General features: G+C 55.1%; 200 protein-coding genes and 1 pseudogene (1 of these 201 cut by a window edge). 115 read left to right on the top strand and 86 right to left on the bottom strand.

Annotated features, from left to right (window positions below):
• From IEW12_RS26120 to IEW12_RS26110, 3 genes are all read left to right on the top strand, one after another.
• Positions 1 to 693: the 3' portion of an AzlC family ABC transporter permease gene (locus tag IEW12_RS26120; RefSeq protein WP_188569082.1), read on the top strand. 63 nt of this gene lie to the left of the window's left edge; only the last 693 of its 756 coding nucleotides appear in the window; its start codon lies beyond the left edge, outside the window; the stop codon is at positions 691 to 693.
• On the top strand, positions 690 to 1,016 hold the full coding sequence (locus IEW12_RS26115; protein WP_188569081.1) for an AzlD domain-containing protein: 327 nt from the start codon (positions 690 to 692) through the stop codon (positions 1,014 to 1,016). Before IEW12_RS26120 ends, IEW12_RS26115 begins: the two co-directional genes overlap by 4 nt.
• Before the next feature lie 379 nt (positions 1,017 to 1,395).
• Positions 1,396 to 1,689 (top strand): GYD domain-containing protein, encoded by a 294-nt coding sequence (locus IEW12_RS26110; RefSeq protein WP_188569080.1) that lies wholly within the window; start codon positions 1,396 to 1,398, stop codon positions 1,687 to 1,689.
• Positions 1,690 to 1,760: 71 nt separating this feature from the next.
• Here the strand turns inward: IEW12_RS26110 and IEW12_RS26105 are convergent, their stop codons facing one another.
• The 4 genes from IEW12_RS26105 to IEW12_RS26090 all read right to left on the bottom strand — a co-directional run bounded on the left by IEW12_RS26105 (position 1,761) and on the right by IEW12_RS26090 (position 4,983).
• On the bottom strand, positions 1,761 to 2,567 hold the full coding sequence (locus IEW12_RS26105) for an SDR family oxidoreductase (protein WP_188569079.1): 807 nt from the start codon (positions 2,565 to 2,567) through the stop codon (positions 1,761 to 1,763).
• 65 nt (positions 2,568 to 2,632) lie between these two features.
• Complete coding sequence (locus IEW12_RS26100) at positions 2,633 to 3,478, bottom strand: SDR family NAD(P)-dependent oxidoreductase (protein ID WP_188569078.1); 846 nt, start codon at positions 3,476 to 3,478, stop codon at positions 2,633 to 2,635.
• A gap of 103 nt (positions 3,479 to 3,581) precedes the next feature.
• A complete protein-coding gene (locus IEW12_RS26095; RefSeq protein ID WP_188569077.1) occupies positions 3,582 to 4,337 on the bottom strand; it encodes a class II aldolase/adducin family protein in 756 nt (251 codons plus the stop codon).
• A 67-nt stretch (positions 4,338 to 4,404) separates the two neighbouring features.
• Positions 4,405 to 4,983: an HD domain-containing protein gene (locus IEW12_RS26090; protein ID WP_188569076.1), complete on the bottom strand. Its 579-nt coding sequence runs from the start codon at positions 4,981 to 4,983 to the stop codon at positions 4,405 to 4,407.
• A gap of 139 nt (positions 4,984 to 5,122) precedes the next feature.
• Here IEW12_RS26090 and IEW12_RS26085 point away from each other — a divergent pair, with 139 nt between their 5' ends.
• Positions 5,123 to 5,815, top strand: a complete 693-nt coding sequence (locus IEW12_RS26085) for a Crp/Fnr family transcriptional regulator (protein ID WP_188569075.1) — start codon at positions 5,123 to 5,125, stop codon at positions 5,813 to 5,815.
• Between the two features lie 12 nt (positions 5,816 to 5,827).
• Here IEW12_RS26085 and IEW12_RS26080 read toward each other — a convergent pair whose 3' ends face one another.
• Positions 5,828 to 6,310, bottom strand: a complete 483-nt coding sequence (locus IEW12_RS26080; RefSeq protein WP_188569074.1) for an Lrp/AsnC family transcriptional regulator — start codon at positions 6,308 to 6,310, stop codon at positions 5,828 to 5,830.
• A gap of 179 nt (positions 6,311 to 6,489) precedes the next feature.
• Here IEW12_RS26080 and glmS point away from each other — a divergent pair, with 179 nt between their 5' ends.
• Positions 6,490 to 8,307 (top strand): glutamine--fructose-6-phosphate transaminase (isomerizing), encoded by a 1,818-nt coding sequence (gene glmS, locus IEW12_RS26075; RefSeq protein ID WP_188569073.1) that lies wholly within the window; start codon positions 6,490 to 6,492, stop codon positions 8,305 to 8,307.
• 93 nt (positions 8,308 to 8,400) lie between these two features.
• Here glmS and IEW12_RS26070 read toward each other — a convergent pair whose 3' ends face one another.
• On the bottom strand, positions 8,401 to 9,687 hold the full coding sequence (locus IEW12_RS26070; RefSeq protein ID WP_188569072.1) for an acetyl-CoA C-acyltransferase: 1,287 nt from the start codon (positions 9,685 to 9,687) through the stop codon (positions 8,401 to 8,403).
• A gap of 371 nt (positions 9,688 to 10,058) precedes the next feature.
• Between IEW12_RS26070 and IEW12_RS26065 the strand changes: the two genes are divergently transcribed.
• A complete protein-coding gene (locus IEW12_RS26065) occupies positions 10,059 to 10,916 on the top strand; it encodes an alpha/beta fold hydrolase (RefSeq protein WP_188569071.1) in 858 nt (285 codons plus the stop codon).
• 218 nt (positions 10,917 to 11,134) lie between these two features.
• Entirely contained in the window at positions 11,135 to 11,518 is a 384-nt protein-coding gene (locus tag IEW12_RS26060; protein WP_188569070.1) for a DUF427 domain-containing protein, read from the top strand.
• Positions 11,519 to 11,584: 66 nt separating this feature from the next.
• Here IEW12_RS26060 and IEW12_RS26055 read toward each other — a convergent pair whose 3' ends face one another.
• The 5 genes from IEW12_RS26055 to IEW12_RS26035 form a co-directional block, all read right to left on the bottom strand.
• Positions 11,585 to 11,803, bottom strand: a complete 219-nt coding sequence (locus IEW12_RS26055) for a hypothetical protein (protein WP_188569069.1) — start codon at positions 11,801 to 11,803, stop codon at positions 11,585 to 11,587.
• A 38-nt stretch (positions 11,804 to 11,841) separates the two neighbouring features.
• Positions 11,842 to 12,948, bottom strand: coding sequence for an alkene reductase (locus IEW12_RS26050; RefSeq protein ID WP_229751362.1), 1,107 nt, complete (start codon positions 12,946 to 12,948; stop codon positions 11,842 to 11,844).
• A 90-nt stretch (positions 12,949 to 13,038) separates the two neighbouring features.
• Entirely contained in the window at positions 13,039 to 13,686 is a 648-nt protein-coding gene (locus IEW12_RS26045) for a glutathione S-transferase family protein (protein ID WP_188569067.1), read from the bottom strand.
• Between the two features lie 51 nt (positions 13,687 to 13,737).
• Entirely contained in the window at positions 13,738 to 14,484 is a 747-nt protein-coding gene (locus IEW12_RS26040; RefSeq protein ID WP_188569066.1) for an SDR family NAD(P)-dependent oxidoreductase, read from the bottom strand.
• A gap of 37 nt (positions 14,485 to 14,521) precedes the next feature.
• A complete protein-coding gene (locus IEW12_RS26035) occupies positions 14,522 to 15,268 on the bottom strand; it encodes an SDR family NAD(P)-dependent oxidoreductase (protein WP_188569065.1) in 747 nt (248 codons plus the stop codon).
• Positions 15,269 to 15,458: 190 nt separating this feature from the next.
• Here IEW12_RS26035 and IEW12_RS26030 point away from each other — a divergent pair, with 190 nt between their 5' ends.
• From IEW12_RS26030 to IEW12_RS26010, 5 genes are all read left to right on the top strand, one after another.
• Positions 15,459 to 16,358: a LysR family transcriptional regulator gene (locus IEW12_RS26030; RefSeq protein WP_188569064.1), complete on the top strand. Its 900-nt coding sequence runs from the start codon at positions 15,459 to 15,461 to the stop codon at positions 16,356 to 16,358.
• A gap of 435 nt (positions 16,359 to 16,793) precedes the next feature.
• The gene (locus tag IEW12_RS26025; protein WP_188569063.1) at positions 16,794 to 17,540 is read left to right on the top strand and encodes an SDR family NAD(P)-dependent oxidoreductase; all 747 of its coding nucleotides are present in this window, start codon (positions 16,794 to 16,796) and stop codon (positions 17,538 to 17,540) included.
• 84 nt (positions 17,541 to 17,624) lie between these two features.
• Positions 17,625 to 17,915, top strand: coding sequence for a YciI family protein (locus IEW12_RS26020; RefSeq protein ID WP_188569062.1), 291 nt, complete (start codon positions 17,625 to 17,627; stop codon positions 17,913 to 17,915).
• Between the two features lie 315 nt (positions 17,916 to 18,230).
• A complete protein-coding gene (locus IEW12_RS26015) occupies positions 18,231 to 19,217 on the top strand; it encodes an alpha/beta hydrolase family protein (protein WP_188569061.1) in 987 nt (328 codons plus the stop codon).
• Positions 19,218 to 19,413: 196 nt separating this feature from the next.
• Positions 19,414 to 20,052 carry a CatA-like O-acetyltransferase gene (locus IEW12_RS26010; protein ID WP_188569060.1) on the top strand — a complete coding sequence of 213 codons (639 nt, stop codon included), beginning with the start codon at positions 19,414 to 19,416 and terminating at the stop codon, positions 20,050 to 20,052.
• 267 nt (positions 20,053 to 20,319) lie between these two features.
• Here IEW12_RS26010 and IEW12_RS26005 read toward each other — a convergent pair whose 3' ends face one another.
• From IEW12_RS26005 to IEW12_RS25960, 10 genes are all read right to left on the bottom strand, one after another.
• A complete protein-coding gene (locus tag IEW12_RS26005; RefSeq protein ID WP_188569059.1) occupies positions 20,320 to 20,652 on the bottom strand; it encodes a YegP family protein in 333 nt (110 codons plus the stop codon).
• A gap of 361 nt (positions 20,653 to 21,013) precedes the next feature.
• Positions 21,014 to 22,171 carry a hypothetical protein gene (locus tag IEW12_RS26000; protein WP_188569058.1) on the bottom strand — a complete coding sequence of 386 codons (1,158 nt, stop codon included), beginning with the start codon at positions 22,169 to 22,171 and terminating at the stop codon, positions 21,014 to 21,016.
• Position 22,172: 1 nt separating this feature from the next.
• Complete coding sequence (locus IEW12_RS25995) at positions 22,173 to 23,009, bottom strand: serine/threonine-protein kinase (RefSeq protein ID WP_229751361.1); 837 nt, start codon at positions 23,007 to 23,009, stop codon at positions 22,173 to 22,175.
• Positions 22,969 to 23,484, bottom strand: a complete 516-nt coding sequence (locus IEW12_RS25990; protein WP_188569056.1) for a hypothetical protein — start codon at positions 23,482 to 23,484, stop codon at positions 22,969 to 22,971. The genes IEW12_RS25995 and IEW12_RS25990 overlap by 41 nt, the downstream gene beginning before the upstream one ends.
• Positions 23,485 to 23,968: 484 nt before the next feature.
• Positions 23,969 to 24,220 (bottom strand): hypothetical protein, encoded by a 252-nt coding sequence (locus IEW12_RS25985; RefSeq protein ID WP_188569055.1) that lies wholly within the window; start codon positions 24,218 to 24,220, stop codon positions 23,969 to 23,971.
• A 40-nt stretch (positions 24,221 to 24,260) separates the two neighbouring features.
• Positions 24,261 to 24,455, bottom strand: coding sequence for a hypothetical protein (locus IEW12_RS25980; RefSeq protein WP_188569054.1), 195 nt, complete (start codon positions 24,453 to 24,455; stop codon positions 24,261 to 24,263).
• Between the two features lie 55 nt (positions 24,456 to 24,510).
• Positions 24,511 to 24,957 carry an Ohr family peroxiredoxin gene (locus IEW12_RS25975; protein ID WP_188569053.1) on the bottom strand — a complete coding sequence of 149 codons (447 nt, stop codon included), beginning with the start codon at positions 24,955 to 24,957 and terminating at the stop codon, positions 24,511 to 24,513.
• A 102-nt stretch (positions 24,958 to 25,059) separates the two neighbouring features.
• On the bottom strand, positions 25,060 to 25,506 hold the full coding sequence (locus IEW12_RS25970) for an Ohr family peroxiredoxin (protein WP_188569052.1): 447 nt from the start codon (positions 25,504 to 25,506) through the stop codon (positions 25,060 to 25,062).
• A 351-nt stretch (positions 25,507 to 25,857) separates the two neighbouring features.
• The gene (locus IEW12_RS25965) at positions 25,858 to 27,441 is read right to left on the bottom strand and encodes an aldehyde dehydrogenase (NADP(+)) (protein WP_188569051.1); all 1,584 of its coding nucleotides are present in this window, start codon (positions 27,439 to 27,441) and stop codon (positions 25,858 to 25,860) included.
• 17 nt (positions 27,442 to 27,458) lie between these two features.
• On the bottom strand, positions 27,459 to 28,082 hold the full coding sequence (locus IEW12_RS25960) for a cysteine hydrolase family protein (RefSeq protein WP_188569050.1): 624 nt from the start codon (positions 28,080 to 28,082) through the stop codon (positions 27,459 to 27,461).
• A 290-nt stretch (positions 28,083 to 28,372) separates the two neighbouring features.
• Between IEW12_RS25960 and IEW12_RS25955 the strand changes: the two genes are divergently transcribed.
• Together IEW12_RS25955 and IEW12_RS25950 are read left to right on the top strand one after the other, a co-directional pair.
• Complete coding sequence (locus IEW12_RS25955) at positions 28,373 to 28,870, top strand: winged helix-turn-helix transcriptional regulator (RefSeq protein WP_188569049.1); 498 nt, start codon at positions 28,373 to 28,375, stop codon at positions 28,868 to 28,870.
• 180 nt (positions 28,871 to 29,050) lie between these two features.
• Positions 29,051 to 29,527, top strand: coding sequence for a MarR family winged helix-turn-helix transcriptional regulator (locus IEW12_RS25950; RefSeq protein WP_188569048.1), 477 nt, complete (start codon positions 29,051 to 29,053; stop codon positions 29,525 to 29,527).
• A 42-nt stretch (positions 29,528 to 29,569) separates the two neighbouring features.
• Here IEW12_RS25950 and IEW12_RS25945 read toward each other — a convergent pair whose 3' ends face one another.
• The 9 genes from IEW12_RS25945 to IEW12_RS25905 form a co-directional block, all read right to left on the bottom strand.
• Positions 29,570 to 30,127: an EF-hand domain-containing protein gene (locus IEW12_RS25945; protein ID WP_188569047.1), complete on the bottom strand. Its 558-nt coding sequence runs from the start codon at positions 30,125 to 30,127 to the stop codon at positions 29,570 to 29,572.
• 153 nt (positions 30,128 to 30,280) lie between these two features.
• Positions 30,281 to 31,240, bottom strand: coding sequence for a glycosyltransferase family 2 protein (locus tag IEW12_RS25940; RefSeq protein WP_188569046.1), 960 nt, complete (start codon positions 31,238 to 31,240; stop codon positions 30,281 to 30,283).
• Between the two features lie 54 nt (positions 31,241 to 31,294).
• Positions 31,295 to 32,671, bottom strand: a complete 1,377-nt coding sequence (locus tag IEW12_RS25935) for a flippase (protein ID WP_188569045.1) — start codon at positions 32,669 to 32,671, stop codon at positions 31,295 to 31,297.
• 264 nt (positions 32,672 to 32,935) lie between these two features.
• Positions 32,936 to 33,385 carry a MaoC family dehydratase gene (locus tag IEW12_RS25930; protein ID WP_188569044.1) on the bottom strand — a complete coding sequence of 150 codons (450 nt, stop codon included), beginning with the start codon at positions 33,383 to 33,385 and terminating at the stop codon, positions 32,936 to 32,938.
• Positions 33,382 to 34,191, bottom strand: a complete 810-nt coding sequence (locus IEW12_RS25925; protein ID WP_188569043.1) for an enoyl-CoA hydratase/isomerase family protein — start codon at positions 34,189 to 34,191, stop codon at positions 33,382 to 33,384. The genes IEW12_RS25930 and IEW12_RS25925 overlap by 4 nt, the downstream gene beginning before the upstream one ends.
• A 105-nt stretch (positions 34,192 to 34,296) precedes the next feature.
• Complete coding sequence (gene boxA / locus IEW12_RS25920; RefSeq protein WP_188569042.1) at positions 34,297 to 35,529, bottom strand: benzoyl-CoA 2,3-epoxidase subunit BoxA; 1,233 nt, start codon at positions 35,527 to 35,529, stop codon at positions 34,297 to 34,299.
• 80 nt (positions 35,530 to 35,609) lie between these two features.
• Positions 35,610 to 37,037, bottom strand: a complete 1,428-nt coding sequence (gene boxB, locus IEW12_RS25915) for a benzoyl-CoA 2,3-epoxidase subunit BoxB (RefSeq protein ID WP_188569041.1) — start codon at positions 37,035 to 37,037, stop codon at positions 35,610 to 35,612.
• Between the two features lie 61 nt (positions 37,038 to 37,098).
• Positions 37,099 to 38,751: a 2,3-epoxybenzoyl-CoA dihydrolase gene (gene boxC, locus IEW12_RS25910; protein ID WP_188569040.1), complete on the bottom strand. Its 1,653-nt coding sequence runs from the start codon at positions 38,749 to 38,751 to the stop codon at positions 37,099 to 37,101.
• A gap of 203 nt (positions 38,752 to 38,954) precedes the next feature.
• Positions 38,955 to 39,866, bottom strand: a complete 912-nt coding sequence (locus IEW12_RS25905; RefSeq protein ID WP_188569039.1) for a helix-turn-helix transcriptional regulator — start codon at positions 39,864 to 39,866, stop codon at positions 38,955 to 38,957.
• Positions 39,867 to 40,030: 164 nt separating this feature from the next.
• On the opposite strand from IEW12_RS25905, the gene IEW12_RS25900 reads away from it, so the two are divergent.
• The 9 genes from IEW12_RS25900 (at position 40,031) to IEW12_RS25860 (ending at position 49,409) form a co-directional block, all read left to right on the top strand.
• Positions 40,031 to 40,501 (top strand): DUF4863 family protein, encoded by a 471-nt coding sequence (locus tag IEW12_RS25900; protein ID WP_188569038.1) that lies wholly within the window; start codon positions 40,031 to 40,033, stop codon positions 40,499 to 40,501.
• 68 nt (positions 40,502 to 40,569) lie between these two features.
• Positions 40,570 to 42,141: a 3,4-dehydroadipyl-CoA semialdehyde dehydrogenase gene (locus IEW12_RS25895; RefSeq protein WP_188569037.1), complete on the top strand. Its 1,572-nt coding sequence runs from the start codon at positions 40,570 to 40,572 to the stop codon at positions 42,139 to 42,141.
• Positions 42,142 to 42,220: 79 nt separating this feature from the next.
• Positions 42,221 to 43,813 (top strand): benzoate-CoA ligase family protein, encoded by a 1,593-nt coding sequence (locus IEW12_RS25890; RefSeq protein ID WP_188569036.1) that lies wholly within the window; start codon positions 42,221 to 42,223, stop codon positions 43,811 to 43,813.
• 2 nt (positions 43,814 to 43,815) lie between these two features.
• The gene (locus tag IEW12_RS25885) at positions 43,816 to 44,628 is read left to right on the top strand and encodes an alpha/beta fold hydrolase (protein WP_188569035.1); all 813 of its coding nucleotides are present in this window, start codon (positions 43,816 to 43,818) and stop codon (positions 44,626 to 44,628) included.
• A gap of 125 nt (positions 44,629 to 44,753) precedes the next feature.
• The gene (locus IEW12_RS25880; protein WP_229751371.1) at positions 44,754 to 45,878 is read left to right on the top strand and encodes an ABC transporter substrate-binding protein; all 1,125 of its coding nucleotides are present in this window, start codon (positions 44,754 to 44,756) and stop codon (positions 45,876 to 45,878) included.
• A 129-nt stretch (positions 45,879 to 46,007) separates the two neighbouring features.
• Positions 46,008 to 46,880, top strand: a complete 873-nt coding sequence (locus IEW12_RS25875) for a branched-chain amino acid ABC transporter permease (protein ID WP_188569033.1) — start codon at positions 46,008 to 46,010, stop codon at positions 46,878 to 46,880.
• Between the two features lie 3 nt (positions 46,881 to 46,883).
• Entirely contained in the window at positions 46,884 to 47,936 is a 1,053-nt protein-coding gene (locus tag IEW12_RS25870; protein ID WP_371874584.1) for a branched-chain amino acid ABC transporter permease, read from the top strand.
• Complete coding sequence (locus IEW12_RS25865) at positions 47,929 to 48,699, top strand: ABC transporter ATP-binding protein (RefSeq protein ID WP_229751360.1); 771 nt, start codon at positions 47,929 to 47,931, stop codon at positions 48,697 to 48,699. The genes IEW12_RS25870 and IEW12_RS25865 overlap by 8 nt, the downstream gene beginning before the upstream one ends.
• Before the next feature lie 8 nt (positions 48,700 to 48,707).
• On the top strand, positions 48,708 to 49,409 hold the full coding sequence (locus tag IEW12_RS25860; protein WP_188569032.1) for an ABC transporter ATP-binding protein: 702 nt from the start codon (positions 48,708 to 48,710) through the stop codon (positions 49,407 to 49,409).
• A 44-nt stretch (positions 49,410 to 49,453) separates the two neighbouring features.
• On the opposite strand, the gene IEW12_RS25855 is transcribed toward IEW12_RS25860, so the two are convergent.
• From IEW12_RS25855 to IEW12_RS25825, 7 genes are all read right to left on the bottom strand, one after another.
• The gene (locus tag IEW12_RS25855; protein ID WP_188569031.1) at positions 49,454 to 49,912 is read right to left on the bottom strand and encodes a cache domain-containing protein; all 459 of its coding nucleotides are present in this window, start codon (positions 49,910 to 49,912) and stop codon (positions 49,454 to 49,456) included.
• A 163-nt stretch (positions 49,913 to 50,075) separates the two neighbouring features.
• Positions 50,076 to 50,864 (bottom strand): crotonase/enoyl-CoA hydratase family protein, encoded by a 789-nt coding sequence (locus IEW12_RS25850; protein ID WP_188569030.1) that lies wholly within the window; start codon positions 50,862 to 50,864, stop codon positions 50,076 to 50,078.
• A 27-nt stretch (positions 50,865 to 50,891) separates the two neighbouring features.
• Complete coding sequence (locus IEW12_RS25845; RefSeq protein WP_188569029.1) at positions 50,892 to 51,827, bottom strand: 3-hydroxyacyl-CoA dehydrogenase NAD-binding domain-containing protein; 936 nt, start codon at positions 51,825 to 51,827, stop codon at positions 50,892 to 50,894.
• 54 nt (positions 51,828 to 51,881) lie between these two features.
• On the bottom strand, positions 51,882 to 52,901 hold the full coding sequence (locus tag IEW12_RS25840) for a helix-turn-helix transcriptional regulator (protein WP_188569028.1): 1,020 nt from the start codon (positions 52,899 to 52,901) through the stop codon (positions 51,882 to 51,884).
• A 292-nt stretch (positions 52,902 to 53,193) separates the two neighbouring features.
• Complete coding sequence (locus tag IEW12_RS25835; protein WP_229751359.1) at positions 53,194 to 55,059, bottom strand: feruloyl-CoA synthase; 1,866 nt, start codon at positions 55,057 to 55,059, stop codon at positions 53,194 to 53,196.
• Positions 55,049 to 56,200 carry an ABC transporter substrate-binding protein gene (locus IEW12_RS25830; protein WP_188569027.1) on the bottom strand — a complete coding sequence of 384 codons (1,152 nt, stop codon included), beginning with the start codon at positions 56,198 to 56,200 and terminating at the stop codon, positions 55,049 to 55,051. The genes IEW12_RS25835 and IEW12_RS25830 overlap by 11 nt, the downstream gene beginning before the upstream one ends.
• Positions 56,201 to 56,478: 278 nt before the next feature.
• A complete protein-coding gene (locus IEW12_RS25825) occupies positions 56,479 to 56,883 on the bottom strand; it encodes a hypothetical protein (protein WP_188569133.1) in 405 nt (134 codons plus the stop codon).
• A gap of 294 nt (positions 56,884 to 57,177) precedes the next feature.
• Here IEW12_RS25825 and IEW12_RS25820 point away from each other — a divergent pair, with 294 nt between their 5' ends.
• Complete coding sequence (locus tag IEW12_RS25820) at positions 57,178 to 57,813, top strand: glycoside hydrolase family 19 protein (RefSeq protein ID WP_188569026.1); 636 nt, start codon at positions 57,178 to 57,180, stop codon at positions 57,811 to 57,813.
• Positions 57,814 to 57,845: 32 nt separating this feature from the next.
• Here IEW12_RS25820 and IEW12_RS25815 read toward each other — a convergent pair whose 3' ends face one another.
• From IEW12_RS25815 to IEW12_RS25755, 13 genes are all read right to left on the bottom strand, one after another.
• Entirely contained in the window at positions 57,846 to 59,114 is a 1,269-nt protein-coding gene (locus IEW12_RS25815) for an MFS transporter (protein ID WP_229751369.1), read from the bottom strand.
• Between the two features lie 154 nt (positions 59,115 to 59,268).
• Positions 59,269 to 60,231: a hydroxymethylglutaryl-CoA lyase gene (locus IEW12_RS25810; protein WP_188569024.1), complete on the bottom strand. Its 963-nt coding sequence runs from the start codon at positions 60,229 to 60,231 to the stop codon at positions 59,269 to 59,271.
• Entirely contained in the window at positions 60,228 to 61,421 is a 1,194-nt protein-coding gene (locus IEW12_RS25805; protein ID WP_188569023.1) for a CaiB/BaiF CoA transferase family protein, read from the bottom strand. The genes IEW12_RS25810 and IEW12_RS25805 overlap by 4 nt, the downstream gene beginning before the upstream one ends.
• A gap of 120 nt (positions 61,422 to 61,541) precedes the next feature.
• Complete coding sequence (locus IEW12_RS25800) at positions 61,542 to 62,474, bottom strand: LysR family transcriptional regulator (protein ID WP_188569022.1); 933 nt, start codon at positions 62,472 to 62,474, stop codon at positions 61,542 to 61,544.
• Positions 62,475 to 62,557: 83 nt separating this feature from the next.
• Positions 62,558 to 62,980 (bottom strand): inner membrane protein YiaA, encoded by a 423-nt coding sequence (gene yiaA, locus IEW12_RS25795; protein WP_188569021.1) that lies wholly within the window; start codon positions 62,978 to 62,980, stop codon positions 62,558 to 62,560.
• Positions 62,981 to 63,093: 113 nt separating this feature from the next.
• On the bottom strand, positions 63,094 to 63,891 hold the full coding sequence (locus IEW12_RS25790) for a DUF72 domain-containing protein (RefSeq protein WP_229751357.1): 798 nt from the start codon (positions 63,889 to 63,891) through the stop codon (positions 63,094 to 63,096).
• Positions 63,892 to 64,160: 269 nt separating this feature from the next.
• Complete coding sequence (locus IEW12_RS25785; RefSeq protein WP_188569020.1) at positions 64,161 to 65,600, bottom strand: MFS transporter; 1,440 nt, start codon at positions 65,598 to 65,600, stop codon at positions 64,161 to 64,163.
• Positions 65,601 to 65,783: 183 nt separating this feature from the next.
• Positions 65,784 to 67,502, bottom strand: a complete 1,719-nt coding sequence (locus tag IEW12_RS25780; RefSeq protein ID WP_188569019.1) for an alkaline phosphatase D family protein — start codon at positions 67,500 to 67,502, stop codon at positions 65,784 to 65,786.
• 206 nt (positions 67,503 to 67,708) lie between these two features.
• The gene (locus IEW12_RS25775) at positions 67,709 to 68,020 is read right to left on the bottom strand and encodes a hypothetical protein (protein ID WP_188569140.1); all 312 of its coding nucleotides are present in this window, start codon (positions 68,018 to 68,020) and stop codon (positions 67,709 to 67,711) included.
• 207 nt (positions 68,021 to 68,227) lie between these two features.
• On the bottom strand, positions 68,228 to 69,703 hold the full coding sequence (locus IEW12_RS25770) for a sensor domain-containing diguanylate cyclase (protein ID WP_188569018.1): 1,476 nt from the start codon (positions 69,701 to 69,703) through the stop codon (positions 68,228 to 68,230).
• 159 nt (positions 69,704 to 69,862) lie between these two features.
• Positions 69,863 to 70,918, bottom strand: a complete 1,056-nt coding sequence (locus IEW12_RS25765; protein WP_188569017.1) for a histone deacetylase family protein — start codon at positions 70,916 to 70,918, stop codon at positions 69,863 to 69,865.
• Positions 70,919 to 70,967: 49 nt separating this feature from the next.
• Positions 70,968 to 72,104 carry an alpha-hydroxy acid oxidase gene (locus IEW12_RS25760; RefSeq protein ID WP_188569016.1) on the bottom strand — a complete coding sequence of 379 codons (1,137 nt, stop codon included), beginning with the start codon at positions 72,102 to 72,104 and terminating at the stop codon, positions 70,968 to 70,970.
• A gap of 250 nt (positions 72,105 to 72,354) precedes the next feature.
• Positions 72,355 to 74,997 carry a sulfite reductase flavoprotein subunit alpha gene (locus tag IEW12_RS25755; protein WP_188569015.1) on the bottom strand — a complete coding sequence of 881 codons (2,643 nt, stop codon included), beginning with the start codon at positions 74,995 to 74,997 and terminating at the stop codon, positions 72,355 to 72,357.
• A gap of 226 nt (positions 74,998 to 75,223) precedes the next feature.
• Between IEW12_RS25755 and IEW12_RS25750 the strand changes: the two genes are divergently transcribed.
• Both IEW12_RS25750 and IEW12_RS25745 read left to right on the top strand, forming a co-directional pair.
• A complete protein-coding gene (locus IEW12_RS25750; protein ID WP_188569014.1) occupies positions 75,224 to 77,392 on the top strand; it encodes a TonB-dependent siderophore receptor in 2,169 nt (722 codons plus the stop codon).
• A gap of 407 nt (positions 77,393 to 77,799) precedes the next feature.
• On the top strand, positions 77,800 to 78,333 hold the full coding sequence (locus IEW12_RS25745; protein ID WP_188569013.1) for a Csu type fimbrial protein: 534 nt from the start codon (positions 77,800 to 77,802) through the stop codon (positions 78,331 to 78,333).
• A 163-nt stretch (positions 78,334 to 78,496) separates the two neighbouring features.
• On the opposite strand, the gene IEW12_RS25740 is transcribed toward IEW12_RS25745, so the two are convergent.
• The 3 genes from IEW12_RS25740 to IEW12_RS25730 form a co-directional block, all read right to left on the bottom strand.
• A complete protein-coding gene (locus tag IEW12_RS25740; RefSeq protein ID WP_188569012.1) occupies positions 78,497 to 78,913 on the bottom strand; it encodes a DUF4148 domain-containing protein in 417 nt (138 codons plus the stop codon).
• Between the two features lie 90 nt (positions 78,914 to 79,003).
• The gene (locus IEW12_RS25735; RefSeq protein ID WP_188569011.1) at positions 79,004 to 80,032 is read right to left on the bottom strand and encodes an alpha/beta hydrolase; all 1,029 of its coding nucleotides are present in this window, start codon (positions 80,030 to 80,032) and stop codon (positions 79,004 to 79,006) included.
• Positions 80,033 to 80,432: 400 nt separating this feature from the next.
• Entirely contained in the window at positions 80,433 to 81,338 is a 906-nt protein-coding gene (locus tag IEW12_RS25730) for a LysR family transcriptional regulator (RefSeq protein ID WP_188569010.1), read from the bottom strand.
• 155 nt (positions 81,339 to 81,493) lie between these two features.
• On the opposite strand from IEW12_RS25730, the gene hmgA reads away from it, so the two are divergent.
• From hmgA to IEW12_RS25645, 17 genes are all read left to right on the top strand, one after another.
• The gene (gene hmgA, locus IEW12_RS25725) at positions 81,494 to 82,834 is read left to right on the top strand and encodes a homogentisate 1,2-dioxygenase (RefSeq protein ID WP_229751367.1); all 1,341 of its coding nucleotides are present in this window, start codon (positions 81,494 to 81,496) and stop codon (positions 82,832 to 82,834) included.
• A complete protein-coding gene (gene fahA, locus IEW12_RS25720; protein ID WP_188569008.1) occupies positions 82,834 to 84,165 on the top strand; it encodes a fumarylacetoacetase in 1,332 nt (443 codons plus the stop codon). The genes hmgA and fahA overlap by 1 nt, the downstream gene beginning before the upstream one ends.
• 283 nt (positions 84,166 to 84,448) lie before the next feature.
• Positions 84,449 to 85,456: a sulfate ABC transporter substrate-binding protein gene (locus IEW12_RS25715; RefSeq protein ID WP_188569007.1), complete on the top strand. Its 1,008-nt coding sequence runs from the start codon at positions 84,449 to 84,451 to the stop codon at positions 85,454 to 85,456.
• A 45-nt stretch (positions 85,457 to 85,501) separates the two neighbouring features.
• On the top strand, positions 85,502 to 86,089 hold the full coding sequence (ssuE, locus tag IEW12_RS25710) for an NADPH-dependent FMN reductase (RefSeq protein ID WP_188569006.1): 588 nt from the start codon (positions 85,502 to 85,504) through the stop codon (positions 86,087 to 86,089).
• A 161-nt stretch (positions 86,090 to 86,250) separates the two neighbouring features.
• A complete protein-coding gene (locus IEW12_RS25705) occupies positions 86,251 to 87,252 on the top strand; it encodes a sulfonate ABC transporter substrate-binding protein (protein WP_188569005.1) in 1,002 nt (333 codons plus the stop codon).
• 16 nt (positions 87,253 to 87,268) lie between these two features.
• Complete coding sequence (locus tag IEW12_RS25700) at positions 87,269 to 88,279, top strand: sulfonate ABC transporter substrate-binding protein (RefSeq protein ID WP_188569004.1); 1,011 nt, start codon at positions 87,269 to 87,271, stop codon at positions 88,277 to 88,279.
• Positions 88,280 to 88,348: 69 nt separating this feature from the next.
• Positions 88,349 to 89,545 (top strand): FMNH2-dependent alkanesulfonate monooxygenase, encoded by a 1,197-nt coding sequence (gene ssuD, locus IEW12_RS25695; RefSeq protein ID WP_188569003.1) that lies wholly within the window; start codon positions 88,349 to 88,351, stop codon positions 89,543 to 89,545.
• Positions 89,546 to 89,655: 110 nt separating this feature from the next.
• Entirely contained in the window at positions 89,656 to 90,468 is an 813-nt protein-coding gene (gene ssuC, locus IEW12_RS25690) for an aliphatic sulfonate ABC transporter permease SsuC (RefSeq protein WP_188569131.1), read from the top strand.
• Complete coding sequence (locus tag IEW12_RS25685; protein ID WP_188569002.1) at positions 90,465 to 91,439, top strand: ATP-binding cassette domain-containing protein; 975 nt, start codon at positions 90,465 to 90,467, stop codon at positions 91,437 to 91,439. Before ssuC ends, IEW12_RS25685 begins: the two co-directional genes overlap by 4 nt.
• 92 nt (positions 91,440 to 91,531) lie before the next feature.
• A complete protein-coding gene (locus IEW12_RS25680; protein WP_188569001.1) occupies positions 91,532 to 91,747 on the top strand; it encodes a TOBE domain-containing protein in 216 nt (71 codons plus the stop codon).
• Positions 91,748 to 91,857: 110 nt separating this feature from the next.
• On the top strand, positions 91,858 to 92,691 hold the full coding sequence (locus tag IEW12_RS25675) for an EAL domain-containing protein (RefSeq protein ID WP_188569000.1): 834 nt from the start codon (positions 91,858 to 91,860) through the stop codon (positions 92,689 to 92,691).
• 168 nt (positions 92,692 to 92,859) lie between these two features.
• Entirely contained in the window at positions 92,860 to 93,711 is an 852-nt protein-coding gene (gene cysT, locus IEW12_RS25670) for a sulfate ABC transporter permease subunit CysT (protein ID WP_188568999.1), read from the top strand.
• A 98-nt stretch (positions 93,712 to 93,809) separates the two neighbouring features.
• Positions 93,810 to 94,637 carry a sulfate ABC transporter permease subunit CysW gene (cysW, locus tag IEW12_RS25665; protein WP_371874585.1) on the top strand — a complete coding sequence of 276 codons (828 nt, stop codon included), beginning with the start codon at positions 93,810 to 93,812 and terminating at the stop codon, positions 94,635 to 94,637.
• Between the two features lie 11 nt (positions 94,638 to 94,648).
• Entirely contained in the window at positions 94,649 to 95,719 is a 1,071-nt protein-coding gene (locus tag IEW12_RS25660; protein WP_188568997.1) for a sulfate/molybdate ABC transporter ATP-binding protein, read from the top strand.
• Between the two features lie 58 nt (positions 95,720 to 95,777).
• Positions 95,778 to 96,716, top strand: a complete 939-nt coding sequence (locus IEW12_RS25655; protein WP_188568996.1) for a CysB family HTH-type transcriptional regulator — start codon at positions 95,778 to 95,780, stop codon at positions 96,714 to 96,716.
• A gap of 318 nt (positions 96,717 to 97,034) precedes the next feature.
• Positions 97,035 to 98,471: a sensor histidine kinase gene (locus tag IEW12_RS25650; RefSeq protein WP_188568995.1), complete on the top strand. Its 1,437-nt coding sequence runs from the start codon at positions 97,035 to 97,037 to the stop codon at positions 98,469 to 98,471.
• 84 nt (positions 98,472 to 98,555) lie between these two features.
• Positions 98,556 to 101,117 carry a two-component system response regulator gene (locus IEW12_RS25645; RefSeq protein WP_188568994.1) on the top strand — a complete coding sequence of 854 codons (2,562 nt, stop codon included), beginning with the start codon at positions 98,556 to 98,558 and terminating at the stop codon, positions 101,115 to 101,117.
• Positions 101,118 to 101,234: 117 nt separating this feature from the next.
• Here IEW12_RS25645 and IEW12_RS25640 read toward each other — a convergent pair whose 3' ends face one another.
• Positions 101,235 to 102,206, bottom strand: coding sequence for an alpha/beta fold hydrolase (locus tag IEW12_RS25640; protein WP_188568993.1), 972 nt, complete (start codon positions 102,204 to 102,206; stop codon positions 101,235 to 101,237).
• A gap of 592 nt (positions 102,207 to 102,798) precedes the next feature.
• Between IEW12_RS25640 and IEW12_RS25635 the strand changes: the two genes are divergently transcribed.
• The 5 genes from IEW12_RS25635 (at position 102,799) to IEW12_RS25615 (ending at position 107,667) form a co-directional block, all read left to right on the top strand.
• Positions 102,799 to 103,452, top strand: coding sequence for a PepSY-associated TM helix domain-containing protein (locus tag IEW12_RS25635; RefSeq protein ID WP_188568992.1), 654 nt, complete (start codon positions 102,799 to 102,801; stop codon positions 103,450 to 103,452).
• 79 nt (positions 103,453 to 103,531) lie between these two features.
• Positions 103,532 to 104,041 carry a DUF2271 domain-containing protein gene (locus IEW12_RS25630; protein ID WP_188568991.1) on the top strand — a complete coding sequence of 170 codons (510 nt, stop codon included), beginning with the start codon at positions 103,532 to 103,534 and terminating at the stop codon, positions 104,039 to 104,041.
• 26 nt (positions 104,042 to 104,067) lie between these two features.
• Positions 104,068 to 104,901 carry a DUF4198 domain-containing protein gene (locus IEW12_RS25625; protein WP_188568990.1) on the top strand — a complete coding sequence of 278 codons (834 nt, stop codon included), beginning with the start codon at positions 104,068 to 104,070 and terminating at the stop codon, positions 104,899 to 104,901.
• 83 nt (positions 104,902 to 104,984) lie between these two features.
• Positions 104,985 to 106,004, top strand: a complete 1,020-nt coding sequence (locus tag IEW12_RS25620; RefSeq protein WP_188568989.1) for an FAD:protein FMN transferase — start codon at positions 104,985 to 104,987, stop codon at positions 106,002 to 106,004.
• A gap of 37 nt (positions 106,005 to 106,041) precedes the next feature.
• Positions 106,042 to 107,667, top strand: coding sequence for a sulfite reductase subunit alpha (locus IEW12_RS25615; RefSeq protein WP_188568988.1), 1,626 nt, complete (start codon positions 106,042 to 106,044; stop codon positions 107,665 to 107,667).
• Between the two features lie 20 nt (positions 107,668 to 107,687).
• Here IEW12_RS25615 and IEW12_RS25610 read toward each other — a convergent pair whose 3' ends face one another.
• From IEW12_RS25610 to IEW12_RS25590, 5 genes are all read right to left on the bottom strand, one after another.
• Positions 107,688 to 108,392 carry a hypothetical protein gene (locus IEW12_RS25610; RefSeq protein WP_188568987.1) on the bottom strand — a complete coding sequence of 235 codons (705 nt, stop codon included), beginning with the start codon at positions 108,390 to 108,392 and terminating at the stop codon, positions 107,688 to 107,690.
• Between the two features lie 761 nt (positions 108,393 to 109,153).
• The gene (gene icmF / locus IEW12_RS25605; RefSeq protein WP_188568986.1) at positions 109,154 to 112,432 is read right to left on the bottom strand and encodes a fused isobutyryl-CoA mutase/GTPase IcmF; all 3,279 of its coding nucleotides are present in this window, start codon (positions 112,430 to 112,432) and stop codon (positions 109,154 to 109,156) included.
• A gap of 190 nt (positions 112,433 to 112,622) precedes the next feature.
• On the bottom strand, positions 112,623 to 116,234 hold the full coding sequence (locus IEW12_RS25600) for an indolepyruvate ferredoxin oxidoreductase family protein (protein WP_188568985.1): 3,612 nt from the start codon (positions 116,232 to 116,234) through the stop codon (positions 112,623 to 112,625).
• Between the two features lie 474 nt (positions 116,235 to 116,708).
• Positions 116,709 to 117,641, bottom strand: coding sequence for a LysR substrate-binding domain-containing protein (locus IEW12_RS25595; protein ID WP_188568984.1), 933 nt, complete (start codon positions 117,639 to 117,641; stop codon positions 116,709 to 116,711).
• Between the two features lie 9 nt (positions 117,642 to 117,650).
• Positions 117,651 to 118,103, bottom strand: coding sequence for an Lrp/AsnC family transcriptional regulator (locus IEW12_RS25590; protein ID WP_188568983.1), 453 nt, complete (start codon positions 118,101 to 118,103; stop codon positions 117,651 to 117,653).
• 173 nt (positions 118,104 to 118,276) lie between these two features.
• On the opposite strand from IEW12_RS25590, the gene yedA reads away from it, so the two are divergent.
• On the top strand, positions 118,277 to 119,176 hold the full coding sequence (gene yedA, locus IEW12_RS25585) for a drug/metabolite exporter YedA (RefSeq protein WP_188568982.1): 900 nt from the start codon (positions 118,277 to 118,279) through the stop codon (positions 119,174 to 119,176).
• A complete protein-coding gene (locus tag IEW12_RS29040) occupies positions 119,173 to 119,298 on the top strand; it encodes a hypothetical protein (protein WP_268237274.1) in 126 nt (41 codons plus the stop codon). Before yedA ends, IEW12_RS29040 begins: the two co-directional genes overlap by 4 nt.
• 29 nt (positions 119,299 to 119,327) lie before the next feature.
• Here IEW12_RS29040 and IEW12_RS25580 read toward each other — a convergent pair whose 3' ends face one another.
• Entirely contained in the window at positions 119,328 to 120,383 is a 1,056-nt protein-coding gene (locus IEW12_RS25580) for a GGDEF domain-containing protein (protein ID WP_188568981.1), read from the bottom strand.
• Between the two features lie 491 nt (positions 120,384 to 120,874).
• Between IEW12_RS25580 and IEW12_RS25575 the strand changes: the two genes are divergently transcribed.
• Complete coding sequence (locus IEW12_RS25575) at positions 120,875 to 121,480, top strand: methylamine utilization protein (protein WP_188568980.1); 606 nt, start codon at positions 120,875 to 120,877, stop codon at positions 121,478 to 121,480.
• A gap of 101 nt (positions 121,481 to 121,581) precedes the next feature.
• Positions 121,582 to 123,957, top strand: coding sequence for a bifunctional diguanylate cyclase/phosphodiesterase (locus IEW12_RS25570; protein ID WP_188568979.1), 2,376 nt, complete (start codon positions 121,582 to 121,584; stop codon positions 123,955 to 123,957).
• 59 nt (positions 123,958 to 124,016) lie between these two features.
• On the opposite strand, the gene IEW12_RS25565 is transcribed toward IEW12_RS25570, so the two are convergent.
• On the bottom strand, positions 124,017 to 125,747 hold the full coding sequence (locus IEW12_RS25565) for a diguanylate cyclase domain-containing protein (RefSeq protein ID WP_188568978.1): 1,731 nt from the start codon (positions 125,745 to 125,747) through the stop codon (positions 124,017 to 124,019).
• A gap of 433 nt (positions 125,748 to 126,180) precedes the next feature.
• Here IEW12_RS25565 and IEW12_RS25560 point away from each other — a divergent pair, with 433 nt between their 5' ends.
• The 7 genes from IEW12_RS25560 (at position 126,181) to IEW12_RS25530 (ending at position 131,190) form a co-directional block, all read left to right on the top strand.
• On the top strand, positions 126,181 to 127,044 hold the full coding sequence (locus IEW12_RS25560) for a DUF3034 family protein (RefSeq protein ID WP_229751366.1): 864 nt from the start codon (positions 126,181 to 126,183) through the stop codon (positions 127,042 to 127,044).
• 32 nt (positions 127,045 to 127,076) lie between these two features.
• Positions 127,077 to 127,547: a group I truncated hemoglobin gene (locus IEW12_RS25555; protein WP_188568976.1), complete on the top strand. Its 471-nt coding sequence runs from the start codon at positions 127,077 to 127,079 to the stop codon at positions 127,545 to 127,547.
• A gap of 118 nt (positions 127,548 to 127,665) precedes the next feature.
• Positions 127,666 to 129,333 (top strand): energy-dependent translational throttle protein EttA, encoded by a 1,668-nt coding sequence (gene ettA, locus IEW12_RS25550; protein WP_188568975.1) that lies wholly within the window; start codon positions 127,666 to 127,668, stop codon positions 129,331 to 129,333.
• Between the two features lie 81 nt (positions 129,334 to 129,414).
• A complete protein-coding gene (locus tag IEW12_RS25545) occupies positions 129,415 to 129,840 on the top strand; it encodes a DUF4124 domain-containing protein (RefSeq protein WP_188568974.1) in 426 nt (141 codons plus the stop codon).
• Positions 129,841 to 129,897: 57 nt separating this feature from the next.
• Complete coding sequence (locus IEW12_RS25540; protein WP_188568973.1) at positions 129,898 to 130,173, top strand: hypothetical protein; 276 nt, start codon at positions 129,898 to 129,900, stop codon at positions 130,171 to 130,173.
• A 54-nt stretch (positions 130,174 to 130,227) separates the two neighbouring features.
• The gene (locus IEW12_RS25535) at positions 130,228 to 130,818 is read left to right on the top strand and encodes an IMPACT family protein (RefSeq protein WP_188568972.1); all 591 of its coding nucleotides are present in this window, start codon (positions 130,228 to 130,230) and stop codon (positions 130,816 to 130,818) included.
• Between the two features lie 105 nt (positions 130,819 to 130,923).
• On the top strand, positions 130,924 to 131,190 hold the full coding sequence (locus tag IEW12_RS25530; protein ID WP_188568971.1) for an HP1242/YdcH family protein: 267 nt from the start codon (positions 130,924 to 130,926) through the stop codon (positions 131,188 to 131,190).
• 27 nt (positions 131,191 to 131,217) lie between these two features.
• Here IEW12_RS25530 and IEW12_RS25525 read toward each other — a convergent pair whose 3' ends face one another.
• Together IEW12_RS25525 and IEW12_RS25520 are read right to left on the bottom strand one after the other, a co-directional pair.
• Positions 131,218 to 131,886 carry a LysE family translocator gene (locus tag IEW12_RS25525; protein ID WP_188568970.1) on the bottom strand — a complete coding sequence of 223 codons (669 nt, stop codon included), beginning with the start codon at positions 131,884 to 131,886 and terminating at the stop codon, positions 131,218 to 131,220.
• 107 nt (positions 131,887 to 131,993) lie between these two features.
• On the bottom strand, positions 131,994 to 133,910 hold the full coding sequence (locus IEW12_RS25520; RefSeq protein ID WP_188568969.1) for an O-antigen ligase family protein: 1,917 nt from the start codon (positions 133,908 to 133,910) through the stop codon (positions 131,994 to 131,996).
• A gap of 335 nt (positions 133,911 to 134,245) precedes the next feature.
• Here IEW12_RS25520 and IEW12_RS25515 point away from each other — a divergent pair, with 335 nt between their 5' ends.
• From IEW12_RS25515 to prsT, 5 genes are all read left to right on the top strand, one after another.
• Positions 134,246 to 135,022, top strand: coding sequence for a S1 family peptidase (locus IEW12_RS25515; RefSeq protein ID WP_188568968.1), 777 nt, complete (start codon positions 134,246 to 134,248; stop codon positions 135,020 to 135,022).
• Between the two features lie 66 nt (positions 135,023 to 135,088).
• Entirely contained in the window at positions 135,089 to 136,369 is a 1,281-nt protein-coding gene (locus IEW12_RS25510; protein ID WP_188568967.1) for a nucleotide sugar dehydrogenase, read from the top strand.
• A 28-nt stretch (positions 136,370 to 136,397) separates the two neighbouring features.
• Complete coding sequence (locus IEW12_RS25505) at positions 136,398 to 137,435, top strand: SDR family oxidoreductase (RefSeq protein ID WP_188568966.1); 1,038 nt, start codon at positions 136,398 to 136,400, stop codon at positions 137,433 to 137,435.
• 119 nt (positions 137,436 to 137,554) lie between these two features.
• Positions 137,555 to 138,727: a GNAT family N-acetyltransferase gene (locus IEW12_RS25500; RefSeq protein WP_188568965.1), complete on the top strand. Its 1,173-nt coding sequence runs from the start codon at positions 137,555 to 137,557 to the stop codon at positions 138,725 to 138,727.
• A 168-nt stretch (positions 138,728 to 138,895) separates the two neighbouring features.
• The gene (gene prsT / locus IEW12_RS25495) at positions 138,896 to 141,679 is read left to right on the top strand and encodes an XrtA/PEP-CTERM system TPR-repeat protein PrsT (RefSeq protein ID WP_188568964.1); all 2,784 of its coding nucleotides are present in this window, start codon (positions 138,896 to 138,898) and stop codon (positions 141,677 to 141,679) included.
• Between the two features lie 231 nt (positions 141,680 to 141,910).
• Here the strand turns inward: prsT and IEW12_RS25490 are convergent, their stop codons facing one another.
• Positions 141,911 to 142,519: an XrtA/PEP-CTERM system exopolysaccharide export protein gene (locus tag IEW12_RS25490; protein ID WP_188569130.1), complete on the bottom strand. Its 609-nt coding sequence runs from the start codon at positions 142,517 to 142,519 to the stop codon at positions 141,911 to 141,913.
• Positions 142,520 to 143,141: 622 nt separating this feature from the next.
• Here IEW12_RS25490 and IEW12_RS25485 point away from each other — a divergent pair.
• The 10 genes from IEW12_RS25485 (at position 143,142) to IEW12_RS25440 (ending at position 156,307) form a co-directional block, all read left to right on the top strand.
• Positions 143,142 to 144,701: an XrtA system polysaccharide chain length determinant gene (locus IEW12_RS25485; RefSeq protein WP_229751356.1), complete on the top strand. Its 1,560-nt coding sequence runs from the start codon at positions 143,142 to 143,144 to the stop codon at positions 144,699 to 144,701.
• A 93-nt stretch (positions 144,702 to 144,794) separates the two neighbouring features.
• On the top strand, positions 144,795 to 145,835 hold the full coding sequence (locus IEW12_RS25480) for an XrtA-associated tyrosine autokinase (RefSeq protein WP_229751355.1): 1,041 nt from the start codon (positions 144,795 to 144,797) through the stop codon (positions 145,833 to 145,835).
• A gap of 16 nt (positions 145,836 to 145,851) precedes the next feature.
• Positions 145,852 to 147,414 (top strand): TIGR03016 family PEP-CTERM system-associated outer membrane protein, encoded by a 1,563-nt coding sequence (locus tag IEW12_RS25475; protein ID WP_188568963.1) that lies wholly within the window; start codon positions 145,852 to 145,854, stop codon positions 147,412 to 147,414.
• 15 nt (positions 147,415 to 147,429) lie between these two features.
• Complete coding sequence (locus IEW12_RS25470; protein WP_188568962.1) at positions 147,430 to 148,446, top strand: XrtA/PEP-CTERM system-associated ATPase; 1,017 nt, start codon at positions 147,430 to 147,432, stop codon at positions 148,444 to 148,446.
• Between the two features lie 31 nt (positions 148,447 to 148,477).
• A complete protein-coding gene (locus IEW12_RS25465; protein ID WP_229751354.1) occupies positions 148,478 to 149,371 on the top strand; it encodes an XrtA system polysaccharide deacetylase in 894 nt (297 codons plus the stop codon).
• Positions 149,368 to 150,453: a FemAB family XrtA/PEP-CTERM system-associated protein gene (locus tag IEW12_RS25460; protein WP_188568961.1), complete on the top strand. Its 1,086-nt coding sequence runs from the start codon at positions 149,368 to 149,370 to the stop codon at positions 150,451 to 150,453. Before IEW12_RS25465 ends, IEW12_RS25460 begins: the two co-directional genes overlap by 4 nt.
• Positions 150,454 to 150,455: 2 nt before the next feature.
• On the top strand, positions 150,456 to 151,709 hold the full coding sequence (locus tag IEW12_RS25455; RefSeq protein ID WP_188568960.1) for a TIGR03087 family PEP-CTERM/XrtA system glycosyltransferase: 1,254 nt from the start codon (positions 150,456 to 150,458) through the stop codon (positions 151,707 to 151,709).
• Positions 151,710 to 151,711: 2 nt separating this feature from the next.
• A complete protein-coding gene (gene xrtA, locus IEW12_RS25450; RefSeq protein WP_188568959.1) occupies positions 151,712 to 153,244 on the top strand; it encodes an exosortase A in 1,533 nt (510 codons plus the stop codon).
• Between the two features lie 9 nt (positions 153,245 to 153,253).
• Positions 153,254 to 154,372 carry a TIGR03088 family PEP-CTERM/XrtA system glycosyltransferase gene (locus IEW12_RS25445; RefSeq protein ID WP_188568958.1) on the top strand — a complete coding sequence of 373 codons (1,119 nt, stop codon included), beginning with the start codon at positions 153,254 to 153,256 and terminating at the stop codon, positions 154,370 to 154,372.
• 30 nt (positions 154,373 to 154,402) lie between these two features.
• Positions 154,403 to 156,307: an XrtA/PEP-CTERM system amidotransferase gene (locus IEW12_RS25440; RefSeq protein ID WP_188568957.1), complete on the top strand. Its 1,905-nt coding sequence runs from the start codon at positions 154,403 to 154,405 to the stop codon at positions 156,305 to 156,307.
• Positions 156,308 to 156,426: 119 nt separating this feature from the next.
• Here IEW12_RS25440 and IEW12_RS25435 read toward each other — a convergent pair whose 3' ends face one another.
• On the bottom strand, positions 156,427 to 157,467 hold the full coding sequence (locus tag IEW12_RS25435) for a bifunctional UDP-4-keto-pentose/UDP-xylose synthase (protein ID WP_188568956.1): 1,041 nt from the start codon (positions 157,465 to 157,467) through the stop codon (positions 156,427 to 156,429).
• Between the two features lie 20 nt (positions 157,468 to 157,487).
• Positions 157,488 to 158,477: an NAD-dependent epimerase/dehydratase family protein gene (locus IEW12_RS25430; RefSeq protein ID WP_188568955.1), complete on the bottom strand. Its 990-nt coding sequence runs from the start codon at positions 158,475 to 158,477 to the stop codon at positions 157,488 to 157,490.
• Between the two features lie 632 nt (positions 158,478 to 159,109).
• Between IEW12_RS25430 and IEW12_RS25425 the strand changes: the two genes are divergently transcribed.
• The 11 genes from IEW12_RS25425 (at position 159,110) to IEW12_RS25375 (ending at position 173,616) form a co-directional block, all read left to right on the top strand.
• Positions 159,110 to 160,312: a glycosyltransferase family 4 protein gene (locus IEW12_RS25425; RefSeq protein WP_188568954.1), complete on the top strand. Its 1,203-nt coding sequence runs from the start codon at positions 159,110 to 159,112 to the stop codon at positions 160,310 to 160,312.
• The gene (locus IEW12_RS25420; RefSeq protein ID WP_188568953.1) at positions 160,309 to 161,466 is read left to right on the top strand and encodes a glycosyltransferase family 4 protein; all 1,158 of its coding nucleotides are present in this window, start codon (positions 160,309 to 160,311) and stop codon (positions 161,464 to 161,466) included. Before IEW12_RS25425 ends, IEW12_RS25420 begins: the two co-directional genes overlap by 4 nt.
• Positions 161,459 to 162,775 carry a putative O-glycosylation ligase, exosortase A system-associated gene (locus tag IEW12_RS25415; protein ID WP_188568952.1) on the top strand — a complete coding sequence of 439 codons (1,317 nt, stop codon included), beginning with the start codon at positions 161,459 to 161,461 and terminating at the stop codon, positions 162,773 to 162,775. The genes IEW12_RS25420 and IEW12_RS25415 overlap by 8 nt, the downstream gene beginning before the upstream one ends.
• The gene (locus IEW12_RS25410; protein WP_229751353.1) at positions 162,772 to 163,752 is read left to right on the top strand and encodes a polysaccharide deacetylase family protein; all 981 of its coding nucleotides are present in this window, start codon (positions 162,772 to 162,774) and stop codon (positions 163,750 to 163,752) included. Before IEW12_RS25415 ends, IEW12_RS25410 begins: the two co-directional genes overlap by 4 nt.
• Before the next feature lie 22 nt (positions 163,753 to 163,774).
• The gene (locus IEW12_RS25405) at positions 163,775 to 164,938 is read left to right on the top strand and encodes a polysaccharide deacetylase family protein (protein WP_188568951.1); all 1,164 of its coding nucleotides are present in this window, start codon (positions 163,775 to 163,777) and stop codon (positions 164,936 to 164,938) included.
• Positions 164,939 to 164,941: 3 nt separating this feature from the next.
• Positions 164,942 to 165,976 carry a GNAT family N-acetyltransferase gene (locus IEW12_RS25400; protein WP_188568950.1) on the top strand — a complete coding sequence of 345 codons (1,035 nt, stop codon included), beginning with the start codon at positions 164,942 to 164,944 and terminating at the stop codon, positions 165,974 to 165,976.
• Between the two features lie 4 nt (positions 165,977 to 165,980).
• On the top strand, positions 165,981 to 166,943 hold the full coding sequence (locus IEW12_RS25395) for a glycosyltransferase family 2 protein (RefSeq protein WP_188568949.1): 963 nt from the start codon (positions 165,981 to 165,983) through the stop codon (positions 166,941 to 166,943).
• 157 nt (positions 166,944 to 167,100) lie between these two features.
• Positions 167,101 to 168,714, top strand: coding sequence for an ArnT family glycosyltransferase (locus IEW12_RS25390; protein WP_229751352.1), 1,614 nt, complete (start codon positions 167,101 to 167,103; stop codon positions 168,712 to 168,714).
• Positions 168,715 to 168,796: 82 nt separating this feature from the next.
• Positions 168,797 to 170,227 carry a UbiA family prenyltransferase gene (locus tag IEW12_RS25385; RefSeq protein ID WP_188568948.1) on the top strand — a complete coding sequence of 477 codons (1,431 nt, stop codon included), beginning with the start codon at positions 168,797 to 168,799 and terminating at the stop codon, positions 170,225 to 170,227.
• A gap of 68 nt (positions 170,228 to 170,295) precedes the next feature.
• Positions 170,296 to 170,670 (top strand): DMT family transporter, encoded by a 375-nt coding sequence (locus IEW12_RS25380; RefSeq protein ID WP_188568947.1) that lies wholly within the window; start codon positions 170,296 to 170,298, stop codon positions 170,668 to 170,670.
• 291 nt (positions 170,671 to 170,961) lie between these two features.
• Positions 170,962 to 173,616: an oligosaccharide flippase family protein gene (locus IEW12_RS25375; RefSeq protein ID WP_188568946.1), complete on the top strand. Its 2,655-nt coding sequence runs from the start codon at positions 170,962 to 170,964 to the stop codon at positions 173,614 to 173,616.
• Positions 173,617 to 173,688: 72 nt separating this feature from the next.
• Here IEW12_RS25375 and IEW12_RS25370 read toward each other — a convergent pair whose 3' ends face one another.
• From IEW12_RS25370 to IEW12_RS25360, 3 genes are all read right to left on the bottom strand, one after another.
• Complete coding sequence (locus IEW12_RS25370; protein ID WP_188568945.1) at positions 173,689 to 175,101, bottom strand: Coenzyme F420 hydrogenase/dehydrogenase, beta subunit C-terminal domain; 1,413 nt, start codon at positions 175,099 to 175,101, stop codon at positions 173,689 to 173,691.
• Between the two features lie 141 nt (positions 175,102 to 175,242).
• The gene (locus IEW12_RS25365; RefSeq protein WP_188568944.1) at positions 175,243 to 176,277 is read right to left on the bottom strand and encodes an acyltransferase; all 1,035 of its coding nucleotides are present in this window, start codon (positions 176,275 to 176,277) and stop codon (positions 175,243 to 175,245) included.
• A 212-nt stretch (positions 176,278 to 176,489) separates the two neighbouring features.
• Complete coding sequence (locus IEW12_RS25360) at positions 176,490 to 178,760, bottom strand: RIFT barrel domain-containing protein (protein WP_229751351.1); 2,271 nt, start codon at positions 178,758 to 178,760, stop codon at positions 176,490 to 176,492.
• A gap of 422 nt (positions 178,761 to 179,182) precedes the next feature.
• Here IEW12_RS25360 and IEW12_RS25355 point away from each other — a divergent pair, with 422 nt between their 5' ends.
• A complete protein-coding gene (locus tag IEW12_RS25355; RefSeq protein ID WP_188568943.1) occupies positions 179,183 to 180,301 on the top strand; it encodes an acyltransferase family protein in 1,119 nt (372 codons plus the stop codon).
• A 22-nt stretch (positions 180,302 to 180,323) separates the two neighbouring features.
• Here the strand turns inward: IEW12_RS25355 and IEW12_RS25350 are convergent, their stop codons facing one another.
• The 5 genes from IEW12_RS25350 to IEW12_RS25330 are packed head-to-tail and all read right to left on the bottom strand — an operon-like array spanning position 180,324 to position 188,061.
• Complete coding sequence (locus IEW12_RS25350; RefSeq protein ID WP_188568942.1) at positions 180,324 to 181,571, bottom strand: pyridoxal-dependent decarboxylase, exosortase A system-associated; 1,248 nt, start codon at positions 181,569 to 181,571, stop codon at positions 180,324 to 180,326.
• Positions 181,572 to 181,576: 5 nt separating this feature from the next.
• Complete coding sequence (locus tag IEW12_RS25345) at positions 181,577 to 183,166, bottom strand: acyl-CoA ligase (AMP-forming), exosortase A system-associated (protein ID WP_188568941.1); 1,590 nt, start codon at positions 183,164 to 183,166, stop codon at positions 181,577 to 181,579.
• 35 nt (positions 183,167 to 183,201) lie between these two features.
• Entirely contained in the window at positions 183,202 to 184,554 is a 1,353-nt protein-coding gene (gene prsR, locus IEW12_RS25340) for a PEP-CTERM-box response regulator transcription factor (RefSeq protein ID WP_188568940.1), read from the bottom strand.
• 17 nt (positions 184,555 to 184,571) lie between these two features.
• Complete coding sequence (gene prsK, locus IEW12_RS25335; RefSeq protein WP_188568939.1) at positions 184,572 to 186,650, bottom strand: XrtA/PEP-CTERM system histidine kinase PrsK; 2,079 nt, start codon at positions 186,648 to 186,650, stop codon at positions 184,572 to 184,574.
• 58 nt (positions 186,651 to 186,708) lie between these two features.
• On the bottom strand, positions 186,709 to 188,061 hold the full coding sequence (locus tag IEW12_RS25330; RefSeq protein ID WP_229751350.1) for a TIGR03013 family XrtA/PEP-CTERM system glycosyltransferase: 1,353 nt from the start codon (positions 188,059 to 188,061) through the stop codon (positions 186,709 to 186,711).
• A 484-nt stretch (positions 188,062 to 188,545) separates the two neighbouring features.
• On the opposite strand from IEW12_RS25330, the gene IEW12_RS25325 reads away from it, so the two are divergent.
• From IEW12_RS25325 to IEW12_RS25310, 4 genes are all read left to right on the top strand, one after another.
• A complete protein-coding gene (locus IEW12_RS25325; RefSeq protein ID WP_188568938.1) occupies positions 188,546 to 190,141 on the top strand; it encodes an FAD-binding oxidoreductase in 1,596 nt (531 codons plus the stop codon).
• A gap of 287 nt (positions 190,142 to 190,428) precedes the next feature.
• Positions 190,429 to 191,190, top strand: coding sequence for a PEP-CTERM sorting domain-containing protein (locus IEW12_RS25320; RefSeq protein WP_188568937.1), 762 nt, complete (start codon positions 190,429 to 190,431; stop codon positions 191,188 to 191,190).
• Between the two features lie 452 nt (positions 191,191 to 191,642).
• Positions 191,643 to 192,962, top strand: coding sequence for an N-acyl amino acid synthase FeeM domain-containing protein (locus tag IEW12_RS25315; RefSeq protein ID WP_188568936.1), 1,320 nt, complete (start codon positions 191,643 to 191,645; stop codon positions 192,960 to 192,962).
• A gap of 268 nt (positions 192,963 to 193,230) precedes the next feature.
• A complete protein-coding gene (locus IEW12_RS25310) occupies positions 193,231 to 194,493 on the top strand; it encodes an N-acyl amino acid synthase FeeM domain-containing protein (protein ID WP_229751349.1) in 1,263 nt (420 codons plus the stop codon).
• A 107-nt stretch (positions 194,494 to 194,600) separates the two neighbouring features.
• On the opposite strand, the gene IEW12_RS25305 is transcribed toward IEW12_RS25310, so the two are convergent.
• The 5 genes from IEW12_RS25305 to IEW12_RS25285 form a co-directional block, all read right to left on the bottom strand.
• Entirely contained in the window at positions 194,601 to 195,440 is an 840-nt protein-coding gene (locus IEW12_RS25305) for a lytic transglycosylase domain-containing protein (protein WP_188568935.1), read from the bottom strand.
• Between the two features lie 206 nt (positions 195,441 to 195,646).
• On the bottom strand, positions 195,647 to 196,726 hold the full coding sequence (locus IEW12_RS25300) for a nucleotidyltransferase domain-containing protein (protein WP_188568934.1): 1,080 nt from the start codon (positions 196,724 to 196,726) through the stop codon (positions 195,647 to 195,649).
• The gene (locus IEW12_RS25295) at positions 196,723 to 197,583 is read right to left on the bottom strand and encodes an HprK-related kinase A (RefSeq protein ID WP_268237273.1); all 861 of its coding nucleotides are present in this window, start codon (positions 197,581 to 197,583) and stop codon (positions 196,723 to 196,725) included. Before IEW12_RS25295 ends, IEW12_RS25300 begins: the two co-directional genes overlap by 4 nt.
• Positions 197,584 to 197,637: 54 nt before the next feature.
• Positions 197,638 to 197,874 carry an HPr-rel-A system PqqD family peptide chaperone gene (locus tag IEW12_RS25290; RefSeq protein ID WP_188568932.1) on the bottom strand — a complete coding sequence of 79 codons (237 nt, stop codon included), beginning with the start codon at positions 197,872 to 197,874 and terminating at the stop codon, positions 197,638 to 197,640.
• Positions 197,875 to 197,953: 79 nt separating this feature from the next.
• Complete coding sequence (locus IEW12_RS25285) at positions 197,954 to 198,592, bottom strand: hypothetical protein (RefSeq protein WP_188568931.1); 639 nt, start codon at positions 198,590 to 198,592, stop codon at positions 197,954 to 197,956.
• Between the two features lie 545 nt (positions 198,593 to 199,137).
• Between IEW12_RS25285 and IEW12_RS25280 the strand changes: the two genes are divergently transcribed.
• The 5 genes from IEW12_RS25280 (at position 199,138) to IEW12_RS25260 (ending at position 202,985) form a co-directional block, all read left to right on the top strand.
• Positions 199,138 to 199,389 carry an acyl carrier protein gene (locus tag IEW12_RS25280; protein WP_188568930.1) on the top strand — a complete coding sequence of 84 codons (252 nt, stop codon included), beginning with the start codon at positions 199,138 to 199,140 and terminating at the stop codon, positions 199,387 to 199,389.
• On the top strand, positions 199,386 to 200,228 hold the full coding sequence (locus tag IEW12_RS25275) for a hydrolase 2, exosortase A system-associated (protein WP_188568929.1): 843 nt from the start codon (positions 199,386 to 199,388) through the stop codon (positions 200,226 to 200,228). Before IEW12_RS25280 ends, IEW12_RS25275 begins: the two co-directional genes overlap by 4 nt.
• Before the next feature lies 1 nt (position 200,229).
• Complete coding sequence (locus tag IEW12_RS25270; RefSeq protein ID WP_188568928.1) at positions 200,230 to 201,096, top strand: hydrolase 1, exosortase A system-associated; 867 nt, start codon at positions 200,230 to 200,232, stop codon at positions 201,094 to 201,096.
• A 234-nt stretch (positions 201,097 to 201,330) separates the two neighbouring features.
• Positions 201,331 to 202,587, top strand: a complete 1,257-nt coding sequence (locus IEW12_RS25265; RefSeq protein ID WP_188568927.1) for an MFS transporter — start codon at positions 201,331 to 201,333, stop codon at positions 202,585 to 202,587.
• A 65-nt stretch (positions 202,588 to 202,652) separates the two neighbouring features.
• Positions 202,653 to 202,985, top strand: coding sequence for a DUF2288 domain-containing protein (locus IEW12_RS25260; protein WP_188568926.1), 333 nt, complete (start codon positions 202,653 to 202,655; stop codon positions 202,983 to 202,985).
• A 64-nt stretch (positions 202,986 to 203,049) separates the two neighbouring features.
• Here IEW12_RS25260 and ltaE read toward each other — a convergent pair whose 3' ends face one another.
• The gene (ltaE, locus tag IEW12_RS25255) at positions 203,050 to 204,072 is read right to left on the bottom strand and encodes a low-specificity L-threonine aldolase (protein ID WP_188568925.1); all 1,023 of its coding nucleotides are present in this window, start codon (positions 204,070 to 204,072) and stop codon (positions 203,050 to 203,052) included.
• 202 nt (positions 204,073 to 204,274) lie between these two features.
• Between ltaE and IEW12_RS25250 the strand changes: the two genes are divergently transcribed.
• The 6 genes from IEW12_RS25250 (at position 204,275) to IEW12_RS25225 (ending at position 209,123) form a co-directional block, all read left to right on the top strand.
• Positions 204,275 to 204,862, top strand: a complete 588-nt coding sequence (locus IEW12_RS25250; protein WP_188568924.1) for a hypothetical protein — start codon at positions 204,275 to 204,277, stop codon at positions 204,860 to 204,862.
• Positions 204,863 to 205,019: 157 nt separating this feature from the next.
• A complete protein-coding gene (locus IEW12_RS25245) occupies positions 205,020 to 205,676 on the top strand; it encodes an energy transducer TonB (RefSeq protein WP_308789160.1) in 657 nt (218 codons plus the stop codon).
• Positions 205,677 to 205,735: 59 nt separating this feature from the next.
• Positions 205,736 to 206,686 (top strand): MotA/TolQ/ExbB proton channel family protein, encoded by a 951-nt coding sequence (locus tag IEW12_RS25240; RefSeq protein ID WP_188568923.1) that lies wholly within the window; start codon positions 205,736 to 205,738, stop codon positions 206,684 to 206,686.
• A gap of 3 nt (positions 206,687 to 206,689) precedes the next feature.
• Positions 206,690 to 207,121 (top strand): ExbD/TolR family protein, encoded by a 432-nt coding sequence (locus IEW12_RS25235; RefSeq protein WP_188568922.1) that lies wholly within the window; start codon positions 206,690 to 206,692, stop codon positions 207,119 to 207,121.
• A gap of 56 nt (positions 207,122 to 207,177) precedes the next feature.
• On the top strand, positions 207,178 to 207,612 hold the full coding sequence (locus tag IEW12_RS25230; protein WP_188568921.1) for an ExbD/TolR family protein: 435 nt from the start codon (positions 207,178 to 207,180) through the stop codon (positions 207,610 to 207,612).
• 254 nt (positions 207,613 to 207,866) lie between these two features.
• Positions 207,867 to 209,123: a tetratricopeptide repeat protein gene (locus IEW12_RS25225; RefSeq protein WP_188568920.1), complete on the top strand. Its 1,257-nt coding sequence runs from the start codon at positions 207,867 to 207,869 to the stop codon at positions 209,121 to 209,123.
• Positions 209,124 to 209,463: 340 nt separating this feature from the next.
• Here the strand turns inward: IEW12_RS25225 and IEW12_RS25220 are convergent, their stop codons facing one another.
• Genes IEW12_RS25220 through IEW12_RS25210 form a run of 3 tightly spaced genes read right to left on the bottom strand, consistent with a single transcriptional unit; the run spans position 209,464 to position 212,196 of the window.
• Complete coding sequence (locus IEW12_RS25220; RefSeq protein WP_188568919.1) at positions 209,464 to 211,044, bottom strand: ammonium transporter; 1,581 nt, start codon at positions 211,042 to 211,044, stop codon at positions 209,464 to 209,466.
• 20 nt (positions 211,045 to 211,064) lie between these two features.
• Positions 211,065 to 211,403, bottom strand: a complete 339-nt coding sequence (locus IEW12_RS25215) for a P-II family nitrogen regulator (protein WP_110254759.1) — start codon at positions 211,401 to 211,403, stop codon at positions 211,065 to 211,067.
• A 31-nt stretch (positions 211,404 to 211,434) separates the two neighbouring features.
• Positions 211,435 to 212,196, bottom strand: a complete 762-nt coding sequence (locus IEW12_RS25210) for a TorF family putative porin (protein WP_188568918.1) — start codon at positions 212,194 to 212,196, stop codon at positions 211,435 to 211,437.
• Positions 212,197 to 212,548: 352 nt separating this feature from the next.
• Here IEW12_RS25210 and IEW12_RS25205 point away from each other — a divergent pair, with 352 nt between their 5' ends.
• Positions 212,549 to 212,788, top strand: a complete 240-nt coding sequence (locus tag IEW12_RS25205; protein WP_188568917.1) for an accessory factor UbiK family protein — start codon at positions 212,549 to 212,551, stop codon at positions 212,786 to 212,788.
• Positions 212,789 to 212,863: 75 nt separating this feature from the next.
• On the opposite strand, the gene IEW12_RS25200 is transcribed toward IEW12_RS25205, so the two are convergent.
• The gene (locus IEW12_RS25200) at positions 212,864 to 214,735 is read right to left on the bottom strand and encodes a sensor domain-containing phosphodiesterase (RefSeq protein ID WP_229751347.1); all 1,872 of its coding nucleotides are present in this window, start codon (positions 214,733 to 214,735) and stop codon (positions 212,864 to 212,866) included.
• A gap of 481 nt (positions 214,736 to 215,216) precedes the next feature.
• Between IEW12_RS25200 and IEW12_RS25195 the strand changes: the two genes are divergently transcribed.
• From IEW12_RS25195 to IEW12_RS25155, 10 genes and pseudogenes are all read left to right on the top strand, one after another.
• Positions 215,217 to 215,741: a superoxide dismutase family protein gene (locus IEW12_RS25195; RefSeq protein WP_188568916.1), complete on the top strand. Its 525-nt coding sequence runs from the start codon at positions 215,217 to 215,219 to the stop codon at positions 215,739 to 215,741.
• Between the two features lie 91 nt (positions 215,742 to 215,832).
• Positions 215,833 to 216,417 carry a uracil-DNA glycosylase family protein gene (locus IEW12_RS25190; protein WP_188568915.1) on the top strand — a complete coding sequence of 195 codons (585 nt, stop codon included), beginning with the start codon at positions 215,833 to 215,835 and terminating at the stop codon, positions 216,415 to 216,417.
• A 306-nt stretch (positions 216,418 to 216,723) separates the two neighbouring features.
• Positions 216,724 to 217,284, top strand: coding sequence for a TlpA family protein disulfide reductase (locus IEW12_RS25185; protein ID WP_188568914.1), 561 nt, complete (start codon positions 216,724 to 216,726; stop codon positions 217,282 to 217,284).
• Positions 217,281 to 217,526 carry a DUF4266 domain-containing protein gene (locus tag IEW12_RS25180; RefSeq protein WP_188568913.1) on the top strand — a complete coding sequence of 82 codons (246 nt, stop codon included), beginning with the start codon at positions 217,281 to 217,283 and terminating at the stop codon, positions 217,524 to 217,526. Before IEW12_RS25185 ends, IEW12_RS25180 begins: the two co-directional genes overlap by 4 nt.
• A gap of 16 nt (positions 217,527 to 217,542) precedes the next feature.
• Entirely contained in the window at positions 217,543 to 218,568 is a 1,026-nt protein-coding gene (locus IEW12_RS25175; RefSeq protein ID WP_229751346.1) for a DUF3570 domain-containing protein, read from the top strand.
• A 9-nt stretch (positions 218,569 to 218,577) separates the two neighbouring features.
• Positions 218,578 to 218,730, top strand: coding sequence for a hypothetical protein (locus IEW12_RS28965; RefSeq protein WP_229751345.1), 153 nt, complete (start codon positions 218,578 to 218,580; stop codon positions 218,728 to 218,730).
• 45 nt (positions 218,731 to 218,775) lie between these two features.
• A complete protein-coding gene (locus IEW12_RS25170) occupies positions 218,776 to 219,678 on the top strand; it encodes an FAD:protein FMN transferase (protein ID WP_188568912.1) in 903 nt (300 codons plus the stop codon).
• 54 nt (positions 219,679 to 219,732) lie between these two features.
• Entirely contained in the window at positions 219,733 to 221,178 is a 1,446-nt protein-coding gene (locus tag IEW12_RS25165) for an Ig-like domain-containing protein (protein WP_188568911.1), read from the top strand.
• 162 nt (positions 221,179 to 221,340) lie between these two features.
• Positions 221,341 to 222,780 (top strand): tetratricopeptide repeat protein, encoded by a 1,440-nt coding sequence (locus IEW12_RS25160; protein WP_188568910.1) that lies wholly within the window; start codon positions 221,341 to 221,343, stop codon positions 222,778 to 222,780.
• Between the two features lie 185 nt (positions 222,781 to 222,965).
• A pseudogene (locus IEW12_RS25155) lies at positions 222,966 to 223,175 on the top strand (magnesium chelatase domain-containing protein); the annotation flags it as partial.
• Positions 223,176 to 223,582: 407 nt separating this feature from the next.
• Here IEW12_RS25155 and IEW12_RS25150 read toward each other — a convergent pair.
• Complete coding sequence (locus IEW12_RS25150) at positions 223,583 to 223,954, bottom strand: helix-turn-helix domain-containing protein (RefSeq protein WP_188568908.1); 372 nt, start codon at positions 223,952 to 223,954, stop codon at positions 223,583 to 223,585.
• A gap of 841 nt (positions 223,955 to 224,795) precedes the next feature.
• Here IEW12_RS25150 and IEW12_RS25145 point away from each other — a divergent pair.
• The 3 genes from IEW12_RS25145 (at position 224,796) to IEW12_RS25135 (ending at position 226,870) form a co-directional block, all read left to right on the top strand.
• Entirely contained in the window at positions 224,796 to 225,248 is a 453-nt protein-coding gene (locus tag IEW12_RS25145; RefSeq protein ID WP_188568907.1) for a hypothetical protein, read from the top strand.
• A complete protein-coding gene (locus IEW12_RS25140) occupies positions 225,245 to 226,042 on the top strand; it encodes a metallophosphoesterase (protein WP_188568906.1) in 798 nt (265 codons plus the stop codon). Before IEW12_RS25145 ends, IEW12_RS25140 begins: the two co-directional genes overlap by 4 nt.
• Before the next feature lie 600 nt (positions 226,043 to 226,642).
• The gene (locus tag IEW12_RS25135) at positions 226,643 to 226,870 is read left to right on the top strand and encodes a hypothetical protein (RefSeq protein WP_188568905.1); all 228 of its coding nucleotides are present in this window, start codon (positions 226,643 to 226,645) and stop codon (positions 226,868 to 226,870) included.
• A 373-nt stretch (positions 226,871 to 227,243) separates the two neighbouring features.
• On the opposite strand, the gene IEW12_RS25130 is transcribed toward IEW12_RS25135, so the two are convergent.
• Positions 227,244 to 230,651, bottom strand: coding sequence for a calcium-binding protein (locus IEW12_RS25130; protein ID WP_229751344.1), 3,408 nt, complete (start codon positions 230,649 to 230,651; stop codon positions 227,244 to 227,246).
• Positions 230,652 to 230,686: the final 35 nt, after the last annotated feature.

Raw genomic sequence — 230,686 nt, 5'->3', positions numbered from 1 at the left:
GGTGCACGCGACACACTGCCTATGCTGATAGGCGCAGCGCCTTTCGGCATCATTTTCGGCACCCTGGTCGCGGCCAGCCCGATGGCGCCCTGGCATGGGCAACTGATGTCGCTCAGCGTTTATGCCGGCTCCAGCCAGTTCATCGCCACCGGACTGGTGGCCGCACATACCGGCATGCTGGTGATCTGGTTTACCACGTTGATCGTTAATATGCGGCATATGCTGTATGCCGCGACCTTGCTGCCGCATGTGGCGCACCTGCCTGCGCGCTGGCGCTGGCTGCTGGGCTTCCTGTTGACCGATGAAACCTTTGCGGTGATGGCAGGCTATTACCAGCGGCACCGTAATCCGCCCAATGGGCACTGGTATTTTCTCGGCTCAGGCCTGGCCATGTATGGCAACTGGCAATTGTGGACCCTGGTCGGCCTGCTGTTTGGCGCGATCTTCCCGCAACTGCAAACCCTGGGCCTGGATTTTGCAATGGTCGCCACCTTCCTCGCCATCATCGTGCCGCAACTGAACCGCCTGCCTCAATTCGGCGCAGCGCTGGCAGCAGGCACGTTTGCCTACCTGCTGCAAGGACTGCCATACAAGCTGGGCTTGCTGTCGGCGGTACTCATCGGCGTGATTGTGGGTATAGCGCTGACGCGCGCCAGCAAGGCAAAAGATACTACCCAGCAGGTGCAGGCATGAACTATACCGTGATGATATTGGGCATGGCCGTGGTGACGGTCTTCGTCAAGGCCATCATGTTTATCCTGGGTGACCGCATCAGTTTTCCGCCCTTGCTGAACCTGGCCCTGAGCTTCGTTCCCGTCACTGTGCTGACGGCAATCATCGTTCCTATGATACTGGCGCCGCATGGGCCGGACAAAGGGATGGAGTTGAACCTGCATAACCCGCAGCTGATTGCTTCCATCGCGGCAATCATTGTCTGCTTGTTCAGCAAGAAGCAGATGCTGACCATTATTGCCGGCTTGTCTGTATTTTTTGCGTGGCAGTTCTGGATGATGTAATGCAATGATTGTTTGAAGAAACCGCGCATTTTCCTTGACCGGGGGATGCGCGGTTTTTCTTTTCCGCCAATCGCCCCGCCGCCCGTTTGCATTCAAAGTCTGTGCTTGCAATTCCCTCAGGATGTTCTACCTTTCAAAAGTCTGAAGCAGATAATTTACCCGACTGAATCCGGCCTGGCCTTCCACAGATGGAATACCTTGCTCAAACCAAAAAAACCTCCGGGATTCAATCCTTCCAGCTTTTCATTCGCGGGCGTCCTGTTTCGCTGGAGCGCTTCCGCTCATCTTTTTACCGCATCCCAACATCTTCATCTGGCATACGGAGGCCGGTGCCATGTGACGCAATCCTGATGGCCTCCTATAACTTGGGAGTATCAACATGGTGACCTATATTTCTCTCGCAAAATTTACCGACCAGGGAATGCGCACAGTGAAGGACACAACAAAGCGCGCCGACATGGCCAAAGAACTATCCGGCAAGTTTGGCGTCAAGATGACCCATATCTATTGGACGATGGGCGAATACGATATGGTTTCTATCACCGAAGCAGAAGATGATGCAGCGATTACCGCCTTCGGTTATGCGTTGAGTGCCAATGGCAATGTGCGTTTCTCGGCGCTGAAGGCCTACAACAGGGACGAAGTGAACAAGATACTCAGCAAGCTTCCATAGGCAACGGCCTGCCGGCGTAAGTCAGAGCCCGCTCGCTCCAGGATATAGCGCGAGCGGGAAGCCAGTTAAGATCAGTGTGGTTTTACATCATCTTTCAGCGCTGCCAGTGCCATGTTCTCCACCAGGCCGGGAGCGATCAACTTCATGAAACGGCCCAGCTTACCCTTGAATGACATCACCACTTCGCGCTTGCGCCGGTTCATGCCGTCCACGATCAGGCCGGCACACTCCTCTACCGACATTGCATCATCTTCTTTCAGGCTGCTACTGCCCAGAGCGGTACCGGCAGCGTTGTAGCCCTTGTAGCGTATCTGCGTTGCAACCACACCTGGATAGGCCGTCGTCACACTGACGCCGGCCACCTTCAGTTCCGCGCGCAAGCCTTCAAAAAATCCGGCCATCGCAAACTTGGTCGCATTGTAGGCAGTACGCCCCGGCACGCCGATCAGGCCCGCCAGCGAAGACACCGCCACGATACTGCCGCGGGATTGCTTCAGGTAAGGCAGTGCAGCATGGGTACACCAGACGCTGCCCCACAGATTGATGCGCATCAGCTCTTCATACCAGGCCAGATCCAGCACATCCTCAAACAAGGCGTGCGCCGAACGGCCAGCGTTATTCACCAGCGCATCGATGCGCCCGAATTTGTCTACCGTTGCCGCAATCAGGTGTTTGCATTGTGCCTGCACCGAGACGTCGGTCTTTACGACCAGTGTTTGCGTGCCGAATTTGGCGCACTCGTCGGCGACCTGCCTGAGCTGTTCTTCACTGCGCGCTGCCAGCACCAGGGCCAGCTTGCTGCCTTCCGCCTTTGCCATCTGGCGCGCCATTTCCGCGCCTATGCCATCGGAGCTGCCGGTGATAATCACTACTCTCATTATTTTTTCTTTCTTATGTCGAGATATTTGGAACTGATTTCTAAAAGATACTTTCGCGAGCAAGGCTATGAACGGATATCGCTAGGATCGATGGATTTTCCTTCATCACGCAACCCTGCCAGACGCGCACCTTCCTTGGCCAGCATGTCGAACAGGCGCTCCGGGTCCTGGGTACGGAAATTCAGCGCGGCAAGTTCCTTGCCTTCTGCTACCGGGATCTCGCGCTTGCCTGCTGCCATGCCATCCAGGATGATCTTTGCCGCAGCCGCGACCGGCATGCCGTTATCGATATTGGCGTCGGAGCGTCCCCGCGACGAACCGTCACCCACCAGTGCGTTCACGGCGATGGAGGTTTGCACGGACCCCGGCAAGATCACACTGACCTTGATGCCGTAGGCTTCTTCCACTTCTGCGCGCAGGCCGTCAAAATAGCCGACCACCGCATGCTTGGCGCCGCAATAACCGGTGCGCAACGGTGTTCCCACCTTGCCAGCTACAGAGCTGATCACCGCCACGTGCCCGGAGCGTTTTTCTACCATGCGCGGTACGATCAGTTGTGTCAGCGCCAGCGGCGCCAGGTAATCGACCTCGATCAGTTGGCGATAGACATCCAGGTGCGTATCCAGCGCCAGGCTGCGCTGGCTGATGCCGGCATTGTTGATCAGGATATCGATCCTGCCTTTCCAGGCCCAGGCTTTTTCCACTACCTGTGGCAGTGCATCATAATCGGTCGTCTCGAAAGCCAGGATCAATGTACGGTCCGCTGCGCTTGCTGCAACCCGCTCCAGCTCCGCAAGCCGGCGGCCGGACAAGATGACTTGCGCACCAGCCTGCAACAAGGAACTAACTAGTGCCTCCCCTATTCCGGATGAAGCCCCAGTTACCCAAACAACTTTACCTGCATAAGACATAGTAATCTCCTGGCCAAAACTTGAGACTCGTTTTCAGAGTCCGCATCAGATAAACAAAGCCCCGGATAATGCCGGGGCCTGCAAGATAGTGCGTGGAACCGGATCAGGTTTTGTAGCTCTGATCCATGCGGTCCAGCTTGCGTATCAGAGAAGGCCAGACGAAAGCGCCGCCCAAGCCGCCAGTCTGCACCCGCATCGCTTCCGATACGCCCTTGACGATCATAGGATTGACCTGCGTCAGCTCACCGCCGGCCTGCGCCGACAACTGTATCTGGCAAGTCGCTTCGAAGGTGTACATGGACAGGAAGGCATCGGCGATGGATTTACCGGCCACCAGCAAGCCATGATTGCGCAGCATCAGGAAATTGGCACGGCCCATGTCAGCCTGCAGGCGCGGTTTTTCTTCATCGCGGAAGGCCACGCCTTCATATTCGTGATACGCCAGCGATGCCAGCACAAAGGTGGATTGCTGAGAGATAGGCAGGATGCCGCATTTCTGCGCGCTGACCGCAACGCCGGCGCGGGTATGCGTGTGCAGTACGCACTGCACGTCGTCACGGGCTTCATGCACGGCACTATGGATCACAAAGCCGGCAGGGTTAACCGGAAATTCCGAGTCGATCACCTTGTTGCACTGCTGATCTACCTTGACCAGCGATGAGGCGGTGATCTCGTCAAACATCAGGCCGTATGGATTGATCAGGAAATGGTGTTCCGGCCCAGGAATGCGCGCACTGATGTGCGTGAACACCAGATCGCTCCAACCGTAGGCGGCCACCAGCCGGTAGCAGGCAGCGAGGTCCACCCGCAATTGCCACTCTTCGGCACTGACGACTTCTTTCAATGATGGGATATTCATATTTGTCTCCTAAAATTTTTTTTTGCTTGGATAGACATTGATGGGCTCTGACGGCCCGAGTGCGGTCTTATTCGCTCAATGCCTTCTTATAGATGGAATTGCGCGGGCTGGCAAACAGCTTGCGCACCATAGGCTCAAACTCGCTCATCGGCAAGGTCTCTGCCTTGGCATCAAAGGCCGGGTTGTCATACAGTTCGCAGAATTCCGCCGTGCGCGTAAAGTGCGGATGGTCCTTGAACTGGTCGCGCATATTCTTGTCCAGCCCTATATGGTGGAAGAAGTAATAACCCTGAAAGATGCCATGATTCTGCACCATCCACAGGTTTTCTTCACTGACGAAAGGTTTCAGGATGGCGGCGGCAATATCGGGATGGTTGAAGGAACCCAGCGTGTCGCCTATATCGTGCAGCAAGGCACAGACGACATACTCGTCATCGCGGCCGTCTTTCAGTGCGCGTGTCGCGGTTTGCAGCGAGTGGGTGTAACGGTCTATGGGAAAGCCGCCGTAGTCGCCTTCCAGGATTTGCAGATGCTTGATGATGCGCTCAGGCAGTCCTTTGCTGAACTGCATGAATTCGGAACCTATCAGTTGCCAGTCCTGTTGCGTGCTGTCCTGCATGCGGACGAAATTGGCGCGTGCATTCATATTGTCTCTCCTCAATACTCATTGGTTGGGTGTGCGCTTGGCATTTTTGCTCTATTTGTACAGCTACCTTACAACTAGGCTACACTCTTAACTGTCAAATTTTTTACAGTTGCTCAATTAAGCCCAGAGATATGAGTATATGAGTTCGAGCCAGGACCTGTTACAAAGACTCTCGGCCAACCCCTGGTTTGGCTCCCTGCCCTTGCGCGAGCGCAAAATCATGCTGGCGGCTTCCGAGCTGGTGCGCCTGCGCCCCGGCGAAATGCTGTTCCGCCAGGGCGATCCTCCCGGTAACTTGTACGCCGTTGCCACCGGCACAATGAAGATGTCCACCCTCAGTGCAGACGGCAAGGAAGCCATACTGGTTGTGCTGGAAACCGGCACCTGGTTCGGCGAGATTTCGCTGATCGACGATCAGCCGCGCACGCATGATGCAACGGCGATGGGTGAGGCGGAAATCCTGGTCTTGCCCAGGCAGGTATTTGATACGCTGATGAAGAGCAATGTGTTCGCGCAGGCGATAGCCAAAATGATGGCGGCCCGCATACGCCTGCTATACGGCATTGTGGAAGACGCCACCTTGCGCTCCACCCGCGCCCGTATCGCTCGCCGGCTGTTGCTGCTGGCCAGGGGAGACGCCACCATGTCCACCCAGTTGCGGCCACGGCTGCCAGTATCGCAGGAGTCGCTGGCCATGATGCTGGGCATTACCCGCCAGACTTTGTCCAAGGAACTGAAGCTGCTGGTGGAGCAGCAGGCCATACACCTGGGCTATGCATATATAGAGGTAGTGTCCGAAAGCAAGCTGAAGACGCTCAGCGAATACGCCTGATCCCAGGGCAGGCTATTCCACCGGCACGCGCGTCTCGAACTTGCTGCGCAGGATGGAAAAGAAACTGCGCACATTGCGCACATTGGATTGCGTCGCAAACAGCCTGTGTGCCAGTGCATGATAAGCAGCCATATCCGCCACCAGGATCACCAGCACAAAATCCGGCCCGGGCGACACGCGATAGCACTGCTGCACCGCGCTTTCGCCGGCAACCAGCGCCTCAAACTCCAGTTGTTTCTCGGTCGCCTGGTGGTCCAGCGTAATTTCCACGATGGCCGTCAGGCTGGCGCCCACCTTTTCCGGCGACAAGATGGCCACTTGCCGGGCAATCACCTTTTCATCCACCAGGCGCTTGACGCGGCGCAGGCAGGTAGGCGGCGACGCATGCACGCGGGCAGCCAGCTCATGATTGGTCAGCGACGCATCTTGCTGCAGTTGCTGCAAGATGCGCCTGTCCAATTCATCCAGTATCAAAACATCATCTTTTGATGGCATATAATTTCATTTAATTTAGTAATTTGGAATATTTAAACACAAAAATACTCGACCATCATTTAAATTCAAAATACCCTAAATATTGCAAGATAATTTCATCGCAAACCCTTTAGCATGACGCAACAGTTTGGCTTTATTGAATAAACCCATCCCACCCAACAAAACATCAAGGGGCTCTTATGTGTGGCATCGTCGGCGCAGTAGCACAACGCAATATCACTCCCATCCTGGTCGAGGGCCTGAAAAGGCTGGAGTATCGCGGTTATGACTCTTGCGGCGTGGCACTGCATGTGGACGGCAAGCTGCAACGCTCGCGCAGCACCTCCCGCGTGGCCGATCTGGAAACCCAGATCCAGCAAACCGCGCTGTCCGGCTTCACCGGCATTGCGCACACCCGCTGGGCAACGCACGGCGCGCCCTCCTCCTCCAATGCCCACCCGCATTTCTCGCGCGACCGCATCGCGCTGGTCCACAACGGCATCATAGAAAACCACGAAGAACTGCGCGCAGAACTGCAGGCGGCAGGCTATGTGTTCGAGAGCCAGACCGACACCGAAGTGATCGCCCATCTGGTAGACCATTTATATACCGGCGATCTGTTCGAGACCGTGCAGCAAGCAGTGAAACGCCTGACCGGCGCCTATGCAATCGCCGTCTTCTGCCGCGATGAACCGCACCGCGTGGTCGGTGCGCGCCAGGGTTCGCCGCTGATCGTCGGCGTAGGCCAGGGCGAGAATTTCCTGGCATCCGACGCGATGGCGCTGGCCGGCACCACCGACCAGATCATCTACCTGGAAGAAGGCGATGTCGTGGACCTGCAATTGCAGCGCTGCTGGATCGTGGATGTGAACGGCAAGGCCGTACAACGCGAAGTGCGTACCGTGCATGCCCATACCGGCGCGGCCGAGCTGGGCCCTTACCGCCACTACATGCAGAAAGAAATCTTCGAGCAGCCGCGCGCCATCGGCGACACGCTGGAAGGCGTTACCGGCATCATGCCGGAACTGTTCGGCGACAAGGCCTTCAACATCTTCAAGCAGATAGACTCGGTGCTGATCCTGGCTTGCGGCACCAGCTACTACGCCGGCCTGACCGCCAAATACTGGATAGAATCCATCGCCAAGGTGACCGTCAATGTAGAGATCGCCAGCGAATACCGCTACCGCGACAGCGTGCCCAATCCGAACAGCCTGGTCGTCACGATCTCGCAAAGCGGAGAAACCGCCGACACCCTGGCAGCGCTAAAGCATGCACGCGCGCAAGGCATGCAGCATACGCTGACCATCTGCAACGTTGCTACCAGCGCCATGGTCAGGGAATGTGAATTGTCTTACATCACCCGCGCCGGCGTTGAAGTCGGCGTCGCCTCCACCAAGGCTTTCACTACGCAACTGGCAGCACTATTCCTGTTGGCGCTGGCATTGGCGCAAACCAAAGGCCGCCTCAGCGATGAGCAAGAGGCAGAACACATCAAGGCCCTGCGCCACCTGCCGGTAGCCATCAGTGCCGTGCTGGCGCTGGAACCGCAAATCATAGCCTGGGCAGAAGAATTCGCCCGCAAAGAAAACGCCTTGTTCCTGGGACGCGGCCTGCACTACCCCATCGCGCTGGAAGGCGCACTGAAACTGAAAGAAATTTCCTATATCCACGCAGAAGCCTATCCCGCCGGCGAACTGAAGCACGGCCCACTGGCCCTGGTCACCAAGGAAATGCCGGTAGTGACAGTGGCGCCGAAAGATGCGCTGATAGAAAAACTGAAATCGAATATGCAGGAAGTGCGCGCACGCGGCGGCGAACTATATGTATTTGCCGATGCAGACTCCCGCATTGCCCCGAGCGAAGGCGTGCACGTCATCCGCCTGCCGGAACACTACGGCCAGCTATCGCCTATCCTGCACGTGGTGCCTTTGCAGTTGCTGGCGTATCACACGGCGCTGGCGCGAGGTACGGATGTGGATAAGCCTCGGAATTTGGCGAAGTCCGTTACTGTGGAGTAGGTTCGGTATTGGAGATTGTCTGGCAGTCTTGATTAGTTGTTGATACAAAATGGCGAGGCCTCCGCGTAGGCCTCATCAAGTCAGTCTGAATCACTATACTGCCTCAAGCAGCGCCACACTCCCCTGGCCGCCATCGGCGCAGATGCTGACGATGGCACGGCTACCTGGCGGCATCGCTGCCAATTCTGCGACCGTCTGGCTAAGGATGCGCGCGCCTGTGGCGCCGAACGGGTGGCCGAGAGCGACACTGCCGCCGTTGGGATTGAGTCTTTCATGTGGGAAGGCTCCGAAGCTGTAATCCACACCGGCTTTTTCCTTGATAAAGGTCTGATCTTCCAGCGCCTTGATGTGGAACAGCACTTGGCCCGTGAAGGCCTCATGGATTTCCCATAGAGCGATGTCTTCGTAACGTAGCTTGTGCCGCGCCAGCAGCTTAGGGATGGCGAAGGCAGGCGCCATCAATAATCCCTCAACCCGAAAATCGACGGCTGCGATCTCCCAGTCCACCAGCCTCACCCTCGGTATGGTGGACGGAAGCTTGTTAAGGCCGGAGCGTGAAGCTACCCACAGTCCAGCGGCACCGTCTGTGAGAGAAGAAGAATTCCCTGCCGTCAGCGTGCCTTTGCCACTCGTACGGTCGAACACTGGTGACAATCGCCCAAGCTTCTCCAGTGAAGTTTCTTTGCGCGGTATGGTATCGCGCTTGGCTTCACCGACCGGTATAACCAGATCATCGAAGAAGCCCCGCTCCCAGGCTGCGACGGCGCGCTGATGGCTTTGCAATGCCAGATGGTCTTGCTCAGAGCGGACGATACTCCATTCCTTCACCGTGATCTCGGTGTGTTCGCCCATGCTCATACCACTGGTGCGGTTGGTGACTGCGGGAATGTAAAGCCGCACATCGCCCGGTTTGAGTTCGGCCAAGTGCTGTACTTTCTGCCCCAGAGAGCTTGCTTGCTGGAACTTGCGCATCCAGTCCGACAGCTTCATACCGAGACCGATCTGGACACGGCTCATACTTTCAACGCCCCCAACCAGCGCCAGATTACGGCTAACGCCATCGAGCATGCCGGCCGCCTGTATCGCGGCAATCATGCTGGTGGAGCAGGCCATGATCGTGGAGTAGGCCGGTATAGACGGCGACACTCCCGAGTCCATCAGCACCTCACGGGCGATATTGCTCCAGGTGAGGTTGGGCACTACCGTTCCCCACGCCACAAAATCCGGTGAGGCCCCATTGAGCTGTGCCATCATCCCCTGCGCTACCGGCACAGACAACTCGATGGCATCGAAACGGCCAAGTGCACCGTCAACCTTGGCGAACGGTGTGCGTAAGCCTGCGGCAAGCCAGACTTCGTTGCGGGCGATATGCTCATTCATGGGCTTCTCCTAAATTATGTGGCCGGCCGCTATAAACGGCAGCCCGTGGTGACTGCGTTAGACGTGGTGTCGAACGAGCCGGCGCTCGTTTTGCAATAAAAACAATATCACATTGACCGAGGATGCGAAACCACTATCCGACAGGGCATAGGATGAATACATTACGAGCCTCCTGCGGGACAGGCGCCGCTTTAACAAGTGGGACTGTCAATCGCAAAACCAGTATCCGGGCAGGCCATGATTGCTACTCCATGCTTTTCAAGTATGGGGACAGGCATACAAAGTCTTTGAGATCAATCCGCGCTGTATCTATCCTAGTGAGCAAGGACAGCATATCGCTGAAATTAAATTACCTCGCAAGGATACTCATCATGACTTCGCATACGCATCAAACTGCACCTACGCAGTACGTTTCAGCAAAAGGGATTCAATTCGCCTATCGCCGTTTCGGCAAGGCCGGTGGCGTGCCCCTGGTTTTCAACATCCACTTTACTGGGACCATGGACCATTGGGACCCACTGGTCACGGACGGATTAGCCAAGGACAGGGAGGTGATTCTCTTCAATAATGCGGGCATTTCCAGCACCAGCGGGGAAGTTCCCACCTCCATAGAAGAAATGGCTGCTAACGCTGCTGCATTCATCAAGGCACTGGGATTATCACAAGTTGACGTGCTTGGCTTCTCAATGGGGGGTCTTATCGCTCAAGAATTGGCAATTACTGAACCCACTCTGGTTCGCCGCGTAGTCCTGGTCGGCACTGGTCCCAGAAGTGGTGAAGGAATGTCGTCATTAACACCAGAGGCCCAGCAGATATTCGGTGCCACCTACAAGCATCCTGATGATTTGTGGCTTGACGTGTTTTTTACACCGTCCGAAAAGAGCCAGGCAGCGGGCCGCGAATTTCTAAAACGCTTTCGCCTGCGCACTGAAGGCCGTGACCCTGAAGCGAATGAAAAAGTTGCCGGCGCGCAGCTCGAAGCACTCGGCAAATGGGGCGCTCCGCGTGACCAGCCTTATGAATATCTGAAGGCACTTCGTCAACCTACCCTGGTAGTGAATGGGCAAACCGACGTGATTATTTATTCGGTCAACTCGTTTATCCTCCAGCAAAACATCCCTGACGCACATCTGATTCTGTACCCAGATTCAAACCACGGTTCACTTTATCAATACGCAGAGATGTTTGTTCAGGACGTTTCGCGCTTCCTGTCGCAGGCGCACGGCTAAGAATTCGCAAAGCATCGTTCAAGACAGCCCCCTCGCACCGGCCAAGGCCGGTGCGCAGGCGATGCGGCAACAATCCCACAGACGGCACTCTGGCAGAAACAAGTTGGTCAGTGAAATCACCATTTTCAGGCTTCGACAGCGTGGCAATTTGGAGCGAGAAAAATTGCCGCCGCTATTTTTCAGTTTAAAACTTTCAACCACACAAAGGAACCCAAATCATGGAAACCAAGGCAATCAAAATACCAGGCCCCGAGCACCCTATTACTATCAAACAAAATCCGGCTCGTGTCACCGTGACGGTGGCCGGCCGTATCATCGCCGACACCCGCAATGCGCTGATCTTGCAAGAAGCTTCCTATCCGGCCGTGCAGTATATCCCGCGCAAGGATATCGACATGACGCTGCTGGAACGCAGCGCTAACCAGACTTATTGCCCGTATAAAGGAGACTGTGCCTATTACAGCATCCCCGCAGGAGGAGAGCGTTCGCTAAACGCTGTGTGGACCTATGAGGCTCCTTTTGACTCTGTCGCATTGATCAAGGATCACGTCGCTTTTTATCCTGATCGTGTCGATGTCATCGTGGAACATCCATTAAGCTGAACGGTATTAATATGTGGTAACACCTGCAAGCTGCACAGGCTTGCAGGTGTGCACGGTCAAAGAGAATCAGCGATCATTGGCCGAGCGAAAATCATCGCTACCCATCGGCGAGCGATCCTGCCATATCGAGAAATATTGTCTGAGCAATTCCTCATCCCCATCTCTGGGGATCTCAAACTTCCCATTAAATTGCACTAGAAGCCGGCCCAGGATCCAGCTTCCCAGGAATACGAGAATATAGATAAAAACACTGCAAAAACTGATAAAGCTGATTTCGTATTTCACGGCCCGCCTCCATATTCCCGCCAACCGGCGGCTTCGTCCTATTCCACCAGCTCGTTTTGGTAGGAAGGAAAATCGATGTAGTTGCGCTCATCCCCACCCCAGAATGCATCACGTACATAGGGTGTCAGTGGCAGGTTGCGACGCAGACGCTCAGGTAGATCCGGATTGGAAGAAAACCACCGCCCGAAAGCAACAAGATCGGCATCGCCACGTTGCAAAATCTGCTCAGCATCGTAGCGGTCGAAGCCGCCGGCAGCGATAATCGGTCCCTGGAAGTGGCGGCGAAGAAATGCCGATGCGACTGGAGCCTTGCCTTCTTCGAGCGTCTCCGTCCCCATCACCCTAGGTTCAATCACATGCAGGTAAGCTAGCCCATATTCATTCAGGCGCTGGGCGAAATAAGCGAATGTCGACTCCGGATCGCTGTCCGAAATTGAGCCCCATTTGCCGCTCGGCGAGATACGAACACCGACCCGGCCGGCTCCGAACACAGAAATAAAAGCCTCTGTCAGTTCTAGCGGGAAGCGCGCTCGCTTCTCAACCGAACCGCCGTAGCCATCGCTACGTTTATTGGTACCGTCCTGCAGAAAGGTATCAACCAGATAGCCGTTTGCGGAGTGCAGCTCCACGCCGTCGAATCCGGCATCATGCGCCCGCTTGGCCGCAAGCCTGAACGACTCTATCAGCCCGGGAATTTCATCTGCATCAAGTGCACGATGCGGCGATACCGGCACCCAGCCATCCTGCGTGAAAACAACCGTATCGAAGGGCACCACGGACGGTGCGATCGGAGCCTTGCCATTACTCAGGTCAACATGCGATTGACGACCGTCATGCGCAATCTGCATGATGATCCGGCCACCCTTCTGATGTACTGCATCCACCACCGGTTTCCATGCTTCCACATGCTTATCGGTATAGATGCCAGGTGCGCCCAAATAGCCGCGGCTATCGAACGAAGGATGCACGCTCTCGGTGATAATCAAACCACCTTCGGAGGCGCGCTGCCGGTAATACTCCACCATCATGGCGCTTGGACTATCGTCGGCGTCGGACCGCAGCCGGGTCATTGGTGCATGCACTACCCGGTGCGACAGATCGAGTGCGCCCAATTTGTAGGCACTAAATAAAGAATTTTTTGTCACAAAAGTATCCCTGCGGATCGCTCGGACCCGCATCAATTTGATCAATGAATGATTTCGCATCCGCCGCGCTAGCGGCGGCGGATACTAAAATCACGCCTTGGCGCTTGGACGTGCCGCAATACGGTCATACCAGCGCTTGGTCGCTGTGTGCTCTTCAGGAATCGGCAATTTGGCGCCGCCGGTGGCAAAATCGACGGTGATGAAAGCCGTGATATCCGCCACGGAAAACTGCTCTCCGGCGACAAAGCTTGATGTGCCAAGCCAGGTGTTCAAGTCGGCATAAAAATTCTTGATGCGCTCAAGACTACGCTCAGCCAGAGCCGGAATCTGCTCATAGGCATGCGGACCCGATAATGCCCGCCCCTTCAGACCTGGAACGGTATTGCGCACCGCTTCCATCACTGCAGAAAAGCCGTCGAGCTCAACCCGGCGCTCCCACATGGCAATGAGCCCCTGCTCTTTTGCGGTAGCCCCGAGCAGCGGTGTACCAGGATGTGTTAACTCCAGGTAGCGCCAGATGGCGGGAACCTCGGTGATCGACGTACCGTCTTCTAGCACTAGCGCAGGAACCTGCAAGCGAGGATTGATTGCGCGATACGGGTCCGAGAATTGCTCCTTGGCGCCAAGATCTACCGGAATGACGGCAACTTGCACGCCCTTCTCGGCTAGAAACATCCGCACACGCCGCGAATTGGGGGAAGCCGGCGATTGATACAGCTTGATAGTGTTATCTGTCATGGTGAAACTCCTGGATAGTTAAAAAATAATTAAAAATGAATGGGTAACGGTTTACAGCTTCGAACCGCCGTCAACGTGCAGTGTTTCGCCGGTGATCCAGCGCGCCGCGTCGGATGCGAGAAAGGAAATCGCAGCGCCGATATCATCCGGCTGTGCCATCCTCTTGAGCGCTTGCATGCCGATCGCAAAATTGCGGCCTGCCTCGGTTTTTGTAAAGCTGGACATGTCGGTAGGTACCACACCCGGTGCCACGGCATTGACGCGTATCCCGTGCTCACCCAAGGCAGTAGCGAAATGCTTTACCAGCGTATCGATCGCGCCTTTGGTCGCCGCGTAAGCCGATAAAGTACCTATTGACGAATGCGCCACCAGCGAAGACAACAGCACGATACTGCTTCCAGTACATAAAGCAGGCCGTAGTTGCTGGACCAGAAAAAATGGTGCGCGCACGTTAATGGCAAACAAGCGGTCAAAGTCTTCGACCGACGTATCCTGTATCGATGTCGATGAGCTGATTCCGGCATTGGCAACAAGAACATCCAGCCGTCCTCCGATAATGGCACGCACACCTTGGGCCAATTGATGCGGCCCGTCGGGTTGCGCCAGATCAGCGGAAATTTTTTCCGCCTTGCCTCCGGCCTCGCGAATCTCGGCCACTACAGCCGCGGCCTCCTGCTCGCCGCGACTGTAATGCACCAGCACCTGGGCACCATCTCTCGCCAATGCCAGGGCAGTGGCGCGGCCGATACCGCGCGAGGCGCCGGTCACCAGCGCGGTCTTTCCTGCAAGCTTACTCATGAGACATTTTCCTTGTCAGTTAAAAATGATCACGCAATCAGCCTGCAGTCTTGCCGCCATCGACCGTGAGAATTTGCCCGGTCACGAAAGTGGCGCCTTCGGATGCCAGATACAACACCGCACTGGCAACTTCCGCTGGCTGGCCGACGCGGCCCAGCGGTACGCCGGCTGCGAGCGCCGCTTTGTTTTCAGGAGTGCCGGTAAAGCGATCCAGCATGCCGGTGTCGGTTGGCCCCGGTGCAACTGCGTTGACGCGCACGCCGCTGCCGGCAACCTCCAGCGCGGCGGACTTGGTGATGCCCTCTACCGCATGCTTGCTACCGGCATACACGGATGCGTATGCGGCGCCTTCATGACCGTAAGTCGAGGAGATGTTGATGATGCTGCCGCTTCCCTGTGCGGTCATCACGCGCAGTTCGTGCTTCAGGCTCATCAGCGTGCCCAGAACGTTGGTGTCGAAGGTTGCGGCGTAGCTTTCGGCGGTTTGATTGACGATCAAGCCAGGCTGGCCTTCAGTGCCGGCATTGTTGACCGCGACATCGATACGGCCAAAACGTGCGACGGCTGCATCAACCAGGGTGCGTACATCGTCGTCCTGACGCACGTCAGCGCGAACGAAGACGGCTTCGGAACCAAGCTGGCGAAGTTCGGCTTCCAGCGCCTTGCCTTCCACTTCGCGGCGGCCTGAAACAACCAGGCGAGCACCATTTTTTGCAAACGCCAGTGCAGTAGCACGGCCAATACCGGTCAGGGCGCCGGTGATCAAAACAACGGGATGAGTCATGATGTAAATCCTTTAAGGTATATTTTTTAAACATGGGTCTAGTTGATCCATGGCATCGGCCGGCATCCGAAATAATCCGCAATGCGCTGCCACAGGACCCAATATAGAAACTTATGGCACAATAAAAAAAGACTTTATAAGCTGGTGGGCATGCTTCCCAGGCATGGAAGAATAAAAAAGGAATAGAAACATGGAGCTGCGACACCTTCGTTATTTCATCGCCGTTGCCGAAACAGGCAGCTTGACCATTGCTGCCGAGCAGCGGCTGCATACCTCGCAGCCCTCTCTGAGCCGGCAGATTCGCGACCTGGAAGATCAGGTCGGAACCGAGCTGTTCAGCCGCAGCGCGCGCGGTGTGGAATTGACAGCGGCGGGGAAAGCATTTATCGACCATGCCCGGCTGGCCTTGACGCAAGTCGATGCTGCAATCGAAGCGGCGCGGCGTGCAGCGACGCCGGCCAAGCAAAGATTCGCCTTGGGATTTCTTACGGGGCAGGAAATGACTTGGCTACCACGCGCAATGGCCATACTGCGCGAGGAATTGCCAAATGTGGATGTCACAGTATCCAGCGACTACTCGCCGGACCTTGCAGAGTCCTTGGCACGGGGCAAGCTTGATGTTGCCTTTTTGCGGGCGGAGCCAGGATTTGACCTTACTTATCACGCCGTTACCAGTGAACCTCTGGTAGTCCTCATGCCCAGCGATCATCACCTGGCTGCACAGGAAAGTGTCCACCCAAAGGACCTTGTCGGCGAAAAATTTATCGCGATGGCGAATAAGGCAAAGGTGTTGCGTGCAGTCATTGACGCTTATCTGGAACGAGAAGGTGTCGATATTGTGCCTAGCCAGGGTGTGGATAATCCCGCCATGGTGATGTCACTCGTGGCATCCACACGCGGAGTTACCTTGATTCCCTCTTACGTGGAAAACCTCATGCCCTGGTCTGTCGTCAGCCGGCCACTTGCTGGCACTGCACCGAGAGTCGATCTTTGCGTTGGATACAGCAAGGCAAACATGTCGCCCACCCTGAAACTGTTCATCTCTCGTCTCGATCAGCTAATGGTGCAAGCAAGCCACACACTGCCTTAAAGAGTTCCTCAGTTCGCCACATAATTCTCTTGTCAAAACGGGAGAATTTTCGTATTTGCCCGCATTTTTCCGCATTTATCACTACATGTTTCCGATGCGCCAATATCAATGCGGTAAATCTACTCATGCCTTAGCACCTCGGTTCTAAAGCAAAATCGCCTTCACAATCCCATCTGCAATTTCTATCGCCAGACCCAGGTTTCTGCTACTGCAGCGGCGAGTTCACAGCCACAGATAGAGTGTCTGCCAATAAGCCTCCATGCTTACCGGGCATGCCCACAAGCTTATAAAGTATTTTTCCCGAAAATGAAGTCCGCGTATCTTCCTTTCAAAGACTAAGCCAAAGCAATTTGACCGGTCTTCCATACGACTGATTGACCTATACCTGAAAAGTAGTCGTCAATCACATCATTCTGATCTTACAAAGGAATTATCATGACAAAACTTTCTGGAAAAAACGCCCTGGTCACAGGTGCATCTCGCGGTATCGGACGAGCCAGTGCCATCGCACTGGCCAAGGCTGGCGCATTCGTCGTTGTTCACTATAGTAGCGCGAAGGCTGAAGCAGACAATGTGGTAGCCGACATCATTGCTGCCGGCGGCCGCGCTACCGCCATTGCCACCGATCTGAGCGCTCCTGACGGCGCGCACGTACTGGCGAAACAGGTACGCGCCATTGTTGGTGATCGTCTGGATATTGTATTTGCCAACGCAGGCGTTGCTTCAGCAGGCCCCATCGAAGAAACCAAAGTCGATGACTTTGACCGTCTGTTCGCTGTCAATGTCCGGGCTCCCTATTTCCTGGTTCAGCAATTGCTGCCTATCCTTGGCAGCGGCAGCAGCATCATCCTCAATTCTTCACTGGCAGCGCGTGCCGCTGTTGGCGAATTGTCGGCCTATGCAGCCACCAAAGGTGCGATCAGTACACTGGTCACACATTTTGCGAGCGCGTTGGGCGAACGCGGTATCCGGGTAAATGCGGTAGCACCTGGTGTGGTTGATACCGACATGTCCAGCTTCGTCAAGACAGAGGGCGGCCGGGATTTCACCCTCTCGATTCAAGCGCTGAAACGTATCGCGCAGCCTGACGATATCGGCGATGTGGTGGCCTTCCTTGCCTCGGACGAAGCCCGCTGGATCACCGGCGATGTCGTTCAAGTCGGCGGCGGCTCCAAACTCTAAGCTCCTTTGGGTCAAATCGGCGGAGTATGAATTTCTCGCGTACGAAGCCGGTTTTCAAATTTCATTTTATTGTTAGGAAACATCATGTATTTACTTGATTTAAGTTACATCAAAGAAAAGCAGCAGGTAGAGCCGGAAAACAAGGCTCACCTCGATTGGGTAAAAAAATACCTGGCCGATGGCAGCTTCCTGTTCGCTGGGGCAAAGAGAAATGGCCAGGGCGGTATCCTCGCCGTCAAAAGCATGGAAATGCAAGCGTTGACAAAAATACTGTCCGAAGACTCCTATGTGATCGCAAATGTAGGCGAATATCAGATCACCGAAGTCGATATCAAGCTAGCGCAGCCGACGTATGAAGCACTGAAGGCGGCCTAAAAGTACCTGCGGCCTTTCTTACGTACTTCAGTGAGGGTTTAGCGCTAACCCAGTGTGCCCCTCTGCTCAGCCTGAGGGGCACTCCGTTCAAAGACCATTCCGAATTCAGCACTCTCTGGTACGTATATTCAAAAGTAAGCTCTCAAAGAAGAGTCACTTTCAAATGCAAAGCAACAACCCTCTCCATTTCCCCCACGGGTCCGCGTATTGGTTCTACAGCTCGCGCCTTAATCCCCACCCTTCGTCGCAAAGACATTGATAGCGTACGAGGGTGCGCAGAGAATCACTGAGCTTACCCACCTTTGGAGCTCATCCATGAAAAACCTGAAGTCGACCGTACTTTCCGCCCTGACGATACTGGGCATGACACTTGCCGCCACTTGCGCGCAAGCTGCCGGGTTCCAGCATGGCTTTGCCGCTGATCCCGATGGGAAGCCGCTGGAAATCGGCATCTGGTATCCGAGCCAGGCAGCGCCTAAGCCCGTGACCATGGGAGCAACAATAATGTCAGTTGCGGTTAACGGGCCGTTAGAAGGACGCGCATTGCCGCTGGTGGTCATGTCGCACGGCACCGGAGGTTCATTCCTGGGGCACTACGACACAGCCATTGCCCTGGCAGACGCGGGCTACGTGGTTGCGGCTGTTACCCATACCGGCGACAACTATGCCGACCAGAGCCGCAGCGTATTCATCATGGATAGGCCCAGGCAAATGAGCCGGGTGATTGACCATATGCTGTCAAGCTGGGATGGCCGTGCCAATATCGATTCGGCACGCATAGGGATGTTTGGATTTTCGGCCGGCGGCTTTACAACGCTGGTCAGCATCGGCGGGCTCGCCGATTTCTCCAAGGTGGGCCCTGTGTGCCGCGAGTATCCGGAAGATTTTGCCTGCCAATTGCTGGCGAAGGCCGGGCAAGCTGCTGGCGTGCCGCCTGCTTCAAGCCTTGCGCAAGATCCTAGGATCAAGGCGGCGGTTGTGGCAGCCCCGGCTCTGGGCTTCACGTTCTCGCCGGATGGACTGAAAAAGGTCAATATACCGGTGCAACTATGGCGTGCCGAGGATGACGTGATACTGCCGCATCCACGCTATGCCGAAGCTGTTCGGCTTGCTCTTCCAAACGCTCCAGACTTTCACGTGGTGCCAAAAGCCGGCCATTTTGACTTCCTGGCACCTTGCAGCCCTGCACTTGAAAACATTGCCCCCGTCATCTGTAAAAGCAACCCCGGCTTTGACAGGGCGGCGTTTCACCAAAGCTTCAACAAGGCGGTAGTCGATTTTTTCAGTAAAAATTTGAGGTAAAGCTGAGTCGCTTCGCAGATAAATTGGGTGAACCGGATAAATTCCGGCAGTTGAAACTTTGTATGAAGGAGTTGTGGTTAGCGCCTTTGACGGACGCTGGCTCAGCCAGCTTGTTCGGTGCGCTTGTTCGATGACCAGGTGGCTGTGCTAAGATTTATCCCAGCATCCGCTTTGTCACGATCTCCACCCTATATCCATGCAGAATTTTGAAAAACGCCGCGATAGATACGACTTTTTTTCCCAGGCAGACAATCCCCGCTTCAATCTGAGTTTCGATCTTGAGCTACCGGACTTCCGGCCTTATTGCAAGGAGCGCGGGATTCCTCCCTTCCACTTCCTGCTGTTCTGCCTGCTGAGTTCCGTGCAGGATGTGGAAAATTTCCGGTATCGCGAGCATGACGGAAAAATAATCAAGATAGATAAATTCTGCGGTTCTTATACGGTAGTCAATAAAGATAACAACTTGAACTTCACCCAGTTTGACATGACTTCCGATCTGGACCAGTTCATTGCCCGCAGCCTGGCGGCAAAGAAAGAAGCCGAAGAAAGCGTGCAGATGATCAATACGGGCAATGAGTTGAGCGAGCGCGAGCAGAAGGATGCCTTCCATATTACCTGCATACCCTGGCTACGCCTGACATCGATAGAGCATCCTGACTTCAGGGGAAGCCCCGATATTCCTTCGTTTGCATGGGGCCGTTTTGGATCTGCACAGGATGGCCTGATGACAGTACCTTTTTCAGTACAGGCTCACCACGGCTTCGTCGATGGTTTCCATGTTCACCAATTGGCGCAGGCAATTGCTGCCCGGGTTGCCCGGATCATCAACGCATAGTCCCCTTTGATTTGGGTTGCGGCATTTGCAGCAACGCACGGGCGCCAAAACAGAAACTCAGTTATCGAGCTGCCGTTACATGCCCTGCACGCGACGTCTTTGCATTTGCTGGGATATCACGTGGCTAAGGAGGATGGATATGACTAAACCAACGAATGTTGCTAAGAATGAGGCGACAGAGTGGCGGTCAAATAACTCGTCGAATGGGACTTCAACGCTAGAAATAAAAGGCCACTATTAATAGTGGCCTTTAGACTTAGGCGCAATCTAAGATTCATCAACAATCTTAGTTGTTGGCCCATTGAACTTGCACGATGCAATACCGTTATCTCGAGCCGATGTCGACGAGTACATTTGGCTGGTGCCAATAATTTCGCCGTTCTTAGCCTTTAACACGAAATAGGGCTGGCTTGACGTCGAATTACGCTTGTCGTATTGTGAGTCGTAAGGACTATTCACCTGGCAGGAAGCTATGCCTGTATGCGCCCCTTGCTTCGAAACATAAGTCTCACTAGTAAGGATGACCTCATGATTATCTGCCTTTAAAACAAAGTGAAACATGCCGGACGAACCTTTTTTAATTACGTAATAACCTGCCATTTAAGTCTCCTGAGTAGGACCAAATTTTACTGTTATTCTGGAATTTATTTGCATGTCGATGATCATGTATGCAGTTCTTATTTTGGCTGAAAAATTAATTTTTTTCCACCAAAAGGATCCTGTTTGTTTTTTCACCTTTGTCCTTGGTGATATATCCACCTGAGTTATCCAATCCGTTGAAGTTCAACCTCCTAAGATCCAAATAAAGCCGTTCAAACCATCGCCCTGCTTCCGATCCAAGGTCGCCTCACTATTCGACCCATTTTAAAATACTAGCGAATTTGGACACGAAATCTCCCTACAAAGAACGTCAATTTCCAGAAAAAAATGCCATCAAAACTATCGTAGAGAATTTGATGATTTATATATCCTGTAAACCCATCTTTATTGCATTCAACCAAGGTCGAATCCAGTCGCCGGTATTTTGACGGTCAAATAGATATACTCCTGTCTCTTCCTTTTTCCCCCACAACGCATCCGCAGATTTTAGTATCGTTTTTGCGGCATTAAGGTCCGAGGAAATGACTGCCTCAGTTTCCTGAAACCAATATAAATACTGGCGCCATCCATATCCAACCCATGCCTCGCCTGAGCCAGCATCAAGAATTTCAAGAATTTCCTTTGAAAATGGATTTGAACTAGCTTCGGTACGATCAATTAACTCGTTCTTATCCAGTAACTTGATATCGTCTTCTCGGAGCCAAGTAATCAAGCCGGCATCAGTCCAATAGGGAACGACCCTCCCACCATCTTGATTGTCTTCTTCAAACCTTCCTGGCACAAATCGGCGCAAATTGAAAAATTTTCCACTAGCAACATGAGTTGCGCCAGCTGCTTTCCAAAGGAGCATATCTAGACCACTGAACGATACCAAAACCTCGGTGCCTGCATCTTCAAGCAGCCTAATCAGGCGAATAGCACCTGCCAAGCTTTCGACATCTGTACGCTGATTTCTTGGGGTAAGGTCGTCCGAAAGTACTAGGTAGATTCTAGAGATATCAGTACCAGTTAAGATACTGGCAATTGCCTCGCATCGCCCTTTTTGAGCGAGTTCAGACAACCGGACAATTGAGGTAATAAGTGTGTCAATCCCGTTTTTTGATGCGTGCTTACTTGTCGTTTCCGCGCAGTCGACGGTCCAGCGGTAATAGTCGTCACTGTATATCCTCGGAAGCATCGCTGGGGAGCATATTGCGTTTGCACCTACACTCTTCGCAGCTGCCACGATAGCTTGTCCCTTTTCCCCCCACCAGCTAACATTTGCCAGATTTACGGTGTCTACATCTGTGGAGAAATACGGCCATGATGCCAGTTGTCCCCTATTACTGCGGGGCTCATACAGCTGCGGGTCGAGGATGATATCGAGGTCGTCGCGCTTCTTTTTTAGAGCCAGAATTCTTTGCGCCATTGTTTCTGGAGCGTTATTTATTGGACTTAGGACGATGCCTTCATAACCGTGCAGATGTTTTTCGTGCACGAGATTCCAGGAATCATGCCCCATCTGATGATAAGCGCCCATGTTAATTATTGCCTTTCAAAGCATTAAGAAATTCTTCGGGTTTTCTATAACGTTGAACAGACCAAGGAGACATGGCTTTGATCAAACAGCCGAACCCACTGTCAATTAGTCGTTGCTTATTGATATCTGGCATCGACTGCCGACTAGCAACAGTCATAACAGCATCTCGCGGCTGAGAATTTTCGTCCGTCAGGAAAGGATGGTGGCCCAAAAGCTGCTCAGCTAAGACCAACGCTAAGCCGAACTGGTCTGTCCGCCAATCAATAGTACTTTTTTCGTTAAGTAGTTGTTCCGGCGCCGCATACATCGGTGTTCCGGGTCCCTGTGCCATGAAGTCTTGGGTAAGAGACTGCTTATTAAGCATTCTCACGATTCCAAAATCAGTTAGTACAGGTTCTGTAGAATTTCGAAACAAAATATTAGCGGGCTTAATATCCCGATGAACGAATTTACGTTCGAAGAGATGGGCTAGAGCCTCGGCTAAAGAAACGCCCATATGCAGAATGTCTGCTCCAGACAAAGATCTGCTCTGTGTTAAATCTTGGAGTGTTCCGAATGGCAGGTACTCCTCAATGATTGTCCAGTACTCCCTGTTTTGAACGATCATGAGATCCGAGGCATGAATTTTCGAAATCGCAGAGTGAGAGCACGTTTTCAGCGCGTCGACTTCACGTTCAAACCTAGCCTTGAGCTCACCTGACACCGGTGCTATTTTGAGCGCGTATAAATGACTATCTTTTTCTATCAAATAGACTTGCTTGAAGGCGCCAGAGCCCAGGCCGCGTAATAACGCGACATTAAGCTGTCTGCATATTTCCGTTGCGATGTCCGTTTGCAATTGTGAGTCCGCACTCTGCTGCCTCATCGAAAAATAGATGGGCCTTCCGATGCATCCACGGAATTAGCGGCTCATCCTCCAAATCAGGTGCTTCTATTACAATCTTAACACCATTATTGTCAATTGAGCAAAGTCCTATGCGGTAGCGCTGGAAAATCTCTGGATGTGTGCTTGCTCTTTGTGCCGCGCTGGGAGGCATAACAACATAAGCACTTCTTGTAAAAGTAGTATTCTTATAAGCCTGATGAGTTGCACGACGCCAATCTGTCAATTTGGCTTCAAAGGCGACGAGGTGCCCCTGATTAGTACGGACTAGAACATCAGTGATTCCATTGCGGTAATCCCACTCGGTGGTAGTTTCTACATTTCCCCATGGAGACTCACCGACTTTCAGCAACTCCAAAAAATTCTGAACCAGATCGGCTTCACTGGAAAATGGCTCTTGGCATGAAGAGTTGTGGGTTTGTTGTTGCAAGGGAGCCTTGATTGTTAGTAATGAACTGCGACAAGAACAAATTACCGTAAGTTAACTTTATAAGTTGCGGATTTCATTCAACTTTGACGATGCCGATTCTAGTTAGATTCAAATTCAGAATCAAGAAGTTCATCGGATTATATGTAGCCGTTCCTTAAATCGCGGGATTATGCCTGACAATTATGCCGTTCCCGTCAAAAGGGAACAGGAACAGTAATCAACGTCATTTTTCGGGCGATATTTTATAAAATCCACAGCTATATTCTGCGTTTTGAAAATTTTCTTTGGCATTTTCAATCAAATTTTTCCAGTATTGACCTATACGAGATCCAAGTGAATCAATTTCCAGCGCAAACCAATACAACGTTGCCTCACACGCCTAAATATTCCCCTCTGCCCATACTGCTCAATTTTCAATCGAAAATCACGTCGCTGACTATGTCATGCCCTAAGTGATCATCAATGCTCATGGTGCCACAACGATTCAATAGTTTGCCAGCTTGGCGTCATCCACTTCTATCAACTGATCCAGGCGCAAGGTTTCGCCCGTACTCAAGCTCAGATAATCGGCGCCTTGCCTGGCAAATACATCGGTAATCGTCGCATGGCGAGTTTGTGCTGTTCCATCGCTGTCGAAGAAGTGTATCTGGGTCGGCTTGCGCTTTGTTGCGTGCACTTCCAGCAGGTCGTGAAATTCGCAACTGATAGGTTCGTATTTGGATGGATTGGTCGTCATATATGACCTCCTGTGTTAAATGTTATCTGATTCTATCAAGTTAAGAGCAAGCCACACGGAGAAAGCCCCGCCATTTGCAGCGCAGCTTGCGGCGCATGTAACGCGCACTCTTTACCAGTGCCACCAGAGTTACCTGGGCCATATTGAAGTCCAGTGTCACCATCAATTGCATCAGGCTCAGCATCAACAAGACCAAGGAGGGCTTGTACAACTGACGTGCTATAAGTTCTCTCATACTGCCCTCCTTTTGTTTAGGTTTATACGTGAAGATGAAGCGCCCGGATGCAGCCTCAGGCTGTGATGACGTTCAGGGTCACATCAATATTGCCGCGGGTTGCTTTGGAGTATGGACACATCTGGTCAGCACCATGTGCAATCGCCAAAGCCACTTCTTCGTCAATGCCAAGTGCGATCAGCGTGATGCGCGCTTGCAGGAAATACTCGCCACCGCCCAGGCCCAGATCCACTTCTATATCCACTGCAGTATCAGCAGGCAGCGTGACGTTTTTCTCTTTGGCCACGATGCCGACTGCCGCGCTATAGCAGGCAGACCAGGCACCGGCAAACAATTGCTCAGCGGTAGGATGGGCCTGGATTGCTTCAAATACATGGGTGCGTGCGCCGGTGCCTGTCAGCTTGATGTTCAGGTTGCCTTCGTGGTCGCCGGAAAAAATGCGTGCGTCGCTGCCGGTAGTGTGGGTTTTGCCTGTTACCAGTACTTTTTGAATTTTGCTCATGATGTTTCCTCGAATTTAAGTTTGGGTTGAATCAAATTGTTTAAGTAAGCTTACATTAACAACGCATACGCTTACATCGTATGCGAGTTATATGTCATTAAATTAGGCGGTGACAACTTTCAAAGCTACGTCGATATTGCCGCGGGTTGCTTTAGAGTATGGGCACATCTGGTCTGCACCATGGGCAATCGCCAAGGCCACTTCTTCGTCAACGCCAGGCGCGATCAGCGTGATGCGCGCTTGTAGGAGATACTCGCTACCGCTCAGGCCCAGATCCACTTCTATATCCACTGCAGTGTCTGCTGGTAGCGTGACGTTTTTCTCTTTGGCCACGATGCCGACTGCACCGCTGTAACAGGCAGACCAGGCGCCGGCGAACAATTGCTCAGCAGTAGGATGGGCCTGGATTGCTTCGAACGCATAGCTGCGCGCGCCGGTGCCTGTCAGCTTGATGTTCAGGTTACCTTCGTGGTCGCCGGAAAAGATGCGTGCATCGCTGCCGGTAGTGTGGGTTTTTCCTGTCACCAGTACTTTTTGAATTTTGCTCATGGTTGTATCCTCATATCAGTGGTTAATTTAACATTCGCATCCGCTTCAATCGCATGCGATGGACTGCATATTGGACTACGAGCCGCCGCCTGTCAAGAATATCCTTGAAAAAAGATTTAAATGAAGTCGGCGCTGTTGATAGTAGCGGTGCCGGCAGGCATCAATCCATATGCGCAGCAGTAAGCTACTGTGGGCGACCAGTGCGATAAATCCACAGCTTTACTGCGGTGCCGACAAAAAAACTTTCCTGAATGATATTTGCCCACTACCTATGCAAAGGGCCGAAAGCGAACCCGATGCCGCTTGAGGTAGTTGCTGCGAAGCCGCTTTCACGGCCTCGCTTAAGCTTGCCTATGCCGAGGCTTTTGCCAACTCGCCATCGACAAGTCTCCAGATACCCAGAGGATTCTCATGCTGCAAGGCTTCCGGCAGCATTTCATCCGGAAAGCCCTGGTAGCATACCGGGCGCAAGAAGCGCTCGATTGCGCTCATGCCGACCGAGGTGAAGCGGCTGTCCGAGGTCGCCGGAAAAGGCCCGCCATGAATCGATGCATGCGACACTTCCTGCGGGTGCGCAAACGCGTTGATGACGATGCGTCCCGTGCGGCGCTCCAGCAGCGGCAACAATCGCGTTGCGGCAGGATAATCGGCACTGTCTATCTGCATCGTCGCCGACAACTGGCCTCGAAATTTTTTGGCGATTGCTGTCATCTGCTCCAGGTCTGCAACCCGTACCAGCAGCGCGGCAGGGCCAAATACTTCATCTGACAAAACCGTGCTGTCCAGCATCTGGGCACCGTCAACTTCAAACAGGAAGGACTGCCCATCCCACTCTCCTTGCGCAACGCTGCCGGCGGCGACCTGATGTGCGCCGGAGTTCGCCAGGCGTGCCAGATTCTTCTTGTACGAAGTATGGATGCCGGGAGTCAGCATCGTCCGCGCGTGCATCGCGTCGACGCGGGCGATCATTGCGTTTTTCAGCTCGGCATATCCGGGGCCGTCCACCGCCAGCAAGATGGCCGGCTTCAAGCAAGCCTGCCCTACTGTTACCAGCATCCTTTCCGCAAATCCATCGCCTATCTCGGCCCCACGCGCGGCCAGTGCTGCGGGTAGAACAAAGGTCGGATTGGTGCTGGTCATCTCGGTAAACACAGGGATGGGATCGGGCCGAAGCTGCGCGCGGAGATACAGTGCCATGCCGCCAGCTTCAGAACCGGTGAAGGTTACGCCCTTGATCAGCGGATGATCAACCAGCGCCTCGCCTATGTCATTGCCGCCGCCCCGCAACAGCGAGAATACGCCTTCATGCAGGCCGGCCTCGCGCACTGCCTGTTGTATGACCCGCCCCTGGATCTCGGAAGCCCCCGGATGCGCATTGTGGGCCTTTAAAATCACCGGGCAACCGGCTGCCAGCGCCGATGCGGTATCGCCGCCCGCCACTGAATAAGAGATGGGAAAATTGCTGGCGCCAAAGATCGCAATCGGGCCGAGTGCAATCTTTTGCAGGCGATGATCCATCCTTGCGCGCGGCTGGCGCTCAGGCTGTGCCGTGTCGATGGCAGCCTGCCGGAAGCGCCCCTGGCGCACGACGGCGGCGAACTGGCGAAACTGCGTCGCCGCCTTCCCTGTTTCCCATTCCAGTTGCGCAACGGGCAATCCGGTTTCCAACGAAGCCCGTTTTGCCAGCTCGGGGGCGACGGCATCCAGGCCGTCGGCGATCTTTTCAAGAAACGCTGCGCGCTGTGCCAGGCTCGTGGCGTTATAGCTGTCGAATGCTTCATCCGCCAATTGCACGGCCCGATCTACTTCGGCAGTGCCGCCAAACGCGAATTCTGGTTCGATTTCCGAATTGGATGCCGGATTGAATGCCTTCATCGTACCTGCCGTGGCAGGCAATTCCTGCGCGCCGATCAAGAGTTTTCCTGTTAGTTGCATGATGTACTCCGATCCGTTCAGGCTGGCAATGCAGCGACCAGTTCCGCCGTCGTCAGAATTTCATGGGCAAAGGTAGGGCCGTTCAGCTCGTGCGCCGCGTGCATCATTTCTTTGGTGAACGCAGAAGTTGCATCGCGCACCAGTGTCACGTGGTAACCCAGCTCCATCGCGAAGCGCGCGGTGGATTCTATGCAGGTATTGGCCAACAGGCCGACCACCACAACGTGCGTGATGCCTTGTTGCTTCAACTGGAAATCCAGGTCGGTATTGGCAAACCCGCTCTGCGCCCAGTGCTCCTGGATAATGATGTCGCCTTGCTGGGGCACAAAGTCCGGATGCCATTCCCCGCCCCATGTGCCCTTGGCAAACGAATGGCGCTGCTGTATGAGGCGCTGGGTTGGATTAGGATGTTTCCAGTTGTCGTAATCGCCCGGCTGCCAGCGCCTGTGCGGAACATAAAAAACCTGGATGCCTTTTTCCCGCGCGCTGCCTACCGCCGTGCGCAGGTTATCGAGTAAATTAACTTCCTTGGCGATCGGTTCCAGCATGGGGAATATCTTGCCGCCATGGGAGAGAAAGTCATTGTAAGGATCAACCAGCAATAAGCCAGTGCGTTCTTTTGTGTAGGTAGTGGTAGTCATTCTGTCCTCCGTGAGGTGCTAAAAAGCAAAGAAAACTGTTCGTGCGGAACAGTCATCATCAGGCTGCCTCGCGAACGATTTGATACCGGCGGGATGCGATGTATCGTGGCCGCAGAATATCACTATGAAAATCATAGTGTCAAGCATTGCAGGGCTTATAGCGTATTTTTACGGTCGAGCTACCGGCAGCCGTAAGAGACGGCCATACCAACGGAGGGCAGCACGTGCATTCGGCAAAGCAGGTAAAATTGAGGCTATGAATTTAATAGTTAATCTCGGAAATACTCATTATGGCAAGCCAGGCTGAAGCGATGAATACCGTCTGTCCGGTCTCTCGCTCACTCGACGTTACCGGAGACCGGTGGAGCATCCTGATACTCAGGGAACTGTACATGGGAGCAACGCGCTTCGAAGAAATACAGATACAGACGGCCGCCACGCCGCAAATGCTGACCACGCGTTTGAAATCACTGGAATCCGACGGGATGATAGAGCGCCGGCCCTACAGCGAGAAACCCTTGCGGCACGGATATCATTTGACCGAAAAAGGGCGGGCGTTTTATCCCGTCATTCACGCGCTGCGGGCCTGGGGTGAAACCTGGTGCAAGAGCAAGGATGAAGGGATCGCCGTCAACTTCGTGCATCGCGCATGCGGACATGATGTGGGCGTCAGCAATGTCTGCCCGGTGTGCAAGGTGCCGGTGGAGCGCAAGGACCTGGACTCGTCGCTGAGCGACAAATATGCACACGAACGCGCGGAAAGGCGCGCGGCATTCAAGGCGAAATAGCGCTTGAATATAGTGTTTAGCAGGGTGACTGAATAGCTCGCCTGCGCCTTGGCGCCTCTTCCCCCGCAACATTTGCCCGCAATTTCCTTATTGCAAATTCAATTTAAAAACGCATGCGATTGAATCGCATATGTGCTACATTGTGCGTATACACCACCTCTTTCAGGCAGGAAAAACATCATGAGTAAAGTCAGCAAACTTGCTAAAGCACCCAAATCCGCCAGGCAGGAAATTTTGCCGCTGGCAGACTTCCTGTGTTTTGCTACCTACTCGGCCAATCTGACCTTCGGCAAGGCTTACAAGCCCATGCTGGACGAGTTGGGTCTGACCTATACCCAATACATCACCATCATTGCGCTGTGGGAAGAGCGAGGACAAACAGTAAGCGGCCTGGGTGAAAAGCTGTTCCTGGAATCAAATACCCTCACCCCTATCTTGAAGAAGCTGGAAGGTATGGGTTATGTCACCCGCCAGCGCGATGCTGCCGATGAGCGCCAGGTCCGGGTCGATCTGACCGACGAAGGACGGGCTTTGAGGGAAAGGGCTTTTGCCGTGGGCTTGTTCGAAGCCTGCGGTTTGTCACAAGAAGAATTCACTATAGCGCGTGACTTGCTGATCAAGCTGCGCACCAGCCTGTTTAACTCGCTACACAAATAGCCAAGACCACAGGCCGGCTGGAACGAAGAAAAGCGGATAAGCTCAGATATTGCCGGGAAATTCCTGCACCATATTCCTCAATATCTGATCGGAGTTTGCCTGGCTGACCTTGCCATCTGCATCCAGCACGGTACCGCTGAAGGGCGCGGTGCTTTGCCCGCCCTGTATCTGCTCAATCAGTTGCGCAATCTTTTGCGCATAGCCATCCTTGGCGAAGGGGCTGGCGATACTGTCGGTGAACTCTTGCGCAGATACCGTGCCATCGCTGTCCTTGTCCATCTTCTTGTACATCGCATCTGCCCTGGATTGCGAACCTCCCGATGCGCGTATCTGGGCGCTGTACTCTTCCTTGGAAATTTTCTGATCGCCATTGGTATCCACTGCCGCCATTACCCTGGAGTTGTACATGTCGGGGAAAAGCGCCACCGTTAGTGTGGGCTTGTTGTCGGCTGCAGTAGCAGCCGCAGCGTCCTTTTCCCTGGTTTTGGCGACCGTTGCATCGGCATCTGTAGATGGGATTTGCGCTGCTGTGTTTTTTTTCAGCGTATTCGTGCTGAGGATCGCGTTATAGGCGGAAGATAGCTGGCTGATAGAGCTCATGGTCTGTTCCCAGGTTCAGTGAAATGGCCTTGAGAATATACATCCGCAAGGCAAGCTCAATTCACTGAATAGCAACGGAAAAGCATTGCAATTCCCCCTTATGGAGAAATCCGCGAGGCAGCCCTGGCGGAATTTCCGCCAGCGTGGAAAAAATTACTTGGACACCGGAAGCATCAGCGCCAGCAGATATAGCAGCCCATTGCCGAAAAAAGTGCGGTAGCCTATCTTTCCGGCCACCAGCCCGCGAATTCTTTCCAGCCTGCGAAGATGGCTGAACGTAATCAGGAAATTAATCGCCCCCATGCTGGAGTGCGGGATCAACCCGAACCTTTTTTTGAAGGCCAGCGCTTGCCGCGCTGCCATTTCCAGGCTGTTTTTCGCCATCCGGCATTTCGCGCGCGGGCGCAACAGCATTTCCCAATACCGGCTTCTCCGGGCGCCAACCTGGTTGCCCTCATGCTGCCTGTAGAAGATCGTGGCCTGGTCTACGTGTCCGACCTTGCCAAACGTGGTCGCAACCAGGATCAGCCACCAGTCATGCATCGCGGCCTGTTCGGGCACCGGCATCGCCATCTCCAGCAACTTCCGGTTGAATATCATCGTGCACCCAGGTGCAACATTGGACAGGAAGATGTTTGCCGGCAGCTGATAGCCTTCCGGCTTGATTTTCATATAGTCGAAAAACGAGGGCTGCACGGTATTGAGCCGGCTGTCGGTAATCGCCAGATCCGTGAATACCAGCAGCGGGCAATCCTTGCCGTGTGCCTCTTCCATTTCCAGCAGCTTTTGCATGGATAGCAGGATCTTGTTGTGCTGCCAGATATCGTCCTGGTCGGACAGCATGATGTAGTCTGCCGTCGAGTGCGTCAGCGCGTGATTGAAATTATTGATGACGCCGCGCTTTTCATTGATGGTCAATTTCACCTTGTCATGCCGCTGCGCTATCTCGGTCACGATGTCAGCAGTGCGGTCCGTGGAGCGGTTGTCGGAGACGATGATGCTTTTCAATGCAAAGCGGCTGGCGTCCAGCTCGCTGCTCAGTATGGAATCTATCTGCTCGGAGATGTATTTTTCTCCGTTATAAGAAGCGAGTGCAATGTCTATCATCAGCATGATTAAAGTCCTGGAGTGGTCGCCGCATCGAGCAAAAGCCCGGGTGTTGAAGATTTAAAGAAGGGGAATCTGCTTGCGCTGGGCAACCGCGATCATCGCCAGCGTGATGCCGATTTCTGTGATGTACAGGCTCGCGATCAAGCCGCTGGATTGGTGGGCGTAGGTCAGATAACTGGCATAGAGCGCGTGCAGCGGTCCGGCGATCAGGTAGATCCTGCTCAGCACCCGGCTTTCACCCAGCGCCAGGAAGCGCCACTGCGAAATCACGGTGGCGACGGCGATGATCACCGGCAGGAAAGCCAGCGATTTCAGGTAAACAGCGGCGGCCAGGAAATCAGCCCCGAGGTAGCGGCGGGCAATGAGGTCGGCGCCGAAATACAGCACCAGGCCACCGGCAAGTTCCAGCGCGACCAGCAATACAGTGCCGCGGAGAACCAGTGCACGCGAGGCGGCGGCACTCTCCGCTTTCCTGCCCAGCGCAACGATGCGCGGAAACAGCGCAGACGCAATCGGCTGTATAAAGCCTTGCGCGGCGAGCCTGATCTTGTCGGTGGCGGCAAAATACGCCACCTGGTCGGCGCCGGAGAATATCTTCAGCAGGATGAGGTTGATGCCGGTGTAAAAGCTGGTCGACATATTCGACAGGAAAACAGGCCAGCCCTCCTGCAGCATGGCTTTGATGGTCCTGGCACTCACCGCCGACCTGCCTACTATTCCCTGCTGCGACAGGTAATAGAACGAAGCTATCGCGGCCAGCAAACCCGGTATGTTTTGCAATATCGCTGCGCGGATAACGTCATCTGGTGTTTTCACGAACAGGAAGAAGAAAGGCAGAGGAAGCAGCCTGGACATGCAGGTGATGAAGGCCAGCATCTGCATTTTTTCCAGTCCCTGAAACAGCCAGGTGGGAAACAAGGCATTGCCCAGCACACCGATAAAACAGGCGGCGAGCAGCAAGGCGTTTTCTCCCAGGTCGGAAAATACCGCCATCAGCAGCAGCGAAAACAGCGCGCAGGCGATCGCCAGCAGCAGCTTGACTGCCAGGGTATTGGCGACGACCGCAGAGACGGCGTTTTTATTCCGGCTATCGATGGCAATCAGCCGGGTGGCGGTGATGCCAAAGCCATAGTCGGTGACCAGCACAAAGTACTGGATGACGGCCTGCGTGAAGCCGAGCAGCGCGTAATGGCCAACGTCCAGCGTCCGTGTCAGGTAAGGCAGGGTGATCAGTGGTGCCAGGTAGGTAATCGCCTGGACCAGTACCAGATAGAAAATGTTCCCGGAGACGCCTTTCGCTGGCTCGGGACTAGAGTCATGGAAAGGCTCTGGGGCAGAATCGCGACCCGGCTCATCAAGCGGCTCGAAGATCGATTCGTCCAGCGGGCCGCGAATCGAATCGCGGGTGCTGTCCCTACCGGGCCACATGGACATGCCGCGAGCCTGCCCTGCCGCAAACCGATGTGCACTGGTGCAGGAAATATGCAGTAAAAGCAGGGAAGATTAGGTAAGCCATGTGCCGCGCGCCGTTGATATTTTCAGCATGCTGTCACATGCCGGCGCGTGCCCGATTTGGCTTTACACGGTTTTACTCATTGCTATTACCGTATTTACATGTCTTAACGGGAATTTACAAAACCACGGAAATTGTTGCCGCTATGGCCAGAAGAAAAACATAAAGATAGAACGGCTTACGTCCTAAGCGGTCGGCTCTTCGCCTATCTTGAACATGCTGGTCGCCTCCAGATCAAGCACTTGCTGGCCGCTCTGGTTCAGCATGATCCATTGCCAGCGCACTATGCCCAGCCAGGGGCGGGATGCCGATATGCGCGACTCCAGTACCAGCACCTTTAGCGTCAGCACATCGCCGGGCCTGAGCGGATTAGGCCATTTGACATAGGCCAGGCCCGGTGACGCATAGGATTCGGAACCGGCGAGTATCTGCCTCGACACCATTTGCATCGCCAGCGCGCAGGTGTGCCAGCCGCTGGCGATCAGGCCGTGGAAGGGGCCTTGTTCAGCACGCACGGGATCGGTATGGAACCATTGGTCGTCGTAGTTGCCGGCGAACTGCATGATTTCTGCCTCCGTCACCAGCACCGGCCCCAGGGTGAATTTCTTGCCTTCACTGATTTCAGAAAATTTCATGGCATCGTGCGTGCAAATACCGGCGCACGCTTTTCCTTGATGGCCCGCACGCCCTCTCGTGCATCTGCCTGGCTGAAATCCATCATTTCTGCCGCCAGCGATGCCTCGAATGCGGGCCAGGCGGCCTGCATCCAGTGATTCAGCGAGCGCTTGGTGCCGGACAGTGCCGAACGGCTGCCTGCCGCCAGTTTCTGTGCGATCTGCAAAGCCTCTTGCTGCAAGGCCTCTGCATCGACAACGCGGCTGACCAGGCCTATGCGTTCCGCCTCTTCGCCGCTCAGGGTTTCGCATAGCAGCAGATAGTATTTTGCCTTGGCCATGCCGCATAACAGCGGCCAGACTATTGCCGCGTGGTCACCGGCGGCCACGCCCAGCTTGGTATGGCCGTCGATCAGCTTGGCCGTACGCGATGCCACCGAGATGTCGGCCAGCAGCGCTACAGCCAGGCCGGCGCCGACGGCTGCGCCGTTGATGGCGGAAACAATGGGCTTGTCGCAATCCAGCATGCCGCGTACCAGCTCGCGCGCTTCACGCATCACCCGCTGGCGCGCCTGCTCCGATACCAGCATATCTTCCACCATCGCCATTTCCCCACCGGCGCAAAAGGCCTTGCCTTCGCTGCGTACCAGGATGACGCTGACATCCGGCCGCGCACTGAGCCTTGGCCACACTGTGGCCAGTTCCGCATGGCCTTGCGCATCCGTGACCGGCATGCCGGCCACGGGCTGGAACACCAGATGGGCAATGCCATCCTGTTCTATATCAACACGGAAATTATTGGTTTTTAGCGCGAGGGAATTTGTCATTGGCTTATTCTGGAAGGCCCGGAGGCAGGTACAAGCTGGGGCGAGGATAAAAGACGTTGCGGGACAGCCTAAGGCTATCCCGCTTGGCTACTCATATGCGGCGTGCTAATAGGTTTCAACATGGAAGCGGCCTTCGCTGACCATTCTTGCATGCAGCGCGGACCAGTCCTTGCCTGCATCCTTGCAGATGTCCCGCAAGGCCTGCATCACGCCGGTTTCCATGCCCTTCAGACCGCAGATATACACATAGGTGTCACCATCCAGCAGTTCGGACACCGCCTTGCCGGCATCGAGCATCTTGTCTTGCACATAGGCGCGCGGCTGGTCCGGGACGCGGGAAAACGCCAAGTGCATGTCGATCAGCTCCGCCGGTAATTTGCGCAAGGGGCCAAAATAAGGCAATTCTTCCGACCTGCGGGCGCCGAAAAACAATAGCAACTTGCCGTTCTGCTCTTTCGCCTGTGTCTTCAACAACCGACGCCGTCTTTCCGTCATCGCGCGCATGGGGGCAGAACCTGTGCCGGTGCAAATCATCAGCAGATTGGCATTGGCATGGTTGGGCATCAGGTAGCTGCTGCCGAAAGGACCGGCCAGGCTTACCGTGTCGCCCTTCTGCAAGTCGCACAGATAATTGGATGCCACTCCCGGCACTGGCTTGCCGTCATAGTCTTCCACTACCCGCTTTACGGTCAGCGAAAGATTGTTGTAACCCTCGCGCTCGCCGTCGCGTGGGCTTGCTACCGAATACATGCGCATATAGTGCGGCTTGCCGGACGCATCAGTACCTGGAGGAATCACGCCTATGGACTGGCCTTCCAGGATGGGGAAGAACTGGTTGCCGAAATCCAGCACGATGTGGCGGATATCGCTGTCTGCATCATCTGCCGTCAGCCGGAAATTACCTGCCACCGTGGCCGTGATAGGCGTTTTCAAGGTGTACAGATTGGTGTAGGGATGGGCAGCCGACCATGGCGCCGTGGTCGAGGATGGGGATACTGCAGCATTCACCTGCACAGCGTCGAAAGCCAGGCTTTCCGGCGCGGGACTCGCATCAGCGGCGATTTCCTGTTGCACCGGCAGCTCATCCCAGCTCAACTGTTCTTGCAGCGTATAGGCGCCGGCCTTGGGCATCGTGCGCCAATGGTCGATGGAACCTGTAGGACAAGGCGAGATGCAGGCGCCGCAGCTATTGCATTTATCGGCATCGACGACGTAATTGCGGCTGTCGTGCGTGATGGCGTCTACCGGGCAGGTTTCTTCACAGGTATTGCAGCGTATGCAAACCTCTGGATCAATCAGGTGTTGCCTGATCAGGATGACGGCTTCGGGAGCGTTCATGATATGCCTGACGTTCTATACTGAAGAAAATTCGCGGAGCATGCAATTGCCTGCTCCGCATTACCGATCATTAAGACAGTTTAATTAAAACGCACATATTCAAAATCGATAGGCTGGCGATTGATGCCCACCGGCGGCGGTGCTATCCAGTTCGCCATTTTTCCAGGCTCTATCACGCGCCCCATCAGCGATGCGACATAGGCACGGTCTTCTTCGCTAGGCAGCCAGTGGCGTACCTTGCTCAGCCATTCGGCTTCTGAAATGACCTGGCCTTCCGGCGAAATGCGCATATTGGCGAAACCGCCTATGTGGCGATTGAAGGCCTTGTGCGGCGTGCTCAGGCGGAAGTTGATGCCCGCCTTTTCTATCACCCGGTTCCAGCGGCCCACACCGGCTACCGAATCGCGAATGAAATCGTCGCGCAATACTTCATTCAGCGCATTCAGCATCGGCACTTCACGCTCAACCAGGGAGCCACCCGCTACTTCCAGGATGCGATAGGACTGGCCCTTCAGCAGATGGTCGTCGTCGCGCTTGGTTTCTTCATAGCGGCCCTTGAGGCCGGAAGTGTAGAAATTGGCGGCATTGGAAGACTGGTCGGCACCGAACAAATCTATCGTCACGCTGAAATGGAAATTCAGGTAGCGCTGTATGGTCGGCAAGTCGATCACGCCCTTGGCACGTACCTGCTCGGGATCTTCGATGCCGAAGGTGCGCATGACTTCGCAAGTGCGCTGGATCACGCGCGAGATACCGGATTCGCCGACAAACATATGGTGCGCTTCTTCCGTCAGCATGAAGCGGCAGGTACGCGACAGCGGATCAAAGCCGGATTCGGCCAGTGCATTCAGCTGGAATTTGCCGTCACGGTCGGTAAAGTAGGTGAACATGTAGAAGGCCAGCCAGTCCGGCGTTTCCTCATTGAAGGCCTCCAGGATGCGCGGTTTGTCCTGGTCGCCGGAATTGCGCTGCAGCAGCGCCTCCGCTTCCTCGCGGCCGTCGCGTCCGAAGTATTTGTGCAGCAGATACACCATGGCCCACAGATGGCGGCCTTCTTCCACATTGATCTGGAACAGGTTGCGCAGGTCGTACTGCGAAGGCGCGGTCAGGCCCAGGTGGCGCTGCTGTTCCACCGAAGCCGGTTCGGTATCGCCCTGCGTCACAATGATGCGGCGCAGGTTGGCGCGGTGCTCACCGGGCACATCCTGCCAGGCATCGCGGCCCTTGCTTTCGCCGAAATTGATCTTGCGGTTTTCCTCCGCCTGCGCCAGGAAAATCCCCCAGCGGTATTCCGGCATCTTCACATGGCCGAAATGGGCCCAGCCCTCGGGCGTGACATTGATCGCTGTGCGCAAGTATACGTCATGGTTCAGCGAACCGTTCGGCCCCATGTCGCGCCACCAGTTCAGGTAGTTGGGCTGCCAGTGTTCCAGCGCGCGCTGCAGGGTCTTGTCTTCCGACAAGTTCACGTTGTTCGGTATCGTCTCATTGTAGTTAATTGTGCTCACGGGGCTATCCTTTGCGGGTAGGGAATGTAGTCGTCTGGGTTCAGCAGTGTTGCCGGATTTTTTAAACGCGATTCAAATCGAACTTGGCCTTGTTGCCGCTGCCATAGACCTTCAATGCACCCAGCTCGCCAACTGCATTGGGACGGATGAAGATCCAGTTTTGCCACGCGGTCAGGCGGCCGAAGATGCGGGTTTCCATGTTTTCCTTGCCGTTGAAGCGCAAGTTCGCTTCCAGCCCTGTCAGTGCATCAGGCGACATGCTGGCGCGTTCTTCCAGCGCCAGCCTGGTTTCATCGGCCCAATCCAGGTCATCCGGATCGGCGGTGATCAAGCCCAAGGCCATCGCCTCTGCAGCATCCAGCGGAGTGCCGATTTTGGCGCGGACCGCAGCCACCTCAGCTTCATCTTCATAGAAACGGCGTTGCAGGCGGGATTGGCCGGTAACCATGGGCAATGCGCCAAAATTCATTTCCGATGGGGTAATCCGTGGCGCTTTTTTCGGTTCGTCCGGCATCGCCAGCATATAGCTGCGGTCCGCTGCCAGCGCTATTTCCAGCAAAGAACCCGCGAAGCATGAGCCCTCTTCGATCAGCGCGAACAAGGACCGGGAAGATACGTCCAGACGGGCAAAGGTGCGGCGCATGAAGCCTATGGTTTCACGCACCAGCCAGTGCGACTTGTGCTGCACCAGGCTGGCATCCACGTCCAGCACATCGCGCGCATCGCCCTGGGTTTTCAATATCCAGGTGCCGATGTCCAGCTCATTGGTGCGCAGATGCAGGATCGCATCGTCCAGCTCACGCGCCATCTGCAGCGGCCACCAGCTTGCACCGGCCGCTTCTATGCCGGCGATATCTTTCGGCTGCTCCACCGACGGCGCCTTTACGGTCAGCGTCGCGGTGCGGCCGTCGCGGTTGATCTGTATGCCGACAAAGCTGTAGTTGACAGTATCGGCGGTGATCTCCTTGTTCAAGGGCAGGAATTTCACGCCCTGCGCTTCCGCTGGCCTGTCACTCAATTGCGCCAGGGCTTGCGCACGCTCTTTGACGGCCTGCTGGAATTGCGCAGGTTTTACGACCTCGTCCACCAGGCGCCAGTCCTTTGCGCGCTGGCCGCGCACGCCTTCCGACGTAGTGCAGAAGATATCGGCATGGTCGTGGCGCACCTTGCGCTTGTCGGTCAGGCGGGTCAGACCGCCGGTGCCGGGCAAGACGCCGAGCAAGGGCACTTCCGGCAGGCTCACCGAAGAAGAGCGGTCGTCCACCAGGATGATCTCGTCGCAGGCAGCGGCCAGTTCATAACCACCGCCGGCGCAGGCGCCATTCACTGCGGCAATGAACTTCAGGCCGGAATGGCGGCTGGAGTCTTCCAGGCCGTTACGGGTTTCATTGGTGAATTTGCAGAAGTTGACCTTCCACGCATGGGTGGATTTGCCCAGCATAAAGATGTTGGCGCCGGAGCAAAAAATGCGGTCACGCGCGCTGGTGATGACAACGGTGCACACCGAAGGATGCTCAAACCGGATGCGCTGCACTGCGTCATGCAATTCGATATCGACCCCGAGGTCATAGGAATTCAATTTCAGCTTGTAGCCTTCTTTCAGGCCGCCGTCTTCATCAACATTCATTGTCAACGTGGCAATGACGCCATCCACGGACAGCGTCCAATGCTTATAGGATTCGGGGTGGGTTTCGTAATTGATGATCGTTGACATGTGTCTCACTCCTCAGTGGCAGTATGCTGCATTTGAAATACCTTAAACGCACTATATTGCATGAATATGGACAAGTCAAGCAATAAGCTGCATTTTAAAATTGCCGCATTGCGGGAAATTCGAGGAGATTCGCTGCAGGCAAACAGAAACAGGCGGAAAAAATGCCGGACTCAGCCGGCATCAGGGAGGAAATTGAAACAGCGCTACTTGGACAGGGCCATGGACCGCAGCTGATCATCCAGCGCCAGGAAAGCGCCTTCCTGGGTCAGTTCGCTGGTATCAAAGGTTTCATCGGCCTTGGAGTAAAAAGGGGTGCGGCTCTGGATGATTTCCTTCAAGTCTTGCATCGCCTCGCGGTTACCCGACATCGGACGGGTATCGCCCTGTGCCACCACGCGGCTCATATGCTCTTCCGGCGAAGCCTTCAGCCATACTGTATAGCAATGCGACAGCAGCAGATTAAAGGTGGCCGGATCGGATACGATGCCGCCCGGCGTCGCGATCACTGCCTGCGGATAGCGCTGGATCGCATCTTCCAGCGCCCGGTATTCATAGCGGCGGTAGGCGTTCTGCCCATACAGGGCATGGATCTCGGCCACGCTGCAACCGGCCAGGGTTTCTATCTGGCGATTCAGCTCAATGAAGGGCACCACCCAGCGGTCAGCCAGCATGCGTCCTATCGAGGATTTTCCTGCTCCGCGCAAACCTATTAGCGCCACCCTCTGGCGCCTGGCCTTTTCGCTGGTGGGCGTCTCAAATACGCCGGACAAGGCAGCACGTGCCTGCGCCAGCTCCGCATCGGAACGGCCGCGCAGCACCTCGCGTATCATCAGCCATTCCGGCGAGGTTGCGGTTTCATCGCCTATCATTTCGGCCAGCGTGCAATTCAGCACCGCCGTCAGTTGCCGCAGGAATTGTATGGACGCATTGCCGACACCGGATTCCACATTGGCAAGATGGCGCTCGGAAACATCGGCCAGGCGCGCCAGCGCCTTGCGGGTCAGGCCGCGCCTGGACCTTAGCGCGCGCAGCCTGTCCCCCAGCGCGATCAAAAACAGGTCTTTTACCTCCCCCGGCGACTCGCCCGAGATTGCTTGATTACTTATGTCGTTCATGCACTGCTTTTCCAGAGTTGAGGATTACTTCATGAAATATAATATGCACCCAATACTTGACACATGCAAGATATTACACCTACACTTCACAGAAATCACACCTTCAGTGCACTTTCTAAAAAAATGTATGCACTATAGATGCAACAATCTGGAGATTGTAAACGATGGATGCGCAGGCTTTTCAAAAACTTATCGCCCGTCTCACTGAAGAAATCGCCGGGATACCGCTGGGTGCCGCGCTCGAAGCGCACCTGAATGCAGAACACGGACCAGGCAGCCCTATCTATGAAGCCATCTTCGATGCCTGCGTGACCGGCACCAGCGAAGGCTGGATGTGCAATCGCGAGGGCGGCGGCATCCGCTACGGCAGGGTGCTGAAAGCCTCCGATGCCACGCATGGCTTCAGCGTGGACGTGGTCGACATGCAGGATATCGCCGGTCCCCACCACAGCCATCCTAACGGCGAGATCGACTTGATCATGCCGCTGACCAGTGAAGCGGTGTTTGACGACAGGCCGGCAGGCTGGTGCGTGTACGAAGCAGGCAGCGCCCACAGCCCCACCGTCAGCCGGGGCCGCGCCTTCGTACTCTACCTGCTGCCGCAAGGCGCAATCCATTTCAGCGCAGCGGCCTAGCGCATCAACCAGGCCCTAGTCCCCATCTCCTACCTTATTTATATATCCAACGGACATCCAGGCACTCTATGACGAATTATCTGCAAAATTATCTCGGCGGCGCATGGCAGGCACGGGCTGAACCGGTAAACAAGCTGCTGGACCCCATCACCGGCGCACACATCGCCAGCACCGGCGGCAAGGCCGAAAACCTGCAGGCCGGCTTTGATTTTGCGCGTACGCAAGGCTCGGCCGCATTGCAGGCAATGAGCTATGGCGAGCGCGCCGCCATGCTGGACCAGGTGCTGAAGGTATTGCAGGCCAACCGCGATGCCTACTACGACATCTCGCTTGCCAATTCCGGTACGACCAAGGCTGATTCCGGCGTCGATATCGAAGGCGCCTTGTTCACGCTGGGCTATTACGCCAAACTCGGCGCCGGCCTCGGCGATGCCAGATTGCTTTTGGACGGCAGCCCCGCCATTTACTCGAAGGACAAGCTGTTCCAGTCGCAGCATATCCTGACGCCGGTGCGCGGCGTCGCGCTATTCATCAATGCTTTTAATTTTCCGTCCTGGGGCTTGTGGGAAAAGGCTGCTCCGGCACTCTTGTCCGGCGTGCCTGTCATCATCAAGCCGGCAACCGTCACCGCATGGCTCACGCAGCGCATGGTGGCCGACGTGATTGCCGCCGGCATCCTGCCGCCCGGTGCACTGTCCATCGTCTGCGGCAGCTCCGCCGGCTTGCTCGACCAGCTGCGGCCTTTTGATGTGCTGTCATTCACAGGCTCCGCCGACACGGCTGTGGCGATACGCTCGCATGATGCGGTGGCGCGTCACTCGGTCAGGGTCAATGTGGAGGCGGATAGCCTGAATTGCTCGATACTCGGACCGGATGCCTTGCCGGGCACGCCATCCTTTGATGCCTATGTCAGCGAACTGGTGCGTGAAATGAGTACCAAGAGCGGGCAGCGCTGCACGGCGATACGCCGCGCGCTGGTGCCTGCCGGTATATTCAGCGCGGTGGCCGAGGCGGCTTCCGCCAAGCTGGCGCAGATCAAGGTCGGCAATCCTCGTAATGAAGAAGTGCGCATGGGCTCGCTGGTAAGCCGCGAGCAATACGACAATGTGCAAGCCGGCATACGCAAGCTGGCCGGCGAAGCGCAAACCATCCATGGCGGTTCCAGCCAGCCCCTGGTCGATGCAGATCCTGCCATAGCGGCCTGTGTGTCGCCAACGCTGTTTGGCATACGGGATGCGGACCAGGCTACGCTGGTGCACGACCATGAAGTCTTCGGCCCTGTCTCTACCCTGCTCGGCTATAGAGACACCGAGCATGCGCTGGCACTGGCGCAGCGCGGCCTGGGTTCATTAGTGGCATCGGCCTTCAGTGAAGACAGTGCCTGGCTGGCCCGTACTGCACAGGCGCTGGCGGCATCGCATGGACGGGTGCATACGGTCACGCCGGAAGTGGCAAAGACCCAGACCGGCCACGGCAATGTGATGCCGGGATCCATTCACGGCGGACCTGGACGTGCCGGCGGCGGCGAGGAACTGGGCGGCCTGCGAGGCCTGGCCTTCTACCATCGCCGCAGCGCGATACAGGGATCAGCACAAACGCTGGAAAATTTATCTGCTACCGCAAAAGCCTGGATCGTCTGAACATTGATTTCAGACGGCAAATAACAAGGCGGGTTTACCCAGCGGCAGTGCAGCCAGGAATGTTGGAGGAGAGACAGCAATGGATCAGGCAGATGTATCAGAAATAGATGTATCAGAAATCAAGCTTCCGGAACAATTCAATTTCGCCCGGCACATCCTGGAGTTGAATCAGGACCGCGCTGGCAAGACCGCATATATCGACGACAACCGGAAACTCAGCTATGGCGAACTGGCACAGGCTTCACGCCGCTTTGCCGCAGGCCTGAAACTGGCCGGCATACACCGCGAAGAACGTATCTTGCTGGTGATGCAGGATACCGTGGATATGCCGGTCGCCCTGCTGGGTGCAATGCTGGCCGGCATTGTGCCGGTGCCTGTGAACACGCTGCTGCCTGCTGCCGACTATAGCTATATGCTGGAGCACAGCACCGCCAGCGCCGTGGTCGTGTCGGAGGCTTTGTGGCCGGTGGTACAGGAAGCGCTGGCCGCCTTGGCCACACAGCCCAAGATCATCATTACCGGCCAAGGTGCGGCCAGTGTCGCGGGAGCGCTGAGTTTTGCCAGCGTGCTGGACACCGCGCCGCTGGCAGAGGCTGATTTTGCCAGGACACGAGCCGACGACTTCGCCTTCTGGCTATACTCCTCCGGCTCCACCGGCCGGCCCAAGGGTACCGTGCATTCACATGCCAACCTGTTCTGGACCGCAGAGCTGTATGGAAAACCCGTATTGGGAGTGCGCGAATCCGATCTGGTATTTTCTGCGGCAAAACTGTTCTTTGCCTATGGCCTGGGAAATGCTCTGACCTTTCCGCTCAGCGTGGGAGCCACTACGGTACTGATGCCGGAACGTCCTACCCCGCCTGCGGTATTCAAGCGCCTGACGGAACACCGGCCCACCGTGTTTTGCGGCGTGCCCACCTTGTATGTAGCGATGCTGGCCTCGGACGAGCTACCGGCCAAAGAACAAGTCGCGCTGCGCATCTGCGCCTCTGCGGGGGAAGCCCTGTCCAGGGAAGTCGGAGAAAGATTCCATCATCATTTTGATTGCCACATCCTGGATGGCCTGGGCTCCACCGAAATGCTGCATATCTTCCTGTCCAACCGGGAGGGCGACGTGCATTACGGCTCTACCGGCAGGCCGGTACCCGGCTACCAGCTGGAATTGCGCGACGACAACGGTCACGCCGTGCCGAACGGCGAAATCGGCGACCTGTACATACGCGGCCCCAGCGCAGCATTGCTGTACTGGGCCAACCGCGAAAAAAGCCGCTCCACCTTCGTCGGCGACTGGGTCAAGAGCGGTGACAAGTATTCGATTGATGCAGACGGTTACTATACCTATGCAGGCCGCAGCGACGACATGCTGAAAGTCAGCGGCCAGTATGTGTCGCCGATAGAAGTCGAATCCGCATTGATGGGCCATGACTCAGTGCTGGAGTGCGCGGTCATCGGCGTGCCGGATGCGGATGGACTGACCAAGACCAAGGCTTTTGTGGTGCTGCGGCATCCGGAATCCGCCTGCGGCGAACTGGAGGACGATTTGAAAAAGTTCGTCAAGTCACGCCTGGCGCCGCATAAATATCCGCGCGACATTTCTTTCGTGCAATTACTGCCCAAGACAGCCACCGGCAAAATACAGCGTTTCAAACTACGCGCAGCGGAAGGCCATTAAGCATGGTTGCAGAGCATGAAAATCAATCGCCGCTGTTCGCCGAAATAGACTGGAATGGGCGTAATATCCAACTGGAATACCAATGGGTAGGCGTGAAAAAGTCGGATCAGCCTGTGGTGGTCTTCCTGCACGAGGGGCTGGGATCGGTATCGCTGTGGAAGGATTTTCCGGAACAATTCTGCTCGCGTAACGGCTTCAGCGGCCTGGTTTTTTCCCGCTATGCCTATGGAAGATCCACGGCCAGGCCGGCGGCCGAACGTTTTCCGGTGGACTTCATGCAGAGGCAGGCATTTGAAGTATTGCCGCTGTTTTTCAAGAAAATAGGGCTGGAAAAACCCTGGCTGTTCGGCCATAGCGATGGCGGCTCGATTGCATTGCTGTACGCGGCACGCTATCCCGATATGGTCAGCGGCATCGTGGTGGTAGCACCGCATATTTTTGTGGAGGACATGACGGTCGCAGCCATCGGTGTCGCCCGCGAAACTTATTTGCAGCAGGGCTTGCGTGAGCGGCTGGCACGCCACCATGACGACGTGGATTCTGCATTCTGGGGCTGGAACGATGTCTGGCTGGACCCTGAGTTCCGCTCCTGGAATATAGAAGCATATCTCCCGTCCATCGCCTGCCCGATGCTGGCGGTGCAGGGAGAAGACGACGAATACGGCACGCTGGCGCAGATCACCGGCATACAAGACCAGGTCGCGCAGGCGGTATTGCAGGTGATTCCGCAATGCGGGCACTCACCCCACCGTGATCAGGCGGAGGTATTGAGTAACAAGGCAGGGCAATTCATCAAGGCGGTACAGCAGATGTAGTTAAAAAAAATCAATGAGGGCGGTATGTTCAACAAGGCGCAAAAAGACGTCATTAAAAGATGCCATTGAACGCCGTAATAACAGGAGACAAAAAAATGAAAACCAAAATAGCTGCACTGGCGGCGATGCTGCTGTGCTCAACGCTGGCCTGCGCACAGACCACGCCTATCAAGGTCGGCCTGATGCTGCCGGCCACCGGCACCTATGCCAACCTGGGTGAAATGATAGAAAACGGCTTCAAGTTGTACGTCGCCGAACAGGGCGGCAAGCTGGCCGGGCGCGACATACAATACTTCAAGGTTGACGACGAGTCTGATCCGGCCAAGGCGACCGACAATGTTAACAAGCTCATCAAGCGCGACCAGGTCGATGTACTGGTGGGCACCGTGCACTCCGGCGTCGCGCTGGCCATGGCCAAGGCTGCACGCGAAAGCAATACGCTGCTGATCGTGCCGAATGCAGGAGCAGATGCGATCACCGGTGCGATGTGTGCAAAGAATGTATTCCGCACTTCATTCACCAACTGGCAGCCGGCATATGCGATGGGCGTGGTCGCGGCCAAGAACGGCCACAAGAAGGCGATGACCATCACTTGGAACTATGCGGCAGGCAATGAATCGGCCAAGGGTTTTGTCGACGGCTTTGAAAAAGGTGGCGGCAAGGTAACGCAAAACCTGACCCTGGCCTTCCCCAATGTGGAATTCCAGGCCTTGCTGACTGAAATCGCCGCGCAAAAACCGGATGCCGTATATGCCTTTTTTGCCGGAGGCGGCGCAGTCAAGTTCGTCAAGGATTATGCAGCGGCTGGGCTGAACAAGACGATACCGCTATACGGCCCCGGCTTCCTGACCGACGGCACGATAGACGCACAGGGTGCGGCGGCGCAAGGCCTGACCACGACACTGCACTATGCGGACAACCTGAACACGCCGCGCGACAATGCCTTCCGCCTGAATTTTGCCAAGACCTATAAAACCAATGCCGACGTGTATGCGGTACAGGGCTATGACGCAGCGCAATTGCTGGAATCGGGCCTGAAAGCCGCCGGTGGCGACATCAAGAACCGCGACAAGGTGATTGCAGGCATGGCAAGCAGCCAGGTGGACAGCCCGCGCGGTAAATTCACGCTATCTGCGGCGCACAATCCTGTGCAGGATATTTATCTTCGCCAGGTGAAGGGCAATATCAATGAAATGAAAGGCATTGCCATCAAGGCACTGGCCGATCCTGCCAAGGGCTGCAAGATGTAATCGGTGTAGGGGCGGGCGAGCCTGCGCGCACTACGCTGCGGACTCGCTCTTCTTAAAACGCTGGCATTAAATTTTCACCTCAAAGTGCTTGCATAGAATTTTCACATCGAACAGCAGCGCAGGGTAGCCATGGAATTTTCTACATTTCTCGTCCAGTGCCTGAACTCCATTCAGTACGGGCTCTTGCTTTTCCTGGTGGCAAGCGGCTTGACGCTGATTTTCGGCATCATGGGCGTCATCAATCTCGCGCATGGCAGTTTCTACATGCTGGGCGCGTATATGGCGTATGCACTGGCGCCGGTTTTCGGCGACCAGTTCCTGCTGCAGATGGCAACGGGCGTGGTGCTGTCCGTGATCTTCGGCTTTGTGCTGGAATGGGTGTTCTTCAGCTACCTGTACCAGCGCGACCACCTGCAGCAGGTGCTGATGACTTACTCGTTGATACTGGTGTTCGAGGAGTTGCGCAGCATCCTGGCCGGCAATGATGTGCACGGTGTCAGGCTGCCGGAATGGCTGTCCGGCGCGATCTCGCTCGGCGACCTGATGAAATACCCCGTATATAACCTGTTTGCATCGGCGACCTGTATTGCGGTTGCCATAGGCCTGTATTACGTCGTCAACCGTACCCGGCTGGGCATGATGATACGGGCTGGCGCCAGCAACCGCGATATGGTGCGCGGCCTGGGTATCAACATCCGTTTGCTGTACCGCATCGTGTTCGCCGCCGGTGTCGCACTGGCGGCGCTGGCCGGCATGATCGCCGCCCCGGTCAGCTCGGTGTACCCAGGCATGGGCGGCCAGATACTGATCATCTGCTTTGTCGTGGTGGTGATCGGCGGCATAGGTTCGATCTCGGGGGCATTGATTGCTGCCTTGCTGGTCGGCTTTGTCGATACTTTCGGCAAGGTCTTGTTTGCGCAATATAGCGGACTCAGTGTTTATCTGCTGATGGCAGTCATCCTGGTATGGCGTCCGCAGGGTCTAAAAAGCAAAGGTTATTGATTCATGAGCATTCCCCTCACTGCAACCGCTGCAAACGCCATGTCGCCACCCATCAAATCCAAATCGAGCAAGGACTGGCTGCTGCCGGCTATCGTGCTGCTGGCAGCCTGCATGCTGCCCGCGCTGCTGAGCGAGTATGCACAGGATCTGGTGGTCAAGATCATCATCTATGCGATCTTTGCGCTGAGCCTGGAACTGCTGGTCGGCACTACCGGCCTGATCAGCCTGGGTCACGCGGCCTACTTCGGTATCGCCGCCTACGTCACCGCTTTGACGGTGCCTGACGACGGCCCGGGAAGCATACTCGTGATGCTGCCGCTGGCGATGCTGGCGGCCTGCGCTTATGCGCTGTTTGTCGGCGCGCTGAGCCTACGTACCAAGGGTGTGTACTTCATCATGGTGACGCTGGCCTTTGCACAGATGGCCTTCTTCATCTTCCACGATACGGGCATCGCCGGCGGCAGCGACGGCATCTATCTGAACAGCCGCCCTGTGCTTGCCGTCGCCGGTACCAGCCTGGTCAACCTGGAATTGCCGCAGCATTTCTTTTTCTTTGCGCTGGGCAGCCTGGCCGTGAGCTACTTGTTGCTGGTGACGATACAGCGCTCGCGCTTTGGCCGCGCCCTGGCTGGCATCCGTACCAATGAGCAAAGGATGCGCGCTGCCGGCTACCGCACCTATGGCTACAAGCTGGCGGCTTTCGTGATCGCAGGCATGCTGGCAGGCCTGGCAGGCTTCCTGATGGCAGCCAGGACCGGCGTCGTCAATCCGGAATTATTGTCCTGGCATGAATCCGGCGCAGTATTGCTGATGATCATACTGGGCGGCCTGGGCAGTTTGCGCGGCGCGGTGCTGGGCACTGTGGTCTTTATCCTGCTGAAGGAATTTTATTCATCGGAAGCAATCTTTGCCGGCTTTGCGCAGCACTGGCAACTCAGCCTGGGGATCACGATGATACTGTTCGTAGCCTTCCTGCCAAATGGCCTGATAGGCCTGGGCCGAAAAGGGATATGGAAACGCGCCAGGCGCGCAGCCAAAGGAGGCAGTGATGCATGATATGCAAACCCGCGCTCCGCTGATGAGTGCGAGCAGCCTGAGCCGCCGCTTTGGCGGCCTGACTGCGGTCGATGCTGTTTCCATTGATCTGCACGTGGGCCAGGTGCATGCGGTGATAGGCACCAATGGCGCGGGAAAATCGACATTGATCAATATGCTGTCCGGCGAGATCCCGCCATCCGGCGGCAGCATTGCGTTTGACGGCCAGGATATCAGCCGCTGGTCGCAGCCGCGCCGCGCCCGTGCCGGTGTCGGGCGCAGTTATCAGCGCACCACGATCTTCCATAGTTTCGATGTACTGGAAAACTGCCGGCTGGCCGCACAGTCAGCCGCACAAAAACCCTGGGCCATATGGCAGGCGGCGTCCGCCTGCAGCAGCAGCCTGGCGCGTGCCCGCGACGCGATGGAAATCGCCGGACTGACACACGCGGCCGCCACACCGGCAGGCAGCCTCAGCCACGGCCAGCAAAGACAACTGGAAATTGCGATGTGCCTGGCGACCGGCCCGCGCGTGCTGCTATTGGACGAACCGCTGGCCGGCATGGGCGCAGAAGAAACCGAGCGCATGCTGGCCATGCTGGAACAACTGAAGCAGGCCCATGCCGTGCTGCTGGTGGAGCATGACATGGATGCGGTATTCCGCGTGGCCGACCATATCACCGTAATGGTTAACGGCCAGGTCATCGCCAGCGACACACCGGCCGCAATACGCAACAACCCGGAAGTGCAGCTCGCCTATCTGGGTGAAGCACACGCTAACTGAGGACCGTCATGCTGCAGATGCAAGCAATCAACACCTACTATGGCGAGAGCCATATCCTGCACGGGGTGGACCTGAAGATAGCCCCCGGCCAATCGGTAGGCCTGCTGGGCCGCAATGGCATGGGCAAGACCACGCTGATACGTACGCTGATGGGCTATGTGCCGGCCAGCTCCGGCCGCATCAACTGGAAGGACAAGGATGTTACCGGCCAGGCGCCGGAGCGCATGGCGCGCATGGGCATAGGCTATGTGCCGGAAGGCCGCGGCATTTTCCCCAACCTGTCGGTGCGCGAAAACCTGGTGATGAGCGCCCGGCGCGGCAACAACGGGCGGCAGGACTGGACTTACGAAAGAGTGCTGGATACCTTCCCGCGCCTGCGCGAACGGCTGGATCATGGCGGCCAGCAGCTTTCCGGCGGTGAGCAGCAGATGGTGGCTATCGGCAGGGCCCTGATGACCAATCCCGAGCTAATGGTCCTGGATGAAGCCACCGAGGGCCTGGCGCCGCTGATCGTCAAGGAAATCTGGCGTGTGATAAGGCAAATCGCCGAATCCGGCATCAGCACGCTGATCGTGGACCGCAACTTCCGCGCGGTGCTGGCGCAAACCGACCAGGCAGTGGTGCTGGAGAAGGGGCGTATCGTGCTGGCGGGCCAGTCCGACATGCTGGCAGCATCGGAGGATTCTTTAAAGCAGTATCTGGGGGTGTAGCAGAAATCCCGGCCACCATGCAGTGGCCGGCATGTAAAACGGAATTACTTGCGGTAGATGCCCACACCCAGCAGCACCGTGTCATTGACGCGCTTGATGTACGAAGACTTAGGTTCCAGTTCCTTGGTAACCGGATTCACCCATTGATAGTCAACCCAGCCCGTTCCCTTGGCCACAGCCAGGTCCGACATGGCCTTGGCAAATTGCTTGCCGTCTGCATCCTTCAACTGCGACAAGTCCTTACCGTTCATCTTGGCATTGGTTGCATGGCAGATCATCTTCGCTTGCGTGTCCTGCACGAATACATACAGTTCACCCTGGATATAACCGCCGCTAGGGTCTGCAAAATCCTTGCAGGCTGCTTCCACGCCCTTTTTCTTCACGTTGGCGACCGCCTTGTCCACCAGCGCCACGGCGGCATCCTTGCTGGCCGGTTCTGCATGGGCGGCAACAGAAGCTGCCAGGCTGAGCGCGCTCAGGCTTAAAGCGAAAATTTTCTTCATGTAAGTCTCCTTGTTTGTTTTTGTGGGCTTATGCAGTGCGTTCGCACTGTCAGGAGAGCGGCGAAATACGACAGTATTCCAGCCCCCTCCATCATTTCGATTATGATGCCATCAGGCAATATCGTGAAGCCCTTTCTTAAAGAAACCACACGCTGTTGTGCGATTACAGCACAGGACTGACCTTGTTTGCCTTGAAGTCAACAAAGGCCGTCAGCCTGTCCTGCGTATCCGGGTCGCTCTGCGCCACCGCAGCCATCAGAGCCTCGGTCACCATGCCGTCCTGGATGGATTGCTCTACCACGCGCGGCAATACATGCAGCACGCCATAATTGGTCAACGGTGCATTGGCCGCTATTTTCTGTGCCAGCGCCAGCGCTTTCTCCAGCCCCTGCCCCGGCGCAACCAGGTATTGCGATATGCCTGCGCGCAGCCCCTCTTCTGCATCCAGCACCCGCCCGGTCAGCATCATGTCCATCATGCACGGCACACCCACCAGGCGCGGTATCCTGACCGAGCCGCCGCCGCCGACAAACAGGCCGCGCTGCCCCTCCGGCAACGCATAGAAGGCACTCGTCTCGGCAATGCGTATATGCGTTGCCGCTGCCAGCTCCAGTCCGCCGCCTATCACCGCGCCTTTCAGCACCGAGATCACCGGTACCCGCCCGAACTGTATCCGCTCGAATGCGTGATGCCAGGAGCGCGAGTGGAACATGGCCTCGGCTGCGCTGCGTCCGCGTACTTCGGACAAATCCAGGCCGGCACAAAAGTGTTCGCCACTGCCCTGTATGACCACCGCCTTGATGCCGCTGTCCAGTGTTTCGAAAAAAGTGCGCAGCTCTGCAATTGTCACGTCGTTCAGCGCGTTGCGCTTGGCCGCCCGGTCCAGCGACACCACGGCAACTGCTCCGTACAGGGCTACGCTCAGCGCTCCAAAGATTTTTTCATCGGTCATGCTTTTGTCCTGCGCTTTTACGTAGATTCAGGGTAGGGTTCTTGATCCGGCTTTGGCATCGATCAGACCGGTCAGCAGGCGGTCACGCTCGGCTTCCAGTGCGCTGGACTGGCGCTGCTGCAATTCTTCCTGCACACCTGCGGTGATCTTCTGCTTCAATTCTTCGGTAATCGACGGCGCTCCCAGATCGGCCCACCAGCTTTCTATCGGCGGCCCCAGATGATCCAGCATATGGCGTATGCCGCCGTCGCCACCGGACAGATGCAAATTGAGGAAAGGCCCCATCAGCGCCCAGCGCAGGCCCGGCCCGTAGGCGATTGCCGTATCGATGTCGCTGACCGTGGCAACGCCCTGCTCCACCAGATGAAAAGCCTCGCGCCACAGCGCCGCCTGCAGGCGATTGGCTATATGTCCTTTGACTTCTTTCAGCGGATGGATAGGCCGCTTTCCTATGGCTGCATAAAACTCCATTGCCGTTTGCACCGCCTGTGGCGAAGTCTGCTCGCCGCCTATCACTTCCACCAGCGGTATCATATGCGGCGGATTGAAGGGATGGCCCAGCACCACGCGGCCCGGATGGCGGCATGCAGCCTGTACCCGGCTCATCAACAAGCCCGAGGAGCTGGATGCCAGAATCACCTGTTCAGGCAAGGCCGCATCCATGCGGCGGAACAATTCTATCTTCAGGTCTTCCCGTTCCGGTCCGTTTTCCTGCACAAAGTCGGCATCTTTCAGCGCAGTTTCCAGGTCAGCGCTGAAACTCAGCCTGTCCATCGAGGCACCGGCTGCCAGGCCCAGCTTTTCCATCGTCGGCCAATGCCGCTGCACTGTGTTCCGTAATTTTTCTTCCGCCCCCGGCATAGGATCGGTCGCCGATACATCCAGCCCCTGCGCCAGGAAATAGGCCACCCAGCTGGCACCGATGACACCTGTGCCGACTACTGCTACTCGTTTGATATTCATGCTTTGCTCACCTCTTGTTTCACCGTACTTAACTTATTAACTCATCCTATTGATTCATGCTTTTTTTCGTGACAGCAGCGCCGCCACTTCCTTCACCGTTTCTGCCACGGTCTTGCCCGATGTCTGCACCGTCAGGTGGGCGAGCTGATAGGCACTTTCCCTTGCTTCCAGCGTGCGGAAGATGTTTTCCATCGCTTCCTGCCGCAATTGGGGGCTGGCAATGCGCGCATCGTGCTGGGCCATTACCCGCTCAAAATGCTCCTCCGGCCTGGCCCTGAGCCAGATGTTGTAAAACGAATGCTGCAACAACTCATAGGTGGAAGGCTCGGCAACGATGCCGCCGCCGGTGGCCAGCACCACCTCCGGATAGGTCGCGATTACGCGTTCCAGGCAGCGCTGCTCCAGCCGCCTGTAGCCAGCCTGACCGTAGATCCAGAAAATCTCGTTCAGCGTAATGCCCGCTTCCTGTTCTATCTCGCGGTTCAACTCTATAAACGGTACCTTCAGCTTGGCCGCAATCAGCGGCCCCAGCGTCGTCTTGCCGGCGCCGCGCAAGCCGATCAGCGCAATCTTGCGCGGTGCGGTGTCATTGCCCTTGCGTCCTGATACATGGTCAGCCAGTACACGCCTGATTTCTGCCAATTGCTCCGGCGACTGGCGCTTCAGCAACTCTATGACCAGCGTATAGTTACTGCCATATCTTTCGTTATCGGCCAGCAGGTTTTCTATCGGCAAATTGAGCGCCAGCGCCAGCCGGTACAATACGGCGATAGAAATATTGCCGTCGCCCTTTTCCACACGAGACAAATAAGGCAGCGAAATCCCGGACTCGGAAGCCAGTTGCTTCATCGTCATCGCACGCGCGGCGCGCGCCGAGCGCACCCTCTGCCCCAACTGCAGCGACAGCTCTGTCGTTTCCAGCGTGCTGGACTTGTCGGCCGCTTTTCCGCTTGCCGGCTCTGCGCCTTCTATTGCCTCCGCCTGTGGAGCATTCTTGCTTTTTTTTCCTGCTTTCCCGACCTTTGCGGTGTCTGCTACCGCAGTTTTTTTCCCGCTTCCCTTGCGATCCGGCATAGTCGATGTCCTTTCTAAAAGCACATTGTAGAACTCATTTCACAAATAGGGGTGAGTGCGAACGAGTTCATTTGGGATGCAGTACGAGGCACGTCGCGACGTAAAGGGTGGTTCCCTTTACTAGCGGCGTAACGCCGCAATGTGCCCAAATGAGCCGTTCCCGAAGGGTTTGACTTAAAAGTGGGCTTTTAAGTCAAACGCATCTCCCTCCTATTTATGAAATGAGTTCTACTAGACCTGCCTCTATTTTTTCTTTCTTTTGCCGCTTTACTGACGGCGGCCATCACTGGAATCACAAGGAAATGAGCTCCGCATCGGCCGGTTCCGCATACAGCAAGTCCACCAGATGATGGCGATTGTTCAGCACTGCCGCCTGATTCACGTAGCCCTTGTCCGTGATTTCGCTACCGTCCACGGATAAGGGCTGCTGCAGGAATAGCGCGCGGCTTGCGTAAGTGGAAGAGCCGGCTCCTGTATTGCGCAACTCATGCAAGGCACTACGTATATGATCCCTGACCGCAGGATGCGCCAGCACCTCGCTCAGGCTTGCATCGTCGCTGCTGCCGCTAAGGCGGCGGCAAGCAGCGATGTTTGGCAACAGCAGCAGACGGATATCATTGCAGTCGTGCCCGGCGATGATGGCATCCTGTACCAATGGCGCCATTTTTTCTATCACCCTCAGGCGCAAGGCACCGACACTGACCCAGGTTCCGCTGGACAGCTTGAAATCTTCGGTAATGCGGCCATCGAAGATCAGGCCCAGATGGGGTCTGGCCATATCGACAAACCTGACCGCATCGCCCATGATGTAAAAACCCTCGTCGTCAAAGGCTTTCAGCGACAGCTCGGGCTGCTTGTAGTAGCCGGGAGTAATATTCGGCCCCTTGACCCTGACTTCCAGTTTTTCGCCGCAAGGCAAGAGCTTCAGCGTGACACCGGGAATCGGCAAACCGATGACTCCCGAACGCTCGGCCTGGAAATTGCAATCGGTCGCCAGCGGCGCCGTCTCGGTGGAACCCCAGGCCGTAACCATGGGGATCACATAACCCAGCTCCTCGCGCGATATCTGTTCCAGCGCCTCCCACAGATGCTGCGGCAAAGCGGCGGCTGCATAAAAAATCACCTGCAGGCGCGAAAAGAAGCGCTGCCGTAGCGCAGCATCGCTACGCAGCATGGGCACCAGCATGTCAAAGCCGCGCGGCACGTTCAGGTACATGGTAGGCGCCACATCGCGCAAGTTGGCGATGCTGGTATCAAACAAGCCTGGCATGGGCTTACCCGCATCCAGATACAGCGTGCCGCCATTTGCCAGGATCAGGTTGAAATTGTGGTTGCTGCCGAAGGTGTGGTTCCACGGCAGCCAGTCCAGCAACACCGGCGGCGTCTGCTTCAGAAAGGGCCATACCTGCAACTTCCCCTGCTGGTTAGAGCACAGCATGCGCTGGGTATTGATGACACCCTTAGGTTCGCTGGTGGAGCCGGAGGTAAACAATATCTTGGCTACGGTATCATGATTCACCTGCGCGAACCTGGCATCCACTGCCAGCTCATCCACTTCGCCCAGCAAACTGGAAAAATTGAGGCCGGCCGGCGGTGCATGCTTGCCATCCGCAACCACGATAGTCGCCTGGTGCAGGCCATCAATCGCGGCCAGCGCTGGCCCAAACAAGACGGGGTCGGCCACATAGATCACGGCCGGTGCCAGGCGCCTGATCAAGCCCTTCAGCTTGGCGTGATCCCTGGACACGACCGAGTAGGCGGGCGAAATCGCCGAATACGGTATGCCCACCTGCATGCAGGCCAGCATCAGCAAGGCATGCTCGACACTATTGTCGGACAGGACCACGACCGGATTATCCGTGCCGATGCCTTGCCCGATCAGCCAGGTGGCAATGCGGTACACCTTGTCACGTGCCTGTGCATAAGTCACTCCGGCCCAGCGGCCCTCGCTATTTCGTTCGAGCAGAAAGGCCCGCTGCGGCGCTTTTTCCGCCCACAGATTCAGGTATTCTCCGAGACAGCGCACCTGCTGTTCCAGCGCCACGGGCGACTGCAGGAAAATAGCGCCGTCTTCCCGGCGCGTCATGTTGACCTGTGGCTCGGAAAACAGCACAGGGCTAGTATTCAATTCAGCCATGGTCGTGGACTCACTGTGCATTGATCAGTTTCCAGTCGCCTTTTTCTACGCGCACCAGCACGCGCGAACGGGCATCATGGCCAAAATGGTCGCCGGCAGTCATATTGAACACGCCCTGCGTGCCCGCGATTTCCTTTTCCGATTCGATTGCATCGCGCAAGGCCAGGCGGAACTCCGGCGTGCCGGGCTTGCCCTTTTTCAAGGCGACCGGAACTGCGGCGGCGAAGATGCGATAGGCATCCTGCGCATAAGCGCCGAAAGAAGACAGGGATCCGGCGCCGTATTTTTCTTCATACAAGCGGGTATATTCCAGCCCTAGCTTTTTAGAAGGATGGCTATCCGGCAATTGCGCAGCAACCACTACCGGGCCAACAGGCAGTATCGTGCCATCCACCGCCTTGCCGCCTACGCGCATGAATTCCCTGGTGGCCGTGCCGTGGGTCTGGTAGATCTGGCCCTTGTATCCGCGCTCCAGTAAGGCCAGTTGCGGCAATGCGGAGGGCGTGCCGGAAGCCGCCACCAGGATCACATCCGGCTTGGCGCCCACCAGCCGCAGCACCTGGCCGGTCACGCTGGTGTCGGTGCGGTTGAATCTTTCTACGACGGACACGGACATGCCGGCGTCGGCCGCAGCCTTGCTCATTTCCTTGAGCCAGCCCTCGCCATAGCCGTCGGTGTAGCCGATAAAGCCTATGGTTTTGACCTTGTTGGCCTTCATATGCTCGGCCAGCGCCTGCGCCATGACGGCGTTATGCTGCGGCGTGCGGAATACCCATTTATTCTTGTCGCCGGCCAGTTCTATCGGCGACATCGACAGTTGCGGCGTCTTGCTTTCATTGGCGACCTCGGCAATGGCCAGCGCAGGCGGCACCGAGGACGATCCTATGATCAGGTCCACATTGTTCTCGGAGACAAACTTGCGCGCATTCTTGGTAGCCTGGGTCGCGTCGGTCGCATCATCCAGCACGATGTAATTGACTTTCTCGCCGGCTATCATCGTCGGGAACAGGGCTACCGTATTTTTTTCAGGTATTCCCAGCGAGGCGCCGGGCCCGGTCGCGCAAACTGAAATACCGACATTGATGTCGGCCATCGCCGGTGCTGCAGCAGCAAGCAAAGCGCTGCCCACTGCGGCCGCCAGGGCGCAGATATTCTTGTTCATGTCTCCTCCGTTATCAATCAATGATGTAGCCGATTTGCTCGGTCTGTTTTAAATCGGGGAATTGCTACAGCTCAGCTCAGCTCAGCTCAGCTCAGCTCACAAATATACTATACGCAAATTAATTTTAAAAAACAACTATAGTTTATTTAAGGTCACGCAGCCTATTTTCCATTTCCTGTCAGCCAAAAAAAAGAAAAACCGCCCGAATACGAATGATTCGGGCGGTCTTCCCTGCTCGGCCGCACGGGCAGTGCGCCGGGAATTGCTTCCTTGCTGCTCTACTGCGCTTTTGCGTGCTGCCCCATCGCTACATCCTTGTAGTCGTAGCTGACATAAAACTCGGTGCGATACGGTCCCCAGGCGGTGTCTTCCAGGATGCGGTTGATTTCGCGCAGCCGCGAAGCCGGAAAGCGCAAGGTAATCACCTGGCCTATGCCCATCGTCACATACCAGCTCATCACCTCGGTGCCGGCTGGAGGAAATGCTTTGAAGAAGCCTTGTTTTGCCAGTTGCGCATTCAACTCCGCCAAGGGACGCGACTGGTCATGCTTCAGGAAAATGGTCAGCAATATGGCATTGTCCGCAGTTGCGGTCGCCGTACTGGCTTGCGGCGCAGCGACCGTTTGCGCATGCACCGAGGCTGCGATTGAAAACAAGCCTGCGAGCAATACCTTGCCCACCATCAAACAAAATCCGCTATCCAATTTTTTCATCCAATGCTCCTCACAATAATTTACGCAAGAGCCTCATACACGTACGCCATTCATGCTGCGCGCACGGCGAGCTAAGACGCTAATGGGGCTGAGCGCAAAGTCTAGCATTGATCATCTGTTGCCCGCGGCCACCGCTTGAAACGCGGCCGAGGCTAGCCGCCACACAACTTGCAACTTGTAATTTGCGTATCGACTTCTATACTAAGGCGATGTCCAAAAAACAATATCCTGAGAAATAAATCCCACCGGCAAATAGGAAGATCCATGATTACAGAACAAACCCTGAAGACTGTATTCCCACAGTGCACCGATCCTGCCGGATGGGCAGCGGCACTATCACCGGCATTGGACAAATTCGAGATCAATACCCGCGACCGCATCTGCAGCTTCCTGGCACAAACAGGCCATGAATCGGGCCAATTCAATACCTTGACCGAGGGTCTGTTTTACAGAACCGCCGCGCGCCTGATGGCCGTGTGGCCGAAGCGCTTTCCCACCGAAGCATCGGCACTGCCTTATGTCGCCAACGAGAAGAAACTTGCCAGCTTTGTCTATGCAAACCGCCTGGGCAATGGCAACGAAGCCAGCGGCGATGGCTTTCAGTTTCGCGGCCGCGGCATCATACAGATCACCGGACGGGCCAACTATGTGGCAGCGGGCGCGGCGCTGGGCCTGGATTTGATTAACAATCCCGACCTGCTCTTGCAAAAGCCCAATGCCGCGCTCAGCGCCGCATGGTTCTGGAATACCAGGGGCCTGAATGCGCTGGCCGACGACAAGACCGATGACAATGATCTGGAAGACTTCACCGAGATCACCAAGAGAATCAATGGCGGCACGGTAGGCCTGAAAGAAAGGTTTGCGCTATACCAGCAATTGCAGCAAACCCTGCCGGCCTAGATATCTTCCTATTTGTACGTTTATATATATCCTTAGACTCGGGAATTTTCCTTGCTGCGCAATTTTTCCGGCAAGCCATAAGCCAGTATCAATACGCACAGCAAGGCCATGCAGCCGATTACATACAGCGCCGGCGTGGTGCTGCCCGTCATGTCCTTGATGCGGCCCACCATCACCGGGCTAACGATGCCGCCCAGTTGTCCCAGGGTATTGATCAGCGCAATGCCGCCGGCTGCACCGGCGCCGCTCACCAGCTTGGGCGGCAAGGCCCAGAACGCCGGGATTGCAGCTACTACGCCTGCACCTAGCGCACATAAGGCAAAGACCAGCAGCGCAGTCTGCTTGTCGAACATGCCCGCCATGAAGAAGCCTATGGCCGCCAGCAGCATCAGGCCGATCACGAACTTCCTGCGCTCTCCGCTGGCATCCGACATGCGGCCCACCAGCACCATGCTGATCGCACCGCAGATATAGGGTATCGCCGTCAGCAAACCGATGACTGTCGGATTTTGTGTGCCGGCAGTGCGGATCAGATGCGGCGCCCAGAAGTTAAGCCCGTACGAAGCAACCTGTATCAGGAAGTACACCAGGCCCAGAGTCAAAAAGCCGGGTGTCTTGATCGCGCCGAGCAACGAATGCCCGCCGGTGTCCTTGTTCTGGTGCGCGATACGGCTGCGCAGCAGCTCGCGCTCCTCATGGGACAGCCATTGCGCATCTTCTATCCTGTCCTTCAACTGGCTCAGCACGACCAGGCCAAGCAGGATGCAGGGCAAGCCGCCCAGCAGGAACAGCCAGTGCCAGCCGCGCACGCCCATCACGCCTTCCAGGTTGCTCAGGATCAGGCCTGAAACCGGCGCGCCGATCAGGCCTGCAAAAGCAGATGCCAGGAACAGCAGCGATGTGATACGCCCGCGAAACGCGGTAGGAAACCATAAGGTCAAGTAGTACAGCACGCCCGGTGCGAAGCCTGCTTCCATCGCACCGATCAGGAAGCGCAGCCCATAAAACTGCCATTCGCTGGAAACAAAGATCATGGCCGCGGTGGCAATGCCCCAGGAGATCATGATGCGGGCTATCCAGCGCCGCGCACCGACCTTGTACAGGAACATATTGCTGGGTACTTCAAACAATACGTAGCCGACCACGAACAGGCTGGCGCCCAAGCCATAAGCCGTATCGCTGAGGCCGAGGTCGCCCTGTAGCTGGAATTTGGCAAAACTGATATTGATGCGGTCGAAAAAAGCAAACAAGTAGCAGATCATTATCAGCGGCATGATGCGCCATGCAACCTTACGTACCATGGCTGATTCATCCAGTGAAGTCGTGATGCTGCTTGCCAGCCCTGTGGCAAAAGTGCTTTGGGTATTCATCTTGTCTCCTGTCGGGCCTCTGTGCGAGTGCGCCGAAGTGTTAGTCATATTATTGTGGTTGTACTTGTGGTTGCACTACTAAAACTCAGGCTGCAAGCTCCTGGCACGGCATGGGATGCAGCTCGCTCGCCAGGCCGGCCTTGGCAACCTGGCTGGGTACTTGATGCCCCAGCAGGGCGGGCAGCGTGCGCGACACCTTGATCAGCGCCGGCAAATCTATGCCTGTAGCTATGCCGGTTTCGTGGCACAGGTTCACCAGGTCTTCAGTACACACATTGCCGGACGCGCCGGGTGCGAAGGGACAACCGCCCAGCCCGCCCAGCGATGCATCAAAGCGCCGCGCACCAGCTTCATAGGCTGCCAACACATTCGTCAATCCCAGGCCGCGGGTATTATGGAAATGCAAGGTCAACATGGAAGCGGGCACGATGGCCAGCACCCGCTTGACCAGTGCAGCAACCTGGCGTGGATTGGCCATGCCGGTGGTATCGGCCAGGGTGATGCCCTGCATACCCATCTGCCGGTATTGCTCTACCAGCGACAGCACGCGCTCTTCCGCTATTTTTCCTTCAAACGGGCAACCGAAAGCCGTGGCCACGGTGCCGTTCAGCGTTACCGCCGTTCCCAGCAGCCTGGCACCCTGTACCAGCGTCACGACCTCCGCAAATGCCGCCAATGATTGCTCGCAGCTCATGCGCATATTGGCGCGGTTATGCGCCTGGCTGGCAGACATGACCAGATTCAGTTCGTCGGCGCCGGCCAGCATTGCCCTTTGCGCGCCCTTCAGGTTGGGGATCAATGCAACATAGGTCACGCCCGGCTTGCGGGCAATGCGGGTGAATACTTCCGCTCCATCGCGCAGTGCAGGAATGGCCCTGGGCGATACAAAGGAGCCGGCTTCTATGCGTGAAAAACCCAGGCCGGACAATTGGTCTATCAACGCGATCTTGTCCTCGGTCGCCACCCAGGTCGGTTCTATCTGCAAACCGTCTCTGGGAGCCACTTCCTGCACGATCAGGCGCTCTGCATCTGTTTCCAGGTTTTTCATTGAACGACTCCTTCCTGCTTCAGGCGCTCTATCTCGGCCAGCTGCATGCCCAAGCCCGCCAGTAATTCATCGGTATGTGCGCCCAGCGCCGGCCCCTGCCAATGAATTTCACCGGGAGTTTCCGATAATTTTGGCACGATGCCCGGCATCTTCACCTTGACGCCGCCGGGCAATTCCGCAGACAGGATCATGTCGCGCTGCTGGTAGTGCGGATCGGCGACGATATCTTGCACCGAGTAGATGCGCCCGGCAGGCACCGCAGCCTGCTCCAGCACCGCCAACACGGTGGCGATCGGCTGGCTGGAAGTCCAGCCGGCAATTGCCGCATCCAGCAGGGCCACGTTGGCGACACGGCCGTCGTTGCGCGCAAACTTTGGATCATTGCCGATATCCGTGCGGCCTATCGCCTGCATCAGGCGCTTGAAGATGGGATCGCTATTGCCGGCGATGACGACATAGCCGCCGTCGCGCGTTGGATAGGTATTGGATGGAGCAATGCCCGGTAGCGAACCGCCACTGCGCTGGCGCACATGGCCGAGCAGATCATATTCCGGGATCAGGCTCTCCATCAGGTTGAACACGCTTTCGACCAGCGACACATCCACCACCTGCCCCTGGCCCTGCCCAGTCTTCACGCGCAATACCGCCATCAAGGCGCCCATTACTGCATGTAGCGACGCCAGCGAATCGCCCAGGCTGATGCCGACCCGCGGCGGCACGCCATCCGGTTCGCCGGTGGTAAAACGTATGCCGCCCATCGCCTCGCCGATTGCGCCGAAGCCCGGCCGGTCGCGGTAAGGGCCGGTCTGCCCATAGCCGGAAATACGCACCATCGTCAGCGCCGGGTTCAGCGCATGCAGCACATCCCAGCCGAGGCCGAGTTTTTCCAGCGCACCGGGTTTGAAGTTTTCTATCAGGATGTCGGCATCGGTAGCCAGGCGTTTGATGATGTCTATGCCGGCTGGGGATTTCAGGTTGATCGAAATCGATTTTTTATTGCGCGACTGCAGATACCACCACAGCGAAGTTCCCTCGTGCAGCTTTCTCCATTTGCGTATGGGGTCGCCGGTATCGGGCGCTTCTATCTTGATCACTTCAGCGCCGAACTCGGCCAGCATGCGCGCCGCAAAGGGTGCGGCGATCAGGGTTCCGATCTCGATGACACGGATACCTTTCAGGGGTCCACTCATTACAGTCTCCATCTATCTTTTTTTCAGGATAGTGAAAGACCCCTGCCGCGTCCAATCGTCATTTTTCCACCAGCGTTCGCAAAAAGAGAACGCTCACGAGCTGCCAGGCTTAAATTTTCTTCAGGGCTTTGGCTTGCCTGCGCGCTGCTCGGCGCTGCACAGGTAATCGTACAGCGCCGCCGTCACCGGCGACAGGCTGCTTGCATCGCGTACAACGGTCAGCAGCTCACGCTGCGCCCAGCTCTCATCCACTGCGACGGCAACCAGGCCCAGCGGACGGCCGATTGCCAGGAATACATCATGCGGCACTAGCCCTATGCCCATGCCTACCTGGGCCATGCGGCATACCGCATCAAAACTGGGAACGTGGATGCGCATCTTCAACGTCCGACCGGCTTCGCGCGCGGCCAGATGGGTGCGGGAATTGATGGAACTGTCGGCATGCATGCCGACGTAATCGCTGTCCAGGGTTTCCGCAAACGCGACATGCTGCCGGCCCGCCAGCGGATGGTCGCTGCGCATCACCAGTGCCAGCCGGTCGCGCCGGTAAACTGCGGTCTGCAGTTCATGCGTATCGACATCCGACGAGCAGATGCCGATGTCGGCCCAGCCGTCTTCCACGCCCTTGACCACGCTATTGCTGGGGCGTTCGTTCAGGTCCAGCTTGATCTGCGTATGCATCTGCATGAAGGCGCGCAGGTCTTCCGGCAAAAACTCGACGATGGCGGAGATATTCGCAACCATGCGGACAAAGCCGCGTATGCCCTGCGCATGCTCGGACAATTCCAGGCCCAGGTTCTCTACGCTGAGCAGCATGCGCCTGGCATGCGTCAGCAGGGTTTCGCCGGCGGGTGTCAGTTCCATGCCCCTGGCCTTGCGCACGAAAAGCGGCACTCCCAGCGCCTGCTCCAGTTCTACCAGGCGTTTGCTGGCGGCGGACACCGCAATCGCCTCACGCTCCGCGGCACGCGTGAGGGTGCGTTCCTCGTGAATCGCAAGGAAGAGTTGCAGGGTAGTGAGATCGAGCCGCCTCAGCAGATTGGTAAAAGCCATGGCGGATAAAATACCACGGAAACGGCAGTCTCCGTGGGCCTAGCTCCAAAGCGGCCGGCGCCGCAGGCCGGAGCCTGCATGAGTTATTCTTCCAGTGAACCTGCTGCTGCGTTCATGATCGCAATGTCGCGCACATTCTTTTGCACGGCAACGGCAGCAAACAGGCTGAGCAGGAAGGCCATTGCATAAAAGCCTTTTTCGCTATCCGCCAACGTGGCATTGAACAGGCCCACTGCCAGCAGCAGGATCGCGAGGCCGGTAGACAGCCAGCAAAGACCGAAGTAGATGCCTGTCACCGGTATGCCCTCCATGCGGTCGCGTACGGATTTCTGCAGCGATACCGCTGAAAACAGGCCATACAAGAAAACGGTGAAGTAATAGCCCTTTTCATTCAACTGCATATTCGCATTCCATAAACCGACCATGAAGGTAATCCCACCCACCAGCAATGCGGTCCAGGATGCGCCTATGAAGGCGCCGGTTGGTTTGTGGATTTGTGGCTTCATGCTGTCCCTTTATGAGTATTGGCGTGAACAGCAATATAGCTCAAGCTTGCAAACCAGACAATCCTCGTATTCAGTCACGGGGAATCTCTATCCCTGGCGACTGGCAAACGCAATCAGCTAGGCTGAGTGTCCATTGAATTCAGCAGCAATGCATTCCAGAATGCCGCACCCTGTGCTGTATTATCGAAAATGCACCACACCTGCTTTCCCTGGCCCTGCTGCGACACCAGCATGTTGTGCAGCGCCCGCAGGTAATCACCATCGTAGGCCGAATAATACATATCCGGACTACCGTGCAGGCGATGATAGGCAATTGATGAAGCCTCCGGCAGGTCTGCGCTCCCCATACCTGCGGGTTGCGGGTCGGCATGCACAGGTGCGAGCTGGTACATGTGCATCATTTCCAAGGCTTCAGGGCCGAACCAGGTCGGATGCCTGGGTTCCAGTGCCAGCGCAACCTCTGTCTGCTGCTTTAGACTGGCAAAGAACTGTTGTGCCACGCGCCTTTCAAATTTCAGGCTGGGTGGCAATTGGATCAGCAAGCAACCGAGTTTCTCGCGCAGATAGCCAACCTCTTTGATGAAGCTGCGCAGTTCGCTGTCGCAGTTTTCGAGCCGGAGAAAATGGGTGATGCGACGCGGCAGTTTGACTGAAAAACGAAAGTCGGCAGGCACGCTCAGCCGCCAGCGGTCGTAAGTTGCCGGCATATGCGCACGATAAAACGAAGTATTAATTTCTACAGCAGAAAAAAATGATGCATAACGCTGCAAGTGGGTTTTATCTTTTTCAGCATGCTGTTGATGCTGTAATTGCTGCTGGAACGGCAACAACACCGGAAACTCCCCCATTGCCTGATCAGGTAAATGGCGCGGGACACTCCAGCCAGCACAACCGAGATACAGCGTAGCCATAAGCAATAGCGGTTTTGATATGGATAATCGATAAGCTGCTACAGCGACATCATTTTTTGGCGGACAAACTGAAACAGCAATGCAGGAGCCGTAGCCGCATAACAGGCAGGTTAGGACTATCTTAGCCAGACCGGCAAGCCTGCTCCGTGCGCTGACGTACCTTAATCCCAGGCAAGCCTGGCGACCAGATTGGCGGCGTTAGCATGCAAACAGACCATCCGCCTCCCCTGTTTCACGATGTGAATATTGAAGGAGGGGAGAAAGGATTGCTAAGGCTTTTGAGCGGCAGAGTGTGGAACCGGCGCGACAAACAGGCGGGAAAAGCTGGCGATGCAGGCAATTGCAGCGAAGCTGGCGCCCAGTCCTAGCGCCAGGGCCTCACCGTTTTTACCGGAGATCAGGAAGCAGAAAGCCACCAGCGCGGCCCCTGAGGCCTGCCCTATCAGCCGGGAGGTGGCCACGATACCGCTGGCCCCGCCGCTGCGTTCCGGCGGTGCACTGCCCATGATGGCCTTCAGATTAGGGGCCTGAAAAAAGCCGAAACCTATGCCGCATACCGCCATGCGCCAGCAGATGTCGATGACCGACGGATGATGCGGCATCAATATCATTGCCACCAGCCCCGCGGATAAAGTCGCCAGACCTATGCCGCCCAGCAGGCCGGGCGGATAGTGATCGCTCAAACGGCCCGCGATCGGCGCCATGACGGCGACCAGCACGGCCCAGGGAGTCATCAGAAAACCGGTCTCCACCGGGGACCGGCCCAGCACCGCTTCAAAGTAAAAAGGCAAAGAGACGAATGCCAGACCCTGTGCTGCGAAAGTGCATACTGCCGTCAGTGCAGACAAGGCAAACAGCGGCCGGCGGAACAGATCCACCGGCAGCATCGGCGCCTGATGCCCGGCCTGCCTGCGCAGCAGCAGGAAGAAAAATATCAAGGCGCCGCAAGCTTCCAACAGAATTTTCTTGATGTCGACCATATGCGCGGCGTCGCCGAACAGCAGGATTAGCAGGCCAAAGGCGCCGACATTGTAGAGCACTGTAACGACATCGAATTTATGCCCGGAACGCTGGGTCACCGGCAGGGCCTTGCGCGCCAGCAGCACAGCGACAATACCCAGTGGCACATTGATCGCAAACAGCCAGGGCCAGGAGGCGACCGACAGTATCAATGAAGCCAGCGTAGGTCCGACTGCGAAGCCTACCGCCACCACCAGCGAATTGAAGCCGTAGCCGCGTCCCAGTAATTTGGAAGGATAGATCGCGCGCAGCAAGGCGGTATTCACTCCCATCACGGCGCTGGCACCTACACCCTGGAATAAACGAGCGACCACCAGCGAAGGCAGATTCCATGCGCAGGCGCAGGCCAGCGAAGCAACGGTGAACAGGCACAGGCCAAAAATGCAGATGCGGCGATAACTGAGAATTTCGCCCAGTGCGGCAAACGGCAGCAGCGTAGCGACCATCGCCAGTTGGTAGACATTGACGATCCATACCGAGTCTGCCGGGGTCGCCAGCAACTGGCTGGCCATTGCCGGTAATGCCGTATTGGCAATCGCCGTATCCAGCGACGCCATGCTGACACCTATCGCCACCGAGGCCATCGCCCAGCGCCTCTCATTGTCCGGCAAGCCATCCCTGGCTGTGATATCCGGGCTTTTAACCGGAGCCGTATCCGTGTTTATTTCGTTGGCAATTTGACCAGCCATGTTCATCCACATCCGAATGCTGCGACATCAAAAAATACCACTGATGCTACCAGCATACGCCGTATCTCGCTTGGCACCCTCGCCTGAGAGGATCTTGATGACTAAGCAAAGAGGGACGTGCGATCAGATGGAGATAAAAAAATCCGCTTCTGTTGAAGCGGATTTTTCAGGGATAAAACTACTTTATCCAGCGTAGGTGAAGCTGTCCACCGTCGTCGTATAGCTGGAACTGGTCACCGAGCTGACATACACATAATCGCCCTTGGCGCCTGCAGGCGTCACGGTAACCAGCATATAGCCGCGGCGGTAGGTATCGATGTAATTGATATCATCGACCAGTGCCTTGATGGTGCCTGCCAGAGTTGCTGGCGGTATCAATGCAGGCGGGAAAATTTCTTCAAAGCCGGAAGATGTGACCGACATGCCGGCAAACTCCGCGCCTACCTGTGTTCCATCTGCCAAGGTCAGTTTGTTATACCAGGCATTGTGGCTATCACCGGACAGTACCAGGAATTTCTTGCCTGCGGCCTTGTTCTTGGCCGCCGATGCGAGCACGGCATCGCGCGCGTTCGGATAACCTTCCCAGTTATCGAAGGTATAGGAAATCCTTGGATTCTTTGCCGGGTCCAGCAAGTCCTTTTGTGCCTGGGTCTGAACCGCAGCAGGTGTGGCTTTTGCTGTCAGGTAGTCGGTGACGGAGGCGGCGCTGAGGTTGGTCACCAGCACTGAAGCGGGAAGCTGCACCCGCCCCATTACCGTCTGGTTGCCGAGTATCTGCCAGGTTGCCTTGGATGCCGCCATCTGCGTATCCAGCCAGGCTTGCTGCGTTGTGCCCATCAACTGCTTGTTTTTGTTGAAGGCGTAAGGCAGGAAGGCAGGGTCGGCAATATCGAGTCCTGCTGCGTTGATGGTCCGGTCAGGCTGATGTTCGCGGCCTATGATGCGGGTATCCAGCATGTGCAGCGACAGCAGATTGCCGAAATCGAAGGAGCGGTAGATCTTCAACAGATTGCTGGCGTCTGGGGTACGTATCGGCATCCACTCATGGTAGGCCTGGCTGGCAGCAGCTTTCCTGGCAGTCCATGGTCCCTGCGTGTTGGGATTATGATTTTCTGCGCCATCCATATAGGCGTTGTTGGCAAACTCATGATCATCCCAGATGGCGATCATGGGCATGCGCGCGTGCAGGGCTTTCACATACGGATCAGCCTTGTGCAGGGCATGCCGGGTACGGTAGTCGGTCAGTGTCACGACTTCATTAGGCGGTGCGGATACGCGCGCCGCTACTGCAGTCGCAGCCGGCGGATAAACGCCGTCTTTATACTCATAGATATAGTCGCCCAGGTGCAGCGCGAATTGCGCACCGGAAGAGATCGCAGAATCGTAGGCGTTGAAGTAGCCTGCAGGGTAGTCGCTGCAAGAGAATACGGCCAGTTTCACTTCAGAGACATTGCCTGTAGGCAGAGTGCGTGTGCGCCCCACTGCGGATACGGCATTGTTCGGCGCAGTGAAACGGTAAAAATATTCGGTATTCGCGCTCAGTCCGGTTGCGTCCACTTTTGCGGTGAAGCCGCTATCCTTGGTCGCCGTGACCTTGCCGGAAAACAGCACCGTCGTAAAACTGGCGTCAGCGGCCATCTGCCAGGTCAGGTCAACTGAGGCGTCGGTCGAAGTCTTGGCATATGTCCACAGGATGATGCGGTCTGCCAGCGGATCGCCACTGGCGACGCCGTAGTTGAAAGCAGCCTGTTCGCCGTTCAGATCAGCGCCGCTGCCTCCGCAGGCGGTCAGCGCACCGCCGGAAGCCAATACCGCGGCGACAGACGACATCTTGACGACGAAACCGCGCCGGCCCAGGCTCTCTGGCGCATTATTGTCTTGCGACTGCTCACGCTTGCTCATGTAGTCTCTCCCGATTGAAAGCGCCGATTCTATTGCCGGCTTGTGTCAGGGAGATGACTTAGAGGAAACACTCAATTTCACGAAAACGTCATTTATCGAATGAGTATCTGCATTAAGAATGCGTAAAAAAAATACGTAAAACAAAAAAAATCCGGCAAAAGTTTGCCGGATTTTTTCTTCTTGGCTCGACTACAAAAGAGTGAGGCTTATTTTGTAGGAGCTGGCTTTGCTGTTTCTGCAGTCAGGTCTTTCTTCGCATCCTTGCCTGCTTCACGGTGCTTGCTGCCTTTTCCGTGCTTCACTTTCTTCACTGCTTTTTCTGCTGGTGCAGCAGCGGATGGAGCAGATGCAGCGGCGGCGCTTGCGGCAGGAGCAGCCGGAGCTGCGGCAGTGGCCGATGTTGCAGCTTTTGCGGAGGCAGCCGGTGTTGCTGGCGCGGCTGGCTTGGCAGGAGTTTGAGCGAACGCTGTACCCATGGCGAAGGTAGCAGCAACGAGGGTGGCGATCAGCTTGTTCATGGTGTAGTTTCCTATTTACTAGTTATCGCAGGCATCTCCTGCGTACCTCTATAACGCGGTCATTTCAAAAGCTGTTGACTGGAGAAGTGTTGCAAGATGTTACGACACAGAAATTGACATTCCTGTCCGCGCACCTTCGCAAATTCGGCATGGCGCCAATAAAAAAGCCCGCGCATGCGGGCTTTCTTTACTTAGCAGCTAAGGCGCTCAGCTTTTTGCAGCGACATGTCGCCGGTCCTGCCCCTCGGTTCCCGCATAATATTCGCGCTTGTCCTCGTACATCCTCTGATCCGCCCTTTGCACCACAGCCTCCAGTCTTTCGCCAGGCTGGCTGGTGGCACAACCCATGGACAGGCTCAGCAGAGAGCCGGAGTAGTACTGGTTATTGATCTCTATCAGCTCTTGTATGCTGTCCATCAACGCCAGCGCGTCGCGCTCTTCGCTGGCAGGCATGATGATGGCAAATTCATCGCCGCCTATGCGGGCCGCGTGATAGGGTTTATCAACCGCCTTCTCCAGGACTTCACCCACCCTGCGTAACAAGGCATCGCCTGCTGCGTGGCCCAGTTGATCATTCGCGTCCTTCAAACCGTTCAAATCGCCAATGATGATGGTGACAGGGTGCGGGCCCTTGCGCTCCAGCCGATTCAGCTCATCCACCATGAAGGCGCGGTTATGCAGCTTGGTCAGCGCATCATGTTTGCCGAGGAATTCCAGATACGCTTCGGCCTTCTTGCGCGCAGAGATATCAGTCAGCGCGATCAATATCTGGTCCCAGTTTTTTTCATGGCCGGGCAGGATTGAAATTTGCAGGTGTACATGCAGCAGTTCACCGGTCAGCGCATAGTTGACCACTTCGCGCTGGTGGAACTGCTTGCCGTTCCACAGGTCTATCAGTTGTTCCTTGAAATGGGGCAGCAGGTCATCATGGAAAATTTCGCCCAGGCTGCGCAGCAGGGTGGGCTTGTCCGGGGACGCGAACATGCTCAGGGTCTGCTGGTTCACATCGATGATACGGATTTCCTGCATGCAGCGCTCGACGAATTCCGGATGCACATCGGTGAAAGTGCGGAAATCGCTGATGCCGCGCTCGCGCAACTCGTCGAACAGCGCCTTGATATGGCTGAAGTCTTCCACCCACAACGACACCGGAGAATGCTCGAACAAGCCGCGCGCATAATCCTCGCTGGCAGCCAGCTTGCGCTGCGCCGTTTCGCGCTCGCTGACATTTTCTATCGATACCAGTACCCGCTCCCAGTTGTGTTCATACGCTGGCAGGATGCTGCCGTTCAGCTGTATATCCAGACGCTTTCCGGACAGGCTGTAATTGACCGTGCTGCTCGTGAAAAGCTGCTTGCCTTCCCACAACTGCATCAGCTCATCAATATGCGCTGCCAGCATATCGTCGCGAAAGATGCGGCCCAGGTTCGCGACCAGATGTTCCAGGTCATTCGCTTCAAACAAACTCAGCGTCTTGCGGTTGACCTTCAGCACGCGTATTTGCTGCATGCAGGAATCGATGCGCTGCGTGTCTTCCATCAGGTAGCTGCGCAAATCGGTAACGCCCTGCGCTCGCCACTGGTCCATCAAGCGCTTTACGCCGCTGAAGTCTTCCAGCCACAGGGACACCGGCGCCAGTTCAAACATGTCGGCATCTATATTTTGATCAGGCTGATTTTGCATGGCGATGTGAGTTAGGCGTTGGGGGTAACGGACGGGAGCAGTTTAATGGTTTTAAGCAGGCATGTCAGGCTTTGACGGCCGCAGCAGGCTGTTTCCGGGCTTCGAGGTTGCAAAAACCCCGAAAGTATCACCGGCAAAGCCAGGATTCAGGCTGGCAAGCTAGGCGCCGAAGCCTTCCAGTACATTGACGACATTGACGCCGACTTCGGCCACGGCATATCCGCCCTCAAACACGAATGCGGTCGGCAGATTGGCCGCGGCAATTGCCTGGCCCACCTGCAGATAATCGACAGTGCGCAATGCAAAGCCGGATATGGGGTCGCCTTCAAAAGTGTCCACACCCAGCGAAACCACCAGAGCCTGTGCGTCGAAACGGCGGATTGCGTCCAGCCCGCTTTGCAGCGCCTTGTTCCATGCCGGAAAGCCCGTGCCGCGCGGCAGCGGGAAGTTCAGGTTGTAACCCAGGCCGGCCCCGGCGCCCCGTTCGTCCGCATGGCCGAGGAAGAAGGGGTACTCGGTGCGCGGATCGCCGTGCAGCGACACTGTCAGCACATCATTGCGCTCGTAGAAGATGCTCTGGGTACCATTACCGTGGTGGTAATCGACATCCAGAACCGCGACGCGCTGCAATCCGCGGTCGAGCAGGGTCTGCACTGCCAGCGCCGCATTATTCAGAAAACAGTAACCGCCGAAGAAATCCGCGCCTGCATGATGGCCCGGTGGACGGCTGAGCGCGAAAGCATGCCGTGTGCCATCGCCGTTTGCGATACCTGCGGCAAGCTCGCGTGCCGCCATGATGGCGCAGGCGGCACCCGCCCTGGCGGCGGTCCAGGTACCGGCCGTCAGCGGGGTGCCCGCATCAAAGGAAAACAGACCCATGCGGGCGGCAAAATTATCCGGCAATACGTCGTGCCGGAAGCTGCGTGTAGGCCACACGGAAGGCAAGGCGTCGATATCGGCGTTGGCCGGGTCCAGAGCCACCCATTCATCCCAGGCGCCGGCCAGAAAATCCAGGTAGCGCCGGCTGTGGATACGCTCCAGCTCGGCAATGCTCACTTCACCGGGCGTTTGCAGCACGCCCAGCGGCCGCCGCTGCAGTTCAGCCAGCACATGGTCGAGCCGGTCGGGCACTTCGTGACAGGGCACCAGGCGGCCGCGAAACATTTCATGGCGGCCCTGGTGCAGATGGTGGACGGGATTATGAAAGATCAGCATAGCGGCTACCATGGTCGAAAAACCATAGCATAGCCGCAATACGGAAAACTTAGCGGACGATGTTGTGCAAACCCACTTCGCGTATATCCTTGGTGCCGGTCAGCGCCATGCTGACGTCCAGCTCCTTGTGCAGGATTTCCAGCATCTTGGTCACGCCCTCTTCGCCCATGGCCCCCAGGCTATACAGGAAGGCGCGGCCTATCATCGTGCCTTTGGCGCCCAGAGCAGTGGCTTTCAGGATGTCTTGCCCGGTGCGTATGCCGCCGTCAAACCATACTTCGATCTGGTCACCGACTGCGTCCACAATCGCCGGCAGCGCTTGTACCGACGACATCGCGCCATCCAGCTGGCGGCCGCCGTGGTTGCTGACTACCAGTGCATCGGCGCCGGACGCGACTGCCAGCTTCGCATCCTCCACATCCAGTATGCCTTTCAGGATCAGCTTGCCGCCCCACTCCTGCTTGATCCAGGCCACATCCTCCCATGACAAGGTAGGGTCGAACTGGCTTGCAGTCCACTGGCTCAGCGTCTGTATGCCGCTGGCGCCGCCTTGCACGTGACCGGCCAGATTGCCGAAGGTCTTGCGGCCGCCCAGCGCGCGCAATGCCCAGGCCGGCTTGCTGGCTAGATCGATCAGGTTGGCAATGGTGATGCGCGGCGGCACCGACATGCCGTTCTTGATGTCCTTGTGGCGCTGGCCCAGTATCTGCAAATCGAGCGTCAATACCAGTGCAGAGCATTTGGCATTTTTGGCGCGCTGTATCATCTCGCGGACAAAGCCGCGGTCACGCATCACGTAAAGCTGGAACCAGAAAGGCTTGGTGGTAACACTGGCCACGTCTTCTATCGAGCAAATGCTCATGGTCGACAGGGTAAAGGGAATACCGAATTTTTCGGCGGCGATGGCGCCCAGCATCTCGCCATTGGCCCATTGCATCCCGGTCAGGCCGGTAGGCGCAATCGCGACCGGCATGGTCACGTCGTGGCCTATCATTGTGGTGCGGGTAGAGCGCTGGTCAACGTTGATGGCGACCCGCTGGCGCAGTTTCAGTTTTGCCAGATCATCAGTATTCGCACGGTAGGTACTTTCTGTATAGGAACCGCTGTCGGCATAGTCGTAAAAGGCTTTCGGCACCCTTTTCTTGGCAAGAATGCGTAAATCTTCTACACAGGTAATGACAGGCATGCTGGTTTCTCCATCGCGATTAATTGTTCACAGAAGAAAGTGTAGGCCAAATTGGCAAGCCGATGGCGTAATTCGATTCAGTGCTGGCGTGAAGTATTTTCAGCGCTGGCAACCGAAAAGCGGGAGTCCGGCGGCAGTGATGCGGCTATTTGATGCAAAAACACTAAATTTTATTGGTAAAAAAGCCATCCGGCATTGCGCGGGATGGCTTTTCAGTGAACAGCGTTCAGGTTCTGCGGGTTCTGCAGGTTTAATACACGTCCCTGCGGTAACGCCCTTCGGTGATCAGGTCATCCAGTGCCGCCTCGCCCAGCAATTCAGTCAACACCGCATCCACGCCGGCGGCCATGCCGTCCAGGCTGCCGCAGATATAAATCGCTGCGCCCTGTTCCCCCCATGCCAGCAAACGTTCTGCCTGTTCGCGCAGCTTGTCCTGTACATAGATGCGCTGCGGTTGGTCGCGTGAAAAAGCCAGATCGACATGGCTGAGCATGCCGTCAGCCTGCCATTGCTGGATTTCTTCGCGGTGATGGAAATCATGCGCTACCTGCCGTTCGCCATACAACAGCCAGTTCTTGTGCTGCCCCTGGGCGATCCTGGCTTTCAACAAGCCGCGCAAGCCGGCCAGGCCGGAACCGTTGCCGATGAAAATCGAAGGACCATCCCCGTCAATCAGTTCAAACCCCGGATTTCGCAGCACGCGCAATTCTATTCTGTCATTCACTGCGGCATACTCAGTCAGCCAGCCGGATGCAATACCCAGGCCGTCTTCATGGCGGCTCTGCCTGACTAGCAGATGCAGACGCCCTTCTCCGGCAAGCGAAGCAACCGAATAGCGGCGGGAGGCCAGCGGCTGCAGGGTATCCGCCAATTGCTGCGGCGTCACATAACCCAGCGCCACTTGCGGCGCAGGCAACTGGCTGCGTGCCAGCGCTTCGCTCAGGGTGCGCACTACTCCCAGGTGTTTCACCTTGGCCTGGCCATCCAGGCCGGTGCAGCTGAGAAAGAATGCGATACGGTCCGGTGCATGGCGCGGCACGATCTCGGCCAGCGCACCTGCTTGCCACTGCTGCGTTGATCGCTCCATTGATGGTGCATTTGCAGCGCCATTCGCAGTGACCTCCAATTCAAGGTGAAAAATGGGTGCGCCCTGGCTGTGCGGATTCAGCAAGCGCCGTTCCACCAGTTGCCAATCCTGGTAATCCTGCTCCTGCAGCGCCGGTGCAGGATTGGCGTCCATCCGGATCTCGGTTTTTCCTGCCAGCCGCGCAAGCACATTCTGCCAGCGCGCCAAGGCCTCGGCGTCATTGTTGTCCACTTCTATCATCGGGAACAGCGCTTGCGCTCCCTGGCTATGCAGCCAGTGATCCAGCGTGTGGCCGAAGCCGCAGAATTTCTGGTAATTCCTGTCGCCCAGAGCCAGCAAGCCATACTGCACATGCGCCAGTGAATTGCCCGCCTGGTGCGACAACTGCCTGGCGAACTTGCGCGCCGCATCCGGCGGCTCGCCTTCGCCAAAGGTCGATACGATGAACAGCACGCGCTGATAGTGGCGCAGCTTGTCGGTATCCAGTTGCGCCAGTGACATCACCGTCGTATCCACGCCTTCGGTCTGCAGAGCAGATGCGGTGCGCCAGGCCAGCCCTTCGGCACGGCCGGACTGTGTGGCAAAAGCCAGCAGCACTTGTTCAGGCAATTGTTTTGCTGCTGACCCGACTGCCCCTGCCTGTGTGCGGCGGCCGGCGCGCAAGATCGCCTGTTCCGCACGTATCTGCCGCTTTTTGCGGCGCCGGTCCAGGTACAGCATCCAGCCGGTAATGGAAAACATCGGCAGAATCAAAGCCGCCAGCGTCATGATGATGCGGCCCGGCAAGCCGAAATAAGTCCCCATGTGCAACGGATAGATGGCACTGATGGCCTTGCCGCCGGTGGTCTTGTCTGCGTAGCGCTGGTTCTGCGTTACCTTGCCGGTGGCGGGGTCAATCGACATGCGGTTGCGTGCCTGCTCATGCGGCGGCTCAGGGTCCAGGTAGGTGATCTGTATGGGCTGGCCGGCCTTGTCGGGCATGCGCATGCTGAGCTTGCTGTAAGCCCCGCCTTCTTTCTGGAATACGTTCCACAGCAAAGTCAGATCGGGTACGGCAATCTGTTCTTCGGCCTTCTTGCCCACCTTGAATTTATCTGCCTGCACCGGCGGTGCCCGCCTCGGCGCAAGCGTTTCACCGGCCAGGGTATTGATGCCCAGCTTGACGACGTCAAACGCCCAGTACATGCCGGTGACGGTAAATATCAGGTATAGCAGCAGCGCGCAGGTGCCCATTACCGAGTGCAGGTTCCACAGGAAGGAACGACCGGTCAATGCAAAGTCCAGCTTCAGCCAGGCCCGCAAGGACAGGGGCTTGCGCGGCCATCGCAGGTACAGCCCGGACAAGGCCAGCACAAACAGGCACGCGGCAACCATGCCTGCCACCAGCTTGCCGGTATCGGTAGGCAGCAGCAGCCAGCGGTGCAGGCGCTCTATCCACTCAAAGAAGTCCTGGCCCAGCGGGCGCTCCAGCAACACGCCGGTATAAGGGTCGACGTAACGGATTTCACCGCGCCGCACGCCCTTTGGCGGCGCATAGGTGATCTTGGCGGATTCTCCGGCTTCGGCCGACATTGCCAGCGTGACGATACGGCGCTCCGGATCCAGCGCCCTTACCTTGCTCAACAATTGTTCCGGCGTCAGCACCGCCATCGTCTGCGGTTTTACATGCACGATGCCGGGATTGAGTGCATCCACTATTTCTTCATGGAAGCTGAGCAAGGCACCGGTCAGGCCGATGATGATCATGATGGTGCCGGCGGTAATGCCTATGAACCAGTGGATTTGAAACCAGATTTTTTTAAACATGAGTATCTGCTGCGTGTCTGCTGCGTGGCTATTGCGATAGTGGCGTGGCGTTTACTTGCTTCTGCATCACGCAGGCCCTTAGGCCCTCACGCCGCCTCTTATACAGAGTCGAGAAAGATAGGGCAATAAGTACAAGCGCTTATGCATGAATTGCTGACACAGGAGCAAGCCGCATGTTACCATAAATGCTAATAATTCTCATTTATATTCAAGAAAACATATAGCCATGAGCATGCTCAAAGTATTGGGGAGCGGCACGCTGCTTTCCTTCGCACTGTCGCCCTTAGCCCATAGCCAGGCCCTGCCTGCAGGGCCAGCAACATCCACGACATCTGCATCTCCCGCAGCACAAACAGAGGCCGCCGATGCTTCTTCGCTGAATCTGCCCGATATCATCATTCGCGAAAAGGCGCAGGAACGCGGCTACCAGCCGAAGCGCGCGTCCACCGCGACCCGCAGCGATGCCGCCTTACTGGAAACGCCGCAATCGGTCGGCGTCGTGCCGGCCCAGGTAATGCAAGACCAGTTGATACGCAACATCGATGAAGCGATGTACAACATCAGCGGCGTCACGCAGGCCAATACGCTGGGCGGTACACAGGATGCGCTGATCAAGCGCGGCTTCGGCTTCAATCGCGACGGCTCCATCCTGCGTGACGGCATACGCACGGTGCTGGCGCGCAACCTGACCTATACCACCGAACGCGTCGAGGTCCTGAAGGGGCCCTCTTCCATCATGTACGGCACGATGGACCCGGGCGGCGTAGTCAACATGGTCACCAAGAAGCCGCAATTAACTACCCAGGCCCAGGTCGCGCTGACAGCCAGCGACCTGGGCGGCGGCGCATCGGTAGATTTGACCGGCGCCATCGGCAGCTCAGGCCTGGCCTACCGCCTGATCGCCGACTATAGCAACAGCGATTACTGGCGCAATTTCGGCGACAGCCGCCAGCTCGTGGTCGCGCCTTCGCTGGCCTGGTACGGCCGCGACAATACGGTGCGCATCTCGTATGAGCATACCAATTACGAACAGCCTTTCGACCGTGGCACCGTTATCGACAACCGCACCGGCAAACCTGTGAATATCCCACGCGATGAAAGGCTGGACGAAGCATATAACCGCAGCATAGGCGATTCCGATTTTTTCACCGTGCAGTCGCAACACAAGCTGAACCAGCAATGGACAGCCAACTTTGCCTATAGCTACAATCGCAACCGCTATGATGACTTCCAGGCGCGCACCGTATCGCTGAATCCTGTCACCGGCGTGCTCACGCGCCGCCCTGACGGTACGCGCGGTGCTGTCAGCCAGGAGCATGCGGTACAAAGCGATATCACCGGCAAGCTGAAGCTGGGTGAAATCAGGCATGACGTGATGCTGGGCTTTGATTTTGAAGACAGTAATATCTACCGGCGCGACCTGATACGCGGCACCAACAATACCAGCTTCAATATCTACAAGCCGGTATACGGCCTGTTGCCGAACTCCACTACGATCAGCGCACCGGATAGCGACCAGACCGACAAGCTGCACGCCTACTCGTTGTTTGCGCAGGACACGGTACACTTGAGCGAGCAATGGATAGCGCAAGCCGGCGTTCGCTACCAGCAATACGATGAAGTTGCCGGCAAGGGCCGTCCCTTCAATATCAATACCGATGTCTCCGGCAACAAGCTGATACCGCGTGTAGGCGTGGTCTACCTGCTCAACCCTGCAGTGTCGCTCTATAGCAGCTATAGCGAATCCTTCAAGCCAAATACCTCTATCGCCAGCCACATCGATGCGCTGCCGCCGGAACAGGGTAAATCCTGGGAAGTGGGCGCTAAGCTGGACTTGCCGAAAGGGATCACCGCTACTGCAGCGCTGTATAACATCGACAAGCAGAATGTGCAGGTATCCGAGGTTGTCAACGGCGACACCTTCGTGCGCGCAGCGGGCAAGGCACGCTCACAGGGCCTGGAACTGGATGTTGCCGGTGAGATTGCACCACAGTGGAAACTCATAGGCAGTTATGCGTACACCGATGCGAAGGTCACACAAGACCCCAAGCTGCAGGGCAATCGCCTGGCTAACGTCGCCCGGCAGAGTGCCTCGGTGTTCATCACGCATGATTTCGACCGCAGTGCCAACCGCGATCAATGGCGTGCCGGAGCCGGCGTGCGTTATGTAGGCAGCCGTGCCGGCGACAGCGCCAACAGCTTCTTCCTTGATCCCTATCATGTAGTAGATGCATTTGCTTCGTATGACACGACGCTGGCCGGGCACTCTGCCCACCTGCAATTGAATATCAGGAACTTGCTAGACAAAACCTATTACCCTTCCGCCGGCAGCAATATCTATGTGGCGGTGGGAGACGCCAGACAATTCATTTTGCGCGGGATCATCGATTTCTGATTTCAGGCTCAATAAAAAAAGCCGCTGCGGCAGCTTTTTTTTGCGTCCCACAATAGGAATTTGGCAATTTAATTTAATCGCATCACATCAAATTCAATGCCGAAACTGGAAGAAAAAGTTTCTCCCAAATGCACGAATGATTTTTAATCTCAATTCCAAACCCGGCCTTATATCACTTGATTCCCCTGAAAAATTTGTCACATAAAGTTAAGTGCAAACGATGGTTAATTTTCTACGAAAAATGTCCTCGAAAATGGGATAGCGCTTGTGGCCAAACTGGTTTGCACTTACCATAAATTCAGTGAGGAAATTTTATATATGGCGGGACCCGTAATACTTAAACGAACAACAAGAACTGGAGTTGGTGCGTTGAAGGCAGCGGCCGTTCCGTAATGCTGGGGTGGTATATGAAGAGCAATTATCTGAAAAGAGTTGCCATAGTTTTTGTAATGGGTACTGCGGTCTTGGGAACGAGCCGGCTACTGTACGCGGCAACGGTCACCGCAACCATGGTGAATACAGTCACAGTCAATAATAGCTGCACAGTAAGTGCCAGCGGCTTCACCACGACTTACGATCCACTCAATGCAAATGCTGCGGCCAACCAGGACGTCACCGCCTCGATCAGCACCAGTTGCTCTTTATCGGTGCCCGCCGTCATTACTCTCGACCAGGGAGCGCATGCAGCAGCAGGCTCAACAGACTCTACACCAGTGCGCCGCCTGTCCAGCGGCGGCACTACACCGGTCTTCCTCAATTATTCGCTGTACAAGGATGCAAGCCGTTCTACCACCTGGGGCAATACGCCTGCGACGGGCATGCCCTTGGTCGGCACCGGTTCGACTGCGAACAGCAGCGTGTATGCACGCATTCCTTCTGGACAAAATCCGAGTACGCTTGGCACCTTTACCGATTCCGTAGTTGTGACTGTCACCTACTAAGCCATACCGATTGCGCCGATGGCTCGCTGTGCTAACTCTACCCTGTGTCAGCGAAGTCTTGTACTTGTTCATGAAGTTTGCTCATAAAAAAATCGGCCGGTGAATTCCGGCCGTTTTTTTATCTTCTTCCCGGGAGCATGGATGCTCTTGCAATCATCCACTATCAATTGCGGTATTCCAAGGGTTTATTGTAAGAGCTCAGTTTGTCCGCCGACACCGACTGTGAACGCACTTCGTAACGATAACGGTCGGAAGTCTGCGCTGGCTGACTCGGATAGGAAGCATCGCCGACAGCTAACTTGCCATCTTTGCGCGCCTGTTCCAGTTCGGCAAGGACTTCAGCGCGTGTTTTACCTGCGCTAGCTTGTTTGGCAGGTGCATAGTGATATTCATCGCCAAGTTTTAATTCGCCGTTGGCGCGGGCCTGATCGAGATCAGCGCTTACCTGGGCGCGGGTTACGCCCATGCCGGTGTATGGACCGGCATTGGAACCAAAATTGGGACCGTTATATTGGGCGAACACCAGATTGCTGGCTGTAACGGATATCAATGCTGCTGCGAAGAGAGTTGCGGTTTTCATTTGAAGCTCCTTAATTTGATTTGGGTTGATTTATCTTCAACATAGCTCACTACTAAGTAGCAAGCTATGTATTTGATGGGGATTAACTGCTTATTTCAGGTGTACTTTCAGTTCTTCACCGGCTTGGCGCATTGCAGCTTTTACTGCCGGTACATCGCTGATCACATTCAGCAAACCGAAGTCGTGAATCATGCCGCTGTAGCGTACGCTGGTAACCTGCACACCGGCAGCGTCCAGCTTGTGGCCGTAAGCTTCACCTTCGTCGCGCAATACGTCGAACTCTGCTGTTTCAATCAGCGTCGGCGGCAGGCCTTTCAGTTGCGCTGTCGTTGCTTTCAATGGCGATGCATAGATCTCGTTACGTTTTGCGGCGTCAGTGGTGTAGTTGTCCCAGAACCATTTCATCATATTGCGTGTCAGGAAGTGGCCTTCGGCAAATTGTGCATACGAGGCGGTGTCGAAGTTGCTGTCGGTGACCGGCCATAACAATGCCTGGAACCTCAGGCTTGGTCCGCCTTTGTCTTTCGCCATCAATGCAACCACCGTTGCCATGTTGCCGCCTACGCTATTGCCCGCTACCGCCAGGCGGTTGCCATCCACCTTGATTTCCTTGCCGTGCTCGGCAACCCATTTTGTGGCGCCATAAGCCTGGTTGATTGCGACGCCATAGCCGGCTTCCGGGGATGGCGTGTAGTTGACGAATACCGCAACCGCACCGGAGTTGGCGACCAGGTCACGTACCAGGCGTTCATGGGTAGGGAAATCGCCGAGCACCCAGCCGCCACCATGGAAAAACATGAAGGCCGGCAGCGTCTTGCTGACACCTGCAGGACGCACAATGGTCAATTTCACGTCAGCGCCATCCACCTTGATGGTTTTTTCCGATACGTCCGCTTTTGGCAATGTCAGCTTGACACCTGCCTGCGCGCCTACCAGTATGGCGCGCGCGTCTGCAGGCGACAGTTGCTCCAAAGGCTTGCCGCCTCCCGCTTCCAGCGCCTGCAGGAAAGCCTGGGTGTGGACCTCTACGCCGGGGCTGCCCGCTGCGTTTGCGTTGCCGATGGCGGCGAGGGAAACACCGATTGCTGTCACTGCCAGTGCGTTTTTGATGGATTTCATGATTATTTCCTTTTAGCCTAGTGCTTAATGATGAATGAGTGAATATTGGTTAATGCCAAGCTGCTTCAATAAACTTCAATGAGTTGCCGCCTTTTACTTTTCTCCGCAAGAGGCGCCCCTCATTTATTATCGCCAACTACTATATAGCGCACTATATATTTGAGATTAAAAGTGGCGCAAACTCCCGCGCCTTCTCATTTACTCTTTACTACAAAGTTCTCGAACCATCAGCATCTGAGACACATCAAGGGAAAGACGGCCCGGCCGTGCTGCCTGTGTTTCGATGTTTTGAATTATATATAGTGCACTATTAAATATCAAGCTATTTTAAAAATAATTTTATTTCATCTTTCAATTCAGGGCGGCAGCATCGCCGCAACGCGCCTCCGCACCTCGGCAATCACTCGGCAAAATGCTCGGCGATGAATCCCCTCAGCCACTGGCTACCCTCGTCCTGGTTGTAGCGCCGGTGCCAGAACATATTGGTTTGCAGCGAAGGCAAGCGCAGCGGCGGTTTTACATAGTGCAGATTGAAGGGAGCTGCTGCCCGCTCCGCCAGTTTTTGCGGCACAGTCACCAGCAGATCGGTCGTACTAACAATATAAGGAACAGCAACAAAGTGCGGCACGCTAAACTGCGAAACATCCTTCACACCGGCTTTTTCCAGGCTCTGGTTGATGCTGTCGTAAGGGCTTTCCATCGATGCGACGATCAGATGCGGGGCAGCCAGGAAATCCTTCAATGTCAGCTTTGCTTTTGCCAGGGGATGGCCGGCACGCAGCATGCAGACGTAGTCCTGCTTGAACAGGCGGCGCTGGTAGAGCGCTTCCGACACGTCATCAAACGCGCCTATCGCCAGATCGACCCGCCCCGCCTCCATCTCTGCCTTCAGGTCCACGCTACTGGCCCGCACCGTACTGATCTTCAGTTGCGGCGCAAACTGCCGGCATTTTTCCACCAGCACGGGCATGAAATACACCTCGCCGACATCGGTCATCGCTATCGTGAAATGGCGGCGGCTACTTCCTGCATCAAAATGCTCATGCCGGTTCAACGCCAGCCTGACTTGCTCCAGCGCAGCACCTATAGGTTCAGCCAGTTGCTCGGCAAACGGCGTAGCCTGCATGCCCAGCGCAGTACGCACAAACAACTCATCGCCAAAGCTGCGCCGCAGGCGGGCCAGCGCATTGCTGACCGCCGGCTGCGACAGGCCCAGCTTGCGGGCAACCGCCGATATCTGCTTTTGCTGGAATATTTCCTGGAATACCACCAGCAAGTTCAGGTCCAGCTCTCTGGGTTCTATCATCTTTTACCTATTATTCATAATATCAATGGGCTACATTTATCTATTTATAGCGTAAAAGGCTGCACTTTGCACTAAAGTATTAGCACTCAATTAGTACTCAAACAGCGCTCAACTAGTGTTCACACAGCTAGCAGCAAAGGAAAGCCATGAATACGATGACCGAGGGCCGCCAAGCCTCCCTAGCCTCCCCCTTGCAAACCGGCAAACTGGCCTACCAGACCGGCTTTGCAAATGAATTCGCCACCGAGGCCCTGCCCGGTGCATTGCCGAAAAACCAGAATTCCCCGCAAAAAGTGGCCTATGGCCTGTATGCAGAGCAAGTGTCCGGCACGGCTTTTACTGCGCCGCGCCACCATAACCGCCGCTCCTGGCTGTACCGGATACGCCCGGCAGCGATGCATCATCCGTTTCAGCAAATCAGTAACCGCGGCATCGTCAGCCAGTTTGACCAGATAGCAGCACCGCCCAACCAGTTGCGCTGGGACCCGTTGCCTATGCCTGCCGAAGCAAGCGACTTCATCCAGGGCTGGATCACGATGGCAGGCAACGGCTCGCCGGATGCACAAAGCGGCTGTGCTATCCACCTGTACGCGGCAAACCGCGACATGACGGACAAGTTTTTCTATTCCGCCGACGGCGAATTGCTGATCGTGCCTCAGCAGGGGCGGCTGCAATTACGCACCGAACTGGGCATTATCGACCTGGAGCCGCAGGAAATAGCGGTCATACCGCGCGGCATACGCTTCCAGGTCAGCCTGCCGGATGGCGAGGCGCGCGGCTATATCTGCGAAAACTTCGGCGCCTTGCTGCGCCTGCCCGACCTGGGAGTGATAGGCTCCAATGGCCTGGCCAATCCGCGTGACTTCCAGACTCCGCATGCCAGCTATGAAGACCGCGAAGGCAGTTTCGAGCTGATCGCCAAGTTCAGCGGCAATCTGTGGAGCGCAAAGATAGACCATTCGCCGCTGGATGTAGTGGCCTGGCACGGCAACTACGCGCCGTATAAATATGATCTGCGCCATTTCAATACCATAGGCTCGATCAGCTATGACCATCCTGACCCATCCATCTTCCTGGTACTGCAGGCGCCCAGCGATACGCCGGGCGTGGACACGCTGGACTTCGTGATTTTCCCGCCGCGCTGGCTGGCTGCGGAAAATACTTTCCGCCCGCCCTGGTTCCATCGCAATATCGCCAGCGAATTCATGGGCCTGATCCACGGCCAGTATGATGCGAAATCGGCCGGCTTCCGTCCCGGCGGCGCCAGCCTGCATAACTGCATGAGCGGCCACGGCCCTGACGCGCCGACCTTTGACAAGGCCAGCAATGCCGATACCACAGCGCCGCACAAGGTAGATAACACGATGGCCTTCATGTTTGAAACCCGGCACGTGATACGCCCAACCGCCTATGCGCTGGCCTCGCCGCAACTGCAGAACGACTACTACCAGTGCTGGATGGGCATACAAAAGAACTTTAATCCGGAGCAAGCATAATGACCGTGCAATTGAATGAAACCCATGATGTGAAACTAGGTAGCTGGGTGGCCTCGGCCAACCAGCCGGACAGCGATTTCCCCATACAGAACCTGCCGTTCGCAGTATTTCGCAGCAAGGCCGGTGGAGATTTTCACATAGGCGTCGCCATCGGCGACCAGATCCTGGACCTGCATGCAGCCTACGCGGCAAATGCCTTCAGCGGATTTCCGTCCTTGCAAAGCACCGAAGTCGCGCTGGCCCTGCAAAGCAATAGCCTGAATGCCTTGATGGGCCTGGGAGCAGAAACCTGGTCCGCCCTACGCCTGGCGCTGTCGCGTATCCTGCGCGCAGGAGCGCAACAGGAAGCCAGCCTGCGCAGCGCACTGGTTCCCCAGAGTGATGCTGAATATGGCCTGCCGGCGCAGATCGGCGACTACACAGATTTTTATACCTCGGTCCACCACGCCACTGCGATAGGCAAACTGTTCCGTCCGGATAATCCATTGCTGCCCAATTACAAATGGGTGCCGATCGGTTACCACGGCCGCTCTTCATCGATAGGCGTGTCCGGCCAGCAGTTCCGCCGCCCGCTGGGACAAACCAAGCCGCCGACCTCGGATACTCCGGTATTCGGCCCCAGCAAACGGCTGGACTATGAACTGGAAATCGGCATCTTTGTCGGCAAGGGCAATGAGCTGGGTGATGCCGTCACTATTGATCAGGCGGAATCGCATGTATTCGGCCTGTGCCTGCTGAATGACTGGTCGGCGCGTGATATCCAGGCCTGGGAATACCAGCCGCTGGGACCTTTCCTGGCCAAGAACTTCGCCTCCACCATCTCGCCATGGATAGTCACGCTGGAAGCGCTGGCGCCCTACAGGCTGGCATGGGACAGGGAGCAGGCCGATCCTCAGCCCATGGCCTATCTGGATTCCGCCGATTTGCGCACGCACGGTGCATTTGACGTTCAATTGCAGGTGTCATTGCAAACCCAAGCCATGCGCGAGCAAGGCGTGGCCGCGCAAAGCCTGTCCCAATCCAACTTCCGCCATTCTTACTGGAGCGTATCGCAGTTGCTCACCCATCATACGGTGAATGGCTGCAATTTGCGCCCCGGCGACTTGCTGGGATCCGGCACCCAGTCCGGCCCGCAACCGTCAGAAGCGGGTTCGCTGCTGGAGCTGACCGGCGGCGGCAAGGAGGCGATCAGCTTTCCGGGCGGCGAGAAACGCATCTTTATCGAGGATGGCGATACCGTGATCCTGCGTGGATGGGCCCATAAACCCGGCTGCGCCCGCATAGGTTTCGGCGAAGTCAGCGGTACCGTCCTGCCGGCACGCACGCTGTAAAACCTGATTGCCCCCATAGCGGCCCCTCCGACGAGCGGGCCATTTTTATTTACGTGTTTATTTGCGTCTTGACATCAATCTTGATATCAATTCAAGCCCGCCGACCTCATTCCTAGATTAAATAATTCAGCCAGCCCGATCCCTCATATACGAAAAACGCATATCAAACCGCGAAACTATTAGTTCTTGTTTCACTTGCGCCGCATTAATCTACATTCCTCAAATTTTATTTTCGGCAGGCCTCGCCGGCCTTCCGACAAAACGACAACAAGGAAAATTGCAGATGAAACTGAAACACCTGTTCCTGGCCGCCTCTATCGCTGTAATCGGCAATATCTCCGCGCACGCCGCCGACATATCCCTTTTGAACGTTTCCTATGATCCTACCCGCGAACTGTATCAGGACGTAAATCAGGCATTTGCCAAGCAGTGGAAAGCCAAGACTGGCGACAACGTCACCATCAAGCAATCGCATGGCGGTTCCGGCAAGCAGGCACGCGCGGTCATTGACGGCCTGGATGCTGACGTCGTCACACTGGCGCTGGCCTATGATACCGATGCCATCGCCGAGCGCGGCCTGACTTCCAAGGAATGGCAAAAGAAACTGCCTCACAATAGCTCGCCTTATTCATCGACCATTGTCTTCCTGGTACGCAAAGGTAATCCCAAAGGTATCAAGGACTGGAACGACCTGGTCAAGCCTGGCGTTTCCGTCATTACACCGAACCCGAAAACCTCAGGCGGCGCCCGCTGGAACCATCTGGCAGCCTGGGGCTATGCTTTGAAACAACCGGGCGGCAGCCCGGCCACAGCCAAGGAATTCCTGAGCAAGCTGTATAAAAACGTACCGGTACTGGATTCCGGCGCACGCGGCGCAACTACCACCTTTGTGGAGCGCGGCATAGGCGACGTATTGCTGGCCTGGGAAAATGAAGCACTGCTGGCAATCAAGGAGCTGGGCCCGGACAAGGTCGAGATCGTAGCGCCGTCCACCAGTATCCTCGCCGAACCTTCGGTCGCTGTAGTTGACAAGGTAGCTGACCGCCGCGGCACCCGTAAAGTGGCAGAAGCCTATCTGAACTTCCTGTACACCGACGAAGGCCAGGAAATCATCGCGAAAAACTACTACCGCCCAACAACGGAAAAAGCATCGAAAAAATATGCGTCGCAATTTCCAAATGTGAAGCTGTTTACGATAGATGACACTTTCGGCGGCTGGACCAAGGCGCAAAAAGAACATTTCGCGGATGGCGGCATCTTCGACCAGATTTATCAACCGGGTAAAAAATAAGCGCGCCGCTTATTACACTCAAGCACTCAAGTTTAGTGAGATGACATGAATATCCTGCTGCTCTCTGGAAGTCCGTCCAACCCTTCACGCTCTACCCGCCTGCTGCATCATGTAGGAGACAGGCTGAATGAGCTGGGTTACCGCACTGCCAGGGTGCAAGCAAGGGATTTGCCGGCCCAGGCGCTGCTGCATGCCGACTTCAACAATGATGAACTGCGTGCGGCAAAAGCGCTGGTGGCACAGGCGGACGCGGTCGTCGTCAGCACCCCCGTGTACAAGGCCGCTTATAGCGGCGTATTGAAAACCTTCCTGGATATCTTGCCGCAAGACGGCCTGAGTGGGAAACTGGTGCTGCCGCTGGCAACCGGCGGTAGCCAGTCGCATATGCTGGCGCTGGACTACGCATTGCGCCCGGTGCTGGCTTCACTCGCCGCCAAGCATATCCTGCCCAGTATTTATGCCACCGATGCACAGATAGAATGGTCGGAAGAGTACGGCCTGAATATCGATACGACGATAGCCCAGCGCATCACCGAGGGCATCAGCCACCTTACCCACAGTCTGATTGCCTTGCGCAACCAGGGTAATAATTTCGACGCAGTTCAATTCACGCAACTGCGATGTAGCGCCTAGCAAACCCAGAGGCCGGTACCCCGGCCTTGCCGCAACTGCGTCACCACTGCACTACAACTGATCCACAAGCCCATTTCTGGCGGCATCGTGCTGCAGGGGGACGGCTTGCCTGAAAAATTGAAATTGTGATCTCAACACTGCGAATGTAGAACTGGACGACCATGAACAATTTTAAAGACGATAAAAGGAAAACCAGGCGCCAGGCTTTGGGTCTGCTATCAGCGGCCACGCTGGGTGCTTTGGGAGGCTTCGCCGGTGGTCTGCCCGCGCTGGCCCTGGCACAAGGCAAAGCAGCGGCCGGCACTCTGCGCATAGGCTATCAAAAATACGGCACGCTGACCTTGCTGAAAGCCACAGGCGCGCTGGACAAGCGCCTGGCACAGCAAGGCATACAACTGAAGTGGATAGAATTCCCGGCAGGTCCCCAGTTGCTGGAAGGCCTGAATGTGGGCAGCGTGGATTTCGGCACTACCGGCGAAGCGCCTCCCATTTTTGCGCAGGCGGCCGGCGCCGACCTGGTGTATGTGGGCCACGAACCGCCCGCACCGGCAGGCGAAGCAGTGATCGTTCCCAAGAACTCTCCGTTGAAGACCGCCGCCGATCTGAAAGGCAAGAAGATCGCGCTGAACAAGGGTTCCAATGTGCACTACCTGCTGCTCAAGGTCCTGGAAAAAGCCAGTATCGCCTACAAGGATATCGAGCCCATCTATCTGCCGCCGGCCGATGCGCGCGCCGCATTCGAGCGCGGCAGCGTTGACGCCTGGGTGATCTGGGATCCTTTCTTTGCGGCAGCAGAAAAACAACTGGGCGCACGCATCCTGGTCGACGGCCAGGGCCTGGTCAGCAACCACCAGTTTTACCTCGCGGCGAGACCCTATGCGCAAAAAAACGCCGACATCCTGCGCATTACGCTGGAAGAACTGGTCAAGGTAGACGAATGGGGCTCCAAGAACACCGCCGATGTGACCGCACAACTGGCGTCGCAAGTGGGCCTGGAACCGAGCATCGTCGAACTGGCGGCCAAGCGCTTCGCTTACGGCGTAAAACCGCTTAGCGAACAGGTGATACGGGAACAGCAAAACATCGCCGATGCCTTTGCCGATCTGAAATTGATTCCTAAAAAAATCAATATCAGGGATGCCGTCGTCGCCATCAAACTCTAGCTCGCCGGAATAGACGATGAAGACCCTCTCCCCATTGCGCCGCAGCCTGCTGCTGGCAGTAGCTCTTGCCTTGACACCCTATCTGGCGTGGGCTGCATCGTCTGCATCCGCAGCCCCAGCCATCAGCGATGCGCCGAAAGAATTGCGCATAGGTTTCCAGAAAAGCTCAGTCAACCTGACCCTGCTGAAGCAAAGGCAGGCCTTGGAAAAGCAGTTGAAGGGCACCAAGGTGACCTGGTTTGAATTCACTGCCGGCCCGCAAATGCTGGAAGCCTTGTCAGTCGGCAGCATAGACTTTGCCACCACTGGCGAGCCGCCGCCGATTTTTGCGCAGGCGGCGGGTAGCGGCCTGGTGTATGTGGGCGCCGAGCCTGCCAAGCCGGCGGTCAGTGCCATCCTGGTAAAACCGGATTCTGTGATCAAGTCACTGGCCGACCTGAAGGGCAAGAAAATCGCCTTCCAGAAGGGTTCCAGCGCGCACTACCATGTGCTGCGCGCGGTACAGCAGGCCGGCCTGCAATGGAGCGACATCAGCCCCATCTATCTGGCGCCGGCCGATGCGCGGGCCGCCTTTGAGCGCGGCAGCGTAGATGCCTGGGCAATCTGGGATCCTTACTGGGCCGCGATAGAGCAAAGTGCGCAGCCGCGCGTGCTGGCGACCGGAAAAGACCTGGTGAACAACCTGTCTTACTACCTGTCCAGCCGCTCGTTTGCAGAAAAATATCCGCAAATAATCCACCTGCTGTTTGAGGAACTGACGCGCAGCGACAACTTTGTGCAGACCAACCGCAAGGAGGCCATCGCTGCGATTGCCGCCAGCACGGGGCTGGACCAGCCGACGATATCCGCCTACCTGACGCGCCGGCCGCGCTCGCCGGTAGTGTACCTGACCCAGAGCATGCTGGAAGACCAGCAAAGAGTGGCAGACAATTTTTTTCAGCAAAAACTGATCCCCAGGCAAATCAATGTGAGGGATGCGGCCTGGCTGCCGCCCGCAGCGTCCCCGGCGATTGCTGCACGTAACTAATAACTAACCACTTCCAGACCTCCAGGGGTGGCGCTGCGGCGCCGCCCCGGCAAACAGAAAGGAACGATCATGAGTTTAAATGTTTTCTGGTTCATCCCTACCCACGGCGACAGCCGCTATCTGGGAACTTCGCGCGGCGCGCGCCATATCAACTACGACTACCTGAAGCAGGTAGCGGTTGCCGCCGATACCCAGGGCTATGATGGCGTATTGCTGCCTACCGGCCGCTCTTGCGAAGATGCATGGGTCGTCGCCTCCAGCCTGATAGGCGCGACAAAGAACCTGAAATTCCTGGTGGCGATCCGCCCCGGCCTCAGCAGCCCCGGCCTGTCGCTACGCATGGCTTCCACTTTTGACCGCCTGTCCAATGGCCGCCTGCTGGTCAACGTCGTCACCGGCGGCGACCAGGGCGAGCTGGAAGCGGATGGGGTCTTTGCGGACCACACCGAACGCTATGAAATCACCGATGAATTCCTGCGCGTCTGGCGCGCAGCATTGTCCGGCGAAGGCGGTGACAAGGGCTATGATTTTTCCGGCAAGCACATCAAGGTCAAGGGCGCGAAAACCCTGTATCCGCCAGTGCAAAAACCCTACCCTCCGCTGTATTTTGGCGGCTCTTCCGGCCCGGCGCATGAGCTGGCGGCAGAGCAGGTGGACGTCTACCTGACCTGGGGCGAACCCCCGGCAGCGGTAGCTGAAAAGATCGCCGACATGCGCGCGCGCGCCGCCAAATACGGGCGCACACTGCGTTTTGGCATACGCCTGCATGTGATCGTGCGTGAAACCAATGAGGCAGCCTGGAAAGCGGCCGATGAGCTGATCAGCCATCTGGACGATGAAGTCATCGCCAAGGCGCAGGCCTCGTTTGCCAAGATGGACTCGGTCGGCCAGCAGCGCATGGCAGCCCTGCATGGCGGCAAGCGCGACAAGCTGGAAGTGTCGCCCAACCTGTGGGCCGGCGTAGGACTGGTGCGCGGCGGTGCCGGCACAGCACTAGTCGGCGACCCGGAAACCGTCGCCGAACGCATGCATGAGTATGCGGCCCTGGGTATAGACACCTTCATCCTGTCCGGCTATCCGCATCTGGAAGAATCCTACCGTTTCGCAGAACTGGTTTTCCCGCTGATAGGCAAGGCAGTTCCGGGCGCCGGCGAGAGCACCAGCATCACCGGGCCGTTCGGAGAAATCATGGCCAACAATATCGTGCCTATCTCGCGCCCCAGCCCATCCCAGCAGGCGCAAGGCAAATTGCAGAGCCAGTCGTAGTTCGCGCCAAGCGACATTCGGCCGCCGCGAGCCTTATCGGATAGCAGGAGAAAAAGATGGGACCATTTATCACAGACATTCCAGAAGAGTTGCTCTCAGGCAGAGCAACTATGGAACATGTTGCACCCCGCATCAACTGGGCGTCGCACGCAAGGGAATTGCTATCTCATTTCTTGCCGTGGGCAGTGCCGCTGCTGTTGCTGATTGTATGGCAAGCCTCATCCCAGCTGGGCTGGCTGTCCAGCCGCATCCTGCCTGAACCGCTGGCGGTTGCCAAAGCGTTCTGGACGCTGGCCGCTTCCGGTGAGATGTGGCTGCATGCGAAAACCAGCCTGTGGCGCGCACTGTCCGGTTTTGCGGCCGGCGGCGGGCTGGGGTTGCTGCTGGGCCTGCTGACCGGCACCTTCAGGTCCGCCGAGACCCTGCTGGATACGTCGCTGCAGATGGTTAGGAATATCCCGGCGCTGGCGCTGATACCGCTGGTGATACTGTGGTTCGGCATTGATGAAACGGCCAAGCTGTTCCTGGTCTCGGTCGGCGTATTTTTCCCCGTCTACCTGAATACCTTCCACGGCATACGCTCGGTGGACAAGGGGCTGATAGAAATGGCACAAAGCTACGGCCTGTCGGGCTGGGCACTGTACCGCGATGTGATCTTGCCGGGCGCCCTGCCATCCATCCTCGTCGGCGTGCGCTTCGCACTGGGCCTGGTGTGGGTATTGCTGATCGTGGCGGAAACCATCTCTGCACAGGCCGGCATAGGCTATATGACAATGAATGCGCGTGAGTTCCTGCAAACCGATGTGGTGCTGGTCGGCATCCTGCTGTATGCGCTGCTGGGCAAACTAGCCGATGTGCTGTCGCGCGCGCTGGAACACTATTGGCTGCGCTGGCATCCATCCTATAACAGGAGCAAGGCATGAATCATTTTCCCGCAGAACACGCGCAGTTGAGAAGCGCATCCCGCATAGAAAGCATCGCCGCCCTGAAAAGCGAGCTCGATGCCGACTGGGAAGACAAGGGCCAGGAAAAGCAGGAGCCCGCACCCTTGGTGCAAGCCAAAAAGAATAAATCAGCAGGTGCAAGCCTGAGCCTGCGCGGCCTGCAAAAATCCTTCGGCGGCAGGCGCGTGCTGAAGGCGATAGATCTGCAGGTCAAAGCAGGCGAGTTTGTCGCCGTGATAGGACGCAGCGGATGCGGCAAAAGCACGCTGCTGCGCCTGGTTGCCGGATTGGAAACCGCCGACACCGGCAACATAGACTTTAATCCGCATGCGCAAGCCATCACCTGCGCCAGTTGCGTAAACAGCGTGCCGAACAGCAGGCCGGATACCCGCGTGATGTTCCAGGATTCGCGCCTGTTGCCATGGAAGAGCGTACTGGACAATGTCTCGCTGGGCCTGAAGCAGGGCAGCGATGCGGCAAAGCGGGCCTTGGCCCAGGTAGACCTGGCCGAGCGCGCAGATGAATGGCCCTCAGTCTTGTCCGGCGGCCAGCGCCAGCGTGTCGCCTTGGCGCGTGCATTGGTGCATGAACCGGCGCTGTTGCTACTGGATGAACCGCTGGGTGCGCTGGATGCGCTGACCCGCATAGAGATGCAGAACCTGATCGAATCACTGTGGCAGCAGCGCGGCTTTACTGCCTTGCTGGTCACGCATGACGTCCAGGAGGCGATAGCACTGGCTGACCGCGTAATTCTGATCGAAGACGGCCAGATCACGTTGGATGAGCAGGTCTCGCTTCCACGTCCCAGGGCACGCGGCAACCCGGCTTTTGCTGCGCTGGAGGAAAAGATCCTGGATCGCGTACTGAAACGTCCGGCCCAGTCGCTGGATGCACCGCTGGGTGACCTTTCTCTGCTGAAGACGGTCAGCCAGGTGCACTGGGCCGTATGAACTAGCTGGATCCTGCAGATCACCGCAATTTTTTTCAAGGCTGAGCCAGCCGCTTGTTTTTTCTTTTTTTGTTACACCACACAGGAGTCATCATGGGTATCCAGGCAATCAACGTCCGCAATCAGTTCAAAGGCAAGGTCAAGGCCATCATCGAAGGTTCGGTCGTCTCCGAAGTCGATGTGGAAACACCGGCCGGCATCGTCACCTCGGTCATCACTACCCGCTCGGTCAAGGATCTGGGCCTGGAAATAGGTACGGAAGTAGTGGCATTGGTGAAGGCAACCGAAGTATCAATCGCAAAACTCTGATCACTGCAGACTTCCGGCCTTGCCCTATCCGGGCCGAGGCTGGAATCTGAAGCACCGGCGGAAACACCAGCGGCAAGCGTCGCCCCCCCTGCAACAAACAAGGAGCAGCAATGCCCTCTCCCGCATTACAAAAATACCTGACCCATTTATATAATACCCAGGGTGCCAGCACCAATATCTGGCTGGACGAAGAAGGCCGCGCACGCGGGCGTTATTTCAATTCCACGCTGACCAGCGCTTTCCAGGCCATACGCTCAGGCCAGGACCGCCGCGTCATCGGCTATGAAGGCTACGCGCGCAGCTATGCTGCCAACGACCAGGGCCTGAACATCTGGAAGCTGCTGGACCATGCTGCCAATGACAATGAGTCGGTAGAGCTGGACAGGCTGTGCCGCATCCTGCATGCGATCAATTTTTACCGGCAGCCCGAAAGCCAGGGCGTGGATTTATACCTGACCGTGCATACCCGCCTGCTGGCGGCGGTGGAAGGCAATCACGGCATGGCCTTTCGCCGCATCCTGGACATACTGGAGCTGCCGCACCAGCATATCGTTTTGCAATTGCCGCAGATTACCCCCAGCCAGCGCTGGGTGCTGAACCACGTGGCAGACAACTACCGCCGCAACGGCTTCCGCATAGGCATCAATGCCAGCGACGCACATCAGGCTCTGGAATTGCTGGACAGGGTCAGGCCCGACGTGATCAAACTGGATGCCAATCATCCCACTGCGACAGAAGCTCACCGCAGCCTGCTGGAACAAGCGACAAAAGCGGGTAGCCGTGTGGTCTTCAAACGCCTGGAAAACCAGGAAAAACTGGCCAGCGTCCAGGACAACCACGCCGGTAGCGACTATTTCCTGCAAGGTTTTTTGCTGGATCTGCCGGCAGCCAGCCTGGCAGTCAAGAAAACAGAAAATACCGGCATTGCCGAGACAGCTACGTGATTTTGTTTGCTATTCCACAAGAAAAGCCACTTAAATTATCAAATACATACTGATTTGAGCGCCCTTTATGCATATTTCTTCTATCAACATGCATAAAAATTCGTTTTCCATATAACAAAATACTGCCATGATCGTGACTCCATAGTCATATATGTTATAAGGCCGCGAATGGCATCTGCTGGTATTTTCACCAAATCTACGGCGCACCGCGTGATCCCCGGCTTTCATCTGTCGCTGGGATTCACGCTGTTCTACCTCGGTCTGATCGTGCTGATCCCCCTGTCTGCGGTCTTCCTGAAGACCTTCACCATGACCTGGGAAGCATTCTGGAATACCGTGACCTCAGACCGGGTAGTCGCCTCTTACAAGCTGACTTTTGGCGCGTCGCTGATCGCCGCCACGCTGAACACTTTCTTTGGCGGCATCGTCGCCTGGATACTGGTCCGTTATAAATTCCCCGGCAAAAAACTGATAGACGCGGTGGTAGATCTGCCTTTTGCGCTGCCGACCGCCGTGGCCGGCATCACCCTGGCCACGCTGTATTCGCCGAATGGCTGGATAGGGCATTACCTGGAACCGCTGGGCCTGAAGGTTGCATTTACACCTCTGGGCGTGGTTGTTGCGCTGACCTTCATCGGCCTGCCTTTTGTTGTGCGCACTGTGCAACCGGTATTGGAAGAGGCCGAAAAAGAACTGGAAGAAGCGGCAATCAGCCTGGGCGCCAGCCACTGGCAGACCTTCACCAAGGTGATCCTGCCGACCATCCTGCCGGCATTGATGACAGGATTTGCACTGGCCTTTGCACGCGCCACCGGCGAATACGGTTCCGTGATCTTCATCGCCGGCAATATGCCCATGGTGTCTGAAATCACGCCCTTGTTCATGATTACCAAGCTGGAGCAATACGACTATGCGGGTGCTACGGCCATTGCTGTGGTCATGCTGCTGCTGTCTTTCGCACTGCTGTTGTCCATTAATGCTCTGCAAGCCTGGAGCCGTAAAAAGAACGAGGCCAACTGATGTCCACCGCCGCTCTTCCCCTGACTGAAAATACCGCCGCGTCGGAAGCCTTGGCACGGGCACGCCGTGCAGAGCCTGTACCCACGCTGGCGGCAACGATGGAACCGCTGTGGGTGCGCGTGGTGCTGGTCACGATAGGCCTGGCCTTTTTGACGTTATTCCTGTTCGTGCCGCTGGCCGCCGTCTTTGCAGAAGCCTTCAAGAAAGGCTGGCATGTGTATCTTGCCGCCATCACGGAAGACGATGCCCTGTCCGCAATACGCCTTACGCTGATCGCCGCCGGCATCGCGGTGCCGCTAAACCTGGTATTCGGCGTCGCTGCAGCCTGGACCATCGCCAAGTTCGATTTCCGCGGCAAGAGCGTGCTATTGACGTTGATTGACCTGCCCTTCTCGGTATCGCCGGTCATTTCCGGCCTGATCTATGTATTGCTGTTCGGCGCGCAGGGCTGGTTTGGCGAATGGCTGCGCAACCATGAAATAAAGATCCTGTTCGCGGTGCCTGGCATTGTACTGGCTACTATTTTCGTCACCTTCCCGTTCGTCGCGCGCGAACTGATACCGCTGATGGAATCGCAAGGCAGCGAAGAGGAAGAAGCCGCGCTGGTGCTGGGCGCATCCGGCTGGCGTACTTTCTGGCACGTGACCCTGCCTAATGTGAAATGGGGCCTGCTGTATGGCGTGATTCTGTGCAACGCCAGGGCCATGGGCGAATTCGGCGCGGTATCGGTGGTGTCCGGCCATATCCGCGGCGAAACCAATACGCTGCCCTTGCAGGTAGAGATTCTCTATAACGAATACAACTTCACCGCAGCCTTTGCAGTCGCATCGCTGCTGACCTTGCTGGCCTTGCTGACGCTGGCCCTGAAGGCCCTAGTGGAGTGGCGCACTCACCAGATCCACAGTAAACAGATACCCCAGGAATAAGGCGACACATCATGAGCATCGCAGTCAACCAACTCCACAAGCGCTTCGGCAGTTTCGCCGCTCTGGATAATGTATCGCTGGATTTCCCCAGCGGGGAACTCACCGCCTTGCTGGGTCCTTCCGGCTGCGGCAAGACCACGCTGCTGCGCATCATCGCCGGCCTGGAACATGCGGATAGCGGCCAGGTGCTGCTGGATGGGCAAGACGCGTCGGCGCAGCATGTGCGCGAGCGCCAGGTCGGTTTTGTATTCCAGCACTATGCGCTGTTCAAGCATATGACGATCTTCGAGAACATCGCGTTCGGCCTCAGGGTCAAGCCGCGCGCCATACGTCCTTCCGAAGAGCAGATACGCGACAAGGTCACCAAGCTGCTGGAACTGGTGCAACTGGACTGGCTGGCAGACCGCTATCCGCCGCAATTGTCCGGTGGCCAGCGCCAGCGTATTGCGCTGGCCCGCGCACTGGCGGTGGAGCCGCGCGTGCTGCTGCTGGACGAACCTTTCGGCGCGCTGGACGCCAAGGTGCGCAAGGAATTGCGCCGCTGGCTGCGCAGGCTGCATGATGAATTGCATGTGACCAGCATCTTCGTCACGCATGACCAGGAAGAAGCACTGGAAGTCGCCGACCAGATCGTGGTCATGAACCAGGGCAAGGTCGAGCAGATAGGTTCGCCGTCCGAGGTCTACCAGCATCCGGCGTCGCCGTTCGTCTACGGTTTCCTCGGCAATGTGAACCTGTTCCACGGCCGCGTGCATGAAGGCATCCTGGATGCAGGCGGCGTAGCATTCCAGGCTCCCGGCCACGCAGAAACCCGCGATGCGACCGGCATAGGCTATGTGCGCCCGCATGAACTGGAAGTGGATCGCTATTCGCCCGGCGCAGAAGGCTTGCTGGTGCAACTGAAGCGCGTACACAGCATAGGTCCGCTGGCGCAACTGGAACTGGAGCGGGACGACAATGCCGACCTGATAGAAGCGATGATTTCCAGCGAGCGCTATGCCCACCTGAAACTGAAAGTGGGCGAGGCGCTGGTCGTGCGGCCCAAGCGCCTGCATGTCTTTGTCGATCAACAAGCACAGTAGTAATCACGCAAGTAAGTACATAAGTAAGCACAACAACAAGCACAACAAGAAGACTGCCATGAACTTTCAACAATTGAGATCCATACGCGAAGCCGCCCGCTGCGGCTTCAACCTGACCGAAGTAGCGAACGTGCTGTTCACTTCGCAACCCGGCGTCAGCCGCCAGATACGCGAACTGGAAGAAGAGCTGGGTGTGGATATCTTCGAGCGCAACGGCAAACGGTTGACCGGCCTGACCGAGCCAGGCAAGGGCATATTGCAAATCATAGACCGCCTGCTGCTGGAAGCGGAAAATCTGCAACAGGCCGGCAATGACTACTCCGACCAGACCCGCGGCACGCTGACGATAGCAACCACTCACACCCAGGCACGCTATGTATTGCCAAAGGTCGTGCAAGCTTTTCGTAGCGCCTTCCCGGAAGTGCGCATAGCCTTGCAGCAAAGCTCGCCGGAACACATCGCAGAATGGGTGTTGTCGGGCAAGGCAGATATAGGCATCGCCACCGAGGGCCTGAGCCAGTTCAAGGACCTGGTTTCCTTCCCCTGCTACCAGTGGAACCATGTGATCGTGGTACAGGATGGCCATCCTCTGCTGGACAAGGACAGGGTGGAACTGGCCGACCTGGCCGCCTATCCGCTGATCACCTACGATGTCGGCTTCACCGGGCGCGGCCATATCGACGCGGCCTTCAAGCAGGCTGGGATCAGCACCGACATCGTGCTGACAGCGATGGACTCCGACGTGATCCAGCAGTATGTATCGCTGGGCCTGGGCGTGGGCCTGGTGGCATCGATGGCAATAGAGTCTCATCGCGATCATGGTCTGAAAACCATAGAAGCCAGCCATTTGTTTGCAGCCAATGTCACGCGGCTGGCGGTAAGGCGTGGTGCCTATCTGCGGGCATACACCTATGATTTCATCCTGCAGTTCGCACCGGAACTAGCAAGGGAAGATATCTCCAGGGCATTGACCGAACATACCGAACAGGCTGCCTGACCCAGCAACCGCCTGAAGTAGGATATTGCCGACAGCCAATTGAGCAATTGGCTGCTTGCACTATTTCCACATGGAAATATAATGAATCAAGTCTGGCGTCTTCAGCTAATTAATAAAATAGCATGTATGTTGCGCTTGCGTGATATGATTTATTAGCTTATTGAGCAATAAATAAGCACCAAAGGACCTGCCTCCCTTACCTGCTTCGTACCAAGCCCCAGGTAGGGGAAGGTTGCAACAGTCCCCCTTAGCTGCACGGCCGCATCTGCCGCCATCAGCGAGGCCTGCTCAGCGCGCTTATATCGGTAGGTGACTAGTGTGAAATTAACGCTACAAACCAAGATAGACATCAGTTTTGCCCTGGGTCTGCTCACCCTGGGCCTGCTCGGGTATACGGCCTGGCGTTCCAACGACCAGCAAACCACCGATGCGATCCAGGTCGACCATTCGCACCATGTGATCGCTGCGCTGGAATCGCTGCGTTATGTCGTCACCGATGGCGAAACCGGCGTGCGCGGTTATGTGATCACCGGCGATATCGCTTATCTGGGTCCGTATCAGAACGACCTGAACGACGTAGATAACCGTTACGACAATCTGCGCATACTCACCAGCGATAATCCGGCCCAACTGCAACAGCTTAAAACCCTGAAATCCCTGCTGGATGACAGGCGTGCCGGCCTGGCAAAAGTCTTGCAGCTCAAGCGCGAGCAGGGATTGGACGCGGCCAGGGATAGCTATCTGGCTGGCAAGGGCCTGGTGTTGCATGAGCAGATCAGGCAGGCGATCAATACCCTACAGCAAGGCGAACGCAGCTCGCTGGAACTCGCGACGACCAGAATGGAGGCTTCCAGAAAACAGGCCAGGCTAGCGATTGCCGCCTGCATCATTCTTGGCCTGCTGATTACCTTGGGGTCCTTCTTTGTGATCCGGCGCGACCTGATACACCGCAGCATCACTGATGAAGCCCTGCGCAAGAGCAATGAAGACCTGCTAGCTGCCAGCGCCCGGGCGCAGCAATCGGACCGCATCAAGTCTTCTTTCCTGGCCACCATGTCGCATGAGTTGCGCACCCCGTTGAATTCCATCATCGGCTTTTCCGGCATCCTGTTCCAGGAGCTGGCCGGCCCCTTGAATACCGAGCAGAAAAAACAGCTGGGCATGGTAAGGGAAAGCTCCCGCCATCTTCTAGCGCTAGTCAACGACGTGCTGGACATCTCCAAGGTAGAAGCCGGCCAGTTGCAGGTACTGCAAGTGCCCTTCCCTATCGCCGAATCGCTGACACGCTCGGTAAGCCTGGTCGCCCCGTTGGCCGAGAAAAAAGGATTAACGCTGACAACAAAGATAGGCGGCGATCTGGGCGAAATCGTATCGGATAAAAGGCGGCTGGAACAGATACTGATCAATTTGCTCAGCAATGCGGTCAAATTTACCGAAAAAGGACAAATCACGCTGACTGCCGAAATGGTGGACGACTATGCGCAGGATGAAGACAGCGTGCCGCAACAGATCATGCGGGTGCAGATCCAGGATACCGGCATGGGCATCCGGCCGGAAGACATGCCTGCACTATTCCAGCCTTTCCGGCAAATTGAAGACAGGGTAAACAAGCCGCATGAGGGTACCGGCCTGGGGTTGGCGATCAGCCAGCGCCTGCTGGCCCTGATGGGTGGGCAGATCAGCGTGGAGAGTGTGGTGGGCCAAGGCAGCATTTTTACCGTGATCCTGCCGCGCCACGGCATTGCAACACCATAAAGATTATTGATCAATACGCCGTAAGATAGAAGCATTCGAACAACACCAGGTAAAGCGTAGCGTAAGGAAACAGGAAACTGCGGCATGCCAAGAATATTGATCGTTGACGACCGGGAAGAAAACCGTTATTTGCTACAGTCGCTGCTGGAAGGGCACGGCTATCTGGTGGACGTTGCCGCCGAAGGCGCAGAAGCGTTGCTGACGGCAAGGCAAACTCCGCCGGACCTGATCATCACCGACATCCTGATGCCGGTGATGGACGGCTTCCGCCTATGCCGCGAATGGAAAACCGACCACACGCTACGCCATATTCCGCTGGCCTTTTACACCGCGACCTATACCGACTCCAAGGACGAAGCCTATGCGCTGGGCCTGGGCGCAGACGCCTTCATTACCAAGCCGGCAGACCCCGACGATTTGCTGCAATTGATTACTGAACTGCTGCGCCTCAGGCAGCCGCCGGCGGTGTCCCGCTTCAAGTCTGACGAAGCGACGATACTGAAAGAATACAATGCAGTGCTGATCCAGAAACTGGAGCACAAGATCGCCCAGCTGGAAGCTGCTTCTTTTCGCGCTACGCAGAATGAACAGCGCCTGACGCTGGCACTGGAAGTAGAAGAAGCCGGTATCTGGGACTGGGATTTGCTGAGCGGCGTGATCATCTGGAGCGACCGCCACGCAGCCCTGTTCGGCATGGAGCCAGAAGACTTCGACGGCCGCTATGAAAGCTTCCGCAAGCGCGTGCATCCCAATGACATCGATGGACTCGAAGCTGCGTCCGAGATAGCGCGCGACCAGCATTCCGACTACAGCAAGGATTTCCGCGTCATCTGGCCCGATGGCAGCCTGCACTGGATCGCCGGCCGGGGCCGATATTTATATGATGCACAGGGCAAGCCTACCCGCATGTGCGGCGTTATCGTGGAAATCACCACGCTGAAAAACAATGAAGAGCAGATGCGGCTGGCGGCCCAGGTCTTTGAAAGCAGCCATGAGGCGATCATCATTACCGATGCGCAGGCTAATATCATTACCGCCAACTCCGCATTTTGCAGGTCCACCGGCTACACCGCGGAAGAAATCAGCGGCGTCAACGCCAGTATTTTGCGAGCAGACCAGCACGACGTAGGCTATTTCAGCGATCTGTGGAAAGACCTCAGGAAAAACCGCCACTGGAATGGTGAGCTGAACAACAGGCGCAAGGACGGTTCCACCTATCCGGTCCGTCTTTCCATCAGTGCGGTAGGCGACGATAGCGGCCTGACCTCGCATTACGTCAGCATTATCACCGACCTGACCCAGTACAAGGAGGCGGAGGAGCGCATCCAGTACATGGCCTACTTCGACGCACTGTCCACGCTGCCCAACCGTACCCTGCTGCGCGACAGGGCAGTGCATGCACTCGCTGCGGCCCGGCGCGATCAAACCGAAGTGGCGATGATGTTCCTGGATCTGGATCATTTCAAGACCATCAACGATTCGCTCGGGCACTCGGTAGGCGACCAGGTCCTGCAAACCGTTGCCAGCCGGCTCAAATACCTGATCCGCGAAGTGGATACCGTGGCACGCTACGGCGGCGACGAATTCAGCATCTTGCTGACCAATACCGATGCCAAGGGTGCCGCACAACTGGCGCAAAAAATCATAGAAACCCTGGCCGCGCCGATAGAAGCAGGCAACCACTCGCTGGTGGTGGGCGTCAGCATAGGCATCAGCTGCTACCCGGCAGATGCCGATGATTTCGAGGCGCTATTAAAGAATTCCGATATCGCACTGTTCCGCGCCAAGGGCGCGGGACGAAATAATTTCCAATTCTTTACGCAGGAAATGAATACCAATGCGCACAACCGGCTGGAGCTGGAAGTCGCGCTGCGCAGCGCATTGGCAGACAACCAGTTCAGGCTGCATTACCAGCCGCAATTCGACTTGCGCAGCGGCAAATTGCTGGGCTTTGAAGCCTTGCTACGCTGGCAGCATCCTGTGCGCGGCTTAATTCCACCTCTGGAATTTATTCCCATTGCCGAAATCAACGGTTTGATTGTCCCCATAGGCACCTGGGTGCTGAACGAAGCCTGCCGCCAGGCCAAGGAATGGCAAACCCGCGGCATTACACATGCGATGGTCGCCGTCAATCTGTCGGCGGTGCAGATACGCCAGGCCAATATCGTCAGCATCGTCAAGCAGGCGCTACAGGCCAGCAAGCTGGAGGCCAAATACCTGGAACTGGAATTGACTGAAAGCCTGCTGCTGGAAAATGTGGGATCGGTACTGCTGCAACTGCACCAGTTGAAGGAAATCGGCGTCACGCTGTCCATCGATGATTTCGGCACCGGCTATTCCAGTCTGGCCTACCTGAAGCGCTTCCCCATAGATACGCTGAAAATCGACAAGTCCTTTGTGTTGAACCTGACGGAAGATGCCGACAGCCGCGCAATCGCCCTGGCCATCGTGTCGATGGCGCATAGCCTGCGCTTGAAAGTCATCGCTGAAGGGGTGGAAGACGCATCGCAAGCGAAGATCCTGGCGGAAATGGGCTGCGACGAGGCTCAGGGCTATTGGTACGCCCGCCCTATGCCGGGCGACCAGGTCGCCGGCTGGCTACAGCGCAACCCCGAACCGGCAACTCTTCTGGCGAATAGGGCCTGAGAGATAGGGCAATGGAAAATCATGGAACAGCATTTGAGTCCGTTTCGGTCAGGCTCACAAGCCCTGAGCGGCATCTTTTCCTGCCATTATGAGACTATACACATGCCCCAAGCCCATTTATCGACGTGAGTCCTTGGAAAACCGGGCTTGATGCTTGTGCATGAACTGATCAGTGATTGTCACCACTTCACTCAATCGCGTATCCATCACGAAGTGACCGCCGTCCAGAATTTCAATTTGAGCAGCCGGGTTATCTTTACGAAAAGCGACAGCACCAGGGACAGTGAAAGCCAGGTCATGCTTGCCCCATAAAACCAATGTCGGCAATTGATGTTCCCTCAGCCATCTTTGCCACACCGGATAAGAAGCCAGATTGTTTTGATAGTCATAAATCAGCGCAGCCTGAATTTTTCCCTGTCCAGGGCGATTTAGGTACGCATATTCGTCCATCCACAGATCGGGATCGTAGGCCTCTGTATCAGGATCATCGCCCAGATGGCGCATTTTCGTCACCGCCAGCGATTGCTGAGCCTCGATAACCTCTTTCTCATGCGCAGCGCGGTCCGCCCAAAAAGCTTTGCGCTTGGCCCACATTGCCCCCAGGCCTTCGTCATAGACATTACCGTTCTGGAAGATGAGGCCTTGTACTGCGCCAGGTCTGGCCAGGGCCATGCGCATGCCTACTGGCGCACCGTAGTCCTGCATGAACAATACGTATTGTTGAACACCCACTGTATCCGCAAACTTTTGCATAACTTCAGCGAGATGATCAAAGGTGTAGGAGAACTGCTCCGGGTCAGATGCGCTACTATTGCCGAAACCAGGATAATCAGGAGCGATCAGGTGATACTTGCGCCCTAGCTGGCGCATCAGACCATCGTACATTCTCGATGAGCTGGGTACCCCATGCAGTAACAGCAAGGTAGGCTGGTTCTGCGAGCCGGCTTCGCGATAGGCGATCTGCTGGCCATCGACCGTTACAGTACGGTAAACAATTGGCGTTGCCGCGGCAATTGAATTTGTTGCTGCCAACGCCAGCGACAACGCTGCAACAAACTTGGCAAGACTGTTTATTTTATTCAGATTCATAATATTCTCCGTAAAGTCCGCTGCAATTTCACTGAAGCAGGACAAGAGTAACAATTCGAAGTGAACAGCCCGGATTGCTTCCTGCGCTGCCGACACTTCCTTTTTTTCGAAACAGAATGGACAGGTTTTTCTTACTTGCCGCATTTACTGCAGACAAATCCATAGTAATGACGCTCAGTTAAGACAGGAATGATGTAGGGCGCAATACTCTGTTTCGCGCCGCGCATGATGAGAAAAAGCGAGCTCTAATTGAGCTGCTTATTAAGCTGCTTATTGGCCCGCAACTTCTCTGCGACCATATCGATGCAGTACGCACCTTAGACGAACCGCTTTTTGCCTTCACGGTGTACTAGGTGAACGGGCCAGGGGGTTTCCTCATGCTCGGCCGGCACAATCTTTAGCCCCTTTCCTCGCGGACAGTATCTTTACAATCCGGGTCGTTCTGGCAAAGAACGTTACAAATCTTCTACTAGTGCGTATTTATACGGGTTTATTTCCTGCAAATAAATGATATATAATGAGAATTATTATCATTTACAATTGAGCGGCGCCAAGGCCCCAAGACGCCTGCCGCAGGCATGTCCAGACTCCCATGAGCGAAATAGCCATCACCAAACAATCCAATCAGCAACGCCGCTCATTCTGGCTGAAGCATTTGCACCAGTGGCATTGGATCAGCTCTGCGCTGTGCATCATCGCCATGCTGCTGTTTGCCGCCACCGGTATTACGCTGAATCATTCGGCACAGATCGAGGCGCATCCGCAAGTCACCAAGAAGACGGCGCAGGTACCAGAAGCTTTGGTGTCGCAGCTGGCCAGCCTGCAGCAGGCGCAAAAGCATGGCGCCAAAGATCCGCTGCCCTTGCCTGTGCGCGATTGGCTGGGCAAGCAACTGTCGATCAGCGTTGGCGAGCAGGCGGCGGAATGGTCCAAGGAAGAAGTGTATGTATCGCTGCCGCGTCCGGGCGGCGACGCCTGGCTCAGGGTAGACCTGGAAAGCGGCGACCTGGAATACGAATTGACCGACCGCGGCTGGGTCTCTTATTTCAATGATTTGCACAAAGGCCGCAATACCGGCGCCGCATGGCCCTGGTTCATCGATATTTTTGCCGGCGCCTGCCTGGTTTTTTGCATTACCGGTCTGTTCTTGCTGCAACTGCATTCCGGCAACCGCCCCACTACCTGGCCCATCGTCGGCTTCGGTCTGCTGGTGCCCTTGTTGCTGGCGATTGTCTTGATTCATTAGCATCCTGTTTTTCTCGCATCTGTTTTTGTAATTTGCCCTGTCTGTCCAAATTTTTCTATCATTACTACTGAGGTTTAACATGCGTGTATTGCTCTCCGTTGCCCTGACCGGCCTGGTCGCTCCAGTCATGGCTACCGATCTGAATCTGAAAGTCGAAGTGCCGCGTCTGAATGTGGCCGAATACCACCGCCCTTACGTCGCCATCTGGATAGAAAAACCGGACCAAAGCGTCGCAGGCAATCTGGCGGTCTGGTATGACATGAAGAAAAAGGACAACGAAGGCAATAAGTGGCTGAAGGATCTCCGCCAATGGTGGCGCCGCAGCGGCCGCGAACTGCAAATGCCGGTGGATGGCGTCAGCGGCGCAACGCGTCCGGTCGGCGAACATCAATTGAGCTTCTCTTCCGATAAAGGCGTGCTGGCCAATCTGCCTGCAGGCGACTACCAATTGGTGGTGGAAGCTGCGCGCGAAGGCGGCGGCCGTGAAGTCGTCAAGGTACCGTTCAAATGGCAAGCCAAGGGCGAACAGAACGTTAAAGTACAGGGCGGCGATGAGCTGGGCCTGGTATCCCTGAACATCAAGTCCTGATATCGATAACAATAAAGGAGAACGCCATGACACTATCCGGTACATTCAAACGGGCAGTCACGCTGACAGCTACCGTCGCCGCCATTGCTGCGGCATTTACGCCATTGAGCGCCAGCGCGCACCGCATGTGGCTGCTGCCTTCCGGTACTTCACTGCCGGCAGAAAAAGCCTGGGTCACCGTCGATGCAGCGGTATCCACCGATGTTTTCTTCGCCGACCACCAGCCTTTGAAACTGGATAATCTGGTCATCACTGCGCCTGATGGCACCCAAGCCAAGGCGGAAAACGCCAGCACCGGCAAATACCGCAGCACCTTCGACGTGCAGCTGTCGCAGGGCGGCACCTACAAGCTGGGCATCGTCAACAATGCGATGTTTGCCAGCTACAAGGAAAACGGCCAGACCAAACGCTGGCGCGGCACGGCAGAAACATTTGCGAAAGATGTGCCTGCCAATGCGGAAGACTTGCAGGTCACGCAAAGCAGCGGCCGTGTAGAAACCTTTGTCACTGCCGGTAAACCGGGCGGCAAGGCCTTGTCCATCACCGGTTCCGGCCTGGAAATGCAAACAATAACCGCACCGACAGATCTGTTCGTCGGCGAGGCTGCCAGCTTCCGCCTGATGATAGACGGCAAACCGGCCGCCAATGTCAAAGTCAGCGTGATCAGCGGCGGCATACGCTACCGCAACAAGCTGAACGAAATTTCGGCAACGACTGACCTAGATGGCAAATTCAGCGTTACCTGGCCTACCGCCGGCATGTACTGGCTGGAAGCCTCGCTGAAAGACGACAAGGCTGCCAAACCGGCCAAGGAGCGCCGCGCCAGCTATGTCGCGACACTGGAAGTATTGCCGCAATAAGCGGCTCAAGTATCTTGTGCAGCACGGGCGGATGGCAAGACTTGCCGTCCGCCATATCACCAAATGACTCTTCCCCGGCCTGAATGAATCGCGTCCTGATCCCATTGACGATGGCACAACCGCCATCCATCCCGCCATCTGCAACGATAGACAGCCTGGCGGGTAACAGCATGGGAACGACCTGGTCGGTCAAGCTCGTGCGTCCGGATCACCTGGCGCTGGAGCAACTGCATGCAGGCATACAGCAGCGCTTGGACAGCGTGGTCGAACAGATGAGCACCTGGCTGGACAGCTCTACGCTGAGCCGCTTCAACCGCGCCGAAGCCGGCAGCTGGCATGCATTGCCACCGGAATTTTTCAAGGTGCTGGATTATGCGCTATATATCGCGCAGCAAAGCAACGGCGCTTACGACCCCGGCGTAGGCCCGCTGGTCAACCTGTGGGGCTTCGGCCCCGGCGGCAGGCATGACCAGGCCCCCGCTGCTGCTGCAATCGACCATGCCCGCGCCGCCAGGGGATGGCGGGAGGTCAAACTGGACCGCCTGGAACAGCGCGCCTTGCAGCCCGGCGGCGTGTATATAGACTTGTCTTCGATCGCCAAGGGCTTCGGCGTGGACCATGTTGCGCAATACTTGCAGGAGCAAGGCGTGCAAAGCTACCTGGTCGAGGTCGGCGGTGAATTGCGGGGCTATGGCTGCAAGCCGGACAATGACCCATGGTGGGTAGAACTGGAACAGCCTTTGCCTCTGAGCAGCGCTGCAACACATGACGGATCGCCACAAAAAAACCTGATCGCACTGCATGAAATGTCCGTGGCGACGTCAGGAGACTACCGCCGATTTTTCGAACACAAGGGCAGGCGCTATTCGCACACGATAGACCCCCGCACCGGCTACCCGGTAGAGCATGCGCTGGCCTCGGTCACAGTATTGCACACCAGTTGCATGATCGCCGATGGCCTGTCCACCGCGCTTACCGTGCTCGGTGTGCAAGAGGGAATGGACTATGCGCGCAGCCAGAATATCGCGGCATATTTTGTCAGCCGCACCGCACAAGGCTTTGAAGAATGCATGAGTCCGGCATTTGAAGCAATGCTGGATTAGTTTACAACTTCAAAAGACATCATTAAGAGATACCACGATGAAATCGCTGCTGACCAAAAACCTGTGGATTGCCAGCCTGGCATTGGCGGCGATTTCCACATACAGCATCAGCCGCAGCCACTTGCTGGATAGCCAGAATGGCCGCATGTTCACGGCGGCATTGCTGGTGCTGGCTTACCTGGCATTTTGTTTCGTCACTTATCTGAAAACCAGGAATAAACAGCAACTCGGCCTGCAACTGGCAACTGCTGAAGGCAGCAGCCAGGACGCGATGCTGGTGGTTTATGCCAGCCAGACCGGTTATGCAGAACAAATCGCCTTGCAGACTGCGCAGGCCTTGCAGGACGGCGGCATGGCGGTGCGCTTGCTGTCACTGGCAAAGCTGGACAAAGCCATGCTGGATGCCGCAAGCCGTATCCTGTTCATCGTCAGCACGACAGGAGAAGGGGATGCACCGGACAGCGCGGCAGGCTTTGCCCGCAAACTGATGGGGCAGGCCCTGCCGCTGGCACATTTGCAATACGGTGTGATGGCATTGGGCGACAGCAGCTATGAACAGTATTGCGCCTTCGGCCACAGGCTGGAACACTGGCTGCGCCACCAAGGTGCGCGCACATTGTTCGATACAATAAAAGTGGATAATGGTGATGAAGGCGCACTGCGACACTGGCAGCATCATCTGGGCGTACTGAGCGGCCACACCGACATGGCAGACTGGAGCGCACCGGCATATGCCAACTGGACACTGGCAGAACGCAAGCTGCTGAACCCGGGCAGCGCAGGTGCGCCGGCTTTCCACCTAGCATTGCTTGGCCCCGAAGGTACCAGTAGCAACTGGCAAGCCGGCGACATCGCCGAGATAGGCCCGCGCAATGCGCCGCAAAAAGTGCAAGAGCTTATCACCCGCCTGCAGCTAGACCCGCTGGCGCCGGTCAGCGTCGCGGGACAGCGAGTTTCATTGACGGATCACCTGGCAACTTGCCTGTTGCCGCATAAAGAACAGGAAGGCGCTGTGCTGCAAGGCCAGTCTGCGCAGCAATTGGCCGATGCGCTAAGACCGCTGCCGCACCGCGAATATTCGATCGCCTCCATCCCGGCGGATGGCAAGCTGGAATTGCTGGTGCGCCAGACGCAACTGGACAATGGCGATCTGGGGCTGGGCTCGGGTTGGCTGACCGAATATGCGCCGCTGCAAGGCGACATCGCATTGCGTGTCAGGGAAAATCGCAGCTTCCAGGCGCCGGAAGACGGCCGCCCGATGATACTGGTGGGTAACGGCACCGGCCTGGCCGGACTGCGTGCGCACCTCAGGGCCAGGGAAAAAGCCGGCCATATGCAAAACTGGCTGTTGTTTGGCGAGCGCAATGCGGCACACGACTATTTCCATCGCGAAGAACTGGAAGCCTGGCTGGCCAGCGGCGTGCTGCAACACCTGGATCTGGCCTTCTCCCGCGACCAGGCACATCGGGTCTATGTGCAGGACAGGCTTAGCGAGCAGGCAGAACGACTGCGCCTGTGGGTAGCCGATGGCGCCGCCATCTATGTCTGCGGCAGCCTGGAAGGCATGGCCGCCGGCGTGCACGCTGCGCTGGGCGTGATCCTGGGCCAGGAAAAATTGGAACAGATGGCGGAAGAAGGCAACTACAGGCGCGACGTCTACTAACAGCGCTGAGTAAGCTGACGCTAAGCTTTCTTCTTCAGCGCCAGCTTAATAAAGACCGCAGTCCCCAGCCCGGGAAAATCCTCTTCCACAGCCAGCTTCCTTTTGGACTTTGGTGCAGGAAAACGCAAGCCATTCGCTTCCACCGAGAAATCGGAAAATGCGGAAGCCAGCGCATGCATGCTGGAAGTCGCCTTGCGCACCAGCTTGCTGGATGCACTGCCGTCGGCAACTGCTTGCACAGCCAAAGATAAATCCTTGGTTTTGAGCTTTTGCGCAATCTTCTTGAAGACACCGACGCCATTATCGGAAAAATGCATCTCCAGGCTACGCGCAGTCTGCTCTACAACAATATACAAGCCGCTGGCCTTGGCATGACGGTTCGCATTGTGCACAACAGAGACAAAACCCTTGCGCGCCAACTCAGCCACCTCTTCAGACAGATTCAGGAAAGGAGCAAACTCCGTTTCCCACAACACTTTGGCGTCAATGCCAGGCAGGCTATAGCTATCCACCAGCAACCGGCGCTTGCCAGCGGCAAACACCTGGCCGCTACCCGTACCGCTACGAACCAGATATCCCTCTTCCACCAGCCTGGCAATGACCGTAGCGGCAGCAGTGCGGCCCACGCCGAAATGCTCGGCCAGAGCCTGCGTCAATTGTCGGGGGTGCGCGACTACCGCTCGCGCTACCCAGCTTACCGCTTCATCGAAATTTATTTTTGCCATTGGGGGTTCCGTTTTTTTAGATGGTGGGGATTATATTCTCTACTTGGGGTCGTGGCCTTGCTTTTGAGATTGCTGGCCGGGGGTAGCCCGGCGGCTACTTCCTTTTCTTGTCTCGCCAAGAAAAGGAAGCAAAAGAAGGCGACCGCAAGCCTCGCCCCTTCGGGGTACCCGATTATGCGGTACAAAAAATGGGAAACAGGCGAAACTCGCTGCGCTCAAACACACCTGTTTCTGATCCATTTTCTGTACCTCACAATCGGCGAGGCTCCGAGCGGTTTAGGGTCAAGAACAACAGCAAATTCAAAGGCAACGGCAACCAGATTCACCAATAACAAATAGAACTTGCTCAGCGAAATAAGTTGGCTTGATTGGGGTTGTTGTTGACGTTGGTTTTGACGTGCCCCGCTCGGGACGCAGCATTTTGTGCTTTACAGAAAATGGATCAGAAATGAACGTTGTCTGAGGTGTAGCAGGGGTTTCACGGAGCAGTGCTCCGTGCCTGCGTAACGGTATCCGCTTGCAAGCGGATATGCGCCCTGCAAGGGAAGCGAGTTTCGTTCATTTCCCATTTTTTGTAACGCACAAAATGTGATGGCGCTACGCGCCATCACCCGGAGGGCAAGTCTGCGGTCGCCTTTCTTTGCTTACTTTCTTTGGCGAGGCAAAGAAAGTAAGTAGCCGCCGGGCTACCCCCGGCCAGCAATCTAAAAAATCATCACATCTAGCCAGCCAGCAAGCAAAAGGCTTGCAAGCCAAGCAAGCTACATATTCCTCCGATATTGCCCCCCCACCTCAAACAAGGCAGTAGTAATCTGCCCCAGCGAGCAAACCCGCGCCGCATCCATCAATTTCGCAAATACATTCTCATCATTGATCGCCGCTTGCTGCAAGGCAGCCAAAGCCTGTGGCGCCACATCGGCATGGCGCGCATGGAAATCGGCCAGGCGTGTCAGTTGCGATTGTTTTTCATCGTCGGTGGAACGTGCCAGCTCTATCTTCTGCGGTGTTTCTCCAGCCTTGGGATTGCGGAAGGTATTCACACCGATGATAGGCAGGGTGCCATCATGCTTCAGGTGTTCATAGTGCATCGATTCTTCCTGGATCTTGCCGCGCTGGTAGCCGGTTTCCATCGCGCCCAGTACGCCGCCGCGTTCGGCAATGCGTTCAAATTCCTGCATCACTGCTTCTTCCACCAGATCGGTCAATTCCTCGATGATGAAACTGCCCTGGATAGGATTTTCATTCTTCGCCAGGCCCCATTCGCGGTTGATGATCAACTGGATTGCCAGTGCGCGGCGTACCGATTCGTCTGTAGGGGTGGTGATCGCCTCGTCATACGCATTGGTATGCAGGCTGTTGCAGTTGTCATAAATCGCAATCAATGCCTGCAAGGTCGTGCGAATATCGTTGAAATCTATCTCTTGCGCATGCAGTGAACGGCCGCTGGTTTGAATATGGTATTTCAGTTTCTGGCTACGGTCGTTGGCAGCGTATTTGTCACGCATTGCCACTGCCCAGATGCGGCGGGCCACGCGGCCCAGCACCGTGTATTCCGGGTCCATGCCATTGCTGAAGAAGAAGGACAGGTTAGCCGCGAAATCATCGATATGCATGCCGCGCGCCAGGTAGGCTTCGACAAAGGTGAAGCCATTCGACAAGGTGAACGCCAGTTGCGAAATCGGGTTCGCACCGGCTTCCGCAATATGGTAGCCGGAGATCGATACCGAGTAGAAATTACGCACCTGGTGATGTACGAAGTATTCCTGGATATCGCCCATCACCTTCAATGAAAACTCGGTCGAGAAGATGCAGGTGTTCTGTCCCTGGTCTTCTTTCAGGATGTCGGCCTGCACGGTGCCGCGCACGTTCTGCAAGACCCAGGCGCGGATTTTCGCGGCTTCATCGGCGGTCGGCTCGCGCTTGTTGTCGGCGCGGAACTTGTCCATCTGCTGGTCTATCGCGGTATTCATGAAGAAGGCCAGTATCGTCGGCGCAGGGCCGTTGATGGTCATCGACACCGAGGTGGCCGGATCGCACAGATCGAAGCCGTCGTACAACACCTTCATATCATCCAGCGTCGCGACCGACACGCCGGAATTGCCGACCTTGCCGTAGATATCCGGGCGCAGGTCGGGATCGGCGCCATACAGCGTTACCGAGTCGAACGCGGTGGACAGTCGCTTGGCCGGCATGCCTTGCGATACCAGTTTGAAACGCTTATTGGTGCGGAAGGGGTCACCCTCGCCGGCAAACATGCGGGTAGGGTCTTCACCTTCGCGCTTGAATGCGAAGACGCCCGCAGTAAACGGGAAGGAGCCGGGAACGTTTTCCAGCATCAGCCAGCGCAGGATTTCGCCGTGATCGACAAAACGCGGCAAGGCCACCTTGCGTATCGTGGTGCCGGACAGCGATTGCTGGGTCAGGCGGGTGCGGATTTCCTTGTCGCGGATCTTGACCACGTATTCATCGCCGCTGTAGGCGGCCTGCATATCGGGCCACATCGTCAGCAATTTCTTGGAACCGGCATCCATATGGCTGTCGCGCTCTGCGATCAGTTCGTCAAAGTCGGCGCTCTTGCCTGCCTTGCTCAGCATGCGCTTGCTTTCCTGCAGTTGCTGGCGCTCGCGTGCCAGCACCACTTGCTTGCCGGTGAACTTGTGATAATGACGCACAGTATCGGCGATTTCAGCCAGGTAGCGGCTGCGGGCCGGAGGCACGATCACGTTCTTGCCGCTGGAGAATTTGACGTCCACTACCGGCAACTTGCCAGGCTTGGCAAGCAGGCCGTGCTTGGCCAGCGCCGGCAGGATGCCCTGGTACAGCGCAGTTACGCCATCATCGTTGAAGCGGGAAGCCTGGGTACCATAGACCGGCATTTCATCCGGTTTCTTGCTCCACAGCTCACGGTTGCGCTGGTATTGCTTGGCCACGTCGCGCAAGGCATCCTGCGCGCCCTTGCGGTCGAACTTGTTGATCGCGACAAAATCGGCAAAGTCCAGCATGTCGATTTTTTCCAGTTGCGATGCGGCGCCGAACTCAGGCGTCATCACATACATGCTGACATCCACATGCGGCACGATCGCGGCGTCGCCCTGGCCTATGCCCGAGGTTTCGACAATCACCAGATCAAAACCGGCCACCTTGCAAGCGGCGATCACGTCCGGCAGTGCCTGCGAAATCTCTGAGCCCGCTTCGCGCGTGGCCAGCGAACGCATGAATACCTTGACCTGCCCCTTCCACGGATTGATCGCATTCATGCGTATGCGGTCGCCCAGCAGGGCGCCGCCGGATTTGCGGCGCGAAGGATCGATGGAGATCAGCGCGATGTTCAACTGGTCATCCTGGTCCAGCCTGATGCGGCGTATCAGCTCATCCGTAAGTGAAGACTTACCTGCGCCGCCGGTGCCGGTAATGCCGAAGGTAGGGATATTGATGGTATCGGCCTTCTGGTGCAGTTGCTGGCGCATCTCTGCCGATACCTTGTCGTTTTCCAGTGCGGTAATCAGTTGCGCCAGCGGCCGGTGCTTGGCCAGGATATCGCCATCCTGCAGCCTGGACAGGCTGGTCGGCGCATAGCTGGACAAATCCACGTCGCAGGCCTGTATCATCGCCAGTATCATGCCCACCAGGCCGAGGCGCTGGCCGTCTTCAGGGCTGAAAATACGGCTGACGCCATACGCATGCAGATCGGCAATCTCGTCCGGTACGATCACGCCGCCGCCGCCGCCGAATACCTTGATATGCTCGCCGCCGCGCTGCTTCAGCAGATCTATCATGTACTTGAAGTATTCGACATGGCCGCCCTGATAGCTGGAAATCGCTATCCCCTGCGCATCTTCCTGCAAGGCTGCGGTAACGATCTCTTCCACCGAGCGGTTATGCCCGAGGTGGATCACTTCCGCGCCATTCGCCATCAGGATGCGGCGCATGATGTTAATGGACGCATCGTGGCCATCAAACAGCGAGGCGGCGGTGACGAAGCGTACCTTGTTGGCGGGTTTGTATTCGGTCAGTTTTTGGGCGATTGACAGGTCGGTCATGGGTTCCTCAATGAAACGGGTCTCTATAGTCTTTTTATTATCTTTTGCGGTTTTAGGGCCTAATGCGACCCTGCCAGCAGATCTAAAACAAGAGTTTAAGGTATATGACGTTTACGTAAACGTCAAATGAAATTAAAACGGGGCTGAAGGCTGTGAAGGCAAGGCGGTATTCGCCTTGCCTTCACAGAAACTAAGCTGCCTGCGCTATCACGCCAGCAACTTTGCCTGGCAACTTTTGCAGCAAGCCAGCCTTGTCAGCATAGTAGGTTTTCATCGCTTTTTCTTTGACATGGCCAAAGCCGCGCACTTTTTCCGGCAGGCTGGCCAGTTCCACGGCCAGTTCCAGCTTGTCCTGGTTCAAATCCTTGATCAGGGACAAGATCATTTGCTGGTAGTCCGCGCTCATCGCGCGCTCGGCCTTGCGTTCTTCGGTATAGCCGAAGATGTCCAATTTGCTGCCGCGCAATTTCTTGAACTTGGCCAGCAGGGTGAATGCCTGCCACATCCAGGAGCCGTATTGCGCCTTGACCAGATGGCCTTGCGCATCCTTTTTCGAGAACAAGGGCGGCGCCAGGTTGAATTTCAGCGAGAAGTCGCCTTCAAACTGCTGTTTCAGCTTTTCGGTGAACTGGCCGTCGGTGTACAGGCGGGCAACTTCGTATTCATCCTTGTAAGCCATCAGCTTGAATGCATATTTGGCCACTGCCGTAGTCAGTTTATTGCCCAGTGCCAGCCCGGATTCCACCGCGCGCACCTTGCCGACCAGATCCTGATATTGCTGCGCATACGCAGCATCCTGGTAATCGGTCAGGAAGGCGACGCGGCGCTTGATGATGCTGTCCAGGCTCTGCGGCATTTGCACGATCACAGGCTGCGAAGGAATCGCGACCTTTTCCACAAGCTGCAGATCGACCGCGGCGCGGCGTCCCCACAGGAAAGCCTTCTTATTGGATTCAATCGCAACGCCATTCAATTCCACTGCGCGCATCAAGGCCTGCTCGGAAACAGGAATCGCGCCTTTCTGGTAGGCGAAGCCCAGCATGAACAGGTTGGTCGCGATCGAATCGCCCATCAGTGCCGTTGCCAGTTTGGTGGCATCGATAAAGTCGGCATGATTGCCTACCGATTCCACGATCAGTTGTTCTACTGCCTCTGCCGGGAACTCCCAATCAGGATTCTTCGCAAACGGGCCGGTCGGCTGCTGATGTGTGTTTACGACCGCGCGGGTGCGGCCTGCACGCATCTTGGAGATGGCGTCATGCGCACCGGTAGTCAGGATGTCGCAGCCCAGTACCAGATCCGCCTCGCCTGTGGCAATGCGCTGCGCGCGCAAGCGTGCCGCCTTGTCGGCGATACGGATATGCGAAGTGACCGAGCCGTTCTTTTGCGACATGCCTGTCATATCCAGCACGGAAACGCCCTTGCCTTCCAGGTGGGCCGCCATGCCTATCAGCGCGCCGATGGTGATAACACCGGTGCCGCCTATGCCGTTAAGCAGGATGTTGTACGGTGTTGCGCAGCCTGGAATTTGCGGCTGCGGCAAGATGCCGAAACCGTCATCACCCTTGCTTACACCGGCCTTGGATTTTTTCAACTTGCCGCCTTCCACCGTCACAAAGCTGGGGCAAAAACCTTTGACGCAGGAATAATCCTTGTTACAGGAAGACTGGTCTATCGTGCGCTTGCGGCCAAACTCGGTTTCCAAGGGCATGATAGACGTGCAGTTGGATTGCACTCCGCAATCGCCACAGCCTTCACAGACTGCTTCATTGATCACCATGCGCTGGTCGGGATCGGCGAACTCGCCCTTCTTGCGGCGGCGGCGCTTTTCAGCAGCGCAAGTCTGGTCGTAGATTAAGACAGTGGCGCCGCTGATCTCGCGCAATTCGCGCTGCACCGCATCCATGTCCTTGCGGTCATGCAAGGTCACCAGCGCAGGCAGGCTGGAACGGTCTGTATAGCGCGACAAATCCTCGGTCACCAGGGCAATGCGCTGTATGCCTTCGGCGGCCATCTGCTGCGCCATCATGGGCACCGTGATCGTGCCGTCCACCGGCTGGCCGCCGGTCATCGCTACCGCATCGTTGTACAGGATTTTGTAGGTGATATTCACTTTCGCAGCAACCGCGGCGCGTATCGCCAAGTAGCCGGAGTGGAAGTATGTGCCATCGCCCAGGTTCTGGAATACATGCGGCAAGCTGGAAAAGGCCGCCTGGCCTATCCACGGTGCGCCTTCACCGCCCATGTGCGTGGTCAGCTTGTTAAATTCCGGGTAGATCGCTGTCGCCATTACATGGCAACCTATGCCAGCCAGCGCCAGGCTGCCTTCCGGCACCTTGGTCGACGTATTGTGCGGGCAGCCGGAGCAGTAATAAGCCGGGCGCGGCGGTGTGCTAACCGATTTATTCAGCACCACATCCTTGGCCTCCAAAAAGGCCAGCCTTGCCTTGATCAGATCGCTGGTGTGGAAGCGGGCAATACGCGCTGCGATGACGCGTGCAATTTGCGCCACTGAGAAATCGGCCTTGGACGTCAACAGCCATTCACCGCGCGGCGCTACCCACTCGCCTTTTTCATCAAACTTGCCGATCACGCGCGGACGCACATCGTCACGCCAGTTATACAACTGTTCCTTCAACTGGTATTCAACGATCTGGCGTTTTTCTTCAACGACCAGGATTTCGTCCAGGCCCTGCGCAAATTCGCGCACGCCTTCCGGCTCCAGCGGCCACGGCATCGCCACCTTGTACAGACGGATGCCGATTTCGGCGGCGAATCTTTCATCGATACCCAGCTCTTCCATCGCCTCCAGCACATCCAGGTAGGATTTGCCGGATGCGATGATGCCCAGATGCGCGTGCGGGCTGTCTATCGTTGTGTGGTTCAGCTTGTTGGCGCGCGCATAGGCCAGCGCTGCATAGATTTTGTAATCCTGCATCAGCGCTTCCTGCTTGCGCGCCTGTATGCCCAGCGTATCCAGCGACAAGCGCGTATTCAGGCCGCCTTCCGGCATCACGAAATCTTCCGGTATCGTGATCTTCAGGCGGAAGGGATCGGCATCCACCGACGAGCTGGACTCGACCGTATCGGCCAGGGCCTTGAAGCCGACCGCGCAACCGGAAAAGCGTGACATCGCCCACGCATGCAAACCCAGGTCCAGGTATTCCTGCACATTGCAGGGATACAGCATGGGAATCATGCAGGCGGAAAAAATATGGTCGGACTGATGCGGCAAGGTGGAAGAGTATGCACCGTGGTCGTCGCCCGCTACCAGCAATACGCCGCCATGCTTGGCGGTACCGGCGTGGTTCATATGCTTGAACACGTCGCCGCAGCGATCTACGCCCGGGCCTTTGCCATACCACATCGCAAACACGCCGTCGTATTTGGCGGGGCCTATCAGGTCTACCGTCTGTGTACCCCAGACCGCCGTGGCCGCCAGGTCCTCATTCACGCCGGGCACAAACTTGACGTGACTGGCTTCCAGTAAATTCTTGGTCTTCCACAGTGTCTCATCCAGACCGCCCAAAGGAGAGCCGCGATAGCCGGAAATGAATCCCGCCGTATTCAGGCCCGCGGCCAGGTCGCGTTGTCTTTGTATCATAGGCAGGCGCACGAGCGCCTGTATGCCGGACAGAAAGATCGTACCGCTATTGGACGTGTATTTATCGTCCAGGCTGACCGGCGCCAAGGCTGGTGCGGCTTGCTCATTGCGAGTGAGGATGGGGGTATCTTGCGTGGCAGATTGCTGGGCGGGCGCGGACGCCAGACCAGCAGATTCCATTGCTGCGTCGGATGACATGTGTACTCCAAAAATTTGTGATTTCGTTTGCAAACTGACATTCGATGCGTCCGGTAAGACACAGGTTTGTCAATCGTGCAGGGCTGTGATGGCAGCCATTTTATTCCAACTTGCATCAAAAATAGAAATACCCGAGTACCGAAACCACCCCTATTGGCGGCCTGTTAGCACAATGTATTGATATTTTTTATACAGATTGGATGTTCAAAGGAAGCTTCGAATACGAACTTGAATTTACATCAGTGCAATGTGAGCATTGATACAAGACCAGGTCCTAGCTGCAGCGCCTCCTCGACTCCCTTTGAAATCTGCTGTACGGCCAGTGTAGGGATTATCACCGCCCCTGGGAAATATGGAATTTGAATAGGGGTATCATAAAAAATGATATCCGGCTTGAGGCGGTCAAAAAAACCTGGAGCGATGACGAGCAAGCTTCAAGGCCAGCGCATCTCACTACTTGTGAAGTGAGATCTATTACATTAAGTTCCGCGCACCCAGCCAGCGCCCGCTGGCGCACAACTCTCGCGCCACTTCCAGCACCAGCCGTTCTACCGCACCGGCGGCATTGGTCAGGGGAATGTTTTTCGATGAACACAACACTACGCTACGGACTATCTTTGCACCGCCTATGGGCCAGGCGCGCAGCTCACCACGCTCTATCTCCGACAGCAGCGGAGCTACCGGCAAGATCGTCGCCCCCATGTCGGCCATCAAGGCCGATTTCAGGATGGCGATGGAGTTGATGTCGATCACATTGTCAATCGACAAACCCGCCTGGCGCACGATGTTTTCTATGCGCGGCCGCACGCCGTGCTGCAAGCCGGGCAGTATCAAAGGCGCCTGCAGCGCCTTGTCCAGCGGGATGACTTTGCGCTTGCTGATGAATTGCGAATCGGCGCGCGCAATGTACATCATCTCTTCTTCCACCATGGGCTTGACGGCAAAGCCGGACAACTGGCCGTCGTCGAACAGGACGGCCAGATTGATACGGCCGGACTTCAATTGCTCTATCAGGTTGCCGGTCAGCTCTTCCGTCATTTGCAGGGATATTTCAGGATAGTGCGCGCGCACCGCTTTCAGTAAAGGCAGTGCCAGTGCGCCGGACGCGCTTTGCGGGATACCAAGCGCCACGGTACCGGTAGGCTTGTCGGCAGACTGCGCCACGGCAGACCTGGCATCGCCCACCTGCTTCAGGATGGCCTGCGCATGCTCATAAAACAGCTTGCCCGCATCGGTGGGCAGCATGCCTTGCGCAGAACGGTGCAGCAGTGCGGCACCCAGTTCCTCTTCCAGTTGCTGCAATTGCTGGGTCAACGCGGGTTGCACGATATGCAAAACACGCGCCGCCCGCGACAAGGAGCCGTGATCGACGATGGCAACAAAATACCTGAGCTGGCGCAGTTCCATCCTAGGCTTTCAATTGAAGACGGGCCGCAACGCGCGCCGTTCCAGCGGGGACGACAGGATCAGTGAGGTGGAAGTGTCGCCGCAGCGGCGGGTCAGCTCCACCAGCACGCGCTCCAGCTCCTTTACCGAAGGCACGACCACCTTGACGATACTGCAATCGTCACCGGTGACAGAATGGCATTCGACAATTTCCGGCATTTCCTCGGCGACGGCGGCAACCAGCCGGTAATCCGAGCGCACTGCCACTCTCACGAACGCAGTCAGGCTGTAACCCAGCGCCTCGGGATTGACGCGCGCGTGATAACCAGTGATCACATTGGCGGCTTCCATGCGCTTGACCCGCTCAGCCACTGCCGGCTGGCTCATGTGGATACGGCGACCTATTTCCGCCAGCGTGACGCGGGCATCGGCCTGCAGGATTTCCAGGATCTTGCCGTCCATCTGATCCAATTCTAGTTTCATGGAAAACCCCCTCATTTTCAATTAATTCAAAAGTAATGTAACCGATTTGCCTTCGTTTATCTATTCAAAAACAGACTCTGCAGGCATACACTGTCACTACTGAATGTTGCCTCCAAGCCCTTGTTGAGCGCTCTTTACACCCTGTTACCCCCTTATTACCTCTTTTTAATATCATGCCTCGCCTGCCCAGACTCGTTCTTTTTGCCCTGCTGACTGTCTATATAGTCTGGGGCTCAACCTACTATGCAATCCACGTTGCGCTGGCCTCGTTTCCGCCTTTCCTATTGATGGGCACGCGTTTCCTGGTGGCCGGCGCCTTGCTGTTCGGCTGGTTGAAATTGCGTGGCGTCAAAAATCCCAGCCTGATGCAATGGCGTGACGCCGGCGTGGTCGGCATCCTGCTGATGGGTGGCGGCATGGGCCTGACTGCAGTGGCCCAGCAATATGTATCGTCCGGGCTGACCGCAGTATTCATCGCCTGCTCGCCGATGATATTGTCGCTGTGCGTGGGCATGTTCGGCGACTGGCCGAATAAACGCGAATGGACCGGTATCCTGAGCGGTTTTGCCGGCGCCATCCTGCTGGCCAGCAGCGGCGACTTCTCGGCACAGCCCATAGGTATCGTCGCACTGCTGGGCGCCATCTTTTGCTGGGACATAGGCTCAGTGCTGTCGCAAAGAAAGCTGTCGCTGGCCCCAGGCGCAATGGGATTTGCCAGCGAAATGCTGCTGGGCGGTGTATTCCTGAGCATCGTCGCTGCGCTCAAGGGTGAAAGTTTCAGCGCACCGATCACGCTGCCTGCGTTCATGGCCTGGGCTTACCTGGTCGTGGCAGGGTCCCTGCTGGCATTTACTGCGTATATGTATTTATTGTCCACGGTGCCTCCGGCATTGGCGTCCAGCTATGCCTACGTCAATCCGTTGATCGCTGTGACGCTGGGCGTGGTTTTGGGCGGAGAAAAGCTGGGGCCGCGTGAGTTGCTGGCCATGGGCATTATCCTGGGCAGCGTCCTGCTGCTGACGATGTCGCGCGCACGCCCTGCCCCATCCGCAGAATTGAAGGAAGCAGTATGAGCTGGGACGCCTACCTAATTTTTGTCGTCACTACCGGCGTGATCTGCCTGACACCCGGCCCCGCCGCCCTGTTGATCATCGCGGGCGCGCTGACGGCAGGCGTAAAACGAGCCATCCACTAAAAAGCGGATAGCGCGGCAACTCAGGGAAATTAAAAGAACTCTGCGGTATCGTTGGAGCGCTCGGTGTGCAGATCGCCGCTCTGCACCAGACTGTCGTAATAACAGGTGCGGTTGCGGCCATTGCTCTTGGCAAAATACAGCGCCTGGTCGGCGCGGCCCATGATGGCAACCGCCGGCTCAAACGGATCGATGCGGGCAAAACCGACACTGACGGTCACCTTGCCTACTTGCGGAAAGTGGTGCTGCTCCACATTGGTACGGAAACGGTCAAAGATATGCTGCGCGTCTTCCTGCGTGGTGGAGCGCAGCAAGATCACGAATTCTTCGCCGCCGAAGCGGAACAGGCGGTCAGTAGGGCGGAAAGAGGAACGCAGCAGGTTAGCGATCAGGATCAGCACCTCGTCGCCGTACAGATGGCCGAACTGGTCGTTCACACGCTTGAAATGGTCAATATCCAGCACCGCCAACCAGTGCTGCTTTTCCGGCTCATGCTGGCGGCGCTCAACACCGCCGCCATCCACTTCGCTACCTTCATTGCTGCTTTGCTGCGATGTCGCACGCAATACTTTGGAAAAATTATCGTCGAAGGTTTTACGGTTCAGCAAGCCGGTCAGCGAGTCGCGTTCGCTGTAATCCAGCAGGTTCTGGAAATTGCGGTAAACGATTAATATGCCTTCCATCGCCTCCATCGTATTTTTTGTATACGACGCGGGATTGATGATTTCCAGGCAAGTGCTGACCTTGTCGTTGATCCAGATGGGCAGCCAGACTATGCGCTTGCCGTCTTCAGTCAGGCTCTCAATCAGATTGGAATGCTGGGTGATTCCCTGCTCCAGGGCAGGATACTGGCTAATCGCCTCGCCGGTCTGCACCGCGACCAGATGTTCATCGACGGTAAGCACCTTGCCATTCTTGATCGTGATTTGCGGTTGCACAAAGATTTGTTTTCCAACGGCAACAATATCCAGCGCGCGCGCATACTCCGCATGCGTCAGTTCGCTTAATGCAGAAATCACAGAAATATTGAGGAGATCATGGTCACGATGACCGGTAATTTCCACAAGGTGCTTAATGATTGATTCCATACATTCTATTTAGGATGCAATTGCGATTAATATTCCAGTGCAGCAAATCCTTTGGGTAGAGGCAGAAGATACATTAGTAGCGCCTCACCGACAACATGCTCTATTCACTTTTATCATACGGCAAAGAGCGGCAGCACGTAGCGAGATGCGTCTGTCTCGGTGCTGTTTTGACATCTAATTCACTGAAGCGATGCCTTTTTGGCCGTGATAGCGACGAAACTTGGCAGCGGCGAGTCTCGTATTAACGACGTATTAAATTCTTTGCATCACATTATATGCGAAACATATTGCCTCGACTCACTATTGGTGTTTGTCAACTATTGTAAAACCACACTTTATTTCGTAAGTTTCCGTTAGGCATTATTTCTATACTCCTGCAAAAACAGCCACGCCAGTAGTATAGTTATGCGTTGCATAGTTTCCCGGAGATAAGCCTCCGGATTGAGACTTGTGCGCTTTACTGATTACCTTGGGCCGTTTCAGGCATAAATATGAGCAGACCACGTCTAATGCACACCGCCGTTGTTATTTTATTAAATGGCATGGTGGCGAGCAGCGCCTTTGCCACCCTGACGGTGCAGGTAGTCGACAGCGCGGGTCAGCCGGTTGCAGATGCCGTTGTGTACGCCGAAGGAACGGCTCCGCTGGTCAAGTCCCCGCCGCAAGTGGATGTCGAGCAAAAGGACAAAAAGTTCATCCCTCTGGTGACTGTGGTCCAGACCGGTACGGCGATTAGTTTCCCGAATAATGATACTGTCCGCCACCACGCCTATTCTTTTTCTGCGCCCAAGCCCTTCGATATCAAGCTGTATGCGGGCACTCCCACCAAGCCCATACTCTTCGACAAGCCAGGCACGGTAGTCGTAGGCTGCAATATTCATGACCAGATGATTGCCTATATCCAGGTGGTCGATACCCCGTATTTCGCAAAGACGGATGCCAGCGGCCGGGCCAGGATCAACTCCATTACGGCAGGCAAATATGCGCTGAAAACCTGGCATTTCAAACAGGCTGCAGGCATTCCTGTCAACGAACAGAGCATTAGCTATAAAGATGATGCGACAATTACTGTTAAACTGAATTACAAAGCCAGCTAGCAAACTTACGTCTCCAGATTCCGGCTCAGAAATGCACGCAACTTTGCTTAAATGCTGCCACTCGCCTGCACGGCATACGCAGCAATTTTCAGGAACGGCCTATGCGCTTCCATAGCCTGGAAAGCCGTGTCGTCGCCCTATTCATCGTCCTGATACTGGCCGTTCAGCTGGCCGGCTATTTCACCATACGCCACGAAATCCAGGCCAATGCGCGCGCCTCCATCCAGGCCGATCTGAAAATCGGCGAGCGCCAGTTCGGCAATCTGCTGGAACAAAACGCGCAACGCCTGATCTTCGGTGCCAAGGTGCTGGCTTCCGAGTTCGGCTTCCTGACTGCAGTCAGCAGCAATGACCGCGACACCATAGAATCTGCTTTGTCCAACCACGGTGAACGGATAGGCGCGACGCTGACGGTGCTGATAGGTCTGGACAAGAGCATTACCGCTTCGACCAACGCTGCATTGGCAGCCAGCCTGCAGCAATCCATCCCGACGATGATAGACCAGGCGGAACAGAATGGCGGCGCTACATCCAGTACCACCATTGTTGAGAGCCACCCCTACCAGCTGGTTGTCGTGCCGCTGAAAGCACCGGTAACAATAGGCTGGGTCGTGATGGCAATTCCCATCGATAAAAAGATCGTCGCCGACATGCGCGAACTATCGTCGATGCAGGTATCGCTGCTGACCAGCAGCGACGGCGGCCCATGGAGTTCCAGCGTCTCCACACTGGCGCCGGCAGAGGCAGGCGACCTGGCCAAGCAATTGCCGACGACGCTGGACAAGGCCTTTTTTCTGCAAGACCTGGATATTGGCAACGATAATTACAGCGCGCGCGTGCTGAAGCTGGCACAAAATCCGCGCCAGAACCAGACCACGGTACTGGTATTGCAAAGATCCATCAATGAAGCCATCGCCCCTTATGAGAACCTGAAGCTGAGCCTGCTGGTGCTGACAGGCTTGGGCGTGCTGGTGGCGATCATCATCAGTGTCTTCTCCGCCAGGCGCATTACCGGCCCCATGCGGCAACTGGCGGAAACAGCGAAGAAGCTGGGCGCCGGCGATTACTCCGCCACCATAGACGTCAAGGGCCAGGATGAAATAGGGGAACTGGCGCGCACCTTCATCAGCATGCGCGACGGCATTGCCAATCGTGAGAAAGAAATCCTGCGCCTCGCGTACTGGGATACGCTGACCAATCTGCCGAACCGGGCGCGCTTCGTCAACATGCTGAACGACGCCATCAAGCATGCGGAATCTAAGGAAGAATCCTGTTATGTATTAATGATGGATCTGGATCGCTTCAAGCATGTCAATGACGTCATGGGACATAGCTTCGGCGATCTGCTGCTGACCCAGGTCGCAGTCAGGCTCAGTGCCGAACTCGGCCAGGGCGCAACCAAGCCGGCGCGCCTCGGTGGCGACGAATTTGCGATCCTGTTGCCCAATTCCAGCCTGGCGGCAGCGCAGGAACTGGCTGCACGTATCCTGCAATCGCTGGAAAAACCGATCTCCATCGAAGACCAGACCGTGGATCTCGGCGCCGGCATAGGCATCGCCGGTTATCCGGAAAACGCCACCAGCGCTGAAACCCTGCTCAGCCATGCAGAAGTGGCAATGTATGCGGCCAAGCAAAGAAATAGCGGCGCAGTCACTTATATTCCCGAGATCGACAAGTCCAGCCAGCAAAGCCTGTCGCTACTGAGCGAACTCCGGGCCGCGCTAGATCACAACGCCTTCCGCCTGTATGTACAGCCAAAGGTGGAGCTAGGTACCGGCAGGGTGATTGCGGTAGAGGCTCTGGTGCGCTGGATACATCCTGAGCGTGGTTTCATTTTCCCCGACCAGTTCATCCCTTTCGCAGAGCAAACCGGCTTCATACGGCTGCTGACCCGCTGGGTACTGGAGCAGGCGGCCACCATGTGCAGTGAATGGGAGGCACGCGGCCTGCACCTGAAAATGTCGGTCAACCTGTCTACCCGCGATCTGCTGGATCAGGACCTGCCGAACAAATTTGCCGATATCCTGGCTCGCCACAAGATCAGCCCCGAGTCCTTCTGCCTCGAAATCACTGAAAGCGCCATCATGGATGATCCGGTGCGGGCGCAGCAAACCCTGGAGCGCCTGCATGTGATGGGCGTGGATTTGTCGATTGACGATTTCGGCACCGGCTATTCATCACTGGCCTATCTGAAGAGCCTGCCGGTGGATGAACTGAAGATAGACAAATCCTTCGTACTGAAAATGGAGCAGGATCTGGATGATGCGAAGATAGTCAGGTCCACCATCGACCTGGGCCACAACATGGGCCTGAGGGTCGTCGCCGAAGGCGTGGAAAACAAGGACGTGATGCAGTTGCTGAGGGAAATGGGCTGCGACCAAGCCCAGGGCTATTACATCAGCAAACCCATGCCCGCAGAGCACCTGCAGGAATGGGTAATGAAATGGGTGCCGCCGGAGTATTCAGCAGCGGCCTGATTACTGTTACTGCACCGCCACCGCTGCACGGTCCTGCCTTGAGCACCTGCCGCAGAAGCTCAAACCAGATGCATCTGGCTGGATTTGCGGTCACGCTTGCGCTTGTACATACGCCCGTCTGCAATCTTGATCAGCCTGACATAGTCGTCGCCGTCATCGGGGAAACTGGCCCAGCCTATGGAGACGCCGACACTGACTATCGTTTGATCCAGTGAGATCGGCTCTTCCACCAGCGCGCAGATTTTCTCCACCATATTATTGATGTCTATCGAGCTCTTGGTTTCTTTCAGCAACAGCACGAACTCGTCGCCGCCGTAGCGTGCCACTGTATCGGTATCGCGTATCGCCGCCTTCAGGCGTTCGGCAATAATCACCAGCACCTTGTCGCCGGCATCATGGCCGTAATTGTCATTGATGAATTTGAAGCGGTCCAGATCAACGAACAGCAGGGTAAACGCATCCACATCCCTGGCGTTGCGTTCGGCCTGCTTGCGCAGGTAGTTGATTTGCGCGAACAGCGATTCGCGGTTGGCAACCTGGGTCAGCTTGTCGAAGCGCAGCTTGTTTTCCATCTCGACAAAGGTCTGCGCCAGCGTACCGATTTCATCGCCGCGCTGTATATCCATCACCGGTAGCGGTTCCCCGTTACCGAATTTCTCCGCCGCATTGGTCAGCTTGCGGATATCCCTGACTACCCGCTCCACCATTGCCAGCCCTATGGTCAGTGCAAAAATAATACAGGCCAGGGCGATCATGGCACTCTGCACAAAGCCCTGGTTGATGCCGCTCATGAAGTCCGAGCGCGGCACCGCAACCACGGTCAGCCAGTTAAGTCCCTGCTTGCTCCCCAGCGAAGACACGGCGACGTCAACGGTGCCGACGCTGAGTTCCAGTTGCCGCGTGGGCGGCACATCCGCGCTTTTCTGCAGAATCTGCCTTTGCCACTCAAAACTCTTCTTATAGGTTTCGCTGATCAACGAGGTTTTCATTTCTGTCGCCGTCATATGCACCGGCATGCCGGCGACGGTCTTTACAGGAGATTCCTGCCCCGAGGTCGCAACGATATGGCCGTCCGCATCGAGGATATAGGCAACACTGTTTTTGCTGATTTCCAGTGTCTTTAAAAAGTCGGACAACACTTTCAAGGTCACATCGGTAGCAACGACGCCTGACAGCGTATGGTCTTTCCTGAATACCGCCTTGGCCAGCGTGATGGTAGGGAAGTCCGACGTGAAATTATTGTAGATCGGCGACCACACTGGTTTATCGGTCACCGAGGCAATCCGGTACCACGGCCGTTTACGCGGATCATAGCCGTCCGTTCGCATCATCTTCGATCGATCACCGGGGCTGTTGACGTTATATACCTCGCGCTGCGCCTCACCCGGAAGACGCCAGAACAACTGGACAAAATCGCTGGATATGCGATACACGCCGACAAAGCGCCCGTCCGAGCCGCCGTAGTAGACGTAATTATTCACGTTCATGAACAGGCCGCTGGCAGCCCACAGGTTGACCTCCAGCGTATGCATGTCGTCGGAAAATACCTGCTCCCTGGGGACAGTCTTGGGGTTGGGCGAGATCGATTCCAGCGCGATCAAGGCCCCTTCCAGATGGCGCTCGGTCGCATTGCTGATGCGGTTGACCATGTCGGTCAGCACCCTTTGCGTCAGCGTCTGTACTGCATCGGTTCCGGCCTTCATCGAGACCCAGGCGATCGCAACCGACACGCCGATGACAAGTACAGTGACCGGTATCAGTAGCTCGCGACGTAAGGAAGTTTTTTTCATACTGCCGCTTTTCCCAGGCGCAAATTCTGATGTGAGGTGGACAAGGCCGTTTTTTGACGGACTCTTATAGAGAACAGCAAATCCTCTCTCCTTTTTATAAATATAGAGGATGACGGACGACGAAGACCAGGGTCTGCTTGTGATTTCCTTGCTCGTACTTACTTGTACTCAATCATACTCAACAATATTTCACATAAAAACTTGTCCTTGGATAACTTTCCTGCAGGACTTTTTTGTTAGAGTGTACCTGCATTTTATAGCGATGAAGAGTGGTATTTTTACCATATTTTTCAGTATGCCCTTGCTTATAGCTATTGGAATAAAGTATCAATTAGAATAAAACTAATATGCTCCCCCACTACGCGTTTTTTTATCTGTCCAGAACAAAAAAATGTCATATAGAACAGCAATCGTCCCAACAACTTTGACGCTCATGGCTTTGTGCTCGGGCGCACCGGCTTCGGCAGAGTCCCTGTCTTTGCCCGATATGGGCAAATTGACTGCCACCGGCGGCGTCAGCCAATTGGAAGGTGCCGGCGGCGGCGGTATCACGCCGTGGGCGCTGATTACCGGCTATGGCAGCTCGGACAGTTACGGCGGCAACGCCCATTACACCCAGGTCAGCACCCAGGATTACACTTTAAAAACCTACGGGTTATCGCTGGGCATCGCCGACCGGGTAGAGATTTCTGTGGCAAAGCAAGAGTTCACCGGCAGCAAAGCCCCGCTGAACCAGCTGGATATCAAGCAGGACATCATCGGCATCAAACTGAAGCTAAGCGGCGACGCCGTGATAGACCAGGACAAGCTGATGCCGCAAATCGCCATCGGTGCGATGTACAAGCGCAATAACGGCATAGGCGGCCTGGGAGCCCTGGGAGTAACCAATGTCAAGCAGTTAGGCGCGACCGATGACCACGGCATCGATTATTACGTCGCCGCAACCAAGCTGTTTCTGGACCAGAGCCTGCTGCTGAACGGCACCGTGCGCATGACGAAGGCCAACCAGATGGGCATACTCGGCTTTGGCGGCGACAAGCACGATAACTACAAGCCCATGTTTGAAGCTTCGGCAGCGTATATGTTTACTCGCAAGCTGGTCGGCGGCGTGGAATACAGGATGAAGCCGCGCAATCTGAGCGTGGACAATGAAAAGGATTACTACGACGTCTTCCTGGCTTACTTCCCCACCAAGAACGTATCAGTCACTGCCGCCTATGCAACACTGGGCGATATCACCATATTCAACCCGACCACGCAACGTGGCTGGTACCTGTCCGTGCAGATCGGCAACTAGACAAGCAAGGCCCAACTCATATGAAAACCGCTATGACCATTTTCAATAAGCTGCCTTTGCGCATGATGATGCTCAGTCTAGCGCTCGGCCTGCTCTTTTCTTTCCCTGCTCCCGGTTTTGCACAGGCAGGTAACGACAAGCTGTATCAGGGCCTGGGCGCAGAACAGGGGATCAGCAATATTGTCGACGACCTGATTGTGCTGATACTGCAGGATGCCAAGATCAAGGAACAGTTCAAGGAAACCAATATGAAGAACCTGGCAAAGCTGCTGAAAGAGCAGTTTTGCGTACTCAGCGGCGGGCCATGCAAATATACCGGCGATGACATGAAACTGGTGCACGGCAAATTGGGCATAAACAATCTGCAATTCAATGCGCTGGTCGAGGATTTGCAAATGGCGATGGACAAGAACAATATCCCTTTCGCGACGCAAAACAAACTAGTTGCCTTGCTGGCTCCCATGCAGCGCGACATCGTCGCGCCCGCAACTCCGGCCAAATAGCCGGCCAGAAGACACCCGGCATAAAATTCAGCCGGTTTCGGCGGCTTCCACTCCCCAATCCGGCGCAACATGGTTTATGCTTGCGCCCATCCTCTTTTCACTAGCGAAAACATAGCAAATGGCTAATTACGTCTATACCATGAACCGCGTCGGCAAGATCGTGCCGCCGAAACGCCAGATTCTCAAAGATATCTCCCTGTCCTTTTTCCCCGGCGCCAAGATAGGCGTGCTGGGCCTGAACGGTTCCGGCAAATCTTCCTTGCTGAAGATCATGGCCGGTATCGACAAGGACATCCAGGGCGAAGCAGTCCCTATGCCCAACCTGAACATCGGCTACCTGCCGCAGGAACCGCAACTGGATCCGGAGCAAACCGTGCGCCAGGCAGTGGAAGGCGCACTGGGCGAGGTATTTGAAGCCAAGGCCAAGCTGGAACTGGTGTATGCAGCATATGCAGAAGAAGATGCCGATTTCGACGCACTGGCAACTGAACAAGCCAGGCTGGAGGCGATCATCTCCACGTCGTCCGGCGACAATGTCGAATTGCAACTGGAAATGGCGGCTGATGCACTGCGCCTGCCACCCTGGGATGCCAAGATAGGCGTGCTGTCCGGCGGTGAAAAACGCCGCGTCGCGCTGTGCCGCCTGCTACTGTCCAAGCCGGACATGCTGCTGCTCGATGAACCGACCAACCATCTGGACGCTGAATCGGTGGACTGGCTGGAGCAATTCCTGTTGCGCTTCCCTGGCACCGTCGTTGCGATCACGCATGATCGCTACTTCCTCGACAATGCCGCCGAATGGATACTGGAACTGGATCGTGGCCACGGCATTCCTTGGAAGGGCAATTACAGCTCCTGGCTGGATCAGAAGCAGGCCCGCCTGAAACAGGAAGAAGCCACTGAATCTGCGCGCCAGAAAGCGCTGCAAAAAGAACTGGAATGGTCACGTCAGAATCCTAAGGCACGCCAGGCCAAGAGCAAGGCCCGCCTGGCCCGCTTCAACGAGATGAGCGAGCACGAATACCAGAAGCGTAACGAAACCCAGGAGATCTTCATCCCCGTGGCAGAACGCCTGGGCAATGAAGTCATCGAATTCAAGAACGTCTCCAAAGCCTTCGGTGACCGCTTGCTGATAGACAATCTCAATTTCAAGATCCCGCCTGGCGCGATCGTCGGCATCATCGGCCCCAACGGCGCCGGTAAGTCCACGCTGTTCAAGATGATCAAGGGTCTGGAACAGCCGGACAGCGGCGAAGTGGTACTGGGCCAGACCGCGAAAATCTCTCTGGTCGACCAGTCGCGTGAAGACCTGGGCAATACCAAGACGGTATTTGAGGATGTGGCCAATGGCGCCGACATCCTGACCGTGGGCCGCTTCGAAATGCCGTCGCGCGCCTACCTGGGACGTTTCAACTTCAAGGGCGGCGACCAGCAAAAGATCGTCGGCAACCTGTCCGGCGGTGAGCGCGGCCGTCTGCATCTGGCCAAGACACTGCTGCAAGGCGGCAACGTATTGCTGCTGGATGAACCGTCCAATGACCTGGATGTGGAAACCTTGCGCGCGCTGGAAGATGCACTGCTGGAATTTGCCGGCAGCGTGATGGTGATCTCGCATGATCGCTGGTTCCTGGATCGTATTGCGACACACATCCTGGCATTTGAAGGCAATTCGCAAGTCAGCTTCTTTGACGGCAACTATCAGGAGTATGAGGCCGACAAGAAAAAACGTCTGGGTGAAGAAGGCGCCAAACCTAAGCGCATACGCTACAAGCCACTGACTGTGTAACACAAGCATGCGGGCACGCCCTGTGCCCGCATCGTTCTCACGCCATTTCCATACCATGCCCGCGCCCTGCGCCGACTCAACATGAAATTGATCCTCTCTATACTGCTGACCGGCTGCTGTACGCTAAGTTATGCACAAGCCAATATGTACAAATGCAAAGTCGGCGGCAGCGTGGTGTATTCAGACCAGCCCTGCGGCGACAATGCGCAAAAGATACGCAAGGATGCGGCACCGGAAGCAGCGCCGGCATCGGTCACCGAGCATGTCTGCGCACAAAAAATCAGTACCTATGCCAAGTTTGACGAGCCCGATCATATCGTCATAGAGAGTATTAAAAAGGGCAATTCGGCCGCTATCGAGTATATGAATGGCAAGGTCTATGCAAAGACCTACTACCTGAAAATCAGCGAAAGAACTGCCTCCGGCGCCTATACAGGAACACGCAGCTACACCTGCCATGTCAGCGAAGACGAGCAGCGCATCCTGAAAGTAACAGGACCGTATTAGTCGTGCAGGCATGCGCCCGGCAATGCGGGCCATTTGACGTAACACACAAGGATATCCATGAAAAACCTGGCAAACGCCCTGCTGATCGCCGGCATCCTGATGCTGGCCGCAGCCGTCGGCTGGTGGTTCAGCTTTTATCAGCCCATCGTCGGCAAGCTGGGCATGCACCTGTCCGACGCCGGCAATTGCCTGTATACGCTGGACGGCCCCTGCGGACTGGCTCATGGCGCGGCGCGCTTTGTCGGGAAAACCCCATACAGCCCCTACCTGTTCTGGGCTGCAGCCGCGGCACTGCTGGCAGGCATACTGCTCAGGGCAGCCAGGGCGAAATGAAACCCGGAGCTAACATGCGGCGAAATATGCCGTGCCAGCGGTGGACCACCTGACATGTACCAGATCGCAGCAAGCTGCAGCGCTGAAATAGAAATCAAGAAAAGCCGTTTTCTCGCCTCCTTACACCCCGTCAACAGCCGTGCCGAAGCCCGTATGAAACTGGCGGCTATACGTGCCGAGCATCCGAACGCGGTCCATGTCTGCTGGGTGCTGCTGTGCGAGGGCGATTCCGGCCTCGATGATGACGGCGAACCCTCCGGCACTGCCGCCAAACCCATGTACAACGTGCTGGTGCATAAGCACGTCGCGAATGTGCTGGCGGTAGTCGTACGCTATTGGGGCGGCATCAAGCTGGGTGCAGGCGGACTGACACGGGCTTATGGCCAGGCGGTCTCGGACGCATTCAAGATGGCGGAATTGATTCCGGTGGAAGTACTATGCGAAAGAACATTCGCCTTGCAATTCGCCGATGAATCAGCCTTCCGGCGCCTGGCCGAACAGTATGCAGCGCTTGTTCTGGATGCTGTGTACGAAGAGCGGGTCGTGCTGCGCCTGCAATTGAAGCTGAGCCAGGCAGAGGAATTTGAAAGCTCTGCATACAGCCTGCTCAGAGGATCTTTGCAGCGTATCGGTGAAACACCCTAGTTCCGTTAAGCAATATTATTTAGCGCATTTGCTGCGCAAGCGAAACTGCACTACCATGCAACGACCGGCAGGCGTTTATGGCGGCCCATTGAAAGGAGTTGCAGCATGTCAATATCCCTACTCTCCCACGCTCTTGAAAAAGAATGTCCTGAACTGGCCGAGAAAATAGCCATGCTGAGAAAAGACGATCCTCACTTTGTGCGCCTGCTTGCCGCGCATGACGAGGTCGATAGCCAGATCACCAGCGATGAAGCCGGCACCAGGCAAAGACTGGATGACGCTACGCTGCAGCAATTGAAACTGCGGCGCTGCCAATTGAAAGACGAGCTATACAAGATCGCCAGCAACGGCAGCGGCAATCCCTGCTCCTGACGGGCTGCAGGAATTACCTGCGCTGTCTCAGGCGGTGCGCTTGACGAAAAACAGCGCTGTTCCGACAGCCATCAGTACCCCGCCAAAAAACCTGTTCTGCCTTTTCACTGCGCGCGCATTGCGGAAAAAACCCTGCATGGTGGCCGCAGCGAAGGCATAACCGTGCATGACGAACAGGTCCACGCTGCACATGGTCACAGCCAGTATCAGCAGTTGCGGCAGCAAAGGCCTTTCCGCGCTGATGAATTGCGGCAGAACCGCCACCATGAAGATAATGCCCTTGGGATTGGTGGCATTGGTCAGAAAACCCTGCAAAATCCTCTGGCGCAAAGCCGGTACTTCAATCCGTGGTGCTGTTGCCTGGCTGACGGCATTGTCCGGCTGTTCTGCTGGCGCTGTCTTGCCCGTGTCAATTCTGGCACGCCATTGGCTGATGCCGGAATAAATCAGATATAGGGCGCCCACTGTTTTGACCACCGTAAAGGCGGTCTCCGACGCCAGCAGGATGGATCCCACTCCCGCACCGGCAATAAACAGCAGCAGCATGCCGCCCATCTGCAAACCCAGGATGGTTCCCGAGGTTTTCTTCACGCCATAGGCGAGACCATGCGACATGCACAGCACTGCACCCGAGCCGGGTGAAATGGCAATCAGCCAGCAGGCGAGGAAATAGGTAATCCAGGTATGAAAAGTCATGTCGAATAGGTAATCAGAGACGAAGTGCCGAACCCGCATTCTAATATAGACCGGCAAAGGAATAGGCTTGCAGGTGAACCGGCACTCCGGTTTTTGCCAGAATGGCATCAATCCTGTGCCGTTTTTCCTTCTGCAGCGGTAGCAGACCGCGGCCGCAACAGCACGCAAGCCACCAGCATATAAAACAGCAGGCTCATGCGCGGAAAATCAAACAAGCTATCTACCAAGCCAACCGTGAGGAATGCCGCCAGTGCGGCCGCAATGGGCGGAAAAGGGAAACTGTTTTCGCGGTAGCGCTGCCACAGTCCACGCACTACCCACAACAGCAGGGCCAGGAATAAGCCTAAGCCCAGCCAGCCCTGCTCGAAGAAAACTTGCAGGAACAGGTTCTTGAAGTGCCAGGGCAAATGATTGTCGGCAGCAAAGAACCAGTGATCCATGCCCTGCTTGAAATCGCCGTTTTGTATCAATTCCTTGCCATCGGCAGAAAGCAGCGACACGTGGGCGATGGCAACGCGGGTGTTTTCATTCAGGTTCAGTAAGGACAATTTGGCCGTGGGCCAGGCATGCCAGGCCTGTTCGCGGAACCTGCGGGTACTGACGTTCAGGCTGTATTTCTTCCACTCGCCACCGGTATCGCCAACCGGCAGCCTGTTCCAGCTGCATGCAGTGGAATACAGCATCCACTTTCTGCAGACCGGAATCAGCAGTTCAGCATCGTCACTGCGCCCCATCAGGGTCAGGTCCAGCCTGTAGTCTTGCCCTCCGCGTACATCGACTATCTGCTCAAAATACAAGGGATCGCCGCCGCTGAGGAGCAAAAATTGATGGCCAGCCTCGCCGGCAAAATTATAGCTAGACAGGATATCTGTACCGCTATGCCGGTAATAAGCGTATGGAAGACTGCCCAGGCCCATGCCCAGCGCCTGCGTGTAGGCATCCTTGCCCATGATATCCAGCACTTTCGCCCAATGCGCGGTGCGTTTGGCGACATCTTTCTGAACAATGGAGAAGCGGTACTCCATCGGCGTATCTCTCAGGCCGAACCATCCTGCACCCACCAGCAGCAGCAAGGCAATCAGGGCGCCACGCAGATGTGGCCGACGAAAGAAGGCACTGCGGCGAAACAGCAGGCTAAGCAGCAATATCAGCATCGCCAGCACCAGCGCCACGTACCCGCCGCGCGCATAGGTAACCAGCATCGCATAGCAGCCGATCACAAATACGGCAGCGCCAAATCCCCTGTGCAGCCAGCGCCGGCTCTTCAATGTCCACCACAACACAAAGGGCATTGCCGTCGCAAAATAGGCTTCTACATAGGCGCCGCCAGTGTGCATGCCAGAGAAAGGGCCAACGACACGGTAGCCGCTATTGAAATTCCACAAACCGGGAAACGACAGCCGTTCCCATATAACTACAGCGGCGGCGGCCAAAGTACCGATCACCATGCCAAAGGCCATGGCCCTATAGGTCTTTACTGCATTCTGTTGCAACGCGTCTCGCAGAAACGGCAGCAGCAATATCGCATATAGCACGCCCTTGCCTACACGCAGCGCATTATAAGGACTGTAGTAATTGCTGAAGGCATTGGCATCCCACGCAGGATAAGGATAGCAAGCTATCAGCACGGAAACCGCGACCGATACGACAAAGCCCCCCAGCAGGCATTGCGCCGGCACAGAAAAAAGGTAGCTTTTCTCACTGCACGGCCGCCGCCATAGCAATCCAGCGAGCGTCAGCAACACCAGCAGATCAAACTCGTCAAAGAAAAACCAGCCGCTGAATGGGGCAAAATCAAGCACCGGCAATACTGCCAGCATCGCAGGCAGCCAGGCTCGCGGCCAGCGCCGCAATGCCAGCACATAGCCGGAAGCCGCAAGCAAGGACCAATAACGTCCCAGCGGATAGCTGGTCAACGCCCATAGCGCGATGCCGGCAAATACAACGGCGAACAAGTCCCGCAGGGCAAAGCCAGCCGCTGTTCGCCTGGGGCCAGGCGTCGAAGCCGGGATCAGTGCGTCCAAATGGGGGCCATGTCGGCCTGGGCCTGCGTGCAAGTCGGCATATGCTTATCTGAGGAGTTGGTCGGGATCATAGTAAACAGGGATTGCATTCAGGACATCAAAAATAAGGCCAGCCCGTTATCGTCAATATATTACAAGAAAAGACCGAATCTGCTGATTTTGCTATTTTTATCCCAGTTACCGCCGACAAAAACAGGCGTGTAAATTTTATTTCCATGCGCCATAATGGCGAAATTGAAAATTCTTTCCTTCAGCCCATTGCGTTTGCAATGCCAATGCGAGGCCACACTGAAGGATGCCACTATTCCATCGCCGCGATTTCAATCTAAGTTGCCATGAATAAAATTTTTCTTTTGAAAAACCTCTGCCTGGCATCTCTCGGCCTGTCATTCGTGCAGCTGTCCTGTGCTGCCGACTTGCCTGCCACGATCAAGGTAGTCAAGCCCTCAGTGGTCGCGGTAGGCACCCTGCAAAAAACCCGCAGCCCGGCGATCAGTTTTAGCGGTACCGGATTTGTCGTCGGCGACGGCTTGACAGTCATTACCAATGCGCACGTCGTCAACCGCCCCCTGAACCCCGAATCGCCGGAAACATTGGGCGTGCTGGTAGGCAAAGGCGATTCACCGGATTTCAGGCCGGCGACCGTGGTTGCAATCGATGAGGAGCATGACCTGGCCAGGCTGAGGATCAGCGGCGCGCCGTTGCCGGCGATGACGCTGGGAGAAGCGAGCGACGTCGCAGAGGGGCAGGCGATTGCGCTCACCGGTTTTCCCTTGGGTCCGGTACTGGGATTTCATCACGCAACCCACAGGGGAATTATTTCCTCGATCACGCCGGTAACCAAGCCGGTGCAGGACATTAAGTCACTGGACCCAAAAGTGATCGCCCAATTGCGGCGCGCGCCGTATGTGGTTTTTCAGCTCGATGCGACGGCTTATCCCGGCAATAGCGGCAGCCCGGTTTATGATACGGAAACCGGCAAGGTGATCGGCGTTGTCAACATGGTGTTTGTGAAGGGCCTGAAGGAAACGGCCATCACCAGTCCCAGTGGAATTACCTATGCCATCCCGGTGAACTTCATTCGCGATCTGCTGCAGCGCAATGTAAAGTAAATCCGCCTTGCCAGGCAACAGGATGACAGTGCAATCTTGAATAACGAATTGTTGAATGGAAACTTTATGGCTGTTGTTGGCATCGTTGGACTCGGTTATGTCGGATTACCGCTGGCGATAGAATTCGGAAAAAAAATCACTACCATAGGCTACGACCTGTCTGAGAACAAGGTCTCCAGCTATAAGAAATTCATCGACCCGACAGGGGAGGTGAGCACCGAAGAACTGCAGGCGGCACAACACCTGAGCGTCACGAACGACCCGGCCAGCCTGTCGCAGGCCGACTTCATCATTATCGCCGTGCCTACCCCGGTGGACATTGCTCATAACCCGGACTTTGGCCCGCTCAGCAGCGCCAGCGCCGCTGTCGGCAAGCAAATGAAGCGCGGCGCCATCGTCGTCTACGAATCAACGGTATATCCCGGCGCCACCGAAGAGGTGTGCATCCCTATCCTGGAAAAACATTCAGGCCTGACATGGAAGACGGACTTCCATGTGGGGTTTTCGCCGGAGCGCATCAACCCGGGTGACAAGGAGCATACGCTACCGAACATCCTGAAGATCGTTTCCGGCGACGACGAGGAAACGCTTGAGAAAGTGGCGGGACTATATGAGAATATCATCCGTGCCGGCGTACACAGGGCCAGCAGCATCAAGGTAGCGGAAGCAGCCAAGGTCATCGAAAACACCCAGCGGGATCTGAATATCGCGCTGATGAATGAGTTGGCAATCATCTTCGACATGATAGGCATCGATACGCTGGAGGTATTGCAGGCGGCGGGCACCAAGTGGAATTTCCTCAATTTCCGCCCGGGCCTGGTCGGCGGGCATTGCGTGGGTGTTGACCCTTACTACCTGACGCACAAGGCGGATATGCTAGGCTATCATCCGCAGGTGATCCTGGCAGGCCGCCGTATCAATGACGGCATGGCCAAGTTCATCGCAGAAAAAGTGGTGAAGGAAATTATCAAATCGGATCATCACGTCAAAGGCTGCGTGGTCAATGTCATGGGCCTGACTTTCAAGGAGAATTGTCCCGACCTGAGAAATTCCAAAATTGCCGAAATGATCTTTGAATTGCAGTCCTATGGCATCGAAGTCCACGTACATGACCCTCTCGCCGACGCGGCCGAGGCTATCCATGAATATGGCCTGAAGCTGGAAAGCTGGGATGAATTGCCGCGGGCTACTGTCACTATTGCCGCAGTTTCCCACGATGAATTAATACAGCGGCCATTATCCGATTATTCCGCTAAATCCTTGCCGAACGGATGTTTTGTAGACGTCAAATCCAAATTCGACAGAAGCGCATTGAAAGACGCCGGTTTCAGCGTATGGCGGCTTTAAACCACCTCACCAAGATACATAACGCAAAATGACCAAATATCAAGACATCCAGCAGCAACTAAAAACCCGCCAGCACCGCTGGCTGATTACCGGCGTGGCCGGCTTCATCGGTTCCAACTTGCTGGAAACCCTGCTCAAACTGAATCAGAACGTTGTCGGCCTCGATAACTTTTCAGCCGGCCACCAGCATAATCTGGATCAGGTGCGCGAACTGGTCGGCGAAGCCGCTTGGCGCAATTTTAAATTTATCAAGGGCGACATCCGCAATCTGCAAGATTGCCAACTGGCCTGCGAAGGTGTGGACTATGTGCTGCACCATGCGGCCCTGGGCTCGGTACCGCGCTCGATAGAAGATCCTATCTTGTCGAATGAAAGCAATGTGACCGGTTTCGTCAATATGCTTGTCGCCGCGCGCGACCACAAGACCAAGCGCTTCGTGTATGCCGCTTCCAGCTCTACCTATGGCGACCATCCGGGCCTGCCGAAGGTCGAATCGGTGATAGGCAAGCCTTTGTCCCCTTACGCCGTGACCAAATACGTCAACGAGCTGTATGCCGATGTCTTCAATCGCTGCTATGGCATAGACAGCATAGGCCTGCGCTATTTCAACGTATTCGGCCCGCGCCAGGATCCGAACGGCGCCTATGCTGCGGTTATTCCGCAATGGGTAGCGGCATTGATCAAGAACCAGACCCTGTACATCAATGGCGACGGTGAAACCACACGCGATTTCTGCTTTGTCGACAATATCGTCCAGGCGAATCTGCTGTCCGCATTGACGGAAGACAAAGCGGCATTGAATGAAATCTACAATGTGGCGCTGAATGACTCCACCAGCCTGAATCAGCTTTACAAGATGATGAGCGATTTGCTGAAGGACGATTTTTCTCATATCAGCGAGCACAAACCGGTGTACCAGGATTTCCGCGCGGGCGACGTCCGTCACTCGCAGGCGGATATTTCCAAGGCCCAGAACCTGCTTGGCTTTGCGCCTACCCATACGGTAGACCAGGGTCTGGGAGAAGCAATGGCCTGGTATAAAAAGAATTTGCAAAGCACATCATAAGCCGGTCAAAAATCATTCCTGTCCCTCCTTCCGGAGCGGCAAGCGGGCCCGCAATGCCGTCGCTCAGGCGGCAGCATTGCGAGTTGGCGTCCCTTCCAGCATAAAGCCCCTGCCCTGCGATGAAAAAGCTTTGTATCTACGATAGCTTCGATGACCTGCCGGCAGCCTATGCAAGCTTGTTCGACGCCGCCGAGCGCTCTGGCGGCATTTTTCTGGGCCGCTCCTGGTTCCAGCACCTGGCAGCGCATTCCTTTGACCCCGACACCAGACTGCGCCTGTATGGGGTCGAATCGAATACAGGGCTGGCAAGCGTCCATGTCCATGCAGCGCTGGTCATGCGCTTCCAGCCGCGCGCGCCCGGCTGGCTGGCGCCCAATACCCTGCATGCGGCAAGCAATTACTACGCCTCTTTATTCTCGCCTGTGCTCAACACGGCCACGAGTGATATGAAGAGTGACATGGATGAGGACTTGCGCCTGCTGATGCAGGCCGTCCGCAACGATGCACAAGGCTGGGACGCGGTAGATATGCACCCGATGGCGCAGGACTCCCCTATTTTTGCATCATGCCTGCGTGCACTGCGTGCTGCGGGCATGATTCCACAGACCTATTTTTGCTTCGGCAACTGGTACCTGCAAGTACAGGGGCGCAGCTACCAGGAATATTTTGCGTCACTGCCATCGCGCCTGCGCAATACCGTACAAAGAAAATCCAGGCAACTGGAAAGCGCAGGCCGCGTCAGCATTGATATCGTGACTGGCCCCGAGCGGCTGGAAACAACGATCCAGGCCTACCAGCAGATCTACTTGTCGAGCTGGAAGGGGCCAGAGTTTTACCCCAATTTTGTTCCCGGCCTGATACGCCAACTGGCAGCCGAAGGCAAGCTAAGGCTGGGGGTCGCCTATGTGGACCAGCAACCGGCCGCGGCGCAGCTGTGGATAGTCTCCGAAAAAACAGCATCCATCTATAAGCTGGCTTACGACGAACAGTTTGCCGAGCTGTCGATAGGCTCCATCCTGACTGCCCGCATGATGCAGCAAGCCATCGATGTTGACCGGGTCGATACGGTGGACTACCTGACCGGCGACGAACCGTATAAGCAGGACTGGATGTCGCACCGCCGCGAGCGCTGGGGAATTATCGCCTTCAAGCGCAGCAGCGCACGCGGCATGCTTGCCGCCGCCAGACATATCGGCGGCCGCTTGCTCAAGCGCTACATGCGGCAAGTAATCACCGTCGGGAAAAATCTGTTGAGGACATTGTCGGGACAGTCGGCGTCGGGAAGGACCTAGTTTTTGGATGCTTTGTTCGATTTCGAGTAGATTTGGTGTAATCTCTGCAAAGAGTGATTTTTCGCCAACAAATTCAGCACTTTGATGGCCCGCCACACTAATAAAGTAGAAGCCTGCTAAAAGTTTTATAACCACAAGATTTGATCCTCTATCAAAAAGGACAGGAATATGTCACGCAAGAGAAGCAAACGTACCAGTGTTGCCCTGATTTCCGGCGCTGTTCTAGTATTGGCTAGCCTGGGGGCATGCAATAAATTTCAGTCCGCAGATAAATTCGTCAGCGAGGCCAAGCAATACCAGGAAAAAGGCGATAACAAGGCCGCCATCATCCAGCTAAAAAATGCGCTGCAAAAAGATCCGAATAATGCAGAGGCACGCTATATGCTGGCCGGCATTTATAACGAGAGCGGAGACCCGGTTTCGGCAGAAAAAGAATTGCGTAAGGCACTTAGCCTGGGCCTGAGTGCGGAAAAAGGAAAAGCCGTACTGGGCAAAGCCTTGCTGATGCAAGGCCAGTTCCAAAAAGCACTGGATGAAACCAAGATCGACCCAGGTGCCAAACCGGATCCGGCCATTTTGACCTTGCGTGGCAATGCTTATCTGGCGGCGGGCCAATTTGCCGAATCACAAAAATCTTTTGACGAAGCCCTGAAGCTGCAACCCAACTATGTAGATGGCTTGATTGGTCTCGCCAAATTGGCATTCGCGCAGAAAGACATCGCTACCGCAGTCAAGCTCGCGGAGCAGGCCACCACGAGCAATCCAAAAAATGCAGACGCGTGGATGTTCAAGGGTGATGTTGCCAGATCACAAGGGAAGCCGGATGATGCGCTGGCGTCCTATGCCGAAGCTCTGAAGCTTCAGCCCGAGAGCGTGGTCGCCCATTTAACGCGTGCCAACGTGGAAATTGGCCAGAAAAAATTTACTGAAGCCCAAGCTGATGTTGATGCGGCAAAGAAATTTGCCCCAGGAAATATTATTGTCCTGTATACCCAGGCCTTGCTGCATTTCAGCCAGGGGAAAAATGCTCCTGCACTGGAAGCCTTGCAACAAGTGCAGCGCGGAGCTCCTGACTATATGCCCGGCGTATTGCTGACCGGCGCAGTGCAATTTGCACTGGGTTCTTATGAGCAGGCGGAACAAGCGCTTAAAAAGTATCTGGGCGCCAATCCCAATAGCCTGTACGCGCAAAAGCTGATGGCAGGGATCCTGGTCAAAAGCAAGCAAGCCAAGCGCGCCCTGGTATTCCTTGAGCCTGCATTGAAACAATACCCTCAGGATACACAATTGCTCGCAATGGCCGGTGAAGCCGCGATGCAAGCCAAGGATTACGCAAAAGCAACTGAATACTTTGAAAAAGCCAGTGCCATCGCTCCGCAAAATGCAGAATTCCGCACCTCGTTGGGCATGAGCAAATTGGGTTCCGGCGATAATGAAAAGGCGATTGCAGAACTGGAAAAAGCCAGCGACCTGGATGCCAAATCACCCAAGGCAGGTATCTTGCTGCTGATGACGCATCTGCGCCTGAAAGAATACGATAAGGCGATGGCAGCTGCCAATTTGCTGGAAAAAGAAACACCCGACAATCCTTTGATCTATAACCTGAAGGGTGGCATCTACCTGGCGCGGAAAGATAAAGTGAAAGCCCGGGAAAGTTTTGAAAAAGCCCTGGCTTTGCAGCCTACCTATTTCCCGGCTGCAGCGAACCTGGCCAATCTCGATGTCAGCGAAAACAAGCTTGATGCGGCAAAAAAACGCTTCCTGAACATCCTGGACAAGGATAAAAAGAACGAAGCTGCGATGCTGTCGCTGGCCAATATAGCGCTGGCTGAAAATAACAACGAAGAGGCCAAGAAATGGCTGGAAAAAGCCAATACCGATAATCCTTCTTCCTTCCAGGCTACCCAGTTGTTGGCGACACATTATCTGCGCATGGGCGATAAGCAAAAAGCGCTGGTCTTTGCTAAAAAGGCGCAAGTGCTTAACCCCACGGCCCCTGAATTCCTGGGCTTGCTCGCGCGCGCGCAACAGGTCACCGGCGACAATCAGGGAGCACTGGATAGCTATAGCAAAATTGCTGCAATGCTGCCGGAATCTCCTGCCGCACAATTCTCAGTCGTGACGCCGTACCTGACGCTGAACAAGGATGCAGAAGCCCTGGAAGCGGTCAAGAAAACCTTGCGCCTGGACCCGAACTTCCGCGACGCCCAGACGGCTCTCGCAATGCTGGAGGCCAAACAGGGGAATTTTGACCTGTCCTTGCAGACAGCAAGGCAAACTCAAAAACAGGATCCAAAATCGCCTCGCGGCTATGTCACAGAAGGAGACATCCTATATGGACAAAAGAAATATACCCCTGCAATCGCTGCCTATGAAAAAGGCTGGGCCCTGGAGAAAAATCCGCAGATCCTGATCAAGCTGCACGCAGCCATGTTCGCAGACGGCAAAATCAAAGAAGCCGATGCAAGATTGAATCAATGGCTGAAAGACCAGCCCAATGACAACAATGTGAGGATGTATCTGGCGACCTATTTGCTGGCAACGCAAAAGAGTAAATTGCCGGCCATTGAACAGTTCCAGATTTTGCTGAAAGCAGCTCCGGATAATGTCGTTGTCCTCAATAATCTGGCCTGGGCCTATGATCAGGAAAAAGATCCCAAGGCCCTTGGATATGCAGAAAAGGCGTACAAGCTGGCACCTGAAAGTGCCGCAGTGCTGGACACGTATGGCTGGTTGCTGATACAGAAAGAGGATGTCAAAACAGGTTTGCCATTGCTGAAAAAAGCCGCTTCACTGAGCCCGACTGCCGCGGAAATACGTTTCCACTACGCGCAGGCCTTGATCAAGTCTGGAGATAAGACAGGTGCCCGCAGCGAGCTGGAGGCGACCATTGCCAACGGTAAAGGCTATGCCAAACTGGATGAGGCAAAAGCCCAGTTAAATCAGTTGTAAGCAGATGATCGTGGCGCTGGCACCGGACTTGTGGGGGTTGAGCGCTACGTGATTCGGGCTGCCGGGCTAGCGGCAGCAGCTCCAGGCGAAGATACGAGGCCCAATCAGCTCCAGTGCCTGCAAGCCTCAATCAGGAAGACCACAAAAAAAACCTGCATGTTTCGGCATGCAGGTTTTTTTATTTATCTCTTCTTGCTCAGCTTCATAAGCCAGGCAATAGAACGAAAGAAATCAGAAGAAGCTTTGCGGTATTACCAGCACGTCGCCAGGACGCACAGGCACGTTTGCAGAGATATCACCATCCTTGATCAGGTCATTCAGGCGCACGCTCAATTTTTGCTGTTTGCCATCTACCGTGCGGATCAGGTTGGCCTTGTTGCCTGCAGCAAATTCTGTGATGCCGCCCACAGCAATCACCACGTCCATCAATGACATACCCTGACGGTAGGCAAGCGCCTGCGGTTTGGCAGCCTGGCCGATAACGCGTATTTGTTCTTCATACGGGCCGGCAAACGCGGTCACGATGACGGTCACCACCGGTTGCTGGATGAATTTCGCCAGCGCTTTTTCGATATCCCTGGCCAACTGTGTCGAGGTCTTACCATTGGCAACAATATCTTCCACCAGCGGTGTTGTGATCTTGCCGTCTGGACGGACAGGAACCACCATCGAGACTTCGGGGTTGCGCCATACGATCACGTTGATGGTGTCGCCAGCGCCGATGACGTAGTCATTGGTAGGTATTGCTCCTTCTGTCGGTGCCGGCGGATTCGCATTGGTTGCGCATCCGCTGACAACCAGCATGCTCACCGACATGGACAAACAGGCTAACCATTTCATCGTTGTTGTACGTAGCGTGTTCACTATTTTTCCCTATAAGTGCGTGATGGAGTGTCTAGCATTTTCTGGACAGGCGACGCAACCAGACATGCTTGTTACTTGACATTGAAACATGATGGTACCATCAACATAGCAAATTACAACTATTCGGCAGCGCAATTCGCTGAAATCGCTATCGTGGCGCTGGTTATTGGATACACGCGACTATCCATTTATTGAAGCTACAAATTGTCTCTATGGCGAATCAACGGCATTGTTTCTTTGGGGCATTTTTTACGTCATCAACGGCCATATCTTGGATTCAATAGTTCCCTTTATTAGAAAAGCCTGCAACAAAAATCCCTGATTTTTGAAGGGCTTGGCGCACTAAGGTAAGAAATCCGTTAAAAATTTCCAACACTTCGATTAAATTTATCCGAGGCAAGAAACCTCAAAATATTGCGTCAAAATTCCAAATAAATTGCCGCAGGAAAATGTTCCTACGGCAATCGGTACTTAAATCCCGGTTTTCCTCTGGACAAGGCTGGATTTCCTTGTTTTTTTTATATCCGTGCAATATCATAGCTCGCTAAATAAACGTGCCCATCTAGCAGATAAGCTGGTAACTTATAGCTTGGAATAGATGCCGTTAATTACCATATATGGAGAGTTTGACAAGATGGAGGAACTGGTTACGCAGCTACAATCCCTATTGAGGGGTGGGTGGAAATATCGCTGGTATGCTGTCACGATAGCCTGGCTGGTTGCCGCCGTAGGGTTTATTGTCGTCTATAAGCTCCCGGATAATTACCAATCTTCAGCCAGGGTGTTTGTCGACACGCAAACGATCTTAAAACCATTGCTTGCGGGCATGACCAGTATCCCCAATGTGGAACAGCAAGTTTCCATCATGAGCCGCACTCTGCTGAGCAGGCCTAACGTCGAACGCGTAATGCGCATGGTCGACCTGGACATCGCCGCCAACACCGGCAAGGACAGGGAGAAAATGATAGAGACCCTGATCGCCTCTATCAAGATAAACGGCACGGTTCAAAACGATATCTACACAATTTCCTACAACGATGAAAATCCCAAGCTGGCCAAGGATGTTGTCCAGGCCTTGCTCACCATTTTTGTTGAAGGCAGTTTTGGAGACAAGAAACAAGACTCCGCCAAAGCCATCGTCTTCATCGACAGCCAGATCAAGATCTATGAAGAAAAACTGGCCACGGCAGAAAACGCCCTGAAAGACTTCAAGCTGAAAAACATGATGATGCTGCCGCGTCAGGGCAGCGATTCCGGCAGCAAGTTGCTGGACATCACAGAAAGCCTGAATTCGGCCAAACTGGAATTGTCCGAAGCGGAACAGGCCAGGGATGCAATCAAAAGGCAGATCCAGGGAGTAGAAATGCCGCAAAAAGCGGAGGATGCAGTGGTTTTGCCGAATCCGGAATTGGATGAGCGCATCCAGTCCTTGTCCAAGAATCTGGATTCCTTGCGTTTGCAGTACACGGAGCAGCATCCGGACATCGTTTCCACCAAGCGCCTGCTGGCGCAATTGGAAGCGCGCAAACAGGAAGAAGCGAAAACCAGGAAGCCAATGTCCGAAACGACGATGGCCGCCAATCCCCTGTTCCAGCAATTGAAGATTTCCTTGTCTGCAGCGGAAGCCCGGGTCGCCTCAATGCGTGCCCGTGTGGAAGAATACAATTCGCGTAGCGCCCGCTTCAAGGCACTGAGTGTTGCTGCGCCTGAAATTGAATCCCAATTGGCTCAGTTGAATCGCGATTACCTGATCAACAAAGAAAACTACGAAAAACTGGTCGCCAGTCGTGAATCTGCCAAATTGTCCGGCGATCTGAGTGCAACCACAGAAATGATGACCTTCAGGGTCATCGATCCGCCGACGATGCCATTGACACCGGTAGGACCTAATCGCCTGCGGCTGTTCTCTATTGTATTTGTCGCAGCATTGATCGTAGGTATGCTGGGAGCTGTACTGATGAGCAAAATCAGGCCAACCTTCCTCAGCCATATCGATTTGCTGGAAGCAACCGGTTTGCCGATTCTCGGTACGGTGTCCATGAACTGGACTGAAGGCGAAAAAACCAGAAGGAAGAGGAGCCTGTACGCATTCGGCCTATCTTCCTTCGTACTGCTCTTCTTCTATGTTGGCGTAATGGCGACCATGTATCTGAAGTAATGTTCTTGCCCAGGCCCGATTTGTCCATGGATGATGTCAAACGGGTTTCAGAGGGGTAATTGGCGACAAGCAATCAATATTTTTGGAGTTAGCGTGAGCATTATTGAAAAAGCAGCTGGTAGACTTGATCAGAGCAAAGGAGCAGCCGGAGCCGCAAGCCCGGCCGCTGAACCTGCAATCGAGATCAAAACTGCGGCGACAGAAGAACAGGCAGTTGCTGCCGTACAAAATCCTGCCGCACCTGTTGCTACTGCACCCGCTGAAATAGCAACGCCTGCAGCGGCGGCTCCCGTCCAGCAACAAGCTGCGCCGGTACCTCCTGCTGCCGTTGCAGCGGCCATTCCTGATCACCGGATACCTGCTCCCGCAGCAACGCAGGTAAAAAAAGGAACGTCAAGAAAGATAGAGATTGATCTTGCCCAGCTACATCAATTGGGCATGGTCACTCCGGACGCCGAAAGAACCGTCATCGCAGAAGAATTCAGGCTGATCAAGCGCCCACTGATAGAAAAGGCGTTTGCCAAGAATGGCGGCGCCAGCAAGCATCACGGCAACCTGATCATGGTCGCCAGCTCGCTGCCAGGCGAAGGAAAGACGTTCTGCGCAGTCAATCTCGCGATCAGTATCGCGATGGAACTGGATCACACTGTTCTGCTGGTGGATGCCGATGTGGCCCGCCCTTCCGTTCCCCGCTATCTGCGCCTGGATCCGGCAGATACCAGTTCAGCTATCGGCTTGATGGACGTGCTGCTGGATGACAAGCTGGACCTGGCAGACGCAATGTTGAAGACCAATATCGATACGCTGAGCATACTGCCCGCCGGCCGTAGCCATAAGCGTGCAACCGAATTACTGGCCAGCCAGGCGATGAGCAGCCTGCTGGATGAAATTGCCAACCGCTATCCCGACCGTATCGTTATTTTTGATTCCCCTCCTCTGCTGTTGACGACAGAAGCCCGAGTCCTGGCCAATCAGATGGGCCAGATCGTGCTGGTTGTCGAAGCCGAAGCAACGACCCAGCATGTCGTCAAGGAAGTACTGCGTCAGTTGAAATCACACACTAACGTGAATCTGGTCTACAACAAGGCCAAGACCTTCGCCGGTGGGGATTACTATGGCCGTTACTATGGTTAAACGGAAGGTCGCGCACATGAAGCACGGAGCCGCACACGTCAAGTGCAAGGTTCGGCCTCTTTCCTTTTGGGTTGCAGCAAGCTTGTCGCCGCTGGCGATCGGTCTTGCAACAGGTGCGCATGCGGCAGAGTGGAAAATTTCACCTACCGTCAACCTCACGGAAACCTATACAGATAACGTCAAACTGGTTCCCGACAGCCAGAAGCAAAGCTCTTTCATCACCCAAGCAAGTCCAGGCGTGGATTTCACTGCGACCGGTGCGCAATTAAAGATGAGAGTCAACTATCAGATGCAGAACCTGTATTACACAGGCGATGCAAACGGCTTAAAGACGAATCATCTACTGAATGCGGATGCCAACTCAGAATTGATGAAGGATCTTTTTTTTTTAGACGGCAAGGCGAACATCAGTCAGCAGAATCAAAGTCCCTTCGCGTCTGAAGCAACGAACAATCTGAACCTGTCCAATAACCGTGTTGAAGTAAGGACCTATAGCGCGTCGCCATACCTGCGCCATACGTTTGATCGTACCGCATCGGCCGAATTGCGCTACACCCGGGATTCTGTCTCCAGCAGCTCCGGCGGCACCGTGAACAGTACTGGTGATCACATTTCCATGAACATCAATAGTGGCACCGCATTTCAAAAAGTGAAATGGGGATTTACCTATGATGATCTGAAAACGAAATTTGACAAGTCGATCAATACGATAGAGGCGGAAACTACCGGCGTCACTGCAGGCTATTATCTGTCGCCGCGTTTCAGCCTGACGGGCACCGGCGGTTACGAAAAAAACAGCTATGTCGCCATCGACGGCAAGAAGCCAGCGGGTGCCTACTGGTCTGCCGGCTTCGACTGGGAACCTACAGAGAGAACCAGTCTGGTCTTCAATGCCGGCCACCGTTTTTACGGCTCGACATATAGTCTGACCGCGGCTCAACGTACTCGCGCCACCACTTGGAGCCTCGGCTACCACGAAGATATTACAACGACCCGGCAGCAATTCCTGGTACCAGGCAGCGTCAATACGAGTGCCTTCCTGAACCAGCTATGGCAAACCAGCGTTCCCGACCCTGCTGCGCGCCAGCAACTGGTCGATGCTTTTATCAAGAGCTACGGCTTGCCTTCTTCTTTGGCGCAATCGGTCAATACCTTTTCCAATCGCGTATTCCTGCAAAAAAGCCTGCAAGGATCAGTGGCAATTACCGGTGCGCAAAATACCCTGCTGCTCAGTCTGTTTAGTACCAAGCGCGATGCACAGTCAACCGACCTGACACCTGTATCGTCGGCCGATCCTGCGTTGTCTGATCGCACCAAGCAAACTGGCGCAAATGTTATCTGGAATCTGGTATTTTCTCCTCGTACCTCGGCCAATTTTACCTTGGGCTACAATCGTGCAGACTCGTATTCGACGGGTGTCAGGGATAACAACAAGATGTTCAGGGCTGCGTTAAGCAGGGATTTACAGCCTAAACTGAAGGCAACGCTGGAATACCGGCGCAATCAAAAAGATTCCAGCTTAAGCGTAAGCGATTTCCGGGAAAACGCGTTGTCTGTTTTCCTCTTACTAGGTTTCTGATAAGTCAGGCAACAGATGTATGAATCCTATTACGGTTTCACCGCGAAACCATTTCAATTAAAACCCGATCCGCGCTTTTTCTTCGGCAGCAAGGGGCATAAGCGAGCGATGGCGTACCTGGAGTACGGCATTTCCCAGGGTGAAGGTTTTATCGTCATTACGGGCGAAGTCGGCGCAGGGAAGACCACGCTGATGCGCAATCTGTTTTGCGAACTGGAATCCGAAAACATCCTGGCCGCACAGATCGTTAATACGCATGTCGGTTCCGACGATATCCTGCGGCTGGTCGCCTCAGCATTCGGTCTGGAATATGAGGACGCAACCAAGGCATCGCTGCTGACCCGGCTGGAACAATTTCTCCGCCAATGCGACAAGCAGGGCAAGCGTGCATTGCTGGTGGTCGATGAAGCGCAAAATCTGACGCCGCGCGCAGTGGAAGAATTGCGCATGCTGTCCAATTTCCAGACTGCGGACAAGTCCCTGCTGCAAACCTTTTTGCTGGGCCAGCCGGAATTTCGCCGCACCTTGCTGAGTGCCGACATGCAGCAATTGCTGCAGAGGGTAATCGCCAGCTATCATTTGGGCCCGCTGGACCTGGTAGAGACCCAGTCATACATAGAGCACAGGCTGCATACCGTGGGCTGGAAAGACGACCCCACCATCAGCAAGGAAGCCTTTGCCGCGATTTATGACTACACCGGCGGCATCCCGCGAAAAATCAATTCCCTGTGCGACCGGCTGTTCCTGATGGGCTACCTGGAAGAATTGCATGCTTTCGGCGATACCGAAGTCAAACAGGTAATCGCGGACATCAAGCAAGAATTCGATATCCCTGAAAGCGCCGCCCCCGACACGGAAGCGCAGCAGGCGGCCAATTTTGCGATGGGCTTGAAAGAATTGAATAATGTCAGCCTGGAAAGCATGGATGACAGGATGGCGAAAATGGAACGATCCATTATTTCAGTGATTGATGCGCTGAAAAAAATGCTGCCGTCTGCGAAGATGGGCAGTTCCTCGGAAAAAGAGAATTGATGCCCCGCCAGATAATAGTGAAGAGCTGATCATGTCCCAGGCTACACCATCTTTCCCGCAAACCAGTGCGGCGCCTGTCCCAGCCAAGGGGATACGCAATGCAATGACGATAGACGTGGAAGATTACTTCCAGGTTTCGGCTTTTGCCGACCATATCTCGCGCGAAAGCTGGCCTACGCTGTCCTGCCGCGTGGAACGCAATATCGACCTAATACTGGGCGTACTCGATGCATCGCAAGTCAAGGCCACCTTCTTCACGCTGGGCTGGATCGCAGAACGCTATCCGGCGATGGTCAAGCGCATTGTGGACGGCGGCCATGAATTGGCCAGCCACGGTTATGGGCATTTGCGTGCGTCCGATCAGAATGCGCAAGAGTTCATGCAGGATATCAGCAGCAGCAAGCGCATCCTGGAAGACATAGGCGGCCAGCAGGTACTCGGCTACCGTGCGCCCAGCTTTTCCATCAGCAAACAAAACCTGTGGGCGCTGGACTCGCTGCTGGAGGCCGGCTACCGCTACAGTTCCAGCATTTACCCGGTCAAGCACGACCATTACGGCATGCCGGATGCGCCGCGCTTTGCGTTTTATCCCAACGGCGAAGACGGCTTGCTGGAAATACCGATTACCACCGTGCGCATCATGGACAGGAACCTGCCTGCCGGTGGCGGCGGCTTCTTCCGCCTGTTCCCTTACCAGTTATCGCGCTGGCTGCTGCAAAGAGTCAACCAGCAGGACAAGCAATCCGGAATCTTCTATTTCCATCCTTGGGAAGTCGATCCAGAGCAGCCGCGGCAACAGAATATCGGCATGAAAACCCGTTTCCGCCATTACGTTAACCTGTCCCGTACGGAAAACCGCCTGAAGGCGCTGACCCGCGACTTCCAATGGGACCGCATGGACAAAATCTTCCTGAAGAAGCCATGAATTCTATCGTTGAGGCCTCTGCAGCCCAGTTGCAATCCCCCACCGCCAGCTCTCCACTCTCGATCAAACTGATGCAGCCGCAAGATGCGGCAAGATGGGATCAGTTTGTGCAGGAGTGCCCTGAAGCTACTTTCTTCCACCGGGCCGGCTGGCAGCCGGTGATAGAACGCGCATTCGGCCATAAAACCTGGTTTTATTATGCCGAATCGGAAGGAAAAATCGTCGGCGTACTGCCTCTGGCAGAAATCAAGAGCGCCTTGTTCGGCCATTCGCTGAGCTCGCTGCCGTTTTGCGTGTATGGCGGTGTCGCCAGCGAATCCGAGGCAGCGCGCGCTGCCTTGAATCAGCAAGCGCAGGCACTGGCAGGCAAATTGGGAGTGGGTCATCTGGAATACCGGAACATCAAGGCCCAGGCCCAGGAGGGATGGCATACCAAGGAGTTGTACGTCACCTTCCGCAAGGAAATCGATCCTGACGAAGAAAAGAATATGCTGGCCATTCCGCGCAAGCAGCGCGCAATGGTGCGCAAGGGGATCAAGTTTGAATTGAAAAGCGAGCTGGATGAAGGCGTGGACCGTTTTTTCCATGCCTATTCCACCAGCGTGCACAGGCTGGGCACTCCGGTTTTTTCAAAGAAATTCTTCCGACTGCTGAAAGAGACTTTCGGCCCCGATTGTGAAGTAATGACCATCGTCAAGGATGATCGCGTGATCGCCAGCGTGATGAGTTTCTATTTCCGCGATGAAGTGCTGCCCTATTACGGCGGCGGTACCGCCGAAGCACGCGACCTGGCCGGTAATGATTTCATGTATTGGGAATTGATGCGGCGCGCCTGCGCGCGTGGCTACAAGGTATTCGACTTTGGCCGCAGCAAACTGGGCACCGGCGCCTTCGATTTTAAAAAGAACTGGGGCTTCGAGCCGCAAGCGCTGCACTATGCCTATCAATTGCATAAGTCCACGGCAGTGCCGGACAATAATCCGCTGAACCCCAAGTACCAGCTTTTTATCAAGATGTGGCAGCGCATGCCCTTATCCCTGGCCAATCTGATCGGCCCGCATATCGTCAAGAACCTGGGATAGCCATGGAAGATCTGCTATTGCTGGTCCATCGCATACCTTTTCCTCCCAATAAGGGAGACAAGATACGCTCCTACCATCTGTTGAAACACCTGGCTCAGCAATACCGTGTGCATCTGGGTACTTTCATCGATGACGACAATGACTGGCAATATGTAGACAAGGTCAAGGAGCTTTGTGCCGACACCCATATCGCCAGGCTGGATCCGCGTACGGCCAAGATCCGCAGCCTGGGAGCCCTGCTGGGGAACCGGCCGCTGTCGCTAGACTATTATCGCAACGCGGGTCTGCAAACCTGGATCGACACGACAATCCGGCAGCATGGAATCAAGCGCATTGTTGTCTTTTCGTCTGCGATGGCACAGTTCGTCGAGCATATAGACGGCGCGCGCAGGGTTGTCGATTTCGTCGATGTCGATTCCGATAAATGGCTGCAGTACGCAGACAAGAAAATCTGGCCCATGAGCTGGCTGTACCGGCGCGAGGGCAACCAGCTGCTCAGCTATGAGCGCCGGCTGGCGCGAGAGTGCGACGCTTCGCTGTTCGTCTCGGAGGCAGAAGCTGCACTGTTCAGGCAACTTGCTCCCGAAAGCTCGGCCAAGATCGATTTTTTCAGTAACGGCGTAGATACCGACTATTTCACTCCCGAATTGGCGCACGCCAATCCCTACACAGACGGTGAGACGGCAATCGCTTTCACCGGCGCGATGGATTACTGGCCTAACGTGGATGCAGTGCAGTGGTTTGCCGATGAAGTGATGCCGGCTATCCTGAAGCAGAACCCCAATGCCGTGTTTTACATCGTCGGCGCCCGCCCGTCCGACCAGGTGAAGGAATTGGCGAAATTGCCAGGCGTGCGGGTTACCGGCTCGGTGCCGGATGTACGTCCTTACCTGGCGCATGCCCATGTTGCGGTCGCTCCATTACGCATCGCTCGCGGAATACAAAACAAGGTACTGGAAGCGATGGCAATGGCCAAGGCTGTCGTTGTATCCGCACAAGCGCTGGAAGGTATAGCTGCCGCACCAGGCAAGGAACTGATGCTGGCCGACGATGCCCAGCAGTTTGCCAGCCAGGTATTGCAATTGCTGGCACTCCGGGACACGGCCATGGAACAGGCAGCAAGGGCCAGGGTCATCGCGAAATTCAACTGGACGGCCAACCTGTCGCGGGTGGATGCGCTGCTGGATCCGTCTGCACCGGCCCGCAACCAGCAGCCCCCTTCCCATTTACCCGGCTTATCTCCAGCAAAGGCCTAGTCGTGACGACATCAACCCCGGCAAACCCGCCATCCAATTTTATCAAGGGATTGATCATCACGGGCGTGCTGCTCATTCCCTTCCTGTTCTACCTCGCCACGGCGGAGTCCATCGTCTCCGTCTGGAACAGTTCCGAGACTTTTGCGCATGGCTACATCATCGCGCCGATCAGCCTGGTCCTGATCTGGCTGCGCAGGAAAAGCCTGATGCAGATGACGGTCCAGCCTTACTGGCCGGCATTGCTCGCATTGCTGGCCTGCGGCCTGGCATGGCTGCTGGCCGATCTGGGTGAAGTGCAAGTAATCAAGCAGTATAGTTTTGTGGCGATGTTTCCGCTGGCTGTCGTTGTATTGCTGGGCCGCCGTGTCTCGTGGGCGATGGCCTTCCCCTTGTTTTTTGTGCTGCTGGCCGTGCCTTTTGGCGAAGTCTTTATTGCCCCTCTGATCGACTTTACCGCCGATTTCACGATACTGGCCCTGCAGGCGACCGGTATACCGGTGCTGCGCGACGGCAGCAGCTTCTCCATCCCGTCCGGCAACTGGTCCGTCGTCGAAGCATGCAGCGGCGTCAGGTATTTGATTTCTTCACTGACGCTGGGCTGCCTGTATGCCTATCTGACCTACCGCTCGCTGAAACGGCAACTGGCTTTTGTTGCGCTGTCCATCGTCGTTCCCATCATTGCCAACGGCATGCGTGCCTATATGATCGTCATGATAGGCCACCTGAGCGGCATGCAACTCGCGGTAGGCGTGGATCACATCATTTACGGCTGGCTATTCTTTGGCCTGGTGATGTTCATCATGTTCTGGATAGGCAGCTTCTGGCGCGAAAACAAGGACGATACTGTCAGTGAGGCTGAAAGAAACCAGGCAAGGCTGGACAACCCACCGGTAAGTACCGGCAAAGTTCTGGTCGCAGCGGTTGCAGTCGTCATCTGCATAGGTATATGGCCTGCCTATGCCTCCTATATCAAACGCATCAGTTTCAATCCTGCCCCGGCACAACTGGCTGGTCTGCACATAGACTGGCAGGAAAGCGCATCGTTTACTACCTGGCGCCCGGTCTTCCTGCCGGCCAGCGCCGAACTGGATAAAGCCTATCAGCACAATGGCGAACGAGTGAACCTGCTGCTGAAATACTACCGTAACCAGACACGCGATACCGCGCTGATCAGCAGCGTCAATATCATGGTGCCCGACCATGACGATAACTGGACCAAAACCAATTTCTCGGTGCGCCAGGAATCGGTGGCGAATCGCCAGATCGTAATACGTGAAACCCAACTGAAGGGGCCATCGGGTCCTATGGTCGTCTGGCACTGGTATTGGCTCGCCAACCGGTACACTGCCAATAATTATGTGGGCAAGCTGTTGCAGACCAAGGAAAAAGTGCTGATGAACGGCGACGATGGCGCATCCATCATCGTCTACGCACCTTTTAACGAAAACCCCGAAGAGGCCAGGACAGCGCTTAGAGACTTCCTGAACGCCAATCTGGATGCGGTGCAAGCCACATTGTCAGCGAACAAGAAATAATCAAGAATCATGAGGCAATTGCCACTCGTCGTGCATCTGGTCTACAGGCTGGATTTTGGTGGTCTGGAGACCGTACTGGCGGAGTGCGTCAACCGCATGCCTGCGGATAAATACCGCCACGCCGTGGTGTGCCTGACCGATTTCACCTCGTTTGCAAAAAAAATCACCAAGCCGGGCGTAGAGATCATCGCCTTGCACAAGCCGGCAGGCCTGGGCTTGAAAACCCACCTGAAGTTGTGGAAGCTGCTGCGCAAACTCAGGCCGGCCATTCTGCACACTTATAACCTGGCCGCGATCGAATATTCTTTCACTGCGAAAATGGCGGGAGTGCCGATTTGCATCCATGCAGAGCACGGGCGCGACCTCAGCGATCCCGAAGGTAAAAACCCCAAGCACAATATGCTGCGCCGCCTGCTGATTCCCTTCATCGATTGTTATATCCCGGTGTCGCGTGATTTGAGGCAGTGGCTGAAGGACGTAATACGCGTGCCGGACGCAAAAAATCTGCTGATCAATAACGGCGTCGACACCGAGCGCTTCCATGCGGCGCCAAATGGCCTTGCGACAGAGCCGTTCGTCGTCGGCACCGTAGGCCGTGTGCAGGATATCAAGAATCACAAGGGCCTGGTCATCGCCTTCCAGCGTCTGCTGGAATTGATGCCGGAGCACAAGGAAAAACTTCGCCTGCATATCATAGGCGACGGCCCGCTGATGCGGCAATTGCAGGCGCAAGTAGACACGACAGGGCCGGGCGAGCAGATATGGCTGGCCGGTGCCCGCTCCGATATTGCCGAGCTGATGCGCGAATTTTCCGTGTTCGTGCTGCCGTCCTTTGCCGAGGGCACGCCTGTTACACTGCTGGAAGCGATGTCCAGCGGCCTGCCGGTAATTGCTTCAGCCGTCGGCGGCATCCCGGATGTGCTTGATCAAGGGCGCACCGGCATCCTGGTCAGCGCAAGTGATCATGAAGCAATCGCCGCCAGCCTGGCTGACTATTTCCGCCAGCCGGCAAAGATGGCACAGCACGGCATTGCGGGCCGCGAGCTGGTAGAACAAAATTACAGCATCGCGGCAATGTTGCAGAATTATATGAAACTGTACGATGCGCTGTGCCAGGCAAAACTTTAATCCAATCTTTCAATCGGGAAATCAGCAACCATGTGCGGAATAGTCGGAATTTTTGATACGCGCGGCGAACGGGCGATAGACCGGGAAGTACTCCGGCGCATGAACGAAAGCCAGCATCACCGCGGCCCCGACGAAGGTGACCTGTACCTGGAACATGGCCTGGGCTTCGGCCATCGCCGCCTGTCCGTGATCGATATCGCCACCGGCCAGCAGCCGCTGTTCAACGCCGACAACACGGTAGGTGTCGTATTCAACGGCGAAATCTACAATTACCTGGAGCTGATGGACGAACTGGGCAAATTGGGGCATGTCTTTCGCACCCGCTCGGATACCGAAGTCATCGTCTACGCCTGGCAGCAATGGGGCGAGGATTGCGTACATCATTTCCGCGGCATGTTTGCGTTTGCCTTATGGGACCGCAACAAGAAGACCATGTTCCTGGGCCGCGATCACGTCGGCGTCAAACCCATGTTTTATTCGCTGCTGCCGGATGGGCATTTCGTGTTCGGCTCCGAATTGAAATCGCTGATGACCTTTCCGGCGTTGTCCAGAAAACTGAATCCCAGTGCAGTGGAAGACTATTTTGCCTACGGTTATATTCCGGAACCGAAAACCATCTTCCACCAGGCTTTCAAACTCAGCCCGGGCCATACGATCACACTGAAGGTCGGCGACACATCCGTGCATCAGAAACGCTTCTGGGATATCCCCTTCCAGCCGGTGGCAGCCATTTCCGAACAGGACGTGGAAAGGGAACTGGTGGAGCGCTTGCGCGAATCGGTGAAGAGCCAGTTGAAATCAGAGGTGCCATTGGGCGCCTTCCTGTCCGGCGGCGTCGATTCCAGCGCGGTAGTGGCGATGATGGCGGAACAGGATCACGAGGCAGTCAATACCTGCTCCATCGCTTTCAATGACCCGCAGTACGACGAGTCTGCCTTTGCCAACCAGGTGGCGCAGCGTTATAAAACAACCCATTATTCGGAAACCGTGGACAAGGACGACTACGGCCTGATCGATACCTTGGCCAGCCTGTATGACGAGCCATATGCGGATAGCTCCGCCATTCCCACGTATAGAGTCTGCCAGCTGGCGCGCAAACGGGTAACGGTTGCCCTGTCCGGCGACGGCGGCGATGAAAACTTCGCCGGCTATCGCCGCTACCGCTATGCAATGGGCGAGCAGCGCGTGCGCTCACTGCTGCCTATGGGCTTGCGCAAACCTGTCTTTGGCACCCTGGGCAAGATTTACCCCAAGGCCGACTGGGCACCACAAATGTTCCGCGCCAAGACCACCTTTGAAGCCTTGTCACGCGATCTGGTGGACGGTTATTTCCACGGCGTGTCCATCATGCCGGACCGGGTCAGGAAAGAGCTGTTCAGCGCCAAATTCCAGACCGAATTGCAGGGCTACCGCGCAATCCAGGTCATGCACGACCACGCGGCCAACTCACCCACCGATGATCCGCTATCGATGATCCAGTATCTGGACTTCAAGACCTACCTGCCGGGAGACATCCTGACCAAGGTCGATCGCGCCAGCATGGCACACTCGCTGGAGGTGCGGGTGCCGCTGCTGGACCACAAGTTTGTAGAATGGGTATCCGGCCTGCCGCCATCAATGAAGCTGAAGGGCAGCGAAGGCAAGTATATTTTCAAGAAGTCGCTGCAGCCCTATCTGTCGGACGACATCCTGTACCGCGCGAAAAAAGGGTTTTCCATTCCGCTGGCAGATTGGTTCCGCGGCCCCTTGCGCGCCAAGGTCAGGGAGTCTGTGCTGAGCCCGCTGCTGCTGGATACCGGCATCTTCAATGAAAACTATCTGCGCCACATGGTGGAGCAGCACGAGTCCGGCCTGAAAGACTATAGCGCATCGCTATGGTCGGTACTGATGTTCGAGACCTTCCTGCGTGTCAGCGTGGGCCGCGAATATCATTAGCGCCTATGATGGGTGACGGGCGAATCTGTCACCCAAGTGTCACACAAATATCGCCGCAAAAACAAAAAGGCCCGGATGAATCCAGTTCATCCGGGCCTTTTCTTATTTTCTTACTGCAATCAGTTATTCAACTGTTCTGCGTCAGACAGCTTGTCTTTGTATGAATCAAAGATTTTAACCAGGGCATCGCGCATCGAGTATTGAGGCGCCCAGCCCAGTTCGGACTTGGTGCTGTCGATCTTGGGAACGCGGTTCTGCACGTCCTGGTACCCCTTGCCGTAGTAACCCTGCGCGGTCACATCCACCAGTTTCACCAGCTTGGCTGTTTCGCGGTATTCAGGATATTCCGCTGCCAGTTCCAGCATCATGCCAGCCAATTCCTTGATGGAATAATTGTTGACCGGGTTACCGATGTTGTAAATCTTGCCTGTGGCAACGCCGTCTTTATTGGCGATGATGCGCACCAGTGCGTCAATACCGTCATCCACGTAAGTGAAGGAACGCTTCTGCACGCCGCCGTCTACCAGTTGGATGTTTTCGCCGCGAACGATATGGCCCAGGAACTGGGTCAGTACGCGGGAAGAACCTTCTTTTGGCGTATGGATGGAATCCAGGCCGGCACCGATCCAGTTGAAAGGACGGAACAGCGTGAAGTTCAGGCCTTCCATGCCATAGCCCCAGATCACGCGATCCATCAGCTGCTTGGAGCAGGCATAGATCCAGCGGGATTTGTTGATAGGACCATAGACCAGGTCAGAAGATTCCGGATCGAATTCCGCATCGGAACTCATGCCATACACTTCGGAAGTGGATGGGAAGATCAGGTGCTTGCCGTATTTGGCTGCAGAACGAACGAAAGGCAGGTTGGCCTCGAAATCCAGTTCAAATACGCGCAAAGGCTGTTGCACATAAGTAGACGGTGTAGCGATCGCAACCAATGGCAAAATAACATCACATTTACGGATATGGTATTCGATCCATTCCTTATTGATCGTGATGTCGCCTTCGAAGAAGTGCATGCGCGGATGGTCCAGCAAGTCCTTCAAGCGATCATTTTGCATGTCCATGCCATACACTTCCCAGTCGGTCGTTTCCAGGATGCGCTTGGACAGATGGTGACCGATGAAGCCATTGACACCAAGAATAAGAATTTTTTTCATGTTATTTAACCATTAACGGGCTAGGATGCTGACCAAGCATTATACCAATCTTTGAAGCGAATCAAGCCAGTCTCCAATGGCGTGGTCGGAGCAAAGTCTACCCAGGCCCTCAATTTGGCCGTATCCGCATAGGTGGTAGGCACATCGCCGGGCTGCATAGGCAATTGATTGATATTGGCTTTGACACCCAACACTCTTTCCAAAGTGTTAATAAAATCAACCACTTTCACCGGCTGATGATTGCCGATGTTGAATACCGTGTGCGGCGGACTGGACTCGGTTGCCGGCGTCGGCTTGAACAGCAGGCGCACTACGCCCTCAACAATATCGTCAATGTAAGTGAAATCGCGGCGTAGTTGCCCTTCAGCAAAAACCGGTATGGTTTCACCCTTCAGCATCTTTTGCGTAAAGCTGAAATAGGCCATATCCGGCCGGCCCCAGGGGCCATACACAGTAAAGAAGCGCAGGCCGGTCGCCGGCAGCTTGTACAGGTGGCTGTAGGAGTAAGCCATCAGTTCGTTGGCCTTCTTGGTGGCTGCATACAGCGACACCGGTTCGTCCGTCTGGTCATCCTCGCTAAACGGGATCTTGGCATTGGCGCCATACACGCTGCTACTGCTGGCGTATAGCAGGTGTTCTATCTTATGCCGCTGGCTGGCTTCCAGCATATTGCCGAAGGCAACCAGGTTGGCCTGGATATACACGCCAGGATTGGTCAGCGAATACCTGACCCCTGCCTGTGCGGCCAGATGCACCACCAGATCGGGCTGCACCTTATCAAACAAGGCATTCACCTGGGCTGTATCTGCCAGTTCTACAGTCAGGCACTCCACCCCTGCGGGCGTCAGTATCGCATTGACGCGATCGGTCTTCAGCTTGGGCGTGTAGTAATCGTTGAAATTGTCGCAGCCAACCACTTGATGGCCCATGCCGGCCAAACGCGCGGCGACAAAACTGCCGACAAATCCCGCTGCCCCTGTAACCAGAATTTTTTTATTACCAGACGTCATTGGCTTAAGCCCTTATCAAATCAAGCTATACAGCTTGGGATAGTCCCCAGCTAAGCATCGCAATGCCAGGCTCGGGACCAAATTACTCGCACAGGACATGGGTACTGGGCCTGGCTTTACCTCGCACCAGCAAACCAGGCATAGGAAAAGCTTGCGGACAAGCATCGAAAAAACCTTCGCCTTGCATTATGCATGTCATCCATAGGCAAAAGCGGCCCCGCTTTTGTCAAATTTGGAAAAACAACGTTGCAAATCGGAAAAGACCGAATGGAAGCCGAGTCATGCGAGGCATAATTGTGCTGACTCACTATATGCGCGGTGAAAACCCGTAAAACAGCACGCCAGGGCAGACGATCTTCTCGTCATGCACTTGCCGCGAGGCTGGGAATTTTGGATTTTCTCATCACAAAATTGCCGCTCGGAAATCAAATAAATACAGGATGTTCACAATAGACCAGTGCAAAATTATACTTTCCATTTTGCTATCGGTAAATATCCAAAAAAATATTAAATAACAAGGACATAGAAGTGATTCCAAAACGTAACAGCTCTGTTAGTATCCACAGTTCTAAGCAAAATGGCACTTCTTATGCTGCTTGCGCTTCAGGCAGGTCTCACCATGTTATGAAAAGATGAAGCTACTCACATTCAGTACCCTGTTTCCTAATGCAGAACAAGCTAATCATGGCATCTTTGTAGAGACCAGGCTGCGCTACCTGATTGCCAGCGGCCAGGTGGAGTCGCGTGTGGTTGCACCCGTGCCCTGGTTCCCATCGACGAACCCGCGCTATGGCCACTACGCCAGCTTTGCCAGGGTGCCTGCAGAAGAAACCAGGCATGGCATCCGCGTCCAGCATCCCCGCTACCCTTTGCTACCTAAAGTAGGCATGCAGGTCGCGCCTTTCCTGATGGCCAATGCCGTCAAGAAGACCATAGGCCGCATCATCGATGAAGGTTTTGATTTTGACGTGCTGGATGCGCATTACTTCTATCCGGATGGCGTGGCGGCGGTCATGCTGGGCAAGCACTTCAACAAGCCGGTAGTGATTACCGCGCGCGGCACCGATATCAACCTGATTCCGCAACACCGGCTGCCACGCAAGATGATCCTGTGGGCAGCGCAAAATGCCAAGGGCATCATCACCGTGTGCAATGCCTTGAAAGAGGAAATGGTCAGCCTGGGCGTCACCGCGGACAGCATCACGCCGCTGCGCAATGGCGTGGACCTGCAGCGCTTCCAGCCTATGGACAGGGCAAGTGCCAGGCAAACGCTGGGGCTGGAGCACTTCACTTTATTGTCGGTAGGCCTGCTGGACCCGCGCAAAGGGCATGACCTGATCATCCAGGCCATGCCTTCATTGCAGGGCGTGCGGCTGCTGATCGCCGGCACCGGCCCGGACCGCAAGAAACTGGAAGACCTGGCGCTACAGCTCGGCGTTGCCGACCGTGTCAAATTCCTGGGCTCAGTGCCGCAAACCGAATTGAAGACTTATTACAATGGCGCCGATGCGCTGGTGCTGGCATCCAGCCGCGAAGGCTGGGCCAATGTCTTGCTGGAATCCATGGCCTGCGGCACGCCTGTGGTCGCCAGCAATGTCTGGGGCACGCCGGAAGTGGTCGCCTCGCCGGAAGCCGGCATATTGATGGAACAACGTACTCCCGGCGCACTGGTAGATGCAGTCAACGCACTGCGCGCCACATATCCCGAGCATGCGGCTACGCGGCGCTATGCAGAAAAATTCAGCTGGGACGACACCACACAAGGACAACTGCAATTGTTTCAGAATATTTTGAACAGCAATGGACAAAGGCTGCACGGGGTAAGCGCCAAGTGAAGATACTCTACCACCATCGCACCCGCTCCAAAGACGGACAGTCGGTTCATATCGACGAAATGATCGCAGCCCTGCGCGAACTGGGGCACGAAGTCATCGTGGTCGCCCCCGCCGGCGCGGAGCAGACCTCTTTTGGTTCCGACGGCAAATTTGTGCCATGGCTGAAACGCCATGTTCCCAAGTTCTGTTATGAGCTGATGGAATTTGCCTATAGCCTGATCGCCTATCGCGACCTGGTCAAGGCAGTCAAACTGCATAAACCTGACTGCCTGTATGAACGCTATAACCTGTTCCTTCCGGCCGGCATCTGGCTCAAGCGCAAATACCGCCTGCCGATGCTGCTGGAAATCAATTCTCCGATTTTTGAAGAGCGCTCGCGCTACGACGGCCTGTCGCTGCAGCGCCTGGCGCGCTGGTCGCAAGCTTACACCTGGAAAGCCGCCGATTTTGTACTGCCGGTCACGCAGGTGATGGCAGAGATCGTACAGTCGTACGGCGTGCCGGCCGAGCGCATGATGGTCATTCATAACGGCATCAATACCAAAGAATTTGAAAATGTCGCAGACAACACTTCAGTCAAGACTTCGCTGGGGTTAACCGACAAACTGGTGCTGGGCTTTACTGGCTTTGTGCGCGACTGGCATGGACTGGACAAGGTCATCGACATGATCGCCAAGGACCCCGCCGATTCAGCCAGGCACCTGATGGTGGTCGGCGACGGCCCCGCGCGCCAGGCACTGGAGCAGCAAGCCAGGGACCTGAACGTCGCTAGCCGCGTCAGCTTCACCGGCATTGTCGGCCGTGAAAAAATCCCGCAGTATGTGGCCGCCTTTGATATCGCGCTGCAACCTGCCGTGGTCGCCTACGCATCACCGCTGAAGTTGTTTGAATACCTGGCACTGGGCAAAGCCATCGTCGCGCCAGCCCAGCCGAATATCCGCGAACTGCTCAGCGATGAGCACAATGCCGTACTGTTCGACCCGGCGCAGGCCGACGGCTTGCCGCTGGCCATAGACCGCCTCTGTTCAGATTCGACGCTGCGCAGCCATGTCAGCAAAAATGCGTCGGCCACCATCGCCGACAAACAGCTGACCTGGAAAGCCAACGCCGAACGGGTAACCGGGCTTTTTGAGAGGTTGCAGCAGCATGCGTGATATTGCGCTTTTCGTACTCATATTCAGCTTGCTGCCGTTTGTATTTACGCGCCCTTTCCTGGGCGTGCTCATGTTCATCTGGGTCAGCTTGATGAACCCCCACCGGCTTACCTACGGTGCTGCTTACGATTTTCCATTTGCAGCGCTGATAGTCGTGATCACCTTAATCAGCCTGCTCGCTTCCAAACAACCGAAAAAATTTCCCGTGACCCCGGCGGTAGTGGTCTTGTTGATTTTTATTGGCTGGATGAACCTGACAACTTTTTCCGCACTGGAGCCAGTTCGCGCGTGGACCGAATGGAACCGCGTCATGAAGACGATGTTCCTGCTCATGGTCGTACTGGTATCTGTCAACACGAAAAAGGAAATTCAGGCTCTCGCCTGGACAATTGGTTTATCCATTGGATTCTGGGGCCTGAAAGGCGGCATCTTTACCTTGACCAGCGGCGGCGGCAGCAATGTGTATGGGCCGGACGGCAGCTATATTGCGGATAATAATGCACTCGCATTGGCGCTGGTAACCGCTTTGCCGATCATCTGGTATACCCAGCTCACCGTAAAATACAGAATCATACGCTACGGCCTGATGGCACTGTCCATCATTTGCCTCGTCTCAGCAGTCGGCTCCTACTCGCGCGGCGCCTTGCTCGGCGGCGGCTGCATGCTGATTTTCTTATGGTTAAAAAGCCGGCAAAAAATTCGCACCGGCCTGATCCTGTTGCTGATCGTGCCATTGATTTACACGGTCATGCCGGATAAATGGTTTGACCGGATGAACACGATAGATGACTACAAGCAGGATGCCTCGGCCCAGGGCCGCATCAATGCATGGGGTTTCGCTGTTAATGTTGCCGAAAATAATCTGATGGGCGGTGGCTATGATTGCTTCACGCACAAAATGTTCGCTGTCTACGCGCCGAATCCTTATGACCAGCATGCAGCGCATAGTATTTATTTCCAGGTACTAGGTGAGCACGGCTTTGTCGGCCTGGGCTTGTTTTTACTGTTCATCTGGATGGCCTGGCGCTCCGGCACAAAAATCATCAAGCATTGCAAAGGAAGGGACGACCTGAAATGGGCATCCGACCTCGCCGCAATGTGTCAGGTCAGTATCATCGGTTATGCCATCGGCGGAGCCTTCCTGACTCTCGCCTACTACGATTTGTTCTATGACGTGGTAGGCCTATTGATCTTGCTGGAAAAAGTATTACTATCCAATAAACTTGAGCCGCGAGAACCGGAGGCCGCAAGCCTGGAACTCAATCCGGCTGCCAGCCAATCGCAGCTTAATACTCCTGATCGCGCATGACTACCTCATTCATCGATAGCCTGACCTCGCGCATGGTGCGGGTCATCGGCAATAGAATCGCTCCTCATGGCAAGGGGCAGGGACGTTTGTGCATACTGAACTACCACCGCATTCTTGAGCACGCAGACCCTATGCTCGACGAAGATCCGGATGTAGACATGTTTCGCTGGCAAATGCAGGCATTGGCAAGTTCATTCAATGTAATGCCCCTGTACGATGCCATGCTTGCCTTGAAAAACGATCGCATGCCGCCAAGGGCAGTCGCCATTACCTTTGATGACGGCTATCGCTCTACCCACGATCTGGCCCTGCCTATACTGAAAGAATTCGGCCTGACTGCCACCGTATTTGTAACGACAGGTTACATGGATGGCAACAACATGTGGAATGATAGGATACTGGAGGCTGTGCGCCGTTTACCTGAAGGTACACTGGATCTGCACGACCTCGGTCTGGGTCTGCATCCTGTCTCTACCGTCGCTGAGCGAAAACAGACGGCAGACAAGCTGATCGATATCGCCAAGTACCTTGCCACGGAAAAAAGACTGGAGCTGTCGTTGAAGCTGGAAAGCCTGATAGGAAACCATCGCAGTGAAGACCTGATGCTGACTCGCCAAATGGTACATACCCTGGCTGAACAGGGTATAGAGGTTGGCGGTCACACCATTACGCATCCTATCCTGACCCGTCTGGACGATCAGCGCGCCCGGGATGAGATTGCCGGGTGCAAGGAGCAACTGGAAGCAATCATAGGGAAACCGGTAAGACTGTTTGCCTATCCGAACGGCAAAGTCGGCATGGATTTCGATGAGCGCCATGTGCAGATGGCAAAGGCGGCAGGTTACAGCGCAGCCTTTACGACAGCCATGGGCTCGGTCAAGCCGCAAATGGACATGCATCAGATTCCCCGCAGCCGCCCCTGGGACAATACGCCCCTGTTCTTCAAGCTTCGCCTGTTGCGCTGGCTGGCAATCTGAAAGCCGAAACATGTGGCCTCTCATGAACATTCACACTTCCAATTTATCCGTGCCGCTAGCGGGTGAGCGCTCGTTGGATGTCGGCATCCACCCGACCAGTAGTGCCGTAAAACGCGACACGGCAGGAACAGGCCTAGGGCGGAGCCTGTCGTACAAAGTCAAAACTTTGGTGAAAGAACTTGCCTACGGTACCGGCGCACTGGATATCTATCATCGCTTCCGCAACCGGGACAATCTCACCGTCGCCATGTTTCACCGGGTGCTCCCTCGCACCGATATACGCTGGGCCGGCGCCGACCCAGAATGGACCATGAGCACGGATACCTTCTCGGCGTGCCTGCACTTTTTCAAAAAGCACTATCAGCTCATAACTCTGGAACAGCTTGCAGCAGCCTGCGCGGCAAACTCGTCTTTACCTGCCCGCAGCCTGCTGATCACTTTTGACGACGGCTGGGCAGATACTGCGGAATACGCGCAGCCCATCCTGGATGAACTGGGTCTGTCTGCTCTGGTATTTGTTGCCGGCTGCGTTATTAATCAGCACGCGCCATTCTGGCAAGAGAGCGTTTACCGGGTTTTGTCTGCCGGCCAAAACGGGCTGATGCAGCTACGGCAAGCAATCGCCCATTGCGGTCTTCAGGTGGAGCTGGCGCAGCCGCCCGCCTACGATGAGAAGAACATCCGTTCCATCATACAATCGCTGGAGGCTGGCGATAAACAGCAGCTCAATGAACTGGCGCGCCTGTTACAGGCGGCCTCTAATGAGCCGCCGGCGATGATGAATGCAGAACAGCTCAAGGCAATGTCGACATCCCGGCATGCCATCGGCAGCCATGGCATGACGCACCAGCCGCTTACCAAAGTGGCGAGCGCCGGCATTGAAGTCGCACAGGCAAAAACGGCGCTTTCTCATTACCTGGAAGGTGCCTCCATCGACAGTATGTCGTTTCCGCATGGCGCGTATGACGGCAATGTCGTCAAAGCATGCCTGACCGAAGGCTATCGGCATTTGTTCAGTAGCGATGCAATGCTCAACAAAATGGACGCCGCCGGAAGAGGTGGCAAGATCTGGGGCCGCATCCATATTTCTGAACGCGCGATTACCGATGTAAAGGGTCATTTTCATCCATTCATGCTGGCGACCTCGTTATTCCTCAGGCCGAGCAGCAGCTTGCATATGGACTGACTCATGAAAAATCAACTACTTTCAGCCAGCATCCTTCGCCCGCTACAGTTGGAGCAAAGTGCGATCGACGCATGGGATGCGCTATCGGCGACCCAAGCCCATCTCGCATCGCCTTTTCTCAGCGCACACTACGCACGCGCAGTCGAGCAATCCGGTATGGATGTACGCGTTTGCATACTCTATCGCGACAGCAAAATGGTTGGATTTTTTCCTTACCAGTTTGAAAGCAAACTCTCCGCACTACTTAAATCGGCAGCACCGGCGGGCGGAGGAATGAGCGACTACTTTGGGCTGGCGGCGGATGCAGGCATCAGGATCACGGCACCCGAACTGCTCAGGCTGGCGCATTTGAACCATCTCAATTTCTCGCACTTGGATGAGTCTCAACTGAACTATGGATTAACCGGAGAACGTCCACGCACCGGGCTGAGGATACGCTTCGATACCGATGCCGCCGATCGTACCCGGCTCGAGTCCATGAGCCATAAATATCTGAAAGATACCGAGCGGCGCGAAAGGCAATTGAGCCGCGACATAGGACCTGTCAGTTTTGAGTTCGATACACAGCAGGACCGATTGGAAAAGCTGCGGCGGCTGGTTGCACACAAGCGTGCTCAGTACAAAAAAACAAACGCCAAAGATGTGCTGGCCACCGCCTGGAAATTAAAATTGTTAGAAAATTTGCTCGAGAAAAATTTCGCCAGTTGCCGTGGTGTGCTGTCGCATATGACTGCCGGCGATACCTGGGTTGGCAGCCATTTTGGCGTCATGGGAAACGGTGTGCTGCAATACTGGTTCCCTGTGTATAACCCGGACTTGGCAAAATATGCGCCAGGCCGTTTGCTGCTGCACTCTATCAGTAAGGCAACGTATGCCAATCAGGTGCACATGATAGACCGTGGCGAGGGCGATACACCCAGCAAGCGCGAGATCACAAACGAAGACCATTTGTTTTACAGAGGGACCTGGTACAACAAATCAGTCTCGACTCAATTAGCACGAGGCCTCCAAAGCATACAATGGAGACTGGGAATTTAATACGATGAATAATTCCACCCACTCACTTGCCGCCGAAGGTGAAGAGAACGTCTACGAAGTCAGCGTCATCATCCCGGCCTTTAATGCGGCGCAGACCATTGCCCGCGCCATTGAATCGGTCCGTATCCAGAATATGGACGCGATGGAAATTATTGTCATCGACGACGGCAGCGCAGACGACACCTACGAAGTCGCGAAAAGCCTCGTACGGCCGACAGAAATTTTCCATGTCCTGAAGATGCCGAAGAACGGTGGCGTCTCTGCAGCAAGAAATATGGGTATCCGGCATGCGAAAGGAAAATTCCTGGCCTTTCTGGATGCCGACGACATATGGCTTCCAGGAAAATTGAAACAGCAAGTGGCAGCCATCAAGCAAGACCCTTTGATTACGCTGGTATCCTGCAATAGCAAACTGATTTCAGAAGCCGGCGAACATCTGAAAGAGGGGCATGTCAATCGCCCTCCCGTTGAAGGCGACGAAGCCTGGAAAACGCTGTTGATCTACAACTTCTTGCCAACACCGACGGTACTAACGTACCGCAAGCTGGTATTGCAGCTGGGCGGGTTTGATGAAAGCCTGGCCGTCGGCGAGGATCTGGACCTGTGGATCAGACTGGCCATGCTTGGCAAGATCAGGGTATTGAAAGACATACTGATCAATTATTATGACAGTACCGACAGCCTGATGAAGAGGCATCTGTGGCAAACCCAGACTATCGTCCAGCCCATGCTGGAAAGACACCTGGTCACGCAGTACAGCAAGTTGTCTTCCAGCGAAGTGCGCCACATTCGCGGCACGCAGTCCTTCCAGATGGGTTGTAACCTGTTTTTTGCCGGAGCCTTCCTGCCCAGCATACCGCCGTTTATAAAAGCCGCCTATTTTGGTATTCGGCCCATCAAGAGTGCGACCTATATACCGCGCGCTTTACTGATGGAAGGACTGTCCCGCTTTAAAAGGCAGCGCTAAGCCGGATGCCGGCGGGGCCCCACTCCCCGAGGCAGCATTTGTTAAGCATCTCATCCGAAAAAACCGGCATTTGTTTCATCGAAAAATTTCATCAACGATACTGTGTGAGTAATCCGTCGCAGGCATAAAGAGTGGTAGCGAGACTCAGGAGAGATTTGTGTCACGAGAAATTTATCAAAAGCTGTCCATATTGCTGGCGCTGGCAGTCGCGGTTGCTCTGCTGTTCATCGGAGCGCCGTCGCACGGTGCTTTTGACTGGAGCGATGCACCGCGCCATGCATTGAACGGGGTATTTCTGAAGGATTACTTTACCGCGGGTCATTTTCAAAATCCTACCGAATTTGCGTATAACTACTATGCGCAGTATCCGGCATTAACGATACTTTTTTATCCACCGCTTTTCTATGTCATCTCTGCACCTTTTTATGCACTGTTTGGCGCATCGCAAAATACAGCATTACTGGTAGTCGCACTGCACTATGTTGCGTTTGCCTGGGGCAGCTGGTATCTATTCAAGAATTGGCTTACTGCATGGCAGGCAGCGCTCGCCGCACTGATGCTGCTTGCGGCACCGGAAGTGGCCTTCTGGGGGCGCCAGGTCATGCTGGAAATTCCTGCCTTTGCCTTCCTGATGTGGAGCGCGGTATTTTTTGTCCGCTACCGCAAAGAGTCCAGACCGGTATTTCTCTACCTGTGCGCCGCCCTGCTTGTGCTGGCCATGTATACCAAAATTTCCACCGCTTTCCTGGGTTTGGCCTTTGCGCTGAGCCTGCTGGCAGAGAGGCGCATGCAACTATTGCGCGACCGTCATATCTGGATCGTCGCTATTGTCGCCGCGATAAGCCTGGTTCCACTGATTGTCATCACGCTGAAATTTGGGCAGGCTAATGTGCAATCCGTGACCGGCGTCGCAGACTCTGTCGCATCCCGCAAAACCCTGGCCGGCTGGCTATGGTATCTGCAACAATTTCCAGGTCAATTAGGATGGCCGCTGGCATTGACGGCAGCAATGGCGGCTATCGTCGCGCTGATACGACGCAATAGCGGTGAACTGACAAAGGGAGACCTTCTGTTCTGGTTGTCGTGGCTGTTCTGCGGCTACCTGTTTTTCTCGTTGATTGACCTGAAAGAAGCACGCCACAGCATTTTCATCCTGCCGCCGCTGGTACTGGCAGCCAGCTTATTGATCCGGAATATAGCGCCGGCGCGGCTTTCCTCTGGATTGCTGATGCTGCTGACGGCAGCACTGGTGATGCAGACCGTACTATTCAGGCCGGTTCATTATGTGCAGGGTTACGCCGCCGCGGCGGATTATATTGCAAAAAATGCGCCGCAAAAAAGCAAGGTGTTGTTTTCGGGCTACCGCGACGGCTCCTTCGTATTCAACATGCGCAGCCGTGAAGACAGGCGCGATATGTCGGTGATACGAGCGGACAAGCTGTTACTGAGCGTTTCAGTAAGACGCGAGCTGGGTGTCGCAGAAAAGGATTTGAATGAGGCGGAAATTAACGACAAAATCAATCAGCTGGGCATTCATTATCTGGTAGTACAGCCGGGATTCTGGGCCGATCTGGCAGTCATGAAAAAATTTGAGCACATGCTGGCGACCGGCAAATTTGAGGAGGTAGCACGCATCCCAACTCCTTCGAACTACGACGCGCATGAGAAGGAGCTAGTCATCTACAAGAATTTGGGCGAGGTTAACGATAAACCGTCGGCGCTGGAACTTGGACTGCCCATCATTGGCAAGACGATCAACACTGTGCGCTAAATCCCTGCTGTTGATTGTGGAAAATTCGTGATAAATTCACGCCGATATTAATTAAATTACAAGCACATCCGACTGCCGCCCAATGACGCCAGATACACACTCCCCTCCCCCTTTATTTGTCGATCTGGACGGCACGCTGATCAAAACCGACTTGCTGATGGAGAGCACTCTGCTCTTGATCAAGCAATCGCCGTGGATCGTTTTTTCCCTGCCCTTCTGGCTATTGAAAGGAAAAAGCTACTTGAAGGCGCGCATTGCCGAGCGGGTCAGCATGGAAGCAGATACTTTCCCGCTGCAAGCCGAATTCGTCGCCTTCCTGCAAGAGCAACACGCCAGTGGACGCGAACTCCACCTGGCGACAGCATCCGACATCAGGCTCGCGCAACCGGTGGCGGACAGGCTGGGCATCTTCACCAGCGTACTGGCTAGTGACGGTATCCATAATCTGCGTAGCGAAGCTAAACTGGCGGCAATCCAGAAACTCACCAATGGCGGACCTTTCGACTACGCAGGTAATGCCAAGGCCGATTTCGCGGTATGGGACAAAGCAAGGCAAGCTATCGTTGTCAATCCCGGCGCGGGGGTAGAAAGCGGAGCAAGAAAACGCACGCATGTGGCACAGGTTTTTGACGACCGCCCACCTGCCTGGCGTGTGTGGGTGAAAGAAACCAGGTTATATCAATGGATGAAAAATCTGCTTATAGGCGTGCCTCTGCTGACCGCCCATGCCTTCAATGGCGGCAGCGTGCTGGCGATCGTTAAAGCCTTTATCGCCTTCGGCCTGGTTGCCTCAGCCACTTATCTATTGAATGACTTGCTGGATCTTGCCAGCGACCGGCGGCATCCGCGTAAATGCCGTCGCCCTTTTGCTGCAGGCAACCTCGGCATTGCCAAAGGCTCTATAGGTATGGGATTGATGCTAATCGCAGGTCTGGCTACCGCCAGCTGCATCTCACCCTTGTTTCTGATGTCTTTGCTGAGCTACCTCGTCATCACCTTGTCCTACTCGCTCTATTTTAAGAGCTACGTGCTGATAGACGTGCTGCTGCTTGCCTCACTATATACAGTGCGTATCATTGCCGGTGCTATTGCCATTCAGGTGGAGGTATCATCATGGCTGCTGGCGTTTTCCATGTTTACTTTCCTGAGTCTCGCGCTGGTGAAAAGATCATCGGAGCTGGTCGCCATGGAAAAGCTATCGCGCGCGGGGGCCAAAGGCCGCGATTATCAGCTCGGAGACAACCAGATCATCAGTAGTATGGGCACTGCCGCCGGCTATCTCGCAGTTCTGGTACTGGCCTTGTATGTAGACAATCCCGCAATACAGCATCAATACCAGCACCCGCGCAGGCTATGGCTGCTCTGCCCGCTGATGCTCTACTGGGTATCCCGCTTATGGATCAAAACCACGCGCGGAGAAATGGATGACGACCCTCTGGTCTTCAGCCTGAAGGATAAGGGAAGCTGGTGGATTTTCAGCGGCATGATCGCGGTAACGCTGGCCTCTATTTAGCTATCTCCGGTTAGCCTGACCGACATGCCGGACCCAAATGAGCAATTAAGCCCGAAAGAAAGAAAAAAATGAGCCCTACCATTATTGCCCTGATCCTGCTGTCGGTATCAATGTCTGCAGTCGCGCAAATAGTATTAAAAATGGGCATGTCCGGTACGGCGATGAAAAGCGCAATGGCACTGGGGGGCATTCATGCAGCAAAAGCCATCGCAATGAATCCCTATGTGTGGCTGGGTTTGTGCATTTACGGGCTGGGCACCATATTGTGGCTGGGCGTGCTGTCCAAAATCGATGTCAGTCAGGCCTACCCCTTTGTCGGACTGGGATTTCTGCTAACGATGGCCTTCGGTGTGTTTCTATTAGGCGAACCCCTCAGCATCGGCAGGATCACCGGCACCCTGCTGGTACTATGTGGAGTACTGCTGGTAGCCAGGTCAAATTAAACCGGGACAGCAACAGAGAGTAACCGCGATTGACTTGAAATTCACCGTATATTAGTATTTTTGACACTTCAAACCGCGTGACACCCCTCGATAGGTGCAATGAAGCAAAACCAAAGCTGGATGCGGTAAACTAAATTGCGTTCAAACAATATTGAACTGCGTGGGCATACAGCAAGCTCGCGAGGCCCTGAAAACATAAATGCATCGTGAGACCATAGCTTGAGCTCGATCCGAAAAAAACTTGGAATACAATTTTTTGCAACAAATAGCGCAACAATAACGTATTTTTTCATGTCGTTAGTGTTGTCGCGCCTGCTTTCTCCCTCCGAAATCGGCATCTTCTCCATTACCGCTGTCCTGGTCAGTTTTACGCATGTGTTCCGGGATTTTGGCGTGGCAGCATTCATCCGAAGGCAAAAAATCCTGAGCGATGATGTACTGCGCGCGTCCATAGGCGTTCTGTTCACTTCATCGTGGATCATTGCGGCCTTGTTATATATCTCGGCAGATTACTGTGCCATCTATTTCAAGCAGCCTGGCATCGTCCAGATCATGCATATCCAGGCTATAGGCTTTCTGATTATTCCCTTTGGCAGCATTCCGCAAGCAGTGCTGTCCCGCACACTGGAAGTGGAAAAAACGACGATCGTGACTTTTATATCGGTCATTGTGTATGCCACTACCTGCATCACACTGGCCTACATGGGCTTTAGTTACATGAGCATGGCCTGGGCTAATCTTCTCAATATTATCGCATCCAGCGCCGGTCTCATGCTTTTAAGCCCGAAGGGTTTGCCAAGGATGCCCTCGTTCAAAGGCTGGAAGCGTGTCGTGCATTTCGGCGCAGGTGCCATGACCACTTCAGCGCTAAAAGCGGTCGATGCGGCATTGCCGGATATTTTGCTGGGCAAGATCAGCGGTACGCACGACGTGGGAATTTTCAGTCGAGGTAATTCGACAGTCAATATTTTTAATAGTATCGCTACGCCTACAGTCAACTATTTCGCGCTGCCCTATCTGGCCAAAGCCCACCATGGTGGAGCCAATGTTGGTCAAGAGGTTGGCAGATCGATCGCCTTACTTTCCGGAATCATGTGGCCAGCCTTGATCGTCATGGCTGTCATGGCCAGCAGTGTCATTACTCTACTGTATGGCGAAGCATGGGTGGAAAGCGCGACCATCGTGCCGTGGCTTTGCGTATGTGCGGCAATCCAGATAGGTTTTGTCGTCTTGCAGCCTGCGCTGACTGCGCTGAATAAACCGTATCTCAGCGCCTTCCCGATAGCCTTGTTGGTGATAGTAAAAATCACATTGGGAATTGCCAGTTTCGACGGCGACGATCTGATTTCGTTTGCACGGGCTGTGGCGATCGCCGAAATGCTGGCAATCCCTATCTATCTCTATCTACTAGACAGGCATGTAGGTCTCAAGGTTGTCGACTGGTTCAAGGCCATCAGTAGCAGCCTGAAAATATGCGTCTTGATATTGGCACAGGTCCTGCTGCTTAAATTTGCGATACAGACTATTCATCAGCCTCTGATCCGTATTTTGCTTGCCGCGCTATGGATCACTCCCGGCTGGTTGTTTGCGGTATTTTTATTCAAGCACCCGTTGCAGGAAGAAGTTCTTACAGCATGGGCTTATATAAAATCCCATTTTCCAACCAATGCCACCAGGAGGCCAATGGCAAAAGCAAAATCGTCGAGCCGCATCATCATTTATGGAGCCGTCTCCGCGCGGGCCGCGACAGAAAATACGTGGCAAACATTTAAATCCAGTACCAGGATTTCCCTGGCAAGAATCCGGGACATCTTGTTTTGGAGGCTAGGATCATTAAGGCATCTTCAGTATAAAAATTACCTCACGCTGGGTTCAATCAACAGAGGCGACGAAGCAATTACTGCCGCCACGCGCCAGCAATTGTTGCGCCATGATCCTTACCTTGAATTCATTGACGTCAATTGGGGAGATCTCGGCACGGCCATCGCGAAAGAAGCCCAGCAAGGGATAGACTTGATCGTCATTGCAGGCAGCGGTTATATATCGCTCGACGGCAAAGGCAATCTCTCTGAACGCATAGAGGAAGATTTGAAGGCGCTGCACCGGACTGCAGCACCGATGGTCCTGTATGGCATAGGCGTTAATCAGTTGCTGGAATCCCGTATCGAGACTGATGGAACCTATGTCGCCGAATCCAGTGCGACAAACTTGCGCGACATCCTGAGTAGGGCCTCATTCATCAGCGTGCGGGATGACGCATCAAGGACCCTGTTAGGCAAGTTCACTCACAAGCCAATCAGCCTGACCGGCGATCCGGCTCTTTATTACCTGGAAACGTCGCAGGCCCCGGATCAGCATCAACCGGCGGAACAGCACCGACCCATCATAGGTATCAATTTTGCGATGCATGGACCTGCCGCGAATGCCCGGTTGAAGCGCAATTTTCCTGTGTATGTTACCGCGCTCAAGAAGCTGCAAAAATTATCCAACTGCAAGTACGTCTACTTTGAGCACTATGGCGCAGAACAGATAATCCCCACCTTATTGTCTGTGAGCGGCATCCATACCGAAATAGTCTCCGGGGATCCCGACGTATTAACCGCAAACTATGCCAGGGTGAATTTGCATATAGGCGAGATGCTGCACTCGAACATACTGGCGACAAGTGCCGGTGCGCCGACCATCGCACTGGCCTATGACATCAAACACACGGGATTTTTCAGTTTGCTGGATATACAGCGAAACTGCTTTTCCAGCGTGGAATTTGACCCTGAACTGGTCGTCGAAACTGCACAGGAGATTTTGACGGCGGAAACCATCGTGCGAGCAAGGATCAAGGCCAGGCGTGAGTTACTGGAGATAGACTCCAATCTGTTTATCGCTGAATGCTTATCGCTGACCGCGCCGCAGCAGATCAAGGAAACCGCTCTGGAAAAGTTGGGCTAGTTGCCGCGTATGGTGGCGGGAATTTGTCGAATCGTGGCACGCTACCTCAATCCCCGAAAGGAGATTGAGGCATCACATCCCCAGCCGCGATAGTATCTTTCTCATTACGAAGGCGGGACTCAGCAATTTTTTCAGCCTGTCAGGATTAAGGCGGTAGGACCAGTCATAAATATTGCGCATCTGCTGGGTCAGCGGTTCCATGGCCGCAAGAAAGAGCGATAAATCGTTTTTGCTCTTTGCTGCCAGAAATTCCGTATGGCTCTTTTCTGCAATGCGGGCTCTCAGTCGAACAACGCGCTTGCGGAAAAAATCAACGTGGCGGCTGCCCGGAGCAATCCGCTTATGGGGAAACCACGTCCCTTTGCGCTTTGCGTCCGCGGCTCTCAGCGAGAGCCCGTCCCAGCGATGCCTGTAATTGCCGTCCTGCGATTTCGCGACCTGGTCTGCACTGATCAAATCCAGCTGTATGGCACCGCTACTGACACCTTGCTTAAGTAAATCCTGCAATTGAGATGAGCGGCAGATCACGATGTTCGTGCCCTGCCAATCCTTCTCATATTCAGGCAGCCATGCATCGCCAAAAGTGACGTCGCCCAATTCACCCATGACATCGTCACATGCGTCGCAGGCTTTTAACTGAAAGAAAGCGTGACCCCAATTGCTGCCATATAACTTGTAAGCAGGGCCGGATTTGGCGGTGGTGCCGCTATCCGCCCAGGCAGCAACCGAATAGCGGCTGGCCCCCTGCTGAGGATCTTTCACACGAAAATCGAAGCGGCTCAGCGTCGCCGGCTGGACACCCAGCTGCCATGCCAGCAATTCGGCAAAGGCTGGAGTTTTCAAATGTCCGCAGATTAGCGCAAAGTGAAAAAGTACCTGATCTTTCAGTACAGGATCGGACGCGCTGAGCAAGCGCATCGCCTTCACAAAGCAGGGCACGCCAATAAATACATACCTTCGGCCATTACCGCGAATGCTTGCCAGCACATCGGAAAATTCTATCGTGTAGTAACGGGACTTGGTCCTGGATTGCAGTTGTTGCAAATTTTCAGAAACCGTATATCCCACCAAGCGGTCGCTTTGATGCTCAGGCTCGCCCACGTGGATGACCCCATCCACCAGGCCTGCTTTCAACAACTCAGCCGCAAGCCAGGTGGTCAGGCCGCCGGAACTGGAACGCTCTATGAAGGCCGAATCGGTAATCCTTCCCGCATACAAAGACTGGTAAAAACCCAGTCTCTCATCGTGGGGCAAAGATTTTCCTCCAAATATCTCCCGCCCCAGAACTGTCTCGTCCTGGCTCGCATCGGAGAAAGGACATACCGGATCAACCTCTGATAAAAGCTGCTGGCTAAGACCATCAAGCTTGGGGACGAAACGCCCGAGCGAGTCAGACTGTATCGTAATCGCGCCCCGGCTCGCCACCTTACAAGCACCGCAACCGACACAGTATCCGCCTTCAACGACTTTTTCTATGGAGCTCAATTGTTTTCCAGGTAGGGATATGAAAATTCAATTTACTGAAAGCTTGTCATGGATTCTATCATCCTAACTGCAATTTACCGAAAAGCATTCCCCTCTGTAGACGCGTGTCGCGAGCATACTATGCAAGAAATTGACATATCTTTACATGACAAACGCCCTGGTAGCCTTGATTCTGGATAAGGCAAGCACACAAACAGCAGAAAGTAAAAATACGAGAGCTACATAAACGAATTCCCATAGCCAGAAATTTGTCCATCGCCCTATAGGCCGGAGTACATCGACAAAAATTATATGCACAGCGTACAGGCCCAACGTAAATTTTCCATATTTGCTCAAGGTGTCAAATTGAAGAAATTCAGCATTGGAAAGGGCTGCAATTGCCATCCCCATTCCCATAAAGTAAGTGCCCGCTACATAGTCTTGGTATACGCTGACTCCATAGGCATTAGACAAAAAATAGAGTTCGGAAAAATGCAGGATGAAACCGGCGCCAAAAATTAAAAGCCCCTTTAAGAACCAGCTAGAGTTGGGCGTGTACGTAGAAAGAAAATAGCCTGAGGCAAAAAATATCGTCCCGAAGAACGGTCCGTTTCTCGTATCAAAATCAGTATGAATTCCGAGCGGCGTATCGGCATAGGCTTTTGAGAGAAGTCCCAAAAGATATAACAAGATAGCGACGGCCATCAGTGCCTTGAATTTCTTTTTCGCGACAAAGCATGCGGTAATGACAAGGGAAAATACCAATGCGATGAGAAACCACAGGTGCACTTTGGTACCCTGCATGAAGAAGCTTAACGGGTCATTCAATACCGCCATCCAGGTCCAATAGGCGTACTTTATAGGACCCACCAAGCCGTAGTCTGCAATTGCTCCTAAATTATAAGGAAGCGCATACACCAACGACCAGACGGCAAAAATAAGAAGTACCCTTTTTGCCATGGCGATAGAAATTGGCGATATCGGCTGGTCCTTTTTTAATTTCTCGCCCCAAAAATACCCTGAGATCACAAAGAAAAATGGCACAGCAAACCTGGCCAATTGGCTAAGGAATATTCCTAGATATTGCCATGCATTTTGATCGGCCCAGGCATCGCCTTGAAAAGGCTTGGTATGAATTACGATAACCGCGGCAATCGCGAACAATCTGAACACATCCACACTTTTAATACGATCCAAAGCTCTCTCCGCTATTGTTCAAATTGCAAAGCGGAAAGTGTATCATGATCAAAATATTTTTTAGTGTTTTTGCAATTTTCAGCTGTAGTAAAAATTAATATGCTCGACAATAAAACGCATACGTAACAAAAAAGCTTACTGGCACCATTTATAGTCGCCAATAAGCTTTCTCTGCATATTTCGCAGCCCTAATTAGCTCTAAACTACTTCGCCTATTGGCGTGGAATGATGCCGAATTGGGGACCGGTAGAATAGTCAGGCCTGACTGATCTCGCCATAAATATTTTCCAGGCATCTGCGCCGCCAGTCGCTCCCGAAACTGCAGCATAGGCCAAGGCAGGCTGCATATTGGAAGGATAGCCGGTATTGGAAGTGGAGTAGCCGACCATCTCGCCTACTTTTAGACCAAGAAAAGTAGCCATCGCTGGAGAATTGCACGCCAGCGATGCCAAGCCCGTGATCTCTGTTGCATTGTATGCTTCAGCGATGGTCTTGTAGAAAGAAGGGTCGGTACTCGAGCTTCTGATATTCAGAGCATAAAGAGAGCCGTCAATCCAGCAAAAACCTGGAGCCGTCATCCTGCTAATGGAAAATTTCGCCTTCCATGTCAGCAGAGGATTTGCCTTTGTGAAGCCCAATTCCGCGATGTGACCGACAGCAGAAGTAAAGAAGTCATCCTGCCAAGGTGCCATACCTCGACTGTCGTTGTATTCCAGTGCATAGCCATTGACGATCACACCCAGCAGATTGGCGCTGGAATTATTTGTATATTGCGCGTTGTACCAGTCGAGGTTGCTCGTCAAGGTACTGGTGAAATAGGCTTTCAGCGTGTCCGAGTCGGGAGTGATGTATGCTGCCTCTCCGAGAGTACGCAGATCCCAGGCCTGCCCCCTGATTTGATCTCCTAGGAAGATGCCTTGATCATAGTTTCTGTAGGCTCCGGCAAATACCAGCATATTGTAGGTAGCCCAAAATTGCAGCTCTTCCAGATAATAGTAATCTCCTGTCAGCAGATAGGGCAGATAAGCAAAGCCAGGCTCATGGGCAGTATCTGCAGAATTAGGGTTGGCTGAGCTGGCCGGTACTGGTAAAAATTCATCTTTCTTTGTCGCCGGATTGAGCGTCGTGGTGCGATTGTTTGTTGTCGCGTATGGATAATCCTTGATGCTGATCGGCTTATCTGTTGTCCTGTCCCTGTAATGGATGGACCAGCTGCCCGCCAGATCTGCCGTACCCAGGGTTGCATCCCTTGCCCGCTTGTCCATGCTGAGTAAGTGCATAGTGGCCCAGCCTGGTAACAGCGCCATGTCAGGACGTCCGCCAGTCTGCCCCATGTAGGGTATAGCTACGCCTGGCCCCATGGGTTCGGTCACTGCGCCGGAGAACTGGCTTGCGAGCGTAGCAAGCGAAGCTTGTGCAACCGCGAAACTCTGGTCATAGTTAGGCACAGCCTTGGATGCGATCAGATATGAGGTGTTGTGCTGGATATTGGTGAGCGGCGATACACCCCACCAGAAAACTTTGCGCCAGCGAGTGTGGTGATATTGCGTTAAACCGGTCTTGGAATACACGGTTTGTCCGCCAACCAGAATTTGCGCGTCATACGCAAAGTCCTGAGGATTAGGTTCGTAGGCCCAGTTGTTTTCCAGTGTAACGTCTACCCTTGCCTTGTTCAAACCTGTGTAGGAGCGAATCGCAAAACGCGCGGTCAAATGAGGATGAGCAACGCCTTGCGCATTTTTTAATGGTGCGAACACCTGCCACTCGTTGACCAGCGGACCCGACAGCCAAGTTTTTGCCTGCGCTGTCTTCAGTAAGCTGTCGGCAGATGCGGTATATAGCTGTCCATTCAGCGTGATATTGACGCCGGCAGTAAAGCCCGCTGCCAGCAAAGATGCAGGTGTCGCGCTGGCCGCAGAGGGTGCTGTCGGTGTGGCAGCCTTGATCAGCGTAATGGCCAGGGTCTGGTTATACGGCAAGCTGGTCAGCATGGAAGAAATAATCGCATGGCGCACTGAACCATCGGGATGCTTTGCTTTTACATCAACCTGCAAAGGTACGACTGTGCCATCGCTCAATTTTCCGTACAAGGCGTTTGCATTTGGCACATCACCTTGCGCGAAGATATGGCCGAAAGTCAGCGGTACATTAGTCTGCGTTCTGGACACTGTGTCGGTGTTCTGTATCCTGACGTTGGTAATGACAACATCTCCCGGATTCACAGGAGGTGTCACGACAGGCGGCACGATCACCGGCGGGGTTGTAACCGGAGGAGTTACGACCGGGGGAGTCACGACTGGTGGCGTTACTGTTGGAGGCAAGACCACCGGTGATGCCGCAGGAAGACTAGGTGCCTGAACGGATAATGAACCTGCATCTGCGCTTCCGCCGCCGCCGCCGCAGGCGAACAACAAGACGCTAATTGAACAGGTCGATACTATCTTCATGAGCTTGATATAACGGACGGGAGGATTAAATTTCATATCTGTCATCACCGGAGGGAGACGCCTTAAAATGCTGGAAGAATGACCGAGCATACATTGCCCAGCATCATCAATGTCTACAACTCTTACAAATTGTAATCATTCGGTGCAGAAAGACTGATACGCTTTATAACAAACCACAGCTTAGTTCTTATTCCACAATAATCACATGTATTTCTGACATGGCACAAAGACAAAAACATACTGATGAAAACACTTTCAAAGTGAGCCATTCCATCACGAGTACTCGGGTGTTGTCTGAATGAATTGAAACAAGCGCATCGCGCACTTGTAGAGTTCGTAGCACGGCCGGCGAGAACGCTGTTACCTCCATTCTTGCGCATCGGATAAATATTTTTTCGGTTGGCAATAAATTTATATAAACTCATCAACCTATCAACAAACAATTCAACAAGAATTTTATGACCACCTACCGAGAACGAAGAAGCAATGCCGGACGCATGCGCTCCATTGAGGGTGCGCGTGGGGTTGCCGCTTTTATGGTCGTATTAATGCATGCAGCAAACTTGATGGCTGTTGAGCAATTCTCCGGACATGTTGGCGTGGCGGGAATATTTGGATTCGGGTACGTGGGCGTCGATTTTTTCTTCGTACTTAGCGGCTTTATTATTTCCTTTGTGCACTTTGAAGATATTGGCCACCACCAACAATTGACGACTTATCTGAAACGCCGGGCTTTTCGTATTTATCCTATCTACTGGTTTTGCCTCGCACTCGCTATAGGCATTCTGTTGGCCGGCCGATTTGTTCTTCACAAAAACACTCCGCTGGGTTTTGGTGTGAATGACATCGCGGGCACCCTGTTCCTGCTACCGGTCTCTGATCCGCTATTTGTGGAAGTAGCTTGGTCGCTGCAATTCGAGATCATGTTCTACGGCCTATTTGCAATCCTTATTTTAGGAAAGCGGCTTGGGAGTGGATTATTTTTACTTTGGGCGGCGGCCATCATATGGCGATTACTGGTGTCGCCGTCATTACCTTCTTTTGGCGGCTTTTTAAGCGCGTACAGCCTGCAATTTTTATTTGGGGTGCTTACAGGCATTACGGTCAGCAGCCGTGATTTCAAATGGGCCGGAAAAGCGACCTTGATGGTGGGGATAGCCGGTTTTGCTGCTTCGGTCTTTTACGAACGGGCCATCGCAACCAGCTTTCATGGACCGGCAGGACAGGTATTGCTGGGGCTATCGGCGGCGATCATTCTATTCAGTCTGGTTGAAATGGAAAAAAATAAAACCATTCAAACTCCCAGGCTGATGTACAAGCTAGGCTCGGTTTCCTACTCTGTCTATTTGTCGCACATAGTTTTCATCAACCTGATCTACAGCATCATGCTCAAGCTTGGGCTATATCATCGTCTACCTGAGCTTCTCGTTTTTCTGATCGCGGTTACAGGAGCCCTGATCAGCGCATCCGCAGTCGGCTTCCTGGTGGAGTTGCCGTTTTCAAGATGGGCGAAGCGGTTTACAGGCCACCCGCCCCCCCAATTTGGCAGCGCCAGAGTACCAGAAGCAAGTACCTGAAACCCGGCTGGATTTAACTTCTCTAAACGATCACTTCGGCTGCGATTCGGTGTCCCAGAAACGCAGTCGGGCTTGCCGTCAACCCATACGCACCCGACTGGAACACCACAATCAAGTCCCCGATCTCCGCATGCGCCAATGCCATCTGGTCGGCAAGAATATCCAGCGGCGTGCACAGCGGGCCGACAACAGAGGCGTTTTCCGCCGGAACTCCAGCCTGAGCCGCAGTCATCTTATTACCAACGGCAACAGGATAATTCTTGCGTATCACCTGGCCGAAATTTCCTGACGCCGCCAGATGATGATGCATGCCGCCATCGGTCACGATGAATAACTCTCCACGCGAACGCTTGACATCGGTCACGCGCGCGACGTAGATGCCAGCCTCTCCGACCAGATAGCGGCCGAACTCCAGCGCCACCTTTGCATGCGGCAATTCCGCATGCACGCGCGGCAGCGATGCATGCAAATGCTCAGCGATAGGCGCTACATCAAGCGGCACTTCGCCGGGAAAATAGGGAATGCCGAAACCGCCTCCTATATTCAAGGAAAGAATTTCTTGCGACGCATCTTGCGCAAGGCGTATGGCCAGTTCAAACGATTTCTGCTGCGCCTCGATGATCGCTGCAGGTTTCAAATTCTGCGATCCGCTAAAGATGTGAAAACCCAGAAATTCCAGGCCCATCGCGCGGATACGCTGCATCGCTTGCGGCACCACTTCTGCATCGATGCCAAAGGGTTTGGGGCCGCCGCCCATTTTCATGCCGGAGGACTTTAATTCGAAATCAGGATTCACCCTGATTACCACTTTGGGTGTGATGCCCAGCGCGGAAGCAATACGCTCCAGCCTTTCCAGTTCCGTCAGCGACTCGGCATTGATGACTATGCCTGCAGCGACCGCCTGGCTGAGCTCAGCCTCAGTTTTACCTGGACCGGCAAAACTGATGGCTGCTGGCGCCATGCTCGTATCCAGCGCGACTTTCAACTCCCCTGCAGATGCCACATCCAACCCGTCCACCAGGCCGGCCATATGCTGCACCAGTGCGGGCATGGGATTGGCCTTGATGGAATAATGCAGCGCCAGTTGCGGCGGCAACAAGGTACGCAGATACTGCACACGCTGGCCCAGCAAGCTCCTGTCGTAGGCATAGAAAGGAGTCGTGCCTACTCTTTGCGCCAGCCGCGTCAAAGCCATGCCGCCTATCTGCAGGCAATTATCCAACACCTGGAATTGGGTTTGCGCTGCGTGCACGGGTTTAGTGTTCGTCATAATTGTCAGGGTTTGAACAGATCGGCAAAACGGGCCTGCAAAGCCTTGCGGTCAATTTTTCCGTTCGGATTGCGCGGCAGGCTGGAGGCGTCTATTTCTATATGTGCAGGCACCATGAATGCCGGCAGGCGGCGCTGGCATTCTTTGCGCAATGTATCGGCACTCAAGCTGCCTGCGGCATTCTGTTTTATCGCAACAACGATGGCCTGCCCCAGTTGCGGATGCGCTACGCCCACGGCCGCCAGCTCATCCACATCCGGAAAACTGTAAATGACTTCTTCCACCTCGGTTGGACTGATGCGATAGCCGGAGACCTTGATCATATCGTCTTCGCGGCCGATAAAATACAGATAGCCCTCTTCATCCATGCGCACCGTGTCGCCGGACCACACTGCAATTTCAGGGAAAGGCAAAGCGGTCGAAGTCTGCGGCAAGGGCCTGAAGCGTTCTGCGGTTTTTTGCGGATCGTTCCAGTAACCAAGGGATACCAGCGCGCCTCTGTGCACCAGTTCGCCGGGCTCATTCGGTGCGCACGGGGTGCCATCGGGACGGACCACGAGTATCTCTGCATTCGGTATGGCCTTGCCCATGGAATCCGGCCTGATATCCAGTTGCGACGGCGGCAGGTAGGTGGAACGGAAGGCTTCGGTCAGGCCATACATCAGGTACACCTGGGCGTCCGGCAACGCTGCACGCAATGCCTGCAAGGTGGGCCGCTGCATCGCGCCGCCTGAGTTAGTCAGGTAGCGCAAGCTGCAATCCGCCGGCCAGGCTTGCTGCGCCAATTGTATCCATAGCGGCGGCACAGCAGCCAGACCGGTGATGCGCTCTGCGGTGACGATACTGACGACATCGCGCGGCAGCAGGTAATTCATCAGCACGACAGTGCCGCCGCTCAGGAAGGCGGTCGTAAGCTGGCTCAGGCCATAGTCGAAACTCAGCGGCAACAACGCCAATATCCTGTCCTTGGAATGATTGCCAAGATAGCCGGCGACACTCTGCGCCCCAGCAAGAATATTACGATGCGATAGCACTACGCCCTTGGGTCTGCCGGTGCTGCCTGATGTGTACAGGATCGCGGCGACATCGCTGTCTATGCATCGGTGGGTAAGTGGTGATATGCCAGCCGGAAGGCAGTTCTCCCACGCCAGCAAGCTGCAAGCGGTGTTTGCTTGCAGAGCCGGAGGCATGCCTGGCTTGCTGCCGACGACGATCACCGCATGCAAGCCGGTGCAGGATTGCAGCACAGGAGCAATAGCGGCCAGCCTGTCGGCGGACGTTACCAGTATGCGGGCATCGCAGTCGTTGACGATATGGGCGACCTGATCTGCCTTCAACAGAGGATTCACCGGCACAAAGGCGGCACCGGCAGCCGACGCGCCGAATAAGGCAACGACGGTTTCTATCCGTTTCTCCAGATAGACGGCAACTCTATCGCCGCGGCCAGCACCGGCCTGTAGCAAACCCTGGGCAAACCGTCCGACCTGCTCTTCCAGCTCTGCGTAGTTCAGCCTTTGTGCCTGATAGCACAGCGCTTCCGCAGCAGGGGTAAGCGCGGCCGTTTGCCGGATTAATTCATGGACCAGGTCGCTCATTGCCTATACCGCCACACTCCAGGGGCCAGACTCATTCATTTGATCGCGTGCCGGTTCATCAGATCGTACAAGGTGGGCCGGCTGATGCCCAGCAGTTCTGCCGCTTTGGCGATGTTTCCATCTACCCGCGCCAGCGCCTTGACGACAGCCTTATATTCCGCATCTTCGCGTATCTGGCGCAAGTTGATGGGTTCTTCCTCGCTAGGCGACGAAGACAGGCCCAGGTCGTCGGCAGTGATTTGCGGGCCGTCCGCCATGATCACCGCGCGCTTGATACAGTTCTCCATCTCGCGCACATTGCCGGGCCATGGATGGCTCTCTATCATCGCCAATGCTTCCGGGCTGAAATTCAGTCCCGGGCGTCCTTCCTTGGCGTTGAACTTGTTCTTGAAATGGTGGGCCAGCAAAGCCGCATCGCCGGTACGCTCGCCCAGCGGCGGGATATTGATGACGATTTCGCTCAGACGGTAATACAAGTCTTCACGGAAGCGGCCGGTGGTGGTCAGCTCCTTCAGGTTCTGGTGCGTCGCGCAGACAATGCGCACGTCTACGGGAATTTCCTTATGCCCGCCTATGCGCTCTATCACTCGCTCCTGCAGGAAACGCAACAGCTTGGCTTGCAACGGCATAGGCAGGTCGCCGACCTCGTCCAGGAAGAAAGTGCCTTCATGGGCCAGTTCTATCTTGCCCATATTCTGTTTCACGGCACCGGTGAAGGCGCCTTTTTCGTAGCCGAACAACTCACTCTCCAGCAAGTTTTCCGGTATGGCAGCACAGTTAATGGCCATGAAGCGCTTATCCGCCCTGGGGCTCAGTTGATGCAGGGCTCTTGCCAGCACTTCCTTGCCGGTGCCGCTACTGCCCAGCAACATGACGGATGCCGAGGACGGAGCGACCTTTTCCACATTGCGGCAAACCTTCAGCATGCCAGGATCACGCGTGATCACGCCCGACATCGGCGAAGCCGCCTGCGTCTGCAACATGCGGCGGTTTTCCTGCTGCAAGGTATGCAGAAAAAAAGCACGCTCTATGACCAGGCCCAGCATTTCAGGATCGCAAGGCTTCTGATGGAAATCATAGGCGCCCAGGCTGATCGCCTTCACAGCATTAGCCCTTTCCTGGTTGCCCGACAAAACGATCAATTTGGTATCGGGCGCCATCGACAACACTTGCTGCAGTATGGCCAGGCCTTCGGTCGCGCCATCAGGGTCGGGCGGCAAACCCAGATCCATGGTGATCACTGCCGGTTCATGGCGCCGTACCTGGGCCAGCGCGCTCTCCCGGTCACCCGCGACCAGCACGTCATAGGCATCCAGACTCCAGCGCAATTGCTTTTGCAGACCCAGATCATCCTCGATGATTAATAGCTTCTTTTTTTCCTGGCTCACGGTATGACCTTTTGCGGTTAATTTGCCTGCAAGGCAGGTTCATCTTTAACTTGCAACGGCAAGGTAATGACAAAGCTCGTACCTTTTGAGGGCTGGCTGCTGACTTCGAGTGTGCCACCCAATTCCTGAATATACTCTTTGGTTTCAAACACGCCTATGCCCATGCCGGCCAACTTGGTTGACTCGAAAGGGCTGAACAACTTGTCGCGTATGAATTCTTCGCTCATGCCGACGCCGGTATCCCGGATTTCAACGATGGCGGTATTGTTTTGTTTTTTCAGCGATACCCTGACATTACCATCCCTGGGCGTTGCTTCGACTGCATTCTGGATAATATGTCCGATTACCCGCTCCAGGCGCTCCCAATTAGCGGTCACTGCAATTCTGGATTGTTGTATCTCAAGCACAGGTTTGGGTTCATAAGGAGACTTGGATTCCACCGCCTGCCGCAATAGCTCATCCAGCGGCAGCGATTCGGACTTTTCTGCATCAAAACCACGCGCCAGCTTCTGCAACAACACTTTCATTTTTTGCACAGAATTGTCTATCGTATCGACCATGTCTTTCTGGAACTCGGGATTATCCTTATGCTTTTCCGCATTTGCCAGCAACAAGGATAACTGGGCCACCAGGTTCTTCAAGTCATGCACCATGAAAGTGGACATGCGGTTGAAAGACTCAAACTGGCGCGCCACCATCAAGGCATTGGCCGATTCTTGCTGCGCCAGATAACTGGCCGCCTGGCTGCCGGCAATCTTCAGCAAATCCAGCACTTCCCAGTTCAGCTCCAGCCTGCTGCGCGCCTGCTCCAGCAGGATAAATCCAAACAGGCGGCCCTGGAATACCAGCGGCAGTACCAGCCATGCCCTTACTACGTTCAATAGCCACTCCGGGGTTTCCAGTCCATCATACTTGTCTGGATGGATCTGGCAATCCTGCAGGTCGATGACCCATTGCTTGTCCTGCAAAAATTTGCAGAAGCTGCTGTTGACAGGTTCCGCATGCCCAACCGATTCTTCCATGTTCCACTGCACGACGGGTTCGCAATTGCCCGACTCTTTCGCAATAAACAGCATCCCACCCGGACTCTCCACCAAGGCAGCAACGGCCTTGATCGCGCGTTCGCCCAAGGCCGGCCCGCTACCGGACAGGATGCGGGTGAAACGTATCCACTCTTCCCTGTAATCGTAATTGTAATTGTAAAAATGCTTACTGATAAACACCTTGAGCCAGGATCTGACCGAACCGGAGAACAGTAAAATGAGCAGCACGATCGCAGCGCCAAACAGAAAGGCCACTTGCAACACCGAGCCCCAGTCGCCGCCAAAAAAACGCAGGTAATAACCGGCTGCCGCCATGATCAGCAAATACACGGCGGAGCCGAACAAGGTCGCGGAATGGAACAGGATGCGGCGCGATACCTGCATGCCCAGCGTCCACTTGGGATTTCTGGCCAACGAGATCGCCAGCAAGGGCACCGTCAGCGCATCCACCAGCCCGCGCGCAGCCCATATCTCTCCATTGATAACGCGGAACAGCATCGCATCGCTGTACAGGTAAAAATCATAGGCAAACAGGCCCGCCAGACCCAGGCAGGCAAACTTGATGCTCCAGCGCCCTTTTTCTGAAGTACTTCTGAATAATTGCTCGACCAGCAACATGCCGGTGACAGCCAGCGCTACCCGGCCCAGCGTATTGACGGCGCCAAACAAAGCGGGAGAAGACAGGGCCGGAAAGCTGGTCCATATGGTGGCAAGCACCAGCACTCCCAGAAAAATAAGGATGCCCTTCGCGTAAGCCCTCATCTTTGGAGATACTGTGACGTCGCTCTGGCTTCCAGGACGCAGCAGCATCAACAGGAAGACAACCCAGCTTGCGCCACGGACGATTTCCAGCGTGTTGGCCAGCAGGCCCGGGGCAATGCCGTGCGAGGCATGCAGGGCCAGCACCAGCGCCCATAGAAATGAAGCGATGCTGGCAACGGTCAGGGACAGCCAGTGCAGGCGTCCGCGCCACCGGGTAAACAACATGACGGACAACAGGAAAAAAGCCAGCGCCGCCAGCGTGTAGCTGAGGGAGACTACGCTGCTCAGCATAGTGGATGGGCCGGTACGCGCTCCGCTGACTCCGATAACATAGATTGGCAGCCGAAGATCATCGGGCACCTTTGCCGAGCAGTACCACCTGCACGGTTTCTATCAGGATCAACGCATCCAGGAACAGGCTATTGTTTTTGACGTAGTACAGATCGTATTGCAGTTTTTGTACGGAGTCCTCGACCGAGGCGCCGTATGCATACCGGACCTGCGCCATGCCGGTAATGCCCGGCTTGATACTATGCCGCATATTGTAGAAAGGCACTTCCTTGCAAAGCTGATCCACAAAAAATGGGCGTTCCGGCCTGGGACCGACAAAGCTCATTTCGCCTTTCAGTACATTGATGATCTGCGGCAGTTCGTCGATGCGCAGCTTGCGGATGATTTTTCCTATCCGTGTCACGCGCGGGTCATTATTGGTTGCCCATTGTGGCTTGCCGGATTTCTCCGCATCGCTTCCCATGCTACGAAACTTCAGGACCATGTAGGTACGGCCGTTTTTGCCCACCCTTTCCTGCTTGTAGAAAATCGGGCCCTGGTCTTCAATGAAAATCAGCAAGGCAGTGGCCAGCATGATGGGCAGCGTGATCGCAAATATCAGCGCGCTGACGATCAGATCGAAAGATTGTTTACCGAACTTACGCAGAAAGCTTTGATTAAACCCGTCACCAAAAACCAGCCAGCCGGGCTGCAGTGACTCGACGCGGATCTGGCAGGCTTCGCGTTCGATGAAGGCGGCCGCATCGATTACCTTAACGCCGACCAACTTGCAATCCAGCAACTCCTGCAAGGGAAATTGCCCGCCGCGCCGGTTTTGCACCGAAACCACAATCTCGCCCACATTCAGGCGTTGGGCCAGTAAAGCGAGGTTTTCGGTTTGCGGTATCAATGCGGATTCCGGCACTTTGCATTCTTCGCCTGCCAACGGAACAAAGCCGACTACATCGTATTGGTGATAGGCAATATTATTCATTGCCAGCTCACGGCACTCCTTGGCCAGTGCACCGCTGCCCAAAAACAGAATGCGGGATTTCAGCAGACCGACTTCAGAAAATTTAAAGATCAAACCGCGTGCGGCCAATATCATTATTGCGGCAAAAATCATTACCAGGCCCAGAATGCCGCGTCCAAAATACAGTTCCGGCAACAGGTAGAAAACTAGCGTGATAATGCCGAAACCCAGCGCAAAGGAAGGCATCAGGCGCAAAAAGGTGTTGCGCAAGCCTTCCCGATAATTGATCTGATACATACCCAGCGCGCTCATGCTGAAGATGATCGATGCTGCAAACGCCAGCGCCGACAGCAAAAACTTGTCGGACTGGGGAAGATACAGAGAATGCTTGTCAAAAAAGCGTATCACCGCCCCCAGATAAACCGCCGCTACTGCTACCGCAAATTCAACAAGAAGCAAAAAAGCCGTAATCCGTGAAACGTGGTGATTGGCGATCCGCAAAATCAATTCTCCAAATAACTGAAAACAGCAAAATTATTCAATAAAAACATTCATCGGAGGATACTACATTCCAATAAGACACTAAACCTATTTCAGCCCATAATTGCGCTTTAAGCCTACGGATGTAGGCAGTATTGACACAGGAACGGGTAAATCGGCGGCTGATACTTTCGCTTTATTTCCTTTTGGCAATTTCCCTCGCTGCGCACGCGTTAACGGGAATCACCAGCGGTAATTGCCAGAAAGAATTTAAGTAGATGCAATATACTTGCCGAGCCTATGCTTAGGGTCTATAGCTATCATCACGGCTCCAGCCATTTGACGGCTTTTTTACAGCAATATGCCGCCTATTCCGTGTCGTCGCTTTCGTCGCTTGGAAATAAAGAGCTCAGCCTGCGCTTTCCGTGCCAGCTGCGCCTCAGGAAGGAAAACAGGAGCCAATATGAATTCAGAAGCCGCCATGTCAGATTGGGCCCGCTTGCTCGGTGCCTCCCAGGTATTGGATGCCCGCGCAGCCGAACTTGCTTACGGCGCTGATACCAATGGCATAACGCGCAGACTGCACGGTGCGCTGCAGATACTGGACAGCGAGCTGCTGCCGGAAGTCATGCGCATCGCCAGCCGCCACAAAGTACCGGTATACCCGATCAGCACCGGGAAAAACTGGGGTTACGGTAGCTCATTGCCCGCAAGCAACGACTGCATGATCCTCGACTTGTCGAGGCTGACACGCATCGTGCATTTTGATGCAGAGTTAGGTGTCGTCACCCTTGAACCGGGCGTCACGCAGGGCATGCTGACAGATTTCCTCGACCAGGGCGCGCATCCTTTTCTGGTACCCGTCACGGGAGCAGGTCCAACTGTCAGCCTGCTTGGCAATGCGCTGGAGCGGGGCTATGGCATCACCCCGTACACCGACCATTTTGCTGCGGTGACCGATCTGGAAGCGGTACTGCCGGACGGCTCGCTGTATCGCACTGCGATGCGTGAAGCAGGAGGAGAAGATCTCGCCCGCTTGTTCAAAGGGGGAATAGGCCCGGGATCCAGCGGCCTGTTCACGCAAAGCGGTTTTGGCGTGGTGACGCGCATGAGCATTGCGCTGGCCCGCAGGCCAGAGTGCATCAAGGCTTGCCTGTTCAGCCTGAAGGACGACAGCCTGCTGGAGACAGCAGTGGAAAGAATACGCGGCATTCTGTCCAGATTTCCCGGCATAGTAGGCGGCATCAATTTGATGAACCAGCACCGCGTGCTGGCAATGTCTGCGCCGTTTCCGCATGACAGGCTGGACGCCAACGGCATGATTCCGGCCGCGGTGATCAGCGAACTCGGCAAGCAGTACCAGATTTTTCCGTGGACCGGTTTTGGCACGCTCTACGGCAGCAAGCGGGTCGTTGCGGCGGCACAAAAAGAAATACGCGCAGCGCTGTCCGGAGTTGCCAGCCGGCTACTTTTCATCAGCCCGGAGCGAGCCGGTACGCTGGCAAAAGTGGCGGGCTATATACCGGGAGCCGGCGGACAAAGGCTGGCACGCACAGTCAATACCCTGGCCAAGTCACTGCAACTGGTGGCGGGGCGCCCAAATGAAACGGCTTTACCGCTGGCTTACTGGCGCAACCCCCATCCTCCCGGTGGTGCCTTGCGCAATCCGGCAGCCGATGGATGCGGCCTGATCTGGTATCCGCCGCTGGTTCCCATGCGCCCTGCAGGGGTACGCAGTTATGTGGAGATGGTCAAGAAAATCACCCAAAAGCACGGCATCGAACCACTGATCACGCTGACCTCGATCAGCGACCGGGTCTTTGACAGTACGGTCCCTATCATTTTTGAAAAACAAAAGCCGGAAGCACAGCTTGCCGCCGACAACTGCTATCAGGACTTGCTGGAAACCGGGCGCCAGATGGGCTATTTCCCTTACAGGGTAGGTATTCACTCCATGCAACACTTGGCTTCGCTGCAACATCATGCGCGCGATTTCCACGGAAAACTCAAAAACCATCTTGATCCGGCGAATATCCTGGCTCCCGGCCGCTACAGTTAAGACGCATTTAAATGATGGTTTTAAGAAAATTTTCTTTTCAGAACTGTAAGAATTACCAGAAGCGCACTATGAGAAAGGCCATTTTTAACTGTCGATATTTTTTACACTGATCAAAATATTTCGCCACAACCAACTTGTTTTTCCTGGGAAAATTTTTAATTTATTGTTTGTTTTCAACGACTTACACCGCAACAACATTTCCTGGCACGCTACATGCTTTATACCAAGGCAAGAGACTGTCGAAGTCGTCTAAAGCGAAACAAAATTTACTCCTTGGAGAAAACAAAATGAACTTTCTGAAAAAAGCAATGTTCGGTGCTGCAGCTGCGATGGCTCTGGTTGGCTCCGTACACGCAACACCTATCAACGTCGGCGGCGTTATTTTTGATCCGGACGCACCATTGAACCTGTCTGGCACTACAGACACGATCACACAATCGATCAATCCTAGCACTGGCGAACTGAGCGGCTACGGTATCATCACCAAGCTGAATACTGATTCCACTTTCTGCCCAGGCTGCGAACTGACATTCAAGTATTCCGGCTACACACCAGTTAGCTCCGGTACAGTTCCAACCCCTGCTGGCACTGGCCAAACTATTTTCTACACAGGCGGCATTATCTCCATCTATGTAGACGTATCGAAAGACGCGACTGCAGCTGGCGCGCTCGGCCTGAATGATGCAAATACAACTAACGGCGTACTGTGGTTGCAATTGGCAGGTCACAACATCAATGGCACCAGCCTGACAGGTATTAATTTCACAAGCCTGGCTGGTAGCAAATTGGTCGGCGGTCTGCTGGGCAATGGTCAATGGGACGTTACTGGCGGCCTGGCTGACAGCTATTTGAATACAAATACTCAAGCTGACGGTTCGGACTTCTCCTTCACCAACAGCTTCACAACCTTCCCAACCAATTCCATCTTGTTTGCGACAGGTTCCGGCACATTCAACGGTAGTGCAATCCCTGAACCAGGCTCCATGGCTTTGATCGGCCTGGGCATGCTGGCTGCTGGCGTACTGCGTCGTCGCAACGCTGCAAAATAATTAGCTAGGGTTCACCCAGCTTTGAGGAGGGCCCTGCTTTTGCAGGGCCTTTTTTATTTCCAAATCCTTGATGCGAAATAATTGGCAGTTATCACCTGACATTGACATCTTCAGAGATTGGCGGCGCGTGCGCGGAACAAGTGATGGAAGCGACGAAATTTTTCAATCATTGATGTCTGCAGGGCACCGAAATTAAATGCAGCGAAAACTCATAGCCGAAAGCAATTTCCTCTTTTCAATTTCTATATCTAGTTGTCTATCCTTATGGCATGATGTTCAACAGTGATTGGTGAAAAGCAATATCCGTATTCGATTTCAATGTTTCAGCAATGCATGGACCAAGCAATTTCCGCTCTGAGTTCGTATAATAATGATATTGGTATCTGTTCTGTGTTGAGGCTAGCTTTTTCCTCTTTGACTACGCAAGATAACCAACCGTCTTCGGAGAGAATATGGCGAACAATCGACTAATAAAAGACGCTCGCAAGCTGCTGCATCAGACATTGAGAAAAGCCTTCAGCTTCTTGCCAAAGAGCGGTAAGTTTGCCGTGTATCGTTCCTTCGTCGAATGCAATCCAGAACCGAATGAACGCCTGATACTGAAGATCGCAGAAACCCAGGAAGAACTGGAAGCCTGCTTCGCGCTGCTGCATGATGCCTACGTCGGTAGCGGCTTCATGAAACCGGATCCGTCCGGCATGCGGGTCACCCTGTACCATGCGCTTCCCACCACCACCACGCTGTGCGCCAAGTATGACGGGCAAGTCGTCGGCACTTTATCGCTGATACGCGAAAGCGCGCTGGGCTTCCCACTGCAAAAAATTTTCGACCTGACCGATGTGCGCAAGCATGAGGGCAATATCGCGGAAGTATCGGCATTGGCTGTGCATCGCAAGTTCCGCAAGACCGGCGGCAGCATCCTATTCCCGCTGATGAAGTTCATGTATGAATATTGCACGACCTTCTTTGATACGCGCCATCTGGTGATCGCGGTCAATCCCTATCATATCGAGATGTATGAGTCGCTGCTGTTCTTCAAGCGACTGACTGCCACCCCGGTGGACAACTATGATTTCGTCAACGGTGCACCGGCAGTAGGTGCCTGGCTGGACTTGAAGTTCGCCCCCGAGATCATGAAAAAACATTATGCGTCCAAGCCGCCGCAGCGCAATCTGTACGCCTATTTCACGCAAGTGAAGCTCGCCAATATCAAGCTGCCGGAACGGCGCTACTATACGACCAATGATCCGGTATTGACTCCGGAATTGCTGGACCATTTCTTCAATAAGCGCACTCACGGCTTTGCCAATCTGAGCGAGCGCGAGAAAGTGTTACTGCACACTATCTACGATATTGTTGAGTACATTCCGGTATTGCCGCCATTGACCACCAGAAGTCTCGACGTACATGTGCGCAGGCACGAGCGTTACTCGATGAAATGTCCCGGCCAGGTGACAGTAGAGATCGTCAACGACGGCCAGGAAAACATAGACATCGATGTTGTCGAAGTCTCGCTGGAAGGTTTTCAGGCGCGTGCATTGAAACCGATACCGATGCAGGTAACGCTGAAGGCGACTGTATGGCTGGGAAAAACAGAAGTTTCTCATCTGCAAGTAGAGGCGGTGCGTGACATAGGAAAAGGTTTTTACGGTTTCCATTTAGGCCAGGCCGATGCGATCTGGAGAACTTTTGTGAATGCGATCTACTCGGGGACAACCCATAGGGACCTGAATGAACCGAGCCGCTTTGTCGCAGACATTAAATTGGCCTAGGGAAACTTGTTACAGACTTTGCACTTTGTTGCGAGCCATTTCCCCGACTGACAACGTCAACTCCAGAATTTACATGCAATAATGGCGAACCAAAATTCTGCCTTCACCAGCTGGCCGGCTGCAAATCCGGTGCGTTGCATCCAGCAAGAGGGCAGGTTTTTTTCGCAGTTCCAGGCTAATTACCGGCGCTTTTTTTGTCGGACCTGAATAGCCATTATTGAGGTTGAATCTAGTGATAAAGAAGGGCATATCAGGCCTTAGAAAGCACATGCACACAGCGCTGAGAAAGCTGTCTGGTGCGTTGCCGCAATCAAAAAAATTCTCGCTGTATCGCTCATTTGCTCGCTGCGATCCGGCACCGAACCAGCATCTGGTATTGAAAATCGCAGAAACCCAGGAAGAGCTGGAAGCCTGTTTCGCTTTGCTGCATGACGCCTATGTAGGCAGCGGCTTCATGAATCCGGATCCCTCCGGTATGCGCGTTACTCCCTATCACGCACTGCCCACCACGACTACCTTGTGCGCCAAACTCAATGGCGAAGTCGTCGGTACGCTGTCGCTGATCAGGGAAAATGCAATGGGCTTCCCACTGCAGAATGTGTTCGACCTGACCGAGGTACGCAAGCACGAAGGCAACATCGCTGAAGTATCCGCGCTGGCTGTGCACAAGAGGTTCCGCAAGACCGGCGGCAGCATCCTGTTCCCGTTGATGAAGTTCATGTATGAATATTGCACGACCTTCTTCGATACGCGCCATCTGGTGATCGCGGTCAATCCCAATCATATAGAGATGTATGAGTCGCTGCTGTTCTTCAAAAGGCTGACGGCACAACCAATCAAAAACTATGACTTTGTGAATGGTGCGCCGGCAGTCGGTGCCTGGCTGGATCTCAAGTACATTCCCGAGATCATGAAAAAGCATTATGGCTCGCGCCCGCCCAACCGCAACCTGCATTTTTATTTCATGCAGTTGAAGATGCCGAACATCAAGCTGCCGCAACGCCGCTATTACACGACGAACGATCCGGTGCTGACGCCCGAACTATTGCACCACTTTTTCAATCACCGCACCCGGGTCTTTGCCAATCTGAGCGAGCGCCAGAAGCTGTTGTTGCATTCCATTTACGATATCCCGGAGTATCTGTCGGTGCTGCCTAAGCTGACCAGCAATCGCCCGCATGCACCGATACGCCGGCACGAACGCTTCTCGATGCGCTGCCCGGGCCAACTGACCATCCGCGCACTTGATGGCGCCGAGAAGAAAGTCGATATCGATGTGGTGCAGGTTTCTTCATCGGGATTCCTGGCAAGCATCAGTACACCTATCCCTTTGCAAATCCTGGGCAATGTGATGGTCAAGCTGGGCAAGGCCGATATCTCCTATCTACAGGTGGAAGCAGTGCGCAGCATAGGCAAGGACTTTTACGGCTTTACACTGGATTCGCCGGACACCAACTGGAAAACCTTTGTGTCGGCGCTGTACCAGGGCAGCACACATAAGGACCTGGAAAACGCGAGCAGCTTTTTGTAAGCGGCTCGGCAAATCCATAACGAAAACGGCGCGGTTAATTCTGGCGCCGTTTTTTTGCGCCATCCGCGCATTGCAGCCTTAAGCAATCAGCGTGTATTGCAAAGAGATCAGCGCATGACGACCGGGGAAGCTTCAGTGATGCTGCGCTGGAAGGCGTGGCGGGATTTTCCGTAACGGCTGTTGATTTTCTTGACGTACTCTATCGTCTCCAGATAGGGCGGAACGCCGCGATATTTCTCGACTGCCCTTTCGCCGGCATTGTAGGCAGCGGCAACCAGCGGCACATTGCCCTTGAAATAGGCCAGCAGCCATTGAAGGTAGGCGATGCCGCCCTTGATATTATCTTCGGCATCAAACGCATCCTTGACCCGGAAGCGCTGCGCCGTCTCCGGGGTCAGCTGCATCAGGCCTTGCGCGTTCTTGGGAGAAATAGCCTTGATATTGAAGCCTGACTCTACCGATATAACAGCCATTACCAGCTTGGGATCGATACGATAATGCGGCGCTATCTTGTCCACCAGCTTGGCAATCGCTTTTGGATAATTGCCGGGCGCCGCATCTTCCTGCGGCTGTTCTATGACTATCCTTTCCTCCAGCAGGCAAGCCGGCAAGGCCAAGGTCTGGGAGGGAACAAATTGCGTAAGCTCCTTCGCCTGGCTGTGCCCCTGCTCCGCCGCTGCCTGAAACAGCTGAGCGGCAATTTCATCACTCCTGGGGACGCCGCGGCCGTTGGCATACATCCAGCCCAGCGCATACTGCGCATCCGCATAGCCCAGCTTGGCGGCAGCGCAATACAATTCCACGGCCCGCGCGTAGTCACGCGCAACACCTTCCGCATTTTCATATTTTCTGGCTTCCGCAGTGAGCGTCATGGACTCACTCAGTACGCCGCTGACATCGATCGCTACCGGCGTCGGCAACTCGGCCGCAGATGCTGCCCACATCATGCAGAGCAGCGCACACAGAACTGTGGAACGTCTTAAAAAAGCGGCATTCGCCATGGTGAACCTCGCGCTCGAACTCGTCCGCGCCGTGAAAGTTGTAGCTTAAGGCCTGATGAAAATAGCAGCGTCAAGCCTGGCACGTGACACCCCGCCACTTAATCGCCGGGGTAGCATGAAAAGATCGTACTGCGTACAAAAAAACGATTGAATCAATCTTCTTTCTTGGGAGAAAGAAAAGCCTTATGAAATAAATGTCGCGCCAATAGCAAGGGTGGCATCCGCAGCCAGTTGGCGCGCATGTATAGCATCAGCCTGGCTGTCGCCGTCCATCTGTCGTTACAACTGAAGTGGTCCGGCAGCAAAGCCCGCGTAAACAGTTTGTCCATGCACTTCAGCAGCAGGTTGCCGGGCCGCCCTATGTCAGCGTCGCGCAAAGCCTCCGCCGGGATCGGCGTATGCAGCAACAGCGCAGAATAGCGCAGTGCATAAAATAAAGGTCGCGTCAGTTCCAGTTCGCGCCCCCTGGATGTCAGCGTGGTCCAGAATTCCGGCGAATCTCCATAGTATTGCAGCAAGCCGTGTATATCCACCAGGTCCCTGAGGCCATTATCGTATTCGCCGTCATGGAACAAATGCACGGCGCTGTGCAACACCATATCTGCAGGAGAAAATACAAAAGTATTCTCCACTTCACCCACGTGTCTGGCTGCCGCCAGCAGCTTGGCGGAATCTGGATGGATGGCCGCAGTCGATGGCAAAATGGCGTGATGCACGTCAATCACCGTCATCCGCTTGGCATGCTCCATCGGCGGTATTTCATGCATCCATTCGCGATAGTAGCGCTGGTCGTATTCGTCGTGATGGCTGGCGTGCCAGCCATGCAGCATCAGGCTGCCTTCGGCATTGCCAAGGCTTTCCTTGGGAACGATGATATCGATGTCGGAAAATATGCGCCCCCTTGCATGCGGCAGTTTTGCCAGCACGTAGGCCGCGCCTTTCAGCACCACCATTCTCAGCCCGGCATCTTCCAGCGCCTTGCGAATAAAACCGATTTCCCACAATACTGCCTGGGTGTGCCTTTGCGCCAGATAATAAGACCACTGCAGGTGCCGTTGCGCCTGCTCGGGTATCGTTGCCAGCAACTGCTTGTCTTCCAGCAAAAAATACAAGCTGGACATCAGGTTGGATTTCCACGCCTGCCGCAGCAGCAAGTCCCAGTGGCGTAACTCCAGCTTGGCCAGAGTATCCGGTGCCCGGAAAGCCTGGAGGATAAGTTCGCGCTGGCTCATAGTGCTTGGGCAGGAGTTTGCAATGAGGCGAAGGTTTCTATCGCCTCATCCAGGGAACTGTAGTTGAAGTCAAACGCCGTGGATTTGTCGATCAGCCCAGCCAGGGCCTCAAATCCTCTTGCACCCAGCAGGCTGTAATTGAAGGCATTGTCAGCGACCCGCATGAAGGCGCGTGATTGCGGTATGGCTTCCAGCCGCGTCGCAGCACCGGCCTCGTACTTGGGAAAAATGATCCAGGCAGGCTTTACCGTTTCCGCAATCCGGGCAAGGCTGTCAGCAGGCGGCTTCATCAATGCCACGGTCCCCTTCAGGGTGTCGTAGACTTTTGGGCTCAATACTGCAGACGGCACATATTGCTGCACAATGTCGATGGACGCATTTTTAAGGCTGACGGGACGAGGCAAAGGAATAATTTCACCGTCGGCGAGGCGTATCAGCGTCAGTTCGTCGGATAACAGCCGCCAGCCCTTGTGGACCAGTGTCGCACACAAGGTACTTTTGCCTGAGCCGGGCGGCGCGGGCAAGATCGCCGCGTGGCCGTCTCTTTCCATCACTGCAGCATGGATCATCAGGTAACCATGCATGTGGGTGGAGACACACCAGTTCATTCCCCATTCCAGCATCGGAAATGCCTGCTTGAACGGCAAAGGCTTGAAAGGAGAAACGCCATCCAGTTCAAACATCGCCTGCGGCTTGAGCCATCTGCGCAGGTTACGTGGAGGATTCAGCGTGACGTGGAAATCGGCGAAATCATCATCGGCAAGCGGGTAATCGGCATAAACCAGCCGCACGCCCTCTACCACACTGGGAACAGTACTGCGGATGGCCATGGTCACTGGACCGATGCGAAGGAACAAACCCTTCTTTAGCCTGGCTTTTAACTCGGATAATTTTAAGGAAGAAACTGTCAATCAGGCACGCTCAATCAAGGCCAATGCACCCAGGTCCGTCAACAAAGCATCTATTTGCGCGATCGCGTCTTGTTCGGAATCGAACTGCCAGTCAGTAGCCAGTTGTTCCATCAAGGCCTTGGAATCCAGAGGGGCCTGCTGTAATTTTAATAAAATCTGGCCGCCGGCCAGACCCAGGAGATGAGAATCTCCTGAGAGGGGATTGTAGACAACATACTCATCTCCCCAGTTTCGCATTGAGGAACCGCCCGCTATTGCTCGCCATTTCATGCTTGAACCATCATCCTAAAAGAAATAGCGAATCCTGCAAACAGGGCTAATCCCAGGTACCGCCGAGGTAAGTCATAATATATGAAGGGGACCACGCTGCAGCGCCCTTGGTTGGGATGTAGCCGCCACCACCTTGATAAACATCAGTATACATTTTAATAATGTTTGCGCGGGTAACGAAAGGTGCTTTCCCTGCGATATTATTCAAGTAAGCGGCAACCAGATATTTGGCAAGGCCGCCTTTGGTATCCACAAACCTCGTGATTTTACCTTTTTTATCTTTTTTGTAATTATTTTGCGGATCCAGGATTTGTATCAATGTCCAGCCATAGCAAGGAGACGTGCTGTTGGTTCCCGTAAAGCAGGTTTCAAACTTCGTATCGGTCTTGCAACTGCCAGGCCAGCCGTGATCACAATTACCTGACCAGTAATTCGGCGGGCAGCCTGGGTGGCTCGTATCTTTAGGTCCGTGACCGCTGACATTACCTGAGCAATAGACAGAAGGTGACACCCCGACAGTACAGCCCAGTGCCGGACGGCTAGCCAAAGTAACGAGCACACCCGATGCAGCAATACCTGTCTTGGTAAAGCGGCGACGCGATTCACCGGCAGGGGTGATCTGTTCGACCATTCCTTGCGGCGGGTGTTTTTCGTTGCTGTCGTGTTGTGGTTGCTCAGTAGTCATGACACTCTCCATCCCTGCATTTTATTTTCGCCAAGAAATATCAAAAACTGCTATTCCTGTTCATTTTGCGATTCTTACCTGAGTAGTAAGCAAGATACATTCCAACTTTTCCTGCCTAGCAATACCCTTTAATTATCAATGACTTACGTGCGTCAATCAAGGAAAATATTTTCCTGTGGCTATTTTTTCGAAAAAGCGTAAAAATTTTCGACAAACGGCGATTGCTATTAAGACATTTGCATGGAATATCTTGTGTGGTCCGGCAATTATCTCCCGAAGATGCTGCATTGCGTGCGCACAGGAACCAACCCCGTGAAAAACCGGTCTCTTTGTATTATAGAGAATCCGCTCGTGGGTAATGGTAAATTCCGGTTAAATTTGCACATTTGCGGCAAGCAACACTTACCGCCGGCTTTTCCGCAAGCTGCTTCGGGTATCATGTCGTTACGGTAATTATTAAAAAACCGAGCGCCTCGCCTGATACGGTCAAGCTGGCCACGCTCGCAAATATTGATCGTTTCACCAGGCAAATCCGGACACTATTTATGCAAGCAATTGAATATCTGAAAGATATTTTGGACGAGACCTTGAATCTGGGACCGCAAAAAGCGCACTTGGATACGGACACCGTACTGCTTGGCGGCATGGCCGAGCTGGACTCCATGGCCGTCGTCAATGTCATCGCCGCCATTGAAGAGCACTTTGGTTTCAGCGTGGAAGACGATGAAATCAACGGCAAGACTTTTGAGACACTGGGCAGCCTTGCCGCTTTTGTAGAAAGCAAGCTGAGCCAATGAGGTCCCCGGGGGATACCGGCGCTGAAGCCTTTTTCCTCGATGCGGGGGCAGACCAGCGTTTTTGCCTGTTCCATCCCTGCCCGCCGGGCGTCACCTGCCGCGGCACAGTGATCCATGTCCATCCCTTTGCCGAAGAGATGAACAAATCGCGGCGCATGGCTGCCCTGCAGTCCAGGGCGCTGGCTGCCGCTGGCTATGCGGTGTTGCAAATCGACCTGTATGGCTGCGGTGACAGCAGCGGTGATTTCGGCGATGCGCGCTGGGATATCTGGAAGGATGATCTGCATCGCGCGCAGCACTGGCTGATGATGCGCGGTGAGGAACCCTTGTCGCTGTGGGGGGTACGCATGGGCGCGCTGCTGGCGCTGGATTTTGCGCGCGACGCCCGTTCCGACATCGAGAAAATCGTTCTGTGGCAGCCGGTCTTCAACGGCAGCCAATACCTGAACCAGTTTTTCAGACTGTTGCTGGCCAACGATATGATCAACGGTGCGGAGCAAAAAAATGGCGGCACCCAGGGCATACGCCAGGCCCTGCTGGCCGGAGAAAAAATAGAAATCGCCGGCTACGATATCGCGCCGGAGCTGGTCGCCGGCATCGATAAACTTGAGGTTTCCGACTGGACTCCTCCAGGTAGTCCCGTATATTGGTTGGAAAACGTCAATCCGGGCAATCCCTCCCTGCCGCCTGCCAGAAAAAAACTGGCCGACGCCTGGATGCAGCAAGGCGCCAGCCTGTGGGTGGATTTTGTGCATGGTCCTGCATTCTGGACAACACAGGAAACGGTCGATGCGCCCGAGTGGATCAGTGCCACGACGGATGTCTTCCAGAGGCCATAACATGAAATTTACCGAATCTGCACTCAGTTTCGATTCACTGGCGAACCGCCTGCACGGCATCCTGAGCTTGCCTGAACAAGCAGGAAGCAGCGGCGTGCTGGTCATCGTCGGCGGCCCTCAATACCGCGTCGGCAGTCACCGTCAATTCACCTTGCTGGCCAGACATCTGGCCGAACGTGGCATCCCTATGATGCGTTTCGACTACAGCGGCATGGGTGACAGCGAAGGCCCGCAAAGTACTTTCGACGACATCCATGACGATGTGCGGACTGCGCTGGACCAGTTTTTTGCCGCCGTACCCGGTCTGCGCGAGGTCGCCTTATGGGGCTTGTGCGATGGCGCTTCCGCATCCTTGTTCTATGCGCCGCAGGACGAGCGCGTCACCGGCCTGGTGCTATTAAACCCCTGGGTCAGGACCGAGCAAGGCATGGCCAAGGCCTACCTGAAGCACTACTATCGCGACCGCCTGTTCCAGGCTGATTTGTGGAAGAAGATATTTTCCGGCCGCTTCAGCTTTTCCTCTGCCGCCTCCTCATTTGCAGGCCTGGTTTCCAAGCTGGCAGCACGCGGCAAGCGCACGGCCTCAATTGATGATGAGCCGCAGGATGCAGATCTGCCGCAGCGCATGATTGACGGCCTGGCCGGCTTTAGCGGCAAGGTATTGATCATCCTGGCGGGCAAAGACCTGACCGCGCAAGAATTTTCGGACCTCGCGGCATCCTCAGGCAGCCTGAAAAAATTGCTGGCATCACCACGCGTCAGCCGGCGTGAAATAGCCGACGCCGACCACACTTTTTCACGCCGGGTATGGCGCGATCAAGTGGCTGAGTGGACTGCAGACTGGATCAATACGCGCGGCAACGATTAGCATCGCCTAGCAAGAATGGGGAATGAGGAGTGCAAGAAATTGCACGACGGCATCGTCTTTTCCGAAAATCGGCTACCATTCCTGGTATCGCTATAGCCATGAAGCCCCTGCCCGGCTATACGTGGTAAGCAAGGCGATATATCCGCCTGTCTGCCTGCTCATTTTCTTTCGCCGCTACAGGATGGCTACGGGAGGGATGGCATGAATCAATCCTGAATATCCACTCTATCAACAATGTCCAATACCCTCGCCAACGGCTTCAGCGTTTTAAAAAACCGCAATTTCGCAAATTATCTTTCCGCCCGCGTACTGGGCACGCTTGCCGTACAAATGCAAAGCGTGGCGATAGGCTGGCAAGTGTATCAACTGACTGGCAGCCTGTTTGATCTGGGCATGATAGGGCTGGCCCAGTTTGCACCCTTCTTCGTATTGATCCTGTTTGCCGGCCACGTGGCGGACCGCTACAACCGCCGCAGCATCATCCTGCTATGCCTGCTGGCGCAATTGCTGTGCGGCGCGCTGCTGCTGGCTTTTACCCTGTCCGGTATCACCAGGGTGTGGCCGGTGTTCGCGGTGCTGGTGCTATTCGGCAGCGCGCGCGCATTCATGATGCCGGCTTCCCAGGCGATACTGATGAACCTGGTACCGGTAGAAAATTTCAGCAACGCGGTCGCGCTGAGTTCGTCCAGCTTTCACGTAGCGGTAATCCTGGGCCCGGTACTTGGAGGCCTGTTGTACCTGGCCGGCCCCAAAGCCGTGTATGCAGTTGTTGCAGTACTGCTGACGCTGGCGGTGATACTGATGACAAGAACCAAGATCGTCGGCCCTGCCGTTCGCAAGGAACCTGCCACTCTGCATAGCCTGCTGGAAGGGCTGCGCTTTGTTTGGTCGCGGCCGGTCGTACTCGGTGCTATTTCGCTGGACTTGTTCGCGGTGCTATTCGGCGGTGCGACGGCGCTGCTGCCCGCCTATGCGCACGATGTGCTGCATACCGGCCCTACCGGCCTCGGTTTGCTGCGCACGGCACCAGGCGTGGGCGCTGCGCTGACCTCGATCGTGCTGGCCTTCTGGCCTATCAAGCATAAGGTCGGCCGCTGGATGTTCGGCGGCGTGGCCTTGTTCGGCGCATCCACTGTCGTGATGGGCGCTACCAGCAACCTGCCGTTGGCACTGCTGATGCTGTTCCTGATGGGCAGTGGCGATATGGTCAGTGTGTATATCCGTCACTTGCTGGTACAGTTTGAAACGCCGGACGCAATACGCGGCCGTGTCAGCGCCGTCAATGCCGTCTTCATTGGCGCCTCCAATGAACTGGGCGAATTTGAATCCGGCATCACCGCCGGCTGGTTCGGCCTGGTGCCGGCGCTGGTGCTGGGCGGCGTGGCCACCCTTGTCGTCACCGGACTGTGGATGTTCGGCTTCCCTGTGTTGCGCAATATGCACGCATTTCCCAAAGCCGCAGAATCCGGCAAAGATCCTGCAGACAAATAAGGCCGATACGCCGCCGAAGCGTTAAAATTCACTATCACTCACGACCGCATCGCTATTGCACGCTTATGGAAACAGACGACATACTGAAGACCAAACTGATACAGGAAACCGCACAATTTCCCTGGAAAGAATTATTACGCCATTTTGCGGCCGGTACCGTCATTGCCGTGAGTCCTGAACTGGACCTGATCGAGGCCGCGCTGCAAGTGACCAAGGATAACAAGGAGGCGGTGACACGCTGGCTCACCTCGGGCGACCTGGCAAAAGTCAGCGACTTGCAGGCCAAGGCCTGGCTGGACGATAACGCCAGCCTGTGGACCGTTGTAGTCCGGCCCTGGATCCTGGTACAGCACCGCAAACCGCCAGCGGAAGACACAAAAAACCGCGTGCTGCACTAAGGCACAACACAGAAGCATGAAATGAAAACGGCGGCTTTACCGGCCGCCGCATGCAGGCATGGAATCAGGCCTGGCCCCTGCTGCTGAAATAGTCCTTGAATGCCTGCACCGTCTCGCGCACCTGCGCCGCAGAGACATCCAGATGGGTGACCAGCCTGGTTCTCTTGCTTATGCTGGCGACGATGCCGCGGCCCGCCAGATAGCTCGCTAGCGGTACGACATCTGCAGCATCTATATGCACATACACGATATTTGTCTGCACCGGCTCTACCGGCAAACCGTCTATCTCTGCCAGGCCGGCAGCCAGCAGGCTGGCATTCTGATGATCTTCCGCCAGACGCTGCACATGATGTTCCAGCGCATACAGGCCGGCAGCGGCCAGTATCCCCACCTGCCGCATGCCGCCGCCCAGCATCTTGCGCCAGCGTTTGGCATCCTTGATCAATGCGCTGCTACCGCATAACACCGAACCTGCGGGCGTACCCAGGCCCTTGGACAGGCAAACCGACACCGAATCCAGCCCGCGGCATACCTCTGCCGGAGGCAGGCCCAGCTTGACCGCCGCATTGAAGACACGCGCGCCATCCAGATGCACGGATAAGCCATGCTTAGCCGCCAGTTGCCTGACTTCGGATAAATAGGACATTGGCAACACCCGCCCGCCTATCGTATTTTCCAGTGCGATCAGGCGGGTACGCGCGAAGTGGATATCATCCGGCTTGATCGCGGCTTCTATATCCTGCAGTGCAATCGATCCATCCGCCTGGTTGAGCAAAGGCTGCGGCTGTATGCTGCCAAGCACTGCAGCGCCGCCGCCTTCATACTTATAGGTGTGCGCTTCCTGGCCAACGATATATTCCTCGCCGCGCTGGCAATGCGCCAGCAAGGCTGCCAGATTGCTTTGCGTGCCGGTAGGAAAAAACAGCGCCGCCTCGAAGCCGAACTGCTCCGCCATTACATGCTGAAGGCGATGGACGGTAGGATCCTGATCATAAACATCATCCCCGACTGGGGCATCCAGCATCGCCGCGCGCATCGCGGGGCCAGGTTTGGTAACGGTATCACTGCGAAGATCTATAGTAGACATGGAGGCTTTCAGCACGATAGCAAATGAGGTGATTTTATTGAGGAAAGACAGAAAGGAATCTAGGCTGAAAGTATAAAGGATTAGCGGCAACGCAGCTTGCACCGACGCAATTGCTTGCGATTGATGAAATTGAAACTTTTTACGCCCTAGTCCATCCTAGTCATAGTAAGCCCCGGACATTCTGTTCAAGAAATGGAGTCGTATGCAATTTTCGCCAGAGCATGCCCGCTCGCGCCGTCCAGTTATCTACCTGGCTCTCGTCGCATTATTCCATACGGTGGCGCTTTACGCACTGCTGGGCCAGGGCATGCTCACGCGCAAAACGTCCATAGACGGCGCAGTGGTTTATATGGACATCAGGAGTATTAAAGCTCCCCCACCACCGCCCATGCCATCTACGCTGTCACCGGACAAAAGCACTCAGCCTGCGGTTCTTGCCAAGCGCACCAAACAATCAGCGCCGCAAAGCCAGCCAATCATGGCTGTACCAAGGATGGAAGTACTACCCGCAGCAGAACCGGAACGCCCCACCGCACATGTCGAGGAAAAAAGATTGGATCTGGATAGCCTGCGCGCGCAGGCGCGCAAAAATGACAGCAAGCGCGAAATGACACTAGCTGAACAGATACAGGCCAAAGAACAACGCGATGTCAGCATCGAGGCAAAGATCGCTGCTGCGGCCGAAGGCGCGGCACGCAAGGATTGCCTGACAGCACATTCCGATACCGGCTTGCTGGCGCCGCTATTTGTCTTAAAGGATACTGTGACCGGCAAAGGCTGCAAATGGTGACTTCAAAGGCCGGTAGCCGCAGCCAGAGCATCCAGATATTCCCGCCTACCAACTTTCCCTATCGTAATTTCCGTTTAGCTGTTTCTGTGCGTTAGCACACTGACCCATGCGAGCAATTCGCTGAATACTGTCCTGCATCTACCTAGAAAAGGAGAGCATGATGGATTTCACCATAGACGACAGGGGAATGCCGGCCAAAAAATTCACCGGCGTGGTATTAGTCATCCTATTTCACGCAGTACTGGTGTACGGCTTGCTGCACGGACTAGGCCATAAAATTATCCAGGTCATCCAGGAACCTTTAAATGTGCAACTGGTAGAAGAGGTGCAACAACCACCCCCACCGCCTGCAGTGCCAGATACGCCGCCGCCTCCACAAATGGCCGCGCCGCAGCCTTTCATCCCACCGCCGGAAGTGCAGGTACAGACACCGGTACAGCAAGACACTATCAGCGTTGCCACGGCTGAACCTGTCGCAACCAGCGTTTCGACAGCACCTGCCAATACCGACTCCCAGGCCACCGGGCCAGTAAGGATAGCAGCTGTGGTGGATTCGCGCGCATGCGCCAAACCGCCTTATCCAGTCGCATCTCTGAGAAATGAAGAAACCGGTACCGTCAGCCTATCTTTCCTGGTCGGCGTCGACGGCAAGGTGATCGATTCCAAAATTGAAAAATCCAGCGGTTATCGTAACCTGGACAATGCTGCCCGCGCCGGCCTGGCCCTATGCAAATTTGTTCCGGGCACAGTAGACGGCAAACCCGAGCAGTTCTGGACCAAGATGCAGTATGTCTGGTCACTCGACAATAAATAAGTGCCGGGCTTTTACTTTACGCCATAGGTACTATCATTAATAGCTTAAGGATACCCATTATGAAAACTACATATTCCTCCCTGCTCGCTGCCGGCCTGCTTGCCGCGGCCATCGCCAGTCCAGCCGTATTCGCGCAAACCCCCGCGGCGGACGCACCGCCAGCTGCCAGTGCGACGACTCCCGATGGTGCCGTAACTACACCTGCACCCGCCGCTGCCGCTTCAACTCCTGCGGCTGATGCCGCAGCACCGGTCTCGGCTCCCACCGACATCGCTGCACCGGCGCCTGCCGTGGTAAAGGAAACGGTGGAAAATCCATATGGCCTTGATGCCTTGTGGAAAGGCGGCGACTTCGTAGCGCGCTCCACATTGATCATCATGGCCATCATGTCCATGGGTAGCTGGTACATCCTGATCACTAAATTTGTTGATTCGATCAAGATGAGTGGTCAATCCAAAGAGGCAAAAAACAAATTCTGGAAAGCACCCTCCGTGCAAGCTGGGGTCAACAGCTTGAAGGAAGGCAGCCCTTTCCGCTTCATCGCCGAAAGTGCCACCAAGGCTTCAGAACACCACGAAGGCGCCTTGCTGGAACAGATAGACTTGAATTCCTGGGTCTCCATGTCGATACAGCGCTCCATGGAAAAGGTACAAAGCCGCCTGCAAGACGGCCTGGCTTTCCTGGCGACCGTCGGTTCTACAGCACCGTTCGTCGGTCTGTTCGGTACAGTGTGGGGTATTTACAATGCGTTGACGGCGATTGGTGTAGCAGGCCAGGCATCGATCGACAAGGTAGCAGGTCCAGTGGGTGAAGCGCTGATCATGACCGCGATCGGTCTTGGTGTCGCGGTACCAGCCGTATTGGGCTACAATTTCCTGGTACGCCGTAACAAGACAGCGATGGAAGATGTACGCACTTTCGGTGCGGATCTGCATTCGGTCTTGCTGTCCGGCGCAATGAGCACAGTTACGCCTGGTGTAGGCCAGGCCAATATCAAACGCGTGGGGTAAATCATGGCAATGGCAATCGGCAATGACGGCGACGGCGAAGACGAAGTCAACAGCACCATCAACACCACGCCGCTGGTTGACGTGATGTTGGTACTGCTGATCATCTTCCTGATCACCATTCCCGTCGTCACACACACGGTGCCGGTCAAGCTGCCGGCTGAGATGAATCAGCCGTACAAGACCAAGCCGGAAAATATCAACCTGGCCATCGACAAGGAAGGCCAGATGTTCTGGAACGAAGCCCTGGTGCCGGATACTCCGGCATTGCTGGAAAAGCTGAAAAAAATCGCCGTCATGGTACCGCAGCCGGAATTGCATATACGCGGCGACCAGAACGCCCAGTATAAGTATGTCGGCAAGGTAATCCTGACAGCACAGCGCGCAGGGATAGCCAAAGTCGCCTTTGTCATAGAACCGCCGCCGCGCGGGGGCTAGTGTAGAAGGCCCTGTTTCCGGCGAGAGACAAGGAAAATTTGATAAAAGGAGTTCCCATGGGAATGAACGTAGGCTCAGGAAGTTCGGCCGAACCCGATGTAATGATAGAAATGAACATGACGCCATTGATTGACGTGATGCTGGTGCTGATCATCATGCTGATCATCACCATCCCGATTCAAAACCACGCAGTCAATCTGAACATGCCAACCAGTTCGCCAGCCAAACCGCTGACGGAGCCAACGGTGATCACGATAGACGTGGACTTTGACGGCACAGTACTGTGGAACGGCGTTGCCCTGAGCGGCGGCCGCAGCGAACTGGAAGCCAAGCTGCGTGAAGTAGCGGCGCAACCGGATCAGCCGGAAGTGCATCTGAAGCCCAACAAACTGGTAGCTTACAAGTCGGTGGCGGCAGTGATGGCGGCAGCGCAGCGCCTGGGCGTGACCAAGATAGGCATGATAGGCAACGAGCAGTTCATCAACGATTGATTTCGGACAATTGACTAAGGCCAGGCATTCATTTCATCAGCAGGAGTGAGATAAGTCCCGGTAACGCCTCGTTACATTCCATCCGCCCGGTGTGGTGTCAGCCGGGCGGCTGTCATATATAATGCCGAAGTATCAGGGGCGCAGTGTTTTTTTAGCAACACCCAGCCACTACAACATATTCGGTTGAATATAAACCCGCCCTGCCGGCCACTGGACGACAGGCACATTACTTCCATTTATCTATGCAAGTTTTCATGAAAAAAAATTCCACTATTGCCGCTGCCGCGCTGCTGGTCGCGCTGGGCACGTCTGCTCTCCCTTTCGCCACATCGACAGCCTATGCGCAGCAAGCCGCTGCAGCAGATGCGAAACCTGAAACGATACGCATGGAAATCGCCAAGCCGCTGAGCGAAGCGCAAGAGCTGATCAACAAGAAAGAATTTGCAGAAGCACTGGCCAAGGTAAAACTGACGGACGCAGTTCCGAACAAAACGCCCGGCGAGCTTTTCATGATAGACCGCACCAACGCAATCATCGGTTCGGGCAGCAATGACAATGCCTTGCTGGCAAAATCGTTCGAAAACATGATCGCCAGCAAACGCCTGGCCAATGCCGACGTGCTGAAGTTCACCGATGGCATGGCGTCGACCTTCTTCAACTCCAAAGACTATCCAAACGCTAAGATCTGGGCAGAGCGCTATATCGCCTTGGACAAGACCAACCCGCAAATCTACAACCTGCTGGCACGCATCCTGTACCTGCAAGACGACTTCGCCGGTGCGGCCAAGCAGATCGATGAAATCATCAAGTCCGACGATGCCGCCGGCCGTCCGACCACACAAGAAACACTGCGCCTGCAAGCCAGTGCCTATCAGCAGTTGAAAGACAAGAACGGCTACAGGAGAGTGCTGGAGCGCCTGGTAAAAGAATACCCGAGCAAGGATTACTGGGCTGACCTGCTGTATCAGACAGAAACCCGTCCTGGCTTTACCGATCGTTTGCGCCTGGATGAATACCGTCTGGAATTTGCGGTGGACAACCTGAATGAAGCCGGCCGTTTTGTAGAAATGGTGCAGTTGCTGCAACAGGCTGGTATCCCTGGCGAAGCGAAAAAAGTCATCGACAAGGGCTATGCAGACAATGTACTGGGCACAGGCAAGGATGCGGCAAGGCATAAGCAACTGCGCGATCAGGTCACCAAGCAAGCTGCCGATGACGCAAAATCCTTGAGCGATGGCGAAGCCCAGGCCCAGAAAGCCAAGACCGGTACCGGCCTGCTGAATATCGGCTACAACTACACTGTGTACGGCCAGTTCGACAAAGGCATTCCTATGATGGAACAAGGTATCGCCAAGGGCGGCCTGAAAAATGCGGATGATGCCAAATTGCGCCTGGGCGTAGCCTACCTGCAGTCCGGCAACCGCGCCAAAGCGGAAGAAATCTTCAACACCATCCAGGGTACGGACGGTGCTGCCGACCTGGCGAGACTGTGGCTGCTGGCCAAGAAATAATCCAGGCAATAGCTACCGGCAGTATGCGGTAGTGCTGTAGCAAAGGGCTATCGACAGATAGCCCTTTTTATTTTTGAGCTAACACCTTGCCCCGACGTTAAAGGAAAAAGCCGGGCTCAACCCGGCCTGCACAAGCCCACCCTCGTCTTCCCTCATCTTGTTGACGCCCCATATTTCATTCCCATTCAATGGCAGATGCAGTTGAGCGTGAGGGCTGGCAACTGAAAGCATTCCTCATCACTTAGCACAAAAAAAAAGGCACCTCCTGAGGAGGTGCCTGTCAAATCAGTGGCATGCGCTCTAAACATGCACTGAGGATACTAGCTTTGAAGAAACAAACTTATGCGTGGTATGCCGATTCACCGTGGCTGGTGATATCCAGGCCTTCGCGTTCTTCATCTTCAGGTACGCGCAGACCGATGACCAGATCAACCAGTTTGTAGGCAATCAGGGAAACCACACCGGACCAGACAATGGTGACGCCCACGCCGGTTGCCTGTGTAATAACCTGATCCATGATCGAGTATGGATCAGCGGACATCTTGTTGCTGACATAGTCGAAAATGCCTTGGCCGCCGAGTGATGGTGCAGCGAATACACCAGTCAGCAAAGCACCCAGGATACCGCCCACGCCATGCACGCCGAACACGTCCAGGGAGTCATCCGCGCCGAGCAGGCGTTTCAGGCCATTCACGCCCCACAAGCAGATGAGACCTGCCAGCAAGCCGATGATCAGTGCGCCCATAGGGCCGACGAAACCGCAAGCAGGAGTAATTGCTACCAGGCCGGCAACAGCACCGGAGGCGCCACCCAGCATAGAAGGCTTGCCTTTGGACATCCACTCACCGAAGACCCAGGATACGGTTGCCGCAGCAGTTGCCAACAACGTGTTGACGAAAGCCAGGGCAGCAACGTCGCCAGCTTCCAGCGCGGAGCCTGCGTTGAAACCGAACCAGCCCACCCACAACAGCGAAGCGCCGATCATTGTCATTGTCAGCGAGTGCGGAGCCATCGATTCTTTACCGTAGCCTACGCGTTTGCCGATCAGGTAAGCGCCAACCAGGCCAGCCACCGCAGCATTGATATGTACTACTGTGCCGCCGGCGAAGTCCAGCGCGCCTTTTTGCCACAGGAAGCCGCCTTTTGCAGTTTCAGATGCCAGTGTTGCTGCATCCTTGATACCGTCAGGGCCAGGCCAGAACCAGACCATGTGAGCGATAGGCAGGTAGCTGAAAGTGAACCACAGTACGACGAACAACAGTACTGCCGTGAACTTGGCGCGTTCTGCAAAAGCACCGATGATCAGGCCGCAAGTGATCGCTGCAAACGTAGCCTGGAAGGCGACGAAAGTAAATTCAGGTATCACAACACCCTTGCTGAAGGTTGCCGCAGTAGAGAAAGTCGCCTTGACCGGATCCCAGATGCCTTTAAGGAAAGCGCGATCGAAGGAACCGATGAACTTGCCACCCTCGGTAAATGCCAGCGAATAGCCGTAGATGCACCACAGAACGATGATCACTGCGAAGATCATGAAGACCTGCATCAGGATGGACAGCATGTTCTTCGAACGTACCAAGCCGCCGTAGAACAGTGCCAGGCCAGGAATCGTCATCAGGATAACCAGCATCGTCGATACCATCATCCAGGCCGTGTCGCCCTTGTTTGGCGTTGGCGCAGGTGCGGCTGCAGAAGCGGCCGCCGGATCTGCTGCCGCCGCTGGTGCGGACGCTGCTGCTGCAGCAACCGGGGCTGGAGCAGCTGCGCTTGCTGCAGCGGAGGCCGCGGCAGGTGCCGGAGCCGATGCCGCAGGTGCGGAAGCTGCACTGGCTGCTGCATCATCGGCCGCCATCACGGAAGGCGCAAGGCCTATGGACACCAGCAGCGCGCACGCGGCCAGTACGTTACTCAACATCTTATTCATGTGTTCTCCCTGAGTGTCGGTTATAACGCGTCGTTGCCGGTTTCACCGGTACGGATACGCACGACTTGTTGTAGGTCATAGACAAATATTTTGCCGTCGCCGATTTTTCCGGTGCGGGCAGCAGTTTCTATCGCCTCGATGGCGCGATCGACGATCGCATCATCCACTGCGGCCTCGATCTTGGTCTTGGGAAGGAAGTCGACCACGTACTCGGCACCGCGATACAGCTCGGTATGTCCCTTCTGGCGTCCGAATCCCTTCACCTCAGTGACAGTGATGCCTTGCACACCGATGGTGGAAAGGGCCTCGCGTACCTCATCAAGCTTGAAGGGTTTGATAATTGCAGTAATCAGTTTCATGCTGGCCTCGAATTGTTAAAAACCTCAGGACTTAAAATGTTTTCACGGCTGTCAGGACAATCGAACTTTTGCCGGTAAACTTGCCTTGCGGACTGACATACGCAGACCTTTCGGCATTGGTGCCGATCGCGGACAAATTGAAGCCGACGCCGAAGAACTCCTTGCTGACGCCGATCTTGTAATCCCAGTAGCTGGCGATAGGATTGTTCTTGATGACCTGGTTACCGATGTGCGTACCAACCGTATAGCCGTTACCCATATCGAAATTGGCGCCGATGTCCAGATAGCTGCTGTTTTTGCTATCGACAAAGCCGAACAGGTTGGTCAGCGAGTAGGAATACTTGATGTAAGCGATACCGTAAGAAAGCTGGGCATAGACTTCAGTTGTATCGGCATTGGCAAAACCGGGCACCTTGCCCAGGCCGTTGGAAGGATAGACATAGCTCAGTACGCCGACGTCATAGCCGAGGTCCTTGGCAAGCTCGCCGCGCTTACCGGCATACAGATCCCATTCCACATCGCCGCTGCCGCCGGCATCCTTGGTCCACTTGATGCTGGACAACCAGGTACCTGCGTAGAAACCGGTAGGATTGTGGGTGTAGTCGGCGCCGCCCTGCACTGCCGGGTCAAAACGTGATTGCGTGATACCGCGATAACGGTATTCGCTCGCGATACCAATATTGAAACTTACTTCATTGTCCGGCTTTGCTTCTTCTGGTTTTGCATCTTCCGCATGCGCAAAACTGCTGATGAAGGCTGCAGAAATGGCTGCTACAAGTATCAGTTTCTTCATAACGCTTCCCTCTTCTAGTTAATATCCCATTGCCCGAATTGATATACTTCAGGCTGGTATTAGCAGAAGTCGTGCCAAGCCCTGCATTTGCAAAATTTAATTTGGCAAATAGCCGATAGATAGCAGGAAGATTACGGATGGCATTTCTTGTTAGCCTGCTATTCCGTGCTGCATGCGTTATGATTCTAGAAATGCGCGGAGAATATCAAGCAGTAAAAAATGACGCGGCCAGCGGGATAAAACGCCACATATCAGTGTGCCGCACCAGATTGACGCAAGGAAATTGGGTGTCAGCGCCAAAGCCCGCACCAAGATCGTGCAAATTAAGTATTAGCCACAACAAAGGATTCCCATGGACAAGCAAAATTTCTTTAATGACATGCAGGCCAAGATCAATCAGGTTCTGGAAAACTCTCCCGCCAAGGACATAGAAAAGAACGTCAAGGCCATGATGAGCCAGGGCTTCGCCAAGCTGGATCTGGTCACCCGCGAAGAATTCGACATCCAGGCACAGGTATTAGCCAAGACCCGCGCCAAACTCGAAGCTTTGGAAGAACGGGTGGCGGCACTGGAAGCCAAACTGGACAAATAAACACTTGTTACCGTCGCGCGGCGCTTGCGGCAGCTGTCTGCAGCTCGCAGCGTGGGGCTTAAGTGCATGGCCGCTTTAACCTGCAACACTCCTGAGCAACGGGCCGAAGACCGGATGTAGGCTGCCTTTTTCCGCCGGCATGGGCGAAATGGCAGCCAGCGTGCCGGTAAATTTCTGCACATGCCGTAAAAACTCCTCAGCAAGCAGCGGACGCGAAAAATGGTAGCCCTGCGCTACATCACAGCCCCAGCTGCGTATCATGGCCAATGAGTCGGCCGTTTCCACTCCCTCAGCGACTACATGGTAATCCAGCTCTTTCGCCAGCGCGATCAGGGAGCGGACTATGCGCTGGTCGCGCAGGCTGGTGTGCACATTGCGTATCAGGGATTGATCAAGCTTGACTACGCTGGCAGGCACCTTTTGCAGATAAGAGAAATTGCTGTAACCGGTGCCGAAGTCGTCCAGCGCCAGGCCCATGCCCAGTGCGCGTATCGCCTCCAGCGTCTGGATGATCTGCGGACTTTCCATCCATATGCCTTCGGTGCATTCTATCTCTATATACTGCGGCTCCAGCCCGGCTTCCTTGCTGGCCGCCTCCAGGCGCTCGCAGATATCTTCCTCTTCAAAATTGTGCGCAGAGAGATTGATCGCTATCTTTATTTTGTGGCCGGCCGCGTGCCAGGCGCCGGCTTGCCGGAATGCAGTCCGTATGACCCAGTCGGTCAGCGGCTTTATCAGTGCCGTTTTTTCTATCAGCGGTATGAATTCCGCCGGCGAGATAGGCCCCAATTCAGGGTGGGTCCAGCGCAATAATGCTTCAGCCGAGGCGCAGCTGTCATTGTGCAGATCATGCTTGGGCTGGTAAACCAGGTGCAGGCCATCATCGCGGATTGCATCATGCACGTCATTGAGTAACCTGAACGAGCGCTGGTGGCTGCTATCTTCCACTATGCTGTAGACGGACCAGCGTTGCTGCAGCAGCAAGGCCTGGTTCACCGCAGACAAGGCCTTGCGCGGAGCCTCTAGCGCACTGTGCGCATCGACATCAAACTCGACGATGCCGCCAAAGCCAGGCAAGTTCAATGGCACCTCCCGGCTGTGCACAGGCTCATGCAAAGCCGGTTCCAGCCCGTACACGAAGCGGACAAAGCCGGCCGTATCGGCATCGCTGGACAAGATCGCAAACCTGGCATCGGTCACATGGTAGACACGGGCCTTACCGATAAACAGCCTTCTCAGCCTGAGCGAAACGCTGCGTATCAGCTCGTCATAGACGGCGGGGCCCAATACCGACGCGATCTCAAATGCAGTGGCGGCATCCGGCATATCCAGGTACACCAGCACGCGCCGCTGTCCGGCGGCCTCTGTCTGCAATGCAACCAGATCTTCTTCCAGCTGATATTTGTTCGGCATGCCACTGACTGCATCTACATGGCCCACCGTGCGGCGTAGCGACACGTGCGACATCGCCAGCGATGCCAGGCTCTGCAGCTTGGCCAATTGCTCCTCATCCAGCCGCCGCGGCTTGGTATCCGTCACGCATAAGGCACCTATTGCATCACCCTCGCGGGTCAGCATTGGCGCCCCTGCATAAAAGCGCGTCCCGGCGGGGCCGGTCACCATTTCATTGTGCCTGAAGCGCTCATCCAGCAAGGTATCTTCCACCACCATCACCTTGCTCGCATTGATGGCATGCGCGCAAAAAGACTCTCCCAGTTTGCCATCGTGCGGGCAAATTCCAACATTGGATTTCAGCCATTGCCGGTCGCGATCGACCAGGGATACGTATGATGCACTCATGCCGAACAGGGTCACCGCCAGCCGGGTAATGGAGTCAAAATATTCCGAGGTATTGGTATCCAGTATTCCGAGTTCATGCAAGGCTGCCAGCCTCTCGGCTTCAGAATTTTCTTGCATGATGGTGTCTGTGCTTGTGCTCATATTCATTCAGATACTCCTGCATGTACGGCACTTGCCGTCAACATGACTTGCCTGGCTCTCAGTAGCCATAAATATTTCCCGATGGAACATCATGTTACCCAGCAAGCGTTTTCGAGTGAATTTGATTGCGCCAACTACGCCGATAGCCATTCGCTATAATGGCAAAACAAAGAGTGCTTCCCCTGAGCTAGCCACGGGACTGTTAATAGTTCTGGCAACACCGGTTTTAAAAATCAATTATCATCAACCGCCTTATCACCAATCGGATAACATGCTTATCATTCACGGTGGATGGCGACTGCAGGCCCGTTTCTTGAGCCGGAATTGCAGGTTGTTTTGACAGATGGCGATAAAATTCTAACGCCAAGCTTTTTTCGGTGCCGACGCGATGTATTCTTTTTGCATCAGCCCGATTTCCTCTTGAATCAGGACTGGCAAGCAGTATCAGTAACAGGCTGTTGCGAATAACCACCACAGGAGAACCAGTATGAAATTGATCCCCATTGCACTTGTAAGCGCTGCAGCGATCGCAGGCTGCGCAGGCTTATCCAGCTCTGCGCCCAAGGCAGAAGCAATCATGAAGCCGACCCAGGGCAATACCGTCAGCGGTACTGTCAGCTTTGTGCAGCAAGGCGATGCGATACAGGTGGAAGCGCGCTTAGAGGGCCTGACGCCCGGCCTGCACGGTTTTCATATCCATGAGAAAGGCGACTGCAGCGCCTCGGATGGCACCAGCGCAGGCGGCCACTTCAATCCATCAAGCAAGCCGCACGGCGACCCGGCCCATGCGGAACACCATGGCGGCGACTTCGGCAATCTGACGGCAGATGCGAATGGCAAAGCCGTGCTGCAACTCAGCATCCCCGCTAGCCAGATCACGCTGGCAAAAGACGCGCCGAACAGCGTGATAGGCAAAGGCCTGATCGTGCATGCAGACCCGGACGACTACGTGACCCAGCCTACCGGTAATTCCGGCAAACGGCTGGCCTGCGGCGTGGTTGCTCTGAAATAAGAGAGCCTGCACTCAGATACAGCAGTAATAGGCAGAGCGCGGTTTGTACGACATAGGTTTGCCGCTCTGCCTCCTTTCTTCGTAATTCCCCATGCACAAGCTTGACCGTCTGCTGACCGAGATACGCGCCTGCACGCTGTGTGCCGAGCATCTTCCGCTGGGGCCGCGGCCCGTGGTGCAGATGGGCAGCACGGCCCGCATCCTGATCGCCGGCCAGGCACCGGGACGAAAAGTGCACGCTACAGGCACACCGTTTGACGATGCCAGCGGCGAACGCCTACGCGACTGGCTGGGCATGTCGAAAGAGATTTTCTACGACCCCGCCATCGTTGCCATATTGCCGATGGGCTTTTGCTATCCCGGCACCGGCAAGTCCGGCGACCTGCCGCCACGGCCAGAATGCGCAGCCACCTGGCGCGCAAAGGCGCTATCCCTGTTGCCCAATATCGAACTGACCCTGGTAATAGGCCAGTATGCGCAGGCCTATCATCTGCCGGGCAACAAAGCGACATTGACCGAACTGGTGCAGGCCTGGCGCGAGCATGGCCCGGCGATTATTCCCCTCCCCCATCCCAGCCCGCGCAATAACATCTGGCTCAAGCGCAATCCCTGGTTTCAGGCGGAATTGCTGCCTGAGCTCAGGGAGCAGATAGCCCGGATACTGTACCAGGCTTAATTTCCCCATTGTTCGCAGTTGGACAGGTTGGGACAGGCCAGGCTCAGCGGCGACATGTTCTGGTTCGCATGGCTAGAATTCAGCCTGCAGATATCACGAAAACAACATTCCTCCATTCTCCAGCCAGGTAATGCTCTCTAGCGTCCGGCATCAATGCTGCTCTTCGGCAAAAATCATTCGCTTAAAAAAAATTTCCAAATAACACCACCTGGTTTGAACCGGGATGAGACTGGCCGGTATTAACGCTTAGAACTCATTTATAAACAGCGCTGGCATTGCGTTGAAACGACCGTCTACAGGTGACTAATGAAGAATAAAAATAGAAAGCATGAACACGGCCTTATATCTTTAAAAGCACCCCTCCCTCCATTCCGGCCGGCGCTGGCCTTGCTATGCGCCGGCATTGTCGCGTTGCAGGCAAACCTCGCATTCGCGGTAGAAACCGGCAGCCTGGCGCCAGATTTCAGCTTGCAGGGTATCGCGCATCCCCTGCAGTTGAGCGATTTCAAAGGCAAGGTGGTGTATCTGGATTTTTGGGCTTCATGGTGCGGCCCCTGCAAGCAATCCTTCCCATGGATGAATGATTTACAGGCCAAATACGGCCCGCAGGGTTTCAAGGTCATTGCCGTCAATGTGGATACCAATGCCGAGGAATGGAAAAAATTCCTGGAAAAAGTACCGGCCCGTTTCGATATCGCGCTGGACCCTCAGGGGACGGTGGCCAGCCAGTACAAAGTCAAGGCCATGCCGACCAGCCTGATCATAGGTAGCGATGGAAAAGTACTGGTAGAGCATCAGGGATTCAATGAACGCACGCGCAGCCGTTCGGAAAAAATCCTGAGTTCCCTCTTTGGAGACAAACAATGAAGCGTCCAGCTTTTAAGAATAGTGGCCGCCTGCTGCTGCTGACCATCTTGGCAGCCTGCAGCAGCGCGTGCAGCAGCCTGTCGACAGTACAAGCCTGGCAAAGAGGAAATCTGGCGCGCCCGGACATGACAATAGAGGGTAGCGATGCGCTGGCCAGCAAGTTTAGCGAGCACATCTATAGCAGCCGTGAAGCCGCCGCCAAAGGCGCGGGTGTCGGCGGTGGCGGCTGTGGTTGCAACTGAGAAGATGAGTCTACCCATGCTCAAACCCATGAAAAGATATTCCAAGCTCACCTCAGAAAACCGTATCACGGTCGAAGTGGAGGCCGAGGAAAGCGCTATACGTCCGGTTGGCGCAGCTTTAATGGCCGCCGCACTGGCTTTGCCGCTTTCTGCGCAAGTCCATGCGGAAACCGCGCCCGAAAACGGCTTGATCAGCCTGAAACATCTGGACTACCAGGATTACCAGCCCGGCATAGACCGCATCCGTGTGAAAGCGACTGCGCTGCAGGTGATTGCCCCCATCGCGGAGGAGTGGGCAATCGGGGGCAGCGTCGTCACCGACAGCATTTCAGGTGCATCACCCGCATTTCATACCTCGGCAATCACCAAGCTGAAGGACTTCCGCCGTGCCGGCGACGTGGATGTAACACGCTACTTCCAGCGAGGCAGCATCAATATCGGCGTCAATATCTCCGGCGAATCGGATTACCTGTCGCGCGGCTTGTCGGCGCAAGGCAGCCTGTCCAGCGAAGATAAAAACACGACATGGACTGCCGGTTTCGGCGTGAACAATGACGACATCAACCCAAACAACCATATCGTCAGCCATGAACATAAACGTACCGCAGATTTCCTGCTGGGCGTCACGCAGATCCTGACGCCTGACGATATCGTGCAATTCACGCTCGGTTATTCAGACGGCAACGGCTACTTCAGCGATCCGTACAAGTTCCTGGATAGCCGCCCGCGCTCGCGCGATAGCACTACCTTGCTCGCACGCTGGAACCATTACCTGAATTCGACCAGGGGCATCTTGCGCATCAGCTATCGCTACTACAGCGATAACTGGAGCATCCATTCGCACACTTTCAACAATGAATATGTGCAGGAACTGCCCGGCGGCTGGACAATCACCCCATTCCTGCGCCTGTACACGCAAACCAAGGCGCGGTTTTATATCGATGCCGATCCGTCGATACTGCCGTTCGCGCCAAGTCCGCCGCCGGATGCTGTTTTTCATTCGGAAGACCAGCGCCTTGCCAACTTTGGTGCATTGACCTAGGGCCTGAAGGTGGCCAAACAACTGGGCGATAAATGGACGATAGACCTGAAGCTTGAACAATATACGCAGAAAGCGTCGCTGCAGATTTTCGGCAATGGCAGCCCTGGCCTGCAGGACTTCCATGCCCGCAGCATACAGCTCGGCCTGGCGCGGCAGTTTTGAGCGTTGCAGGAAGGGATACCCGGGCACTTCACATAACGACCACATATGGAAATTTACAAGATTCCCTTCCGCGCCATGGCCTGCCATTGCGAAGTCGTGATTGCGATGCAGAGCAAGGACGATGCGCATGCCATCGCCCAAAAGGCGATAGCAGAGGTGCAGCGTATTGAAACGAAATATTCACGCTACCGTGAGGACAGCATCGTCTCGTGCATCAATGCGGCGGCGGGCCGTGAAGCGGTCACCTGCGATGATGAAACCTGGTCGCTGCTGAAGTATGCCGACAGCCTGTATCAGGTGAGTGACGGGTTGTTTGATATTACTTCCGGCGTATTGCGTCGCGTATGGAATTTTAAAGTGCCGCAGATACCTGCAGGGCAGGATTTGGAGCAGGTCCTAGAATTGATAGGCTGGGGCGGTGTCAGGCTGGAAGAGCAACGGATACAGCTCCCGAAAGCCGGCATGGAAATCGATTTCGGCGGCTTTGGAAAAGAGTATGCGAGCGACCGCGCAGCATCGCTGATATCGCATCAGGGTGTGCAGCATGGCTACGTCAACCTGGGCGGAGATATCCGGGTGATCGGCCCCAAACCGGACGGGCAAGCCTGGATGATGGGCATACAGGACCCGCGCAAGAAGGGCGCACTGACGGCGACGATACCCATGCTTGCGGGCGGCCTGGCAACCAGCGGCGACTATGAGCGCTATTTCGAGGTAAACGGCCAGCGTTACTGCCATGTGCTCAATCCGCGTAGCGGGCAGCCGGTATCGCACTGGCGCTCGGTCAGCGTACTGGCGCCCTTGGCTGTAGTGGCAGGTAATTGCACCACGATAGCGATGCTGAAAGAAACGGATGGCCTGGCCTATCTGGAAAGCACCGGCATGCGCTATCTGGCAATAGATAACGAAGGCAGGATGCACTCCGACTCGCATTCAGAATCGCGGTAATTTTTTCTACAGAATTTAGGTATTTGATTTAACTACTTACTAGAGGCAAAGATCATGGCTAATCTTATAGGCACCGCAGGCAACGACATCTGGAGCTTTACCGGCGGACTGACCGCGACCATAGACGGATTAGGCGGTATCGACACTGTGATCATGGGGCTGGCAACGCAGGGCAGCTTTGAATATAACCAGTCAGCCGATGGCGCCATCCATGTCGACACTATCTCAGGCGCGAGCGACCAGGCCCACCTGACCTTGTACAACGTCGAAAAGCTGGTATTTTCAAATGGCACGGTCACGATGGATTTGACCAAATTCTTTGATTTGGTCGCGCCTACCGTTACCGGTTTTGATCCGGCGACGAGCGCGGTCAATGTTCCAACGGACAAAGACATACTGATTAATTTCAGCGAGGCGATAGCCAAAGGCAGCGGCACTATCGTCATCACTACCGCGGCTGGCGCACCGGTAGCAACTTACGATATAGCGACCAGCCCAAATGTGTCGGTATCGGGCAATAGCTTAAAAATCGACCCCAGTGCCGATCTGAGTCTAGGCACCACCTATAACGTGACGATCAATAGCGGCGCGGTCAAGGACCTGGCCGGCAACAGCCTCGCCGCCGGCAGCACCTTGAGTTTTAGCACAGTGAACAACACCACTATCGTCGGTACAAGCGGCAACGACAATCTCAAGGGCGGCGGCGGTGACGACAAGATTACCGGTGGTGGCGGCAATGACATCATCAACGGCGGAGACGGTACTGATACCGCAATATATTCCGGCAAGCTGAGCGACTACAACATCTCAGGCAATGCCAACAGTTTGACAGTGCAGGACAAAGTCGCGGCGCGCGATGGCAGCGATAGCCTGAGCCAGGTGGAGCGCCTGCAATTTAGCGACCACATCCTCAACCTCAGCGTACAGGCCGACGCGCGCAGTATCAGCAGCGGCCAGCTCCATGCAATTGAAGAGCTGTATGTGGCCTTCTTCAATCGCGTGCCGGATGCCGACGGACTGGATTACTGGATCCATCAATACAAGGCCGGGCTATCGATCAGCCAGATAGGCAATTCCTTCTTTAGCGCCGCACAGCAGTTTCCGGTGCAGACCGGTTTTTCGTCCAGCCAGACCGATACCGACTTCATCACCCTGGTGTACAAGAACGTCTTGGGACGCAACGACGGCCCGGACGCCGATGGCCTAAGCTACTGGCTGCATGAGCTGGGCAACGGGACTAGCCACGGATCGCTGGTCAGCACCATCCTGAATGCAGCCCATACCTATAAAGGGGATCCCAGCCTGGGATGGGTAGCCGACCTGCTGGACAACAAGATCGCCGTGGCAGACCAGGTGGCAGTAGCCTGGGGCCTGAATTTCCTGACACCTGAAGCCGCCATTACCGGCGGCATGGCGATCGCCGCTGCAATTACCCCGACCGATACCAGCGCTGCGATCAAGCTGGTAGGGATAGACGACAGCCAGATCAAGCTAGGCTGAGGCTTTATCTTAAAACAAGCATGGGATTGCAATGCAAGCTCACCGCACTTGACGACGGATTTTCCCAAGTTTTCAGGCCAAACCTGGGTCGGCGAAACATAGCAAATCCGGGAACAAGGCTCTATAATCGTCAGCTTACTCACTTGCAAGCGACGGTCTCCCATGCGGCTTTTAAAACAGCTCTTTCAACGCAAGACATCCTCAGCGCTGGACACAGATGAGCCAGATGATCTGGAACAGGCATCCCAGGGCAGCCAAGGGCAAACGCCAGGCGACAGCATGGTGCTGAACCTGGCATTTGAGTTAAAAGTCAAACGCTCAGGGTTCAATGAAACGCTGGACTGGCTGCAGGCGGGAGTGGAACTGCATCCTGACTCCGACCAGCTGCATTTTGTCGCGGCGAATCTTTATTTTCACAACAAGAATTTCGCCGTCGCAGCGAAGCTATTGCAGCGAGTTACTGCACTTAATCCCGGCAATGCCAATGCCCATAGCTTGCTGGGGGCGAGCTTGCAGATGCTGGGAGAGCATGAGAAGGCTTTAGCCAGTTTTGAAGCAGCGGTAAGAATTGACCCCACCCTTTGGGCAGCCAACCACAGCATTGGAAACCTGTACAAAATGCTGGGCCATCCTTACAAGGCTCTCGAACCTTTTCAGCGCGCCCTGTTCACTCGGCATAAATTGGGTGATGAGCTTATCCTGGACGGGGAGTTTACCCGCACTTCACGCAGCAAGCTGCGGCATGACGTTGAGCAGCTTGCCTACCTGGCGGAGCGAGAAATCGGAGGGCCGCCGGTCAAAGCCGCTTTGCAGGCACTAAACCAGGTGGAAACAGCCATGCAGCCCTACTTTACAGGCCATCTGGCTGAGTTCCCGGCACACATCAAACCCATCGCGGCGCCCTATTACAACCGCTTGCTGAATCATTACAATGCGCCTGCACTTCCGGGCGGAGCACTCAATCAGGACCAGGATTGGGCCGCTATAGAGGCAGCCTACGTGACCAACGCGCCGGGCATCATTTTCATCGATAATTTTCTCAAGCCTGAAGCCCTGGCCAGCTTGCGGCGTTTTTGTCTTGAGTCCACCATCTGGTTCGAGAACCGCTATTCGAACGGTTACCTGGGCTGTGTTGATGAACAAGGTTTCGGTTGCCCTCTGCTGGCTCAAATTGCTGAAGAGCAGAGACTGGCCTTGCCGGGTATATTTGATGACAGCAGGCTTACCGGCTTGTGGGGCTACAAATACGATAGCAAGATGTCCGGCATTTCTGTGCATGCCGACTATGCCGCGGTCAATGTCAATTTCTGGATAACACCGGATTCGGCCAATCTGAATCCTGAACGAGGCGGCCTGATCGTGTGGGACAAGGAAGCTCCGCGGGATTGGGACTTTAGCGACTACAACGGAAATGCACCGCGCATAGATAAATTCCTGCAAGAGTCCGGTGCCAATCCGGTCGTCATACCTCACAAACAGAACCGGGTCGCCATCTTTAATTCTGACCTGTTCCATCGTACCGACGACTACCACTTCAAGGAAGGCTACGAAAACCGGCGCATCAATATCACGATGCTGTATGGAGACAGAAGAAAGACTTGATGGGCTGAAGGCTGCCCGCTTGCGTGTTGCGGGCACGCTGCGCAACAGGGTCATCCAGTGCAAAACGCCGAAGTCCGACCGATGCCGCCATCTCACAAATCGCCTACCCGGCTTAAGTCACTTTGACGCTCAGGGCTCTATTCTGCTATTGTTACAGTTACAATTAATTCAACAATAGCCATTCTATGAGCCTAGCCGTTTTGAAGAGCCGCGCGCTGTCAGGCATGCAAGCGCCGGAAGTCACCGTTGAAGTGCATCTGGCAAACGGCCTACCTTCTTTTACTATTGTCGGTCTCCCCGAGACCGAGGTGAAAGAATCCAAGGACAGGGTCAGGGCAGCTTTGCAGAATGCGCGTTTTGAATTCCCCCAAAAACGTATTAAATGTAGTCAAGCACTTTTTACCCAAATTTTGAATCGAGTAGAAGTTGCGGGGTATGGGGGCGCTTTAGCCCCCATGTAGACAAACAACGCCTGATTTTGGTTAACTCGATTTGCGGCCTTTTCCTCTGCACATACGTATCCTGTTTCGCGCCATGCTAAACCGCTTTTGACTTTCATAAAACAATTTAATTGCATGAAAGAAAGATAAATCAAAAAATTTCCTTAGGGAATTAAATTGAAATTTATTGATTTTTCCTGGAGGCGCAATAGGCAACTTTTAACATCTCTGGCTAACTTGCGCCACGGAATGTCGACGGCTAATACCGACCTAAAGATGACACATTGACTCATTGAATGCTGCCAATTTACGCCAAAATTCATCACGAAAATTGGCCGTTTTTGTTTAGATTTTCATGCAAGTTATCGGCTTCTTTCAAAAAAAAGCCTGACAAAATCTACAACAAAGGATCGGTCTTTCGGCTTCATTTTTCCGACCAGATTACTAACAATTTCGGCCTCTGAAATTCGTTTAACTGGTCCCGAATCTAACAATTCGGCAATCGGAATTTCCAACTGCACCGCTATTTCTTCTAATAGCGCTAATGAAGGGGCTGTGGCGCCTCGTTCAATTCGAGAAATAGTCTCTACCTCGACATCAACCAGGCCAGCAAATTGATCTTGGGTTAGCCCAAGCATCTTACGCTGAGCCGCAACATTTTTTCCAACGCGGGGAATCAATTCGGAGGGTTTTCTTTTTTTCACGACCTGATTTGCCGGGTTATAAGCCAACAAATATGGTCTACTCTTTACCTTTTTCCAAGAAGGATGTAATCTGTCTATTCTTAAATCAACATATCACATCTATAAAAGCATAAAAGCGACCCATCTCTTCTCTCCCGAATTTTGTTAGGTGAGATTCCATATACCAATGCATATTTTTAATACTGACCAACGCCCCCTTTCCGCGCTCGTTCCCTGGCTAGGAACTCCGATGTGGCAATCTATGAGTTTGGACTTTAACCGACCATACTATTTGTTAGGATATGCGGCAGGTGACGAGTCGCCACAATTGGGTCACACATTCTTATTTTGGGAACTGGACCGGCTCGTACATTACTGCCGTGAAGTGCTCTCGGATGACGCCAAAAGGCTAACTCAAGTCTCCATGATTTGCCCTAACTGGATGACCAAGTCTGCAGGCTGGCAAATGGTCGACATCAGTGAAATTCGTCAGGTAAAAGTTAAGCGTGGCAATGTACCAATCTTTGTATATGTCGCCAAAGACGGGCGAGAATTATCGGACTCTAGATCAAACCTCCACCTAAAGAAGACAGGCCCGCACGAGTCCATATTAACCGTAGAAGTGTAACGACCAATAATCGGCTCCGGCTCAAGCACGCGGAAGTACTTGCTCGTGTTTTATTCAAAAATACAGCTACCCAAACATGCCAAACATCTCTAATTTTCACAAAAATATTCACGTCGATGGCGATGTTTTTCAGCTGTATCGCCGTATAGAGAAAGTTCTGTCTGGTTCGTATTTGAGTAACACGAAAGAGCATGAGCGATCTGTTCGGGAGCTAAGGTATAGAAAAGTTTCGTCGTTCGATTGTTCAGATGGGGCGTCTTCAGTATGAGTTCAGAATTTACCGAAAATAAACAACAAGAGTGGAATCCAGACTGGGTTGACCGTGTGCCAAGCGACTTTCCAATCCCAGCACCAGCTTCGGGAACCGTTGGAGGCTTTCAAGCCAAAGTATTGATGATTGAATACAAAGGAAAATACTACTTAAAAGGATCGACGCCGCGCGATCGCTGGGAGCGTTGGGACGTTTGCGAAGATATGGCTCAGCAACTGAAAGAAAAGTGCCTTGAATCAAAAGCAGGTAAGCGCGCCCACCTGCCGGAAGTCGACATCCTGGATCAATATTTTGATCGGCTACTTAAAACGAACTGGACATCACCGGAAGAGGCTCGCTGGATAACCCAGCGTATCGCCGGCTTGCTCTCCTGGCCGGTCCCTGAATCGGCGAATACGCATCAAGTGCCGGCAAGCAGGCAGTCTGGGGAAGCGGATTCCTTATGAGGCTACTAGTATTGTCCGACCTTCATCTAGACCTCTGGGAAGATGACGGTCCGACATTTGATCTAGCGCTTAGCAGACCCGACGTGGTTCTTCTGGTCGGCGACATCCACAAAGGTGCGCGGGGCATCAACTGGGCAGCTCGCACTTTCCGTGGCATCCCCGTGATCTATGTCGCCGGCAACCACGAGTTTTACGATGCGAACCTGGAAACCGTATTGGGTGAGATGGCAGAAGCAGCCAAGCGAACAGCCAATGTGCACTTTCTCGATACGGAAGAGATTTTACTGGGCGACAATCGATTCCTTGGCTGCACGCTGTGGACCAACTTCAGACTGATGTCGGACGAGCCAGCCGATAGGCAGATTGCGATGGAAGTTGCGCAAGGCAGCCCTGACTACAAATGCATCCGTCTCAAGAACCAGAAATTCCGTCCAATACGCCCCAGCGATACCGCCCGCTTCCATGCCGAACAAAAAGCCTGGCTGCAACGGAAGCTGTCGGAACCCTTCGCCGGCAAGACGATAGTAGCGACTCATATGGCACCGTGCCTGGAAAGCATAGAGCCACAAGATCGGCAGAATCCGCAAGCCGCCGCGTACGCCTCTCGGCTGGATGACTTGGTGGCACAAGCCGATCTCTGGGTACATGGCCATTTGCATCACCGTTCCGACTATCTACGTGGGCGCGCACGCGTGATATGCAATCCACGTGGATATTGGATTCCCGGTAGTGGCGCTGAAAATCACCGCTTTGATCCCAATTTCATTGTCGAACTGGGGCCGGCCGCTGTTTGATCCGGCAGCCGCATCGATCAATTAATATTTTTATATTATCGAATTTGTTTTTATTGAGTTAGCCCGTCGATTGTGAATGTCCTGCCTGATGTTATCCAGGGGATTTTTGATCGACAGGAAGCGAGGCAACCATGCCACCATCGAAATTAGCCATAAAGTACGCCCCTGACGTCGAGCGTATGCGCCAATGTTTGGAGAGAGGCGGCTACGTCGTGGGCAAGGGCCGTATCGTACAGGCCTGGGCCGACTATTCAGCTTCCGCTGGCGCGACCTGGTTGCGCCCGGACGCCCTTGAGGACAGCCTGCGTCAAGCCTTACTGCGACAACTGTCGCCACTATCGGCTGACCCGGGTCCTTGCCGTCGGTTTATCGGACAAATCGTGGATGCCCGGGATGGAAGCGGCGACGGTATCCTTCCACTGCCGGTCGACTTGGTCGCCTATGCTGGATGGGAAGAAGGCGACGTGCTTCGGATCTCCGTTATGGCCCCGGGCCAGCTTAGCCTGGAGCGGGTGAGTATAGCGCGGGGCGACCACCGATGATCCATCCCGAGAAACTCTTCGCCACCCACTAACCCGCAGTTCTGACGGTATTTCACTTATGAAACATGCTCCTATTGAACGTCTGCGCCTATCGGCCAAACGGTACCACCGTACCAAGCGCGGTACGCCATTCGAGCAGGGCATCCTCATCCGGCATGCCTATGACGGCGACGACCAACGGCTGACCTGGTGGGATTACGCCACCTTTGTGCTCAATGATTACCGCATTGCGCTATCTTGGGAGCATCCGAGGATGGTGTATCAGAGTATGTGTCATTTCCATTAATTAACCCGACTGAACATTAATTAACCCGACTGGGAACCAATGAATTTTCCAAAGTTCAGCACCGATTTCTTGGCAGAACATCGGGACGATCTGGAGCAGGTGGATAAAGAGGCGCTGTAAGGGCGCCGTATGTCCGATACGATATGAATTCCATCATCGTTGAGCCAGTCGATAAGGAAAGGAATCCAAGGTTAATTTCGGGATGATCGCACGCAGAGGAGCGCACAGAACAAAATTCTCAGATCTTGTAGTTTAGACAATTGGGTCAGCGTGTTTAATTTTCTTTGAAAAATCAGAATTGCATTAGAGCCCCCCCTAAAAAAACGCCTACCTTCTATTCCGGAAGGCAGGCGTTATGCGGTGCAAATATCTATCAGCTCAAACGAGGCGACTGATCTTGCAAACTTGATGCGGTTTGCAGATTCTGTGGGCTAGCGCCAAAGCTCGCGTTGCTCAGCATCGTTTGTGCCGGCCCCATTGAGATGCTCGATAGATTCCCCATCATCGCATATTGATACGCCAAGTCGCCGCCAATCACTGCTGTATCGCTACCGGACAGATAGAAATTCAACATCGATGACGACAAAGACCAACTATTTAAGTTCGGGTTGGAAGCCCTAGCTTGGTCGAACGCTGATACAAGGCCGTCAAAATTAAATTCCTGTACCTTTTTGTTCTTCAACGCATTGGACGAGCTTGCGTCATACTCACTCGTGCCGTCTATCACCATCTGCAAGTTGGCAACGGAGTGGTTGTTGGTATCAGCATACCAATCTTTAAACGTCATTTGCTCGTTTGATCCGGTCGTCAAAATGAGATCGTTTCCTGATTTTTGGAACGCCAGATCGGCATAAGTGATGCCGCCTCCGAGAGACACTGTATTGTCCTTGCCAGTAGAGGATTTTATAGTGTCTTGACCATCGCCATGATTGAAAGCGACGACGTCGGCACCTGACATTGGATCAATAGTGTCATCTCCGCTACCGCCTATCAGTAAATCATTTCCAGCTGCGCCGTTGAGCTTATCAATTCCGGCTCCTCCTTGGAGAAGATTGTTCCCACTGCTTACAGTCAAAATATCGTTTCCTGCCTGGCCACTTAACAAACCGCCAGCTTCAGTGCCGATCAATTGATCATTGCCAGATGTACCTTGCAAAACCATTCGCTTCACATCCGAATATGACCAGATTGCTCCATTGGCAAACTTGATTTGATCCAAGGCGTAGGTGAATGGACCGTTACCAGTGCCGTCGCCGGTGAAATAGCCTCCCACTTCTACATAGTCCGCTGTGCCCTTGATGCTGATATACAGTGTGTTGTCACCTCGACTGAAAACCACGTCCCCGGGATTCAGGCCATCCAACAAGAGAGTATCGACCTTGTTGGTCTCGTTATAAGACGTGTTATCGATAATGTCGTGGCCAGCGCCGCGCCCGAAAACATAGGTGTCTGATCCCGAGCCACCATATAAACGATCCGTACCAGCACCACCGGTGAGGGTATCGTCTCCTGCATCACCACCCAGGGTGTCATCACCGTCTCCGCCTAACAGTTGATCATTGCCATTGCCGCCATACAGGTAGTCGTCGCCGGCGCCGCCCTGCACGATGTCGTTGCCATCGTCGCCCATTACGCGGTCATTGCCGTCGCCTCCATCCAACTGATCGTCGCCACCGTGACCCGATATAGTGTCGTTGCCTGCTAGACCAGCCAATGTGTCATTGGTTTCGTAACCGAATAGATAATCGGCAGCAGTTGTACCTTTGAGCACTTCAGTCTTGACCTTATCAATATTCCACACTGTGCCGTCGGCAAACTTGATTTGATCCAGTGCATAAGTGAATGGACCATTACCCGTGCCGTCGCCGGTGAAATAGCCTCCCACTTCTACATAGTCCGCTGTGCCCTTGATGCTGATATACAGTGTGTTGTCACCTCGACTGAAAACTACGTCCCCAGGATTCAGGCCATCCAACAAGAGGGTATCGACCTTGTTGGTCTCGTTATAAGACGTGTTATCGATAATGTCGTGGCCAGCGCCGCGCCCGAAAACATAGGTGTCTGATCCCGAGCCACCATATAAACGATCCGTACCAGCACCACCGGTGAGGGTATCGTCTCCTGCATCACCACCCAGGGTGTCATCACCGTCTCCGCCTAACAGTTGATCATTGCCATTGCCGCCATACAGGTAGTCGTCGCCGGCGCCGCCCTGCACGATGTCGTTGCCATCGTCGCCCATTACGCGGTCATTGCCGTCGCCTCCATCCAACTGATCGTCGCCACCGTGACCCGATATAGTGTCGTTTCCACCTAGGCCACTATAGACGTTTTTATTATCGTCACCTATATAGTTGTCGTTTCCATTTGTCCCACCGGCCATTTGCTGCATCACATCGCTATATCCCCAGATCGTGCCGTCGGCAAACTTGATCTGGTCCAGCTTATATTTCCAGTCGCCGTTGCCATTGCCATCTCCGATGAAGTAACCCCCTATAAATACGCTGTCGGCCGTACCGTTGACCTGAATGACGAGGTGGTCTTCCGTACGCAACAGGGTCACGTCACCCGGGTTGATGTCCTTGAACTGGAGTGTGTCGATACCGTTGTCACGGTACGAGCTGTTGCTGATAGTGTCCGCACCTGAACCTCTGCCGAACAAGTACGTATCCGATCCATTGCCACCACTCAGCGAGTCCCTGCCGGCACCACCGTCCAGTATGTCGTCACCCGTATCACCCTGCAGGCTATCATTGCCATCACCACCCAGCAATTGATCATTACCGTTACCACCATAGAGGTAATCGTCGCCAGCATCGCCCTTGAGGACGTCATTACCTTCCTGTCCATATAGGTAGTCGTCGCCGTCGCCTCCGCTCAATATATCGTCGCCGCCATGGCCTTGGATTTGATCATTTCCCGCCAGGCCGGACAGCGTATCGGCCGTTTCGTAGCCGATCAGATTGTCAGCTCCCGCAGTGCCTTTGATTACTTCAGTTTTGACTTTATCGACATTCCATATCGTACCGTCGGCAAACTTGATTTGGTCCAGCGTGTATTTCCAGTCGCCGTTGCCATTGCCATCTCCGATGAAGTAACCCCCAATAAATACACTGTCGGCAGTACCGTTGACCTGAATGACGAGATGGTCTTCCGTTCGCAACAGAGTCACATCACCCGGGTTGATGTCCTTGAACTGGAGTGTGTCGATACCGTTGTCACGGTACGAGCTGTTGCTGATTGTGTCCGCACCTGAGCCTCGGCCGAATAGGTAAGTGTCCGCCCCATTGCCGCCATCCAGCGAGTCCCTGCCGGCACCACCGTCCAGTATGTCGTCACCCGTATCACCCTGCAGGCTATCATTGCCATCACCACCCAGCAATTGATCGTTGCCGTTGCCACCATAGAGGTAATCATCGCCAGCATCGCCGTTGAGGACGTCATTACCTTCCTGTCCATATAGGTAGTCGTTGCCGTCGCCTCCGCTCAATATGTCGTCGCCGCCATGGCCTTGGATCTGGTCATTTCCGCCTAGCCCGTTATAGGTGTTATTGCCTTCGTCGCCGATGTAATTGTCATCGCCGTTTGTTCCACCGGCCATTTGCTGCATCACATCGCTATATCCCCAGATCGTGCCGTCGGCAAACTTGATCTGGTCCAGCTTATATTTCCAGTCGCCGTTGCCATTACCATCTCCGGTAAAGTAACCCGATATAGACACACTGTCGGTTGTGCCGTTGACTTGAATAATGAGGTGGTCTTCCGTGCGCAACAGGGTCACGTCACCCGGGTTGATGTCCTTGAACTGGAGCGTGT

The sequence above is a fragment of the Parundibacterium terreum genome (assembly GCF_014636315.1).
Lineage (GTDB): Bacteria > Pseudomonadota > Gammaproteobacteria > Burkholderiales > Burkholderiaceae_D > Undibacterium > Undibacterium terreum.
Note: the sequence above shows the minus strand (reverse complement) of the source record. Positions and strands in the feature narration are given on the sequence as shown.

Coding starts and splice junctions, on each gene's coding strand:
- IEW12_RS25205 (WP_188568917.1), top strand. CDS start 212,549: ATGGACAAGCAAAATTTCTTTAATGACATGCAGGCCAAGATCAATCAG.
- IEW12_RS25285 (WP_188568931.1), bottom strand. CDS start 198,592: ATGACTACTGAGCAACCACAACACGACAGCAACGAAAAACACCCGCCG.
- IEW12_RS25250 (WP_188568924.1), top strand. CDS start 204,275: ATGCAATTTTCGCCAGAGCATGCCCGCTCGCGCCGTCCAGTTATCTAC.
- IEW12_RS25270 (WP_188568928.1), top strand. CDS start 200,230: ATGAAATTTACCGAATCTGCACTCAGTTTCGATTCACTGGCGAACCGC.
- IEW12_RS26090 (WP_188569076.1), bottom strand. CDS start 4,983: ATGAATGCACGCGCCAATTTCGTCCGCATGCAGGACAGCACGCAACAG.
- IEW12_RS25160 (WP_188568910.1), top strand. CDS start 221,341: ATGCGGCTTTTAAAACAGCTCTTTCAACGCAAGACATCCTCAGCGCTG.
- ssuD (WP_188569003.1), top strand. CDS start 88,349: ATGAGTTTAAATGTTTTCTGGTTCATCCCTACCCACGGCGACAGCCGC.
- IEW12_RS25975 (WP_188569053.1), bottom strand. CDS start 24,957: ATGAGCAAAATTCAAAAAGTACTGGTAACAGGCAAAACCCACACTACC.
- prsK (WP_188568939.1), bottom strand. CDS start 186,650: ATGCTGAGCAGCGTAGTCTCCCTCAGCTACACGCTGGCGGCGCTGGCT.
- IEW12_RS25740 (WP_188569012.1), bottom strand. CDS start 78,913: ATGAAAACCGCAACTCTCTTCGCAGCAGCATTGATATCCGTTACAGCC.
- IEW12_RS25275 (WP_188568929.1), top strand. CDS start 199,386: ATGAGGTCCCCGGGGGATACCGGCGCTGAAGCCTTTTTCCTCGATGCG.
- IEW12_RS25945 (WP_188569047.1), bottom strand. CDS start 30,127: ATGAGCTCTATCAGCCAGCTATCTTCCGCCTATAACGCGATCCTCAGC.
- ssuE (WP_188569006.1), top strand. CDS start 85,502: ATGAATATCCTGCTGCTCTCTGGAAGTCCGTCCAACCCTTCACGCTCT.
- IEW12_RS25190 (WP_188568915.1), top strand. CDS start 215,833: ATGCACAAGCTTGACCGTCTGCTGACCGAGATACGCGCCTGCACGCTG.
- IEW12_RS25735 (WP_188569011.1), bottom strand. CDS start 80,032: ATGAAATCCATCAAAAACGCACTGGCAGTGACAGCAATCGGTGTTTCC.
- IEW12_RS25765 (WP_188569017.1), bottom strand. CDS start 70,918: ATGCTGATCTTTCATAATCCCGTCCACCATCTGCACCAGGGCCGCCAT.
- IEW12_RS25980 (WP_188569054.1), bottom strand. CDS start 24,455: ATGAGAGAACTTATAGCACGTCAGTTGTACAAGCCCTCCTTGGTCTTG.
- IEW12_RS25265 (WP_188568927.1), top strand. CDS start 201,331: ATGTCCAATACCCTCGCCAACGGCTTCAGCGTTTTAAAAAACCGCAAT.
- IEW12_RS25700 (WP_188569004.1), top strand. CDS start 87,269: ATGAAGACCCTCTCCCCATTGCGCCGCAGCCTGCTGCTGGCAGTAGCT.
- IEW12_RS25185 (WP_188568914.1), top strand. CDS start 216,724: ATGAAGAATAAAAATAGAAAGCATGAACACGGCCTTATATCTTTAAAA.
- IEW12_RS25525 (WP_188568970.1), bottom strand. CDS start 131,886: ATGACTTTTCATACCTGGATTACCTATTTCCTCGCCTGCTGGCTGATT.
- cysW (WP_371874585.1), top strand. CDS start 93,810: ATGGAACCGCTGTGGGTGCGCGTGGTGCTGGTCACGATAGGCCTGGCC.
- IEW12_RS25510 (WP_188568967.1), top strand. CDS start 135,089: ATGGCTGTTGTTGGCATCGTTGGACTCGGTTATGTCGGATTACCGCTG.
- IEW12_RS26045 (WP_188569067.1), bottom strand. CDS start 13,686: ATGACAGATAACACTATCAAGCTGTATCAATCGCCGGCTTCCCCCAAT.
- IEW12_RS25580 (WP_188568981.1), bottom strand. CDS start 120,383: ATGGAATCAATCATTAAGCACCTTGTGGAAATTACCGGTCATCGTGAC.
- IEW12_RS26040 (WP_188569066.1), bottom strand. CDS start 14,484: ATGAGTAAGCTTGCAGGAAAGACCGCGCTGGTGACCGGCGCCTCGCGC.
- IEW12_RS26080 (WP_188569074.1), bottom strand. CDS start 6,310: ATGCCATCAAAAGATGATGTTTTGATACTGGATGAATTGGACAGGCGC.
- IEW12_RS25410 (WP_229751353.1), top strand. CDS start 162,772: ATGACTACCTCATTCATCGATAGCCTGACCTCGCGCATGGTGCGGGTC.
- IEW12_RS25895 (WP_188569037.1), top strand. CDS start 40,570: ATGACGAATTATCTGCAAAATTATCTCGGCGGCGCATGGCAGGCACGG.
- IEW12_RS25730 (WP_188569010.1), bottom strand. CDS start 81,338: ATGATAGAACCCAGAGAGCTGGACCTGAACTTGCTGGTGGTATTCCAG.
- IEW12_RS25320 (WP_188568937.1), top strand. CDS start 190,429: ATGAACTTTCTGAAAAAAGCAATGTTCGGTGCTGCAGCTGCGATGGCT.
- IEW12_RS25935 (WP_188569045.1), bottom strand. CDS start 32,671: ATGTCCATGTGGCCCGGTAGGGACAGCACCCGCGATTCGATTCGCGGC.
- IEW12_RS25350 (WP_188568942.1), bottom strand. CDS start 181,571: ATGACGAACACTAAACCCGTGCACGCAGCGCAAACCCAATTCCAGGTG.
- IEW12_RS25555 (WP_188568976.1), top strand. CDS start 127,077: ATGACCATTTTCAATAAGCTGCCTTTGCGCATGATGATGCTCAGTCTA.
- IEW12_RS25615 (WP_188568988.1), top strand. CDS start 106,042: ATGAAATCGCTGCTGACCAAAAACCTGTGGATTGCCAGCCTGGCATTG.
- IEW12_RS25965 (WP_188569051.1), bottom strand. CDS start 27,441: ATGCAACTAACAGGAAAACTCTTGATCGGCGCGCAGGAATTGCCTGCC.
- IEW12_RS25940 (WP_188569046.1), bottom strand. CDS start 31,240: ATGCTGATGATAGACATTGCACTCGCTTCTTATAACGGAGAAAAATAC.
- IEW12_RS25600 (WP_188568985.1), bottom strand. CDS start 116,234: ATGTCATCCGACGCAGCAATGGAATCTGCTGGTCTGGCGTCCGCGCCC.
- IEW12_RS25560 (WP_229751366.1), top strand. CDS start 126,181: ATGGCTTTGTGCTCGGGCGCACCGGCTTCGGCAGAGTCCCTGTCTTTG.
- IEW12_RS25200 (WP_229751347.1), bottom strand. CDS start 214,735: ATGAATATGAGCACAAGCACAGACACCATCATGCAAGAAAATTCTGAA.
- IEW12_RS25820 (WP_188569026.1), top strand. CDS start 57,178: ATGATTACAGAACAAACCCTGAAGACTGTATTCCCACAGTGCACCGAT.
- icmF (WP_188568986.1), bottom strand. CDS start 112,432: ATGACCGACCTGTCAATCGCCCAAAAACTGACCGAATACAAACCCGCC.
- ssuC (WP_188569131.1), top strand. CDS start 89,656: ATGGAACATGTTGCACCCCGCATCAACTGGGCGTCGCACGCAAGGGAA.
- IEW12_RS25565 (WP_188568978.1), bottom strand. CDS start 125,747: ATGAAAAAAACTTCCTTACGTCGCGAGCTACTGATACCGGTCACTGTA.
- IEW12_RS25415 (WP_188568952.1), top strand. CDS start 161,459: ATGCGTGATATTGCGCTTTTCGTACTCATATTCAGCTTGCTGCCGTTT.
- IEW12_RS25395 (WP_188568949.1), top strand. CDS start 165,981: ATGAATAATTCCACCCACTCACTTGCCGCCGAAGGTGAAGAGAACGTC.
- IEW12_RS25815 (WP_229751369.1), bottom strand. CDS start 59,114: ATGGTACGTAAGGTTGCATGGCGCATCATGCCGCTGATAATGATCTGC.
- IEW12_RS25435 (WP_188568956.1), bottom strand. CDS start 157,467: ATGAAAAAAATTCTTATTCTTGGTGTCAATGGCTTCATCGGTCACCAT.
- IEW12_RS26035 (WP_188569065.1), bottom strand. CDS start 15,268: ATGACTCATCCCGTTGTTTTGATCACCGGCGCCCTGACCGGTATTGGC.
- IEW12_RS25685 (WP_188569002.1), top strand. CDS start 90,465: ATGAATCATTTTCCCGCAGAACACGCGCAGTTGAGAAGCGCATCCCGC.
- IEW12_RS25575 (WP_188568980.1), top strand. CDS start 120,875: ATGAGCAGACCACGTCTAATGCACACCGCCGTTGTTATTTTATTAAAT.
- IEW12_RS25175 (WP_229751346.1), top strand. CDS start 217,543: ATGCTCAAACCCATGAAAAGATATTCCAAGCTCACCTCAGAAAACCGT.
- IEW12_RS25825 (WP_188569133.1), bottom strand. CDS start 56,883: ATGGTGGGCAAGGTATTGCTCGCAGGCTTGTTTTCAATCGCAGCCTCG.
- IEW12_RS25220 (WP_188568919.1), bottom strand. CDS start 211,044: ATGAATAAGATGTTGAGTAACGTACTGGCCGCGTGCGCGCTGCTGGTG.
- IEW12_RS25705 (WP_188569005.1), top strand. CDS start 86,251: ATGAACAATTTTAAAGACGATAAAAGGAAAACCAGGCGCCAGGCTTTG.
- IEW12_RS25640 (WP_188568993.1), bottom strand. CDS start 102,206: ATGAATCTGAATAAAATAAACAGTCTTGCCAAGTTTGTTGCAGCGTTG.
- IEW12_RS25180 (WP_188568913.1), top strand. CDS start 217,281: ATGAAGCGTCCAGCTTTTAAGAATAGTGGCCGCCTGCTGCTGCTGACC.
- IEW12_RS25960 (WP_188569050.1), bottom strand. CDS start 28,082: ATGACTACCACTACCTACACAAAAGAACGCACTGGCTTATTGCTGGTT.
- IEW12_RS25535 (WP_188568972.1), top strand. CDS start 130,228: ATGTACCAGATCGCAGCAAGCTGCAGCGCTGAAATAGAAATCAAGAAA.
- IEW12_RS25455 (WP_188568960.1), top strand. CDS start 150,456: ATGGAAGATCTGCTATTGCTGGTCCATCGCATACCTTTTCCTCCCAAT.
- IEW12_RS25900 (WP_188569038.1), top strand. CDS start 40,031: ATGGATGCGCAGGCTTTTCAAAAACTTATCGCCCGTCTCACTGAAGAA.
- glmS (WP_188569073.1), top strand. CDS start 6,490: ATGTGTGGCATCGTCGGCGCAGTAGCACAACGCAATATCACTCCCATC.
- IEW12_RS25950 (WP_188569048.1), top strand. CDS start 29,051: ATGAGTAAAGTCAGCAAACTTGCTAAAGCACCCAAATCCGCCAGGCAG.
- IEW12_RS25750 (WP_188569014.1), top strand. CDS start 75,224: ATGAGCATGCTCAAAGTATTGGGGAGCGGCACGCTGCTTTCCTTCGCA.
- boxA (WP_188569042.1), bottom strand. CDS start 35,529: ATGAACGCTCCCGAAGCCGTCATCCTGATCAGGCAACACCTGATTGAT.
- IEW12_RS25135 (WP_188568905.1), top strand. CDS start 226,643: ATGAAACATGCTCCTATTGAACGTCTGCGCCTATCGGCCAAACGGTAC.
- IEW12_RS25490 (WP_188569130.1), bottom strand. CDS start 142,519: ATGAAATGGTTAGCCTGTTTGTCCATGTCGGTGAGCATGCTGGTTGTC.
- IEW12_RS25475 (WP_188568963.1), top strand. CDS start 145,852: ATGAAGCACGGAGCCGCACACGTCAAGTGCAAGGTTCGGCCTCTTTCC.
- IEW12_RS26065 (WP_188569071.1), top strand. CDS start 10,059: ATGACTTCGCATACGCATCAAACTGCACCTACGCAGTACGTTTCAGCA.
- IEW12_RS25890 (WP_188569036.1), top strand. CDS start 42,221: ATGGATCAGGCAGATGTATCAGAAATAGATGTATCAGAAATCAAGCTT.
- IEW12_RS25790 (WP_229751357.1), bottom strand. CDS start 63,891: ATGGCTACGCTGTATCTCGGTTGTGCTGGCTGGAGTGTCCCGCGCCAT.
- IEW12_RS25680 (WP_188569001.1), top strand. CDS start 91,532: ATGGGTATCCAGGCAATCAACGTCCGCAATCAGTTCAAAGGCAAGGTC.
- IEW12_RS25470 (WP_188568962.1), top strand. CDS start 147,430: ATGTATGAATCCTATTACGGTTTCACCGCGAAACCATTTCAATTAAAA.
- IEW12_RS25400 (WP_188568950.1), top strand. CDS start 164,942: ATGAAAAATCAACTACTTTCAGCCAGCATCCTTCGCCCGCTACAGTTG.
- IEW12_RS25850 (WP_188569030.1), bottom strand. CDS start 50,864: ATGACCGATGAAAAAATCTTTGGAGCGCTGAGCGTAGCCCTGTACGGA.
- IEW12_RS25195 (WP_188568916.1), top strand. CDS start 215,217: ATGAAATTGATCCCCATTGCACTTGTAAGCGCTGCAGCGATCGCAGGC.
- IEW12_RS25260 (WP_188568926.1), top strand. CDS start 202,653: ATGGAAACAGACGACATACTGAAGACCAAACTGATACAGGAAACCGCA.
- IEW12_RS25985 (WP_188569055.1), bottom strand. CDS start 24,220: ATGACGACCAATCCATCCAAATACGAACCTATCAGTTGCGAATTTCAC.
- IEW12_RS25280 (WP_188568930.1), top strand. CDS start 199,138: ATGCAAGCAATTGAATATCTGAAAGATATTTTGGACGAGACCTTGAAT.
- IEW12_RS25630 (WP_188568991.1), top strand. CDS start 103,532: ATGCGTGTATTGCTCTCCGTTGCCCTGACCGGCCTGGTCGCTCCAGTC.
- IEW12_RS25595 (WP_188568984.1), bottom strand. CDS start 117,641: ATGGAACTGCGCCAGCTCAGGTATTTTGTTGCCATCGTCGATCACGGC.
- IEW12_RS25590 (WP_188568983.1), bottom strand. CDS start 118,103: ATGAAACTAGAATTGGATCAGATGGACGGCAAGATCCTGGAAATCCTG.
- IEW12_RS25840 (WP_188569028.1), bottom strand. CDS start 52,901: ATGCCGGATCGCAAGGGAAGCGGGAAAAAAACTGCGGTAGCAGACACC.
- IEW12_RS25300 (WP_188568934.1), bottom strand. CDS start 196,726: ATGAGCCAGCGCGAACTTATCCTCCAGGCTTTCCGGGCACCGGATACT.
- IEW12_RS25675 (WP_188569000.1), top strand. CDS start 91,858: ATGCCCTCTCCCGCATTACAAAAATACCTGACCCATTTATATAATACC.
- IEW12_RS25925 (WP_188569043.1), bottom strand. CDS start 34,191: ATGACAAATTCCCTCGCGCTAAAAACCAATAATTTCCGTGTTGATATA.
- IEW12_RS25785 (WP_188569020.1), bottom strand. CDS start 65,600: ATGGCTGGTCAAATTGCCAACGAAATAAACACGGATACGGCTCCGGTT.
- IEW12_RS26030 (WP_188569064.1), top strand. CDS start 15,459: ATGGAGCTGCGACACCTTCGTTATTTCATCGCCGTTGCCGAAACAGGC.
- IEW12_RS25625 (WP_188568990.1), top strand. CDS start 104,068: ATGACACTATCCGGTACATTCAAACGGGCAGTCACGCTGACAGCTACC.
- IEW12_RS25215 (WP_110254759.1), bottom strand. CDS start 211,403: ATGAAACTGATTACTGCAATTATCAAACCCTTCAAGCTTGATGAGGTA.
- IEW12_RS25345 (WP_188568941.1), bottom strand. CDS start 183,166: ATGAGCGACCTGGTCCATGAATTAATCCGGCAAACGGCCGCGCTTACC.
- IEW12_RS25970 (WP_188569052.1), bottom strand. CDS start 25,506: ATGAGCAAAATTCAAAAAGTACTGGTGACAGGAAAAACCCACACTACC.
- IEW12_RS25425 (WP_188568954.1), top strand. CDS start 159,110: ATGAAGCTACTCACATTCAGTACCCTGTTTCCTAATGCAGAACAAGCT.
- IEW12_RS25570 (WP_188568979.1), top strand. CDS start 121,582: ATGCGCTTCCATAGCCTGGAAAGCCGTGTCGTCGCCCTATTCATCGTC.
- IEW12_RS25315 (WP_188568936.1), top strand. CDS start 191,643: ATGGCGAACAATCGACTAATAAAAGACGCTCGCAAGCTGCTGCATCAG.
- IEW12_RS25660 (WP_188568997.1), top strand. CDS start 94,649: ATGAGCATCGCAGTCAACCAACTCCACAAGCGCTTCGGCAGTTTCGCC.
- IEW12_RS25460 (WP_188568961.1), top strand. CDS start 149,368: ATGAATTCTATCGTTGAGGCCTCTGCAGCCCAGTTGCAATCCCCCACC.
- cysT (WP_188568999.1), top strand. CDS start 92,860: ATGGCATCTGCTGGTATTTTCACCAAATCTACGGCGCACCGCGTGATC.
- IEW12_RS25645 (WP_188568994.1), top strand. CDS start 98,556: ATGCCAAGAATATTGATCGTTGACGACCGGGAAGAAAACCGTTATTTG.
- IEW12_RS26115 (WP_188569081.1), top strand. CDS start 690: ATGAACTATACCGTGATGATATTGGGCATGGCCGTGGTGACGGTCTTC.
- IEW12_RS25545 (WP_188568974.1), top strand. CDS start 129,415: ATGAAATTGATCCTCTCTATACTGCTGACCGGCTGCTGTACGCTAAGT.
- IEW12_RS26025 (WP_188569063.1), top strand. CDS start 16,794: ATGACAAAACTTTCTGGAAAAAACGCCCTGGTCACAGGTGCATCTCGC.
- ettA (WP_188568975.1), top strand. CDS start 127,666: ATGGCTAATTACGTCTATACCATGAACCGCGTCGGCAAGATCGTGCCG.
- IEW12_RS25655 (WP_188568996.1), top strand. CDS start 95,778: ATGAACTTTCAACAATTGAGATCCATACGCGAAGCCGCCCGCTGCGGC.
- IEW12_RS25305 (WP_188568935.1), bottom strand. CDS start 195,440: ATGATGTGGGCAGCATCTGCGGCCGAGTTGCCGACGCCGGTAGCGATC.
- IEW12_RS25145 (WP_188568907.1), top strand. CDS start 224,796: ATGAGTTCAGAATTTACCGAAAATAAACAACAAGAGTGGAATCCAGAC.
- IEW12_RS25380 (WP_188568947.1), top strand. CDS start 170,296: ATGAGCCCTACCATTATTGCCCTGATCCTGCTGTCGGTATCAATGTCT.
- IEW12_RS25515 (WP_188568968.1), top strand. CDS start 134,246: ATGAATAAAATTTTTCTTTTGAAAAACCTCTGCCTGGCATCTCTCGGC.
- IEW12_RS26100 (WP_188569078.1), bottom strand. CDS start 3,478: ATGTCTTATGCAGGTAAAGTTGTTTGGGTAACTGGGGCTTCATCCGGA.
- IEW12_RS25500 (WP_188568965.1), top strand. CDS start 137,555: ATGAAAAAGCTTTGTATCTACGATAGCTTCGATGACCTGCCGGCAGCC.
- hmgA (WP_229751367.1), top strand. CDS start 81,494: ATGACCGAGGGCCGCCAAGCCTCCCTAGCCTCCCCCTTGCAAACCGGC.
- IEW12_RS25880 (WP_229751371.1), top strand. CDS start 44,754: ATGCTGCTGTGCTCAACGCTGGCCTGCGCACAGACCACGCCTATCAAG.
- IEW12_RS25855 (WP_188569031.1), bottom strand. CDS start 49,912: ATGAAGAAAATTTTCGCTTTAAGCCTGAGCGCGCTCAGCCTGGCAGCT.
- IEW12_RS25635 (WP_188568992.1), top strand. CDS start 102,799: ATGAGCGAAATAGCCATCACCAAACAATCCAATCAGCAACGCCGCTCA.
- IEW12_RS25930 (WP_188569044.1), bottom strand. CDS start 33,385: ATGAAATTTTCTGAAATCAGTGAAGGCAAGAAATTCACCCTGGGGCCG.
- IEW12_RS25955 (WP_188569049.1), top strand. CDS start 28,373: ATGGCAAGCCAGGCTGAAGCGATGAATACCGTCTGTCCGGTCTCTCGC.
- IEW12_RS25870 (WP_371874584.1), top strand. CDS start 46,884: ATGAGCATTCCCCTCACTGCAACCGCTGCAAACGCCATGTCGCCACCC.
- IEW12_RS25465 (WP_229751354.1), top strand. CDS start 148,478: ATGTCCCAGGCTACACCATCTTTCCCGCAAACCAGTGCGGCGCCTGTC.
- IEW12_RS25445 (WP_188568958.1), top strand. CDS start 153,254: ATGAGGCAATTGCCACTCGTCGTGCATCTGGTCTACAGGCTGGATTTT.
- IEW12_RS25715 (WP_188569007.1), top strand. CDS start 84,449: ATGAAACTGAAACACCTGTTCCTGGCCGCCTCTATCGCTGTAATCGGC.
- IEW12_RS29040 (WP_268237274.1), top strand. CDS start 119,173: ATGAGCTGGGACGCCTACCTAATTTTTGTCGTCACTACCGGCGTGATC.
- IEW12_RS25485 (WP_229751356.1), top strand. CDS start 143,142: ATGCCGTTAATTACCATATATGGAGAGTTTGACAAGATGGAGGAACTG.
- IEW12_RS25290 (WP_188568932.1), bottom strand. CDS start 197,874: ATGCGAAACTGGGGAGATGAGTATGTTGTCTACAATCCCCTCTCAGGA.
- IEW12_RS25755 (WP_188569015.1), bottom strand. CDS start 74,997: ATGTTTAAAAAAATCTGGTTTCAAATCCACTGGTTCATAGGCATTACC.
- IEW12_RS25355 (WP_188568943.1), top strand. CDS start 179,183: ATGACCACCTACCGAGAACGAAGAAGCAATGCCGGACGCATGCGCTCC.
- fahA (WP_188569008.1), top strand. CDS start 82,834: ATGACCGTGCAATTGAATGAAACCCATGATGTGAAACTAGGTAGCTGG.
- IEW12_RS26085 (WP_188569075.1), top strand. CDS start 5,123: ATGAGTTCGAGCCAGGACCTGTTACAAAGACTCTCGGCCAACCCCTGG.
- IEW12_RS25775 (WP_188569140.1), bottom strand. CDS start 68,020: ATGAACAAGCTGATCGCCACCCTCGTTGCTGCTACCTTCGCCATGGGT.
- yedA (WP_188568982.1), top strand. CDS start 118,277: ATGCCTCGCCTGCCCAGACTCGTTCTTTTTGCCCTGCTGACTGTCTAT.
- IEW12_RS25170 (WP_188568912.1), top strand. CDS start 218,776: ATGGAAATTTACAAGATTCCCTTCCGCGCCATGGCCTGCCATTGCGAA.
- IEW12_RS25225 (WP_188568920.1), top strand. CDS start 207,867: ATGAAAAAAAATTCCACTATTGCCGCTGCCGCGCTGCTGGTCGCGCTG.
- IEW12_RS26095 (WP_188569077.1), bottom strand. CDS start 4,337: ATGAATATCCCATCATTGAAAGAAGTCGTCAGTGCCGAAGAGTGGCAA.
- IEW12_RS25805 (WP_188569023.1), bottom strand. CDS start 61,421: ATGAGTGGACCCCTGAAAGGTATCCGTGTCATCGAGATCGGAACCCTG.
- IEW12_RS25240 (WP_188568923.1), top strand. CDS start 205,736: ATGAAAACTACATATTCCTCCCTGCTCGCTGCCGGCCTGCTTGCCGCG.
- IEW12_RS25325 (WP_188568938.1), top strand. CDS start 188,546: ATGAATTCAGAAGCCGCCATGTCAGATTGGGCCCGCTTGCTCGGTGCC.
- IEW12_RS26070 (WP_188569072.1), bottom strand. CDS start 9,687: ATGAATGAGCATATCGCCCGCAACGAAGTCTGGCTTGCCGCAGGCTTA.
- IEW12_RS25745 (WP_188569013.1), top strand. CDS start 77,800: ATGAAGAGCAATTATCTGAAAAGAGTTGCCATAGTTTTTGTAATGGGT.
- IEW12_RS25405 (WP_188568951.1), top strand. CDS start 163,775: ATGAACATTCACACTTCCAATTTATCCGTGCCGCTAGCGGGTGAGCGC.
- IEW12_RS25830 (WP_188569027.1), bottom strand. CDS start 56,200: ATGAACAAGAATATCTGCGCCCTGGCGGCCGCAGTGGGCAGCGCTTTG.
- IEW12_RS25875 (WP_188569033.1), top strand. CDS start 46,008: ATGGAATTTTCTACATTTCTCGTCCAGTGCCTGAACTCCATTCAGTAC.
- IEW12_RS25770 (WP_188569018.1), bottom strand. CDS start 69,703: ATGCAAAATCAGCCTGATCAAAATATAGATGCCGACATGTTTGAACTG.
- ltaE (WP_188568925.1), bottom strand. CDS start 204,072: ATGTCTACTATAGATCTTCGCAGTGATACCGTTACCAAACCTGGCCCC.
- boxC (WP_188569040.1), bottom strand. CDS start 38,751: ATGTCAACGATCATCAATTACGAAACCCACCCCGAATCCTATAAGCAT.
- IEW12_RS25230 (WP_188568921.1), top strand. CDS start 207,178: ATGGGAATGAACGTAGGCTCAGGAAGTTCGGCCGAACCCGATGTAATG.
- IEW12_RS25845 (WP_188569029.1), bottom strand. CDS start 51,827: ATGAATATCAAACGAGTAGCAGTAGTCGGCACAGGTGTCATCGGTGCC.
- IEW12_RS25540 (WP_188568973.1), top strand. CDS start 129,898: ATGAAAAACCTGGCAAACGCCCTGCTGATCGCCGGCATCCTGATGCTG.
- IEW12_RS25235 (WP_188568922.1), top strand. CDS start 206,690: ATGGCAATGGCAATCGGCAATGACGGCGACGGCGAAGACGAAGTCAAC.
- IEW12_RS26005 (WP_188569059.1), bottom strand. CDS start 20,652: ATGGCAGGTTATTACGTAATTAAAAAAGGTTCGTCCGGCATGTTTCAC.
- IEW12_RS25810 (WP_188569024.1), bottom strand. CDS start 60,231: ATGAAAAACCTGGAAACAGATGCAGAGCGCCTGATCGTGCAGGAAGTG.
- IEW12_RS25385 (WP_188568948.1), top strand. CDS start 168,797: ATGACGCCAGATACACACTCCCCTCCCCCTTTATTTGTCGATCTGGAC.
- IEW12_RS26010 (WP_188569060.1), top strand. CDS start 19,414: ATGCAGAATTTTGAAAAACGCCGCGATAGATACGACTTTTTTTCCCAG.
- IEW12_RS25165 (WP_188568911.1), top strand. CDS start 219,733: ATGGCTAATCTTATAGGCACCGCAGGCAACGACATCTGGAGCTTTACC.
- IEW12_RS26000 (WP_188569058.1), bottom strand. CDS start 22,171: ATGGGCGCTTATCATCAGATGGGGCATGATTCCTGGAATCTCGTGCAC.
- IEW12_RS26105 (WP_188569079.1), bottom strand. CDS start 2,567: ATGAGAGTAGTGATTATCACCGGCAGCTCCGATGGCATAGGCGCGGAA.
- IEW12_RS25430 (WP_188568955.1), bottom strand. CDS start 158,477: ATGACGTCTGGTAATAAAAAAATTCTGGTTACAGGGGCAGCGGGATTT.
- IEW12_RS25780 (WP_188569019.1), bottom strand. CDS start 67,502: ATGAGCAAGCGTGAGCAGTCGCAAGACAATAATGCGCCAGAGAGCCTG.
- IEW12_RS25905 (WP_188569039.1), bottom strand. CDS start 39,866: ATGAACGACATAAGTAATCAAGCAATCTCGGGCGAGTCGCCGGGGGAG.
- IEW12_RS25760 (WP_188569016.1), bottom strand. CDS start 72,104: ATGCCTGTCATTACCTGTGTAGAAGATTTACGCATTCTTGCCAAGAAA.
- IEW12_RS25140 (WP_188568906.1), top strand. CDS start 225,245: ATGAGGCTACTAGTATTGTCCGACCTTCATCTAGACCTCTGGGAAGAT.
- IEW12_RS25860 (WP_188569032.1), top strand. CDS start 48,708: ATGCTGCAGATGCAAGCAATCAACACCTACTATGGCGAGAGCCATATC.
- IEW12_RS25210 (WP_188568918.1), bottom strand. CDS start 212,196: ATGAAGAAACTGATACTTGTAGCAGCCATTTCTGCAGCCTTCATCAGC.
- IEW12_RS26015 (WP_188569061.1), top strand. CDS start 18,231: ATGAAAAACCTGAAGTCGACCGTACTTTCCGCCCTGACGATACTGGGC.
- IEW12_RS25885 (WP_188569035.1), top strand. CDS start 43,816: ATGGTTGCAGAGCATGAAAATCAATCGCCGCTGTTCGCCGAAATAGAC.
- IEW12_RS25375 (WP_188568946.1), top strand. CDS start 170,962: ATGTCGTTAGTGTTGTCGCGCCTGCTTTCTCCCTCCGAAATCGGCATC.
- IEW12_RS26060 (WP_188569070.1), top strand. CDS start 11,135: ATGGAAACCAAGGCAATCAAAATACCAGGCCCCGAGCACCCTATTACT.
- IEW12_RS25530 (WP_188568971.1), top strand. CDS start 130,924: ATGTCAATATCCCTACTCTCCCACGCTCTTGAAAAAGAATGTCCTGAA.
- IEW12_RS25835 (WP_229751359.1), bottom strand. CDS start 55,059: ATGCACAGTGAGTCCACGACCATGGCTGAATTGAATACTAGCCCTGTG.
- IEW12_RS25440 (WP_188568957.1), top strand. CDS start 154,403: ATGTGCGGAATAGTCGGAATTTTTGATACGCGCGGCGAACGGGCGATA.
- IEW12_RS25800 (WP_188569022.1), bottom strand. CDS start 62,474: ATGGCTTTTACCAATCTGCTGAGGCGGCTCGATCTCACTACCCTGCAA.
- IEW12_RS25610 (WP_188568987.1), bottom strand. CDS start 108,392: ATGGCAAAAATAAATTTCGATGAAGCGGTAAGCTGGGTAGCGCGAGCG.
- prsT (WP_188568964.1), top strand. CDS start 138,896: ATGTCACGCAAGAGAAGCAAACGTACCAGTGTTGCCCTGATTTCCGGC.
- IEW12_RS26110 (WP_188569080.1), top strand. CDS start 1,396: ATGGTGACCTATATTTCTCTCGCAAAATTTACCGACCAGGGAATGCGC.
- IEW12_RS26020 (WP_188569062.1), top strand. CDS start 17,625: ATGTATTTACTTGATTTAAGTTACATCAAAGAAAAGCAGCAGGTAGAG.
- IEW12_RS25310 (WP_229751349.1), top strand. CDS start 193,231: ATGCACACAGCGCTGAGAAAGCTGTCTGGTGCGTTGCCGCAATCAAAA.
- IEW12_RS25245 (WP_308789160.1), top strand. CDS start 205,020: ATGATGGATTTCACCATAGACGACAGGGGAATGCCGGCCAAAAAATTC.
- IEW12_RS25865 (WP_229751360.1), top strand. CDS start 47,929: ATGCATGATATGCAAACCCGCGCTCCGCTGATGAGTGCGAGCAGCCTG.
- IEW12_RS25360 (WP_229751351.1), bottom strand. CDS start 178,760: ATGAAATTTAATCCTCCCGTCCGTTATATCAAGCTCATGAAGATAGTA.
- yiaA (WP_188569021.1), bottom strand. CDS start 62,980: ATGAAGCCACAAATCCACAAACCAACCGGCGCCTTCATAGGCGCATCC.
- IEW12_RS25620 (WP_188568989.1), top strand. CDS start 104,985: ATGAATCGCGTCCTGATCCCATTGACGATGGCACAACCGCCATCCATC.
- IEW12_RS25505 (WP_188568966.1), top strand. CDS start 136,398: ATGACCAAATATCAAGACATCCAGCAGCAACTAAAAACCCGCCAGCAC.